The organism is Ensifer sp. BR816 (assembly GCF_000378985.1).
In the GTDB taxonomy this organism is placed as follows: domain Bacteria; phylum Pseudomonadota; class Alphaproteobacteria; order Rhizobiales; family Rhizobiaceae; genus Sinorhizobium.
Genome location: NZ_KB905370.1, coordinates 5,956,657 through 6,127,971, shown reverse-complemented (window position 1 = coordinate 6,127,971; position 171,315 = coordinate 5,956,657). Strand labels below are relative to the sequence as shown.

Sequence of the window (171,315 nt, the reverse complement as noted above, 5' to 3'; positions counted from 1 at the left end):
CTACCGCCACTGCCTGTGCCACCGCCGCCGCCGGTGCCACCGGTGCCGCCGGTGCCCCCGGAGCCGCCGGTGCCACCGGTGCCGCCGGTGCCACCGGAGCCGCCACCACCGCCGGAGCCACCACCGCCACCGGAGCCACCGCCGCCGCTGCCGCGGCTGGCGGTGTCGCTGCGATCATCTCGGCGCGTGTTCTTGCCAATGGTCGCGGTTGACAGAGGCGGGCACATTTTGATTTGCGCAGGAGTAAGAATTTTCGAGCGATTTATCGCAACGCAACACGCTGCAAAGTTGTCTTCTGTCAAAGGGCTGCATTGCGCAGTAGTCATACGTCGACGCTCTACTGCATTCGCATCCGTCGTAACGACAACGGATGCTATCGAGGCCGTAGAGAGAAGGAAGAACGTTTGGAAAATCGATCTATGAATTCTTTTCATTACTTAACTCCACGCAAAATATAACTACGAAAATAAATCCAATGATTTACTTAAAGATGTTTGGGGTCAATTTACGAATTATTAGTATGTCGCCATAACATCGCCCTATTCCGGGCTAATCAACCCCGGATTAACCCGTCTGATTTAATCTCTACGTCGGACGCGGGGGACGTTACGCCTGCCGTTGGAGAACACTTCATGAATCGCTTCATTGCGAAGACCGCATTCCTTTTGCTAATTTTTGCCCCGGTGGCTGCTGATGCGGGGACAATCATGAAAACTGCAGGCAAGGCGTTTGCACCGCCGGCCTTCGCTTCGTTCTGCTCACGCGAACCGCGGTTGTGCGGGACCAATGGCGGGAGAAAGGCCGTTGTCCTGCGTGCGGACAAGGCGAGTGAACTTCAGCAGATCAACAGCGCCGTCAACGCCCTTATCAAGGAGCGCAGCGACCGCGCGAATGTCGGTAAGGATGACGACTGGCGCGTGCCGACCACCTACGGAGACTGCGAGGATTTTGCGATCTTGAAGAAGCGCGAGCTCCTCAAGCGCGGCTGGCCGGCCTCCGCATTGCTGCTGACAGTGGCCCGCTATCGCGGCGATGGTCATACGGTGCTGACTGTCCGCACCAGCGAAGGCGATCTCGTGCTCGACAATCTGACCAATTCTGTCAGGGACTGGTCACGCACACCCTACGACTATTTCGCCCGCCAGTCGCAATCAAACGGTAGCCGCTGGGAGCGGATCGCCGGAGCACAGCAGATCTGACGGGCACCGTCCGGTGCGGGGCCGCGCGCTTCAATCGGCACTCAGCGCCACGGCGGGCTGCAGGCGTGAGGCATTGCGGGCCGGCAGGAAGCCGAAGAGCAGGCCGGTCAAGAAGGCGCAGGCAAAGGCGAGCGCCACCGGACCGGCGGTGAAGCTAACGGGCATGCCGAAGGTGCGGGCGACGTAAGCGGTGCCGAGGCCCGCAACGATGCCGATCGCGCCGCCGATGGCGGAAACGACCAGCGCCTCGACGATGAATTGCACCAGTATGTCGCGCCAGCGGGCGCCGGTCGCCATGCGTACGCCGATTTCGCGGGTTCGCTCGCTGACACTGACCAGCATGATGTTCATCACCCCGATGCCGACGAGAAGCGAGATCGCTGCGACGGAACCGAGGAAGAGCTTCATCGCGTTCGACGTCTCGGTAAAGGCCTCGCGTACGGAGGACATGTTGGTGATCTGCGTGTCCTCCTTCTTGTGGCGCTCGTTGAGGAGCGCCTGGATCCGTTCCTGGGTCAGGTCGATGTTTGCGGCGTCCTTCACCTTGATGGTGAGAGTGCGGATGTTGCGCTGGCCGAATATGCGCATGCTGCCGGTGGTGAGCGGCACGAGAACGACGTCGTCCTGATCGTTGCCGCCGGCGCTGGCGCCCATTTCGCTCATCACGCCGATCACCTGGAAGGGGATCTTGTTGACGAGCACATATTGGCCGATCGGATCGGAGCCGTCGGGAAAGAGGGTCTTGACCACCGTCTGCCCGAGGACCGTGACCGGCGCGTAGCCCTCCATGTCGTCGCGATTGATGAACTCGCCGCGTCCGATCGGCCAGGATTTCGCTGCGGTGAACTGCGGCACGGTTCCGTTGGCGGTCGTCTGATAGTCGATATTGCCGCGCCTGAGCGTCACGGTGCTCGTCATCTCCGGAACGGCGAAGGCGACATTCGGCAATTCGAGGATGGCATCGGCGTCCGCCGGCACGAGCGTGACGTTGCTGCCGCCAGCGCTGCCGCGGAAATTGGCCATGCTCGGGCGCACCAGCAAGAGGTCGGAGCCCATGGAGGAAATGCGGCTCAGCACCGAATCCTGCGCGCCGGTGCCGATCGCCAGCATGGCGACGACGGAGCCGACACCGATGACGATACCGAGCACCGTCAGGATCGTGCGGAAGAGGTTCGCCCGCAGCGCCCGCATCGCCATCTTGACCGCTTCCGAGACGTCGGCGAGTGCGGCAAGTCCCTCGCGCGTGCGCTGGGCAAGGCCGAAGCCGCTTCCGGATTGCTCCGGCCCTTCTTGACGCGATCGGCGATAATGCGGCCGTCACGTACCTCGATCAGCCGGTCGGCCCGCTCGGCCACCTCGCGCGAGTGGGTAATGACGATGACCGTGTGACCGTTCTCGTTCATCTCGCGTAGAAGTATATTTTCGTAATCATCGCCGCTGCGGCGGGTGAGGCCGAGCCGCAGTTCGACTATGTTGCTTGCAGCAGCGGCATGTTTCGACATCGGCAGAATTGGGGCTTGACGTCCTCCGGCCATCTCACTAAAACGGCGAACCGTACCGTACGGTACTGATGGAGTGGCTGCGAAGTGCAAGGCGTCGAAACGACAAGGGTGGCGGGTGCCGGAAGCGGCCTGACGGAGCGTCAGGGTGCCGTGCTCGAACAGGCGCTGCGGCTGCTTGTCGACGGCGGCGAGCGAGCGCTGACGACCGCCGGCGTTGCGCGCGCGGCGAACTGCTCCAAGGAAAGCCTCTACAAGTGGTTCGGCGATCGTGACGGGCTGCTTTCGGCGATGATCGCGTTCCAGGCGAGCAAGGTCAGGACGCTCGACGTTTCGGCCGAGGCGCTGGACGCAGCGGGCCTCAGGGCGCATCTTGTCGCCTTTGCCGAGGATCTGCTCAACGTGCTTGCCGGCGACGTCTCGCTGGCGCTCAACCGTCTGGCGATCGGCCAGGCAAGCCGCGAAGGCTCCAAGCTCGGCCGTCTGCTCGAGGAGCGCGGGCGCCGGCAGATCGGCCGCAGGGCAGGGGCACTGCTCGAGGCGGGCCGCAAGGCGGGGCTCCTCGCCTTCGGCGATGCGGACGAGGCCTATGGCGCGCTCTATGGGCTTGTCGTCTCCGACTGGCATCTGCGCATGCTGCTCGGCGAGGATCCGGGCGGCTTGAAGAAGAATTTCGGCCGCAGGGCTGAGCGGGCGGTCGACGCCTTTCTCGCTCTCTACGGCAGAAAAGGGTAACGGCGGCCGGATCGTCTGGACCGTCAAAGGGAAACGGACAAGCAAAGGGAAGGAAAGTTCAATGCGCGTCTATTACGATCGTGATGCCGATCTCAACCTCATCAAGTCGAAGAAGGTCGCCATCATCGGCTACGGCTCGCAGGGCCGCGCCCATGCGCTGAACCTCAAGGACTCCGGCGCACAGAACGTCGCCATCGCGCTGAAGGCCGGCTCGGCCACCGCGAAGAAGGCCGAAGCCGACGGCTTCAAGGTCATGACGGTTGCCGAGGCTGCCGCCTGGGCCGACTTGATGATGATGGCGACCCCGGACGAACTGCAGGCCGACATCTACAAGGCCGAAATCGCCGGCAATATCCGCGACGGTGCGGCGATCGCCTTCGCGCACGGCCTCAATGTTCACTTCGGCCTGATCGAGCCGAAGGCATCCGTCGACGTCGTCATGATCGCGCCGAAGGGCCCGGGCCACACGGTTCGCGGCGAATACCAGAAGGGCGGCGGCGTACCCTGCCTCGTCGCCGTTCACCAGAACGCCTCCGGCAACGCTCTCGATCTCGCGCTCTCCTACGCCTGCGGCGTCGGCGGCGGCCGCTCGGGCATCATCGAAACCAACTTCAAGGAAGAGTGCGAAACCGACCTCTTCGGCGAGCAGGTCGTTCTCTGCGGCGGTCTGGTCGAGCTCATCCGCGCCGGTTTCGAGACGCTGGTCGAAGCCGGCTATGCACCGGAAATGGCCTATTTCGAGTGCCTGCACGAAGTGAAGCTGATCGTCGACCTGATCTATGAAGGCGGCATCGCCAACATGAACTATTCGATCTCCAACACGGCCGAGTGGGGCGAATACGTCACCGGTCCGCGCATCATCACGGACGAGACCAAGGCCGAGATGAAGCGCGTGCTCAAGGACATCCAGACCGGCAAGTTCACCTCGGAATGGATGCAGGAATATCGCTCGGGTGCCGCCCGCTTCAAGGGCATCCGCCGGGTCAACGACGCCCACCAGATCGAGGAAGTCGGCGCCAAGCTGCGCGGCATGATGCCGTGGATCGGCAAGAACAAGCTGGTCGACAAGGCGAAGAACTAAGCATTTTGCAGTCAGGTGGAATCACCTGACGTCGCATAAATGCGGCAAAACAAACAGATTGAGCGGCGGCGCGAACGAATGTGAGCGCATCCCGCTCTAAGCCTTACCCTCCCAAGGCTGAGAAAGCCGGGGCTTCGTGCCTCGGCTTTTTCATTTGCGACGAAGGAAAGCGACTGATGGTGCGGACACGAGCCGCCGCATCACATCGGATCTTTGCCCTTCATGGCGTTGGCCATATGGGTCTTGCACTTTTCCTGGTCATTCGCCGCCAAAGCTTCCTTGGCCATGGTCAGCTCTTTCTGCGCCATCTCCTTGCGGCCCGAGTCGCTGATCTGACCTACGTCCGTTTCGAGCTTCGTCATGCCCGCCTGGTCGCAGACGACATCGGCCTGTGCGAGAGCGGGGGATACGCAGGCCGCCGATATTGCGGCTGCGACCAACAATTTCTTGAACATATGTACCTCCAATTGCCATCGCTTCGTGCGATACACGGGGCCAAACCGCCAGCGGGCGGTTCCGTTCCAAGGAGGCTGTCAGTCGCGATAGAAATTGCGCGGCCATTTGTGCGCACGTAGTTTCTCGCGTTGCTCGGCGTGAAGGCCGCGTCCGTCGCCGATCGCGCAATTGCGCTCGACATTGCGGACCGAGCGCATGCCGGGAATGACAGTCGATACGGCGGGGTGGCTGAGCACGAAGCGGAGTGCCGTTTCGGCGAGCGCGTCGGGTGCGATCTCCAGGTCCTCGACGACCTTTCGGACGCGCCCCTCGACTTCGCGCTTGCGCTCGCCGCGGAAATAGTTCTGGCGAAAATCGCCTTCCGGGAAAACCGAGTCAGCGCGGATCTGGCCGGTCAGGCCGCCTTCGTCGAGCGCGACGCGGACGATGACGCCGACCTTGTGGCGTTCGCAGACCGGAAACAACTGCTCTTCGGGCGCCTGCTCGAAGATGTTGTAGATCACCTGAACAGTGTCGACCACGCCGCTTTCGATGAGCTTCAGCGCATTGTGCGGTTCGTAGTCGTTGATCGAGACGCCGAAGAAGCGGATCTTGCCATCGCGCTTCAGCCGCTCGACCGCCTCCAGCCAGTCGCCGCGGCCGACCCACTCGTCCGACCAGACATGGAACTGCTGCACGTCGATCGTCTCGACGCCGAGATTGCGCAGGCTTGTTTCGGTTGAGGCGATGACGTGATCGGCTGGAAAGCCGTCCTCGACCGGCGTGCCCGGACGAGCCGGCCATATCCGGTTCTTCGGCGGGATCTTTGTCGCGACGTGGATCGTCTCCGACCGTTCGCGCAGCAGCTTGCCGACCAGTCTTTCGCTATGGCCGTCGCCGTAGCCGAGCGCGGTGTCGATGAAATTCAGCCCGAGGTCGATTGCGCGGTTGAGGGCTCGCGCAGACTCCTCGTCGTTCGCGCCCTGCCAGCCGCTGTTGCCGATGCCCCAGGCACCGTAGCCGATTTCGGAGATGCGCAGGCCGGTGCGGCCAAGTGTTCTGTGGTGCATGGCGTTCTCGCTGGTGTTGAATCGAGATGAGGGGGGAACGCCTGTTACCTAGGCCCCGGCCTTCCGAAGTCAAATCTCCGGCTTCTCCGCCGCCACATGCAGCCAGCGCGTCGGCCTGCCGTCATAGCCGCTGCCGTCGGCTTCGGTGATTTCGATCGCCGTCCAGCTCGTTTCCTCGAACTGCCGCAGAAGCCAATCGTGCGAGGGATAGTTGTAGTAGCGGCCGAAATCGTCGCGACCCTCGCCATTGCCGGCCTTGAAGCTTGCGTGCAGCATACCACCAAACTTGAGAGCCCGGAGGAGGCGGGTGAGCACATCCGGAAGGGCCGTACGCGGCACATGCAGCAGGCAGGCCTCCGCCCAGATGCCGTCGAAGCGCTGCCGCCAGGAAAACTCTTCGAAGCGGACGACCCCAACGGGCCGGCCGAGCAGGCGTTCGGCCTCGGCCGCAAGTTCCGGCGATCCATCCGTCGGCGTGACGTCGAAGCCGCGGGCGAGCATATAGGCGCTGTCCTGACCGCCGCCGCAGCCGACCTCCAGCACGGCGGCGCCGGGTGTCAGCTGCGCCAGGAACTTGTCGAGCCTTACGGCGGGCGTCCGGCGAGCGCGACCCGCATAGGCGGCGGCGTTGTCGCGGTAAAACCGGGTGTTGCCGTCATCGATTGTCGTCATGTCGTGCTCCTTAGGGGCCGGGCGTTGTAGCATCGTTCCGGGCGACCAAGCGCCGCGGGGAACGATGCCACGTGATAGCGCGTTTGCGCATCCGGCATCTTACGGGGTCGCCGGAACAGCCCGCACTCTGTATGCTGAGGCGAGCTGGATTCGAGTGGCGAATCGTGCAACGGGTCTACAATCTATAGGTTGTGCCTTCGGCGCGGAGGCCGAGCGAGGATCAAGGACCATGTCCGAAACGCGTCGCAAGCTGACAACCATCTTCTGTGCCGACGTCCAGGACTATTCGCGCCTGATGGGGGCCGATGAAGAGGGAACGCTTGCCACCCTCAAGCACTACCGCGATGCCATGGCGCGTCTGATCGAATCGCATGACGGCCGAGTCGTCAACACCTGGGGCGACGGGCTGATCGCAGAGTTCCCGAGCGTGGTGGAGGCGGTGAGGGCGGCCGTCGATGTCCAGAACGAACTGGCCGGATTGAACGCCGGGCTGCCAAGCGCGGCGCGGATGTTCTTCCGCATCGGGATCAATCTCGGCGACGTGATTGCCGAAGGCAACGACATCTACGGCGACGGCGTCAACATCGCCTCCCGGCTGCAAGCATCCGCACCCGCCGGCGGCGTCGTCATTTCCAACACGGTCTATGATCAGGTGCGCAACAAGGTGGCCGTCGGTTTCGACTTTCTCGGCCAGCTCGAGGTCAAGAACATCGAAGGCGGCGTTCCGAGCTATGCGGTGCGGATCGGCGCGGCGGAGGACCGCGCCTCGTCGACGGCCAGCGCGGTCTTCGGGCGCCAGGCCCAGCCGACGCAGACTGCTGCCGTCGAGCCCGCCCGACCGAAAAGGTGGACATATCGCACACTCGGCTGGATCGCGGCCGGCATTGTCGGGATAAACCTTCTTTCGTGGCAGGGTGAGTTCTGGGCGGTCTGGCCTCTCTTCGGGATGGGGCTGGCCGCGGCATTCCTCTGGATCAGGACTACGCAGCTGGACCGTGGATTTGCCACGCTGGTACTGACCGGGATCGCCGTCGTCACGATCAATCTTCTCACCTGGAGCGGAACGTTCTGGGCCCGCTGGCCGCTGCTCGGCCTGGCGATCGTCGCCGGAGTTCGATGGGTCAAGCGCGGACGCGGCAGCCTCAGACGCTGAGCGAATGACGCGGGGCGCTCGGGCCACGCGGACCCACAGCGATGTCAACGGTTCTCGGAAGATGGTAGACTTGGTCTTCCAACTCTCAATAGGGGGCTCGTGATGAAACGACGCTGTGGAGCGAGCTTTCTGGCACCTGCGGCGCTGGCCACCTTGGCTTTCGTTGCGATCGCTTATGCCGGCCCGACGAATGACTTGATCGCAGCAGCCAAGAAAGAAGGGCAGCTCAATGTCATTGCGCTGCCTCGCGATTGGTGCGGTTACGGCGGCATCATCGACGGCTTCAAGGCGAAATACGGTTTGGCGGTCAGAGAACTCAAGCCTGAGGCGGGATCGGAAAAACAGATCCAGGCGATTAAGGCGGGGATCGGGGCCGGCCGAGAGAGGCCGGATGTGATCGATGTCGGCATCTCCTTTGGCCCAGCTGCAAGAAAGGACGGCTTGCTGCAGCCCTACAAGGTTTCCACCTGGGACACGATCCCGGACGCCGTCAAGGATGCGGACGGTCATTGGTATGGCGACTACTACGGGGTGCTCGTTTTCGAGATCAATGCGGACCGGGTCTCGACGATGCCGCGGGATTGGGCCGACCTCACTTCGCCGGACTACAAAAGCGCGATCGCGCTTGCCGGCGACCTCGCTTCGAACCAGGCCATCCTCGGTGTTTACGCCGCGGGCCTGTCCAAAACGGACCGAAACGTCGAAGAAGCTGCGAGGCTGGGGCTGCGGTTCTTCGCGGATCTCAACAGCAAAGGCAATTTCGTTCCGCTCGTCGGTAGCACCGACACACTCGTGGACGGCCGCACACCGATCCTCATCCGCTGGGAATATCTTGCGCTGGGTGATCGCGACCGCTTCAAGGGAAAAACCAGGATCGAGGTCGTTAGACCCAAGACGGGCGTCATTGCCGGCGTCTATGTCCAGGCGATCAGTGCCTTTGCTCCGCATCCGAACGCCGCCCGGCTGTGGATGGAGCACCTCTACTCGGACGAGGCGCAACTTGCCTGGCTGAAGGGCCATTGTGAGCCGATCCGCCTGGCTGACCTGATACGCAAGGGTGCGATACCTGTCGATTGGCGCGAGAGACTGCGGCAAATCGAGCGTGATCGCGACGCCTCGGACCCGGCCTTTCCGAGCATCCAGGAACAGGAAAGGGCGCGAGACGTCATCATCAAAGGATGGGACGACATCGTCGGCGTGAAGATTGAATGTGAGCCTCCGCAGGTTGATCCCGGCCCGATCGCCTTCAATACCAACCGCGCCTGCCAGGCTCCCGTTCCGCAATAGTCGCCATGCCGCGGCGGCGATCCGCCATGTTCCTGACGACGGCGGGGATCGGAATATAGGTCAGCAATATTGACATAAATCGCGCGTTGTGATCATCTCCGGCCCACGCCAAGAGGAGGGCCGCATGCTCAATTGGAAAGGTATTTTTGCCACGCGCTCGAGCCGGATGAAGGCTTCGGAAATCCGCGAGCTCTTGAAGCTGCTCGACCGTCCCGAGATCATCTCCTTTGCCGGCGGCATTCCCGATCCCGAGCTTTTCCCCGACGCCGAATTTCGCCAAGCCTATGCCGAGATTTTCGGCGGACCGGCAGTGACCGCTGCCCTGCAATATTCGGTCAGCGAAGGATATCGGCCCCTGCGTGAATGGCTCGCCAGGCAGATGGCGGCTCTCGGTATCCCGGCGACGGTCGACAACATCTTCATCACCTCCGGTTCGCAGCAGGGGCTCGATTATCTCGGCAAGCTGTTTCTCTCGCCGAAGGACACGGCGCTCGTCACCTGGCCGACCTATCTTGGCGCGCTGCAGGCCTTCAATGCCTATGAGCCGAACTATGATCAGTTGAATCCGGGCGGCAACCGCACCCCGGAGGCCTATGTGCAGGCGGCGGCCGAGGCGGGCGGGCGGGTCAAGTTCGCCTATCTTTCGGCCGATTTCGCCAATCCGACCGGGGAGACGGTGGATCGCGCCGGCCGTGAGCGGGTGCTGGATCTCGCCGAAGAACTCGGCATCCCGGTCATTGAGGATGCGGCCTACCAGTCTCTGCGCTACGACGGCGAGGCGATCCCGCCGATCCTGGCGCTGGAGATCGCCCGCAAGGGCGACATCAACAGCGCCCGGACAATCTACTGCGGAAGCTTCTCGAAGACGCTGGCCCCTGGGCTTCGCGTCGGCTGGGTCTGTGCGGCCGAGCCGGTGATCCGCAAGCTGGTGCTCATGAAGCAGGCGGCCGACCTCCATTCCTCGACCATCAACCAGATGGCGATCTGCACCGTTGCCGAACGCGGCTTCGACGAACAGGTGGCGAAGATCCATAAAGCCTACAAGCACCGCCGCAACGCCATGCTTGCGGCGCTCGAAAGATACATGCCGGCCGGCGTCACCTGGACGAAGCCGGAAGGCGGCATGTTCGTGTGGGTCACGCTGCCGAAGGGCATGGACGGCGCCGCACTCCTCGCCAAATCGATCCAGACCGCCAAGGTCGCCTTCGTCCCCGGGCGCGCGTTCTTCGCAGACGGCTCCGGCGAAAACACGCTGCGTTTGAGCTTCTCCTGCGCCAACGACAAGATGATCGACGAAGGAATCCGCCGGCTTGGCGATTTGATTCGCGGTGGGGTCGCAGAAGCCGCCTAAGGACATTTTTCCACAAATGATGGCTGTCGCGTTAGACGGCGCCTCATGCAGCAACAATATGGTTGAAGTTTTCGCCTCAAATCGTTGCTTTTGAGGGAATTTTCCAGAGTAGCCCAGCGGTTTGTCCGCCGCTTGGCGAACGGTCAAGTCACCCGTTTGAGCGCTCATGTAACCCATTGCGCGAGCGATCAAACCGGCAGGCCCCTTATTGAGGCCATATTCTGAATCAGGATCACGCCCGTCACGCCGCGCTGCAGCAAGAATGCTGCGGTGCGATAGGAACTTTGCCTCCCGGTTGCGGATAGCCTTCGCCCGGGTGGGCCAGGGACAGGGCGTCGTTCGTATGAGTATTCAAGCCTCCTCGGGACGGTTTCGTCCGGACATCGAAGGATTGCGCGCCTTGGCGGTCTCCGGTGTCATCGCCTTTCACTTCGGGATGACAGGACTGCCGGGCGGGTTCGTCGGGGTCGACATCTTCTTCGTCATTTCAGGCTTTCTGATCACCAGGCATCTGCAACAGGAGATTGCGAAGAGCGGAACAGTCGATCTCTGGCGCTTCTATGCGCGGCGTGCCCGCCGCCTGCTTCCCGCCTCGCTGTTCGTCATCCTGACCACGCTGCTTTTCGGCTATTTCATCCTCGCGCCGTCCGAACAGCAATTCTATTCCAAGGGGTCGTTGTTCGCCTCGGCTTACATGATCAATCTTTGGCTGATCCGCTGGACCGTCGATTATTTCGCCGCGGACGCATCAAACAACCCGTTCATCCATTTCTGGTCGCTCTCGGTCGAGGAGCAATTCTATCTGGTCTGGCCGGCGCTGCTCCTGATCTTCGCGCGGCTTCGACCGGGCAAGGGCGGTCTCTTCGTTCTCCTTGCCATCGTCGCCGCCATCTCGTTTGCACTCTGCTGGCACATGACGGCCGTATCCCAACCTTGGGCCTTCTATTTCTCGCCGTTGCGCGCATGGGAGTTTGCCTTCGGCGGCCTTGCATCGATGGCGCTACCGCAGCAATGGGCGCGGCGCTCTCGGTTTTCGCCCGCCCTCGGCTGGCTCGGGCTCTTCCTGATCGCCACGGCCTATCTGACCGTGACGGAGGAGATACCCTTTCCCGGTTCAATCGCGCTCGTGCCGGTTCTCGGCACGGTGATGGTGCTCCTGAGCGGCGCCCATGAGGGAGCGGCAGGCCCGAAATCCGTCCTCGCGCTTCGGCCGTTGCAGGAGATCGGAAAGCTCTCCTATTCGCTTTATCTTTGGCACTGGCCAGTCATCGTCTATACAGGCATTGTCGAACCGGAACTCTCGCTCGTCGACCGGCTTCTGTGCCTGTCGGTCACGCTCGTTCTGTCGCTCTTCAGCTACCACTTCATCGAAAACCCGATCCGCCACAACGGCTGGCTGGCGGCGAAGACGGCGCGGTCGCTGGGCCTCGCCGCGCTGCTCACCGGGACCGGCACGACGCTCGCCTATGGCAGCGCCGCCCTGGCAGGCTACAGCCTCGATGGTGAGCAGCGGCAGATCCAGCAAAGCGCCGAACGCAAATCGGCGGCGCGTGAATTCGATTCGGCCTGCGTACTCGAAAGGGAAGCAGTGCAGCCGAAGGCTTGCTCATTCGGCGCCGCCAAGCCGAAGAAGACCGTCGTCCTTCTCGGTGATTCCCATGCGGATCATTGGTCGACGCCGCTCAAGAAGATCGCAGAAGACAATGGATGGCGGCTCGTCACCTATCTGAAGTCGTCGTGCCCGGCGGCGGACGTACCGACCTGGAACGGCGTGCTGATGCGGAACTATGACGAGTGCGATGCCTGGAAGCGCCGGGCCTTCGGCGAGATCGCTGCGCTGAAGCCGGATGTAGTGATCCTCTCGCAATACTCGTCGAGCTATGTCAGGAACGGCATCAACTCCGTGTCCAGCCACCAGATGGATGTTCGGGAGTGGGCAAAAGGCATCAAGCGCTCCGTGGAGGCGCTGGAACGCGCGGGCAGCGACGTCGTCCTGCTTCGCGACGTGCCGGTACACAAATCCTACCTCGACAAATGCGTCGCGCGCGCAGTCTGGCAGGACAGGAGCCCAAGCGATTGCGACACGCCGCGGAGCGAGGCGGTTGAGGAAACCATTCCCGCCGCGGAGCGAAAGGTCGCTGCCGAGACGCATGCGTCCTATGTCGATGTGGTCGATCTGTTCTGCAACGGGACAACGTGCCCGGCGCTGATCGACGGCAAGCTCACCTTCCGCGACCGTCATCATATCGCGACGCCCTATGCGGAATCGCTCGCGCCGTCCCTTGAACGGGCGATCTTTGGAAGCCGCTCCGGCGCCCAGGAGGATGGATGGCCGCGGGCGAAGGAAAGAGGCGAGCCCGCAAAGTTGTAGTGACGCTCATTGCAACCAAGGTCCAGCAGGTGCAAACTCATGGTGCGCGAAGAGAGGAGGCGAGGCGGTTCCGCGCCTCGTTTCCGCGGGCAGTGGTCTTGCGAAGGGGGAGGTTCAGCAATGGCGGATCGAAGCGAACTGGAAAGGGCCGTGCAGACGATATACGGCGCGCGAAATGAAAATGACCTCGATACCATCATGGCGTGGTTCGACCCCGCCTGCCGCTTCCGGATTGTCGGGAGCACTTGGCTGGGGCTGATGACACAGCCGGTGAACGGTACGGATTCCATTCGAAGCTCCATCCAGGCGCTGCTCGAAAACTGGGACCTTTCCGGCGTCAGCACCGTCAGCCTGCACGTCGATGGCGACACCGTGTGCGTGCATCGCGCCGGCCCGGTGCGGTTCATTCCGTCCAATACTTCGAAGGAGATGGAACTGATGGACAAGTTCACCTTCAAGGATGGGCGCGTCGTTGACTTCGCCGAGTTCGTGGACACGCTGGAAGTAGCGGAAACCGTCGGCCTGCTCAGCCGCTGATCCACTCATCGCATTTAGAAGCTATGCGGGCGGCTAGCCGCGGCCGCATCCCTGTCAAACATGCGGCCCGAGCAGCGACAGATCGGCGGCGCCGAGCCGGTCCTTGGCGGTCCAGAGCTGGTGCCAATAGGGATAGATGACCGGCGGCAGGCTGACGGCGTCGAGCAGTTCGCGTTCCTCGTCGCTGAGCTTGAGGCTGGCGGCGGCTAGGTTGTCGCGGAACTGCGCCTCGGTGCGGCCGCCGATGATCACCGAAGTGACCGCCTTGCGGCCGATCAGCCAGGCGAGCGCCACCTGCGCAGGAGAGACATTGCGCTCGGCAGCGATCGCCACCAGCATGTCGACGATCTTCCAGAGCCGTTCCTCGTCGCGGATCGGCGGCTCGTTCCAGCCGGCGAACTGGCGGGTACCTTCCGGTGACTGGCCGCGGCGGTGCTTGCCGGAGAGGAGGCCGCCGGCAAGCGGGCTCCAGACGAGGATGCCGAGGCCCTGGTCGATCGAGATCGGAACCAGTTCGTATTCGGCCTCGCGGGCCTCCAGCGTATAATGGATCTGCTGGCTGACGAAGCGCTGGCGGTGTTCCAGCGCGCTGATGCCGAGCGCCTTCATGATGTGCCAGCCGGAATAGTTGGAGCAGCCGATGTAGCGCACCTTGCCCTGGCGCACGAGCGTGTCGAGCGCTTCCATCGTTTCCTCGAGCGGCGTCTGGCCGTCCCATTCGTGCACCTGGTAGAGGTCGATGACGTCGGTCTTCAGCCGCTTGAGGCTCGCCTCGCAGGCGCTGATCAGGTGTTGGCGCGACAGGCCGCCGTCATTCGGACTCGGGCCCATGGAGAAGCGCGCCTTAGTGGCGAGAAGCACGCCGTTCTTGCGCTTGCCGCCCAAAACCTCGCCCAGAATCTCCTCGCAGGTGCCGGTCGAATAGATATCGGCCGTGTCGATGAGGTTGACGCCGGCATCGAGGCAGAGGTCGACATAGCGGCGCGCGTCCTCGACGCCGACATTGCCGACCTGGGCGAACTTGCCGCCGCCGCCGATGGTCATCGTTCCCATGGTGACGGTCGAAATCTTGAGGCCGGAGCGGCCGAGCAGACGATATTCCATTGTCTCGCTCCTTTGCGTGCTTGTTGCCGGAAAGGGTAGCGGGCAAGGGCGGGAAAGCAAGCCGCAAAAGGCGGCCTGCCAAAGCGGTCAAAGAAAGCGTGCCGGCATCGCGTCCCTGTAGGGGAACATGTGGAAATAGGGTTTCGCCTCAGCGAGCGTGCGTTGGAAGGAAGGACGCTCGAGCAGCCGCTCGAAATAGGCCGAAAGGTTCGGATGGGTCTCGCCGAAGGGCTGCACGATGCCGGCATAGAAGAGGGCGGGCGCGGCGGCGCAATCGGCGATGGTGAAGGCGTCGCCGACCGCAAAGCGCCGGTCCGTGAGCTGGCGCTCGGCCAGATCATAGGCGGTGGCGAGCGACGCGCGGGCGTCGGCTACACCGCGACGGTCGTTTTCGCCCGGCGCACGCAACGTGTCGGTGACGATCTTCTGCATCGGCACGTGGATATAGAGATCGAAGAAGCGGTCCCACAGCCGTGCCTCGAGCGCCACTGCCTCGTCGCGGGGGATCAGCGGCTCGTTGCCGGGATAGTGGCGATCGAGATATTCGATGATGATCGAGGTTTCCGGCACGATCCTGTCGCGGGCGCCGTCGTTGAGCACCGGGATCTTGCCGACCGGCCAGACCTCCAGGTAGCGGGCGTTCTCCTGCGGGTCCATGAGATCGACGATCCGCGCCTCGAAGGGCGTCCCGGCTTCATAGAGCGCGATCAGCACCTTGTGGCAGAAGGAAGCGAGCGGGTGGAGGTAGAGGGTCAGAGCCATGGAGGTGCCTATGATGATTGGTTGCGTTTCGCAATCAGTATAGCGCACCAATGTGAAGTGAAAAGGGGAGTCTTCGCGATTCAGCCGGCGCGAAGGCCCCATCGTCAGCTCGGATCCGTTTCCCGCTCCGCCGCGAAAGCCCCGACGAAGCGCTGGAGGCTTTGCTTGACGAAGTCGGTGACTGGCATGCACGGATCGAAGCTCCACCAGAGGAGCGCCCCCTGCCATTGGGCGGCCATCATCAGGCCGATGCCGGCGGGGGCGGCGGGCACGCGCGCGAAACGCTCCTCGACCGCCGCGGAGAGCACGTCGCGCCAGGCGGCGCCGCGGGCGCGCAACAGTGGATCGCGGAGGTCCTCGCGCAGGATCAGGAGATCGTCGGCGTAGCTTTCGATGCCGCCGTAGTCGCCGGAGAGCCCGACGAGCAGGGCGACGGCGCCCGCCGGCGTCTTCGGCGTGGCGGCTGCCAGTTCCGCCGTCAGCCGGTCAAGGCGGTCCCAGGCCTGCAGCAAGGCCGCCTGGATGAGGCCGGATTTGGTCTCGAAACGCTGCACCAGGGTCGAAGGGGAAAGGCCGCAGGCGGCGGAGAGGGTGGCGAAAGTCAAGCCTTCCGGCCCCTCCATGCGCATGAGGTTCAGGGCGGCGCCGAGCACCTCTTCGTTTGGCAGGGTCTTGGGGCGTGGCATTTTTGACCTTTATTTATAACCGAATAAGCGTTTATATATGCACGTGCCGGTCAAGGCCAGAGGATTTCTCAGGGAGGATGACATGACGCTTGAAGGCAAGGTGGCGCTGGTCGCGGGCGCAACGCGCGGCGCCGGCCGCGGCATTGCGGTGGAACTCGGTGCGGCGGGCGCAACGGTCTATGTCACGGGACGAACGACGCGGACGCAGCCTTCGGAATATCAGCGGCCCGAGACGATCGAGGAGACGGCGGAGCTCGCGGCGGCCGCGGGCGGCAAGGGAATCGCCGTGCAGGTGGACCACCTGCAGCCGCCGGCGGTGCAGGCGCTGGTCGAGCGCATTCGGCGCGAGGAGGGAAGGCTCGACATTCTCGTCAACGACATCTGGGGTGGCGAAAAGCTCTTCGAATGGAACAAGCCGGTGTGGGACCATAATCTCGAAAACGGCCTGAGGATCCTGCGGCTGGCGATCGACACGCATCTGATCACCGCCCATTACGCGCTGACGCTGCTGATCGAGCGACCGGGCGGGCTGCTGGTGGAGGTGACGGACGGCACGGCGAAGTACAATGCCGATCACTACCGGTTGTCGCCCTTCTACGATCTCGCCAAGACCTCGGCGAACCGCATGGCCTGGGCGCATGCCAAGGACCTCGAGCCGCATGGGGCGACAGCTGTCTCGCTGACCCCCGGCTGGCTGCGCTCGGAAATGATGCTCGATGCCTTCAAGGTGACGGAGGAGAACTGGCGCGACGCCACGGCCTATCAGCCGCATTTCGTCATTTCCGAGAGCCCGCGTTTCGTCGGCCGGGCGGTGGCGGCGCTTGCCGCCGATCCGGAGAAGACCCGCTTCAACGGCCAGTCGCTGTCAAGCGGCGGGCTCGCCCAGGTCTACGGCTTCACCGACCTCGATGGCTCCCGGCCGGATTGCTGGCGCTACATGGACGAGGTGATGGAGGCGGGTAAGGCCGCCGATGCGACGGGGTATCGGTGAGGCAGCTCCCTCCTGACGTAGGGTGAGGCAATCTATCGGGCGATCGCAAATGCTCGCAATAGCCGGTAATCATGTTGCTATTCACCGCCTCGTTCGGACCGCTTCGGAAATGCGGCGCAAGGTTGTATCTTACTCCCGCCAAAGCGGCGTCACCGGAGGGCGCCTTTCACCGACGCGGGAGGGGACCATGGCGGAAGCGGACAAGGTCTTTGCCGGAGCGATACCCGAAATTTACGAGCGGCTGATGGTGCCGCTGATCTTCGAGCCCTATGCGATCGACCTCGCCGAGCGAGTGGCGCGGCTCAAACCGCTCGACGTGCTGGAAATCGCCGCCGGCACCGGCATCGTCACCCGGATGCTGGCGCCGAAGCTCGATATCGAGGCGCAATTCGTCGCGACCGATCTCAACCAGCCGATGCTGGATGTCGCGCATGCCAGGCTGGGCGACGACGAGCGGATCATCTGGCAGCAGGCGGACGCCATGGAACTGCCGTTCGACGACGAGAGCTTCGATGTCGTCCTCTGCCAGTTTGGCGTGATGTTCTTCCCGGACCGGGTGAAAGCCTACCGAGAGGCGTGGCGCGTTCTGAAACCCGGCGGACGCTTCCTCTTCAACGTCTGGGACAGGGTCGAAGCAAACGAGCTGGCATATGCGGCGGTGGAGGCGCTGGCAGCGCGTTTCCCGGAGAACCCGCCGAGCTTCATGCGCCGCGTGCCGCACGGCTATGCGGACCCGGAAATCATCCGCGCCGATCTCGTGACCGCCGGCTTTCACGACATCACGCTCGAAACGCTCGAGAAGAGGAACGGCCCCATATCCGCGTCCGATGCCGCGACCGGTTTTTGCCAGGGCACTCCCGTCCGCAGCGAGATCGAGGAGCGCGACGCTTCGGCGCTGGCGGCGGTAACGGAGGGCGTGGCGGAGGCGCTGACGAAGCGCTTCGGGAGCGGGATGATCGAGCGGCGGATCCAGGCCTATATGGTGGGGACGGTGCGCTGAAGAATGACGATATAGCGCCGTGCGTCCTTCAGGACGCACAAAGGACGCTGTAACTCTTTGAAACGACGCATCGACCGAAAATCGGGTCCGATTTTCGGTCGATGCGTCAGCGCGCGGGCGGCGACTGCGCGGCGGTCGCAGCCGTCGCTGGCGCCCGCCGGTCTTCCTTCCGCTCCTCTTCCGGACCGTCCTCGGCCGACGCCGGCTGACCGATATGCGGGCCGGACAGCCCGGCGAGCTTGTGGCCCCGTTCACGGAGCCATTGGAAAGTGACATAGAGGGCCGGGATGACGAAGATGCCGAGCAGGGACGCTGCGAGCATCCCGCCGGCGACGCCGGTGCCGACGGCGCGGCGGCTGAGCATGCCGGCGCCCTCGGCCGTGACGAGTGGAATCAGCCCGACGATGAAGGCAAAGCTCGTCATCATCACCGCGCGGAAGCGGGCGCGGGCGCCCTGCACGGCCGCCTCGACGATGCCGGCGCCCTTCTCCCGCTGGAACTTGGCGAATTCGACGATCAGGATCGCGTTCTTCGACGCGAGCGCAATCAGCACGACAAGGCCGATCTGGGCGTAGATATCGAAGGAGAGGCCGGCGATCAGTACGGAGACCAGCGCGCCGGCGACGCCGACCGCCACCGACAGGAGCACCGGGACCGGGATCGTCCAGCTTTCGTAAAGCGCGACCAGGAAGAGGTAGGCGAACAGCACCGCGAGCGCCAGGATTACCGTCGTCTGGCCGGCGGCCTCGAGTTCCTGCAGCGCGGTGCCGGTCCATTCGTAGCTGTAGCCGGGCGGAAGTGTGGTGGCCGACAGCGCCGCCATCGCCTGCAGCGCCTCGCCCGAGGAGACGCCGGAGGCCGGCTGGCCGTTCAAGGTGATCGAACGGTTGTTGTTGTAGCGCACCATCGTCTGCGGGCCGACGATATAGTCCACCCGCGCCACCGACGCGACCGGCACCATGCCGCCGGCGGCGTTGCGCACATGCAGGCGCTGGATGTCGTTGACGGAGTCGCGGTCGGCCTGTGCCGCCTGCAGGTTCACCTTCCAGCTGCGGCCGAAAAGGTTGAAGTCGTTGACGTAATAGGAGCCGAGCGTGCCCTGCAGCGTGGCGAACAGATCGCTGATCGAAACGCCGAGCGCCTGTACCCGGTCGCGGTCGAGATCGAGATAGAGTTGCGGCGAGCTTGCCGAATAGGTGGTGAAGGTCGGCCCGAGCTTTGCGTTCTGATTGGCGGCGATGATCAGCCCGCCGGCCGTCGACGCGATGTCGGCTGCCGGGCGCCCTTGCAGGTCCAGCAACTGGTATTCGAAGCCGGAGCCCGTGCCGAGCCCGAGGATCGGCGGCAGGTTGAAGGCGAAGACCTGCGCCTCGCGGATCGTCACGCCCTTCGCCATGGCGGTGGCGACGGCGCTGTCGACCGAGGCGGACGCCGCCTCTCGCTCGGCGAAGGGCTTCATGGTGACCACCGCGAAGCCGCTGTTCGACTTGGAGAGACCGTCGAGGAAGCTGTAGCCGGAGACGCTGGTCACGTCCTGCACGCCTTCGATGCCGCGCAGGAACGTCTCGACCTGGCGCAGCGCCGCATCCGTGCGGTTGTAGGAGGCGCCTTCGGGGAGGCGGACTTCGGTGAAGAACATGCCCTGGTCTTCGCTCGGCAGGAAGCCGGTCGGGACGATGCGGAACAGCCAGCCCGTGGCGCCGATCGCGACCGCGATCAGAACGAGGCCGATGATGGCGCGCCGCGCGATCTTCTCGGCCACATAGACATAGCCGTCGCGGCCGTTGTCGATGCGGCGCGATAGCCAGCCGAGAATGCCGCGCTTCTCGCCGTGATGCGGCATCAGCAGGACCGAGCAGAGCGCGGGGCTCAAGGTCAACGCGTTGATGGCGGAGATCACCATCGAGACGGAGACGGCGACCGCGAACTGCTGGAAGAGCTGGCCGCTTAAACCGGGGATGAAGGCCACCGGTACGAAGACCGAAAGCAAGACCAGGGTGATGGCGACGATCGCGCCGGTGATTTCGCCCATGGCAAGGCGCGCCGCTTCCGGCGCCTGCATGCCGGGGGTTTCCTCCATGACGCGCTCGATGTTTTCGACGACGACGATCGCGTCGTCGACGACGATGCCGATTGCCAGCACCAGCGCCAGCAGCGACACGGTGTTGAGCGAGAAGCCCATGGCGAGGATCACTGCGAAGGTGCCGATGAGCGCCACCGGCACGGCGACGAGCGGGATCAGCGTTGCGCGCCAATTACCGAGAAACAGGAAGACGACGATGATCACCAGCACGAAGGCTTCGATCAGCGTGTGCACGACATTCTCGACGCTCGCCTCGACGAATTCGGAGGTGTCATAGGAGATCTTGTAGGTGAGGCCTTCCGGAAAGGCTTGCGACAGGCGCTCCATCGCCGCCCGCACGCCCTCTGCGGCGGCCAGCGCATTGGCGCCCGGCGCCTGGTAGGTGCCGATCATCGCCACCGGCTTGCCATTGAAGCGGGAGCTCGAATCCGCGCTCGCCGCGCCGAGCTCGACCTTGGCGACATCGCGGATGCGCACGAAGGAGCCGTCCGCTTCGGCCCTCAGCACGACGTCTTCGAACTGTTTCGGATCGGTGAGCCGCCCCTGGGTCTGGAGATTGAGCTGGAAAAGCGGATCGTCGGTCATCGGCTGGGCGCCGATCCGGCCGATCGCGGCCTGGATGTTCTGCGCCTTCAGCGCATTGATCACGTCGGTCGGGGTCATGCCGAGGCTGGTCAGCCGATCGATGTCGAGCACCACCCGCATCGAATAGTCCTGCGCGCCGAAGAGCGAGGCGTCGCCGACGCCGGGCACGCGCTTGATCGTGTCCATCACGTTGATGGTGGCGTAATTCGACAGGAACAGATTGTCGAAGCTTTCGTTCTCGCCCTCGCCGTAGATTGCGATCACCTGCATCAGCGCAGAGGATTTCTTGCGCACGCTGACGCCGGACTGCTTGACTTCGGAAGGCAGCCTAGCCTCGGCGAGCGAGACGCGGTTCTGCACGTTGACGGTGGCGATGTCGGGGTCGGTGCCGACCGCGAATGTCACCGTCAGCGTATAGGAGCCGTCGGCGCCGCTGGTCGACTTCATGTAGAGCATGTCGTCGACGCCGACGATCTGGCTCTCGATCGGCTGGGCGACGGTCGCCTCGACCACCTCGGCGCCTGCACCGGGATAGCTCGCCGTCACGCTTACTTGCGGCGGCACGATGTCGGGGAACTGCGCGATGGGCAGCGCAGTGAGCGCGATAAGGCCAGCGAGCGTCAGGACGATGGAGATAACCGCGGCGAAGCGGGGACGATCGATGAAGATCTCGGAGATCATGGCTCAGCCGCCCGTTGCCGCTGCTGCATCGACGGTCATGCCCGGCCTGACTTTGCCGACGCCGTCGGTGATCACCTGCTCGCCCTCCTTCAGCCCCTTGGCGATGACCGCCTGGCCGCGGGTGGTGCGCGCCACGTCGAGGCGGCGCAGTTCGACCTTCGAGTCTGCGCCGACGACCATCACGAAGGCGCCCTGCTGGTCGCGCTGGATCGCCTGCTGAGGGACGGCAAGCACTTCCTGCTTGTCGGTCTGCTCAAGCGTGACGCGCACCAGCGTGCCGTCGAGGAGAAGCGCATCGGGGTTCGGGAACTCGGCCCGGACCGTGATCGTGTCGGTGCCCTGCGCGACCTCGCTGGAGACGAAATTGATCGTGCCCTTGTCCGGGTAGGTGGTGCCGTCCGGCAGGAGAATCTGCACATTGGCGTCGCGGCTGACTTCGCCCCTCAGCGCCCGCTGGCGGTATTCGAGGAAGATGGCGGTCGCGACCGGGAACTCGACATAGATCGGATCGAGCCGGGTGATCGTCACCAGCGCGTCCGAATCCGGGCCGACCAGGGCGCCGACATCGACGCTCGAAAGCCCGGCGACGCCCTCGAAGGGGGCGATGATTTTCGTATAAGAGAGGTTGAGCTCGGCGTTCTGCTTGCTGCCCTCCAGCCGCAGGATATCGGCCTCGGACTTCTTGACCTGGGCATTCGCCTCGTCGACCTCGGCCTGGCTGATCGTGTTGCTGGAAATGAGCTGCTTGGCCCGGTCGCGCTCGAGCACGGCGAGTTCGCGCGTCGCTTCGGCCGCCTCGATCGATCCCTGGATCTCCTGGATGGCGGCCCTGTAGGCGCCGTCCTCGACCTGGTAGAGCAGGGCGCCGGCCGGAACCTTGTCGCCCTCCTTGAAGTTGACGTCCTCCAGGAAACCCGAGACGCGGGCGCGGATGCCGACCTTCTGGATCGCCACGACCTTGCCGGTGAAGTCGGCGCTTTCGCGCAGGTCCATGATCGTCGCCGGCGCCACGACCACGGCCGGCGCCGCCTGCTGGGCGCGAGCCCTTTCCGGCGCCATCGAGAGCGCGGCAAGCAGCGTTGATGAAAGGACGACAGCCAGAGTTCTCGAACCACGCATGCAACGTTCTCCCGTTACAGCTTGAGACGGCTTGCAATTTCACTTTCGGATGACTTGGAGTCAGAGCACTTTCACCACTCCAAGTCACGCAACTTGAGATTGATACGTCTCGGCGGGGGATAGTCAAGGGGGCATGACGTGCCAGGTGGACAGGCGTGCACGGGGCTCGGTGCGGCGGATCAGGCGGGTCGGCTCTCGTCCTGCCGCGGCGGCTGGGAGCGAATCCAGGCGGCGACGAGATCATAGAAGACGCCGAGCACGATTGGCCCGAGGAAGAGGCCGATCAGCCCATAGGAGAGCGTGCCGCCGATCACGCCGGCGAGGATGACGAGCATCGGTGTCTTGAGCCCGCGGGCGACCAGCATCGGCTTCAGGACGTTGTCGATCAGCCCGATCAGGACGAGGATCAGCGTCAGGCCGAGGGCGGCGCGGGTGTCCATCGACATCCAGGCCCAGATGGCGACCGGCAGGAGGACTGGGGCCGGGCCGATCTGGATGATGCAGAAGATGAGGACGGCGAAGGCGAGCACGCTTGCGGCCGGAATGCCGAAGAGCGAGAAGGCAAGCCCGGCAAGCAGGGCCTGCAGCAGCGCCACGCCGATCACGCCGCGCGCGACATTGCGGATCGTCGCGGCCGCAAGATCGACGAAGCCGGCGCCGCGCTCGCCGGCGACCCGGCGGGCGAAGAGCTTCAGCCCTTCGCCGAGCCGCGGACCGGGACGGAAGAGAAAGCCGGCGATGATGACCGAAACGATGAAGCCGATGAGATCGACGCCGATTCCGGCGAGTTTGCCAAGCACGGTGCCACCGGCCTGCAACAGCGACGGGGCGAGACGCTGCAGCGTCGCCTCGATATTGCCGGAGGCCTGGGCCCAGGCGCTATGGAGCCGTTCGCCGATCAGCGGCCAGTCGCGCACGGCCTCCGGCGGCGCCGGCACGGTGAGCGTGCCCGCCGCCAGCTTGCCGAGAAGCGCTTGCACCGCTTCGGCAAAGCTCAGCGCGATCGCTGCCAGCGGACCGGCGATAACCGCCAGGGCGAGCAGCGTAATCGCCGCCGCCGCAAGGCGAGGCCGGCCGCCGAAGAGGGCGGTGAGCGCCCTGAAAAGCGGAAAGAGCGCGACGGCGAGAATGCCTGCCCAGATGGCGATGATCGCAAAGGGGGCGACAAGTGTCAGCGACCAATAGGCAAAGAGCGCCAGCACCCCGAGCCGCAGGAACTCGGTCACCCGCGGCTCGATCGAGGCCGGCGCGCTAGCAGGCTCGGCTTTGACTGGCGCATCGTCCATGGCGGCTTCCCCCGGGGCGCGGCTAGCCCCCGCCGCCGTGTGCTTCGCAACGGTCGGCATAGCCCGCGTGATCGCGGCGGTCCGGATGACGACGGGATCAGGCAGCAGCGGGAGTCTACAACGGCGGCGGAGCGGCGGGAAGACGCAGGTAAGCCTTCTTTGATCGCCGATACGGTGACATCGCAGCAGTTGAAGGGCCGGGCATCAAGTGGATTTTGATGCGCAGGGAATTCAATTCGAAGTCAAATGACCGCCTCGATAAGAAACGGTCCGTGACGCAGCAGAACGCTGTCGAGGAGATCGCTGAATTCCTCACAGGACTCTGCACGCGCCGCTTCAACTCCCATGCCTCTTGCGATCGAGATCCAATCCAGCGATGGTTGTTCAAGTTCCAGCATGCGCCGCACATTTGCTCCGATCGCTGTAACGCCGACATTCCGCATTTCGGCCTGAAGGATGGCGTAGGCGCGGTTGGCGAAAATGATCGTTACCACGTCCAGGTTCTCCCGCGCCTACGTCCAAAGTCCTTGAACCGTGTACATGGCGCTTCCATCCGCCTGCAGATTGAAGACCTTCCAATCGGGGCAGGCGAGACCTCGTTGGCCAGGAGGGTGTCGCTTCATCGCTGATCCCCCTCACTGTCAAATACCGCAGCCTTACAGAGTAAGCGTCTCAGCGCAACTCCGCGTACCGTAGTGGGGGATTCGCCAGCAGAGATTGCTGGCTGCATCGAGGCGGCATCTTGAGACGCCTGCTGGAATTTCAGTTGTTCTGGTTCGCGGCATTCTTTGAGGATCGTGTCGGTCGGGCTTTCAAAACTTCGATTGCGCGCTCGACTGGCAGCGTCTTGCCATTTCGCTGACGACCCGATTTAGGGCCGACCCACGTTTGCGTCCTACCCCCCTGTCACATCCCTGTAAAACACCCGCTCTATCCCTCGGCGCATCTTTCTCCCACCGAGGGCAAAACCCCCATGAAAACGCTTTTCTCCGCCGTTGCCGCCACGCTCGTCGTGGGCCTTCTTTCCACCGCGGCGTATGCCGAAAACCTTATCCTCTACACCAGCCAGCCGAACGAGGATGCGCAGGCGACGGTGAATGCGTTCAAGGCGGCGAACCCGGGCGTCGAGGTCGAGTGGGTGCGCGAGGGGACGACGAAGATCATGGCCAAGCTGATGGCCGAGATCGAGGCGGGCAATCCGGTGGCGGACGTGCTTCTGATCGCCGACACGGTGACGATGCAGCGGCTGAAGGAGGGCGGGCATCTGCTGCCGCACAAGTCGCCGGAGGCGGCGGGCTACGATGCGGCGCTCTATGATGCGGACGGCGCCTATTATTCGACCAAGATGATCACCACCGGCATCGTCTACAACACCTCGGCCGCGATGAAGCCGGAAGGCTGGCAGGATCTCACCAAGCCCGAGGCGAAGGGTCTGGTCACCATGCCGAGCCCGCTCACCTCCGGCGCGGCGCTGATCCATGCCGAGACGCTTGCCGGCATCCCCGGCCTAGGCTGGGATTATTACAAGGCGCTTGCCGAAAACGGCGCGACGGCCGCCGGCGGCAATGGCGGCGTGTTGAAGGCGGTGGCGACTGGCGAGAAGGCCTATGGCATGCTCGTCGATTTCATGGCGATCCGCGAGAAGGCCAAGGGTGCGCCGGTGGAATTCGTCTTCCCGGCCGAGGGCGTTTCGGCCGTCACCGAGCCGGTCGGCATTCTGAAGACCGCCAGGAACGTCGAGGCGGCGAAGAAATTCGTCGACTTCCTCATCTCCGAGGAAGGCCAGAAGGTCGCGGCGAAGATGGGCTATATCCCGGCCCGCAACGGCGTGGCGCTGCCAGAAGGCTACCCGGCCCGCGAGACGATCAAGGTGCTGCCGCTCGATGCCGCCGCGGCGGTCCAGAACTCCGAAGCGGACCTCAAGACCTTCTCGGGCATTTTTGGGACGAACTGATCGCCCGATGACGCGAGCGGACGAGACCGCCCGCAGCCGTGGCGCGCCCGCCCCTGCGGAAGCGCCGGATGCGGAAAGAGGCTCCGGGTCCAAAACGCGAGAGTCTCCGCCGCGTCTTCTGTCGAAGGCGCGGCCCTTCGGCCGGTTGCGGGTTCTCTTCGGCGGAGGGGAGGCGGCGGAAAGCCAGTCTCCCCAGACGACGTCCGGAAAACTGCCGGGCGTGCTGATGCGGACTTTGAGCGGCGTCAAGCTGCCAGCGACGCCTCACGTTACGGAAGACGGCTTCCTCAAGGCGAGGCCGCCGCGCGGCGGCCGGGAAGGGCGGCGGTTCGGCTTCCGCCCGCAAAAGCCGCGGGCGCCGTCCGGCGAGCCGGCCTGGCTGCTGCCTTTCGTGCTTTCTGCGGTGCTCTTGCTTTCCGTTCTGCCGCTCGCTCGCCTCGCCGGAGCGGGGGTGAGCGGGCTTGTCGATGGCGAGGCGGCGCGGCTGATCTTCGAGCCGGCGACCTCTGCGGCGCTCCGCAATACGCTTCTCACCGCCACAGGCGGCATGGCCGTCTCGCTCCTCCTAGGCTCGCTCTTTGCCTTCGCGCTGGCACTCACCGACATTCGCGGCAAGCTTGTCTTGAGCTTCGCCTTCATGCTGCCGATGATGATCCCGCCGCAGGTGACGGCGCTCGCCTGGGTGGAGATGTCGGGGCCGGCAAGCCCGCTTTTGAAGACGCTCGGGCTGGCGCCGCCGCTCGGCAGCCCGCAGCCGCTCTATTCGCTTTCCGGCATCGCGCTTCTCCTCGGCGTGCAGCATGCGCCGCTCGTCTTCCTGGCGCTGAAGGCCGGGCTTGCCGCAAGCCCGCGCGACGGCATCGAGGCGGCCCGGCTTTCGGGCGCCGGGCCGTTCCGGGTGTTTGGCGACATCGTGCTGCCGCTCAGCGCTCCGGGGCTGATCGCCGGCGGCGCGATCGCCTTCGTCTCCGGCATCGGCAATTTCGGCATTCCGGCGATTCTTGGCATTCCTGCCGGGATCGAGACCTTGCCGACGCTGATCTTCAGCCGCTTGGCGAGTTTTGGCGCCGCCACCTTCGGCGAGATCGCGCTGATCTCGGCGCTGATCGCGGCGATCTCTGCCGCCGGGCTTCTCGTACAGCAGCGGGCGCTCGCCGGCCGCGACTATCGCCTGATCGGCCATTCCGGCGCCCGCGCCGCCTTTTCGCTTGGGCGGTGGCGCATCGCTGTCGAGGCGCTGCTCCTCAGCCTGCTGGCGCTGGTGCTGGTCGCGCCGCTGCTGGCGCTCGTCGCAAGCTCGCTGGTGCCGGCCTATGGCGTGCCGCTCAATTTCAAGACTGTGTCGCTCGACGCCTATGCGGAAATCCTCTTCCGCCAGTCGATCACGCTGACGGCGCTCAAAAATTCGCTGTTCCTCGCCTCCGCCTCCGCCCTCGGGCTGCTCGCCGTCACCGTCCCGGCCGCCTATCTCATGACACGGCGGAAGGGGGCGCTTGCCAATCTCGTCGCCATCCTGATCGAGATCCCTTACGCGCTGCCCGGCATCGTGCTTGCCGTCGCCTTCATCCTCACCTTCGCGGCACCGCTGCCGGTGGTCGGCGTCTCGCTCTACGGTACGATCTGGATCATCCTCGCCGCCTATTTCTCCTCCTTCCTCGCCGTCAGCCTGAAGCCGGTCATGAGCGCGTTTGCGCAGATGGACCCGGCGCTCGAGGAGGCGGCACGGCTTGCCGGCGCAGGCTTCTTCCGCCGCATGCGCGACGTGCTGCTGCCGCTGATCGCGCCGGCCGCCGGCGCCTCCGTCATCCTCGTCTTCCTGATCGCGGCGAACGAGCTGACCGTTTCGGCGCTGCTCTGGTCGGCGGGGACGCAGACGCTGGGTGTGGCGATCTTCAATCTCGACGACAGCGGCTCCTCCGACCTCGCCTCGGCGCTCTCGGTGCTCGTCGTGCTGCTGGTGATCGCGCTGATGGCGGCGCTCGAATTTTTCGCAAAATACCTGCCGGAGGGCGTGCTGCCGTGGCGCAACTGATCCTCAACCACCTCAGCAAGGATTTCGGCAGCGGCAAGTCTCCTGGGATTGATAGGCCGGCGGTCGCCGATGTCTCGCTGACGCTGCGCCGGCAGGCGTTCCTGGCGCTCCTCGGTCCGTCGGGCTGCGGCAAGACGACGGTGCTGCGGATGATCGCTGGTTTCGAGCAGCCGAGCGACGGCTCGATCTCCTATGGCGAGCGGCGGCTTTCGGACGCCGCGGGCGCGCTGCCGCCGGAAAAGCGCAATATGGCGATGGTGTTCCAGTCCTATGCGCTCTGGCCGCATATGACGGTCGCGCAGAATGTCGGCTATCCCTTGAAGGTGCGCGGTATCTCCGGGGCCCATTGGCAGAAGCGGGTCGGCGAGGCGCTGTCGCTGGTGAAGCTCACCGAGCTTGCCGAGCGGCGACCGGCAGCACTTTCCGGCGGCCAGCGCCAGCGGGTGGCGCTCGCCCGCTGCCTCGTCACCCAGCCGGATGTCGTGCTGCTCGACGAGCCGCTCGCCAATCTCGACCAGCATCTGAGGAACGCGATGGAGGAGACCTTCAGGACCTTCCACGAGCGCTCCGGCGCCACCATGGTCTATGTCACCCACGACCAGGCGGAGGCGATGGCGCTCGCGACCGACGTCGCGGTGATGTCGGAAGGCCGGCTCCTTCAGGTGGCGGCACCGGCGGAAATCTATGCACGGCCCGAGGGCCGGGTGGTCGGCGGGCTGATCGGCCGCGGCAGCATCCTGCGGCTGCCGCTGGCGGAAGATGGCGACAGGCAGGTCGGCTGGCCGGTATTGCGCGCGGCGCTTGGGTCGCGGGATGGTGCGGCGCGCGCTGCCGGGGGCGGGCCGCTTGCCGAGGTGCTGGTGCGGCCGGAGCAGGTCCACCGCGGCACCGATGGCATTCCGATGCGGGTCATCTCCTGTGTGTTCGAAGGCGAGCGCTTCGCCCTGGAGCTTGTGCTTCCCGACGGGCAGCGGCTCAAGGCCTATAGCGGCGGGGCGCTGTCCGAGGGCGCCCTGGCCCCGTTCATCATCAGCGGTGCCTGGCGGCTCTAAGGACGCGCAGCAGGACCTACGGGAGGCCAGATCAAGCCGGCCGAGCCGGGGCGCCTGAACAGCGGGCGGCTCGACCCGGGTCTGTGTATAAGCACTGCCTCAGGTCGGAACCAGCATCGAACTCTCACGCTTCCTCTGACGGTCGGCAACAAGGCGGCGAGGTAGTGACTATGCTGCGGCGGGAGCGACTGGGGAGAGGCGGAGAAATCTGCAACTTCTGCTATCAAATCGCGCCGGAACTCGCCCACGTCCCAACTAGCTGTGGACTTGCCTTGATTTTGCCCCTCTTGCCTTCTCCCTGGCCTTTTTGAATTCCTAGAATGGAGGCGCTGATTCGCGCCGCACCGCATTCGATCGCGTTTCCCGGGGGACGGGCAGCTTTCGACGGCCGTGGAACTGCCCAAGGAGAAGAGCCATGACAGAGTACAAGAAGCCGATCATCACCGAGATGCGTCCGAAAATCACTGTCATCGGCGTCGGTGGTGGCGGCGGCAACGCGATCAACAACATGATCACCGAAGACCTGCAGGGCGTGGACTTCATCGCCGCCAATACGGATGCGCAGGCGCTCTCCATGTCGAAGGCGGCACGGCGGATCCAGCTCGGCACGGCCATAACCGAAGGTCTCGGCGCCGGCTCGCTGCCGGATATCGGCAATGCGGCGGCGCAGGAGTCGATCGACGAAATCATGGATCACCTCGGTGGCACGCATATGTGCTTCGTCACCGCCGGCATGGGCGGGGGCACGGGCACTGGAGCGGCGCCGGTGATCGCCGAGGCCGCGCGGCGGGCCGGCATCCTGACGGTCGCGGTCGTCACCAAGCCCTTCAGCTTCGAAGGCAAGCGGCGCATGCAGACCGCGGAACTGGGCATCGAGCGCCTGCGCGAAAGCGCCGATACTGTGATCGTCATTCCCAACCAGAACCTGTTCCGTATCGCCGATGCCAAGACCACCTTTGCCGATGCTTTCATGATCGCCGACCGGGTGCTCTATTCCGGGGTCAGCTGCATTACCGATCTCATCGTCAAGGAAGGCCTGATGAACCTCGACTTCGCCGACGTGAAGACGGTGATGAAGGGCATGGGCCGCGCCATGATGGGCACGGGTGAGGCAGCCGGCGAGGGCAGGGCGATGATGGCGGCGGAGGCGGCGATCGCCAACCCGCTGCTCGACGAGGTCTCGATGCGCGGCGCCAAGGGCGTGCTGGTGTCGATCTCCGGCGGCATGGACATGACGCTTTTCGAAGTCGACGAAGCGGCGACGCGCATCCGCGAGGAAGTCTACGACGAGGCCGACATCGTCGTCGGCGCGATCTTCGACCGCAGCCTCGACGGCACCTTCCGCGTCTCGGTCGTTGCGACCGGCCTCGACAGTGCCCGCGGCACCGAGGCAGCAGCGCCCGAGGCGTTGAACGGGCAGGCGGCGGCATCGCCCGCGCGCACGCTGCAGTAGCTTAGCGGATTGCCCTCTCCTCGCGTTTAACCCTCCCCGCATGCGGGGAGAGGGGACTTCAGCGGGCGCGGCGGGTTTCATTCGCCCCGCTTGCGGGGAGAAGGTCGCGGCAGCGGGATGACGGCCGTGCGCCGCGCGAAACTAAGCCGGCACACCCGCCCGCCGCAGGTCTTCGACAAAACGGTCGATGAAATCCTCCGACATCGCCGGCACGCTGCCGAAATAGAATTCGGCCCGCGCCTGTTCGCATGTCATGTCCGGGCGCCGGCAGAGGAGGGCGGCGACCGCTTCGCGTGCTTCTGCCGTCGCTCCCTCTGCGCCCAGCGCGGCTGCCAGCACCATGGCCGGCCAGAAGGTGACGTTTTCCTGGCGCAGCGAGGCGCGGGCGGCGGCAATCGATTCCGCAAGCCGACCCGACTGGTAATGAGCGATTGCCAGCATGTTGTGGAAGGTCCAGAGGTGCGGATCGCGCGGGCTCAACCGGAATGCTTCGTTGATCGCGACAATGCCTTCCTCCGGACGGTCGACATAGCAAAGCACCTGCCCGAGGGCGAAGTGGCCCTGGGCGAAGCTTGCGTCGAGCCGAAGCGCATTGCGCAGATGGTCGATGCCGCGTTCCGGCTGGCCGCCGAGCGCCAGCGCCCGGCCGAGTGCCAGATGCGCAGCGGGTTCACGGCTGTCGAGCGCGATCGCCCGCTCGGCGAGCCTCGTGGCATCGCCGATCCGCTCCGCCCGTTCCTGCAGCGGGCCGTACCAGCCGAGTTGAATATGGACATAGGCCAGCCGCGCATGCGCTTGGGCGAAGGTGGGCTCGAGCGCGACAGCCCGCTCGAAATGCCCCTTGGCGATCTTCAGGTCGTCGAGGTTGAACTTATAGAGGTGCCAAAGGCCCTTCAGATAGATGTTCCAGGCATCCATGTCGGCAGCGGTATGCCCGCGCAGGGCAGCGAACTCGATCATTCCGAGCTCCGGCTCGACGGTGCCGGTGATCTGGCCGGCGATCTCGTCCTGGAGCACGAAAATATCGTCGAGCGTCCGGTCATAGCGCTCCGCCCAGAGCAACATGCCGCTTTCGCCGCTCAGCAATTGGGCGGTAATGCGAAGGCGGCTTCCGGACCGGCGAACACTGCCCTCGATGACGTATCTGACGCCAAGATCCTCGGCCACCTTCCTGACGTCGACGGACTTGCCCTTGTAGGTGAATGACGAATTGCGGGCGACGACCCTGAGCCAGCGGCAGCGGGCGAGCGTCGCGATGAGCTCTTCCGTGAAGCCGTCGGAAAAATGCTCCTGCTCGCCGACGCTGGAGAGATTGATGAACGGCAGGACGGCAATCGAGGGGCGCTGACGCCCCGGTATCGGCTGTTCATCCGACGGTGGGGCGGCGGGGGACGGTTCGGGCGCTCCGCCTGGTTGCCACCGCCAGATGCGAACGGGACCATGCGCGTCGCTGAGCTTCCGCTTGCCGCAATCGACGGCGGGGAAGTCAAGCTTCGAGGCGACCTGATCATGAACCTGCCGCGAAACGCAGATGCCCCCGGGCGGAGCAATTTCCTGGAGGCGCGTTGCGACGGTGACGCCATCGCCGTGAATGTCGTCGTCCTCGACAATGACATCGCCAAGATGGATGCCGATGCGCAGCTCCAAGCGCCGGCCGTCGATCTCTCCCTTGTGCTGCAGCATCATCTCCTGGATCGCCATCGCGCAGGCGACGGCGTCGACCACGCTCGCGAACTCCACCAGCAATCCGTCTCCCGTCTGTTTTACGATCCGACCGTTATGTGCGGTGATTTCCGGAAGGATCAGCGTGCTGTGACAGGTCTTCAGCGCCTGGAAGGTTCCGGCCTCGTCAACCCCCATCATGCGGCTGTAGCCGACGACGTCTGCATCCAGGATCGCTGCCAGCCGCCTCATGAGGCGATCTCCTCGTCTTGAATCACGCCGAGTGATTCAATCCAAGTCACGGGCGCGACGCTGCAACACTTTGAATCGACGCACCGTGCTTTCCGAAAATCGGACCCGATTTTCGGGCCGATGCGCTAGAAATGAGGCGCAGGCTGGCCATGGAAAGCCACCCCCAGGCGACTTTCCCTCAGCCCACCCGCAAAGAGTAACAATGAGAAAGAGGGGAGTCCATCTTGCCGAGGCGTTTGCCATCGAGCGCTATCAATTGCGGGCCACTTCCGCCGAGCCCCGACTGACGCGCCAGACGACGTTGCCGACATCGTCGGCAACGAGCAGCGAGCCGGTCTTGTCGATGACAACGCCGACCGGCCGGCCCATTGCCTTGCCGTCGCCGCCGATAAAGCCGGTGAGGACGTCCCTCGGCGGACCATCGGGCTCGCCGTTGCGGAAAGGCACGTAGATGACTTTGTAACCGCTATGGACGCTTCGGTTCCAGGAACCGTGCTGGCCCACGAATGCGCCGTTTCGGTAGCTTGGGCCCAACGAGGCCCCCTTGGAGAATGTCAGTCCAAGCGATGCCGTATGCGAGCCAAGGGCATAATCTGGTTTGATTGCCTTGGCGACGAGGTCCGGACGTTGCGGCTTCACGCGCGCATCGACATTCCGGCCGTAATAGCTGTAGGGCCAGCCGTAGAAGCCACCGTCGCGGACGGAGGTCATATAGTCCGGCACGAGATCGTCGCCAATCTCGTCGCGTTCGTTGACCGCGACCCAGAGTTCGCCACTCTGAGGGTTCCAGGAAAGACCATTCGGGTTGCGCAGGCCCGAAGCAAAGACCCGGCTGCGGCGGCTCGCCCGATCGACCTCCAGCACGGCGGCGCGGCTCTTCTCTGCCGCCATGCCGTTCTCCCCGACATTGCTGTTGGAACCGACAGTGACGTAAAGCTTGCGGCCATCGGCGCTGGCTATGACGTCTTTCGTCCAATGATGGTTCAGGGCTCCTGCGGGCAGATCGACGATCTTTTCCGGTCTTGCGGTAATCCGGGTCCGGCCGCTCGTGTAAGGGAATGCGACCAGCGCGTCGGTGTTGGCGACGTATAGCCGGCCGTTCGACAGGGTCATGCCGAAGGGCGAATTGAGCCCTTGGAGAAATGTCCGGCGCAGATCGGCAACGCCGTCACCATTCGTGTCGCGCAGCAGCGTGATGCGGTTGGCGCTTTTCGTCGCCGCGCCGGCGCGCTTCATCGCCGCGCCCATGACCAGCTTGCGCAGGCTGAAGCCGCTATCCTTCTTCTCCGGCGCATTGCTTTCGGCGACCAACACGTCTCCATTCGGCAAGACATGCAGCCAGCGCGGGTGGTCCAGGCCCGTCGCGAAGGCATTCACCTTCAGCCCTTTTGCCGCTTTCGGCAGCGTACCTCCCCGCCAGCCTACTGCCTCGGCAATCTTGATCGTCGGGATCAGCGTCGGTCTCGGTTTCGGCAGTGTGGGATTCGGGCCGTAACCGCCGCCCCCGGCAATCGCTCCCGTTCGTTGCGCGGAAACGCCGGCGCAGCCCGCGAGAAGCCCGCCCGTGAGGATGACGATGAGTGAGATATGCGGAAAGCCGGTCTTCATTGGAGTTCTCCGAGCGCATGTGCCGTCTCGGTGTATGACGCGCGGCCGCATGGCAATATTCCTTGTCAATCACCAAACAGCCGCGTTCCCGTCCTGTTCCTGCAATCTTTGCGTGGAACGCATTCGGGAGTATTCTCGTAGCAGCTCGAAAATGACTGGGGCGCGACGCCTCTCGCTGGGCGCGCGACCTCTTAGAACTTTGAATCGCCTGCGGAAATATGTTCCGGCTGGTTCACGTGCGCAGGCTCTGGGAGGAGAAGATGAAGCAACAAACCCGGACCCGGGGGAAAACGTCGCGTCGCCAATTCCTGAGCGGCGCTGCCATGGCAGGCGCAGCGGCAGTCGCGGCGCCGAGCGTTGTCAAGGCGCAGGGGCCAACCAACATGCGCTGGCAAAGCACCTGGCCGTCGAAGGATATCTTTCACGAGTTCGCGAACGATTTCGCCAAGAAGGTCAACGACATGACCGGAGGCGACCTCAAGATCGAGGTTCTGCCGGCGGGTGCAGTCGTACCGGCCTTCGGCCTGCTCGATGCGGTATCCCAGGGGACGCTCGACGGCGGCCATGGCGTCGTCGCCTATCACTACGGCAAGCAATCGGCGCTCGCGCTTTGGGGCTCCGGGCCGGGCTTTGCCATGGACGCCAACATGCTGCTCGCCTGGCACAAATACGGCGGCGGCAAGGAACTCCTTGTCAAGCTCTATGAATCGATCGGCGCCAATGTCGTGTCGTTCCTCTACGGTCCGATGCCGACGCAGCCGCTCGGCTGGTTCAAGAACCCGGTCGCCAAGGCCGAAGATATCCAGGGCCTCAAATTCCGTACGGTCGGCATTTCGATCGACGTCTTCACCGGGCTCGGCGCGGCCGTCAACGCCTTGCCGGGCGGCGAGATCGTCGCTGCGCTCGATCGCGGCCTGCTCGATGCGGCGGAGTTCAACAATGCCTCGTCCGACCGCGTGCTCGGGTTCCCGGACGTATCGAAGATTTGCATGCTGCAGAGCTATCATCAGAACGCCGAGCAGTTCGAAGTTCTGTTCAACAAGGCACGATACGACCAGTTGCCGGAACAGATGAAGGCGATCATCGCCAATGCGGCGGAAGCCGCCTCACAGGACATGCACTGGAAGGCGATCGACCGCTATTCGCGCGACTATGTGACGATGCAAACCTCCGATCAGGTCAAGTTCTACAAGACACCGGAGGCGATCTTGAAAAGACAGCTCGAAGTCTATGACGAGGTGGTGAAGAAGAAGTCGGCGGAAAACCCTCTGTTCAAGGAGGTCATCCAGTCCCAGATCGCCTTTGCCGAGCGTGCGACGCGATGGGAACAGGACACCGTCGTCGGCCGGCGGCTGGCATTCGACCATTATTTCGGAAAAGAGGGTGTCGCGAAGTCGCTCTGACGTCCTCACTTTCACGCGCCACTAATGCGCGTCGCATTTAAACAGAGCCGTGCAACCGCTTTGGATCCTTGTTCGAATGCATGTCGTTGTCCCGAAAACGCTGCACACTTTCGGGCGACATGCATTGGGCCGATGCCGGTGACGCGTGATCGGAGCGTGGGCCATTTGGGGGGAGCGCGTGGACGTTCAGCGTTTTTTGATCAGGATCGACGAGATCAGCGTATTGGTCGGCAAGGCTGCCGCATGGCTGATCATTGGGCTGATGGCCCTCGTCTGCGTCGAGGTGTTCAAACGTTACATCCTGAACGCGCCAACCGCTTGGATCTTCGACGCGAGCAACATGCTTTACGGCAGCTTGTTCATGCTGGCGGGTGCCTATGCGCTGGCGCAGAACGCTCATGTGCGCGGTGATTTCATCTACAGCTCGCTGAAGCCGCGCACGCAGGCCGCGCTCGATCTCGCGCTTTACGTCTTTTTCTTCCTGCCGGGCGTCGCGGCCCTCGTCTATGCCGGATACGACTATGCCGCACTTTCCTGGCGGATCGGTGAGCACTCGACCGTGACGGCGGAAGGCCCGCCGATCTACTATTTCAAAACCGTCATTCCGGTGGCCGGCGCTCTCGTGATGCTGCAGGGGGTCGCCGAGATCGTGCGCTGCATCGCCTGTCTGAGGACCGGTGAATGGCCACGCAGAATGGAGGACGTCGAGGAGATGGACGTCGTCGCCGAGCAGCTTGCCCATAGCGAGCATGTCGACATAGAGGCGCGCGAGGCGGCGATCGAGCGGGCACAGGACATCGACAGAGCGGCGCGGCAACGCGGCCTCGGGGGAGAGGAGGAGCCGTGAGCGATCCGTTTCTCGGACTGACGATGCTGATGCTGATCGTTGTCGTGATCCTCATGGGATTCCCGACGGCATTCACGCTGATGGGGCTCGGAATGGTCTTCGGCTTCTACGCCTTCTACAATCCCGCCGAGCACTGGATCGACAACCGCGTCTTCGATCTGATGGTCCAGCGCACCTATGGCGCGATGACCAACGACGTGCTGATCTGCATCCCGCTTTTCGTGCTGATGGGCTACGTGATGGAGCGCGGCGCCCTCGTTGACAAGATGTTCTACAGCGTCCAGCTCTCCTTCCGCCGCGTGCCCGCGTCGCTTGCGGTGACGACACTCATCATCTGCACCTTCTGGGGCATCGCCAGCGGCCTGGTCGGTGCGGTGGTGGTGTTGATGGGGGTGATCGCCATGAACCCGATGCTGCGCGCCGGCTACGACGTGAAGCTCGCTTCGGGCGTCATCACCGCGGGTGGCACGCTCGGCATCCTGATCCCGCCCTCGGTCATGATTATCGTTTACGCAGCGGTCGCCGGGCAATCGGTCGTCAAGCTCTATGCCGCGACGATGTTCCCCGGCTTCTTTCTGGCGCTTCTCTATCTTGCCTATGTTCTCGGCTGGGCGGCGCTCAACCCGAAGATCGCGCCGGCCTTGCCTGAAGAACAGACGCGCGTTCCGGTGCCGGCCTGGATGAGGCGCTTCGAGACACTCTATTCGCGCAACATGCTGGTCGGGCTTTTGACCGCGCTCGTCTCGCCGCGGAGGGCATTGGCGATCGAGACGGAGGAAGGGCGATTTACCTATTGGAAGCTCTCCAAGAATGCAGTTGCAGCGCTCGTGCCTTTTCTTCTGACCGCGTGCACACTGGCACTTGTCTGGTGGTATGTGGTCATCCATCCGCAGGCGGTCGAAGCCGAAGCGCCGGAGGGACTGGAGGAACTCGGGGCAGCTCCGACGGATGCCGGGCCGGCGGTTGCCGACGGACCGGCGACGAGTTTCTACCTGTGGTTCGGATTGGCGGCGGCAGTGGCGCTGATCCTCATCGTGCGCTATTACCGGAACATGACTGCGGAGCGTCTGCAGGTGGTGAAACTTCTGGCCTCCTCCGTCATGCCGCTTGCTATTCTCACCATCGTCGTGCTTGCCGTCATACTCTTCGGCATCACGACCGCGACGGAATCCGCCGCGGTCGGGGCAGCGGGGGCGTTTTTGCTCGCACTGCAGGCCGGAACGCTCAACTGGAAGAGAACCAAGGAAGCGGTGTTCCTGACGGCCAAGACGACGGCGATGGTCTGCTGGCTCTTCGTCGGCTCGGCGCTCTTTTCCGCGGTCTTCGCGATCCTCGGCGGCCAGGCTCTCGTCGAGCAATGGGTGCTTGCCCTCGATCTCACGCCGCTGCAGTTCATGATTCTGTCGCAGGCGATTATCTTCGTTCTCGGCTGGCCGCTCGAATGGACGGAGATCATCATCATCTTCGTGCCGATCTTCCTGCCGATGCTCAGGCATTTCGACATCGATCCGATCGTCTGGGGTGTTCTGGTCTTCGTCAATCTCCAGGCGGCCTTCCTGTCACCACCGGTCGCCATGTCGGCTTATTATCTGAAGGGCGTCTCACCGCCGCACGTCACGCTCAGGCAGATCTTCGCGGGCATGATGCCGTATATGCTGATCGTCATTGTCTGCATGATCATCATGTATGTCTGGCCTGGCATGACGCTGTGGCTGCCGAACTATCTCTATGGCTGAGGCGGGGTCCGGCGAACGGTGCCGCGGTGTCTTGAGACAAAGAGAGGGCCCGCGGTCAGCAAGCGGGCCCTCAAAAAATGCGGTGAAATGTCCCACCTATGGCGAAGTTATTTTTGGCGGTATGTCGCGCCCGCCCTGTAATGCCTTTGGGCTATACCGATCAGCACGTTTCCCCGTGAGCCGCCGCGAGCTCCGCCGGTTCGCTTCTCCAATCAGAGCTCACTTCCCAGTGAGCTCTGATCTAAATTGATACTGAAATCAATTCGCTGATTTGCCGACACATCTTCGCAGATCAGCCGCCACGGTCCAGTAACTTTTCAGGGCGAAATGTAACGGTGCACGATCGATTCTTGCGCAACCTGCCGTATATTTCGGGAATGGCCATGCCACCAACGGCGACAGGAAGCTGACGGCTGCGGCAACATCGGGGGAGTGGCGCGCTTGGGCTCATGACCGTGGGGCCGTTCGTCAGAACCGATGTTGCAGCCCGACAGCGAGATAGTAGCTCTGCGTCTCGTCCGTTCCGAGCGTGCCTGTCCGATAAATCGGCACGTCGGCGAGGAAACCGGTGCCGGCCTCAAACTTCACCGAAAGGCTTTCCTGTGATGAGAAGATCACAGCGGCACTGATATCGGCGAGGAAGGTGCCGCCGCTTCGCCTTTGCTCGGAGGAGGAAAGGGTGACGCCGGCATCGGGGAAGACTGCGGTGGCGCGATTGTCCAGGCGCGCCCGATAGTGGGCGACACCCGCGCTAACGTTGAACTGAAGCCAAACGTTTTCCGCGACAGATCTCTCCGCGCTGAAACCGGAGACGACGCCGTAATAGTCGGCGGAAAGCTCTACCTTCTCATGATAGCCGATTGCCGGAATCACGGCACCGGACGCGACGCTTTCATCGATGTCGACTTCCGTGCGGAGCACGGTGTCCCGTCTTGTCGAACGATAGGTCGGGCCGAGCCTCGGGGTGATCGTCCAGCCGTTTCCAAGATCGAGGGAAGTTCCGAGCAAGAGCGTCTGATCGAATTGGCTCGAGCGTTGCTCCAGGGTCGATGCTGCGACACTTCCATCGACCTCGCCGAGCGCCTGGAAGAAGAGGCCGCGATCGTCGGCGAAAGCGGCGTAAGCGGCGGCCGACGGGGTACCGCCACCGGTGACCAGCGCCAGGAACGCTGCGCCGGTATGCGTGCCACTGGTCGCATATTGGGTGACGGCATTGCCGCTTCCTGCCGGCGAGTGGGCGAGGGCGATGATTGAGGCGCTGTCGCCCGAGCTATCCGTGAAATGGATCGTGCCGGCGGCGGTTGCTCCCATCGGATCCGTGGCCGTCGCCAGGGAGATACTCCCACCGGCCGGGTCGCCGGCAGCAAGGTCGAAGCTGTTGCCGATTGGCCGCGCGATGTTCCAGGAGGTGCCGCTTGCATGTGACACCGCCCCGTTCAACTCCAGGAAGAACGGGCCGAATCCCGCATCCTCAAGCGGCAGCCGGAAGGAGAAAGCGGATCTGATGCCGACTGTATCGGGCGGATCGGGACCAGACTGGGGCGTGCCCAGCAACGCGACGTGCGAGAATAGGTCCGGCGTGTCGATGTCGTCCCACCTGGCGCCAAAATTCCAGGAGAAAGTCGGGACGTCGGGCGAATTCAACGTCGCCTTGACCGGCTCGTCGGCTCGAACATCGGTTGACTGCTGGCAACAGGCAAAGATCGCCAAGACACCGGCGAAGCCGCCCGGCAATCGAACAAGGAACGTGGTGATGCTCCCGCGCGGCCCTTCGGTCGAGGAATGCCGCTCCACATCGTCGGCGTTCAGAACGTTTTCCCCTATCCACTGACACTCGGTACTGCTCAGTCGGGCCCCTGGATTTCACGCGTTTGGCGGATCCGTATCGAGGCGAACAAGGCGTTCGCTGATAGTATTTCAGCAATTGGTAAAGAAAGAGTGGCCTCGCTGCGCCGTCTCTGCGCGCGAACGATGTCGCCGGAAACGAGCAATGGGATTTTGAGAAAATATGAAAGATTGCAATTGAGGGGAATATGAACCTTTGGGTTGGGTCAATTCCTGCAATTCATATAGTATAAACCCACCAAATTCACGAACGAATGTGCCGACATCGCTGTGATAAAACTCTCGTCATACGTATGAGACATACAGTTCTACTAGTTAGGTGTCGTTGAATACTAAATGGTGTTAATTTGCGACGGTTTCCTTGCGCCATGATGGCGTTCAAGTGGGAGACATGGTCATGTTTAAAACCCTCGCAATATCCGCGCTTCTCGCATTTTCGGCTGTTTCTGCGGCGTATGCCGGCAACAACGTATCCGTCACCAGCCAGTCGGGCTTCGGCAATATGTCTGCAACGGGCCAGTCCGGCTGGGGCAACTTCTCCGGCACCGGGCAGGTCGGGAAGGGCAACCAGTCCGTCTCGGTCCAGAATGGCAACGGCAACATTTCGGGAACGGCGCAATTCGGAAAGGACCATAAGGCGATCACCTTGCAGAAGGGCAAGTACAACGCCTCCGGCACGTTCCAGTTCGGCTGGGGCAACAAGTCGCTGACCCACCAAGACGGCGAGGGAAACCTCTCCATAACTGTGCAGGACTGATCGCTTTCGATCGACCGGCCGCCAAGGCGGCCGGTCTTCTATATTCGTCTTAAATCTTTCGGAGACGAGGCCATGATCAGCCTGGATGCAGTTGCTTATGCCCCGATAGAATGCGTGATCGAGCAACACAGCCTCGACAACCTGACCTCCCTGGTCGCGACGTTACACAGCGACTGGAGCGAAAGGGGAACCTATCACTTCAAGGTGACGACGGGATCATCCACGAACGTGCAAGCCGGCGAGTTCGCGAGCCTGCGGGCAGGACGGCAAGAGCTCTCAACGATCCTGGTCAGCACCGCGCCTGACGTCTGGGCGGCCCGCTTGTCTGTCTATCGGGCCGACGGAACGCTGCTGTGCGAAAGTTCGGTTCCTTGACGCGACACGACGCCTGGCGGTCGCGGATGCACCGCGGTGTTCACTTCGTGAAAAAAGAGAGCACGGCGAGCGAACTCAAAAGCTGCGCCTGGCGGCGCACCCCGAGGCGCCCCATCGCCGAGGCCAGTTGATTGTGGACAGTGTTCTTCGAAACGCCCCGGCGTTTGGCGATGTCGGAGGGAGCGTCGCCGTTGGCAAGCGAATGCACCAACGCAGCTTCCGTTGGTGTGAGCCCGAACACCGATTTGATATCCTCGGGCGTTAGCAAGGTGTTCCGGCTCAATTCGCGGATCGTCAGGAGAAAGCTCGGCTCGTTGCTGGAGAAGACGTTGCCAAATCGATAGGTGTCGTTGCCAAACGACAAGAAATCGACGCTGACAATCCAGCTCACCCCGGTTCGCTTGCTCTTTGCCCAGCGCAGGTGATGATCGTGCTTGTTGACGCCCGCTTGCTCGATCAGATCTTCGATCTCCGATTGAAGCTCGTCGTCCTGGAATTCGAGCGCCTCCTCCCTGAACTCGATGTAAGAGCCCGGGGCATCGACGAATCGACCAAATCGGCGGTTGGCAAATTTTACGCGAAGGTCAGCGGTAACTATGGCTGATGACGTAGCGCAGCTTCTCAGAGCCCGCTCCGTGCGGGTCGATTTTTCCCGTTCGTTAACCATCGCTTTCTGCAAGGCGAAGGCCGTCTGAAAATGCGGAAGAACTTTCATCAGCGTTTCGGCGGCAATCGCCAGGTTGTTATCGGCCGCGTGCGGGAAGAAACAGGCGACGACAATGCGCCGGCTTCCTTCCTTCGACACGAGCAGAATGAGAATTTTGCCGTCCTCACCGAAGCAGCGGCGCAAGGCGGAAGACCATGGGGCACTGTTCGCCAGCGTCACGGGCAGGGTGGCAATCGCTCCCAAGCCCATCGCCAGCGTGGCGTCGTCGAGAGCCGAAAGCGTATCCACGTCCAGCAGTGCGGACCTCTGCACGCCCTTGACGGCGAGGCTGATCTTCCTGTTGTCCAGTCCTTCGAATCCGAGGATGACGCCGGACTCCGCCCGCGCCAGTTTCGTCAGATCCACAACAATTCGATCCCAAGCCGAAGGCAATAACACCGTTTCGTAAATTGCTTGAATGAGGCTAAGCAACAACTTGTCTTGGTACGCATCTGACATCGTCTAGTACTCCGGTTACAAAAGCCCCTTTCAATGACGACACACGCAATATCAAATTGGGTTCATAATTCGTTCACGATGAATCGGTGGTGCAGAAATCGGCCTTTCATAGAAAAAATGTCTGATCAAGCAGGGCGTTAAAGAAGATTATGCAAGTCATTTTCTCAGATCGTGAAAATGTGAGCCGGCAGGCGCTACTCTGGGCTTGGTATAGAAAATCTTTGTCTTGTTGCTTCGACTAATCCTCGGATTTCTTCCCCTCGCAAGGACGATCTAGCTCAAAAGATACATGTATTTTAGCAATTGCTCCAGAGCATTGTTGCGATCCAAGAGGGGTAATTGCATTGCGTCGCACCAAAAAAGAACAAGGAGGGCCGACTATGGAACGTCCTGCGCCCAATGTTATCAATTGCTTGTCGAATTGTTGCGCTGCAGCGTAATTCTGCCGGCGACTGTCTCCATCGCCGTCGCAAACCCGGCTATTCCAGCCCGGCGCGCTTTAGAACCTCGATGATGCGGTGGCGCGTTGCCGGTACCATTCGGCCGATCAGTCCATCCAAGGATGCGATCGAAAGGCTCGGCAGGAGCGCCTTGGCCTCGGCCACGGCTGCCTTCGCTTCGTCGATCCTGCCGCTCTCGACAAGTGCCGCGGCAAGCCCCAACCGCGACCAATTTTCACGCGCCTGGCGAGCAATCGCAGCACGGGCCGCGGCTTCTGCACCAGCGATATCGCCGGACAGGAAGAGGCAGACCGAACGCACAGTCATGAATATACTGATAAGAGGATCTCGGGGGCTGAAGCGGATCGCTCGGTCTATGTAAGGCAGAGCGTCAGCAGCTTGCCCGGCCCAGATATGCACCTGCGCCAGGGCGTAGTGGGCGTGGGCGTAACTGGGGTTGAGTTCGGTTGCGATGCGCAGATGGTCGTGAGCGAGAGCAAGCTCCCCCTGGCAAGTAAGCAATCTGCCCAGCACGACGTGGGGGAAGGGATGGGCGCCGTCGAGGGTCACGGCATAACGGGCGTGGTTGAGACCGGACTCGAGGGTCGCGGGGATATTGTCCGACATCTGCCAGACGATGCGGACGACCGCGGCCTGAGCAAGACCGGCATGGCCAAGCGCAAAGAGCGGGTAGAGTGCCGTTGCCTGTCCAAAGTACTTCTCCGCGGTGTCGACTTCGTCCATCGAAAAATTGTAAATGTGCCAGAGACCGCGGTGGAAAAGTTCCCAGGCGTCCAATGTGTCGGGTAGCTTGCGCGCCGCATGCTCGCGTTCGGAAGACCGCACCTCCGCGTCGACGGCGGTGATGATCCGGCTGATGATTTCATCCTGGACGGCGAACAACGCGTCAAGCTTTCGAGCGTAGCGTTCGGCCCAGACCGTGCGATGCGTTGCGGTGTCGATGAGTTGCACGCCGAGGCTTAGATCGTCGCCTCGACGCCTGAGGTTGCCAGTGAGTACGTAACGCACGTCGAGATCCTGGGCGACCTGTTCGGCGCGGCGGGGCACGTCGCCAAACGCGAAACTGGATTGTCGTGCTATCACGAGGAAATCCTTGTGGCGGGAAAGCTCGGTAATGAGGTCCTCCGCGAGACCCTCGGCGAGGAACGACTGATCGGCGTCTTCAACAGGATGGAGGAAGGGGAGGACGGCTATGGAAATGCGGAAGTCGGCCTGCGCCGCGCCCGTCGTTTGTTGCCGCGTTGATGCGGATTCCGCTGCCGCGCGCCTTTTCTCGTGCGCCGGTACTCCTTCCACTGAAAGCTCGTCCGCCAAGGCCACTGTCTGAGGCGAGGGCTCGGTTCCAAGTTCGTCGGCCAGCAGTTGCCGACATTTCTGGAACTGGGCGATGGCGAGCGAGCGCTCCCCCTGCTGCGCATAGAGCCGCATCAACAGGCGATGGCTCTTTTCCCGATAGGGGTCGAGCGAGACCAATTGCTGGGCGAGGGCTACCGCGGCGGCTTCCTCGCCAGTGGCCGCAAGCTGTTCGGCCGCCCTGCCAAGCAGCGTTTCGGACAGATTTCGACATCGTGTCCGCTCGAACTCGATCCACTCCGAGAGTTCCTCACCGGAGATAGTCGAGCCTTCCAGGAAGGCCGCCGACAGTCGCTGCGCCGTTTCGACCCCTGCTACACCGGCGTCCCCTTTTGCCAGCGCCTCGAGTTCGTAGACGTCGGTCGAGACGTATGCCGGATCGAACATGACCGCCTCGCGACTCGCAATCAGCACATGGTCGCCGAGCACAGTGCGGATCGCGGCCAGGGCGTTGCGCAGGCTTGCCCGGGCCTGGTCCGAACTGCGATCCTCCCAAAAGAGCGCGCAGAGCTTGGAACGCCCCTGAAACTGGCCGGGTGTCACCGCCAGATAGGCGGCTAAGAGCCTGACCTTCGCCGTCGGCAGGTTCAGGGTTTGACCGCCAGTTGAGCGCACCGCGAATCCTCCGAGCAGCGTGAAGCTCAGTTCTCCGGCGTGGGCGTTTCCGAAAAGCTTCGGGTTCTCATTCATTTCATGCTCTTTTCACGGTTGGCTCATGTTCAGTTTGCAGGTCGGATGCGCCGCAATGCGACAAGCGGCGTCGAACTGCGGAGAGTCGCTTCGGGGGGGCAGGCAGGGAAGTATGTGGCAGTGAGGCGTCACGGCGATCGCCGGCAACCTAAAAGAATGCGCCGCGTCTATCACAATCAGAAAGCCTCAATGTCGTGCACATGATTACGCTATTCCATTCACAATTACTCATGGACCGCAATAAGCGTGGTTCGCTGTCATCCGACTGTTCCTGCGGGAACATCGGCCGGGAAATTCCTGAACAATATGACGGACATGGACGTAGGTCGTCCGGACTCGAGGAGATTAGGCGATGAACAAGACTCGTTGATGCAGGCGCCTTCCTAACCTTTAGGCCCGTCACGACGCCGGGCAGCATCTCCGAAAATTCAATCTGCTTCAACGCCGAACTCTTTTTCCGGCGAAGGAAGCCTCTATCGAACAAATACGAGGAACAACGAATGGCAATGATACCGGGTAGTGACAGCGCCGATACGCTGAACGGCGATTTCGGCGCGGACCAGATCTTCGGCATGGGCGGAAACGATACGCTCAGCGGCTCGTTCCAGGGGGACTTCATCTCCGGCGATACCGGCCAGGACACGCTGAACGGCAACGGCGGCAATGATTTTCTCGACGGCGGCGACGAAAGCGATACCGTCAACGGCGGCTCCGGTCAGGACACGATCATGGCCGACGTGCCGCTTTCCGGTGCCGGCGACATCGTTGATGGCGGTTCGGGCACCGATCGTCTGATGGTCGATTATTCCGACCTTACCGCTGGCGTGAACATCGCGATCAAGGACTGGATCGCCCCGCAGACGCTGATCGGCAACATCAAGACCACCAATGTCGAGGCTTTCAGCATCACCGGGACCGACTTCGCCGATACGATCACCGGCGGCAACTATAGCGACATGTTCACCGGCGGTGCCGGCGATGACAAGCTGACCGGTGGCCGCGGCGCCGACGTCCTCGCGGGGGGGCTCGGCCAGGACACGCTCAAGGGTGGTTACGGCACGGATTTCCTCAACGGCGATGACGATGACGATATCCTCACCGGTGACCAGGGAATGGACTTTCTTTCCGGCGACGCCGGCAATGACGATGTTCGCGGCGGCACGGGCGACGATTCCGTATCCGGCGGTATCGGCAATGACAGCCTCTTCGGTGACGTCGGCAACGACTCGCTGGACGGCGGCGCCGGCGACGACAAGGTCGAGGGCGGGGCAGGCAACGACACGATCACCTACCGCTATGGCGAGGGCAAGGACACGATCACCGACGCCGGCGGCAATGATCGCCTGGTGCTGACGAACTTTACCGGCAATTTCACCGCCAAGGCGGCGACGCTGGTCAATACGCTCGCCGGCGGCACCACCTTCATCGGCATGGAGAACTATACCATCACCGCGACTGGCACCGGCGCCAACACGATCACCACCAGCACCGGTGCCGACATCATCGACAGCGCGGCGGGCGACGACATCGTCAATGCCGGTGCCGGTGACGATTATGTCAAGGGCGGTCTGGGCAAGGACAGCGTCGTTGCCGGCGACGGCAACGACCGGGTTGAACTGGGCGATGGCGGGGCGGACAAGGGCGACGGCGGTCTCGGGACCGACCACGTGACCGTCGACCGTCGGACGGCAACGGCGGATCTGAGTTTTTCTGCGACGACCGCCAGCGCCACGCTTTCGGAGGGGACTTCGCTCAAGAACTTCGAGCGCTACCAGGTGCAGTTCGGCTCCGGCAATGACGTCGTCAAGTCGGTCGGGTCCGCTCAAAGCGTCAACTTCTCCGGCTATGCCGGCAACGACACGCTGATCGGCACCGCCGGCTCCGACGTGCTCGACGGCGGCACCGGCAATGACAGCCTGTCCTCCGGCGCCGGCAACGACCGCCTCGTCGACTTCGGCGGCACCAATGCCCTCAACGCCGGCGACGGCGACGACACTGTCAGCGTCGGCGACAGCGGCAGCGTGATTGGCCACAACACCGTCGATCTCGGCACCGGCAACGATGTGTTCGCGCGCAGCGCCTCGACCGGCAAGCTGACGCTCGACGGCGGCACCGGTACGGACTTCGCGTCGATCGATTTCTCCAAGTACACCGCCGGGATAACCTTCAAGCTCGCCCCCTCGGTGACCGTCAGCAATGCGCCGGTGACCGTCAAGAACATCGAGCGTGTGAAACTCGTCGGCGGCAGCGGCAACGATATTTTCGTCGGCGGCGCATTAAATGACGCGCTGCACGGCGGCAGCGGCCACGACAGCCTGACCGGCGGCGCCGGCGACGACGTGCTTGCCGGCAATCTCGGCAACGACACGCTGACCGGCGGTCTCGGCAACGACACGCTCGCGGGCGACGGCGTCGGTTTCTACGGCGGCCGCGACAGGATCTCCGGCGAAGACGGCAACGATCGCGTCTATGCCGGGATCGGCGACACGGCCGATGGCGGTGCCGGTACCGACACGCTCGACCTCGATGCAAGCAACCAGACGAAGGACATCGCCTTCAGCTTCGCGACCGGCAGCGCCACCGTCGATACGACCACCTCCTTCAAGGCCTTCGAGGTGCTGAACTATCTCGGCAGCGCCGGCAAGGACACGGTCACCGGCGGCAAGCTCGGCGACAGGCTCGAGGGCAATGGCGGCAACGACACGCTTCATGGCGCAGACGGCAATGACGTGCTCACCGACGGTGCCGGCAGCGACAGCCTATTCGGCGACGCCGGCAACGACACGCTGACCCGCACGGTCTTCAGCGGCACGGATGTGTTCGATGGTGGCATCGGCACCGATACGCTCTCCTTCAAGGATGCCAGCGACATCTCGGTCGTGCTCGACCTGCAGAGCCAGGCCTCGAACAGGGGCATGGCGCAGGGGCTGACGGTGAAGAATTTCGAGATCATCAATGGCAGCGCCAATGACGATGTCATTCGCGGCGACGCGGCTGCTAATACTCTCAACGGCGGCGGTGCCGACGACGTTCTCGATGGCCGCGCTGGCGTCGACCGGCTGAACGGCGGCGCCGGCGACGACTGGCTGACCGGCGGTGCCGGCAACGACCTGTTCGTCTTCGACCGCTCCGGCCGCGACGGCGAGGGCGACGTCATCACCGACTTCACCCGCGGCCAGGACAAGCTGATGCTCGACCGCAGCGACTACGGCATTGCCGCCGCCGACGCGACCGTCACGCTCGTCGTCGGCGCCGATCCGGTGGCGACCAGCACTAAGGGCACCTTCCTGTTCGAGAGCGACAACGGCCGGCTGTGGTTCGACGCCGACGGCAAGGGCACCGAGGCGGACCTGGAACTGGTCGCCATCCTCAAGGGCGTCACGACGCTCTCGACCAGTGACTTCTCGCTGTTCTGATCGGCTTAGTTGCACGTCGTTGTGATCGCGGACGGGGCGGGATGGCAGCATCCCGCCCCGCCTTCCTGTCGGAGACACCGGAGCCGGCAGCGTCACCGGTCAGGTATTCGCTGCTCGTCGAGGGCGCAGGGGCGGTGGCCGACGGCCTCGACATGGCATTCGGCAACGAGGATGTTCAGTGCTATTCTCATGGTTGAAGCCTGCGGCCGCGTCGCGCGAACTGCGGCTAAGTTTGAAGCAAATCTACGTTTGAAAGGGTTGCGCGGAACCGGACAGGTGCGGCACCGGGGTGCAAACCGGCCGAGGGAGGAACGAATGGAAACCCCCATCCCACTGCATCCATGGCTCGACAACGGCATCGCCAAGGGCGATCCAGGCTTCAGCGGCGGGACGCTCGTCTGCGCCTGCGGGGACCGTCCGGTCAAAGTCAGGATATCCGGCGGTATCGTTCACAATCACGCATGCGGCTGTACGAAATGCTGGAAACCGGCCGATGCAGCATTCTCCATCGTGGCGGTCACCCCTCATCAGAATGTCAGCGTGCTTGAAAACGGCGACAAGCTGGAGATCGTCGATCCAGCGGCGCTGATCCGGCGCCATCGCTGCAGGGAATGCGGCGTGCATATGTATGGGCCGGTCGAGCGCGAGCACGCGTTCCATGGTCTCGATTTCATACATCCGGAACGCTTCCAGGAGCGTGGATGGCCGGAACCGACATTCGCAGCCTTCGTCTCTTCAATCATCGAAGCCGGAATCGACCCATCCAGAATGAATTCGGTCCGCAATCACCTCAGGCAGCTCGGCCTTGAACCGTACGATTGCCTGTCGCCCGACCTTATGGACTTCATTGCTGCCTGGACAGCAAAGAAGAGTGGCGCGCTCAAGCAATAGCGGCACTTTTTCAGTGCTTCTGCGCGCGTTGCTACCGGTGCCCGCCAGAATTGCGCGCGCACAGAATCTCGGTGCATGGCGGGGGAAGCGCACCATTTTGGGGTCAATTCAGGCAGATCGACGTAGAAATGCGCGCCTTGCGGAGCTTAGGCGCGATCCTTGCCACAATTTCGCTGCACCTCACCGGCAAAGTCCCGACCGCTGACCAACGGCTGGCAGGGGATTTTTCGTACAGCGACCGCCATCAGGTTGGGGCACGGCCATCGCAGTTCGCGGGCCGGCTGCAACCTCGCGCCTAGAGCCCGATTTCGGGTTTCGGCGAAAGGGACGTGCAGCCTCAAAGCGCTAGAGAGTCTTTCGTACTTCGTAGCGAAGGCGTGGTGTGTTTGCGTGGTTGCCAGAGCACTGCTCTCGGCCGGAACCATGCAAAGGTTCGCGTGCGGTGACCTGTGCAAGTTGCCGTGCGTTTTGGACACGCCTCGAGCAAGGACGCTCTAGCCCTTTGATTCCGAAGCATTTCATCTGCGCTCGGGATGTTCCTCCGAGCGCGGGCGATATCTTGCGCGCAAATTTTGAGCGTCTGTGGAAGGCGAACCTAGTGCGGTGGACGGAAACGCAGAGGCGGGCGCATGCCGGCATGAGGCCGGCTGTGCACAAAGGAGACCCAACACATGAAGGTTGCGGCGTTTCTGACTGCGGCACTTGTCGCGTTTACATCCCCGGACATCGCGTCGGCCGGCATGCTGGCCCAGGCCCAGCAATATGCGGGCCTGCACGAAGTCAAGAACAACAAACGGCTACGCACCGCGCTTGGCATCAACCCGGCACGCACGCCGTGGTGCGGACACTTCATGGGCATGATCGCCCGGAAAGCCGGTCGGCAACCGCCGCAGAGCTACAGTTTTGCGCGGTCGTGGCTCCGGTTCGGCGCGCCGATCAAGCTCTCCTACGCACGCCCAGGCGATGTCATCGTGGTCAGAACCGGCCGGAATTACCACGTCGGCATCCTGTCTGCCCTGTCGAAATCGACCGCGCGCGTCATCGGCGGGAACCAATCCGGAAGGGTGCAACTGTCCTATTTCAGTCGCGGCCAAGTGGTTGCCGTCAGGCGATAAAACAGAATGCAAGCTGCTACCGCTGACAAGCCCTTTTGGCGGACGCGGAAGGGCACGGGATCGCTTTACACCTTTGCTCGCCCCGCACTAATCTCCGTGGCAATTCCATTTACGGATTTGCCCGATGTCGCTTCGCCTCGCCACCTTCAACATAGAGAACCTACTCAGCCGCTTCGATTTTTCCGGCTTCCGTAACCAGCTCAAGCAGGACCGTGTGCTAAGGCTTTTCGACGTGCGCAGCGAAGCGGAATATCAGCGGCTTGAGGAAGCGCGCACGATCGCGCATACGGACGACACGCGGCAGATGTCGGCGCTCGCCATCGCCGACTGCGATGCGGATATTCTCTGCCTGCAGGAGGCCGACAACATGGCGGCGTTGCAGGCATTCGAATACGGATATCTCTTCCGCATGGTCGGCAACGGATACCGGCAGAAGTATCTGATCGAAGGCAACGACTCCCGCGGTATCGACGTGGCGGTGCTGATGCGCGAGGAGACGCGCGACGGGCAGAAGATCGAATGCCTGGAGGTCAAGAGCCATGCGGCGCTGACCTATGAGGATCTCGATCTCTTCAACGACGAACTGGCGCTTACCAACCGCCCGCGCGATCGCATCTTCAAGCGTGACTGCCTGGAAGTGGATTTGCGAATCGGTGGCCGGCCGCTGACGCTCTATGTGGTGCATTTCAAATCGATGGGACCGGCCCGCGACGGCCTCGACGGGCGACAAGCGACGATGGCGATTCGCGCCGCGGAAGCGAACGCAGTGCGCCACGTCGTCGAAAACCGGTTCGGCCGTGGTCATACGGCCGACAAGATGTTCGCGATTTGTGGTGACATGAACGATTATCAGGAGAAAATAGTCGTCCGCGGCGATCGTCGCAACGGCTACGAATTCGTGCCGCACGACGAAGAGGCGAGCGCGCTCGACATTCTCAGCTATGACGGCTTTGCCGAGAATCCTATGTCGAGACGTCCGGTGCTCGATCGCTGGACGCTCTTCCACAGCCGCGGTCCGGAAGAGCGACACCTCTGCCAGCTCGACTACATCTGGCTGTCACCGGCCCTTGCTCGACGCAATGCCAGCCGCGTTCCGGAGATCGTTCGCGCCGGCCAACCCTACCGGACGATCTTTCCGGCGGGACAGGAGGTGGAGCGCTATCCGCGCACCGGCTGGGACCGACCCAAGGCTTCGGACCATTGTCCGGTGGTGATGACGCTGGATATTTGACCATGCCCATTCTCGAAAGCAACCGGTCTGGCTGGCCCGCGGAAGGCACCATCTTTTCCGTCTCGGAGATCGACATAGAGGTTTCGCCCGAGCCGCATCCGTTCCACCTCGCCGAGGCAGAGCGGGCGCGGGAAAGTTGGCAACGCGAAATCGCCGCCAACCCGCATCTCTTCGATGGCAGGATGGTGCTGCAGCGGGCGATCTGCATCGCCGATGGACGCATCGCCGCGCTGGCGCATATCGTTCCCTATTCGACCTTTCTGTGGTGGCGGCGAACGCGTGGGCCGGGTGCATGTCATCTCTTCGGCATGCCGATGCTGCTTTCCTCGGATGGCGCCATGATCGCTATCCGAATGGGCGCGCATACGGCCAATCCCGGCCAAGTCTACAGCCCGGGCGGCTCGCTGGAGCCGGAGGACATCGTCGACGGGCGTTGCGATGTTGCCGGCAATATTGCCCGCGAGGTCAGAGAGGAAACCGGTCTCTCGCTTTCCGAGGCCACGGCCGACCCGGGCTGGCACGCCATTCACCTGGACGGCACGGTCACAGTTTTCCGCGTTTTCCGGCTGGCCGCCACGGCAGACGAAGTGGTCGCGCGCGTGGCGGCGCACGTTGCCGACGATCCGCATCCGGAGATCGACGGGGCCGTGGCGATCCGTGGACCCGAGCCGCATGCGCACAACTATCCGGCGTTTATCCCACCAATGCTCGATTGGCTGTTTGCTCGGCGAAAAATCAAGTAGCCTTTGGAACTTGTCGATGCGCGCTCGGCACGGCTTCGCTATCGAAGCTGGATTGTCGCACTCATCCTCTGTCACGCCGGTGGAGCCGGGAACTGACCGGAACCAGCCCCAAAATCGTCAAGAGGGAAAAGGCAGCGCCGGCGAGGAAGGTTGCCTGCGGCCCGGCGATGTCCCAGAGAGCGCCGGCGATGCCGCTGGCAAGCAGCAGGGCGATTCCTGTCACCAGGTTGAACATGCCGAAGGCGGTGCCGCGCAGTTCCGCCGGCGCCGCGTCGGCGATCAAGGTCGCCAGCAATCCTTGGGTAAGGCCCATGTGCAGCCCCCAAAGCGCGACGCCAATGCCGAGCGCCACCATGCCTGTCGTGAAGGCGAGGGCAAGGTCGGCCACGACCAGGAGAGAAAGGCCGAGCACAAGAAGGGGCAAGCGGTTCAGGCGGTCGGAGAGCACGCCGGCGGGATAGGCCGAGAGCGAGTAGGCGAAGCTCATGACCACGAGGACGACCGGCGCCAGCGCCGGGGACATGCCGATCGAGTGGGCGCGCAGGATGAGGAAGGCTTCGCTGAAGCGGGCCAGCGTGAAGGCCGCGGCGACGGCCACGACCCACCAATAGGCCGATCCGAGCCGGCTGAGTTCATCACGGCGCAGCGGCATGCGCACCCGGCGCAAGTCCTGCGGCCGGTCCGGCTCCTTGACCCAAACGAGAAGCACGCCAACGGAAAGAAAGGCGGGGATCACCGCGAACCAGAACACGGCCTGAAAGTGATCCATCGTCAGCCACATCAGGCCGATCGCGAGGAGTGGGCCGGTGAAGGCGCCGACCGTATCGAGCGACTGGCGTAGGCCGAAGCTGGCGCCACGCAGGTGCGGCGGGGCAAGGTCGGCGACGAGCGCGTCGCGCGGCGCCCCGCGGATGCCCTTGCCGACGCGATCGATGAAACGCGCCCCCACCAACCATTCCACGGAGGTTGCGAGCGGAAAGATCGGTTTGGTGAGCGCCGCCAGGCCATAGCCGAGGACGGCCAGGAACTTGCGCTTGCCGAGCCAATCGCTGAGTGCGCCTGAGAAAACCTTGGTGATCGAGGCAGTCGCCTCGGCTATGCCCTCGATAAGTCCGACCACAAGCGTCGATGTGCCGAGCACTGTGACCATGTAGAGGGGCAACAGCGCGTGGATCATCTCCGAGGAGATGTCCATGAACATCGAGACGAAGCCGAGGGCCCAGATGCCGGCCGGAATAGTTCTGCGTGACATCGCCTCGGTTGTCATGTTCCTGCCACGTCCTTCCCTGCCACCATTCTACACGCCGCTTCTCGCGCTCCCGTTCCCCGAGAACCTGTAGCAACGTCTCATAGCGATTGTCGTGACGGGCAGAAAGGTCGTCTTCGCGACAAGGGTTGTTTAATTCCCGGGGGCTACCGAGTTGATGATCTCCGATCGACGATGGGTCCGCGAAGCCGGCGCATCTCGCGTCGGAACGTCATGGCAATCCGAGGAAGTTTTGCCTTGCCGCGCGGGCGAGGGCGTTGCAAGCTCCCTGCCGGTCCGAACCTCGGACTACAGCGACCTTTGCTGCATGTCTTGGTTTTCCTAAATCGAGGTCGATTTGAGGAGACATGCAGTAGGGGCATCGGGTAACGTGCCGACGACGGGGGAGATGCATGGGACGACGCTACGCGATCTACGACGTCTTCACCGAGAAACGTCTTCAGGGCAATCCGCTTGCCGTGGTGTTCGATGCCGAAGACCTGAGCGACGTGGCAATGCAGGCGATCGCCCAGGAATTCAATCTTTCCGAGACGGTCTTCATACAGCGCTCGGGGCGCGCCACGCATTCAGCGCGCCTCAGGATTTTCACGCCTTGGCACGAGCTACCCTTTGCCGGACATCCGACGGTCGGAGCGGCCGTGGCGATTGCCGAGTCACTCTACGGTGATTCCGAAAAGCCGCTCGATTTGATGCAGGTGCTGGAACAGAAGGTCGGCACGGTGCGCGCCGCGGTGAGGCTGAAGCCGCAGGGAACGACATTTGCCGAATTCGATCTGCCTCGTAAGCCGAGTCGACTGGACGCGCGCTTCGACAGACAGGCGATTGCCGACGCGCTCAGCCTCAAGGCGACGCAGATCGGCTTCGAGAACCATGTCATTTCCTTTTGGAGCGCCGGCGTTCCCTTTGTCTTGGTGCCCTTGCATGATGTCGGTGCCGTTGCGGCGGTGGAGTTCGATCCGCAGCGCTGGGAACAGCTCGCGCCGCTGGCGGAAGGGCGGCTCGCCGCCGCCTATCTCTATTGCCGCGGCGGTATCAACCACATGGCCCGCTTTCATGCGCGGATGTTTGCGCCGGAGATGGGGATCATCGAAGACCCGGCGACCGGCGCAGCGGCGGCGGCGCTTGCCGGCGCGATTCATCTTTTCGATGAGCTCGTCGATGGACACCACCCGATCCTGATAGAGCAGGGTGTGGAGATGGGCCGTCCGTCCTTCATTCACCTGCATCTGGACATTGCCGGCGGCAAGATCGCTACCGCGCGGATCGGTGGGCATGCGGTGAAAATCGCTGAGGGGGAAATGGCGGTCTAGCTGGGCGCCAGCCTCGACATCTTGCGAGTCCACAACCATTCAAAATGCAGGAACAGAGAAGAAATTTGGTGGGTGATCACGGGCTCGAACCGTGGACCCGCTGATTAAGAGTCAGCTGCTCTACCAACTGAGCTAATCACCCGTCCAAGACCGCGTCGCAGCGGTCTGGTGGGGCGTATAATGGCGTTCGGCTAGCTTGTCCAGCGTCCCGTGAAAGATTTTTGGGAAAAATTTTATCCCCATTCGCCAACGGGTCGGCGCCCGGGCCCCGGCATTCTTGATAGCCGATCTCGGTGCCTGAGGTTGTGCCGTCAAAGGAAGACGGCATGCCGCCAATTTGCCGATTTTTGTCTCTAGCACACTCGCCGGCTGGGAGGGGTGCTGGGTGAACCTGACGGAGAACTATGCGCGGCTATCTACTTTTGACCGAGGCCAGAAGCGGCTCGAACTGGCTTGGCTCACTTATCAATAGTTCGAGGAATATGGGGCAGTCGAGCGAATGGTTGTCTCCGAAAATCCATCGCCTCGACATGAACTCCTTGTCATGGGACGAATTTTTCGCGGAAGTCATCAGAAAGAGTTCTACCGAGAATGGAAATTTTGGGCTGAAGATATTCCCCAATCACCTTTTCATTACGCGTGAATTCTACGGAATCGACTTCATTCAATATTGTCTGTCCATGCATGACGTGACACTTGTCTTCCTGCGTCGCGAGGACACCTTGCGGCAGGCAATTTCCTACGCTCGGGCAAGACAAACGCGCAGCTTCGCAGCTCATATCGAAGGCAGGGCCGAGCCCCAATACGACTTCGAGGAGATAGCGAGATGCTTTTTCTATATTCGCGACAGCTACTGTTTCTGGCAGAGCTATCTGGAACTCACGGGCACAAAGTCCACCGAGTTCGTCTATGAGGACCTTGTCCAGGATCCTTCTCCCTTTGTCTCCTGCGTTGCCGAACACTTGCAGGTGGCCTCGCAGGGGAAACTGCGAACATCAATGGCGGTTCAGCGTGACGCGTTGACCGACGAATGGATTGCCCGCTTCAACGAGGATCGCGGATCCGCGGCCTTGCTGGACGCCTATGATCGACGCGAGCACATACCCGGGAAGATCAAAAACTTCTTCAAACTGGCGACGCGCAGCCTCGAGCCGCGATATCCTTTCGCGTTCTGATGCGACAGGTCCGCAATCGGGTGGCGGCGAGCGTGCAGGTGCCGCTCCCGCGCCGCTTCCCATGGAGTTGAATTCGCGAGGCGATGTCGATAAACGCTCGCCTCGTGGCAGCCGACTGGAGCATATGGTGGGCGATCTTCATTATCCTTTTCGTCTTTCGGGCACCGGGCGAAACCCAAGGAGCCTTCTGGACCGCTTGTTGACCCGCTATGAGACCTACAAGCTCGCGGCAAGGGTGCGCAAAAGGAAACGCGCGATCGATATGACTTGCCTCCGCGACGGTGGTCATCGGCCCCTCGCCAAGGATGATATTCCGCTCGTCTTCAATACGCACAACGACATAAAGCTGATGCCGTCCTTCCTGGCGCATTACAGGAAGCTTGGCGTTTCGCGATTCATCTGCGTCGATGACGTTTCATCCGATGGCACCCGTGAGTACCTGCTCTCTCAAGCGGATGTCGATGTGTGGAAGTCGGCTCTCCGCTATCGCGATGCTCGACGCGGCCGCGAGTGGCGCGAAGCCCTGTTCGATCGTTACGGCGGAGATCGGTGGTATCTCAATGTCGATTCCGACGAGTTTCTGATCTATCAGGATTCCGAGCACCAGCGTCTCGACAAACTCATCCAGGTACTCGAACGGCAGGGTGAAAAGCGACTCGCCGCTCCCATGATCGACATGTATCCGATCGAGCCGCTTGGTTCGGCCATGCTCGGCACCAATGACGATCGCATGCCGTGGGAAATCGCCGATCATTTCGATGGCAGCGGATATGAAATCAGCTACACCAAGCGGGCGATAAGCATCACGGGCGGCCCGCGCAAACGCAAGTTCGCGCATGTATTGGAGCTCATCAAATACCCGCTGATCTACTGGGACAGGAATTGCAGCCTTAGCGTGAGCATTCACCAGCCGCTGCCGTGCGAGAGAAACTTCCTGGAGATTTCCGGGGTCTTGCTGCACTTCAAGTTCTTTTCCGACTATCGCGAGAAGATCGAGCAGGCGGTAAGCGACGGGCAGTATTTCGATGGTGCCGCCATTTACCGCAAGATGCTGGATGACTTGGAGAAAACCGGCGAATTCGACTTTGCCCATGAGCATTCCGTCCGGTTCTCCGGGTCAAGGCAATTGCTCGAGCTCGGTTTCATCGCACCTATCCCTTTCCCGTCGGAGCGAGCCGCGCCGCGCGAAAACAAGAAAGGTCGTGACCTTCCCACCTTTTAACGGCGCAGGAAAGAGCCTGGATCGGCGGCGGTGGATCTACGTAGCGGCTGCGTCCAGCATGTCGTGATGTAAGCGCTGGCGTTCCTTGCCATTTGCTGGAACGACGCACGCAGAAAGCCCGGCATCAGGATCTCGGAATGCTCTATGGTTGCACGCCGCGTTCCCTTATAATTCGTCCCCACACCCTTAAACTCCCGCAATTCAAGCTCTATATGAGCCTGCGTGGCCGCTTGGCGGTCGGGAGTTGCGATGGGAAGCGATGAGTATGCGGCGGATTCTGGCAGTAGCGATGGTTGGCCTTGTGGCCATTCTTACAGTGGTTGATGTCGCCGAGGCGCGGCGGGCGGGCGGCGGGTTCGGCTCGCGTGGCACCCGGACCTTTTCCACAGCGCCGGTGACCCGCACTGCGCCGACGCCGGCCGCACCGATCGAGCGGACCATGACGCCACGGCAGAATGTGCCCTCCGCCACCAGCCCGGCGACCCAGAACCGAACAGCAAATCGTCCCGGGTTTTTCAACAGCTTCGGGGGTTCGATGCTGGGCGGCCTGCTCATGGGCGGACTGTTCGGGATGCTGCTCGGTCATGGTTTTGGCGGCGGCATAGGTTTCCTGGGATTGCTCCTGCAGCTTGGCCTGATCTTCCTTGTCGTTACCTTCGCGATGCGGTTCTTCGGCCGCGGTCAGAGACCGGCCTATGCGGCGTCAACTCAGTCGGCGCAGTCTTCAGCGTCGGCAGGGGCAGGGGCGCCGTCATCCTTTCGAATCCCGCGGATCAGTGAGGGTTTGGGTGGGCTCGGCGCGAGCGGAGCTTCCGCGACAGCGTCCGCTGCCACCGCGAGGGGACAGACGGACGAAATCGGAATCGAGCAGCCGGACCTAGACCGGTTTGAGGCGATACTCAAAGAGCTGCAAGCGGCCTATGCGGCGGAAGACTACGCGGCCCTGCGCCGGCTGACGACCCCGGAAGCCATGTCCTATCTTGCCGAAGAGCTCGGCGAAAACGCCACGAAGGGGGTCAAGAACGAAGTCCGCGACGTTCATCTTGTCCAGGGCGATTTGGCCGAGGCGTGGAGCGAGAGCGGCGCCAGCTATGCGACGGTTGCCATGCGCTACGAGAGCATCGACGTGATGCGCGATCGCGCGACGGGCCATGTCGTCAGCGGCGACGCCGAACGCCCGACGGAGGCCGTGGAATTGTGGACCTTCTTGCGCAAGCCAGGCAGCGACTGGCAGGTCTCGGCGATTCAGTCGGTCGAGGAATAGGGAAGCGGCAAAGTCGCTCGGAGCGGTGCCCCAATCCCTCGGTGCAGCGGCAGCTTCCGTCTGGGGAAATTGGGCAATAGAATGGACATTCCTTTCGAGGGGCGGACGGACATGGGTTTGCGGGCAACGATATCGGCCAAGCATCTGGACACCCCGGGCGAGGCTGTCAAACGGCGCGGCCGCATTGTGGCGTTCCTGGTCGCCGTCGCCGCATCTGGTTTTACCTCCGGCGCGGCGGCTGCGGATTGCAAGAGCCTGCCGGGACCGGGGACGGACTGGCAGAATTGCAATAAGCGGCAACTGATGCTCGGGGGTAGTGACCTGAAAGGTAGCAACCTGGTCGATACGGATTTTGCCTCCACCGACCTGAACGGCTCGGACCTAACGGCGACAAACCTGGAGAAGTCGACACTGGTGCGTGCCTCGCTCGCCGGTGCCAGGGCCGATAAAGCGAACTTCTCCCGGGTCGAAGCCTATCGTGGCGACTTCTCCGGCATTTCCGCCGAGGGTGCGTTGTTTGTCAGCTCCGAGCTGCAGCGCGCCGATTTCGCGGGAGCCCGGCTGACGGGCGCCGACTTCGAGAAAGCCGAACTCGGCCGGGCCAATTTCGATAGGGCCGTTTTGACTGGAACGCGCTTTTCCGTGGCCAATCTCTCTCGCGCTGTCTTGAGCGGCGCCCTTTTCGAGGGGCCGATCGACTTCGACCGCGCCTTTCTGTTCCTGACCAGGATAGAGGGGCTCGACCTTTCGGCCGCGACGGGGCTCACCCAGGATCAAATCGATCTCGCTTGCGGCGACGCTGCAACCAAGCTTCCGGTCGGCCTTACTGCGCCCTCCAAGTGGCCTTGCCCCCCCGATGACGACTAACGGTGGCTGATGCACCGGGAAGACGCAAGCAGGATCAGTTGATCCGCTTGCCGAAGGAACTCCGGGGGAACAGGCAGAATACCGGCTTCTGCCGAAGAGCGACGGCCGATCTTGCGCTCGAGGCCAGCCACCGTCGCACGGCATCCTCGGCACTTTCGCCGCGGGCCACTTCGATCGATCGACCCATGAGATCGAGGCGACGACCGGAATAGCCGGCATCGTCGGGATGCCTGCCGAACCGCGACGGACCGATGTCGGCGCACCAGCGTTTCCGATGCGGGAATGGCTTTTCGGGACCGGCCTTGAAGAATGCCCAAACGTCGAAGTCCTTAATGCCGTTCGCGCCGTCGACGTAGTGGAGTGCGCTTCCCTGCGCCAGGGCCAATAGCAGCAGGCGGTCGCGGTAGAGGCCGGCTACCTTTGCGCGATCAAAAATAGCCGCGAGATTTTGCATGGCCACCGCGGCGATCATTCTCAGATCGGCCAAGGCCAGCGGTTCGTAGGACCTTTCCGAGACGTCGCCGGTCATGTTGGCTCGAGCGCTATTGGACATGCACCACTATATTCCAGTCTTCATTCCATGCGGCCGTCGGGCACGAGCCTCAAGCCAGGATAGGCCGACTGAGGGGTTCGCTTCAGATCGTCTGCGGATCTCCCGGCGGGGACGATCGCAGCCACCTCGCACCCCAATGCGGTGGCGACCTTCTTCAGCATTTCACGGGCGCGGAATTCGTGACGGGCCGCAGCGTCCTCCTCGGTGAGGTAATAGGCGGCGGTCACCGCCTCGATGAGGTTCAAGGCGGCGAGATTGACCACGGCGTAGGTCTCGGCCCGCATCACAGGGATCCGCCGAACTGTTGACGATGATTGTGCGTTCCATGGGAACTTTGCGTCCGATCGGCTCGCGCGGGCGGGAACTGGTGCTCGCGCGTCAACTCGAAGAATGCGTCGTCGGTGATTCCTGACGCGGGGACGGCTTCGCGCTGAAAGACATCTCCGTCCGCGCCAAGATGCCAGGCGAGAGAGGCGAGGCTGGAATAGGTGGAGGAGAGAAATGTCTTGAGTGCCGCCTGATTTTCGGCGTCGCTCGACCGGAGGAGGTCGGCGGAGAAGAGTTCTTCCACGTGGCCGTGGAGGTTGGATCGTATGCGTGGCATGGACATCTGTCGCTCCTCGTCGTCTCCGCCAGCAGCGATCGCGCTGCGGCTGCAATGTGTCGTTCATCTGAAGACAACATCTTTCACAACACTGATAATGTCAACACGATTAATGTTGTTTGTGACGTCTCCGCGCGAGCTTCAGCGCCCAGGCTTTGAGTGAACATGGCTGGTCAGACCCTGCCCGGACCTGCGGAGAGCGCCTAGGTGCGGATCAGGCGAAAACGTCAGGCGTTGCCGGCGAGTGCGATATAGTGGACTGAATGGACGGTGCGGGCTTCGAAGCGCAGTTCTTTCTGCGGATTGAACTGCTCGAGCACCAGTTCGGAACTGTTATGCCGGACGAATTTCTTCACGTAGGCGAGCAGGGCGCCGCCCTCTTCCAAGCGGATCTGGGCGATCACATAGTCGCCCTTCCTGACGCGGCGTTCGGGGTCGACGAAGCATACTTCGCCGTCCTCGTATCGCGGATACATGGAGTCCCCAGATACTGAGACAGCATAAGCGCCAGTAATTTCCGAGAGAATGGGCGGGGCCAGGACTTCGTACAACACGGTACCATTCATCAAAAACTCACCATCTACACCGCCGACGGCCTGGCCGAAGACAGGTATTTTCTTGCCCTGTCCGACCACTTTGGTGGGAGGGCCAGCGTTCGGCGGGTCGACCACTCCCGATTCGGGGGGCGGGATCGGAGCGCCGATCCCTGCGCCCGCTGCGTCACCCATGAGCCAAACGGGATCGACGTTGAACTTGCGCGCGTACATCTTGGCCTCGGCAAACTCAAATTCGTTTTGGCCGTTCTCATGGGCGCGATAGGTCGAAGCGACGATGCCAAGGGCGTTCGCCGCATCGGAGGCAAAGCGGTAGCCCGCCTTGATGCGCGCCTGCCGCAGTCGTTCAGCTTTTTCATTCATGACATGGGACATAGCAACATGAATAACACAAATCATGTTGACATGGCAACATGTATGATGTCATTGAGTGTTTGCCAGACAAAGGAGCCGAGCGCCTATGAACAACCCATATCCGATCTCCGAGGGGGAGGACGCGATTGCCCAGCGCGCCATCGAGCATCGTGGGGCGTCCCGGAGCGACCGACCTTCGAGCGCAGCATTTGCCGCCTGCGGGTGGTCGGGACGCTAAAGCGCGCCGCGTTCAAGCGACTTCACGCGGCGCGCTTTAGGTCTTTGTTTTTGTGCATGTCGTTATCCCAAAACCGCTGCACATTTTTGGGCGAAATGCATTAGAGGAGGAAACGCATGACGAACTCGCAACTCGCAAGGCAACACCGGCATTATCTCGCGGTGCGCGAGCGACTGGTTGGCGCTACGGGAGTGCCCAGCCGATCGGCTGCGATAGCCGAACTCGAAACGCAGGTGGTTGAACTCGCCACGGAGAATGCCGCAAAAACACGGCGAATCGCTGCATTGGAGGAGGATTTGGCCGACGCGGAAGCACGACTGCTTGCGCAGGCTCAAATGCTGCTTTCCGGCACGCTTGCGGATGACAGCGACGCCGAAGCGAATGACGAGCGATCGTCGATCGAGGCGATCGTTGCCGCCGTCCTTGTGGATTTCCCAGGGGTGACATGGGCGGACATTATCAGCGTGCGGCGCGATCGCCGGCTGGTGAAGCCCCGGCACGCCTGCATGCGCGCGGTGTATGAGAAACGCAAGGATTTGTCGCTGCCGCGGATCGGCCGCATCTTTCATCGCGATCATACGACGGTACTCGCGGCGGTGAAAGGCTCGGCTCCCTAGTCCGTGTCCCCTTAACAGAGTTTCGATTTCCCATATCCCAGGCTGACACGCCGCCGGCCCGTGCCGAGGCCGTCCGCGAGGACAGAAATCGGCTGCCCATTTTTCTCGTTCCGATATCGAAAGGAAAAACACATGATGAGCAAGGCTCAGAAACTTCGCGCAAAGCGCAAGGCGCAACTTGGGCGTCCGCGCAAAGCCGACGCCGAACGCTTCGCCTGCGGCAAGATCAAGCCCGACTGGTCAAAGCGGGAGAGCGAGAAGGAGGCAATGGCGGTGGCGCTTGCGGCGCGGAAGCGCATGCACGGGCTCGAAACGAGCAGCAGCTTTGCCGGCTACACGCTGGGACGCCTGTTCCTCGACGGGCGGATCACGGAAGCGCAGCGGGAGGCGGGCGATGACTATGCGAGGGCGATGGCGCGATACTATCACCTGACCGGCATCCCTTTTCCAAGCGTCCGCGCCCAAGCGATCGATCGGGTGCAGGGACATGCCCCCGAAACGAACGAGGAGCGCCATCGTCAGATCAAGCGGGCCACAGATAGAATGATGCGGCTCGAAGGCGTGTTGCTCGGGTGCGACGAGGGGCGGCAGGTCAAGACGACCGTCTTCAATGTCTGCGTGATGGACTATGAAGGCCTGCGCATGATGCCGGAGGCACAATTGCTGTGGCTAAAGCGGGGATTGAATGCCCTCGTCTTCGAAAAGGGCTTGCGCGAACACGGGGAGGGAGCGTATTCGTTTGTTTCGAAATAGGAATAATATCCTATCATGCGCGGGGCCAGCAGCGAAAGACTTTGTGACGACTTTTCGGTGCCGCGAAGGCCGACTTTTGCGGAAATGCGGGAGCGTCGCGATCGGCGGCGTGAGTCCGGGGACGCGGCCGGAGGCAACGCGTTCGAGGCGATACTGGCCCTGCACGGATTTCTCCGTCTGCAGGCATTTCCAATGCCATTCTGCCTGGTTGCGGCGGCCGGCATCCGTCAACGGCGATCGGAGCGATCAACACTTCGTGATTGTTCTCTACGCACCGGCACAAAAGCGGAATTCAGCCATTCTCTCTTACGAAGGGATGAAAGATCCTATGAAAGGTGAAGGCGATGAAGAGGCTAGCAGTCATTGCCCTGTCGCTGGCGACGGCGATGAGCAGCGTTCCACCGCCCGCAGGGGCGTTTCCCATCATGCCGACGATAAAGTCAGAAGCTGCCGATGTTCAGCGGGTGCAGTTTTCCTACGAGCGGGGTGAAGAATTCAAAGGCGGCCGGTGCCGATATCCTTGTTTTCGCGGGCGCGATTATCGGCGCGGACATTATAGCAACCGCTACTATCGGAACGGGTACCGGCGCCATCACTACCGACACTATGATGATGACGACGACGATATCGGCGCGGTGTTCGGCGGTCTTGCTGCCGGAGCAATCATAGGCGGACTGCTCGCGCAGCCGCGATACTATTCAGCGCCACGATATGCAGGCAGCGATCCCCACACCCGTTGGTGCTATTCGCGCTATCGGTCTTATCGGGCCTACGACAACACGTTCCAGCCCTATTATGGTCCGCGCCGGATCTGCGTTTCACCCTATCTGTGAGCGTATGACCGAGTTTCCCCTGACTGTCGCTGTCCGCCCGAGAGGCGGGCAGGACAGGTCTGTTGGCGCCGCTGAACGGAAATGGACACAATGCCGGGAACATTCTGCTAGAATGCGTGTCGGGGGTGCGTGCTCCGGCGCAGCGCCTCTGAGGCACATGACAGGGCTTTACGAGAGAAGTCGGCGATAGTGAAAACACCATCAATTATCGCTTTGGCATTTGTGAGTGCCGTGGCAGGTGCTCCGCCGACGGCTGCTCAGACATGTATCGGCGTTTGCGGTGGGCCCTCCAAGCACGAACTCTTCGTCGAGCGACAATACAGGGACTTCGTGCTGCCGCGCTATCCAAGCTATGGCACGCGCTATCAAGCACAAAGGCCCGACATCGGCATTGGCCCAGGGGCCACGGTGGGCGGGCCTCTGCCCGGGGCAGCCGGGACACGCATTCGACCACGCCGCGAGATCCGCCTCGACTTGAACGCCCATCTGCGCTGGTGTATCGAGCGCTACGCTTCTTACCGTCCGGACGACAACAGCTTTCAGCCGTTCAACGGCCGGCGCCGCCAGTGCAATTCGCCCTACGACTGAGGTGCGCAGCAGGAGCCCGGCTGTGCCTCAGCCCTGTCTCTCGAGCAGTTTCTTCGCGGCGTGGGCTGCAGCTTGCGCCTGAAGCTGGCTACCAAACTCACCCTGGGCGGGATAGGTCACCCCGCGATAGGCAAGCACGTAGGCCCAACGGCCGTTCATTCGCTTCTCGACCCTGATCGTCGCAGCGGGCTTCTTGTCAGAACTCAAGGCAGCGCTCCCTCGCGTCTACTGCGCGTTTCCTTCAATCGGGTCGATTCAAGAATAAAACAGGCAGGGAATCAAAGTGCTACAGCGACCGTGTGCGTCCGAAGAAGACACGCACGGCGCCATAGTGCCGGCCAGGTGGCTCGGCGCGAGTACCTTGCGCATCCGTTGTCGAAAGGCAAGGGCGAGAGGTCGAGCGAGATGTCGTGGTTGCTATTCTATTGTCCTGGCCGGGCCGAAGCGCTCCATAACGAAAGACGTCTGGATGGCGGGGGCTTGCAGGCGGCTGGTCTTTTCAAGCTTCAGAGTGAGTTGTTCGGCTGGCGGCGTGCGCTGCCAGGTCGTGGAGAGAAACAATGCAGCGCCGGCGATAAATCCGACCGCGACATAGATCCAATGGTTCCGCATGTGAATGACTCCTTCTCCCGCGAAGGCAATGCATTGGGGGCCTTGCTGGTTCCCGGCGCGGCCGGGACGCGGGCAATATGGTTAGGTTCTAAAATGGCTGCGGATCGCACCGCTTATTGTCAGTCTGCTTAAATAAGGCCGTCAGTTTTCACGCGTGGCGCTGACAGCTCGGCACTCAAATGATAGTACGGCTCGTCCTCAGCGAGCATTGGTCCGGTATCCCCAAATGGTGCGAAGCCGGAGCGTTTGATGGCGGCATGCAATTTGAAGCGTTCTTCTAAAGACCTAGGCCCAGCCCTTGTGCATCAGCACTAGGAGGATTGAAACAGAGCCCAAAGTATTATGCAAGTAGTTTGTAATATACGTTTGTATAATAGTACTTAATGCCAGGTTTTCCGTGCACCATCGTCGGGACGTGCCTAAGAAGGCAACGAACGGTTCGAGACCGTGGTCGCGCCGGGTCCCCGCACATTTTCTGTGGCTAAGAGGCGAAGGGGTGTCTTTCCGCTGTTCCGGCACTTGCGCGATCGACGCCGCCGGGTTATTCCATAAATCAGCGATAGGAATTTTATCCTCAATCGCCAACAGGTGCCGGCACTTCGACCCGGCAATGGGCAGCAGTCCACCCCCTGCGCAGTTTCTTCGATCAGTGCTTCGGTGACCGGCGCGTCTCTAGTCTAGACGCCGCGGCGCCGTATACGGCCGGCGGTGCGCCTCCACGTCGACCCCCGAATCCGCCTGGCGGTTCGGAGCAACACGACGTGGCTCGTTCGATGCATGCTGCACGCGAGCTATGGCAGCATCGCCGGCCGGACAGACTGCGTGGTTCTTGGGGTAGAGTGAATAGCGCATCGGACTCAGACGCCGGCCCTGGTGGGGTACATGTGTGGTCGCGCCGCGGCTCCAACATGTTGAAGTCGCATTGACAGACGAACGCCGATACATCTCTTTTGGGACACTAACTGGTCTTTACCTGCATGCGCCCGGTCCGGGCTTACACAGATCCTCAACCACGATGACCAACTTGCCGAAGGGGGTTACGCCTTTGCCGCCCCATATCTCGGGTCGGTAGTAAAGAGGGGCAACGCGAGGGTATCCTCTCTCAAGACGCACGTCGGAGAAGCCGTTGCGGAAGACGCAGCAGGGCCCGTCCTCCGAGGGATCGAAGCGAAAGCTGAGCGAATAGCTGGGATCCGACAGGTCACGCAACTCGATCATGTGCTCGGCGATCGGAATGAAACAGCGATATTTGTCATCGCACCAACTGGTCGTGTGCTCAAAGGTTCTGTCCGCCTTTTGCAGCCAGGCCTTGACGAAATAGCGTGGATTGCCGGATTGACCCGCGAAGGCGCAGGCGGTCGAAGCGGCGATGAAAATGGCGGCTGCAAAGATTTGGCGCATGTTTACCTGTCGACGTCGAAAGGCTCGGTTGAAGAGCGTGTGCGGGTCATTTGCCGTTCAATTTGAGTCGCGATTCTGGCACAATTATGGGTGGCGATCTGCCGAATTACACGCACTCTAGGCGCCAGCGTTTTGGCGCCGCGGACGGTGAAGAAGGCAAGCGGGGGCCGCAATGGTGGATCATGAAATCGAGCCGTCTACAGAAACCGCTTACGACTTGGCGGTCGCGGAGGGGCTGGCTTCAAAACAGCCTGCTAACGGACGTGGCCGGCTCGGGGGTGCATTCCTCGATGCTGTGCAGGCGGATTTCGCTGCGCATGGCGCCGGCGTGATCGCCCGCATTCGCGAGGAGAAGCCGGAGACGTACCTGAAGCTCGTTGCTGCGATCACGCCCAAGGATCTGAGCGCAACCGCGAATGCCATGGATGGGCTTTCGGACGAGCAGCTTATCGAGCGGATTCGCGCACTGGATACTGTCATCCGGCCGTTGATCGAGGGGAAAGCCCGAACGCGCCGACCAAAGCGACTGGTCAAAGCAGACCGGTAAGGCTTCGCTTCCGCGCTCAGACCGGGAGGGAATGATTAGGCGCTGCGCCGCGGTTTGCGCGCGGCGCTAGGCTTTCCTGGGGCTCAGCGCGCGGGAGACGCGGCGGCCGTGACCTGTTCGCTGCTCGAAAAGATAATGACTGCGAACAGAAGCACGCCGGCGAAGGCGATCAGCGAGGAGGCGGCGACGATTGGCTCCATCGCGGCATTTCCCGACAGCATCAGATAGAGTGACGGGATCAAGACGGTGACGCCGAAGGTGTAGACGGCGTACTGGACCATGGCCAGGCGTCTTGCTGCCTTCTGCGGATTGAGCGCGTGATAGCCGCCGAAGATCGCCATCGTGACCCAGCCGAGCAGGTTTGCATGTGCGTGTGCGCCGGTGGCGGCATGGTTGCCGGAGATCGACATATGAAGTCCGATCGAGATGCCTAGGATCAAAAAGATAATCGCTGTCTTGAAATAAAGATTTGCAATACGCGGCATTTGGATTTCCCCCTGTGTTACCGGAAGAACATTAGCATGTTCTCAAATTTCTGAGAACGAAACGATAGGAATGCCTTTTGAGCCTCCTGGCTGTTCCCGACGGCACAATTCGGACGAGGCTGCGGGCTTGCTCAAGTGTTTCCGCCTTTGCTGGCGCATTTCGGGTGGGAGACGCGGGACCCGTTGAAGGGAACCAATAGAGACCTTCCGGCATTCGATAAGGTGTGGAACCGTTGCAGCGCGTCGTCGTCTTTCCGGACGCGAGGAAATCGCTGCAGTAACTTGAATTGCTGCATGATCCTGTCGCCAAAGCAGTGAATCGTGCAGCGGAGGATCGCGATATGCTTGGAACCGTCCTTCTCGTTATTTTGATCCTGCTCCTGATCGGCGCCGTACCGGCCTGGCCCCACTCGGCCAGCTGGGGTTATGGCCCTTCCGGGCTTCTCGGAGTACTCGTCGTCGTGCTGTTGATCCTGTTGTTGATGGGCAGGATATGACGCTGCGGCGGGCCCTCTCATCGGAGGCACCCGCCGGCTTCACCAACTCGCGCCATCGATGAGGCGATGCGGGATATCCTCCCAGACCGAGCGATCGAACATTCGCAGGTTCACGCCCATCTTCGTCGCGTTGCGACCGATCGGCGACCAGTGGGTGATGCAGCCGCAGATGCTGCAATGGAACATGGTAAGCGTCTTGTCGCCCTGGACATAGCCGACGAGGCGCTTTTCTTCATCGCTGACCGTAACGTCGCTCGGGGCGTAATAGCCCCAGAGCCCGCCAAGCCTGCTGCAGAGCGAGCAATTGCAATCACCAAGCGTTTCCGGACGGACAGGCACGGTGATGCGAACCGACCTGCAATGGCAATGACCTTCTATCATGCTTGCACCCTCCTGTCTGGCGCGGAACGCGCTATTCGCGCGTAGTCATTATTAGGCTTATCCAATTGCAGTCCAGCGACGACGTGCTTGGCCGAGCGGTTGCCGAGGCAAACGGCGCGGGCTCCAACTTTCTCCAGAAAATCAGGACATCATCACGGATGACTTCACCCGGCACATCCGGCGGCGCGTTCGAACTGTCGGCGGTGCTGAAAGAGCAGGTGACGCTGTTGGCGGAGCTCGAACGTCGGCGGCGAACCAATATCCTTGCAGACTACCGCCCCTATCAGAAGCAGCGGGATTTCCACGCGGCGGGCGCGGCCTATCGCGAACGCCTGTTCATGGCCGGCAACCAGCTTGGCAAGACTCTGGCCGGTGCAGCGGAGGCGGCGATGCATCTGACTGGCCGCTATCCCGCCTGGTGGAAGGGCAGGCGGTTCGACAGGCCGATCGTGATGCTTGCGGGCTCGGAGTCGCACGAGTTGACGCGCGACGGCGTGCAGCGGCTGCTTATTGGGCCGCCGCACAACGACGAGGCGTGGGGCACCGGTTTCATTCCAAAAGCGACGATCAATACCACCGCGCGGCGCTCCGGCACGTCCGGCGCGCTTGACAGCGTGACGGTGCGGCATGCTTCCGGCGGCACTTCGGTACTGCTTTTCAAGGCTTACGAACAGGGCCGCGGCAAGTGGCAGGCGAATACGGTGGATTATGTCTGGTTCGACGAGGAGCCACCGGAGGATGTCTATTTCGAGGGCATCACCCGTACCAATGCCACCGGCGGCTCGATTGCACTGACCTTTACGCCGCTCAAAGGCCTGAGCTCCGTGGTCGCCCGCTACCTCATGGAAAAATCGCCGGATCGCGCGGTGATCACCATGACGATCGACGATGCGGAGCACTACACGGCCGAGGAGCGACAACGGATCATCGATAGCTACCCCGCGCATGAGCGGGAGGCCCGCACCAAGGGCGTGCCGGCGCTGGGCTCGGGGCGCATCTTCCCGGTCCTGGAGGAGGCGATCTGCGTCGAGCCCTTCGAACTCCCCCGGCACTGGGTGCAGATCGGCGGACTTGACTTCGGCTGGGATCACCCGTTTGCGGCGACCGGCTGCGCCTGGGACCGGGACGCCGACGTCTTCTATGTGACGCGGATCTATCGGGAGCGCGAGGCGACGCCGATCATCCATGCGGCGGCACTGAAGCCCTGGGGCGCGTGGCTGCCCTTCGCGTGGCCGCATGACGGACTGCAGCATGACAAGGGAAGCGGCGACCAGCTTGCCGCGCAATACCGTGCGCAGGGGCTCACGCTTCTTCCCGAACGGGCGACCTTCGACGACGGCACCAATGGCGTCGAGGCGGGGCTTTCGGACATGCTGCAGCGGATGCAGACCGGGCGCTGGAAGGTGTTTTCCACCTGCGCGGAATGGTTCGAGGAGTTCCGACTCTATCACCGCAAGGACGGCCGGATCGTCAAGGAACGCGACGACCTGATCTCTGCCTCGCGCTACGCACTGATGATGAAGCGCCATGCGCGCGCGAACAACGGCAACACAAACTGGAATTTTACCGCCCGAAAGGTTCTCTGATGGCCGTAATGACCGATGAACGCCTGTGCGCCCTTGTGAGCGAGCTGGTGAAGGACTGCGAAAACTATCGCGACGAGCTGGCGGTCGATCGCATCAAGGCGATGGAATATTACGACGGCACGATGAAGGACGTGCCGGCGGACGCCAACCGCTCGAAGGTCGTCTCGCGCGACGTGCGCTCCGCAATCAAGAAGGTGCTGCCTTCGCTGATCCGCACCATTCTCGGCAATGACAAGGTGGTGGAATACGCGCCGGTCAACGAGGGCGACGAGGCGGCGGCGGAGCAGGCGACCGACTACATCAACTATGTCGTCTTTCCCGAAAGCGACGGCTACGACGCGGTGCAGGACGCGGCGCACGACGCGCTGAAGCTCAGGAACGGTGTGATCCGCTGGTGGTACGAGAAGGAGGCCACCGTTCAGGTCTCGACGCATACGGGGCTTGACGAGGCGGCGCTGATCCAGCTTGTCGGCGACGACGCGGTGGAGGTGCTCGAGCAGTCGCAGACGGTCGAAACGCTGGAAACGCTACAGGGTCCGGTCGAGCAGCCGCTTTATAGTGTGAAGATCCGCCGCCGCATCGAGCAGGGCACGCCGCGGCTGGCGGCGGTGCCTTTGGAAGAATTCCTGATCCATCCGGATGCGATCTCGATCGAGGATAGTTCGATCACCGGCATTGCCACGCGCATGCGCCGCACCGACCTGATCGCGATGGGTCACGACCGGGATCTCATCGAGAGCCTGCCGGCTTCAACCGGCGACAGCGGCCGCGACGACGAGGAATTCACCCGCCGACGCGGTGCCTTCGAGGCGAAGGACGCGGTGCCGAAGGCGCTTGAGGAGGTGGACTATTACGAGCTCTACGTGAAGGTGGATGCCGACGACGACGGGATCGCGGAGCTCCGCCGCATCGTGCTCGCCGGCGGCACGGGCGAGGAGCACCTCATCTCCAACGACGAGTGGGACGAGGTGCCCTTTGCCGACCTGATCGTCGAGCGGCGCCCGCATCAGCGCGAGGGCGGCTCGGTCACCGACGATCTCGCGGAAATCCAGCGGGTGAAAACCGTGCTGATGCGCCAGACGCTCGACAATCTCTACTGGCAGAACAACCAGCAGCCGATTGTCCAGGAAGGCGCGATCGCCAATCCGGAAAGCGTGCTCAACCCGAAATTCGGCCAACCGATCCGCGTCAGCCAGGGCATCGATGCGCGCGCCGCACTCGGCTACACGATGGTGCCCTTCGTCGCGAAGGAATCCTTCGCGATGCTCTCCTATCTCGACCAGGAGGCGACCGACCGCACCGGTATTTCCGACGCCTCGAGCGGGCTGGCGCCGGACGCGCTTCAGAACATGACGGCGCGGGCGACGGCGCTGATCGAGCAGGCGGGGATCGGCCAGACGGAGCTAATGGTGCGCACCTTCGCGCAAGGGCTCAGGCGGGTGTTCAAGGGCCTGCTTCGCCTCGTCATCAAGCACCAGGACCGGCCGCGCGCCGTGCGGCTGCGCGGCCAGTGGGTGAGCTTCGACCCGCGCCACTGGAATGCCGAGATGGACGCGACGGTGAATACCGGGCTCGGCGCCGGCACGCGCGAACGCGACATGATGATGATCCAGATGATCCAGCAGCTGCAGGAGAAGCTGCTGATGACCCTGGGACCGGACAACCCTTATGTCTCGCCGGACAACCTCTACAACGGCATCGCCAAATCGGTGGAGGCGGCGGGGCTGAAATCCCCCGACCTCTACTTCACCAAGCCTTCGCCGGAGGAGATCCAGCGGCGGATGCAGGCGAGTGCGAACCAGCCGAACCCGGAAATGCAGAAGCTCAAGATGCGGGCGCAGGCGGACGCCGAGAAGGCGCGGCTTTCCGCGGAAACCGACCGGCGGAGACTGGAGATCGAGCGCGAGCTGAAGCTTGCCGAAATCCAGCAGAAGGGCGCCTTGAAGCGATACCAGATCGACGCCGAACTGAACCTAAAACGCCAGCAGAGCATGGCGGAGGCAGTGAGCGGCGAGCCGGTAACGGCGGTTCATATCGGAGGACTATCGGGATGAGAAGTTGGGGGTTGAAACCTGCCGCGCCTCAGAATATGGCTACCGCATGAAAAACGTTCGCTACCTTTGCTTGTTCTTTGCTGCGTTTCCGCTCATCCTTTCGTCTTGCAGCGAATCGACTATGCCAGCGGCGGGCGCACGCGCGTCGGTCAAAGTCCAAGCACCGGCAATCAAAACGGCAGCCAAGCCGGATCCCCGACAATGCTCGACACCGGCCCAAGTCTGCCCCTATGGCACCGGTCCCGCCGGTGAGCCGTGCTCCTGTTGGGCAACTGACGGCACGCCGGATGTAGGCGTTACGACGATAGGCGCGAAGGTTTCCCTCGAGTCGCGCTAACAAGATTGACTGGAGGCGCCTGGTTGCCTTCGTGGTAGCAAAACAGAGGACGCTTCCGTCCGGCTCGCACTCCCGTGCAGCCGTGGGTGCCTCCGCTACACCCCTCACGAGCAACTAATAAAGAATCGAACAAGAAACAGTCCTGCCGTGTGCCCGGCTCGGTTGGTCCGTCGGGCTGCTCCCAAGAAAGAGCACTGAGATGAAGGCAGAAGAAAAACAGTCGGCGGCGCGGGCGCTTCTCGACAATCCGCTGTTCGAGCGATTGATGGAGGAGTTGGAGGCGGCGGCCATCAACGGCTGCATCAACGCGAAACTCACGGACCACGAAGCGCGGGCCGCCTTCGCGGCAGAAGCGCGGGCGGTCCGCAACTTCTGCGCAAAGCTGAAGTTCCTAGCGGAGCAAGCCAAAGCCGAAGGCACGAACGCCCCGGTGTGAAGGAGTGCATCGGCGGCAGGGCTGCCTCCCTGATGCGCCTCGTTGTCAAACTGATTCATGAATTCGGGGCAGCATTCTGAAATCTCTCGAATTTCTCGGTGCGGGAGTACGCGAAAGCGGCACCTCCGCTCCGAATCTCTCGCAAGAGGTCTTTCCATGATTAACAATAGTGCCAACCCGCCTTCCGGCGGGAGCAAAGCTGTTGTCGACCCGCATGAGTCCGCAAGCATCGACAACCTCGACTTCTGGGAGCCGCACCAGGCCAACCCGCACGACGAGGAAGAGCGGGACGGCGAGGGGGCTGTAGACTACGCGCACGAGCGAGACGAGGCTGACGCCGAAGGCGACGAGCCAGCCTTTCCTGATGAGCAGGAGGCAGCCAACGAAGCCGAGGACATGATGGTCACGCTCAAGGGCGGCGAAGAGGTTCCGCTCGAGGAGTTGAAGCTCGGATACATGCGGGATCGCGATTACCGCAACAAGACCCAGGATCTCGCCAACCGCGGGCGGGCCCTGGAAAGCATGAGCAGCAGGGTCGCCGCAACTGCCCATGCCGTCGCGGAACTGGTGGCGGCTCAGATCCCCGATGAGCCACCGGAGGAACTGAGGCTCTACGATCCGCAGACCTATCAGCGACAATGGGCGCTGCACCAGGCGGGGCTGGAACAGCTTGCGCGGGTGATGGCGCTTGGGGATGAGTCGGCGGGCGTTGCAGGGGAGCTTCGGGCCGCGGCGAGCGAGGAGAGGCTGGAGACGGAAAATGCCAAGCTCCTTGAAGCGTTCCCGCAGACGGGGCACGATGAGGGGCGGCAGGCCTTCTTCGCCGATGTTTTCGAGGCGGCGAAGGACCTCGGCTTTTCCGACGAGGAGGTGCGCGAGGTCGTCGATCATCGGCTGTTCAAGCTCGCGCATTACGCTCGCCTCGGCCTGCTTGCGGAACGTTCGCGGGTAAGAGCCTTCCAGAAGGTGGCCGCGGCGCCTGCCGCTGCGCCGCGCATGAAAGCAAAGAACCGGGCGCAGCGGCAGCAGCGCCAAAGTCGCGAGGCAATGCAGCGGCTTGCAAGAACGGGATCGATCCGCGACGCGATGGCGGTCGATTTCGAGTAATCGACAAGCGTTGGTCGAGCGGCAAGCGTTCACGAACCGCTGCTCAGCGATCGCTCGCATTCACCTTCATTCAACACCGTCAACGCTTTCCATGTGCCTGTCCAGGCGCGTGGCGGCGGATCACGTCACCACATAAGGACCATCAGATGACAGTTCTCACCAATACCTTTCAGACGACGCAGGCCGTCGGCAACCGCGAGGAGCTTTCCGACGTGGTGTCGCGGATCACTCCGGAAGAGACCCCCATCTACTCACTGATCGAAAAGGGCAAGTGCACGACCTATCACCCGGAATGGGAGACGGACGAACTTGCCGCGCCCGGCGCAAATATCCGTGAGGAAGGCGAGGAATACGCCTTCGGAGCGATCACCCCGCCGATGCGGCTTGGTAACTACACCCAGATCATGCGCAAGGACTGGATTATCTCCGCGACACAGGAGGTGACGGCTGAGGCTGGTAACGTGCAGAAGCGGAAATATCAGAAGCTGAAGAAGGGCGTCGAAATTCGCAAGGACGTGGAGTTCGCGATCGTCGACACTAACGCAACGGTCGCTGGCAGTACCCGTGAATTCGGCTCGCTTAGCACTTGGACCATTAGCAACGTCTCTCGCGGCGCCGGTGGCGCAAATGGCGGCTTCAGCGCGGGCACCGGTCTGACGGTGGCGCCGACCGACGGAACGCAGCGTCCCTTCACCAAGGCGATCCTCGATACTGTGATGCAGCAGGGCTATCAGAACGGCGCCAACTTCCGCCACGTCTCCGTCTCTCCGTATGTGAAATCCGTCTTCGTCACCTTCATGTCCGACAGCAACGTCGCGCCTTTCCGCTATGCGGTGTCACAAGGCGGTGAGCGCAACACCATTGTTGCGACAGCGGACTATTACGAAGGCCCGTTCGGGACAGTGATGATTCACCCGAACCGGGTGCAGGCGGTGAACGCCGGAGTCGCCCGTAACGCCTTCTTCATCGACACCGACATGCTCTCGTTTCTGTGGCTCCGCCAGATCCAGGAAGACCGCGAGGTTGCCAAGACGGGCGATGCGGACAAGGGCGTCATCATAGGTGAGGGCACGCTGAAGGTGCACAACGAGAGGGGCCTTGGCGTTGCCGCTGACCTCTTCGGACTGAGTTCCGCCAGCTAGTTCCAGGTTCCAAGTTTCGACTCAAGGTCGGTCCCTGTTCGGGAGAAATGAATGACAGACACAAAGACGACCACGGTACCCGTCAAACTTCTCTATGATACCTGGGCGATTGACGAAGAACGCATTCCTGCTGGCACCGTACTCGACTTGCCAGTCAAGGCGGCGAAGATCTTGATCGCCCAGGGCAAAGCCGAACGCAACGATCCTCTTCCAGGTGACGAGGGATGATTGTACGCGACGGCGACTGGAAGCTCTTCGATCATGATTTTCAGACCGGCCGCTCCGTCTGGGTGATGGAGGACGGCAACAAAACTCATTGGCGGACGGATTATCCGGTCGAGAACCTCGTTCGTCAGAACGAATTCATACGCCATGCGACCGCCGGCAACGCCTTCGGCGAATGGACCAAGGTCGCCTCGATCCCGCTCAATCTCGCCCATTCCGAAAACCTGGTCAGGGCGCATTCCGAAGGCGACGACCGCTATGTGAAGCGGTGGCTCAACGACAGCGACAACCGCGCCTGGCGCAGTTTCGAGGGACATCTATGACCATATCCGACTATGCCTCGCTCCTCGTCGACGCCAGCGACTATTCCGGCCGCGATGACGTCGCCCATCTCTTCCCGCGCTTCCTCGCGCTTGCCGAGCTCAAGCTCAACCGCGTCCTGCGCGTGGCCGACATGGAAAAGGCGGCGACAGTGCCGCTGGCCGAGGGCGACGGCAGCCTGCCGGTGGATTTCCTGGAGGCGCGGCAGGTGCTTGGCGCCGATGGCCGGGCGCTGCGGGCGCTGCCGCTGCAGGAGCTCAGCAGTCACGGGACATCCGCCGGCGCGCCGATCGGCTACGCGATCATCGGCGGCGCCGTCCAGGTACGGCCGAAGGGCAGCGAGGAGATCCGGCTGACGTACTACGCGAAAATTCCGCCGCTGACGGCCGCCGCGCCAAGCAACTGGCTGATCGAAAAGGCACCGGATGTCTATCTCTATGCGCTCGTCGAGGAGATCGCCGTCTGGGAACGCGACGCCGCCAAGGCGGGTGCGGCCGAGGCACTGAAGCGCCAGGCGATGGCCGGGCTCGGGCTTGCCGACGAGCGCCTGCGCTGGGGCAATGCCGAAATCGTCATCGGAGGGCTGACGCCATGACGCTTCTGACCGTGATCAACGAAGTCTCGGACATCGTTTCGCTCGACCGCTTCGACAGCGTCTACGGGACGAACGATCCGAATGCGCAGACGATGGTGGGGCTGGCCGAAGAGGCGGGCGCGGAGATTGCGCGGCGCGCCGACTGGAAGGGGATGCTGAAGACGCATGCCGTTTCCGCTTCGCCGGAGATCCTGCCTGCCGACTATCAGCGGCTGGCACCCGGAGGGCCGGTACGGGCGGCGGACAGCCGCTTCTTCCGACCTATCACCAACGGCGCGCAATGGGCCGTGATCGTCGGCATCGCCTCTGCAGAGCCCTACTGCCACCTCCGCGGCAGGGAGATGCTTTTTTCGCCGGCCGCTTTCGCAGTCGGTGCGACGATCGAATACGTCTCGAAAAATTGGGTACTCGGCGATCCTTACGAGGAGCGGGATACCTTCCGCGCCGACGACGACACGACGCTCTTTCCAGAGCGGCTGTTGAAGAAGGGGCTGATCTGGCGCTGGAAGCGGCAGAAGGGCCTCTCCTTCGAGGACAACCTTGCAGAGTTCGAGGCGGATCTCCTGCAGGAGATCAATGCCGACAGGGGGACATCATGATGACAGTTCGCACGATGTCAGTTCGCCCTGGCCGCCTGCCGCAGACCAATCGCGGGCAGGCAAACATCGGCCGGCCGCAGCCCTCGCAATCGGTTACCTTTCCGGCACCGAAACACGGTCTCGTCACGACCGCTGACATGGCGTCGCAGACCCCGGGCTCGGCCACCGTGCTCACGAACTTCCTGCCGACGCTTGCCGGCTGCAGGATCCGCGGCGGCTCGCGCAAAGTCGGGCTTGCGGCCGGTGGCGGCGCCATCCGCAGCGCCTTCAAATACAAGTTCGGCAGCAACGAAAAGCTGTTCATGGCGACGGAGAGCGCGATCTACGATATGACGGCGCCGGCCGCTCCGCCGGCAGAGACCGCGGCGGCGGTGGGCGGGCTTTCCGGCGGCGACTGGTGCGCCTTCCAGCACACGACCGCCGGCGGCTCGTTTCTCGTTTGCCTCAATGGCGCCGACACGCGCCGTATCTATGACGGCACCACCTGGACGACGTCGCCGACGATCACCTTTTCCGACTCGACCACCATGGCGCAGCTCAACTACGGCTGGCTGTTCAAGAACCGTGAGTTCTTCCTCAAGAACGCGACGCTCGACGCCTATTACCTGCCGGTGAACGCGATCGGCGGCGCGGCTGCCGTGTTTCCGCTTGGCGGGGTGATGAAGAAGGGCGGGTCGCTCATCACCGGCTTTTCCTGGTCGCTCGAAAGCGGCGACGGGCTTTCCGATCTCTGCGTCTTCGTCTCGACGGAAGGGGAGATCGCCGTCTATGCGGGCTCTGACCCCTCCAGCGCCAGCGACTTCGCGTTGAAAGGCGTCTACCAGATCGGCAAGCCGCTTGGAAAAAACGCCTGGATTCGCATTGGCGGTGACGTGCTGATTGCGACTTCGGACGGGCTGACGCCGATGTCGCAGGTGTTTCAGCGCGACCGGCAGGCTCTGACCCAGGTCTCGGCCTCGCGGGCGATCGAGGACGACTGGCGGCGGGCGGCGAACGCCACCGGCTCCGGCTGGACACTGAAGCCCTGGGCCGAGCAGAACCTGGTCTTCGTCGCCTTTCCCGATAACAGCGTCGTCAGCGACAAGACCTTTGTCCTGAATGTGCTCAGCGGGCGTTGGGCGACGATCAGCAACTGGCGGGCCAATTGTTTCGAGACCCTGCAGGGCGGGCTCTTCTTCGGCTCGCGCGAGGGCTATTGCTGGCAGGGCGACACCGGCGGCACCGACGACGGGCTGACCTTCGCGGCAACCTATCTCTCGCAGTTCGCTCCGGTCGGACAGTTCGGTCAGCGGACCGCGGCGACGATGGCGCATATGTATTTCCGCGCCAAGACGAAGCTAAAGGTGCAGCTTTTCGCCCGCGCCGACTTCGACCGAAGGGTGCCGCCCTTCTCCCGGGTGACGGAGGGGGATGAGGCTTCGCCGGAATGGGATGTCGGCCTTTGGGACGTGGCGCGCTGGGACGGTGTGTCGGAGGCGCTGCGCTACGATTTTCGCCAGAACGTGCGTGCGAGCGGCGATATGTTGGCGGTCGGCTGCGTGATCACCTCCGGTGGTGCGGTGAAACTCGACATCGAGGTGGACCTCGCGACGCTGCAAGTGGCGGCGGGGGAGGCGAGCGCTTGAACATCATCTGGGGCGGGGCGGGCGACCCTGCAACCAATCAGGCGATCGCCGCTTTTGTTGCCGACCAGATCGACGGCTGCGAGAGGGGCTTTGCCGACTTCACCACGCTCGGCGTGACGGAAGAGGGCAGGCTCGTCGCCGGCGTCGTCTATCACAACTATTCGCCCGAAGCGGGCGTCATCGAGCTTTCGGCCGCCGCGACCTGCAAACGCTGGCTGACGCGGCCGGTGCTGGAAGCGATGTTCGGCTATCCCTTCGACGAGATCGGCTGCCAGATGGCGGTGCTGCGCGTCTCGGCGGAGAACCGCGGCATGGTCGAGATCGCCCGCCGCTTCGGGTTCAAAAGCCATCGCATCCCCCGGCTTCGCGGGCGGGAGGAGGCGGAAATCATCTTCACTCTGACAGACGACGACTGGCGGGCGCATCCCGTCAATCGAAGGTAGGTGTGCTATCGGAAAATCAAAAGCTCCCACTCCTCCGGATCCGAAGGCAACGGCGGCGGCACAGACCGCCACCAATATCGGCACGGCCGTTGCCAACGGATACATGGGCAATGTCAACCAGGTGACGCCGGACGGCAGCCTCAGCTACAGCTACACGACGCAGAAATGGACCGATCCGCTGAGCGGCAACGTCTATGATCTGCCCGTGGCGACGGCGACGCAGAAGCTTTCGGAGATGCAGCAGAAGATCAAGGATCAGAACGATGTGGCGAGCCTCAACCTAGCGACGCTCGCCACATCGCAATCGAGCCGGCTGAACGATCTCCTCGGCAAGCCGATGGACATATCGAAAGCTCCGGCCGCCGGTGACCCTTCGAGGCTGGCGTTGCCGCAATACCAACAGTTTTCCGCTGGGCCCAGGCTTCAGACCTCCGTCGGCAATGCTGGCAACATCACCCGCAGCTACGAGACGGATTTCGACACGTCAAAATACGAGAATGCGCTGATGGCGCGGCTCAACCCGCAGCTCGAGCGCGACCGCGCGGCGCTGGAGACGCGGCTTGCCAACCAGGGCCTGCAGCCGGGGTCTGAGGCCTATAACCGGGCGATCGACGAGGCGAACCGGACGTCGCACGAGGCCCGCATCGCCGCCGTGCTCAACGCCGGTCAGGAGCAGACGCGGCTCGCCAACCTCGCCAGCCAAAAGGCAAGCTTCGAGAACGCGGCGCAGGCTCAGGCCTACGGGCAAGCGTTGCAGAATGCCGATTTCGGCAACAACGCAAACCAGCAGATGTACCAGAACGGCCAATCGGCGACGGCGGCCAACAATGCGCTCCAGGACCAGAGCTTCAACGCTCAGCAGGCGCAGATCAATGCCCAGAACACCGCGCGCTCGAACTATCTCAACGAGCAATATGCGCAGCGCAACCAGCCGATCAACGAGATTTCGGCGCTGCTTTCAGGCGCACAGGTGACGAGCCCGAATTTCGTGCCGACGCAGGGACAGTCGATCCAGCCGGTCGACTATGCCGGGTTGGTGCAGCAGAACTACCAGAACCAGATGGCGAATTACAACGCCCGGCAGCAGGCGGGCGGCAATCTGCTCGACTCGCTGCTGGGCTTTCTTCCGAAGTCCGACCGCCGCGCCAAGAAGAACATCGAGAAGGTCGGCAGGCTCAAAGGCCACAACCTCTATGAGTTCCACTACAAGGGCGAGCCGACCACCGGGCCGAAGCATATCGGCGTGATGGCGCAGGAGGTGGAAAGGACCCGCCCCGACGCCGTGAGCCGCGACCCGGACGGCATGCGGAGGGTGGATTATGGGCGGCTTTTTGCAGCGGGGAGGGAGCAGAAGTAAAGGGCAGCCGCGGCAAGACGCGCATCCGGACAAGACACAGGTGCGGAGGTGGCGGCGCCATTCCAATCAAAGTTCCATTCGTTTCGCGGACCTCCCATCGGGAGGCATTTTTATGGAGGCTATCTTGCCGAGAACAGGCGGAGTTTATTCTCCACCGGCCGGCACCAAGGCGGTGCCGAACACCACGATCCAGAGCGTGCCCTATAATGCGCTGATCGACGACCTCACCGCCGACGCCAATGCCGCGCGGCCGGTCACCGCAGGCGGGACGGGTGCCACAAGCGCCAGCGCCGCCCGCACCGCCCTCGGCGCGCAGGCTGCGAGCGCGGCGCTCGCGTCGATTGCCGGTCTCGCAACGGGCGCGGACAAAATGATCTACACGACCGCGGCGGACGCCTATGCGACGACCGCTTTGACGCCGTTTGCGCGGACGCTTCTGGACGATGCGACTGCCGGAGCCGCTCTTACGACGTTGGGCGTCTCAGCTTTTGCGCAGACCGTGCTCGACGATGCGGACGCTGCCGCGGCGCGGGCAACGCTAGGCGCCAACAACGCATCGAATCTCACGACGGGTACGATACCCTCAGCACGGATCGATGGCGCCTACGTCGATTTCACCCAAATCGCCGTAACAACGGATGGCGAAGCGGTCAAACTCATCGGCTCGGCGACGGGCGACCCCTATGTCGGGTTCTGGAAGGCGACGGCGCGCCAGGGCTATATTCAGCACCGCGACGGCACGGCGAATGGCGACGGTCTTCGTGTTGCGAACGACGTGACAGGCGACTATCTGTACCTATCGAATGTGAACAGCACCGATGCGCTGAAATTCTACGACAGCTCCGTGGCAGCGCATAACACGGTCTGGCATTCCGGCAACCTCGCTGCCGGCGATGTCAGCGCGCTCTATGGCTATACGCCTGCAAGCAATGCAGTACAGGTGATCGCCGGCAGCGGCCTGACTGGCGGCGGCGCGATTTCTGCGAACCGCACGCTGACGCTCGGCACGCCGTCGGACATTACCAACGCGACGACGAATTCTGTTAGCGGGACGAGTCATACGCATGCACTGGGCTTCGTCGCGGCGGAGGTTTATACCGGAACCTCATCCACGGCCACGAGTTTCCCCATCGGGACAGTGCTCACCATGGCGCAGAACGGCTCTAACCCTGTTAGGCAAGCGTCAGTTATCCCCTGCTTGTACAGTACCAACGCATACGTTCAAAGCGGCTATTCCGGCGCAGGCACAGCGCTTTCAGGTACTTGGCGTGTGCGTGGGATTGTCGCTACGGCTGATTGGCTTATCGTTCAAAGGACTGCATAAACATGACTGGTAGCTTGCAAGTTAGAATGGAGCTCAACGTGATACATGCGGTCATTGCGACGGCGGAGCCGGACGTTTACCAGCTGTCGATCAATATTACCGACCTGAGCGGGCAAACCTACGACTGCGAATATCTGTCGAGACCCGATGATAGCTTCGGTGTGAACCCCATCATTCGAAAATGGCTCGCCGACAATCCGAATTTTCCAATCCAACCTCACACACCGCCGGCGGCAGAACAGATACGCGCTTCCATGCCCTCACTTTCGTCGCGGCAGTTGCGTCTGGGACTCATCGACGCCGGGATTTCTCACACCCAAGTAACGGCTGCCATTGACGCAATGGCGTTTGGCCAAGAAAAGGATCGGGCGCAGATTGAGTGGGAATATGCTACCTCGTTTAGTCGATTGGATCCGCTGATAGCAGTCGTAGGTCGGGCACTCGGCTTAACCGACATACAAATCGATGGGATGTGGACTGCCGCGCGCGATCTTTGACGCGCTTTTCCAATGTTCCTTCAGTAATTCTGCACCGTCAAATTTTTTAATCTGCGCACTAGTACGGCACCACACGCCCAAGCGATGACGTTCTCTAGAAGGCAATTAATAACACTCCGCTGGTCAGGGGATGCCTAATCTAAAAAAACCAGAAAATCTTGTAACGCGTTTTTCTCCTTGCGTCGTTCCAGCACATCCGAAAGAACTTTAATCTTGTAATGAAGCCAGCTTTCGGAAGCTTCTGAGTTAACTTGTAGCACCCGAAAGTATATCTCAACCGCTGGCTGAGTCTTTCGTGTAGGCTCTTTGCTCCGTAGCGTTGCTCTGACCCCGAGCCCTCGGTGAAATCGTATGTTGGTCCGGGCACGTACACCACCAAATCGCGGACGACAAACTCTGATACAACATAGGATGCTAGACACCACGGATTTCCCAATTCGAACCAGCGTGCCATTAGTAAGTCTTGCGCACTGGCCCTGTAGATGCCGTAAATCCATTCTGCCGGAAACGTTAGGTTTCTCGGTACGCGCCCAGACAAATATGCTGGGGTGAAATCGAAGATAGATTTATCTGGAGATTTGATTCGATGTCCGTTCGGTCCAACTAGTTTTGTCGAGCAGGCCGCAAGCAACTTCATAGGCTCTCGATCAAGTGCTTCGACCAAGCATGCTAGGAAATCTAGAGAAGAGTAGTCATCGCACGCACGCAGACAAAAATATTCGCCTTTCGCTGCGCCAATTTGGATAGCGCGAGCGAAGTTTTCCGGTGCGCTCACATGCTGCTCGTTTCTGACCACGGTGAAGCGACGATCGGTTCTGCAGAACTGCTCAGCCACGCGAAGTGTGTCGTCTGTTGATTTATTATCAAGAATAACCGCGTGAAAATCTCTAAATGTCTGATCAGCAATGCACTGCAGACTCATCTCCAAGGTCCTAGCCCCGTTGAAAACGGGGAATACGACGACGACTTTTGATTTGGGCATAAGGTCCTCGGAGTTTGCAACGGCGCGACCTTCTCTGTTCTGATCGTTTGGAAGAGTCAATGAATTCGTCGCGCGCGGAACGCGCAGTTCGTCGTCGGCATTACTGAAAATTCAAGGACGGCGCGTTCGCGTCGCGTCGGTCCTTTCCGGCAACAAAGGTAACAATGATGACCCACATCATGCCTGCCGGTCGGCCACCGCAGGATCTACACCACGTTCAGGAGTGCGATCTTGGCACGGATCTAACTCGAGGGGGTCAGCTCTTGTCAACCTACCCAGCTGCAACTAAGGATGGGCCACTTTCCGAGGGGTAGAAATGGGTATCCGCGAGTTCAAAAGGCGCTTCCGCTTTCTTGTGAGCGGAGAGGAGTCCCTGCCGGGCTATCAAGCAGACGGCTTCCGCGTGACGAACAAGAATATCGAGTTCATGAAAGAGCCGAAATTTGCGGCTGCTTGGCGCTTTTCTGAAGCAGGCAACAGGGAAGCTTGGGCAAAGCGAAAACGGGTCCCAGACGTCCGATGGAGGGCTCACACCTGCTGCTTCGCGGCCCAGCGCGCACTCAAGCTTGACGGCGACTTCGTGGAATTCGGAGTGAATGCCGGCCTGCTTTCGATGACCGTGTGCGAGTATCTCGATTTCGGCTCTCTTGATCGGAAGTTCTGGCTTTTTGACACGTTCGCCGGGATTCCAGAAGGGAAGATGACCGCCCGGGAAGCAGCCTTGGCGAAACAGCGCAATGTTGGCATCTATTTTGATGTCTACAATATCGCCAAACGGAATTTCGCGAAGTTCCAAAATGCGGTGCTCGTGAAAGGCTTTCTGCCGCAGACGCTTGACGGAATTCCGATCAGCAAAATCGCGTATCTCTCGATCGATCTTAATGTCGCACGCTACGAGAAGGAATGCATCGATCGGGTTTGGGATAAGGTCGTCCCGGGAGCCAGCATTGTGCTTGACGATTATGCCTTTGTCGGATGCGAAGAGCAGAACGCTATGTGGAACGAGTTTGCCGCTGTCCACGGTCAATCGATATTGACCCTTCCCACCGGCCAAGGACTGATGATCAAGCAATAGGGAACGTTCGGCCTCCATTCATCATTGATGCACTAGCATCACGCGTGATGAAAAGAGGAGGCCTGAAAATGAAGGGTTTACCGTCCAAGCTTTTGCTCGCGGCTCTTTCGGCTGCCACCTTGGCTGTTCCGGAGGCGGGTTTTGCGCAAGACTTCGATCTCTATATCGGCCGCGGTGGGCCTCGCTACTACGAAGAATACCGGCCGCGCCGATACTACCGAGAGGAACCAGAAGCCTATCAGTGCACAACGCGCCAGGCGCTCTATATAGCTCGCCGCTATCTGCGTAATCCTAGAATCGGTCGTACATCGAACGATGTCATCGAAGTGAGGGGCATCGGTCGGCGAGGAGAACGCAACCGCATCATTTTCGGAGCTGAGCCGGGCTGCCCCAGGATTGGCTGATCTCTAAGTGGTCAGCCGACCGGCCGCGGGACGAGGGATTAGTAGCGATTCGTGTTTACCGAGTTTCCGATCGGCATGGAGATGCAATTCATCAAAGGGACAAACCGCCCCTCCCGGCGCGCGATCCTGCTGAAATTCGAAGCGAGCGTTATCTAGATTGCCTGCAACCTAAAACTGTTCTATGGCTTGCCTCTATAGGGTCTTGGGGGCGTAAATGGCAAACATTTCAGTAGCGTCGAATTACTCGCTCAACATGAGCGATTTCGATTTCAGCACGATCTATTACGGGACGTCCTACGTCCAGACAGGAACGCTCTTTCGGGTATATTATTCGAACGGTGTCATTGAGGATTTCCGCGGCACTGGCCTCACTTACAACGCCTATGGTGAGCCAATAACCGGCACGATCACGAGCTATGCGGCCTGGTACAGCGGACAGCAGCTCTTCAACGTGCAGGGGTCGGTCGCTGCTACGAAGATTGTCGCGGCCGCGCAGACCGTCGGTACCAGCGATGATCTTGGTGTCATCATCGAGGTTTTGAAGGGCAACGACACCATTTCGGGTGGCAACCTTGCCGATGTCCTCTACGCCTTCGACGGCAATGATGTCGTTACCGGCAATGGTGGCAACGACTTCCTCTATGGCTATGCTGGCAACGACACCATCATTGGCGGAACAGGCAGTGACAGGATCGATGGTGGCGTCGGCAGTGACACCGCCTCGTATGCCACCGCTTCGGTCGGGATTACAGCGAGCCTGATTGCGCCTGCGAGCAACACGAACGATGCCAAGGGTGACACCTACTATTCTATCGAGAACCTCCTCGGCTCACGCTTCACCGACCTGCTTGTCGGCAACTCAGCGATCAACATCCTCACCGGTGGAGACGGCAACGACACCCTGATCGGCGGCGCCGGCGGCGACAAACTCTATGGGGGTAATGGATCCGACACCGCCTCCTATGCCAACGCAGCAGCGGGGGTCATCGCTAACCTCGGCATGTCGAGCTCCAATACTGGAGACGCGAAGGGGGATAGCTATTCGTCAATCGAGGACCTGATCGGCTCCAAGAACGCCGACGAACTCTATGGCACGGCCGGCGCAAACAGCATCTCCGGCGGCGCCGGCAACGACATCATCGGCGCAGGCTGGGGCAATGATTTGGTCTATGGGGGAGCCGGGGCCGATAAGCTGGTCGGCGGCACGGGTGCCGACAAGTTTGTGTTCAAGGCACTTTCGGAGTCTGCAGGATCGACGTTCGATTCGATCTTCGACTTCATGACCAGCGAGCAGGACAGGCTTGATCTTTCGGCGATCGATGCAAGCACTCTGGCCGCCGGCAATCAGGCATTCGCGTTTATCGGCACTGCCGCGTTTACGGGTACGGCCGGGCAGCTTCGATACGTGAAGCAAGCCTCCGACACCTACATCTACGGTGATGTGAACGGCGACAAACTTGCTGACCTCAAGATCCACCTGGATGACGCCGTGACGCTGACGAAGGACTATTTCATCCTCTGATCGCGCTCACCGCAACTGCACAGGGAACCCCGCTTCGGCGGGGTTTTTTATTGCCTATGGGTAGACACTTCCTCTCACAAAAGATGGTGATGCATGGCTCGGAAAACTCTTCCCGTCGCCCTCGAACTCATGTTCGGGGATGAGGGCGGCTATTCGAATCGCAGCTCGGATCGCGGCAACTGGCTGCATGGTGCGCTCGTCGGCACGAAATACGGCGTCACGGGCGCCACGCTTGCGGCGCACCGTGGCGTGAAGTCGGTCACTGCGGACCAGGTCAGGGCAATGAGCCGCGAAGAGGCTGTCGACATTTACCGGCGATCGTTCTGGCCGCAGTGCGGCGGCGATCTCCTTCCGCCGGGGCTTGATTATGCCGTGTTCAATAGCGGTGGGATGTCCGGTCCTTCGAGAGCCGTGAAGATCCTGCAAAGTGTCCTCGGCGTGCGCGAGGACGGGCATGTAGGCGAGCAGACGCTCGGGGCTGTGCGCAAGTATCCAGGCGGCGTCAGCACGTTGGTCCATGCCTATTGCGACGCCTACATGCGTTTCCTGCGATCGCTCACGAATGCCAAGACTGGCTTTCCGGTCAACGGTCGCGGCTGGACCATTCGCATCACCGGCAAGGACCCGAAGGGTGAATGGGCTGATCAGCTGGGCGTGGTTGGAAATGCCGCGAGCCTGGCGGCTGACGCCAGCGGCCAGACCGTGGAGAAGCCGCAAACGCCGCCGGAGGCTGCCGCCAAGGCCGATAGCCGCGATACGGGCCTCCGCGAAATCCTGAAGAAGCCTGAGGCATGGGGGCCGATCGGCAGCATTCTCACTGCCGGAGGCGCGATCATTGCTGGCAACGGTCCAGTGCAGTGGGCGCTAGCCGCGATCATGGTTGCCAGTGCCGGCCTCGGGCTCTGGTATTTCGTGCGGCGTGTGCGGGAGGCGGGGTAATGCTCTCGAGTGCGCGCATGGTCGCGGCTGCGGCCATGCTGGCGGTCGTCGCCGGTGTTCTTGTCTGGATCTACCGGCAGGGCGGCGACGGCGTCAGAAACTCCGTCGAAAGGCAAAACAATGAAGCGGCGAAAAGCGCTGATGCGAAGCGCCTTGACTATGATGCCTGCTCTCATTCTGGCGGGCTGTGGAACTTCGGCGCCGGCAAATGTGAGCGGCTTGCGCGAAGTGGTCGGCGCTGACCTCGTCGGGGTTCGCGGCGCCACGCCGGCAGACCAGCGCAGGATAGACCGGACGGTCGTCGGCCTTTGTGCCGCGTCAGTCTGGACCAGGAATGAGTGCGTGAAGCACGGGGAGGGGCGGAATGGTTGATGCCACAGTCCACCAGCAGCTCGGGACGCTGATTGCCGAGGTGAAAAATCTGCGGGAGGACTTCCGCCGGTCGCAGGACAGGTCCGATGCCGGACGGGTGTCGATGGACCAGCGCATGGACGAACTCGTCGAAAGGGTTCGAACGCTCGAGGGATCGGTAACGCTCGTCAAAGAAGAGATCGCCGAGATGAAGCCGGTAACCGAGGAAGTTCGCAAATGGAAGCTGATCGGGATGGGCGCGCTTGGCGTCATCGGCATCGGCGGCGCGGCACTCGGCGTCACATTCGCCGATGTGGCCAAGCGGGCTCTGATGCTGCTCAGGGCTGCATAGTTTTGTTTGCCGGAGTTGTTCTGCTCGCCGGCTTCAACGCCGACTTTTGGATCAGTCGTCGTCGAAGAGGAGGAAGTCTCGGTAGCGTCGACTCGTCAGCCGCAGCGAGCGATCCGGCTCGATCACATAGGTCTCGTATACGCGACGACCGAACGGGTCGATGAACTGATGGGGCACGATACTGCCGACCGGCGCCTTGGTCAGTTTCGTACGCGGCTGGCCGCCATAGGTGATGCTGCCGGGAATAGGTTCAAGATAGGGCGAGTAGCCCACCGACGCCGTCGTCACCTCGCAGCCGGTGAGCAACAGGACAGTGCAAAAGGTGGAAAGTACATGTTTCATCGCAATCTCCGAGTTGCAGAGTTCCTACCGCGTCGGTCGAAGATATCGTAGTCGATGCGCCGGCTCGCCGGCCGGAACGAACGTTTCGGCTCAATTATATAGGTTTCCGAGGCTCGGCGCCCGAAATCTTCGAAGAAGCGGTGCGGCACGATGCTGCCGAGGCGCGCCTTGGTGAGTTTCGCGAGGTGCTGGCGATGTCGCAAGGTCGTCAATCGCGTCTCGTGATGAAGTCGTAGTCTATATAGCGGCGCACCAGCCTAAGCGTCCGGTCCGGCTGGATCACATAGGTTTCACGGGCGAGCCCGCCTTGCTGGGTGAAGAACTGATGCGGCACGATGCTGCCAACCGGCGCCTTGATGAGTTTCGTGCGCGGCTGGCCGCCATAGGTGATGCTGCCGGGGGTCGGCTCCAGTTCGGGCGGCGTGGTGGTGCAGGCCGCAAGGAGGAGCATGGCTGCGCAGGCGATAGCAGCTGATTTCATCGCGGCGACCTCGGTTGCTGTTCGTCCGGCCGACCCGACCATCAATCGTCCATATCGCCGAAGATATCGTAGTCGATTCGACGGCCCACGAGTCGCAACGAGCGGTCCGGTTCGATCACATAGGTCTCATAGACCCGGTGGCCGAAATTGTCGAAAAACTGGTGCGGGACGATGCTGCCGACCGGCGCCTTGGTGAGTCTGGTGCGCGGCTGGCCGCCATAGGTGATGCTGCCGGGAATGGGCTCGAGGTAGCGCCCATAGCCGACCGTCGCCGGCCGGGCGGTCGTGCAGGCGCAGAGCAGGAAGGCGGCAAAAAGGGCAGGCAAGACGTGCTTCATGGCGATCCTCTCGATTCCAATGCTTTGAGACGCCGTGCGAAGAAACACGCGCAGCTTCCTATCCGTTACCGGTCGGTCATGAGATCATAGTCGATGCGGCGGCTTATCAGCCGCAGGGAACGGTCAGGCTGGATGACGTAGGTTTCGGAAACCTGACGGCCAAATTTGTCGCGGAAGCGGTGCGGGACGATGCTGCCGACCGGCGCCTTGGTGAGTTTGGTGCGTGGCTGGCCGCCATAGGTAATGCTGCCGGGGATCGGCTCCAGGTTGGGGCCATAGCCGACAGTTTGCGTCGAAGTGCAGGCGCCGAGCATCAGAGCCGCAAAAATCGCGGGAAGGGTACTCTTCATGGCGATGTTCTCCGCCCAGGCCGTAAACGCCGCTGCAAGCTCCGCGCCAGCAGGCGACGATTGCACGTCTAACTGGTACGATATTGTATTCCTGAAGCAGCAACGATCAAAGAGCGGAACAAGTTTCGGCGGTTTCCTGGTGACACACGGCATTTCAGCGCAGATTTTTGAACATTTCAGTTGCGCAGGACGCCTGGATTGAACGATCTAGGAAGTCGGACACGCAAGCTGCGGCCTGCGGGGCGGACGTGGACCTTTTCAAGGAATGGCGCGTTGCAGCCCTGCGGGCGTCCTTACGGCGTGTCGCGTCCAGTCCGCCGCAGGTGTTGTACATGACTGCCGAACAGTCTCTTTCGTTTCTCGTCATTGGCACCATGATGGTCTTCTTCATATGGGACCGATTCCGCTATGACGTCGTTGCCTGTTCGGCGCTGATGCTTGCGGTCGCGGTGGGCATTGTCCCGTACGACCACGCGTTTGACGGTTTCAGCGACGACATCGTGATCATCGTCGGCAGCGCGCTGATCGTGAGCGCCGGCGTGGCGCGGTCCGGTGTCGTCGATGCCGCGATCCAGCGCTTTCTTCCGGATCTCAATTCGGTGCGGGCCCAGCTTGCCCTGCTCGTGGTAACGGTCACGGTGCTTTCGTCCTTCATCAAGAACATCGGCGCGCTTGCGATCATGATACCGGTCGCCTTCCAGTTCGCCCGACGTTCGGGCGTCCAGCCATCGGTGTTTCTGATGCCCATGGCTTTCGGCTCGCTGATCGGCGGACTTATGACGCAGATTGGCACCTCACCCAATGTCGTCGTGTCGCGGGTACGGCAGGAGCTGACCGGTGAGAGTTTCAGCATGTTCGATTTTACCCCCGTCGGGGCCTCGCTGGCGCTGGTAGGGGCGGTTTTTCTGCTTTTCGCCTATCGGCTGGTGCCGGAGCGAAAGAGCCAGCAGGTCTCGGTGCAGCAGGCGATCGAGATCACCGACTATACGTCCGAAGCGGTGGTCGCGCCCGGCTCACCGGCGATCGGCAAGTCGCTCAGCACCCTCGTGAAGCTCGGCGACGGCGGCGCGGTCGTCATTGCGATCTTCCGTCGCGGCACCCATCTGGCGCCGCTGCCCGACGTGGTGATCGAAACGGACGACATCCTGCTGCTCGAAGGTGGCCCGGCTGCGCTCGACCGCATCGTTTCGCAGGCGAAGCTGAAAATTTCCGGCGATCGATCGCCAACGTCCGCCGAGTCGGCGCGTACCGAGATCGAAGCGATCGAGGCGGTGATCGTCAGCGGCTCGCCACTGGTCGGCATGTCTGCGGAACGCCTTGCGCTCTTCCACAATCACAATATCAACCTGCTTGCCGTAAGCCGCCAGGGCGAAAGGCTCAAGCAGCGCCTCGGCAGCATTAGGTTGCGGGCCGGCGACATCGTCGTCTTGCAGGGGACGCGGGCGGATCTGCCGGCCTTCCTCCAGGACTTCAGTTGCCTCCCGCTTGCCCAACGGGACATCCTGCTTGGGACCATCCGGCGCGCGCCAGTGCCGCTTCTTGTCCTGGCAGCCGCGATGGGCGCGACGGCGGCCGGCATTCTGCCGGTTCAGGTGGCTTTCTTCGCAGCCGCCCTCGCCATGGTGGTCTTCCGCGTCATTCCGCTGCGGGAGGTCTATCGGGCCGTCGACGGGCCGATCCTCGTCATGCTCGCAGCGCTGATCCCGGTCAGCGACACATTGCGCACGACCGGCGGCTCGGATCTCATAGCGGGGTGGTTGAGCGGCATCGCTGTCAACCTGCCGCCGGCCGGTGCGCTCATGCTTATTCTGGTCGCAGCCATGGCGGTCACACCCTTCCTCAACAATGCCGCCACCGTGCTCGTCATGGCGCCGATCGCCGCGAGCTTCGCATCTGCGCTCGACTACAGGCCGGACGCCTTCCTGATGGCCGTGGCGATCGGCGCCGGCTCAGACTTCCTCACCCCGATCGGCCACCAATGCAACACGCTGGTCATGGGCCCCGGCGGTTATCGCTTCAGCGACTATCCGCGACTCGGCCTGCCGCTCTCCATCGTGATAGTGCTCGTCGCCGTGCCGATGTTGATGTGGGTCTGGCCGTTACGATAGGTCAAGGCGTCCTACGCCGGTCCGTCGACGCTGCATGGATTTGCGCGGCGAAGAAGCCGGGTCGGATACTTGTAGACATTTTTTCGTTGCCAGTTGTTATGTTATTTAGTTACAAAAATGTGTGACGTCTCGGCAGAAGAAAACATCGAGGATCTCGTCACGCTAGCCGCCGCGTATGCTGGACGGGCTGAGAGCGGAACGGCGTTCCGCCCGGGATCGAGCCGGAACGCGGAACCGCCGCCAGCTTCCCACGCTTCCTTTTCGGATTGGGACGGTGAGGCGTCCGCCTTTGCTCCAGCCGCGGTCATCGTCTCAGAGGCGATGTCGGGGCATTTCCAGTGATGGAGGTGAGATGATGAACTGCAATGTAGAAGGCGCCAGCCTTCGCGTCGAGGGGCTGGAATGGGGTCCGCAATATCAGCTTCTCCGTCGCTCCGGGCGGTCGTCTCGCAATCATCGGCCCGAACGGCGCCGGCAAGACGTCGCTCCTGCGCTGCCTCTATCGCGCCGTGCAGCCGGTCGCGGGGCGGGTCGAGGTCGACGGCGTCGATGCCGGGGCGATGACGGCGCGGGAGGCGGCGAAGACGATTGCCGTCGTACTCCAGGAGACGCCCGGCGACTTTCCCTTCAGCGTCCGCGACGTCGTCATGATGGGGCGGATCCCACGGCGCGAGGGCATGAGTGGCTGGACGGCGCTGGACCGGGAGCGGGTGGCGCATGCGCTGGACCATCTGGATCTGGTTCATCTTGTCCGGCGTCAGTTCGCGACACTTTCGGGCGGCGAGAAGCAGCGGGTGCGGATCGCGCGAGCGCTCGCCCAGGAACCGCGCATCATCATCCTGGATGAACCAACCAACCATCTCGACATACGCCACCAGCTTGAAATGCTCTGCTGCAAAGGCTGAAGCTCACCATCGTCACGACACTGCACGACATCAATCTTGCGTTGGACTTCGCGACGGATGTGGCACTCGTATCCGAAGGCAAACTCGCCGCCTTCGACCCGCCGGGGGAGGTGCTGGACCCCTTGGCGCTTTCCGTCGCCTTCGGTGTCCGTGCGACGGCTCACGTGTCCGAAGAAGGCTATGCAGCGCGTTTCTCGTTTTCGCTTTCGAACGCGGGTCCGGTACAGCAGGCGTAATCGGCGCATGGCCAGCGCGTGTTGACTTCAACCGGGCCCGCCTGGCGGAATGGCAGCGCCATCTGGGCGGCATCAGAAGCTTGAACCGCGTGACATTGAAGATCGACGCTGGAAACCGCATGATCGGCTCCTATCTGAAGGGCGAGTCAGGAGAGGCAGTCGAATGAGTAATAGGGTGGAGATCTGCACGCCGGATGAGGTGCTGAAGTTCTGGTTCACGGAGCTTTCCTACGACCACTGGTTCACGCCCAGTCCTGACCTAGATCGGCAGTGCGCGCAGCGTTTTCAGGCGTCACATGTGGCACTTTCCAGGGCGCTCGACGATAGCTGGCGCCAGACGCCGAACAGTTGGCTGGCTGCCATCATTCTCTTCGATCAATTGCCGCGGAACATGTATCGGGGCTCCCCGCTCGCCTATGCAACCGACTGTCTCGCGCTGCGCGAAGCGAAGGTCGCCGTCGGCGCCAGTGCCGATATCGCGGTGCCGGCGGATTGGCGCCCCTTTTTCTACATGCCGTTCGAGCATTCCGAGAGCCTTACCGATCAGACGATGGCGGTGAAGCTATTTACCGCACTCGGCGACCCTGGTTATCTCGATTATGCCATTCGCCATCGGGAGGTGATCGAGCGGTTCGGCCGCTTCCCGCATCGCAACGCGATCCTGGGACGGACTTCGACGCCGGCCGAGGAGGAATATCTCGCGCTTCCGGGCGCCGGCTTCTGACGGAGGGAGGAATGGGTATGAGCGTGGAACCATTGCCGTGGGAAGCCGGGTGCAGATGCGGGCAGGTGCGTATGAAGGTCAGCGCCCCACCGCTTATCACCATGGCCTGCCATTGCACGGGCTGTCAGCGCATGACGGCGAGCGCTTACTCATTGAGCGTAGCCATCCCAAGCGAAGGCTTCGCGGTGACGAAGGGCGATCCGGTGATCGGCGGGTTGCATGGGGCGACGCGCCACTTTTTCTGCCCGCATTGCATGAGCTGGCTGTTCACCCGTCCCGAAGGAATGGACTGGTTCGTGAACCTTCGCGCGACCATGCTGGATGACACCCGCTGGTTCGCGCCTTTCATCGAAACCTGGGCGAGCGAGAAGTTGCCATGGGCGAGCACGTCTGCCGTCCATAGCTACGAGACGGTGCCGGCCATGGAAGATTACGAAGGGCTACTGCAAGGCTATGCGGAATGGGCCGCAAAGCCAGAGGCGTGAAATAATGGATCGAGGCGAAGTGGGTCCGCTTGCCATGATGGAGGCTTCCGGCCGGTGAGCGCTCGCCGTTGTCATTGCGGGCGCGGGGTTGTACCATTTGCGCTGACCTCTCTTCGTGGGGTGGAACACAGCGCGGCGCGTAAATTGGCGCACATTGCTGTCGAATGGTTGCAGGAATTGTTGGCGTGAAGGCCGGCAAACGCGGACTTCACCAGAGGGTGCGAGGTCCAATTCGGAAGCTATTTTTGTCCGGGAATGAAGACGACTGCATGTTCCTTAAATCGTAGCCGATTTAAGGAACAAAGCATCAGCAATTCAAGTGCTACAGCGTCCTTAGTGCGCCTGAAAGACGCATGGCGCTGTAGCGAGAACGTCGACTCCATGCAGTCGGCGGCGTACGCTCGAAAATGAGGCTAGGGTCGACTGCTCCAAGTGCAGAGGCGCCGCGGACGACAGTCTTTCCCGTTTTCTTGAAGTGGATCAACGAGATGCCGGAGAAGCATGATATTGACGCTGGCGGAAAACCTGTAAGCGCGGAGGAGCTTCGCATGCGACTCCTCCAACGGGAAATGGAGGAAATGGACAAGGAGCGGAAGCTCAAGGCGATCCAGGAGCAGAAGCACGCGGATTTCGCCGCGGATTTCCTCAAGAAGCATGTGACGGAGGAAGAGATCGCCGTGGTGCGCCGTCTGGTGGCGAATGCGGTCAGGGACGGCAAGTTCGAGGCGATGGTCTACAGCTTTCCATCGGAACTCTGCACCGACAGCGGCCGGGCGATCAACAGCGGCGACCGGGACTGGCCGGAGACGCTCCAGGGCAAGGCCCGAGAGTTCTTCGAGCGCTACCAGACCTACGGCAAGCCCCAAGGCTACAAGCTGAAGGCGATGATCATCAATTTCCCGGGCGGCATGCCCGGCGAGGTCGGTTTCTTCCTGAACTGGGCACCGGAAAAGATCTGAGTTTCCGAGGAACTGATTGTCGTACAATGGAAGCAATTGCGCGTCCGAAAGGACGCGCAATTGAGGTCAATACACGTTTGGGACCAAGCGGCGGGCGCGGGTGGTTTCGACATAGTCGTCGGGCCGCTTCTGGCGCTTCCCCAGATCAGGCTCCTCGAATTTCACCCGCTCATAGGGGATCGACGCCAGAATGTGCGAGATGCAATTGATGCGTGCCTGCTTCTTGTCATTGGAAGGCACGATCCACCAGGGGGCATACTCGGTGTCCGTCATTCGGATCATGTCGTCATAGGCGCGGGTGTAGTCCCACCAGCGGCGATAGGACTCGACGTCCATCGGGCTGAGCTTCCACTGGCGCAGCGGGTCACCGATCCGCTGGCGGAAGCGGCGTTCCTGCTCATCCTCGCTGACATCGAGGAAATACTTCAGCAAGACAATCCCGCTTTCGACCATGGCGGCCTCGAAACGTGGTGCAAGCTCGAGAAACCGCTTCGCCTTTTCGTCGGTACAGAAGCCCATTACGCGCTCGACGCCCGGCCGATTGTACCAGGAGCGGTCGAATATCACGACCTCGCCGGCGGCCGGCAGGTGCTGGATGTAGCGCTGCATATAGATCTGGGTCTTCTCGCGGTCGGTCGGCGCCGGGAGCGCGATGACGCGAAAGACGCGCGGGCTGACGCGCTCCGTGAGACGCTTGATCACGCCGCCTTTACCTGCGGCGTCGCGCCCCTCGAAGACAATCACGATACGAGCCCCGGTCTTCTTCACCCAGGCCTGGAGGTGGGCGATCTCGATCTGCAGCCGATCGAGCTCCTTCTGATAGGCGCGGGGCGAGTCGGCCTCGGCCGCATTCGCGCTGGCCGTAAGCTTGGTCTTGTCTTTGTCCTTGCTCTTGGCCCTTTGTTTTTCTCGGTCTTTCTTGCCGTTCTTAGCCATGTCCTTCCTCCCTGTTTGCTGAATTCAGTTCTTACCCAGCCGCGCGTTCCGACCGGCCCGCGAAGGCGGCGAGCGCGTCCTCAATGCCCGCAAAGACCATGGTGGGGCCGATTTTCTCGATTACGCCCGCCCGATCGAGCATCGCCCGCGCATCAGAATGCAGTTCCGCCAGCCCCAGCGTGATGCCGCGCTTCTTCAGTTCGTCACCAACTTCATCGAGCATGGCAGTCGCCGTGCTGTCGATCTGGGGGATCGCACTTGCATCGATGACCAGCCAACCAGCACCGGCTGGTAGCGTCTCGGCAATGGAAAGCAGACGCGCCTGGACGTAGTCGGTGTTGAAGAAAAGCAGGCTGCCCTGGATCATGCAGGCGCCGAAGCCCGGCACCGGACGGGCCTGAGGTTCTCGGTGCAGCTTGTAAAACCCATCCCGACCGGGAATGCGGCCGAGCAGAGCATCGTGCGGGTACATGCTTTTCCGCAGAAGATAGACCAGCGTCGCGGCAATCGCGATCATCACGCCATTCAGAACGCCGAGCCCAATCGGCCCCCACATCGCGATCAACGCGAAGACGAATTCCATGCGGCTGACCCGCCAAATGTGCCTCAGAGCCGCCAGATCAATCAGGCTTAACGCCGTTGCCGCCAGGATCGCACCAAGCGCCGGGATCGGCAGGATGCGCAGGACGCCTCCCAAAAAGAGCAGCACCGCAATCAATGTCGCCGCCGCGACGAGGCTGGCGATTTGCGAACGGCCTCCAACGGCGAAGTTCACGGCCGTTCGTGAATCGGAAGCCGTAACCGGAAATGTGCCAAACAGCCCCGCGGCAATGTTTGCAGCGCCAAACCCCGCAAGTTCGCGGTTCGGATCGACTTGGTAGCCGCCAAGCGTCCCGAAGCTGCGGGCCGCGATGACGCCCGAGCCGAAGCTCACCAGAAAGATCGCCGCTGCTCCGACGAACAATGTGTCGATGGGAAGATCTCCCATCCGCGGCAGCGTCAACGCAGGCAGCCCCTCGGGAATGTTGCCGACGATCGCGATGCCGCGCGCCTCGAAATCGAAGGCGGATGAAAGCAATACGGACAGAACGACGACGATCACGGGACCGGGCACGGGGGACTTGACGGCCCGCGCCACCTGCAGCAGGACAAAACATCCGAGGGCCAGCACCAGCGATGGCCAATGGATCGACCCAGCCTCGCGTAGAAGTTCGAGAACAGGCGCGATAAGGCCATCTGCGTCGATATCCACTCCGGTGAACCGTTTGATCTGGCCGATCAGGATTGAGAGTGAGATTCCCGCGAAGAACCCGGTCAGGATCGGGCGCGATAGAAAGGTCGCCAGCACCCCTAGGCGCACCGCCCGAGCCGCGAGACAAAACGCCCCAACCGCCAGAGCCAGCAGGGCTGCCACGGTGACCCGATCGGTCGTTACTCCGGGCGTGGCAAAGATCGCGGCGAGGACCGCGGCGAGCACCGTCATCGTTGCCGCATCCGGCCCGACGATGAGCTTCCGGGAGGGGCCGAAAAGCGCATAGGCAACCAGCGGCGTGATGCTGGCGTAGAGTCCGGTCTCCGGCGGAAGACCGGCAATCGCCGGGTAGGCGATGGCGCTCGGCAGGCCGACGGCGGCGATCGCAAGCCCTGCGGAGACATCATTCCGCAGGCCGCTCGCGTCATAGCCCTCGAGTCCAGTGAGAAGGGGCAGCCGGGGGATGGTCAAAGGCATCCTGGCGGCCCTCCGGATCAATGCCCTGTCAGGACAAGCGTCTGCACAGGCAGGAGCAGTGCCTGCAGCCTAAGAATCATGGCATGCACCAGCCCGACGGCGTCCACCATATGCAGGAAGAACCAACGCGGCGTACTGATATCCGGCGACTGCAACTCGTCGTGATTGCTGGTATAGGCGTTGGCGATACAACTGCTGCCGGGCGGGATGCCGGTGAACTGGCCTTCAAAAAGCGGCTCGAGATACGTCGTCAGGGTCCCGGGGCGCGCCATTTGTTGCACGTCGGCGAGTTGATCGGTCGGCCGGATCTGACCGGTCGCAATGACGTCCTGGACCTCGGTGACCACCATCGGAATGATCGTGAAGGGTTTGCCGACGCAGGTCGCCTCGGCGATCATGCCGGGCCTCATGACCTGGGCCTCGATCTGGCCGAAGCCGGCGATGAGCCCTATGCGACGATCATCGGGTATCAGGATGCCGGCCGAACGGATCATCGGATTGACGACGTCGCCTGGTCGCAGAGCAAACTGCTGAACCATGCCCGCCGTGCCGGCGCGTACGAAGGTCTTGTCGAGTTCGACCTGGGCCTGCGCAAGTGCCGCCTCGGCGCTCGCCTTCTGCGCCGGTAGAAGCGAGGCGATCTTCATCTCGAGGGTCTGCTTGTTCGAAACGGCGGCGGCGAGCGCACCTTTCCGGGCATCCGCGGCCACCTGGCGCCTCTCGATCTCGCGCCTAGCGACGATGTTCGGATTGCGCTTATTGAGTTCAACCTGCGTCTCGAGTTCGTCCAGAGCCTGTTGGTAGGCGCCTTCCGCCTGAGCGATCAGGCCATCCGCTGCCGCGAGTTCGGTCGTCGCGACCGCAGTCTCGGCATCGATCTCGGAGACGCGCCGGCGGGCTGTCTCAAGGGCCGCGTTCTGTTCCGTGCTGTCCAGGCGGAAGAGGGGGGCTCCGGCGGCGACCTTTTCATTCGTGCCGACGAAGACCTCCGCCACTCGCCCGTTCGACTCCGGCAGGATGGTCACGGTGCGGAAAACCGCCGTAACGTTTGTCGTGGACGGGTGGTAGTAGAAAATGAGCGTAATCAGCGAAATCGTGAGAATCACGCAGGCGGTGATACCCCAACGCAGCTCGAACCACATCGAATAAAGGTTGATCTCCTGCCCGATCCGCTTTCCCTGAACATAGCGCCGGAAGAGGAAGTCCGGAAAGATCGTGAGCATAGAGCAGATCATGAACTCCAACATGGCTCATCCCCTCCGCCCTGACAGGGTGTCGCTCTTCGAAGGTTCCGCTTCGAACGGTGTCCATTGGGGCTCCGATTGTACCGGATGCGGTCTCGCCGGTGCATCGGGGTGCTCCGTGGGCGCGGTTTCGAGTGGCGGACCGTTTCGGTCAGCGATCTTTCGCAGTGAGTCCGCCATCGAGCCTACCGGTGTCGAGAAGTCCGGAAACTCGATCAGCGCCAGCAGTAGCGCCGCAATCCAGAAGAGATGGTTGTGCGTGAAGAGCGCTATCAGCGACAGGACGGCGACCAGCTGAAGCTGCGTCTTGCTCGCACCGTGCGCCATATGCTCGGGTAGGGCGTGCAGCCTGAGATACAGCACCCCGACCAACAAGATCAGCAGGAGCACGAACACGACCATGATGTTGAAGAGCGTATCCGTGCCGCCCGGTGGCGTGATGAACATGGGTAGATGGTCGACTGCGGCCGGATGCATTGAATCTGCCATTTCCGATCCCTCACGCAGAACGCGATGTTGCGCAGTTGATCATACCTCTTTCCTCTTTCCCAGTCTCCCTTTTGGGTAAATGCGTTAGAGCGAAAGGTTCGTGATGCGGTAGAAGGAGCGTTGCGTTGTGAACTCGTGCGGATTCACATAGAAATCATCGTTTCGGGTCTGATTTTGCATCTTTTTGCCGTGTTGCGTATGCACATCGGATGATAACCGCCCGGCGATCAGACCGTGGCTCCCGAACTTCGAAGGATATCGAATTGCATCGTGCTGGAAAGTTGAACGCTCTGTTGATTGCCGTTTTGTTGGGCGTGCTGACGTTGGCCGGCGGAGGATTGGCGACGGCCCAACAGGCGGCGCAGCCGCAACAGGCCACGCCTTCGCCGCAGCAGCCACAGCCGACCCCGCAAGAACCTGCGCAGCCCGCTCAACCGCCGCCGCAGGGTGAGGCTGGCGACGCGCAGGAAGCGCCCGATTCTCCATTGCTGCAGCAGGCGGAGGACCAACTCACCCAGGCCGAACGCGAACTCAGGCAACTGTCCGATCGCGTCAGCGCCGCCGACGAGGACGATACGCTGCTTGCCGAACTCAAGGTGCAGGTCGACGAACTGTCGAAGCACATCATTTCGGCATCGGTGGCGACGCGCCCTCGCCTCGACGAAATCAAGGCCAGGCTTACCGAATTGGGCGATCCGCCGGGCGAGGGGCAGCCGCGCGAGGCGCCAATCGTCACGGAGGAGCGAAAGCGCCTGCTCGCCGAGCGTGGCGCCATCAACGCGTTGACCGGAAGGGCGGAGGGTCTTTCGGTGGAAGCGAGGAAGCTCGCCAACGCCATCACGGCTACCCGTCGCGCGCTGTTCTCCAACACATTGCTGAAGCGTACCGAAGTTTCGCTGGCAATGCTGAGCGAGGCAATATCGACCACCGCTGACGAAAGCAGGGCGTTGTGGCGCAGCGTCAGCAGTTGGGTGACCTTTGCGTGGAACTACAAGCGCATCCCCTTCCTCAGCGCGATCTTCCTCTCACTTTGCGGGGCGTTGATCTTCCTTGTGGGCAGCTACAGGCTTTTCTCGCCCTTCCTCCTGCACCACGAGGAAGAGGAAGAGCCCACCTATTTCAGGCAGCTTTCGCTGGCGTTCTGGTCGACCCTGATACCGACGATGTCGCTCATTGCCTTCGCGGCCTCCAGCTATTTCTTTCTCAGCAGCTTCAATGTCTTGCGACCGGACATCGCGCCGATCATTGCGGTCACGCTTGGCATGGGTGTTGCCCTTTTCTTCGTCACCCGGCTCGCGAGTGCCGTTCTTTCGCCGGCGCGTTCGAGCTGGCGTCTTGTGCGCGTTTCGGACCGCGGTGCGCGCATGCTGATGGTCCCGATCTTCGCCATGGCGCTGGTCAATGGTCTCGACTATTTGCTCGGGAGCATCAGCGATTCCCTTGGTTCGCCCGTCCTGCTGACCGTCGCCAAGAGCTTCCTGGCATCGATCATCATCGGCCTCACTCTGATGTCGATGGCCTGGATTCGTCCGACCCTCAGGCCGGACGAGCCTTTTGACGCACCTGGCCGGCCGTGGCCGCGGGTCATATCCGTCTCGTTCCTGTTGATGGGGGCTGGCCTCATCGCCATTGCCCTCACGGGCTATGTCGGTCTGGCGCGTTTCATCGCTACGCAGATCATCGTCACCGGCGCCATCCTGGTGACGATGTATATCGGCATTCTCACCGGCCGATCGGTTTCCAAGCAGGGCGCGTTCGCCGAAACGGTAGTGGGGCGCTATCTCGAGCGTCGCTTCAGGCTGGAACAGGTCGGGCTTGACCAGATCGGCCTTGCGGCCGGTCTCGGCATATATGCCCTTGTCGTGCTCTTCTTCATTCCGCTGATCCTGCTGCAATGGGGCTTCCAGATCGCGGATATCGAATCCTGGGTCTATCGGTTCGTAACGGAGATCAGGATCGGAACGATCACGATCTCGCTCGTCGGCCTTCTCGCAGGCGTACTCTTCTTCGCGATAGGCTTTGTCGTCACGCGTTGGGTGCAGCGCTGGATCGACGGCAACGTCATGGCGCGCAGCCGCGTCGATGCCGGCGTGCGCAATTCCATCCGCACCGGCATCGGCTATACCGGTGTCGGGATAGCGGCCCTGATCGGCCTGTCGGCGGCCGGCATCGACCTTTCGAGCCTCGCTCTCGTCGCCGGTGCTCTCTCGCTCGGCGTCGGTTTCGGTTTGCAGAACATCGTCTCGAACTTCGTCTCCGGCCTGATCCTGCTTGTCGAGCGGCCCTTCAAGGTTGGCGACTGGATCGTCAGCGGCACGACCGAGGGGTTCGTGCGGCGCATCTCGGTCCGCGCCACCGAAATCGAGACCTTCCAGCATCAGTCGATCATGATGCCGAATTCGCTGCTCATCAACGCATCGGTTGGCAACTGGACCCACCGCAACAAGCTTGGACGCTCTGAGGTCAGCGTTACGCTCGGCTATGCCAGCGAGCCGCGCCGGGTCATCGAGATCTTGCAGGAAATTGCCGCCGCCCATCCGATGGTTCTCAAGAATCCGGCGCCGAATGTCGGCTTCACCGCCTTCGGTGACGAGCGAATGACCTTCGAATTGCGCATCTATGTCGCCGACGTGCTGGCGGCCGGTGGTGTCCGCAACGACATTCGCGTCTCGATCTACGAGCGCTTTCGCGACGAGGGGATCGGCGCCCCATTCCCGGTGAAGGTTGAAGACACGACGCCGGAAGATGCGACGCCGTCCGACATCGAGTTCCCGGCGACCGGGGAAGACAATGCCGAGTCGCAGGCCGAGGAGAGCGAGGTGCGCGGTCGGTCCGTCGGAAGGCGCAGCAGCGCCCGCTGAAGGGTTCATCGTCCATGTCGCCGCCATGGGCGAGGCCAGCGAGGGAGTCGGCGACCCGAGAGCAATTCCAGGAAAAGTTTGTAACGGTTTCCGCCCGGAATTGCGTAATTTCAGAGAGTTGGATCATTTTCACCGTTTCAATGAAACGATGAAATGATCCATGTCGCCGGCGCAGCGCGACGCGCGTTCAGCCGCTGGCGCGAGCAGCCCGGCGCTTCAGCGCACCGGGCCCGGGACGTGGTGACAAAAAGGGGCGGCCTATAGTAGGCCGCCCCTTTGAAAGCCGTCGTTACCCGGCCAATGCCTGGGCGACCGGCACAACGTGCGGCCATACCTCCAATGCGCCGCGATAGATCATATCGACAGCGACGTAGAGGATGATCGCCAGACCGACATAGGCGATCCAGTGGTAGCGGGCGAGCAGTCTCGCGATGAAGCTCGCTGCGACGCCCATCATAGCGATCGAGAGCATGAGTCCGAAGACGAGGATCGTCGGATGCTCGCGCGCGGCGCCCGCGACGGCAAGAACGTTGTCGAGCGACATCGAAACGTCGGCCACGACGATCTGGGTCGCGGCCTGTGCGAAGGTCTTCTTCGGGGCGTTGGCGGCGTCCAACCCCACCTCTTCATGTCCGCCCGAACGAATCTCGCGCCACATTTTCCAGCAGACCCAAAGCAGGAGAATGCCGCCGGCGAGGAGGAGGCCGATAATTGCCAGAAGCTGGACCGTGAAGGCGGCGAGCACGATGCGAAGCACGGTGGCGGCAATGATGCCGACGAGAATCGCCTTCTTGCGCTGCTCGAGCGGAAGGCCTGCCGCCGCTAGGCCGATAACCACGGCATTGTCCCCGGCAAGTACGAGGTCGATGACGATAACTTGCATAAGCGCCAATAGTCCGGCGGACGTGAAAATCTCCATAAGCTGTAATCCTTGTATACCCTGCATCCCCGAAACGCCGGGCCGGCGTCGCAAACGCATAGACCGTGAACAATCGACGGATCAAGGGGGCCGGGAAGATCTCGTCCAAAAGATGCTCCGCAGATCGGCGATTCGTCGCCACATGTGACATTTAGGGCCTGCCCGCGGCGCCGCTGACGTCGGCGCTTCTGAACAGCAGCGCAACGCGCCATTCAGCGGTTATTCAGCACTTCTCTCATATAAAGCATGCAACCGTCGCCTACAGCGCCGCGCGTCTTCTCAGACGCGCAAAGGTCGCTGTAGCACTTTGAATCTACGCATCGTGCTTTCCGAAAATCGATTCCGATTTTCGGGCCGATGCGCTAGGCTGGCGTCGGCTGAAGGGGTGGCCGGTAGTTTTGCCACGGGGCGAAAGGGTGACCGGTCGAGGGGACGGCGCGCAGCGCGCCGAGGGCCATGAAGACAGTTTTTGCTGCCTTGCTTTGCGGCATGCTCGTCACCGGTAGCGCGAATGCTGCAATGGTGACCAACAAGGATGGCGAATCCGCCATACTGGTCATCGTCGAGGGGGAAAGCCGGATGGAAGTGATCGTCGATTCCGGCGCCACGGAAATGATCTGCCCGAGCGGTTGTTTCGTAACCGCGCCAAGCGGTGATCACATTGGCCTCCGGGGCGACGAGACCATCGAAATCGTCAACGGGTCCGTTGTCGTCAAATAGCGAAACCTTTCCCTCCAAACGATGAGCGGCGGGGCCGATGCCCGCCGCCTTGTTCAGCTGGTGCAATGCCGTCCAGGCAATCATCCGCGGAGCGGCTCAGGCGTGGTGTGCGCTGACCGCCTTGACCAGCTCGCCCGCCAATTGCTGGCTGGTGCAGTGTGAAATGTCGCCCAGCGACAACATGCCGACCATGCGCTTGTCGTCGTTGATGACCGGCAGCCGCCGGATCTTCTTCGACTCCATCAGGTGAATGGCGTCTTCGACCTGTTCACCGGTGCGGCAATAGACGATGTCCCTGGTCATGACGTCGCGGGCGGTCAAAGAGGCGACATCTCGGCCATTCGCCAGCGCTCGTAGCGTAACGTCGCGATCCGTCACCATGCCGATCAGACGATCGTTTTCGCCGACTGGCAACGCACCGATATCCTCTTCCTTCATGATCCGCGCAATCGTCCGCAGATCCGTTTCCGGGCCGATCCAACGAACACCGGAATGCATGGCCTCTTCCGTTCTCATCATATCCTCCCATGTTTTGCCAAACCCCATTATACGCCTGAAATCATGGCTAATCGTTGGAATTTGGCTGCCGATGGGAATTGCGCGAAAGTATTGGACACGCGCAGACGGGTGATGCGAAGCGCCGCTCAGGACAGCTTCCGTCGCCGTTCCAGCTCTGCTTCCGTCGGCTGTTCGAATTCGAAGGAACCCGTGACGACCGGTCCGCCGCGGAGATATTTGTTGACCGTAACGCCGGTTCCGGAGACCTTCGAGCTCACCAGTTTCAGCGCCATCGGCGTCGCGCCGTCGCCGAACAGCTTCTTGCCCTTTCCGAGAATGACGGGAAAGTACGAGATATACATCTCGTCGACCAGATCGTTGCGGAAAAGGGTCTGGAGGAAATCCGTCGAGCCCTGCGTCAGCAGATCCGGTCCTTCCTCGCTTTTCAGCTTCCTGAGCGCGGCAACCACGTCGCCGCCCAGGGTTTGGCTTTTCTGCCAATCGAGCTTCAGGGCCGGATTGCGCGTCGCGACATATTTGGTGATGCGGTCGAACAAGGAGCCGATCGGGTCGTCGGCGCCGGCATAGGGCCAATGCGCCGCGAAGATGTCATAGGTTTTCCGGCCGAGCAGCAGGTCAAACGGCGTGGCAAACATTTCGTCCACCGCCTGCCCCATGGCCTCGTCGAAATAGGGGAAGGCCCAGCCGCCATACTGGAAGCCGCCAACGGGATCTTCATGCGGCCCTCCCGGCGCCTGCATGATTCCATCAAGGCTTACGAATGCACCAACGATGATCTTCCTCATTGCGGCTCTCCTTGATCGAACTGCAGCGCCGTGCGTCTTCTCAGCTGCGCACGTCGCTGCAGCACCTCGAATTGTTGCATGTCTTGTTCTCAAATCGGTTCCGATCCAGCGGAACACGTAGAGTTCTTAGGACGCCCGATTGTGGCCGATGCCGACAGCAGACCGAAAAATCGTCATTGCTCCAGCTTCGGCTGACCGCCCGCCCGCTAACGCACGGTCACGGATCCCCTGTCACGTCTTCGAGATCGCGCTGCGTCGTTCGAGTGCAGTCTTGCGGATGATGTCGGCGATTTCCGGACTGCTGCTGGAGAGCAACTGGAAATCAGCCGAATGGAGAGACAGCAGCGAGACCTCAGTTGCGGCGCTGACGGTCGCTGAGCGCGGTTCGCCGCTGATCAGCGCCATCTCGCCGAAGAAGGCGCCGGGCCCCAGTTCTACCGGCTTCGGCGTGGCAATGTCGACGCTGCCCTCGACGATGAAGAACATCTCGTCGCCGGCGTCGCCCTTGCGGCAGATCACGGATCCGGCTGGGACGATGCGCGGCCGCAGCGCTCGCACGATCTCGACCAGCGCACCCGGGCCAAGTTTCTGGAACAGCGGCACGGCTGCAACCATCTGCCAGTTGCGGACAAAGTCCCTGCGACGGAGCTCTTCGAAGAAGCCGGTGGCGAGAATACCGGCCCAGAGCGCAAAAATGCCGATGCCGCACATCATGACCAGTCCGGACAACACGCGCCCGGCAAAGCTTTGAGGGAAAGCGTCACCATAGCCGGTGGTCGACAGCGTGACCACCGCCCACCACATGGCAAGGGGGATGCTCCCGAACTTGTCCGGCTGGACGTCGCGCTCGATCAGGTAGCCGGCGAAGGCCGCAGCGAACAGGATGATGCCGAAGACCGAGGTGACGCCGATCAAATTGCGCGCCTCTTTGGCGAGGACCTTGCCCAACAGGCTGAAGAAGGCCGAGCCACGCAGCGGCTTCAGCAGCCAGACGGCACAGTAGAGGCTCTGGTCGCGCGTGTCGGCGAGCAGGAACGCGCTGAGGGGCACGAAGACAGCCAGCACATCGATGACGATCCCCGGCATCCCGTCGCGGCTGCCCGACACCCGTTGCCGATTCAGTGTTCCGATCAACTGCAGGACATAGATCGCCCATATGCCGGTGAGCAGGACCTCAAGAGCGAGCCTGCTCCGTGGAGCGATGTCGGGTGTCGTGAGCGCGGCGACCGCCATCAGCCCCACCACCGCGAGCAGCGCGTTGAGCGGCGCAGAAATCTTCGAGAAAGGCAGTGCCGACATTCGACGTCCCAGCCCGGCTTACCATCATCTATTATTAGAATGCATTCAGGTAAGGCGCAAAGGGACTGACGAGGACGTCCTGCCTTCATAGAATGCAGGGCCGCGTGGCCCCCTGCGGGGCGATAGGGGTCGGGAAGCGATCAGGTGGGATCTCTTTCGTAGGTCCTCACGCCTGGCGGCAGTCGAACCCAGCGATGCCGGCGGCACTCATAGACCGAATCCTGCGGGGGCGGAAAGCTCGGGTCGGCAAAGGCGCCGACGGCGACGCCAACGGATGATTGTTCGTAGCCTTCCTCGGTGTGGAACAGGTTTGTCCCGCAAACGGGACAGAAGCGAAATCGGAATTTCGCGCCCTGGTCGCCGGTGCGCCCATATTCAGTTGCGGTGCCGGTGACCTTGTAAGGTGCCGCGAAGCTGGCGAGTGCCGCAAACACGCTACCTGTCCGACGCTGGCAGGCGAAGCAGTGGCAAAGACCGACGCCGAGCGGATCGCCCTCAACCTCGATGCTCAACTGGCCGCAGCAACAGGAGGCTATTCGAGACGGCACTGAGTATCACCTCGCAGGACGCCGTTGATGATCTCCGTCGGAGTGAGTCCCCGATTCGTTCCTCAGATTATCTGCTCAGTCGTCGTGATCAAAGTAGCGGCGCCATTCTCCTTCGCTGCCATGGCGTCCGTCTCGATATGTCCGGCGAAAGACGCGGCGTTCGCAATAGCCGTCTTCGCAATAGGTATCGACGACCCGCTCGTTCAGGACCCCGTTGTTCGACGAACTGTTCGAACTTGTGTTCGACGATTGACTGCCGGCCTCGGCCATTCCGGTTGTCATTGCAGCGGCGGCAAGCAGAAATGGCAGGATACGCATGGCTTCCTCCTTCACTCCCACCACACTGGGCCGTCGAGCCTGAACCTCCACTGAACGATGGACATGTGGACGTCCGTTTGGCAGGCCTCACGGAATCGCGAAGATGCTGATCTCATTGGCGATGCCGCGCAGAGTGACGTTGTGCGACATCGGGCTCAGGCCCCGATCGGAAAGCAGGCCGGAGGCACGCGGGTCGTCGAGAACCGAGCCGGTGGCGAAGATCTCGCGCGAGGTGGCGAGATGCTGGACGCGCGAGGCGATGTTGACGGTCTGGCCGAAATAGTCCTGCCGTTCGTTGAGGTTGACCGCGATGCACGGCCCTTCGTGGATGCCGATCTTCAGGAGCAGGTCCTCGCTGCCGCGTTCGTCGTTCAGCATGCGCATGGCGTCCCGCATCCGCATGGCCGCGGCAACTGCGCGGTCCGGCGTCGGGAAGGTCGCCATTACCGCATCGCCGATCGTCTTGACGACGGCGCCGGCCTCGGTCGCGACAATCTCGTTCAGGACCCGGAAATGCGCCCGCACGAGGTCGAACGCCGCCAGGTCGCCGACGCGCTCGTAGAGCTCGGTCGAACCGCGCAGGTCGGTGAACAGGAAGGTGAGGCTGGTGATCTTCAGCCTCTGGTCGACGTCGAGCATGTCGGTGCGGTAGATGTCACGGAAGGTCTGATTGGAGAGCAGTCGCTTGGCTGTCAGGAACTGCCGGCGGCGGCCGAGCATCGCGTGCAGCGCCTCGTTGGCGATGCAGACCGAGGGAAGGGTGCGGACCTCTGCATGGTTCTCCACCTGAATGCGGAGCGGGCCTGGCTGCATGTTCAGCGTTTCGGCATGGCGGTGTGCGCGGTCGAAAACGAGCGCAAGGTTCCGCCGTTCCTTCGTCGGCTCGCCTTTGACGTCCAGGAATTGCGCCGCGTGCGTCACCGGCTCGAAGACGATGATGAATTCCGCCGGAAGCTGCAGCGAGATGATCGCCTTTTCGCCCGGCGGCAGTTCCAGTGTCTCGATGATGAACTCGTCGAATTTCTCCTCGTAGTCGTCCTCCGGCAGGTCGATGCCGGAGCCCCAGTACATCTGGCGCAAATATTCGATCGCAGGCAGTTCATGCGGATTGTGGGCTTCGATGTGGCGGACCCGCGGAGTAACCGTGAAGGTCACCTCAACCATCTCGTCGAGCGTCGGCTCGTAGCCGGCGGCACACAGCGCGCAGGTATATTCGGTGCTTTGCACCGTCTTCAGCGAGGTATTGGCATCGAGCACTCCGCCGCAGCCCGGGCAGAGCACGTTCCAGGAAAGTTCGAAAATGCCGAGCCGCGAGGCATGCAGGAAGCCCGCGATTGAGTCTTCCTCATCGAGCCCCTCGGAGGCGGCAAAGGCGAGTGCATTGATGCGGCAGAGCCTGTGGCCCGGCGCATCCCGAACGAGCCGCTCGAAGGCATCGGCGACCTCCGGCTTCGCAGACTGGCGCAGCACTTCGAATAGAGTCTGAGCTTCACCCATGGCGGCATTCTATACGGAAATCGCCGGGCGGTCAGGCGATTTGTCTTTGCGCGCGTGCTGCATCTTCTTAAGAGAGCATGCGGCCATCCGAAGTTATTGCGAAGCGACGCTGTGGGGCGAGTATTTCTGCCGCAGTTCCACGGTTGAAGAGGCGCACAGAGCGGGCAGACACAGCTCCACCCCGCGAAACCTTCATTAACACCCAATAAAGCCTCTTCCCCTACGATGCTCGCGGGGACACTCTTTCACATAGGCGATCAATGTCATTCTTCGGCGTTTCCGGAATGTATTATTCCGGCGAATCCCTTGGCGAGCACCGCATTGTGCTTGCCGAGGACTCCAACTTGTTTTCATCGATGGTCTCGAAGCGACTGAAGGAGTTGTTCGATATCGACGTGATCGTCTGCCGTGATTACGAAGACTTGCAGTTCGCCGTCGAGAATGCATCCTTTCCGGCGTCGCTTGCCATCTCCAACATCAACCTGCCGGGTGCGGAAAACGGCGAGGCGCTGAACTATCTGATCGAAATGAGCGTGCCGACGGTCGTCTTCACCGGCTCCTTCCAGGAGAAGACGCGCGAAGCGATCCTCGCCAAGGACATCGTCGACTACGTCATCAAGGACAGCGTCTTCGCCGTCGACATGCTGGCGGAATCGGTCTGCCGTTTCCTGACAAACCAGAAGCATCACGTGCTGATCGTCGACGACAGCCCGACGGCGCGGGCACTGCTCACCACGCAGTTGAAGCGCTACAATTTCCGCACGAGTTCGGCCGAAAGCGGAGCAGCGGCGCTGGAGATTCTGAAGAAGAATCCCGATATCGCGCTGGTGATCACCGACTACAACATGCCGGATATCGACGGCTTCGAACTGACGCGCCGTATCCGCTCGGCCCATGGCCCGCATCAGTTGCGCATCATCGGCGTTTCATCATCGACCAACCGGTTGCTTTCCGCGCGCTTCCTCAAGGCCGGCGGCAACGACTTCGTCGTTCGCCCCTTCGTCAACGAAGAGTTCTATTGCCGCGTCAACCAGAACCTCGACACTCTGACAAAAATCAAGACACTGAGCGAGCGAGTGAAAATTCCGGCCTGAAACTCGCAAAAATTTTTAAGCAAGCGGTTGAAATTCCATGCTGTTGGTTGATCTGTTAACGAAATTGCAACCGGCAACCCGTTCAATCGCGACAAATAGAAATGGGGAATTTCCCGTATGCGCGCATCTCGCCGAAGGGTGGCTTCGGTCAGCGGCGCGTATGGGCGCTGATGCATATTGGGCCATGGGGGCTCCGTCACAGGAATCAGTTCGCAGAGGCAAGGAGCCTCGGCGTCGCTGCGTCGAGCGGATGGAGTTGCCGAAGGGGATGGGGTTGCAGGGATCGTGAGATTGCGCCGCGCGTCGGGACGGGCGAACCATGTTCAAAAGCACCGCGACAAGCGTCTGCTGCTCGTCGAGGATTCGCGGATGTTCGCGGCCGCCCTCAAGCACGGGCTGGAGCTCACGCACGGAATAAATGTCGCCCATTGCGCCTCGCTCGCCGCGGTGAAGGCTGAGCTCGCTGCCGCCGCCCAATGGGCATTTTCGCTTGCGGTTCTCGATCTCAACCTGCCCGACGCACCGAACTGCGAGGCATTGGACTTCATCCTCGCGAACAATGTTCCGGCTATCGTCTTCACGGCCGCCTTCAACGACAGGACCCGCGATCAGATCCTCAAGCGAGGTGTCGCCGACTGCATCGTCAAGAATGAGCCGGAGTCGATAGAGCGCCTCATCGCGGCGGTCGACCGGGTCCTTACCAAGGGGCGAACCACGGCGCTGCTCGTCGACTCCTGTGCGGCGTCGCGACAGGAGCTTGCGGGAATCCTGCGCGGAGGGCTGTTCGCGGTGATCGAAACGTCGGAGGCTTGGGAAGCATTGCAGGTGCTGGACCAGGGCGAGGCCATCGACGTCATCGTCACCGATACGGGTCTGGCCGACCTTGCGGGGCTCGCGCTGCTCGAAGAGGTGCGCAAGCGTCAGGGCGAGGATGCCGTACCGATTATCGGCCTGTCGGAACAGGACGACGCGCGCGTGGCGGCGCGCTTCATCGAGGCCGGTGGAGCGGATTTCATCCGCAAGCCTTTCCTCGAGGCTGAATTCAACGGCCGCATTCGGCACGCCGCGCTGCTTCAGAAGCGCATTCAGGCCCTGAAACTCGCGGCGGCCAGCGACTACCTGACGGGAATCTTCAACCGCCGGCATTTCTTCATGACCGGCCCGCGCCTTGTTGATCAGCATCTGAGACGAGGCGAGGGGACCTCGATCGCCGTCCTCGACATCGACCATTTCAAACGCCTCAATGACACTTACGGCCACGAGATCGGCGATCTCGTGCTGAAGCACGTCGCCCGGCAGTTGAAACTGCTGGTGGGCGAGGAGCATCTCCTGGCGCGCTTGGGCGGCGAGGAATTCGGCATTCTTTTCGATAGCCTCGGCGTGCGCGATGCCTTCGCCTTTTGCGAAAAGCTGCGGGCGGAGCTCGCTAAGTTGAAAATCGTCGCGGACGACGAGGAACTGGGGATCACCGTCTCGATCGGGCTCGCAACGATCGAGGCGCCGGAATCTTTCGAGAACTACCTGCACGCAGCCGATCAGTTTCTCTACATGGCGAAACATGCCGGGCGAAACCGCGTCATATCCGAACTGACGCTGCTCGACGCGCTGGCATCGTAAGTACTCCAGCGCCGTGCGTCGGCGCACAAGGGTCGCGGCCGCCTCGCCCTGATCCTAGCGCGCCATTTGCAACGTTAGCTTGCGCTCGGCGCGTTCCTGCTGCGGCGAGCGGTTGTAGAGTTCGCGATAACACTTGGAGAAGTGCGAGGCGGAGACGAAACCGCAGGCGACGGCCACTTCGACCACCGGCATCGACGACTGGATCAGCAAGTGGCGGGCGCGGTCGAGGCGAATTTCCAGGTAGTACCGCGCCGGCGAGCGACCCATCTCCTGGCGGAACAGCCGCTCGATCTGGCGGCGCGACAGGTCGGCACTGTCGGCGATCTCGATGAGCGAGAGCGGCTCGGAAAGGTTCGCCTCCATCAGCTCGATGATCGAGAGGACTTTGGCATTCTGCACGCCGAGGCGGGCGCGCAGTGGAAGCCGCTGGCGGTCATGCGGGCCGCGAACCCGATCGGTCAGGGCTTGCTCGCAGACACGATTGACCAGGCTTTCGCCGAAATCCTGGTCGATCAGGTTCAGCATCATGTCGAGCGATGCGGTGCCGCCAGCGCAGGTATAAATGTTGCTGTCGATCTCGTAGAGGTCGGCATAGACCTCCGCCTGCGGAAAGCTTTCCGCAAAGCCGGGCAGGTTTTCCCAGTGGATCGCGCAGCGCTTGCCCGTCAGCAGGCCGGCGGAGGCGAGCACATGGGCGCCCGTACAGAGGCTGCCGACGGCAATGCCACGATTATAGACCTCGCGCAGCCAGGCATTGACCGACTTGTTCTGGAACTCCTCGACGTAAACGCCCGAACAGACCAGCAACATGGAGGGACGATTTTCGCCCGCCAGGAACTTGCGCTCATCTGCAAGCGACGTGTTGACCTCGAGTGCGATGCCGGCCGAGGAGAAGACCTTCTGGCCATCGGTCGAGGCGAGGCGCCATGTGTAGGCCTCGTAGCCGAGCATACGGTTGGCGATGCGCAGCGTTTCTATCGCCGCGGAAAAGGGCAACATCGAGAAGTTCGGCACCAGAAAGAAGACGAGCGAGCGCTTTTTGGTCAGAGGCTTGTTCATGAGGCTTTCCCATGCTGGACGAGGGTGTCTATTCGTCGCTTGGAATATGTCAATCGGCTTGTCAATTTGCGACATTGACATGGAAAGCCGCGACCGAGAAGAAATTTCGCATTGCGACATGAGTCTACGCGGTGCGAAAACGGCGAAACGTTGTCGATTGTGCAAGAAGCGACGGAATGATTGGCCGGGATGGCGCAAACCGGTAAGGAATGCGCGCAGCGAGGCAGCGTGCCGGCCTGCCGGGCCTTGGTTGCCGTTTTGCCAATTGCGACTTACTCGACATGGGTTCCGCTGATGTCGGTATCTGACAAGATGCCGTTTGGCCCGCCCGCCGCGAGCTTGCAGTCACGCTCAATATAGGGTAGGGGACTATAGTATGTCACACACGATCAGGAACCAGGCGAAGCTCATTGCACGCGTTCGCCGCCTCAAGGGTCAAATGGAGGCGATCGAGCGGGCGCTTGAGGCGCAGCAGCCCTGCGGCGACATCCTCAATCTGGTGGCGTCCGTGCGCGGCGCGGTCCAAGGGCTGACCGCGGAGTTGATCGGGGATCACCTCCGTGAGCACGTGGCGGGCCCGAGCGTCGGAGCGGAACGGGAGCGGGGCGCCGAGGAATTGATCGAGGTCGTCAGGAGATACCTGAAATGAGCGAAGCCAGTCACAACGAGTCCGCACGACTCGGCCATGACCATGTCTTTCTCGGCGATGATCACCGGCGCAACGAGCGCCGTACCTGGTTCGTCATCGCGCTGACGACAGCGACGATGGCGGCAGAGATTGCCGCAGGCACCTTCTATGGCTCGATGGCGCTGGTCGCGGATGGCTGGCATATGTCGACGCATGCCGCCGCCATGCTGATCGCGGCGCTTGCCTATGTCTATGCGCGGCGCAATGCCCGCAATCCGCGCTTCACCTTCGGTACCGGCAAGCTCGGCGATCTCGCCGGCTTTGCAAGCGCGGTCACGCTTGCCCTGATCGCGCTGCTGATTGGTTGGGAGAGCCTGGAGCGGCTCTCCAATCCGATCGCGATCAGCTTCCCGCAAGCGATCTCCGTCGCCGCACTCGGCCTCGCCGTCAATCTCGCCTGTGCCTGGCTGCTTCGGGAAGATCACTCGCATCACCATGGCCATCTTGGCCATGGCGATGAACACCATGGCCAAGAGCACGGCGGAGGCGGCAGACATCATCACGATGATGCGGCCGGACGCGACAACAACCTGCGCGCCGCCTACCTGCATGTGCTGGCGGATGCGCTGACCTCCGTTCTCGCAATTGTCGCGCTGGTCGCCGGAAGCATCAATGGCTGGATATGCCTCGATCCGCTGATGGGACTTGTCGGGGCGCTGGTGATCGCGCGTTGGTCGCTAAGCCTTGTTCGCGACACGGGCAGTGTGCTTGTCGACTACCTTCCTGCCGGCGACCGTTTGCCGGCAGATATCCGCGCCGCGATCGAGAATGATGGTGTCAGGATAACCGACCTGCATGTCTGGCAACTCGGGCCCGGTCATCACGGCGCTATTGTCTCGCTGATGACGCGAAAACCGAAAAGCCCATCGTTCTATCGACACAAACTCGCGCATCTGCGCGAACTTTCGCATGTGACGATCGAAGTGGAGACCGCAACGTGATGGCCGCCGCTCAAGCGACGGCTCGAATGGCCGGCGGATAGAGCCTGCCAATGCACGCCGCCCGAAACTGTGCAGGGGATTCGGGACAACGACATGCATGAAATCAAGGACCTGAGAGCGCGTTTGCGCCGTTCGAATGCGACGCGCTTCAGCCGGCGAACTTGTTGCCGCGTACGGCCGTTCGCTGGTGCACATTCAGGAGAGGCGAACGCACCCGGATGTATCGCCGCGCCGTGAGGCGCAGAAGCACCTTCAGGTGCTCCTTGCCGCCATAGCCGACGAATGGAGCGAAGGGTGCCATGGTGGCGCCTCGCTCGGCCGGATAGAGACGCGCGAACTCGGCAAAGTTCGTGAAGCCTTCGTAGTTGCTGTCTTTAAGCAGGAAGGTCTCGACTGGAGCGTTCTCAGCGAGGATCACTTCGTGCGTGGCTAGCACGATTTGGAAGTATTCGATCCTGTCGGTCCTTGTTGGAAGGGCGGGTACGATCGAAGTTCCGTTGACAAGGTCGCCGGCTCTGATGAGCACGCCATCGATGAACAGGGCGTGACCGCGTGTGACATAAAGCTCCTGGCTGGGTGAGTTTTCGTCCAGGGCGGAGGGCGCAATGCGGATCGGCACCACCGCCTCGCTCCAGGTCGGGCCGCTTCGGTGATAGAGATGACGACCGATCCACTTGATCGGCAGTGCTTCGCCGCGAACCGTCTCGACGAGATCGCCGATGCGAATATCCTCTACGCAGACTTCGCCCTTCGGGGTCTTGATCCCCGTGCCGCGGAGCAGGCACAGGGGGCCACCATCCGGATTGCCGTGGCCGTCGCGGCCCCTTCCACCAGGCTCTACCGCCCGCTTATGCCTTTGGGACGAAAGAAATGTCGCGGCAAAGGCGCCCATTGCGGCAATTCCCGCACCCGCAGCGGCCGCCAAGCCGAGGAAATGACGCCGCGCTCTGTCGGTTTGTGGGCGTCGGGTTCTCTTGGGCATCAGAGGTATCTCCCAAGTTCTCTGGACGGATTCCAGATCCTTATTTTCCGCCGAATTGTGGCTTGCCGAAAATTTGCCCATTCGGTCTTGTCCATACGACAAGGACGGTAATTCTCGGGCGGAAGGGGGAGGCGCCCCATGCTTTTGGAGAAGAGGAGAACTCCTGGTCGGATGAGCAAACGCGCCCAAAACATAAAGGGCATTCCGTTTGCGGGAATGCCCTTCAGAGTCTCATCGCGCGGTAAATGCCGGGAGGATGGCATTTCGAACAGTTGTTCATTGTTCCGTCTTGTGCACCGCGTCATCGACGGCCGGAAAGCCGATATCCTTCAACGTGTCGTAAGAAAGGTTTTCCAGAATGCGCTCGTTGCGGTGCCGCTTCCAGGCGGCCCAAGCGCGGGCGCGCAGGCTGAAGAAGCCGGGCAAAGCGGCGAGGCTCTGGCTCGATGACGAAGTGATGTGTTGGTTTGTAGACATTGCTGGTTCCTTCTGAGCTTTTCAAAAGGTCGCGACCATGTGTCACTTATGCCGCAACCTGATTGATCAATCAAACGAATATGCTTGATGTTTTTCATCAAACTCCGTGATCTGTTTCTGGTCACCTAATCGCTTGTATCAGGCGCCACAATCACCTTCCGTTCCGCGTGTAACAGGTCGTCTCGGACCCGTGTCGGCAGTTTCGCCAATTGCCGCCGGGTTTCCACCCGGTTTCGGGCGACGTTGGTTGCGCGCCTTCTGTTGGCGAGCCTCTCGAGAAGTTGCCTTGCCCGCGACAGCATCGCGAGAACGAAATCGCCGTCGTCGCCCGCCTGGCGAATGACGCCATGGTGGTGCGGATTGCGTGCCTCCGCGCCCTTGTCGAGGGCGGGAATACGGTTGATCCGTCGTGTTGAAGCGGGGTTGTCGATCGCCAATGTCAGTGCGGTCATGACCTTGCTCCTTTGCGTTGCGGGGGTGAAGCTCACGCCCTCTTGCTCCTTGCGAACTTGACTATCGCGCCGATGTGATGTTCAATCAAACGAAATGAAATTAAGTTATCTTTCAGATTTTCTGAATGAGGACGCGCCATGAACATGATACTGCGCCACGCGCTTCCGCTCCTCGAGATGGATGTGCTGAAGACCTTTGTCGCCATTGCGGAAACGGGCAATTTCACGACTGCGGCCGAAGCCGTATACCGGACGCCTTCCGCTGTTTCGATGCAGATCAAGAAGCTCGAGGAGACGCTGGGCTGCACGCTTTTCCTGCGTGACGCGCGGTCGGTCTCGTTGACGCCGAAGGGCGAATTGCTGCTCGGCTTCGCGCGCCGGCTCTTGTCGCTCAACAATGAAACGGTGTCTCGCTTCCTGCTGCCCGACATGAACGGCGTCGTCCGCGTCGGCGCGCCGGAGGACGTCGGCGAGCGTATCCTGCCGGAAGTGCTGAAGCGCTTTGCCGAAACCTACCCGAATGTCACGGTCGATGTGTCGATCGGCATGAGCAACGCCATGCGCAAGCGCGTCGACGAGCACAGGCTCGACATCGCCATCTACAACAGCCTGTCCGACGAAGCGTCCAAGGACGGCGAAATCCTCATGCAGGAAAAGCTGGTCTGGGCCAGCGCCAGGTGCGGCAACGCGCATCTGCGCGATCCCTTGCCGGTCTCCATGTGGGAGGATGGCTGCGTATGGCGCGCCGATGCGGTCGAGAAACTGTCGCGGGCGGGCCGCAAGTTTCGGGTTGCGTTCCTGAGCGCCTACACGACGGGCCAGCGGGCCGCGGTGCTCGCCGGCCTCGCGATCGCACCGCTGCCGCGCTATCTCGTCCAGGGCGAGATGGTGCAACTCGGAGAGCGCGACGGCCTGCCGGATCTCGGCCATTACGACATTGGCCTCAAGGTCATCGAGGACGCGCCTGCGCCGGTTCTGGCGGTTGCAGATCATGTGCGCGATGCCTTTGCCGAGCTTCAGATGCAGTCGGCGCGGGTGGCCGCACCCGTCTAGGCCGACTCTGGTAAGCTGCAAAGGTGCGGTTCAGATCCGTTTGACGTTCATAAGTGTTTGCTTATAATAAGCCATGACTTATGAAGATAGGCTCTTTGCGGCACTGGCCGACCCGACCCGTCGCGGCATTTTCGAACGCCTTGGAGAACGTCGACGGTCGGTTGCCGAGCTGGCGCGCGCCGTTCCCGTGTCGCAACCGGCGATCTCGCAGCACCTGAAAGTCTTGAAGGAAGCGCGTCTCGTTCGCGACGAAGCCGTGGGCGCCCGACGCATCTATTCCATCGATCCGGCCGGGCTCGGACAGCTACGGCAGTGGCTGGATCGTTTCTGGAGGGAACAGCTTGCCGCATTCGAATCCGCCGTCGAGGCGGAAAGGCGCGAGTAACCGGGAGAAAGCGCATGCACATGATCGAATCCGATCCGGTCCGTAAGTCCGTGACGGTCCGCGCCTCACCGCAGAAGGCCTTCGAGGTCTTCGTCAATGGCATGGGAGACTGGTGGATCAAGGAGCACAGCCTGACCGAGTCCGGCCAGAAGACGGTGATGGTCGAGGCCAGGGCCGGCGGCAGGTGGTACGAGGTCGGCAATGCCGGCGAGGAGCGCGACTGGGGCCGCGTCATCGCGTGCGATCCGCCGCATCGCATTCTTTTCGCATGGCAGCTCAATGCCGATTTCGATTTCGATCCAACCTTCCACACCGAAGTAGAAGTGATGTTCGAGGCGATAGGCGAAGAGGAAACCACCGTCACTCTCGTCCATCGCGATCTCGGCAATTACGGCGCGAAAGCCAAGGATCTGCGTGGCGTGCTCGACTCCGAGAAAGGATGGGGCGGGTTGCTCGCCTCCTATGCCGCCAAGGCCGCGTGCCAGAGCGGAAAACGCGCAAGCATTTAGGCGACGGGCAGACGCTGCCGCACAATTGCTGCGTGGAAACCCACGCCGTAAATCAGTCCGGCGTCATTGAAATCATAGTTTGGATTGTGCAGCGGCGCCGAGTTGCCGTTGCCCAGGAACACGAAGCAGCCCGGAACATTGGCGAGGAAGCGTGCGAAATCTTCCGAACCGGTCATCGGTTCGCGGGCGGTGGCGATGTGATCGAGCTCGAACACGGTACGCGCCGCCGCGAAGGCTTCCTCGACCAGTCTTTCGTCGTTGACGAGGGGGACGAACTCGCGCGTGTAGTTGACCGCCGCCGAGACATTGTGGGCGAGCGCCGTGCCCTCGGCGATCACTCGCATCTGCTTTTCGATCTCGGCGCTCACTTCGGGGCGGAAGCTTCGCGCGTCGCCCAGAATGCGGGCAAGTCCGGGCAGGGCGTTGCGCGTGCCGTCGGTGATGAGTTCGGTCACCGAGACGACCGCGATATCGGCGGGGCTCAGCCGGCGCGAAACGATCGTCTGCAGATTGGTGACCAGCGCGCAAGCCGCGACCAGGACTTCATTGCCCGCATGCGGTCGAGCCGCGTGTCCGCCGACGCCCGCGAGCACGATCTCGAAATTATCCTCCGCCGACATGATCGGTCCGGGGCGGGTCTCGAAGTGGCCGATCGGAAGCCCCGGCATATTGTGCAGTCCGTAAATTTCCTCGAAGGGAAAGCGTTCCATCAGCCCGTCGTCGAGCATCGCGAGCGCGCCCTTGCCCCATTCCTCGGCCGGCTGGAAGATGAAGCGCACCGTGCCGTCGAAGCCGCCTTGCTCGGCAAGCAGCTTTGCCGCGCCGAGCAGCATGGCGGTGTGACCGTCATGGCCGCAGGCATGCATGACGCCCGGGTTCTTTGAGCGGTAACCTGCCGTCCCCTGTTCGGTGATGCGCAAGGCATCCATGTCGGCTCTCAGCGCAATGGCGCGGTTGCCGATGCCGCGCTTCAGCGTGCCGACGACACCGGTGCCGCCGACATTTTCGGCGACCTCAAGCCCGAACTCCCGGAGTTTCGCTGCGACAAAGGCGGAGGCTCGCATTTCCTCGAAGCCGAATTCCGGGTGGGCGTGCAGATCCCGCCGCCATCCCGTCATTTCCCCTTCGAGTATATTGAGATCTGCCATTGGAGACTTCCTTCAGTCTGCGGCGGCTAGCGCTTGGATGACGTCCAGGAGGACATTGGCCCCGGCGACAAGGTCGGCGCCCGCGGTAAACTCGAGCGGGTTGTGACTGATGCCGCCGACGCTCGGCACGAAGATCATCGCGGCCGGCGCGATTCTTGCGATCATCTGCGCGTCGTGGCCGGCACCGGAGGTCATGCGTCGCGAGGCGAGGCCGCGCCCGGCAGCCGCCTGCTCGATGGCTTGGACGATCCCCGTGTCGAAGGTCACCGGCTCGAATCGTGCGAGGCGCCCGGTCGAAATCGTCACGCCCTCGGCCGCGGCCAGGTCTTGCAGATAGCCTTCGAGCGCCGCTTCCTCAGCCCGGAGCCGTTCCGCATCGGGATCGCGCAGATCGACGGTGAAGCTGGCGCGCGACGGGATGACGTTGATCGCGTTCGGCTCAAAGGCGATACAGCCCACCGTGGCGACGGTCGGCGTATTGGACGCCGTTGCGCGATCCCGCAAGAACGTGATGACGCGGGCGGCCGCATGCCCGGCATCATGCCGCATCGACATCGGCGTCGTGCCGGCATGGTTGGCGACGCCGTCAATCGTCACCCGCTGCCAGGAGATGCCCTGCAGGTTCTCGACGGCGCCGATCGGTATGCGGTTGCGTTCCAGTACCGGCCCCTGTTCGACATGGAGTTCGACATAGGCGTGGGGTCTGGAAAAGCCCGGTTCGTGGGTGCCGGCGTAGCCGATGCGATGCAATTCCTCGCCCAGCACGCTGCCGTCCGTGCCGATTGTCGCAAGCGCTTGTTCGACCGAAAGCCCGCCGGCATAGACCAGCGATCCCATCATGTCGGGCGCATAGCGCACGCCTTCCTCATTGGTGAAGGCGGCAACGGCGATCGGGCGAGCGGGCGTGATGCCCGCTTCCCTCAAGGTCTGGATTGCCTCGAGGCCGGAAAGCACCCCGTAGCATCCGTCGTAAATGCCGGCATCGATGACCGTGTCGATATGCGAGCCGATCAGCACGGGCGCCTTCTCGATATTGCCGGCGTCCCGCCAGACGCCGAAGATGTTGCCGATCCGGTCGACGACGATCTCGAGGTTCGCGTCGCGGAACCAATCGACGAGCCGATCCCGCCCGACTTTGTCCGCGTCCGAGGCCGCGATCCGGGACAGCCGGCCATCGCTGTCACGGCCGGTTTCGCCGAGGGCACGGATGCGGTTGAGCAGGCGTTCTCCATTGACTGAAAGGATGCTCATGCTGTTGCTCCTCGTGCCCGACGGTCATTGGTGACCTCCGCCGGCGTCATGCCGACCAGTTCGGCGTAGCGCTCCGGATCGGTCGCGCCTTCGGTGTTGAAGAGAAGGACGCGTGCGTCCTTGTCGAGACCGAGCGCCGCCCTGATGTCGGGGGTGGATGCGGCCTTGATCAGGCCGGCCAGCCCCGCGCCGCCGCTTTCACCGGCGACGACTGCCGGATCCTGGCCTAAGGGGCGTGCCAGGCGGTTCATCGCCGCAATGGCGTCCTCCTCGTCGACGGTCATGAAGACATCGGCCATATGCTTGAGGACCCGCCAGGCGACAAGCGACGGATCGTAGCATTCGAGCATCGCCATGACCGTCGGCTCGCCATGGGGAACCTTCACCGGCCGGCCGGCCCGAGCGGTCTCGAAGATGCAGGCCGCGCGCATCGGATCGACGACGGTGAAGGTCGGCCGCCTGTCGCCAAATGCAAGCGCAAGATAGCCGCTGACGGCAGCGGCGACGCCGCCGACGCCCGCCTGCACGAAGACATGCGTCGGCGGTTCGGGAAGGCGGCGCAGCGCCTCTCGCACCATCGCCGTATAGCCTTGCATCACCAGGCCTGGGATGCGCTCATAGCCGGGCCAGGACGTATCGGAGACGATCGTCCAGTCTTTCTCGGTCGCGACCCGCGCCGCCTCGGCGACCGTATCGTCATAGGTCCCGTCGACCCGGATGATTTCGGCGCCGAAGCGGGCGATTGCCGCGACCCGCGCCGCGCTGACGCCGCCATGGACGAAGATCACGGCCCGGGCGCCAACAAGCTCGGCCCCTTGCGCCACGGAGCGGCCGTGATTACCATCGGTTGCACAGGCAAAGGTCATTCCGGCCGCGACGTCCCTGACGGCCCTCGATTGCAGCTCCGCGACGTCGACCGGTCGGCCGAGGTGGCGCTCCGCTTCCTCCAGCACCAGCCGCATGACCGCATAGGCGCCGCCAAGCGCCTTGAAGCTGCCTAGTCCGAGGCGATGACCCTCGTCCTTGATATGGATGGCGCCGAGGCCGAGGCCTTCGGCCAGCGCCGGCAATGCATGCAGCGGCGTCTCCACATGGTTGCCGCGATGGACGAGAAAGCGCTCGACCGTCTTCGCTGCGCTTTCGCCAAGCGTCTCGGCATCGACGATGTCGAGCGGGCGGTTGTAGTCGGGATGGGAATTGAGCAGAAACATGGCCGTCCTCACGTTGAGACGGCGAATATATATTGCATGTCGGGCGAAAATTACGCTGTATTCTGGCAAGCCAAATGCAAGTTTGTTTCGTAAGGAGTGTCCTTGGCGAAGACCAACCCCGAAATCAATCTCGACTCCTTCGACCTTGCGATCCTGAAGATCCTACAGCGGGACAATGCCACGCCGCAGCGTACCATCGGGGAGGCAGTCAATCTCTCCGCGCCCGCCGTGCAGCGCCGCATAAAGCGCATGGAGGAGGCGGGGGTGATCCAGGCGAATTGCGCGATCGTCGATCCGGCAAAAGTCGGCCAACCGATCACCATCTTCGTCGAGGTCGAGGTGATCAGCGAGACGGCGGATCTGATCGATGCCGCCAAGGCCGAGTTTTCGGCGACGCCGGAAGTGCAGCAATGCTACTACGTCACCGGCGAGGCGGATTTCATCCTTGTCATCGTCGTTGCCACCATGGCCGACTACGAGGCGCTGACGCGGCGGCTGTTCTTCGGCAACAACAATGTCAAGAAGTTCCGCACTTTTGTTGCGATGGACCGGGTGAAGGTGCGGCTGACGGTGCCGCTCTGAGATTCAAAGCCGGCGCCTATCGTGATCGGGACTATTCCCGGCTGCGTCGCCGTCTACGCCCGCCGCCTTCTCCATCATCCGCGAGCGCCTTGCGCTCGGGCAGCGTGACCACCTCGGCGAGCTTCGGGAAGGCATCGACCTTGTTCGGCATCGCCATGGCGTTGACGAAGTGCTCCTGAAATTTCGATTCAAGAGCCGTCTCTATCTTCTCGATTTTCCTGACCGTTTCCTCGATCTCGCGGCGGTGGCCGCGATTGAGGAGAGCCATTAGTGCGCCGGTACCGGCGGCATTGCCCACCGCCTTCACCTCGGCGAGGTCGCAATCGGGGATGAGGCCGAGCACCATGGCGTATTTCGGATCGATGAACGAGCCGAAGGCACCGGCGAAGCGGATGGTGTCGACATGGTCGACCCCCTGCTTTTCCAGGAGCAGCTTGATGCCGGCATAGAGGGCCGCCTTGGCGAGCTGGATCGCGCGGACGTCGTTCTGCGTCACCGTGATCCGCGGTTCGCCGTCGTGCAGCAAGTAGGAGAAGGTGCGGCCGTTCGGAATGATGCGCGGACTTTTCGCCGCCATCGTGCCGTCGACGACGCCGTCCTGCGAGATGATGCCGGTCAAATACATCTCCGCGACGACCTCGATGATCGCCGAGCCGCAGATCCCGGTGACGCCGACCGCCGCGGCATCCTCGGCAAATCCGTCTTCGTCCGACCACTTGTCGACGCCGATGACTCGGAAGCGCGGCTCGAGCGTTTCGGGATCGATGCGGACGCGCTCGATCGCGCCCGGAGCGGCGCGCTGGCCGGAGGAGATTTCCGCGCCCTCGAAGGCCGGACCGGTCGGGGAAGAGGCGGCGACGACGCGCTCCTTGTTGCCGAGGACGATTTCGGCATTGGTGCCGACATCGACGAGCAGCATCATCTTGTCTTGCCGGTGCGGGCCTTCCGACAGCGTCGCGCCGGCGGCGTCCGCGCCGACATGGCCAGCAATGCAGGGCAGCATATAGAGCCTTGCCCCGCGATTGACCTTGATGTCGATTTCATGCGCCCAGTATTGCAGTGCTCCGGAAATCGCGAGTGCGAAGGGCGCCTGGCCGAGTTCGGTCGGGTCTATGCCGAGGAACAGGTGGTGCATGATCGGGTTGCCGACGACCACCATGTCCAGGATGTCGTGGCGGTCGACCTCGCCCTCGGCGCAGACCTTGCCGATCAGCCCGTTGACGGCTTCGCGCACCGCCTTGGTCATCGCCTCGCGGCCGTCCGGGTTCATCATCACGTATGAAACCCGGCTCATCAGATCTTCGCCGAACCGAATCTGCGGATTGGATGCGCCCGAGGAGGCAACGATGCGGCCGGAGAGTAGCGATACCAAGTGCATTGCGATCGTCGTCGAGCCGATATCGCAGGCAATACCGTAGGCTTCGTTCTTCAGCCCCGGCCAGAGGCCGACGATGAAGGGGCGGGAGGAGTCCATGTCGCGGTGGATGGCGGCGGTAACCGCCCAATTACCCTTGCGCAGGACGCCTTGAATCTGCGGAATCAGGTGCGCCGCGATCAGGAGATCCTTCCATCCCCAGTCCTTCTCCAGAACCGCCTTCAGCCGGTCGAGGTCGCCGAGCGGCTTGTGCATGTCCGGCTCCTCCACTTCGACATAGCAAAGCTGGACGGCGGCATTGCGCTCGATCACGCGGTTGGTCGCAGCCTTGCGAACCACCTGCGCATTGATGACGGTATCCTGCGGCACGTCGATGACGAGGTCGCCAAGGATCTGGGCCGAGCAAGACAGGCGGCGGCCATCGGGCAGCTCGCGCACGCTCGCATAGCGCTGCTCCTTCGGTCCAACCGGCGAAATATGCTCGTTCGAGGAAACGATCTTGTGCTTGGCGAAATTGCCTTCCTGCACCGCAATCTGGCAGCGCCCGCAGGTCGCGCGTCCGCCGCAGACGCTCTCGACATAAACCCCGAGCGAACGCGCGGCGTCGAGGATCGGTGTGCCGACCGGAAAACGGCCGCGCTTGCCCGAGGGCATGAACAGCACCAGCGGATCGGTCTTGTTGTCCTTCGGGGGCACGTTCAACATCTTCCTGTCCTGCCAGCAATCCAGAGTGTCCGGCGACCGTTCCGCGTCCGGACGGACGCGTGCTGCCGTTTATTTCGCGAGCCGGCGAGCGTTCGCCCGTACGCGCTTGGCATAGGGGCGCAGGGCGGCGGCCGTCACGCGGGTGTGACCGCCGGAAACGCTTTTGCCGACAGTCACCCCCATGCCTTCCTTCACCATTGCGATATTGACCGCGACAGCGCTTTCGGCGGCCGCAGCCATCTTCTCCGTCACCATTCGGCTTGCCTCGGCAAAGTCGGTGGCCGATCCGGTCATGGCGGCGAGTGTCATTGCCTGGCTGCGGGCGGCAATGACCATCGGCGCCTGAAACCAGAGCGCCGCCAGATCCCGGGCAATCGAATGGCGCTTGGCCATGGCTATTCCGCCCTTGCGCCGGCGCGGGCCGCACGTCCGCCACGGCGTCCGCCGCCGGCAGCCGGTGCCGCAGCGGCGACCGCATGGCCGCCTTCGGCCGGCTTGTGGTCGCGATAGGTCATGATCCAGTTGGTGCAGTTCGCATCGGTGCCGTTCAAGACGTTTGCCGCGCGAACGGCTTCCATTTCCTGCGGACGGCAGGGGTTCATGATCGCCGAGGTCATGCCGGCCCCGATCACCATCGGGATGAAGCCGGCGTTGATGCCGTGACGGTGCGGCAGGCCGAAGGAGATGTTGGAAAGGCCGCAGGTGGTGTTGACCTTCAGTTCCTCACGCAGGCGCCGCAGCAGCGCGAAGACCTGCCGGCCAGCATCGCCCAGGGCGCCGATCGGCATCACCAGCGGATCGACGACGATGTCGTGCGGCTTGATGCCGTGATCCATGGCGCGCTCGACGATCTTCTTTGCGACAGCGAAGCGGACGTCCGGATCCATGGAAATGCCGGTTTCGTCGTTGGAGATCGCGACGACCGGAACATCGTATTTCTTCACGAGCGGCAGGATCGCTTCCAGCTTTTCCTCTTCGCCGGTGACCGAGTTGACGAGCGGACGGCCCTTGGCAACGCGCAGGCCGGCTTCGATCGCCGCCGTTACCGAGCTGTCGATCGACAGCGGCACGTCGACGAGGCCCTGGACGATCTCCAGCGTCTTGACGAGCAGCGGCGGTTCGGTCTCGTTCGGGTTGACAGCTGTCACACCCGCATTGACGTCCAGCATCGTCGCGCCGGCCGCGACCTGCTCCAGCGCATCCTTGATGACCGTCTCGAAATTGCCTTCGATCATTTCGGCGGCAAGCTTCTTGCGACCGGTGGGGTTGATGCGTTCGCCGATGACGCAGAAGGGCTGGTCGAAGCCGATGACGATCTCGCGGGTTGCGGAAGCGACGATGGTGCGGGTCATATAAGATCCTCTGATCCTGGAGCGTGGGCTATGTAATAGGCCCGTTTCGTGTTTGTAAGACGCGGGACGAGCCGAAGCGCCGATTTTCCTCTGCTAAGCCGCGAGCAGCGACTTTGTCTCATTGTGGATGGTGTGCGGCGGCCTCCGCCATCTGCTGCTGGTTTTCCTCGATGCCTTCACGAAGATGCCCGAGCCGTTCGGCGACGAGCGTTTCCGTCGGTGTCGCTTCGTGCTTCCATGGCTTGCGACCCTTCAAGACGCCGGACTCGTGGACGATCTCCGCGACATACTCCTCCTGGCGGTAGGCCATGACGTGAACGCCGGAAACGCCCTCGATCTCCTTCACCTCATTGATGATGTCGATGCAGAGTTGCTTGCCTTCCTTCTTCTGGTCCTGTGCGCCTTCGAGGCGCGTGATGATCGTATCGGGAATATGGATGCCCGGCACGTTGGAGCGGATCCAGCGCGCCGTCTTGGCGGAGGCCATCGGCCCGACGCCGACGAGAATGAAGCATTTCTCGTGCAGGCCGAGGTCGCGCACCTTCTTCATGTATTCGCGGAACATCGGCACGTCGAAACAGTACTGGCTCTGGACGAACTGGGCGCCCGCTTCGATCTTTTTCGCCAGCCGGTAGGGCCGGAAATCGTAGGGCGGTGCGAAGGGGTTGATGGCCGCACCGAGAAAGACCTGCGGCGGCGTCGTCAGCTTGCGGCCCGAGAGGAATTTCGAGTTGTCGCGCATGATCCTGACGGTTTCGAGCAGCGACATGCAATCGAGGTCGAACACAGGCTTGGCGCCCGGTTGGTCGCCGGCCTGAACGCCGTCGCCAGTCAGGCACATGATGTTCTGCACGCCCATGGCCGAGGCGCCGAGCACGTCGCCCTGGATGGCAATGCGGTTCTTGTCGCGGCAGGCGATCTGCATGATCGGCGCATAGCCCATGCGCGTCAGCAGCGCGCAGATGCCGACGGACGACATGTGGCAGTTGGCGCCCGAGGCGTCGACGGCGTTGATGCCGTCGACCCAGCCGTCGAAGATCGCGGCCCGTTCGTAAACGTCTTCGGGGTTGGCGCTATCCGGTGGATTGAGTTCGGCCGTGACGGCGAATTCACCGCGGCGCAGCACCCGTTCCAATCGGCCGCGCGAGGAATGGCCGGGCAGGGGATCGAGCGGCGCGCTGGGGTCGAAAGGGTTGACGTCCGGGCTCATCGCTGGCTTTCCTTCTTCGCCTCTGCGCTCGCCGCGGCCTCTGCCGTCACCCGCAACCAGGACGAGGTTTCGCGCAGCGACTGGTTGACCGGCTTTTGCACATTCAAGATCGCGTCACCCTTCACCATGTTCTGCGAGCCCTTCCAAGCCTGTACCCAGACGCAGGGCATGTCCGGCTCCACTTCACAATTGCCGTTGGCGCGCACGCCGCCGCAAGGCCCGTTCCTCAGCTGCTTCGGACAGTTCATCGGGCAGGACATGCCGGTCGAGGACAGAGCGCACTGGCCGCACATGCGACAGTCGAAGAGGAAGCCCTTGACGTGGCGTTCGACGAAGGTCACCGGCCGCTCGACGCGGCCATAGCCAATGGCGTTCCACAGCGGATGGAGCATCAGGAACATGTCGGCGAAGCGATTGTAGAACCACTCGAGAAAGCGCGAATTGCGCACCGCCCAGAGCCGGACCGTATATTTGTGGCGCGAACGGCGGCTCGGCGACACGTTCGTTGGCGTATAGGCGCCGCTCGCCGCCTTCTTTGCGGGCTGGGCGTTGCCGGTGACAACCTTTGGGTCAGGCATTTTCCCGTCCTCCGGCCTTGACGAGGGCAACGAGCCGCTCCTTGTCGTAAGCAGCCTCCAGATCGGCCGCTGCCCTGTCTGCTTCTGTCTCGAGATCGTCGGAAACAGGGACAGGATCGGCTTTGCGCCATTCGGCAAGATAGTCGTCGGTTTCGGCGGCGCCGGTGCGCATGGCGCACATGTCTATCGCCTCGGTGAAGCGCAGCGAAAGCTCGCGCTTGGCGCTCTTGCGGCCCTGTTTGATGATGACCTGGGCGGGGATATCGCGCCAGTAGACGATGATGCGGTCTGCCATGGGATTCCTTCTCCTCAAGTGCCGACAATGCGCATGTCCATGCGCCGTGGCTCACCTTGCCACGACGTCGGATATGTCCAAAAACGACGCTCCACGGTTCGTATACGAGGGAAATGCGTCACGACCATCCTGGCGGCCGTGTTTGACATGCGACGCGCCGAAACGCGCCCTGGAAAAGGTCTGATTTGCCTGGTGACATTGCGCGGGTATCGGATCGGGGAAGCTGCATCTATGACTGATTTGGAATATTAGATTGTGGACATTCATCTGCCATTCACGTCACACCCGGCAAATATGCACCATAGCAACAGATCGGGTTTGAGATGAAGAAGATTGGCATCCTATTCCTTGCGGCTGCAACGGCGTTTACGAGCTATGCGCCTGCGCAGGCCATGCCAGTTCCCTCAGCGCCGCAGTCCGGTTCGAACGTGGAACTGGTTCACCACAAACCGTGGCATCACGGTGGTCCCCGTCGCGCCAGGCGTGAAGTAGAAGGCGCTCGCTACACTTATCACAATGGATATCGTGGTTACCGCTATCGTCGGGAAGGATATCGCCGGCACAGCGACGGCTGGTGGTATCCGCTAGCCGCCTTCGGAGCGGGAGTCATCATCGGCAACGCTATCGCCGCTCCGCCGCGTTACGTCGAGCCCCGCTATGCCGAATCTCAGTTGCCGCAGCGCCATGTCAGCTGGTGCTACGATCAATACCGCTCGTACCGTGCGTGGGACAACTCCTACCAGCCCTATGGCGCCCCGCGCCAGCAGTGCTATTCGCCCTATTATTGAGAGCCCGGCGACTCGCTCGTCTGAGGCAGGCGGCGGCCGAGCAAACCCTCGGCGGCCCTCTTCAATAGCCGGAACTTCCGCCGCCCGGGCTGCTGCCGCCCATGCTACCGCCGCCGGAACCGCTGGATGCGCTCGGTGGAGGAGGGGCCGTATTCCTTTGGCTGGTCTGGGTGCTCATGCATCCCGCGAGAGTTAGGAGGGCAATCGCGGCCGCGACTATCGATGGTTTGCGGATCATCACTGTTCTCCAATCACGGATTGGACAAATGACGCCTCGCTAATATTCCGCCGGATGCCAATCAGAGACAACCGCACCGCTTGATTTCCCTGGAACATGCATCATTTCCGTATGGTTGCCGGACTATACGGAGCTGACGATGTCAAAGGCCGCGATCGCAATGTTGTGCCTTGCGCTTCTCGCACTTTCATCCTGCGCAAATACCGCACGGGGATTCCGACAGGATAGCACGCAGACGGGGCATGCTGTGGACAGCGCGACCAAACGCGTCCTAGGCGCTGCCCAGTAGGTGGAGCGCTTGTCGAAGCGCTAAGCTGCAGTCGGCGGGTCCGGTCGATTGCGACGAGCGCTCCTGCTGTATCGGGTTTCTCTTTCCCGGCCTACCAGATGCCGCGTCGTATGCCATTCCAGAGCCAGGTCCAGACAGGCGGGTGATACCATTGCCGGGAAGGTGCATCGATGTCGAGCGGTCGGAGCATTCCGGAGAGTGCGTCCCCGACCGCCTGGATCGCTATCGCTGTCGAGGCGGCGGTCTGGAGCAGGGGGTAGGTGTGCATCGTATCGGCGCGGCTCGGTATCTGCCGCGACTGGTAGAGAGTGCCGCCGGTATCGACGCCTTCGTCGACGAGATGGACGGTCGCGCCGAAATTCTCCGGATCATTGCTGAGGAGCGCCCAGTAGCCGCCCATCAGGCCGCGATATTGCGGGTTGATGCCGGCATGGAAATTCAGGACCGGGCAGGGGATCGCGGCCAGCGTTTCCGGCCTCAGCATGCGGCAGCTGATCAGGAAGACGACGGCGGGCTGAAGCGCCGCCAGCCGCGCGCGCCCTTCGGCATCGTTGATCGAGACAATGTGGTGCACCGGGACCGAGGGGTTCGTCACAACGGATGCACTGTATGAGCGCAGGATCTCGGCTGCCCGCCGGCGCGTGAAGCGCTTGCCGAAACGCGAGGCGATCATCGTCGCGAGTTGGCCCAGGGCCGTGCCCCAGCCCAGCTTTCGGGCGCGCCGCCGCACGAAGAGCACTTTGGATTCCGGCTGTTCCTGCAGGACTGCTATATCGTCGAAATGCGAGGCAAGCGCATTGATAAGGATGTTCGGATTTTCGCCGCCGGCGGTGACGACGACGATGCGTCCGCCCGCGGCCGATTTTGCGGAGGCCAGCTGCCCCTCGGTTGTCTGGCAGAGGACGTCCATCTCTGTCTTGGATCCCGTAACGGTTCGCTAATCGTATCGTGGCGGTCTGCGCACCTGCTCAAAATGCCGACGAAGTCTCGATTGTCCGGGAGGCAATATGCCAAGACGGCCTTACCGTCCTCTTAAGGGAATGGCGGCGAGGGTGTGTCATACGGGCGGCGCGCTTACGCCTCGATAAGCGACCGGCTGAGATCGCCGTAACCGGTAAATCGGTACTCATAGGCGAGACCGAGATAAGCTGCGGCGCCCCGGGCCTTCTCTTGCAGCGCCTCGTCTTCCACCTGCGAGAGATAGACGAGCTTGCGGTAGTGGCCAAAATACATGTCGCGCAGTTCCGGGTGGCGGTCGAGGCCGAGCGGCTCGATGACGAAGGCTTCGAACTGGCGCGCGAGGAAATCGGTGAGGAAGAAGGCCGTGAGGTCGTTGTCCCAGCGCGCGGCGAAATCCGCATTGCCGGCAAAGAAGGAATAGCAATGCGGGCCGGGTATCCGCTCGACGCCTTCCTCTTTGCAAAGCCGGTCGATCAGCCCGCCGGTGCCACAATCGGCATAGGCGATGAAGATGCGCTCGAAGCCGTCGGCGCGTGCGCGGGCAATCGCCTCGCGCAGGCCGGGCACGATCTTTTCCGGCGTATTGTGCCAGATGGCGGGCAGACAGGTCAGTTCGATGTGCTGGAGCTTGTTGGCCTCGCAAACGGCAAGAATTTCGCGCGCGATGGCACCGCAGCCGATGACGTGAACTTTCTTTGGTTGTGTACGTTCTCTTGCCGACGGTGCGTTTTCCATCTTTAGTCCGCCCTGCATCAACACAAAGGAATCACGGTCATGACAACAAAATCCATCGCGACGATCGGCGCGGCCTTGATAGTGCTCGCAACCCTGAGTTCCTGCGCCAACACAATCCGCGGCATAGGACAGGATACTGCGAATACGGTCAACGCGACAGAGTCAGCCGGGCGCCGGGTCGCCCATGCCGCAAACTGACGATGAAAGGCCGGGCGCCACATGTGCGCCCTTCCTTTCACCCTAAATAAGAAAGCCGGCTGCCGTTTTCACGGGTGCAGCCGGCTTTGTTCCTCTTGAACGATCCGCCAGGATCAGCCAGCGGCAAGCAGGTTGTGCTTGCGCTTCATGAAGTCCTTGGCGGTTTCGACGGCAACGGCGGCATCGCGGCAATAGGCGTCGGCCCCGACAGCCTTGCCGAATTCCTCGTTGAGCGGTGCACCACCGACGAGGACGACGTAATCGTCGCGCAGGCCTTTTTCCTTCATCGTGTCGATGACGACCTTCATGTAGGGCATGGTCGTGGTCAGCAGCGCCGACATGCCGAGGATGTCCGGCTGCTCGCGCTCGATAGCTTCCAGATAGTTTTCGACCGGATTGTTGATGCCGAGGTCGACGACATCGAAGCCGGCGCCTTCCATCATCATGCCGACGAGATTCTTGCCGATGTCGTGGATGTCGCCCTTGACGGTGCCGATCACCATCTTGCCGAGCTTCGGCGCGCCGGTTTCGGCGAGCAGCGGCCGCAGGATCGTCATGCCGGCCTTCATCGCATTGGCCGAGAGCAACACCTCCGGCACGAAGAGAATGCCATCGCGGAAGTCGATGCCGACGATGCGCATGCCTTCGACGAGCGCCTGGGTCAGGATGTCGTAGGGCGTCCAGCCGCGCTCGAGGAGGATGCGCGTACCATCCTCGATTTCCTCCTTGAGACCGTCGTAGAGGTCGTCATGCATCTGCTGCACGAGTTCCTCGTCGGAAAGGTCTGCGAGAATGATTTCATCATCTGCCATAGTAGGGTTCCTCGGTTCCTGGCACGGTCATTTCGCGCGGGGTGGCGGGGCACACTCCTGACGCGTTGCCCCATCCTTAGCGGGTGGCGCCTAAAAATCTCTTTTCGAAAGCGACGTCGCATATGATGAAAAGCGACCACGACCCGCTTCGAATGCTGCCGCCTCCCAGTCCTACCGCATAATTCGCCGACCGGGAATTCGCCCTGCTGTAAAATTCTGCAACAGTTCAACGCCTTAGTGAGCGCGCTTGGCCGACCCGCTGGAGAAATTGCGCCCAACCCTCCCGTGAACTTGCGCCTCTCCAATAACCTTTCCTCCTGGAGGGGGCGAGTGTCTAAGTTGCGCCACCTGTTGGCGCATTGAGACCCGTACGGCTCCGGCGGCTTGGTAGCATTAGGCCAAATCCATGCCGGGCGCATGGTGCCGCCACTGGATTCGACCGGCGGAAAGGATTATGCGCCCACCTACCGAATGTTGCAGCGTCCCTCTTGCGAGGGCGCGGCGGGAGAGGAATGAACGAATGAGCGACGTTACAGATCAAGGTGCGGTCGAAGGCGGCGGACGCCGTGCGCGTGGCGAGGGACGAGGAGCGGCAGCGCGGCGCGCATCCCGCACCGGCGGCGGTCCGGGACCGTCTCTGCCCTATATCCAGCGCAAAATTCGCGAATATGAGGTGCTTGACGAGGAGGGCCTACAGCTTATCGAGCGCAATGCCGACCTCATTCTCGAGGAGATCGGCATCGAATTTCGTGACGATGCCGAAGCACTGGAGCTCTGGAAGGCGGCTGGCGCCGACGTGCGCGGCCAGCGCGTTCATTTCCCGAAGGGGCTCTGCCGCGAGCTCCTGAAGACGGCGCCGAAGGAGTTCACCTGGCATGCGCGCAACCCGGAGCGCAACGTTCAGATCGGCGGCAAGGCCACCGTTTTCGCGCCGGTCTATGGCCCGCCCTTCGTGCGCGACCTCGACGGCAACCGCCGCTATGCGACAATCGAGGATTTCCGCAATTTCGTGAAGCTCGCCTATATGGCGCCGTCCGTCCACTCGTCGGGCGGCACGGTCTGCGAGCCGGTCGACATCCCGGTCAACAAGCGCCACCTGGACATGGTCTACAGCCATATCCGCTATTCCGACAAACCCTTCATGGGCTCGGTGACCGCGCCGGAACGTGCGGAAGACACGATCGCCATGGCGAAAATCGTCTTCGGCGACGATTTCGTCGAAAACAATACGGTCACGCTGAATCTCATCAACGCCAACTCGCCGATGGTCTTCGACGAGACGATGGTGGGCGCGCTCAAGGTTTATGCACGCCACAACCAGGCCTGCGTGCTTTCGCCCTTCATTCTGTCCGGCGCGATGAGCCCCGTGACGGTCGCCGGTACGCTGACGCAGATTCTCGCCGAAGTGCTCGCCGGTGCCTCCTTCACCCAGCTGATCCGCAAGGGCGCGCCGGTGCTCTTCGGCACCTTTGCTGCGTCGATCTCGATGCAGTCGGGCGCGCCGACCTTCGGCACGCCGGAGCCGTCGCTCGTCTCCTACGGTGCCGCTCAGCTCGCCCGCCGTCTCGGCCTGCCGTTCCGTACCGGCGGTTCGCTCTGCGGCTCCAAGGTCCCCGACGCTCAGGCAGCGCATGAGTCGTCGAGCACGCTCAATATGACGCTGCTGGCCGGCACCAATTTCGTGCTGCATGCGGCCGGCTGGCTCGAAGGCGGACTTGTCTCGTCCTACGAGAAGTTCATGATTGACCAGGACCAACTCGGCATGATGCAGAAAATGGCCGAGGGCGTCGATCTTTCCGAAAACGCCCAGGCGCTCGACGCGATCCGCGAAGTCGGCCCCGGCAGCCACTATCTCGGTTGCGCCCACACCCAGGCCAACTTCCAGACCGCCTTCTACCGTTCGCCGCTCGCCGACAACAATTCGTTCGAGCAATGGGAAATCGAGGGCGAAAAGCGGATCGAGCAGCGTGCCAATGCGCTCGCCCGCTCCTGGCTGGAGCACTACGAGGCGCCCTATCTCGATCCGGCGATCGACGAGGCGCTCAAGGAGTTTATCGCCAAGCGCAAGGACTCGATGCCGGACGCCTTCACCTGAAAGGCTCCCGAGCGAGCCAGGGAGCAAGGCGGCGCGGCGCAGGTGGCCGACATGATCCAGAAGGAGGTCTGGCGCCCGCATTACGAAACCCAGGGGCCGAAGCCGAAATGACGGTTGCCCCTGCTTCAGTCGAAGATCTTGTCGAAACGCTCCGTGCGGCTCTTGAGCCGCACGGTCTTTTTTTGCGCGGCACCGTGAATTTTGTGCCGGGCAAGGACACACCCCGGCTAGGCTGCGGCGAGCCCGCCGCAAGCGTCGTGCTCATCGGAAATATCGGCGGCTCGCTCTGGGAGCCGTTCAAACTTTGGCGTACAGGCTCGCCGGATAGCGGCGGCGCGGATCCTCTCGACAACTGGTCGAAGCACGTGATCCGACCTGTCGCCGAAACGGTCGGCGCCACGGCCTATTTCCCGTCTGATCCGCCCTGGCAGCCCTTCCAGCAATGGGCGATGGCCGCGGAGGACCTGAAGCCATCGCCCCTCGGCATCCTCATCCACCCCAAATATGGTCTCTGGCACGGCTATCGCGGCGCGCTCGGCTTTGATCGGGTACTGCCGCAGACGGGCAAAGTTTCAACTGGCCATCCTTGCGATGCGTGTGTGGGAAAACCGTGCATTTCGGCCTGTCCGGCTGATGCCTTGGCCGCCCGCGCGTTCGATGTCGCTCGCTGCCGCACGCATCTGAGGTCAAAGGAGGGGGTTGGCGGCTGTCTCACGCACGGCTGCCTTTCGCGCGATGTCTGCCCGGTGGGGCGAGACTATCGCTACCCGGATGCGCAACTCCGTTTCCATATGGCGGCACTGAGGTTTTAGACTGGGCCGCAATCCATGCGATGTTACGTCACGATCCGCTTCGAGTCGCGAACCATGCCACTGTTTCCCAAAAGCCTTCTCATCGGCGCCGCACTTCTCACGGGCGGCTTTGCCAAATCCCCGCCGGCCGACGCTGCAGGCGCTACCTGCCGCAACGTGAGCCACCGCGGCGAAGACTACATCGCCTGCAGCTTCGACCCCGCGGCAAGCGACATTCGCCTCTACAACAAGGACCAAGCGGGCTTCCCGTTCAAATCCTTCAAGGCGCTGTCGCTCGAATTGCGCCACCGCGACGAATATCTCGTCTTCGCCATGAACGGCGGGATGTATCACGAGGACCTTTCTCCGGTGGGCCTGCATATCGAAGAGGGCAGGGAGCAGGCACCACTCAATACGTATTCCGGCTGGGGCAATTTCCACCTGTTGCCGAACGGCGTCTTCTATGCCGGCGATGGCAAGGCCGGCGTCATGGCGGCGGAGGCGTACCGCGACGCCGGCATCAAGCCGCGCTTCGCGACGCAGTCCGGGCCGATGCTGGTGATTGACGGCGCGCTGCACCCGCGCTTCCTGCCGGACAGCGACAGCCTGAAAACCCGCAATGGCGTCGGCGTGACGAGGCAGGGCCAGGTGGTCTTCGCCGTCTCGAAGCGACCGGTGCGCTTCCACGACTTCGCGACGCTGTTTCGCGACGAGCTCGGTTGCCCCAACGCGTTGTTTCTCGATGGCACAATATCGAGCCTCTATGCGCCGGAGATCAACCGCCACGATCGGCTGTTTCCGCTCGGGCCGATCATCGCCGTCGTCGCCCGGTTTCCGCGATGAAATCATGAAGCAGAAATATTTTCACTTTCGACCCAAGGAATGGCCATCGGGGAACGTCTAATCTTGAAACTGGACCAAAGCGGGCACGGATTTGGACGCGGAACTCGTTGAAAGGGCGGTGAGGGGCGATCGGGGGGCCTTCGGGCTGCTGGTCGAGCGGCACTATGATTTCGTCCATGCGGTGGCGTGGCGCTGGTCGGGCAATATTTCCGACGCCGAGGACATCGCACAGGACGTCTGCGTCCGGCTCGGCTCGGCGATCCGCGGCTTTCGCGGCACCAGCCGGTTCCGCACCTGGCTCTATACGCTGACGCTGAATGCCGCGCGCGACCACCGCCGGCGGCAGGCGCGCGACGCGCGCAATCTGCACGCCTATGCCGCCGACCCGGCGGCGCTTGCCGGGGCGGCGGCAGAAGAGCAGGACCGCCAGGAGGCGCTGTGGGCGGCGGTACGGGCGCTGCCGGGAAAGCAATGCGACGCCGTATTGCTCGTTTATGCCGAGGGCCTGAGCCATGCGGCGGCGGCCGACGTGCTCGGCTGCTCCGAGGCGACCGTTTCCTGGCATGTCCACGAAGCGCGCAAGCGCCTGAAAACATTGCTCGGCAAGGAGGCAGTGTGATCATGACCGACGACTTCACCAGTCTTTCCGGGCGGATGCCGCCGACGCCTTCGAGCGAGGCGCGGGCACGCGCGCTCGCCGCCGCGATGCAGGCCTACGACGCTGCCGAAGAAAATTTGCCCGCTGCCCAAGGATCGGCGATCCCCGGTCGTCAAAGCTCCATCTTCAACCGGATTTGGAGCCCCATCATGAACAGGAAATTGCTTGCCGGATCGGCCTTGGCGACGCTGATCGTCGTACCTGCCGCCGCTTTTCTGACACTGGAGATCGTCCGCAACGATCCCTCGGGCGAAGCTGAGGTGCAGGTAGCGACCAAGCCAGCGCCGCGCCCGCTGGCGAAACCGGCCTCGCCCGCGACCATAGAGGAAAGGGCTGTCGCCGACGCGAAGGGAGAGACGTCCGGACTCTTGATCCGCCAGGTGCCTCCCGCGGCAGCCGAAAATGAGGCGCCGAGACAGGCCGCCGATACTGCCGCGGCGCCGAGCGCGCTCGGCGGGGCGGTTGGCTTCGCTGCACGCGGCCGTGCGGAAATTGCACCTGCGCCGGACATGCTTCCGCCGCCGACCGAAAATCGTGAGCGCTTCGGCAACGCCGATGCCAATCCGGTCAAGAGCGTGGCGGCCGAGCCCGTCTCGACCTTCTCCGTTGACGTCGATACGGCTTCCTACGCCTTCGTGCGCCGCTCGTTGATGGCGGGCGAGATGCCGAACCGCGATGCCGTACGCGTCGAGGAGATGATCAATTACTTCCCCTATGATTGGTCGCGGCCGGCTTCGGCGGCAGAGCCTTTCAAGACGACCGTCACAATCACGCCGACGCCCTGGAACGCGGGAACACGGCTGATGCATGTGGCGATCAAGGGCTATGAGGTCGTGCCCACCGAGGCACCGAAAGCCAACCTTGTCTTCCTGATCGACGTCTCCGGCTCCATGGACGAACCCGACAAGCTGCCGCTGTTGAAGAACGCCTTTCGGCTGCTCGTCGACCGGCTGAAGCCCGATGATACAGTCTCGATCGTCACCTATGCCGGCAATGCCGGGACGGTGCTGGAGCCGACTTCGATCAAGGACAAGACGAAGATCCTCGCGGCAATCGACACGCTGCAGCCGGGCGGCTCGACGGCCGGCGCGGCGGGCATCGATGCGGCCTATGCGCTTGCGGAAAAGGCCTTCGTCGAGGGTGGCGTCAATCGCATCATGCTGGCGACCGACGGCGATTTCAATGTCGGCCCGTCGAGCGACGAAGATCTGAAACGGCTGATCGAGCAAAAGCGCAAGAGCGGCATCTTCCTCTCGGTCCTCGGTTTCGGCCGCGGCAACTACAACGACGCGCTAATGCAGACAATTGCCCAGAACGGCAACGGCGTTGCTGCCTATATCGATACGCTGGCGGAGGCGCAGAAGACACTGGTCGAGGAGGCAGGCTCTTCGCTCTTCCCGATCGCCAAGGATGTGAAGCTGCAGGTCGAGTTCAATCCGGCGGCAATTGCCGAATATCGGCTGATCGGCTACGAGACCCGCGCATTGAAGCGCGAGGACTTCAACAACGACAGGATAGATGCCGGCGATATCGGCTCCGGCCACAGCGTGACGGCGCTCTACGAGGTGACGCCCAAGGGCAGCCCAGCCGTCCTCAACGACGACCTTCGCTATGCGGCGGCCGAAAAGCCGGCGGGCGAAGCGGTGACCCAAAATGGTGAGCTCGCCTATCTCAAGATTCGCTACAAGAAGCCGGATGGCGACAAGAGCGAGTTGATCACCACGCCGGTGACGGAAGCGAATGCGGTGCCGTCGCTTGCCGAAGCGTCGCAGGACGTCCGCTTCTCGGTCGCCGTCGCCGCCTTCGGCCAAAAGCTTGCCGGGAATTCGGCGGTTTGGGATTATTCCTATCCCGCCATCGCCGAACTCGCAGCCGGCGCCAAGGGGGCGGACCCATTCGGATATCGCGGCGAGTTCGTCAATCTGGTGCGGCTGGCGAAGGGGCTTGCGGGCGACCGATAAGTTCAGCTCTTTCCGGCTGCGCTTCGCAGGCGGTATTCGTGGAACGCCAATCAAGCCCTCCCTGTGACGTAGCATGGGGAGGGGGCACAGTGCGCGCATATTCGGTGGGGCTCAGGCCTTTGTAAAAGCTCTTTCCAAGCCACCGGATTTACTCAGACCGTTCTTGAATGCCTGGTAAGCCGGGTGTTGGCTGGAGCGCGCCGCTTCCATGAGCCGCATCTGCAGCCGCGCGGGCGCTTCGTTGCCGAGCCATTCGCCGAGCTTTTCGAGCTTCAGGGAATTCAGGAAGCGCGCTTCGGCGGCGAGGTCGAGATGGCGATGGAGCCCTTCGATCAAATTCTCGTCCTGTTCCGGATTTTCCATCAGCAGCTTGATGAAAGCCTGCTCCGCTTCTCCGAAGCTCGAAAGCTTCGCGGCGGTCGTGTCCCGGTCCGGAAAGGCGGCTAGCATGCTCATTGAATCGCTCCCTCGAATCGAACGAGCTTCAAGCGCGGCGGCTTCGTCTTTCGCGTGCCGGGGCAGCGGCGCCCTCATTGGCCGTCTTGTTGCGCAAGGGGCCGATCTTTTCGATGATCGCCTCGATGGTGGGGCGCTCGCCCTTCGTGTGGTTGTCGAGCGCAAGCCGCATGGCCGCCAGGTGATTGCACGACGTGCCGCAGCAGCCGCCGATGATCCTGGCGCCGGCGTCGACCGCCAGGCGCGCATATTCCGCCATCAGCGGCGGCGTGCCGGAATAGTGGATCTCCGATCCACGGAACTCCGGGATGCCGCAATTGCCCTTGACGACGACGGTTCCCTCCGGATTGGCGGCGGTCATGTCGAGGAGCGAGGAAAGAATATCGGACGCGCCGACGCCGCAATTGGCGCCGACCGCGACGGGGCCTTCACCGATACCTGCGGCAACCGTATGGAGATCCTTTGGATGCAGGCCCATCATCGTCTTGCCTGCCGTATCGAAGGAGCCCGTGTAGACGAAGGGGATGCCGACCTTCGTCGCGGCTTCGGCCGCTGCCCGGATTTCGTCCGGCGAAGACATCGTCTCGATCCAGGCAACTTCCGCGCCGCCGGCCTTGAGCCCCTCGATCTGCTCGACGAAGGCCGAAACCGCGTCCTCGTAGGAGAGCGCGCCAAGCGGCACCAGCAGTTCGCCGGTCGGGCCGACGGAGCCGGCGGTGATGACCTTGCGCGGCGCCTTGTCGGCGACGGCGCGGGCGATCTCGGCGGCACGCTTGTTGAGCGCATGCACCCGATCTTCCGCCTGATGGAGCTTCAGCCGATGGCGTGTGCCGCCAAAGGAATTGGTCAGGATGATGTCGGCGCCGGCGTCGACGAAATCCTGATGCAGCTTCGTGATGTTTTCCGGCTTCGTCTCGTTCCAGAGTTCCGGCGCTTCGCCCGCTTCGAGGCCCATGGCGAAGAGCGACGTCCCGGTCGCTCCGTCGGCAAGCAAGACGCCCTTCTGGGCAAGGAGATCGGAGAGAGCGTTGGCTGCAACGGACATCGGCTTTTCCCGGCTGAACAAAGTGTAGCAAGATATAAACATATCTTTATGTCTTTGCGCGTGAGGACGCAAGCTAAATGTGTCGAGCTTCGACGCTTGCGGAAATCAAACGCCAGTGGATAGCCGCGGCAATTCATCCGCCAGAAGGGCAGCAAGTCCGGCCGCGGCGTGCTCCGCCTTTGGGCGCAGCCGCAGGCTGAACTCCGCCACCGGCAAGGGCGGCAGATCGAGGTGCTTTGGCGCGGCCGCGATGCCGGCACCCAGAAACCGATTTGTGCGTGCGGTGATCGCGATGCCGCCGAGGACCGCGGCGCGCAGGCCCGAGAGGCTTGGGCTGGTCGCGGCAATCCGGAAGGGACGGTCGGCTGCCTCGAGCGCGGAAATCGCGGCGGTTCGAAAGCCGCAGGGCGGGTCGAGCACGGCCAGTGGGAGATCGGTGTCCGGGAGGTTCAGGCCGGTCTCAGAGCAAAGCCAGACCATCGGATCTCGCAGAACGAGCAATTCGTCAACCGCAGGTTCTTGCCGCATGGCCAGCAGTATGTCGATCTGGCCTTGGTCGTAAGCCGCCGTCAGTTCCTTCGTCCGGCCGATCCGGAGATCGAGGCGAACCCGCGGATGCGATCGAGCGAAGCGACGAAGCATTGCCGGAAGCGTCGTGTCTGCGAAATCCTGGGTGCTGCCAAGCGCCACCCGGCCATCCGCGCGGGCGCCCTTGAGGTTGAGCCACGCGTCGCGTTGGGCGTCGAGGATGCGCCGGGCATGGACGACGAACTCCTCGCCGACAGGTGTCAAAGATCGGCCGCGCCCGGCCGGTGCGAGGAGAGGCTCGCCGACCAAGCCTTCAAGACGCTGCATCTGCGCCGTCACGGCAGACGGCGAGCGGTGGACCGCCTCGGCCGCACGGGCGAGCGAGCCGCCATCGGCAAAGGCAAGGAAAGTGCGCAGGAGTTCCGGGTCGATTGTCCGCATACTTCAATAATGCAGAATTATTTCTGCCAAACAATTCGATTTTTCTGATGCGAAGATGGTGCCATGCTTCCCTCGTCGTCTCATTTATCCGAGGAAGGAATTCTTATGCCGATCATAAATATCGCCGTTGCGGCTCCGGCGAGCCCCGATCTTTCCGCGCAGATCGCGGCGTCCGTCAGCGAGTTGACGCGCCTGCACCTGCGCAAGGATCCGACCGTCACGGCCGTCACGATCAGCTATATCGACCCGCGGCATTGGTTTGCCGGCGGAAAGTCGATCGCATCACAGCAGACGACCAGTTTCTGGCTCGACATCAAGGTTGTCGACGGCACCAATACGAAACAGGAACTGGCCAGTTACATCGAGGCGATCTTTGCCGGGTTCGAAGGCTTGCTCGGAACGGTCCACCCCGAAAGCTACGTGCTGGTTCATGAGGTCTCGGCTGCAGCCTATGGCTTCGGCGGCAAGACGCAGGAGTTCCGGTTCATCAGCGGCAAATTGCAGGGGGCCGCGTAGAATGGGAGAGGGGCGCCTCATCGGGCGTCCCTCTCAATTCGGCGAACGGCTCCTATGCTGCCTTGCGGTCGCTGTGACTTGTCGGGGTCACCATCGCGCCGATGATCGTGTGCAGGTCGATGGCGCCGATTGGGCGGCCGTTGGTGTCGACGACGTGGGCCGTGTTGATATGCGCACTCGTCATCGTGCGGGCGGCCGCCTCGAGGACGGTACCCGCGGTGATCGCGAGACCCTCCGGATTACCGGACAGCGGCCGCATGATCGTCTCGACATTCACGACCCGGCCGCGGTTCACCTCCTTGACGAAGGCGGTGATGTAGTCGTCCGCCGGCGCAAGCACGATTTCCTGACCCGTTCCCTGTTGCACGACGCGACCGTCGCGCAGGATGGCAATCTTGTCGCCGAGTCTCAGCGCCTCATCGAGATCGTGGGTGATGAAGACCACCGTCTTCTTCAGTTCCTTCTGCAATTCGAGCAGCACCGTCTGCATGTCCATCCGGATGAGCGGGTCAAGCGCCGAATAGGCCTCGTCCATCAGCAGGATCTCGGCGTCATTGGTAAGCGCCCGGGCGAGACCGACGCGTTGCTGCATGCCGCCCGAAAGCTGGTTCGGATAGTGCTTCTCGAAGCCCTGGAGCCCGACGCGTTCGATCCAGCCACGCGCGCGCTTTTCGCTCTCGCGCTGGTCAATTCCCTGGATCTCCAGGCCGTAAACGGTGTTTTCGAGAACCGTGCGGTGCGGGAGCAGCGCGAATTTCTGGAACACCATCGCCGTCTTGTGGCGGCGGAACTGGCGAAGGTCGTTCTGGTTCATCTTGCAGACGTCGACGCCGTCGTAGAGCACTTCGCCGGCGGTCGGGTCGATCAGCCGGTTGATGTGGCGGATGAGCGTCGATTTTCCGGAGCCGGAAAGGCCCATCACGACCGTAATGCAGCCGCCGGGCATCGGGATGTTGATGTCCTGCAGGCCGAGGACATGACCGTATTTTTCGTTGAGTTCGGCCTTGCCCATGCCGTTCTTGACGTGATCGATATATTCGTGCCCCCGAGGGCCGAAGATCTTGTAGAGGTTCTTCACCTCGATTGCGCGACTAGCCATGAACAACCTCCGAATGCTTCTGCAGCCGCCTGCCGAAGGCTGGGCTGGCACGATCGAAAAATGATGGCGTTGCCGATCTTTGCAACACCGCTGGAGCTGCGTTCCGCTCGTCCGCGTCTTTGGAGCGCGTGTACGAAGCGTAACCGCTTCCAGGTTCCCCATGAGCAATGTGACAGCGGAACTGGCAGGCTGCTATGCTGTTTGCGACGCGAGGGGGGCGGCTTCGTCGCGAACCACGCGACCGGCGTTGCCGCAGCACGCAACAGGATCTCGCCTCCGTCTGCAGCATGGCCTCCATCAAAGCGCAGCCTTCACCTTTTCTGCAACATCCGCGGGCACCCATTTTTCCCATATTTCCGGGAAGCGTTCGAGGAAATAGCGCGCAGCATCCTCGTTCGTTGCCCTGTTTTGATCCATCCATGCGAGAACCTTGTTGACTGTGGCATTGTCCCATCCACGGGCATTCACGTAATCCATGGCGACGCTTGCCTTCTCGGCAAAGGATTTCGTCACCACGGTGAAGACGTCCGAGACCGGAAAGGAGTTGACCTTCGGGCTTGGACAATCCGGTACGGCCGAGCAGGAATCCCATTCCGCCCGGTCGTGGTCAACGCCGAAGGACAGGCGGACCATTTCATATTTGCCGAGGATCGCCGTCGGCGCCCAATAGTAGCCGAGCCAGCCGGACTTCTTCTCGAAGGCCTCGGCAATGGAGCCGTCAAGCCCGGCCGCCGAACCGGGGTCGATCAGCTTGAACCCGGCCTTTTCCGCTTCCAGTGCCCTATAAAGGTTGGCTGTCGAGATCTGGCAGTTCCAGCCGGAGGGGCAATTGTGGATCGCCCCCTTGGTCGTGTCGTCGGGCGCAGGGAAAAGATCCGGATGCTTCAGCGCGTCCTGGACAGTCTTGATGTCCGGATTGGCATTGGCGAGGAATCTCGGGATCCACCAGCCTTCGACGCCGCCTTCGCTGAGAATGGGGGCTGCCTGGATAAGACGGCCTTCCTTGACCGCCGCTTCGAGCGGCGTGCGCACCGAGTGAATCCAGAGCTCGGGCGCCATGTCCGGCTCGGCCTTTGCGTTCATCGAGGAAAACGTCGGCATCGTGTCACCGGCGACGAGGGTGACCGTGCAACCATAGCCGTTCTCAAGGATGATCTTGTCGACATGGGCGGCGATGCCGGCGGAGGCCCAGTTCATTTCGGCAATGCTAACCTGCCCGCACTCCGCGGCCCGAGGGGAGTCGGCCAGAACGTAAAAGCCGGTAGCGGCAAACATTATTGCGAGGAGTTTCGTCACGGTCCCCGGCCTCCCGTCTACTACGTGGCCATGACGAGTTAGCCTAGGTGTTTCCCATGAGAAATCAACCTGTTCAATTGATTGCGCCTATAGAGCCTGCCTGCATTCGAGGATCGTGCGGTGGATTCGGAAAAATTGCGAATTCACCTTTGGTTAAGCTCTCACTAACCATCCGGTAAGGATGTCAGGCTAATTGTTTGCCTGCGGCGGGCGACTGCCGCAGGTCCGGTTCTGGTGTTGCGTACCGGACCTGCCTCCTTGGCGATTTTCGCATTCTGGAGGGCACGCAGGCGAACTCAGGCGACGTCCCTTGTCGCTGCCGTGGTCCGGCCTTGCGCGGACGCGAAATGTCGCAAAAATCGGTGTAGGAAAACCGCCCTTATCCGACGTTGGACGTGCGGATGAAGCCGAGCGGCCCGAAGGGCGCGTCGACAGGCGTGTTGCGGACGCGGGACTGGCTGCGCGGCGCCTGTGCGTTCCAGGCGATCTGAACGAAATTGGGTTTGCTGAAGATGAACAGCATGGTTTTTTTGCCTTGGGAAGTCCGGGGTTCCACCGGGTTGTTTCGATAATCGTGATATAGGCGTGCGGCGGGGATTTTTCGATGCCAAAGTCGCCAGCGAATGTCGCATTTTCGATAGTCCGCCGAGGTTCCTCAGACAAGGTTTGTGAGCAACTGATACACCCCATGATCGCCGCCGGGAAAATTGCGGCAAAATGGCGTCAAAACAGTGCTTTGCCGGAGAGGCTTTCGATGTTACGGGAGACCGTATGACACACGCGATCATGCTCCAGGGAACCGGCTCGGATGTCGGAAAATCGGTATTGGTGGCAGGCCTCTGCCGGCTCGCCGCCAACCGCGGCCTGAAGGTGAGGCCCTTCAAGCCGCAGAACATGTCGAACAACGCTGCCGTCTCCGATGACGGTGGCGAGATCGGCCGGGCGCAATGGCTGCAGGCGCTCGCCGCGCGGGTGCCCTCTTCGGTGCACATGAATCCCGTGCTTCTGAAGCCGCAATCCGACGTCGGCAGCCAGATCATTCTGCAGGGCAAGGTCGCCGGGCAAGCGAAGGGCAGGGAGTATCAGGCGCTGAAGCCGAAGTTGCTCGGCGCGGTGATGGAGAGTTTCGAACATGTCTCTGCTGGCGCGGATCTCGTCATCGTCGAGGGCGCCGGCTCGCCGGCCGAGGTCAACCTCAGGCCCGGCGATATCGCCAATATGGGCTTTGCCACACGGGCCAACGTTCCCGTCGTCCTCGTCGGCGACATCGATCGCGGCGGCGTCATCGCCTCGCTGGTCGGCACCCACGCAATCCTTCCGGAGGAAGACCGGCGGATGGTCACCGGCTATCTGATCAACAAGTTCCGCGGTGACGTGACGCTTTTCGACGACGGCATCGCGGCGGTCGGACGGTTCACCGGCTGGCCCTGTTTCGGTGTGGTGCCCTGGCTGAAAAGCGCCGCGCGGCTGCCGGCCGAGGATTCCGTCGTGCTGGAGAAGCTGGCGCGTGGCGGCGGCAGGGCGCTGAAGGTCGCCGTGCCCGTGCTGTCGCGCATTGCCAATTTCGACGATCTCGATCCGCTCGCGGCAGAGCCGCAGGTCGATCTCGTCTTCGTCCGGCCGGGCATGCGGCTGCCGGAGGACGCAGGCCTGGTCGTCATCCCCGGTTCGAAATCGACGATCTCGGATCTCAAGGACTTTCGCGCGCAGGGCTGGGACCGCGACCTGGAGCGCCACGTCCGGCGCGGCGGCCGGGTAATCGGCGTCTGTGGTGGCTATCAGATGCTGGGCGTCCGCGTCACCGATCCGCTCGGCATCGAAGGAAGCGAACGCGAGATCGCCGGGCTCGGGCTGCTTTCGGTCGAGACCGAAATGGCGCCGGAAAAGACCGTTCGCAACAGCCGCGCCTGGTCGCTGGAGCACAACGTGGCGCTCGAGGGCTATGAAATCCATCTCGGCAAGACGTCCGGGCCGGATTGCGAACGTGCGCCGGTGACGATCGACGGCCGCCCCGATGGCGCGATGTCGCCCGATGGCCGGGTGATCGGAACCTATCTCCACGGCCTGTTCGGCAGCGATGCCTACCGGGCCGCGCTGCTGAAGAGCCTGGGGATCGAAGGCGGCGGGAGCAACTATCGTCAGTCGGTCGACCGCGCGCTCGATGAGATTGCCGCCGAGCTGGAGGACGTGCTCGATCGCGCGTGGCTCGAGCACCTGCTCGGGTAGCGAGCCGCAGCGCTCTCGCATGCCGCGTTCTCAAACCCTCTTTGGTTGATATTGCAACGCGGCTGCGAACGATGCAGCATGGCCCGCGAGGCGGCAGGCCAGTCTTTTCCAAAGGAAACCAGTCTTGCCGCCCTCCGGCATGAAGGTCGGCGGTTATGACACGCGCCCAGCTGGTCGGCGTCCTTATCGGATTGGCAATTGTCGCGGCGCTGACGGTGTTGCGGGCAAATGATCCGCAACTGCTGAGATTTGCCCGCGAAATCACCTTCGACGAATACCAGCGCCTGGCGCCGAGGCCCTTCGAAGACCTGCCGGTTCGGGTCGTCGACATCGACGAGGCGTCGCTCCGGGAGTTCGGCCAATGGCCTTGGCCGAGGGATCGATTGGCCAATCTGGTCAACAGGCTCTCCGAAATGGGCGCCGCAGTGATTGCCTTCGACATCCTGTTCGCCGAGCCTGACCGGCTGTCGCCGCGCACCGTTGTGCGTGACGTGACCGGTATCGATCCCGCCTTGCTGGAAAGGCTGCCGGACAATGACGAGATCTTCGCCGGCGCGATTGCCGGCAAGCCGGTGGTGCTCGGCTTCGGCCTGTCGAACGTGGGAAAGTATCGACCGCAGGTCAAGGCGGGCTTCGCCTTCACCGGCGAGAGCCCGTTCGATGCGCCGCCGCGCTTCACGGCGGCGACGCCGCTTCGGCCGGAGCTCGAGGCCAATGCCGCGGGCATCGGCCATATCAGCCTCAATCCCGGCAGCCCGTCGGCGGTGGTGCGCGCGATCCCGCTTTTGCTCAGCGATGGCGAGCAACTCTATCCGAATTTGGCGCTTGAGGCGCTGCGGGTCGCCCAGGGCGCCTCCACCTATCTGCTGGCGGGCGCAACGGATGTGGCCGATACGATCACCCGGATCAAGATCGGCGAGTTCACCGTGCCGGTCACGGCGGCGGGCGAGCTCTGGCTGTATGTGAGCGAGGACCGGGCCGAGAGATATGTGTCGGCCGGCCAAGTGCTTGCCGCATCCGGCGCCTCCGGGGACATCAGGAACGCGGTCGAAGGCAGCATCGTCTTCGTCGGCACGTCGGCCGCCGGCTTGCTGGACATCCGCACGACCGCTCTCGGGCACAACGTCCCCGGCGTTTCGCTCCACGCCCAGGCCGTCGAGCAGATCCTGTCCGGTCGGTTTCTCGCGCGTCCGGACTGGGCCGACGGGCTTGAAATCCTGTCCATCGCCGTTGCGGGCGGCCTGCTCGTGATGCTGACAACCTTTGTCAGCCCCGGCGTGGCGCTTGCTTGCGGGCTATTGATCACCGGCCTGGCGCTCGCTGCGTCCTGGGTTGCCTTCCTCTATGCCGGACTGCTCTTCGATCCGCTTGCCCCGATCCTTTCCGGATTGGTCACCCATTTCGCCGCGACAGCTTACCGCTTCCTCGTCACCGACCGCGAACGCCGTGTCGTTCGGCGTGCCTTCGGCCAATATCTGTCGCCATCGCTGCTCTACCGCATCGAGCACACGCACAATGCCCTTCGTCTTGGCGGAGACGACCGCGAACTGACGATCATGTTCGTCGATGTCCGCAATTTCACCGAGATCAGCGAGCGGCTGGCGCCGAGGGAGCTGGTTGGTTTCCTGAACACGCTTCTCGATGCGTTGAGCCGCCATGTCATTGCCAACGAAGGCACGCTCGACAAGTTCATCGGCGACTCGATCATGGCTTTCTGGAACGCCCCGGTCGATGTGACCGATCATGCCGGCAAGGCCGTCCGCACCGCGCTCGCCATGCGCGAGACACTTTCCCGCCTCAACGACAGCGACGCATTCGGTTTCGGCAGCAAGGGCAAGGTGGGGATCGGCGTCGGCATCCATACCGGCCTCGCTTGCGTCGGCAACATGGGCGCCGAGACCCATTTCAACTATTCGGCCGTCGGCGATGCCGTGAACGTCGCTGCGCGTATCGAAGCCGCCTGCAAGGAGATCAGCTTCGACATTCTCGTGTCGGAGAACACGGCGAAGTCGCTCGCCGACTTTGCCTTGCTCGAGGCGGGCGCGTTGGGACTGAAGGGCAAGAGCACCCGCACCCGCCTCTTCGCCGTCGTCGGCGACGGCCACGTTGCCGCGTCTCCCGACTTCGCCGAATTGCAGCACGTCCATGGGGAATTGGTCGATGCGCTGCGTTTGCGTTCGCCGGCGGGCCGCGAGTTTGCCGGCGCCGCAAGGTTCAAGGCAGCACCCTTGTGTCCCGGATTGTCGGATTTCTACAGGCGGATCACCCGCAGGGTTGACCATTTTTCAAGCGAACCGCTGGCGAAGGGCGCCCGGTCTGCCAAAGAGGGAAGGCGACGGCCGCCTCCGCCACGCTTCTTATGACGGATCCTGGCCTTGCGTGCCCTTGTCTTGTCCTCCCTTTCCCCTGTCTTGTCCTCCCTTTCCCCTGTCCTGGCCACCCTTGCCGGTATCTTGCCCTCCCTTGCCTGTATCCTGTCCTCCCCGACCAGGTTCAGTACTTATGGCTTTGCGAGGTGTGGCTTTCTCCGGGGGGCGGATATCCGTGGGGGAGGTCGGCTTTATCTCCAAGGCCGCCGAAAGACCGCAGCTCCCGCTCATTCCCCCAAAACCCACCGAGAGTTTCTGATCGCCCGAGAGGAAAGGCAGCGCTTTCCTGTTGCCGAGTCTCGTCAGTATGCTGCGATCGACCCGCTGGGTTTTCGTCACCGCGCCGCCGGGCCTGGCGACCACACAATCGCAGCGCCGCGTCAGCGGCTGGCAACCTCCGCGGCCGCAGAATTGGGCTGCACCGCTCAACAGAACGATCGCGGTCGTTCCGTCATCGCCGACATAGAAATCGAAAACCGTTCCGCGGACGCCGATCGTACCGGACGGCGTCAGGATGTTGTAGGCGGAATGCTTCGAGTTACCGCTGATCCAGCGAAACGTTCCCTTGGCGGCCGTAACCGTGAGCTGCTGCACCGATTGCGAGTCGTCGTAGACGAACTTGTCGATGACGACGGACGAGCCGGCTCCGACGGCCAACTTGCTGCCGTCGCGGAATATGAACTGGCCCAGCCCCGACCTGGATGTGCGGATTCGTTCGTCCCGGTGGACGGGATCCCTGACCGCAAGCGGTCCAGTCGCTCCGGAAACCTCGGTCTTGATCAGCGTCGCCTGACCAATTGGTTCGGCGGCCATTGTCGGCATGAAACCGTAAAGCGCGGCGCTCAGCGCTGCGATTGCGGTACGACGCAACTGCGCCATCGCACCCTCCACAAGGATCCCGGTTCGAAACGGACCGAGATCGTCAGCGCGATCGTTCTGAAGCAAACGCAGCCATACGTAGCTCGAAAGTCGCGTCGGGCTTGGAAAGCCTCGTTCTATCACGTGGTGGGGATGGGTGTCTGCTCACCCGTTTGGAGTATGAAAAGCACAGGCGTGCCGGAGCGGCCCCCGAGAAGACGCACAAAGGTCGCCTTCGCGTCGCAGACCGTCGATTGACTTTGCCGCATCCGCTTCATAATTAACGACGATGGATGGTTCCCCGGCGCCGAAGCGGTGCGGGGGAGTAAATGGGAATGTGACGGGCGGACCCACGCCGGGCGCCCTTATCGCAGCCGACCCCGCGACTGTAGAACGGTCAGGGTTCGCCATCGGGCATGCCGCTCCTCTTCCGACGAAACTGCATGGGGCAGTTTTCGCGGGGTCGGAGGGCACGTCGGAGAAGCCACTGGCGTGGCATCGTGAACAGCCGGGCTGGACGCCTCTTCTTCTACGAATCGTCCGCCTTCACGAGCCAGCAAACGCGCCGGGAAGGCGAGGCGGACCCGTTCGGGTTTCAGCATCGATGCGCAGCCGCATGCGCGCGACCGCTGCCCGTGACGCCGAGAGCCAGGAGACCTGCCTTCCATCAGGGCATTCGCCCGGGGAGTTTTCCCCAATGCCAGCACGGAGGTTGTCGTGGCTCATACATTGTCTTCTGCGCGTGCCGGTCACGTGTCCGCTTTCTATCGCCGCTTCGGCCCCGCAGGTCTCCTTGCGCGAGGCATGGTCGGATGATGATCTCTCATGCCGGTCCGATCCTCGTCCTCGGCGGCGCTCGTTCCGGAAAATCCACTTTCGCCGAAAAGCTCGTCGAAGCCTCGGGGCTGCCGATGCATTATGTCGCAACTGGTCGCGCCTACGACGACGAGATGCGTGATCGCATTCATCATCACCAGGCCGCGCGACAAGGTAAGGGCTGGACGACGCATGAGGAGCCGACCGATCTTTCCGGTCTGCTTCGCCGCCTGGCTGATCCGGGATGCGCCATCCTCGTCGATTGCCTCACGCTGTGGGTGACGAACCTGATGATGGAAGGGCGCGACCTTGCCGTCGAATTCGCGGATCTCGCCGCCTTGCTGCCGGAGACGCGGGCGCGGCTCGTCTTCGTTTCGAACGAGGTCGGTCTAGGCATCGTTCCGGAGAACCGCATGGCGCGCGACTTCCGCGACCATGCCGGCCGCCTCCACCAAATCGTCGCGGAGAAATCCGCCGAAGTCTATTTCGTCGCGGCCGGGTTGCCGCTGAAAATGAAGGGTTGATTCATGACGCTTGCAAAGGCCCATCCGGGCAAGATCCCCGCCACTGTCATCACCGGCTTCCTCGGCGCCGGCAAGACGACGATGATCCGCAACCTGCTGCAGAATGCCGACGGCAAGCGGATCGCGCTGATCATCAACGAATTCGGCGATCTCGGCGTCGATGGCGACGTGCTGAAGGGCTGCGGCGCTGAGGCCTGCTCGGAGGAGGACATCATCGAGCTTACCAACGGTTGCATCTGCTGCACCGTCGCTGACGACTTCATTCCGACCATGACGAAGCTGCTCGAACGCGAGAACCGTCCGGACCATATCGTTATCGAGACCTCCGGCCTTGCCCTGCCGCAGCCGCTGGTCGCCGCGTTCAACTGGCCGGACATTCGCAGCGAAGTGACTGTCGATGGCGTCGTCACCGTCGTCGACAGCGCCGCCGTTGCCGCCGGCCGCTTTGCCGACGATCACGACAAGGTCGATGCGCTGCGCGTCAATGACGACAACCTCGACCATGAGAGCCCGCTCGAAGAGCTCTTCGAGGACCAGCTCACGGCCGCCGACCTCATCGTTCTCAACAAGACCGATCTCATCGATGCCGCCGGCCTCAAGTCCGTGCGCGAAGAGGTCGCCTCGCGCATCAGCCGCAAGCCGGCGATGATCGAGGCGAAGAACGGCGAGGTGGCCGCCGCAATCCTGCTCGGGCTCGGCGTCGGCACAGAGGACGAGATCGGCGACCGCAAATCGCATCACGAGATGGAGCATGAGGCCGGCGAGGAACATGATCACGACGAGTTCGACAGCTTCGTCGTCGAACTCGGCCCGATCGCCGAGCCGGCCGTCTTCGTCGACCGCCTCAAGGCTGTCATCGCCGAGCATGACGTGCTGCGGCTGAAGGGCTTCGCCGACGTACCCGGCAAGCCGATGCGTCTCCTGATCCAGGCGGTAGGCAGCCGGGTCGATCAATATTACGACCGCGCCTGGGCCCCCGGCGAGACGCGCGGCACGCGGCTCGTCGTCATCGGGCTGCACGACATGGACGAGGCGGCCGTGCGCGCGGCGATTTCGGCGCTGGCGTGAGGTGAATGTGAAGCCGTACGAGAGTTACCCCTCCCCAACCCCTCCCCACCAGCGGGAGGGGCTTCTCTCGCGTTTGCCGCGACGCTTCCGTTCCCAAAGGGGCGCGGTGTTATGGCACGAACGGCTGATACTCGGGGAAAGAGTGCGTGTGGCACGACCTAACCCCTCCCCCGTGTGGGGAGGGGCTGGGGAGGGGTCTTTTCGCAAGCGCCACGAGGAGCAACCATGCATCTCCTCCTAGCCCAGAAAGGCACAATCGCCGACGGCAACGAGGCGATCGATCTCGGCCAAAGCCCGGCCGATATCCTGTTCCTGTCGGCCGCCGATACGGAGCTTGCCTCGATCGCCGCCGCCAATCGGTCGCGCGTCGGTGGGAAAAGCCTGCGCATTGCCAGCCTGATGAGCCTCATGCACCCGATGTCTGTCGACACCTATGTCGAACGCACGGCGCGGCATGCGAAGCTGATCGTCGTCCGGCCGCTCGGCGGCGCCAGCTATTTTCGCTACGTGCTGGAGGCGCTCTATGCCGCCGCCGTTGCGGGCAAGTTCCGGATCGCGGTGCTGCCGGGGGACGACAAGCCCGACCCCGGCCTCGAGCCTTTCTCGACCGTTGCGCCGGAAGACCGGCGGCGTCTCTGGGCCTATTTCACCGAGGGCGGCGCGGACAATGCCGGCTTGTTCCTCGACTATGCCGAGGCGCTGATCGATGGCGCCGAAAAGCCGCAACCGGCGCGGCCGCTGCTCAAGGCCGGCCTATGGTGGCCGGGCAGGGGCGTGATCGGGGTTGACGAGTGGGTGCGTATCGCCGGAGGCAGCGAGGAAACACCCCCCTCTGCCCTGCCGGGCATCTCCCCCACAAGGGGGGAGAATAGGGAGGCGAGCGTTCGCTCCTCGCCGACGGCAGAGATGGAGGCGAATCCGACCGGGACGGGCGCTCGCGCCGATGCCGGTGCGAATTTGGCGGGAAACAGCATCAGCTTGCCGATCTCCCCCCTTGCGGGGGAGATGCCCGGCAGGGCAGAGGGGGGTAGCCACCCTGACGTGCACCAGACCCCGACCGTCGCCATCTGCTTCTACCGGGCCCTCGTCCAGAGCGGCGAGACCAAGCCCGTCGAAGCCCTGATCGAGGCGCTCGCCGAAGAAGGGATCCGCGCGCTTCCCGTCTTCGTTTCGAGCCTCAAGGATCAGGTTTCGATCGGAACGCTCGAGGCGATCTTCGCCGAGGCCGCGCCGGACGTGGTGATGAACGCCACCGGTTTTGCCGTCTCGGCACCCGGCGCCGACCGGCAGCCGACAGTGCTGGAATCGACCGATGCGCCGGTGCTTCAGGTCATCTTTTCAGGTTCTTCGCGCGAAGCATGGCAGGCCTCGCCGCAAGGGCTGATGGCGCGCGACCTCGGCATGAATGTCGCTTTGCCGGAGGTGGACGGACGCATCCTTTCGCGCGCCGTCTCCTTCAAGGCGGCATCCGTCTACGACCCGCTCGTGGAGGCAAACATCGTCGGCCATGAGCCCCTCTCCGACCGCGTTCGCTTTGCCGCCCGGCTCGCCGCCAATTGGGCAAGGCTGCGCCGGGCGAGGCCGGAGGCGCGCCGCATCGCCATCGTCATGGCGAACTACCCGAACCGCGACGGGCGTCTCGGCAACGGCGTCGGCCTCGATACACCCGCCGGCACCATCGAGGTGCTGAAGGCGATGGCGGCGGAAGGTTATCCGGTTGGCGATCTGCCCGCGGACGGCGATGCGCTGATCCGCTTCCTGATCGCCGGACCGACGAATGCCGCAAGCCGCGACCGGGAAATCCGCGAAACCATTTCCTTGAATCACTACAAGGACTTCTTCGCCTCTCTTCCTGGAAAGATTCAGGAGGAGGTGGGCGCGCGCTGGGGTGCGCCGGAGTCCGATCCCTTCTTCCTCGACGGCGCCTTCGCGCTGCCGCTTGCCCGGTTCGGCGAGGTCATCGTCGGCATCCAGCCGGCGCGCGGCTACAACATCGATCCGAAGGAAACCTATCACGCGCCGGATCTCGTCCCGCCGCACGGCTATCTCGCCTTCTATGCCTATCTGCGCCAAATCTTCGGCGCTGACGCGATCATCCATATGGGCAAGCACGGCAATCTCGAATGGCTGCCCGGCAAGGCGCTGGCGCTTTCCGAAACCTGCTATCCCGAGGCGATCTTCGGCCCGACGCCGCATCTTTATCCCTTTATCGTCAACGACCCGGGCGAGGGGACGCAGGCCAAGCGTCGCACCAGCGCCGTGATCATCGACCACCTGACGCCGCCCTTGACGCGGGCCGAGTCCTACGGGCCGCTCAAGGACCTTGAAGCGCTGGTCGACGAATATTATGAGGCAGCCGGCGGCGATCCGCGGCGGCTGCGGCTGCTCAGTCGTCAGATCCTCGACCTCGTGCGCGATATCGGGCTCGACCGAGACGCCGGCATCGAAAAGGGCGACAGCGACGACAAGGCGCTCGAAAAGCTCGACGCCTATCTCTGCGACCTCAAAGAAATGCAGATCCGCGACGGGCTGCACATCTTCGGCGTGGCGCCGGAGGGGCGGCTGCTGACCGACCTAACGGTGGCGCTCGCCCGGGTGCCGCGTGGCTTGGGCGAGGGCGGCGATCAGAGTTTGCAGCGCGCGATCGCGGTGGACCTGGGGCTTGGTGGGTCGCCAATACCCCCCTCTGTCCTGCCGGACATCTCCCCCACAAGGGGGGAGATCAGGGATGCGGCCGCTCGCTCTACAGAGGCTGGCGAGCTCGGGGCGAGCCTTTTGGCCGATGATGGGGGCAACGGAACCTCGGAGGGAAGCCGTGGCCACTCGCCAATCTCCCCCCTTGTGGGGAAGATGCCCGGCAGGGCAGAGGGGGGTACGCTTCCGCACCCGCCACCCTTCGACCCCCTCGACTGCGTTTTCTCCGCGCCCTGGGGCGGTCAGAAGCCCGATCTCCTCACCAAGCTCTCGGATGCCCCCTGGCGCACTGCGGGCGATACGGTCGAGCGCATCGAACTTCTCGCCACCAAACTGGTGTCGGGCGAGATCGCTTGCCCAGACGGCTGGTCCAACACGCAAGCCGTCCTCGACGAGATCGATGCCCGGCTGAAGCCCTCGATCCAGAACTCCGGCGCAGCCGAAATCACCGGCCTGCTCACCGGTCTCGATGGCCGCTTCGTCGCGCCCGGTCCTTCCGGCGCGCCGACGCGCGGCCGTCCGGACGTGCTGCCGACGGGGCGCAATTTCTATTCCGTCGACAGCCGCGCCGTACCGACGCCGGCGGCCTACGAGCTCGGCAAGAAATCGGCCGAGTTGCTGATCCGGCGCTACCTGCAGGACCATGGCGAATGGCCGTCCTCTTTCGGGCTCACCGCCTGGGGCACCTCCAACATGCGCACCGGCGGCGACGACATTGCACAGGCGCTGGCGCTGATCGGTGCCAAGCCGATCTGGGACATGGCGTCGCGGCGGGTGACCGGCTACGAGATCGTGCCGCTCGCCGTGCTCGGTCGCCCGCGCGTCGATGTCACGCTCAGGATTTCCGGCTTCTTCCGCGACGCCTTCCCGGAGCAGATCGCCCTCTTCGACAAGGCTGTCCGCGCGATGGGCGCGCTGGAGGAGGACGATGCCGACAACATGATCGCCGCCCGGATGCATGCCGAAGCGCGACGCCTCGAGGAAAAGGGCGTCGAGGCGAAGGAAGCGGCAAGACGCGCCTCCTATCGCGTGTTCGGTGCCAAGCCGGGCGCCTATGGCGCGGGCCTGCAGGCGCTGATCGACGAAAAAGGCTGGGAAAAGCGCGGCGATCTCGCCGAAGCCTATCTCACCTGGGGCGGCTATGCCTATGGCGCCGGTGAAGACGTCAGGGCGGAGCGCGGACTTTTCGAGGAACGCCTGCGGACGATTGAAGCCGTCGTCCAGAACCAGGACAACCGCGAGCACGACCTGCTCGACAGCGACGACTATTACCAGTTCGAAGGTGGTATGAGCGCCGCCGCAGAGCACATCGGAGGGAAACGCCCGGCGATCTACCACAATGATCACTCCCGCCCTGAGAAGCCGGTGATCCGCTCGCTGGAGGAGGAGATCGGCCGCGTGGTGCGCGCCCGCGTCGTCAATCCGAAATGGATCGATGGCGTGATGCGCCACGGTTACAAGGGCGCCTTCGAGATTGCCGCGACTGTCGATTACATGTTCGCCTTCGCCGCGACGACCGGTGCCGTGCGCGACCATCATTTCGAGGCGGCCTACCAAGCCTTTATCGCCGACGAGAAAGTCCTCGATTTCCTGCGCGACAAGAACCCGGCGGCCCTGGCGGAACTGTCCGAGCGCTTCCTCGAGGCGATTGACCGAGGTCTCTGGAACCCGCGCTCCAATTCGGCGCGATTTGAACTGAACAGCCTGTCCGGCCGTGCGGCGCGCGAACGCCTGTACGCCGGGAACGAATAGGGAGGAATGCGATGAGCGACGAAACCGCCAACACCGGCGAACCGGTACCCGAAAAGGACGAAGCCCGTCACGCCATGAAGATGGCGAAAAAGAAGACGGCGCGCGACAAGATCATGGCGACGAAGACCGACGAGAAGGGTCTGATCATCGTCCATACGGGCAAGGGCAAGGGCAAGTCGACCGCCGGCTTCGGGATGATCTTCCGCCACATCGCCCATGGCATGCCCTGTGCCGTCGTGCAGTTCATCAAGGGGGCCATGCAGACCGGCGAGCGCGATCTGATCGACAAGCATTTCGGCGACCTCTGCCAGTTCTACACGCTTGGCGAAGGCTTCACCTGGGAGACCCAGGACCGCGCCCGCGACGTGGCGATGGCCGAGAAGGCCTGGGAGAAGGCCAAGGAACTGATCCGCGACGAGCGCAATTCCATGGTGCTGCTCGACGAGATCAACATCGCGCTGCGCTACGACTATATCGACATCGCCGAGGTCGTGCGCTTCCTCAAGGAAGAGAAGCCGCACATGACGCATGTGGTCCTGACCGGTCGCAATGCCAAGGAAGATCTCATAGAGATTGCCGATCTGGTGACCGAGATGGAACTCATCAAGCACCCGTTCCGCTCCGGCATCAAGGGGCAGAAGGGCGTCGAGTTTTGACGAGCCTTCGGCGGTGATTGGGCTTGACTGCGCACCCGTTTTCTCTGGCGAGTGCGTCAAATCCAGCGCCTCACACGTTGGCAATAGGCGCGGTAGGTCTCGCCGAAGGCGCCGAAGAGATGGCTTTCCTCCATGCGGATCTGGTAGGAAATCGAGATCCAGGCGGAGAGGGCCAGCGCCGCCGAAACGACGTTCGGGACAGCAAGCATCGTGCCGATCAGCGCCGCCACCATGCCGACATAGATCGGGTTGCGGGAAAAGGCATAAAGGCCGGAGGTGACGAGCGGGGCATCCTGCGCCTCCGGTATGCCGATCTTCCAGGAATCGCGCATCGACCACTGCGACAGCATCGTCAGCACGCCGCCGAGCGCCATCAAAGCGAGCCCGAGCCAGGCGAGCGGCGGCCGATCGAGCGCCGGAATCCGCCCGACGACGGCATCGACGCCGGCGGGAACGATCGCCGCGGCGAGCAGATGCGCGACGAGTGCGGCGACGATGATGCGAAAAAGGCGGCCGCCGAAGCCTTCGGCATCGTCGCCGTAGGTCAGGACAACAGGGGACCGCCCCGTCTGAAGGCGGCGATGGACCGACAGCGCCAGTGTGAAGGCGCCGACAACCAGCATCAGGATTGCGGGAATCGTCGTGAACATCAGGGCTCCTCGTCGTCGGACGACACGGGTTGGCGGCGCTTCTTCAAACGCCGCATGTGGGACAGCGGAGCCAAGTTGCAATCTCTAGTAACTAGAGGTTCAAGGGCCTATTACGAGCCTGCCGATTTTTGTTGCCGGATTGGTAAACACGCCAGCGTCGACCGACGGATCGGTGCGGATAGACTAGCAGGGGGACGGACGGACTGTACGGTTGCTTGTTGCATATCCGCACTTGCAAGCCGGTGGCATCACGACGAGGCGCGAGCACCGGGTCTCACATCGCGAGCCAGACCCTCAGAGGATGCGTCGGGTCCGCCAGCAGCCGGATCGCCAACGCGATCGAGACGATGACGAGCAACGGCTTGATGATCTTCGCGCCCTTCGCCATGGCGTAGCGGGAGCCGACCTGCGCACCGAGAAATTGACCGGCACCCATTATCAGCCCCACCTTCCAGAGCACGACACCGTAGAGAACGAAGACGATGAAGGCACCGAGATTGGAGCCGAAGTTCAGGAACTTCGTGTGGGCGGTCGCCTTGAGGATTCCGTAGCCGGCGAGCGAGACGAAGCCGAGCATGAAGAAGGAGCCCGTTCCTGGTCCGAAAACGCCGTCGTAGAGGCCGATCAGCGGCACGAAGGTGAGGGTGAAGAGGAATGCCGACATGCGGCGATGCTTTTCGACGTCGCCGATATTCGGCTTGCAGCCGAAATAGACGGCGATCGCGATCAGCAGGAAGGGCAGCACGCCCTTGAGTGCATCGGCGGGAACGACCGTCGCGATCAAGGCGCCGAGCACCGAGCCCGCGGCCGACATCAGCGCCATCGGCAACTGCTCCTTCAGATTCACGTGCCCGTGTCGCGCATAGGCGATGCTGGCGGAACCGGAGCCGAAGAGCGATTGCAGCTTGTTGGTCCCGAGCGTTTCGAGCGGCGGAATGCCGGCGATCAGCATGGCGGGGATGGTGATCATCCCACCACCGCCGGCGATCGAATCGATGAAGCCGGCGATGAAGGCGGCCACGAACAGAAAGAGCAATAGATGGAGGGCGAGGTCGATCACGGTAGGCTCGAGGCGGAATGGAATTGCTGCTGCCTTGTGTCAGAGCCGAGCACGAAAAGCAAAGGCTTGTCGCCGGCAACTTCCGCAGAAAATGCTGTTCTTGCCCGGCAAGCGCGTTGCCGTCGTCCGCTGCGGCGCCCGCTTTTTCATGAACGTAGCGTGAGGGACGGGTGAAGCCTCCCTTTTGCGCCATGCCGACTGCGCCGTTTACGACGTGGCGATGGCGCAATCCGGTTTGACCGCCCGGATGCCCTTCGGTAGAAATGACGATCATGCGACGGCGTCCGTGCGAGCGGATCGAAAGAGCGTCCGGTGCGGCCGACCCCTTCAGGGGGCCAGACCCGGTGCTGTCCGAACCGGTACGGCTGCACGCCCGGGCCGGCGCTTCGTATGGAACGCCGACCGCTGCGCGGACCCAACACTTGCAGGTTTGGGCCACCACGCAGATGTCAATGAGCAGCAGCCTGTGCGTCCAGGGGGATGGGGGCCTGCTGCAGGGGAGCCGCACTGCAGATGCCTTCGGTCCAAGGGCCAGATCCAATCGCCAAACTTGTTCTCGGCCTCGGCTGCGAGCGAAACACCGCGCCAGAGGAAGTGATCGCGCTGGCCGAGCGGGCGCTCGCCGATGCCGGCGCATCCGCGAGCGATGTCAACTTCGTCGCTTCGCTCGACGTGCGCGCCGAGGAGCTCGCAATTCATGCGGCCGGCCGGCATTTTTCCGTACCCGTGCGCTTCTTTGACGCGGCAACCCTCGCGGCGGAATCCGCGCGACTGCAAAATCCGTCGGACATCGTCTTTGCCCATACGGGCTGCCATGGCGTCGCCGAGGGCGCGGCACTGGCAGGGGCGGGACCGGAAGCGATCCTGCTCGTTCCGAAAATCCGCTCGGCCCATGCTACAGCCGCGATCGCGGGACCGCGGCCCGATGGCGACGCCCAGGTTCCAGGCGCGTCGGAGGCCTTCTGATGTCTTGGGCGCCGGCCAGCGACGTATCTTTTCAGCAGATTCAATGTTCTGCCATCGTTTCCTACAATAGAGAATCATCTCGGATATTTTGCAGGGCCCGGAGTAACACGCCATGACGGACACGCTTTTCGCGGGCCTGCCCGAACTCAATCCCGGATCCGTCTGGCTCGTTGGTGCCGGCCCGGGCGATCCGGGTCTGTTGACGCTTCATGCCGCCAATGCGCTCCGCCAGGCAGATGTGATCGTCCATGATGCGTTGGTGAATGCCGATTGCCTGAAGCTCGCCAAGCCGGGCGCGACGCTCGAATTTGCCGGCAAACGCGGCGGCAAGCCGTCGCCGAAACAGCGCGACATCTCGCTCCGCCTCGTGGAACACGCACGCGCCGGGCTCAGGGTACTACGCCTCAAGGGCGGCGATCCCTTTGTCTTCGGCCGCGGCGGCGAGGAAGCCTTGACACTCGTCGAGCACGGTATCCCGTTCCGTATCGTTCCTGGCATCACGGCGGGCATTGGCGGGCTTGCCTATGCCGGCATTCCGGTGACGCACCGTGAGGTCAATCACGCGGTCACCTTCCTCACCGGCCACGATTCCTCGGGCGTCGTGCCGGACCGGATCAACTGGGAAGGCATCGCCAAGGGGTCGCCGGTCATCGTCATGTATATGGCGATGAAGCATATCGCTCAGATTTCGGCGAACCTCATCGCCGCCGGCCGTTCGGCTGACGAGCCGGTCGCCTTCGTCTGCAACGCGGCGACGCCGGAGCAGGTGGTCCTCGAGACCACGCTTTCCCGCGCCGAGGCCGACGTGACGGCTTCGGGGCTGGAGCCGCCGGCAATCGTCGTCGTCGGGGAAGTGGTCCGGCTGCGTCCGTCGCTCGACTGGCTGGGCGCGCTCAATGGCCGTGTACTTGCCGCCGACCCGTTCTCGAGCCGCATATGCCGGAACCCGGCATGAGTGGTCTGATGATTGCCGCCCCGAGTTCCGGCTCGGGCAAGACGACGGTGACGCTCGGCCTTCTGCGGGCGCTGGCGCGGCGCGGCTTCTCCATTGCGCCAGGAAAGGCTGGCCCGGACTATATCGATCCGGCTTTCCACACGGCCGCGAGCGGCAAGCCCTGTCTCAACTATGATCCCTGGGCGATGCGGCCGGAATTGTTGCTCGCCAACGCCGCGGCCGTGACGAAAGACGGCTCCACGCTCATCATCGAGGCGATGATGGGTCTCTATGACGGCGCAGCGGATGGCACGGGATCGCCGGCGGATCTGGCCGCGACGCTCGGGCTCGCGGTCGTCCTGGTCGTCGATTGCGCCCGACTGTCGCATTCGGTCGCGGCACTCGTCCGCGGCTATATGGATCATCGCGACGATGTGCGCGTCGCCGGCGTCATACTGAACCGTGTGGGCAGCGACCGCCATGAGGCGATGCTGCGCGACGCGCTCGACCGGGCGGCCGTCCCGATTTTCGGCGTGCTGCGCCAGGATGGCGCTTTAAAACTGCCGGAACGGCATCTGGGTCTCGTCCAGGCCGGCGAGCACGGCACGCTCGAAGCCTTCATCGACCACGCGGCAATGCGCGTCGCATCGGGCTGTGATGTCGATGCCATCGTCGCCATGGCATCTCCGTTGCTTACGGGTTCGCCGTCGGAAGCCAGGGCGCTGAGGCCGCTCGGACAGCGAATCGCGGTGGCTCGCGACGTCGCCTTCGCCTTCAGCTACGAGCATCTGCTGTCCGGTTGGCGCGGGCAGGGAGCGGAGATTTCGTTCTTTTCACCGCTGGATGACCAGGTGCCCGATGCCGCCTCCGATGCGATCTATCTGCCGGGCGGTTATCCGGAGTTGCATGCCGAACTGCTCGCCAGCGCTTCAAATTTCCGGGCTGCAATGCAGGCCGCGGCCGGGCGGGCCGTACGCATCTTCGGGGAGTGCGGCGGCTACATGGCGCTCGGCGAAGGGCTTGTCGCGGCGGACGGCAGACGTTACGAGATGCTTGGCCTTTTGCCGCTCGTCACCAGTTTCGCGGAGCGCAAGCGGCATCTCGGTTACCGGCGCGTTACGCCGATCGACAACGGGTTTTTCGAGGGATCGATGACCGCGCACGAATTTCATTATTCGACCATCGTTTCCGAAGGGGCGGCCGAGCCGCTCTTCGCCGTAGAGGATGCGGCTGGCGTCGACCTCGGCCGCGCCGGTCTCCGCCGACGGAATGTTGCCGGCTCCTTCATGCATCTCATCGACCTTTCGGCGTGACGATGACCGCGCCGATCATCCATGGCGGCGGAATCACCGAGGCTGCGGCCCGTTTCGGCGGTGCGCCCGATGATTGGCTCGATCTTTCGACTGGCATCAACCCGTGCCCGGTCGCGCTGCCGGAAATCGACGCGCGGGCCTGGCATCGCTTGCCGGATCGGCACTTGGAGGACGCAGTGCGGGCGGCGGCATGTGGTTACTACAGGAGCGGCGAAATCATGCCATTGCCGGTGCCCGGAACCCAGGCCGCGATTCAGTTGCTGCCGCGGCTTGCCGACGCGAAACGGCGCGCTGCCATATTCGGACCGACCTATGGCGAATATGCGCGCGTCCTGAAGGCGGCAGGTTTCGACGTCGATCCCGTCGCGCGTGCCGATGATCTGGCGGCGGCGCATGGCATTGCGGTTGTCGTAAATCCCAACAACCCGACCGGCCGGCTTTTCGCGCCGGACGAAGTCCTGGCCATGGCCGCGGCGATGAAGGCGCATGGCGGCCTGCTCGTCGTCGACGAAGCCTTCGGTGATCTCGAGCCGGAGGCAAGCGTTGCCCCGCACGTCGCTGCGCAGGACAACCTTGTCGTCTTTCGCTCCTTCGGCAAATACTTCGGCCTTGCGGGCCTGAGGCTTGGCTTCGTGGTTGCAAGCGGGGCGGTCACGGAATCTCTCCGCGAATGGCTCGGCCCTTGGGCGGTGTCGGGCCCGGCGCTCGCCGTTTCGGCGAAGCTGATGGAAAGCGACACGAACGCGATCAGGGGTCTCATCCAGGAACGGAAGACGGCGCTTGATGTGGTCCTTCGCGGTGCCGGGCTCAGTGTTGTCGGCGGGACCGGCCTTTTCGCGCTCGTCGAACACGAACGAGCATACGATTTCCATACGGCGCTCTGCCGGGAGCGCATTCTGACGCGCAAGTTCGACTATGATCGGCGCTGGCTGCGGATCGGGCTGGCGGCGGACGCCGCCGGCGACCGCCGCCTTGCCGAAGCCTTGCGCAGAGCAGGAGTGTAGATGTCGGCCGAAATATTCCTCATCCTCGTTGTCGCCCTGCTCATCGATCGCCTCGTCGGCGATCCCGACTGGCTCTGGGATCGGCTCACGCACCCGGTGGTGCTCTTCGGCAAGGCGATCGGCGTCTTCGACGAGGCACTCAATCGCGGCGGGAGCGGCGGCGGTTGGTTGAAGATGCGCGGCGTTGCGACCATCCTCATCCTTCTCGCGGCGAGCATCCTGCTCGGTGTGGTGCTCAATCGCCTGTTCGATGTTCTCGGCGCAATTGGCTTTATCCTCGAGGCAATGACCGTTGCCGTCTTCCTCGCGCAGAAGAGCCTCGGCGATCACGTTCTCCGGGTCGCGGACGGATTGCGCAGCGATGGCCTTGCGGGTGGCCGCGAGGCCGTGTCGATGATCGTCGGCCGCGATCCGAAAACGCTTGATGAGCCCGGCGTCTGCCGCGCGGCGATCGAGAGCCTAGCCGAGAACTTTTCCGATGGCGTCGTCGCGCCCGCGCTCTGGTATGCGATTGCCGGGCTTCCGGGCCTCTTTGCCTACAAGATGCTGAACACGGCCGATTCGATGATCGGCCATAAGAGCCCGAAGTATCTCCATTTCGGCTGGGCCTCGGCGCGGCTCGACGACCTTACCAACCTTCCAGCCGCGCGGCTTTCGGTTTTCCTCATTGCCGCCGGGGCCCATTTCAAGCGCGGCGCCGAGGCGGCGAAGGCTGCCGTCGAGGTGGCAAAGCGCGACCATGGCTTCCACCGTTCGCCCAATTCCGGCTGGCCCGAGGCCGCGATGGCGGGTGCGCTCGATATCCAACTTGCCGGGCCGCGCGTCTATGGCGGCGTCACGGTGGAGGAGCCGATGATCAACGGCTCCGGTCGGTCCGTCGCGACGGCAGACGACATCGACGCGGCCGTCGCCGTCTTCTATCGCGCCTGCACCGCGCTCGCTCTGGCCTCCGCCGTTCTGATCCTGCCATTCCTGCTTTTCTAGGAACCAACTGCCGAAGAAGACGATGCCCTCTGATTTCTGGATCGGTCGCTTCGGGCGCAAGCCCCTCATCATCGCGCACCGCGGCGGCGCTGCCCTTGCTGGCGAGAACAGCGTCGAGGCACTACGTGCCGCCGCCGGCGCCGGGGCAGATGCCATCGAGACGGACATTCGCCTTACGAAGGACGGTGCCCTCGTTTGCATACACGATGAGGACCTTCGACGGCTCTGCGGTGATTCACGCCGCGTTTCGGATATCGAATTCGCAACGCTGCGGCAGGTTCTGCCGGCGACGATGACGCTCCACGAGGCGCTGGCCACCTCCGGTTCGTTGGGCGTGCTCCTGGATATAAAAATTGCCGACCCCGCGCAGCTCGTGCGCATCATCGACGAGGTCGTCGCCGCGCATGCGACCGGGCGGATCATGCTGGGGCTGCGCAGCTTAGGCCTCATAGCTGCAGCACGCGCTGTCAGAAAGGATATCGCGATCCTTGCTTTCCTGGAGGAGCCGGAGTCCTCCGCTCAGGCGCGGGATGCCGGTGCCGACTGGTTCAGGCTATGGCAGGGCGCAGCGAGCCTTGAAAGCGCGGCGATCGTTCGCCACGTCGGCCTGCATCTCGCAGTCATGGCCGGTCAGCCGCGCTCAGTTCCGCTGCCAGAATACCCGCCGTATCCGGTTGGCATTATCGACGAAGAGGGCCTTGAGCACCTGCACCGGATAGGACCTGACGCCATCCTCCTGGACGATCCGCGTCTCGCAGCGAAACATTTCGGATCGTCCTGAAAGCCGGTCAGACATCAATGCCGGCATGGCGCATCAGCCGGTGGCTATCCGGCACGGTCACACGGCGGCTGTTCTCGACGCGGATCACGCCGTCCTTGCGCAGCTTGGTGATCTGGCGGCTCACCGTTTCGATGGTGAGGCCGAGATAGTCGGCGATATCGGCGCGCGACAAGGGGAGGTCGAATTCCTTCGCCGGGCCGTTTTCGGGATCGACATGGCTGGCGATGAGATAGAGGAAGCTTGCGACCTTCTCCTGTGCCGTCTTCCGGCCGAGAGTCAGCATCCAGTCACGCGCGTCGTCCAGTTCCTTCAGCGCCTGTTCGTGCAGCCGGTGCTCGAGACCGGGGGCTTCCGAGACGAGGCGCTCGATGACGGTGCGTGGGAAGGCGCAGACATCGGTATCGGTCGCCGCTTCCGCGCTCAAAGCGCTCTCGCGCATGAAGGGCCGGCCCATGAAGTCGGGGGCGAATTGCAGCCCGACGATCTGCTGGCGGCCGTCGGAAAGCATCTTGCTCAGCTTCACCACGCCGCGAATGATGTTCGCATAATTGTTCGCCGCTTCGCCCTGGCCGATCATCTCGCTGCCCGGTTCGACACGCCGACGCGCCGCGTGGCGGCTGAGTTCGGTCAGCTGGCTCGGAGTCAAGGTTCCGCAGACGCCGCCATGGCGCGCTTCACAGGCGGCGCATACGACCGGAATGTCCGAATTGTGGATGTCCTTGCGGCTATAATTGGTCACGATCTGCATCTCTTGCTGCCTTGTCGTTTGTCACGAGCAAAAAGGAACGTTCCGGTCAAATCAAGCATCAACATGCGCCAATTGGCGAAGCGCGAAACTATGTCTCAGGCGGATTTGACGAATGTCAATCTAGCGGCTTTAACTGGCGGCGACTTGATCAAGATCAAAAAGCAGCATCCTTTGTGGCAGCGACAACGGTCGCGCTGCCAAGGCGGTCGTGGGTGTCGGGATTTCTGTCATCGAATTGCCGGCGCATATCTGCGCCTCAAAGTAGCGGTCGCCGTTTGGCAACACCTTTTCCCGAATCTCGGTCGCAAAAGTCCGGGAGGCATTGGCTTTTGCGGTGCATTTTTCTATAGGGATCGCCAAGACTCGATTTTCAAGAGGTAAGCGCGTGACAGCTACATTCGATAAGGTTGCCGACATCATTGCGGAAACGAGCGAGATCGATCGCGAGACGATCAAGCCGGAAAGCCACACGATCGATGATCTGGGCATCGACAGCCTGGACTTCCTCGACATCGTATTTGCGATCGACAAGGAATTCGGCATCAAGATTCCGCTCGAGCAGTGGACCCAGGAAGTCAACGAAGGCAAGGTGTCTACCGAGGAATACTTCGTGCTGAAGAACCTCTGTGCGAAGATCGATGAGCTGCGGGCCGCCAAGGCCTGATTTGACTCTCCGCCGACACGGTTTCATCCGTTTCCCGATGCCGCCTGCAGCGTCCTTCGCTTGACAGGCGGCATCGGCATTTTTACTTGAGCCCCAAACGAATTGGATGGGCCTGCATGCTCCTTGAATATTTCCAGATGATCGATCGGATCGAAACCGTCGATCTCGCGGCGGGCCGGCTGACGGCGCGGTCCGTCGTGCCGGAGAAAAGCCCGGTCTTCGAGGGGCATTTTCCCGGCTATCCGCTGGTTCCCGGCGTGCTGCTGATCGAAACGATGGCGCAGGCCTCTGGCTTTCTCGTGCTTGCTGCAACCAATTTCGTGGCGATGCCCTTCCTGATGTCGGTCGACGGCGCCAAGATGCGCACATTCGTGGAACCGTCGGCCGAGCTCGAAATCGAGGCATACCTGGAGCACGAGGGATCGGGCTTCGCGGTCACGAAGGCCAAGATCGCCTCGGGCGGCAAGAAGATCTGCGACGCCCAGCTCAAGTTGAGGACGATGCCATTCGATCAGGTGCCGCTCGGCGCGATCGTCCGCAAGCGTGCTGAGGAAGTGGGATTGGTGGCTGCGATGGCCGCTTCGGAGAAGTAACATGACCAAATCCGCAAACGACGTTGTAATCACCGGCGTCGGCATTGTGACGAGCCAGGGCGTCGGTGCCGAACCGCATGTGGCCCTGCTGAATGCCGTCTCACCGCCGAGGGCCCGGGTCGAGACGGAGCGCTTCGCGCCCTATCCGGTCCATCCGCTGCCGGAAATCGACTGGTCGCAGCAGATCGCCAAGCGCGGCGATCAGCGGCAGATGGAGAATTGGCAGCGCCTCGGCGTCTTCGCAGCCGGGCTCGCGCTCGACGACGCCGGGCTCAAGGACAACCTCGAAGCCTGCGGCAGCATGGACATGATCGTCGCCGCCGGCGGCGGAGAGCGCGATATCAATGTCGACTCCTTGATCGTCGACGAGGGGCTGAAGCGCAACGATCGCGAACAGCTCCTGAACGAGAAGCTGACGACCGAGCTCCGCCCGACGCTTTTTCTGGCCCAGCTCTCCAATCTTCTCGCCGGCAATATCTCGATCGTCCACAAGGTGACGGGATCGTCGCGCACCTTCATGGGCGAGGAGGCTGCAGGCATTTCGGCGATCGAAACCGCTTTCGCCCGTATCAAGGCCGGGCAGTCGACGCATACGCTGGTCGGCGGCGCTTTTTCGGCCGAGCGGCTCGACATCATCCTGCTGGTCGAAGCCATCCAGGGGCATGCGCTTGGTGAATGGCACCCGATCTGGTCGCGCAATCCCGATAATGGCGGCGGCATGATCCTTGGGTCCGTCGGCGCCTTCCTCGTTCTGGAGTCGCGCGAGTACGCCGAAGCGCGCGGCGCCCGCATCTATGCCACGATCGATGCGATTGAAGGCGATCGGGGCAGCCGCGAGGACGGCCGGCTCGAAGCTCGGCTCAGGGATCTGGCACGACCTGGCGCAGAGTTGGAGCCGCAGTCGACCGTGGTCTTTTCCGGCACCAGCGGCTTCCATGACCTGGCGCGGCGCGAGAAGGCTTTCCTCGAGACAGAGCTTGCCGGACGGCCGGTCCGCGCCTATGGCGGTCTCGTCGGCCACGGCATCGAGGCACAGTTCCCGGTCGGCATGGCCCTTGCGGCGCTCTCGCTCGGGCATGCGGCCAAGGTGCCGCCCTTCGATCCTGCCGAAGCGCCGATGACGGAGCCGGCCAAGGCGGCGATCGTCACCACCATCGGCCATTCCCGCGGCGAAGGCGTCGCCGTGCTTTCCGCGGAATAAGGAGCCCAGGCATGAGCAAGGCTTACACGGATCACTTCGGCCGCCCGATCGTCGCCGTTACCGGCATGGGTGTCATCACCTCGCTCGGACAAGGGCTGGAGGACAACTGGGCGGCGCTCAGCGGCGGCGTTTCCGGCATTCACAAGATCACCCGTTTCCCGACCGAAGGCCTTTCGACCCGCATCAGCGGCACCGTCGACTTCATCGAGATTCCGGCCGATAACGCCGTCGAACGTTCCTACGCGATGGCCCGCGAGACGACTCTGGAAGCGCTCGCCCAGGCAGGTCTTTCCGGCGACTTCAACGGCCCGCTCTTCCTCGCAGCGCCGCCGATCGAACCGGAGTGGAACGCGCGCTTTGAGCTTGCGGACCGGGCGCCGGCCTCGGAACGGCCGGGCGACGCCTATAACCGGTTTCTCGCCGCCATGCGCCAGAAGGCCGACCCGGTCTTCCATGAGGCGGTCCTGTTCGGCTCGATTTCCGAGCGCCTTGCCGATCGTTTCGGGACGCGCGGCTTGCCGGTGACGCTATCGACCGCCTGCGCCTCGGGCGCCACGGCCATCCAACTCGGCGTCGAGGCGATCCGCCAGGGCCGCACTGACCGGGCGCTGACGGTTGCGACCGATGGTTCGGTCAGCGCCGAGGCGCTGATCCGCTTCTCGCTGCTGTCGGCGCTGTCGACCCAGAACGATCCGCCGCAGAAGGCGTCGAAGCCCTTCACCAAGGATCGCGACGGCTTCGTCATCGCCGAAGGCGCGGCCACCCTGGTGCTGGAATCGCTCGAAGCGGCAATCGCCCGCGGCGCCCGTGTCTACGGCATTCTCAAGGGCTGCGGCGAAAAGGCGGATCTCTTCCACCGCACGCGCTCGTCGCCCGACGGCGGCCCCGCGATCGCGACGATCCGCGCGGCGCTCGCAGACGCCGGCATCGATGAAACCGGCATCGGCTACATCAATGCGCATGGCACATCGACGCCGGAGAACGACAAGATGGAGTATCTGTCGATGTCGGCCGTCTTCGGCGAGCGGCTGCCGTCGATCCCGGTTTCGTCCAACAAGTCGATGATCGGTCATACGCTGACCGCCGCCGGTGCGGTCGAGGCGGTGTTCTCGATTCAGACGATGCTCACCGGCACGCTGCCGCCGACCATCAACTACCAGAACCCGGATCCGGCGATCGTTCTCGATGTCGTGCCGAATGCGAAGCGCAGCCAGCAGGTCACTGCCGTGCTGTCGAATTCCTTCGGTTTCGGCGGCCAGAACGCCAGCCTCGTCATGACCGCCGAGCCGGCCTGAGTCTGGCGAGGGCGATGGTCACGTGCGTTACCCCCCTCTGCCCTGCCGGGCATCTCCCCCGCAAGGGGGGAGATTGGATGTGGCGACGTCTTGCTCATCAAGGCACTCTGAGCGCGGGGCACCTTAAAGCGATTGGCTCGCCGCGGGTCGATCTCCCCCCTTGCGGGGGAGATGGCCGGCAGGCCAGAGGGGGGTGCAGCGCCGATCTCCCAATGTGTATATATGCCTAGTCAGCACGGCCTAGCCGCTTGACTGATTGAACATTTAAAGGAAAGACCATGCGCGCCCTGCAACTGCTCGATGACCGCAAGCTTGAAATCACCGACCTGCCGGAGCCGGAGGCGCCCGGTCCGGGCGAGGTGACGCTGCGGGTGAAGGCCGTCGCGCTCAACCATATCGACGTCTGGGGCTGGCGCGGCATGGCCTTTGCCAAGCGCAAGATGCCGCTGGTCATCGGCGCGGAAGCGTCCGGCGTCGTCGAGAGCATCGGACCGGGTGTGGCAAATGTCCTGCCGGGCCAGCTCGTTTCGATCTATGGCGCGCGCACCTGCGGCCTCTGCCGTCCCTGCAAGGAAGGGCGAGACAATCTCTGCGAACATGTCGGCGGCGTGCACGGCTTCCATCTCGACGGCTTCGCCCAGGAGAAGATCAACCTTCCGGCCCGCCTGCTGGTGCCGGCGCCGCCCGGTGTCGACGCGGTCGGGGCGGCGCTCGCGCCGGTCACCTTCGGAACCGTGGAACACATGCTGTTCGACAATGCCAGGCTGGAGCCGGGCGAAACGATCCTTGTCCATGCCGGCGGCTCCGGCATTGGCTCGGCGGCGATCCAGCTCGCCAAGAAGATCGGCTGCACCGTCATCACCACGGTCGGTTCCGACGACAAGATCGAGAAGGCAAAGGCGCTCGGCGCGGATCACGTGATCAACTATCGCACCGACCGTTTCGAGGGCGTGGTGCGCAAGCTCACCAGGAAGAAGGGCGTCGACGTCGTGTTCGAGCATGTCGGCAAAGATACCTGGGCGGGCTCGATGCTGTCGATGAAGCGCGGCGGCCGGCTCGTCACCTGCGGTTCGACCTCGGGCGTCTCGACCGACATGAACCTGATGATGCTCTTCCAGCAGCAGTTGAAGTTGCTCGGTTCCTTCGGCTGCCGCATGGAGAACATGGCGAATGCCATGCAGAAGATGGCGCGCGGCCTCGTTCATCCGGTGATCGATACGGAGGTCGGCCTTTCCGATATCGACCGGGCGCTCGAGCGGATGGAGTCGCGCCAGATCTTCGGCAAGATCATTCTGCGGATGGATTGATCCCGGTGCGGATGCTGATCACACGGCTGGTGCTCGCTGCCGATCGCTTCCGGCAATGGTTGATCGCGCAGTTCGTGTTCCTGCTCCTCAACGTGTTGAAGCTCTTTCCGGCGGATGCCGCGATCAATTTCATGGATCGCGTCGCACGCTGGATCGGTCCGAAGACCAGCCGTCACAAGCTGACGCTCACCAACTTGCGCAATGCCTTTCCCGAGAAGAGCGACGCCTGGATAGAGGAGACTGCGCTCGAAAGCTGGGGCAATATGGGCCGGCTCGCGGCCGAATATGTCTTCCTCGACCGGCTCTTCGACTTCGATCCAACCAGTGCGCAGCCGGGCAGGGTGGAGGTCTCGGGCATTCCGCTGTTCCTGGAACTGCGCGACAATCCGCGGCCCTTCATCGTCTTCACGGCGCACAGCGGCAATTTCGAGATGCTGCCTGTGGCGGGGTCCGCCTTTGGGCTGGACGTGACGGTCCTCTTCCGCCCGCCGAACAATCCTTACATGGCGGACAAGGTCTTCGAGTTCCGCAAGGAGCGGATGGGCAACCTCGTGCCGTCTCATGCGGGCTCTTCATTCGCACTTGCCCGCCAGCTCGAACGGGGCGGCGCCGTCGGCGTGCTGGTCGACCAGAAGTTTCGCAAGGGGCTGAAGACCAAGTTTTTCGGGCAGGACGTCCAGACCAATCCGCTGCTTGCGAAACTGGTTCGCCAGTTCAATTGCGAGGTCTACCCGGCCCGTTGCATTCGTCTCCCTGGCGGCCGATTCCGCCTGGAGCTCGAGCCGGCAGTCGAGATTCCCCGCAGGACCGACGGCAGCGTCGACGTCAACGCAACGGCACAGATGCTCAACGACAAGGTCGAGAGCTGGGTCCGTGAATATCCTGGCCAGTGGCTCTGGTATCACGACCGCTGGCGTATCAAGCGAAATCTCTAGAGCGGCGGATGTTCTGACTGAATCGCCGGGGATTCCGGTTTCTGCGATTTCGTGATTCACTTCGGGTGGAGGCGATTTGCGATGACCAAGGCCTATTCCCTTGATCTGCGCGAGCGGATAGCGCGATTTGTTGATGGTGGTCGGTCGCGCCATGCGGCGGCCGCCCAGTTCGGTGTCTCGGTTTCCTTCGTGGTGAAGCTGGTGGCGGTCTGGCGTGCAACCGGCAGCCTGGCCCCGAAGCCGGAAGGCGGCTGGCGCTATTCCAAGCTTGATCCGCACCGGGATTTCCTGATGCGACGCGTGCGCGAGAAGGACGACATCACCATGCCCGAGCTTGCCGCTGAACTGGCCGAGCGCGGCACGGTGGTGGCGCCCTCGTCGATCTCGCGCTGGCTGATCCGCAACGGCTATCGCTTCAAAAAAAACGCTGCTGGCCAGCGAACAGGATCGACCGGACATCGCAAAGGCGCGCGAAGAATGGGTGGCGAAGCGCCAGCCAAGGATGCGGCTTGAACCGCACAGGCTCGTCTTCCTCGATGAAACCGGCACAACGACAAAGATGATCCGTCTGCGGGGCCGCTGCCTGAAGGGCCAACGTCTGCGCTCCAAGGCGCCGTTCGGGCACTGGAAGACACAGACCTTCATCGCCGGGCTCAGGTGTTATGGGCTGACCGCCCCCTTCGTCGTCGATCGGCCGATGAACCGGCGCATCTTCGAGACCTATGTCGAGACCCAGCTCGCCCCGACGCTGTCACCGGGCGATGTCGTCATCCTCGACAATCTCGCCGCCCACGAGAGCCCAAGGGCAGAAGCGACCATCCGGGCGCGGGGTGCATGGATGCTGTTCCTGCCGCCCTACAGCCCCGATCTCAACCCGATCGAAATGGCATTCGCAAAGCTCAAGGCACACCTGCGAGCCCGCGCCGTCCGCACCATCGACGGCCTCTGGCAAGCAATCGGCGACATCTGCTCCCTCTTCTCAACAGCCGAGTGCAGAAACTACTTCAAAGCAGCAGGCTATGAACACACATGAATGCACGTTGCTCTAGACCAGCGCTGCCGGATTTTCCAAGGCGCAATCTCGAATGATGCCGCAAATATCCGGCGTCGGAAACGTTTGCGACCTGTCGGCGCTTCCCAGGGCTTCGAATCCGGGTTAACGGGTGAGCGGCCCGAGGATCGTTTGCAGATACTCGGTATTCCAGCCGGCGCGTTTTCTGCGGAGCTTGATGGATTTCTTGTCGGCGACGGCGCGCACGAGATTGATGGCGAAGTGTCTGACGATGGCC

169 protein-coding genes, 1 tRNA gene, 3 pseudogenes and 1 riboswitch (1 of these 174 only partly in view) are annotated in these 171,315 nt (G+C 62.5%); of the genes and pseudogenes, 101 read left to right on the top strand and 72 right to left on the bottom strand.

The features are described 5' to 3' along the window. Positions 1 to 434 (bottom strand): annotated as a pseudogene (locus RHIBR816_RS38615) (hypothetical protein); the annotation flags it as partial. 198 nt (positions 435 to 632) lie between these two features. Between RHIBR816_RS38615 and RHIBR816_RS0129585 the strand changes: the two are divergent. Further along, positions 633 to 1,199 (top strand): transglutaminase-like cysteine peptidase, encoded by a 567-nt coding sequence (locus RHIBR816_RS0129585; protein ID WP_018240200.1) that lies wholly within the window; start codon positions 633 to 635, stop codon positions 1,197 to 1,199. Between the two features lie 30 nt (positions 1,200 to 1,229). Here RHIBR816_RS0129585 and RHIBR816_RS34690 read toward each other — a convergent pair. Beyond that, positions 1,230 to 2,650: pseudogene (locus RHIBR816_RS34690) on the bottom strand (ABC transporter permease); the annotation flags it as partial. Between the two features lie 135 nt (positions 2,651 to 2,785). Here RHIBR816_RS34690 and RHIBR816_RS0129575 point away from each other — a divergent pair. Together RHIBR816_RS0129575 and ilvC are read left to right on the top strand one after the other, a co-directional pair. Continuing rightward, on the top strand, positions 2,786 to 3,433 hold the full coding sequence (locus RHIBR816_RS0129575; protein ID WP_026187579.1) for a TetR/AcrR family transcriptional regulator C-terminal domain-containing protein: 648 nt from the start codon (positions 2,786 to 2,788) through the stop codon (positions 3,431 to 3,433). Between the two features lie 61 nt (positions 3,434 to 3,494). Beyond that, positions 3,495 to 4,514 carry a ketol-acid reductoisomerase gene (ilvC, locus tag RHIBR816_RS0129570; protein WP_014328859.1) on the top strand — a complete coding sequence of 340 codons (1,020 nt, stop codon included), beginning with the start codon at positions 3,495 to 3,497 and terminating at the stop codon, positions 4,512 to 4,514. A gap of 200 nt (positions 4,515 to 4,714) precedes the next feature. Here the strand turns inward: ilvC and RHIBR816_RS0129565 are convergent, their stop codons facing one another. The 3 genes from RHIBR816_RS0129565 to RHIBR816_RS0129555 form a co-directional block, all read right to left on the bottom strand. Beyond that, on the bottom strand, positions 4,715 to 4,969 hold the full coding sequence (locus RHIBR816_RS0129565) for a hypothetical protein (protein WP_018240198.1): 255 nt from the start codon (positions 4,967 to 4,969) through the stop codon (positions 4,715 to 4,717). A 78-nt stretch (positions 4,970 to 5,047) separates the two neighbouring features. After that, a complete protein-coding gene (locus tag RHIBR816_RS0129560) occupies positions 5,048 to 6,019 on the bottom strand; it encodes an aldo/keto reductase (protein WP_018240197.1) in 972 nt (323 codons plus the stop codon). Positions 6,020 to 6,088: 69 nt separating this feature from the next. Continuing rightward, the gene (locus tag RHIBR816_RS0129555; RefSeq protein ID WP_018240196.1) at positions 6,089 to 6,691 is read right to left on the bottom strand and encodes a bifunctional 2-polyprenyl-6-hydroxyphenol methylase/3-demethylubiquinol 3-O-methyltransferase UbiG; all 603 of its coding nucleotides are present in this window, start codon (positions 6,689 to 6,691) and stop codon (positions 6,089 to 6,091) included. 229 nt (positions 6,692 to 6,920) lie between these two features. Here RHIBR816_RS0129555 and RHIBR816_RS0129550 point away from each other — a divergent pair, with 229 nt between their 5' ends. The 5 genes from RHIBR816_RS0129550 (at position 6,921) to RHIBR816_RS0129530 (ending at position 13,390) form a co-directional block, all read left to right on the top strand. Then, the gene (locus RHIBR816_RS0129550) at positions 6,921 to 7,844 is read left to right on the top strand and encodes an adenylate/guanylate cyclase domain-containing protein (RefSeq protein ID WP_018240195.1); all 924 of its coding nucleotides are present in this window, start codon (positions 6,921 to 6,923) and stop codon (positions 7,842 to 7,844) included. A gap of 102 nt (positions 7,845 to 7,946) precedes the next feature. Continuing rightward, positions 7,947 to 9,131 carry an ABC transporter substrate-binding protein gene (locus RHIBR816_RS34685; RefSeq protein ID WP_084811208.1) on the top strand — a complete coding sequence of 395 codons (1,185 nt, stop codon included), beginning with the start codon at positions 7,947 to 7,949 and terminating at the stop codon, positions 9,129 to 9,131. Between the two features lie 124 nt (positions 9,132 to 9,255). After that, positions 9,256 to 10,482: a PLP-dependent aminotransferase family protein gene (locus RHIBR816_RS0129540; RefSeq protein WP_018240193.1), complete on the top strand. Its 1,227-nt coding sequence runs from the start codon at positions 9,256 to 9,258 to the stop codon at positions 10,480 to 10,482. Between the two features lie 343 nt (positions 10,483 to 10,825). Next, entirely contained in the window at positions 10,826 to 12,853 is a 2,028-nt protein-coding gene (locus RHIBR816_RS0129535; RefSeq protein ID WP_026187575.1) for an acyltransferase family protein, read from the top strand. 120 nt (positions 12,854 to 12,973) lie between these two features. Then, the gene (locus tag RHIBR816_RS0129530; protein ID WP_018240191.1) at positions 12,974 to 13,390 is read left to right on the top strand and encodes a nuclear transport factor 2 family protein; all 417 of its coding nucleotides are present in this window, start codon (positions 12,974 to 12,976) and stop codon (positions 13,388 to 13,390) included. Between the two features lie 54 nt (positions 13,391 to 13,444). On the opposite strand, the gene RHIBR816_RS0129525 is transcribed toward RHIBR816_RS0129530, so the two are convergent. From RHIBR816_RS0129525 to RHIBR816_RS0129515, 3 genes are all read right to left on the bottom strand, one after another. Further along, complete coding sequence (locus RHIBR816_RS0129525) at positions 13,445 to 14,494, bottom strand: aldo/keto reductase (protein WP_018240190.1); 1,050 nt, start codon at positions 14,492 to 14,494, stop codon at positions 13,445 to 13,447. An 87-nt stretch (positions 14,495 to 14,581) separates the two neighbouring features. Further along, entirely contained in the window at positions 14,582 to 15,256 is a 675-nt protein-coding gene (locus RHIBR816_RS0129520) for a glutathione S-transferase family protein (RefSeq protein ID WP_018240189.1), read from the bottom strand. A 104-nt stretch (positions 15,257 to 15,360) separates the two neighbouring features. After that, positions 15,361 to 15,942 carry a TetR/AcrR family transcriptional regulator gene (locus RHIBR816_RS0129515; RefSeq protein ID WP_026187574.1) on the bottom strand — a complete coding sequence of 194 codons (582 nt, stop codon included), beginning with the start codon at positions 15,940 to 15,942 and terminating at the stop codon, positions 15,361 to 15,363. 82 nt (positions 15,943 to 16,024) lie between these two features. On the opposite strand from RHIBR816_RS0129515, the gene RHIBR816_RS0129510 reads away from it, so the two are divergent. Together RHIBR816_RS0129510 and RHIBR816_RS0129505 are read left to right on the top strand one after the other, a co-directional pair. Beyond that, positions 16,025 to 16,933, top strand: a complete 909-nt coding sequence (locus RHIBR816_RS0129510; RefSeq protein WP_026187573.1) for an SDR family oxidoreductase — start codon at positions 16,025 to 16,027, stop codon at positions 16,931 to 16,933. Positions 16,934 to 17,120: 187 nt separating this feature from the next. Then, a complete protein-coding gene (locus RHIBR816_RS0129505) occupies positions 17,121 to 17,933 on the top strand; it encodes a class I SAM-dependent methyltransferase (protein WP_018240186.1) in 813 nt (270 codons plus the stop codon). A 106-nt stretch (positions 17,934 to 18,039) separates the two neighbouring features. Here RHIBR816_RS0129505 and RHIBR816_RS0129500 read toward each other — a convergent pair whose 3' ends face one another. The 4 genes and pseudogenes from RHIBR816_RS0129500 to RHIBR816_RS0129485 form a co-directional block, all read right to left on the bottom strand. Then, positions 18,040 to 21,282 (bottom strand): efflux RND transporter permease subunit, encoded by a 3,243-nt coding sequence (locus RHIBR816_RS0129500; protein WP_018240185.1) that lies wholly within the window; start codon positions 21,280 to 21,282, stop codon positions 18,040 to 18,042. A 3-nt stretch (positions 21,283 to 21,285) separates the two neighbouring features. Beyond that, positions 21,286 to 22,401: an efflux RND transporter periplasmic adaptor subunit gene (locus RHIBR816_RS0129495; RefSeq protein ID WP_018240184.1), complete on the bottom strand. Its 1,116-nt coding sequence runs from the start codon at positions 22,399 to 22,401 to the stop codon at positions 21,286 to 21,288. Between the two features lie 179 nt (positions 22,402 to 22,580). Further along, positions 22,581 to 23,687 carry an AI-2E family transporter gene (locus RHIBR816_RS34680; RefSeq protein ID WP_018240183.1) on the bottom strand — a complete coding sequence of 369 codons (1,107 nt, stop codon included), beginning with the start codon at positions 23,685 to 23,687 and terminating at the stop codon, positions 22,581 to 22,583. Between the two features lie 242 nt (positions 23,688 to 23,929). Further along, positions 23,930 to 24,280, bottom strand: a pseudogene (locus RHIBR816_RS0129485) (thiamine pyrophosphate-dependent enzyme); the annotation flags it as partial. Between the two features lie 380 nt (positions 24,281 to 24,660). Between RHIBR816_RS0129485 and RHIBR816_RS0129480 the strand changes: the two are divergent. From RHIBR816_RS0129480 to ftsZ, 4 genes are all read left to right on the top strand, one after another. Continuing rightward, complete coding sequence (locus RHIBR816_RS0129480) at positions 24,661 to 25,641, top strand: ABC transporter substrate-binding protein (protein ID WP_018240181.1); 981 nt, start codon at positions 24,661 to 24,663, stop codon at positions 25,639 to 25,641. Between the two features lie 7 nt (positions 25,642 to 25,648). Beyond that, complete coding sequence (locus tag RHIBR816_RS0129475) at positions 25,649 to 27,673, top strand: iron ABC transporter permease (protein WP_018240180.1); 2,025 nt, start codon at positions 25,649 to 25,651, stop codon at positions 27,671 to 27,673. Further along, a complete protein-coding gene (locus RHIBR816_RS0129470; RefSeq protein ID WP_018240179.1) occupies positions 27,661 to 28,725 on the top strand; it encodes an ABC transporter ATP-binding protein in 1,065 nt (354 codons plus the stop codon). The genes RHIBR816_RS0129475 and RHIBR816_RS0129470 overlap by 13 nt, the downstream gene beginning before the upstream one ends. A 415-nt stretch (positions 28,726 to 29,140) precedes the next feature. Continuing rightward, a complete protein-coding gene (gene ftsZ, locus RHIBR816_RS0129465; protein ID WP_018240178.1) occupies positions 29,141 to 30,178 on the top strand; it encodes a cell division protein FtsZ in 1,038 nt (345 codons plus the stop codon). A gap of 141 nt (positions 30,179 to 30,319) precedes the next feature. Here the strand turns inward: ftsZ and RHIBR816_RS0129460 are convergent, their stop codons facing one another. Beyond that, entirely contained in the window at positions 30,320 to 32,092 is a 1,773-nt protein-coding gene (locus RHIBR816_RS0129460) for an adenylate/guanylate cyclase domain-containing protein (protein WP_018240177.1), read from the bottom strand. Positions 32,093 to 32,344: 252 nt separating this feature from the next. Further along, positions 32,345 to 33,700 carry a sorbosone dehydrogenase family protein gene (locus tag RHIBR816_RS0129455; protein ID WP_018240176.1) on the bottom strand — a complete coding sequence of 452 codons (1,356 nt, stop codon included), beginning with the start codon at positions 33,698 to 33,700 and terminating at the stop codon, positions 32,345 to 32,347. 260 nt (positions 33,701 to 33,960) lie between these two features. Here RHIBR816_RS0129455 and RHIBR816_RS0129450 point away from each other — a divergent pair, with 260 nt between their 5' ends. From RHIBR816_RS0129450 to RHIBR816_RS0129440, 3 genes are all read left to right on the top strand, one after another. Then, the gene (locus RHIBR816_RS0129450) at positions 33,961 to 35,103 is read left to right on the top strand and encodes a TRAP transporter substrate-binding protein (protein WP_026187572.1); all 1,143 of its coding nucleotides are present in this window, start codon (positions 33,961 to 33,963) and stop codon (positions 35,101 to 35,103) included. A 178-nt stretch (positions 35,104 to 35,281) separates the two neighbouring features. Next, the gene (locus tag RHIBR816_RS0129445; RefSeq protein WP_018240174.1) at positions 35,282 to 35,950 is read left to right on the top strand and encodes a TRAP transporter small permease subunit; all 669 of its coding nucleotides are present in this window, start codon (positions 35,282 to 35,284) and stop codon (positions 35,948 to 35,950) included. Further along, positions 35,947 to 37,686 (top strand): TRAP transporter large permease subunit, encoded by a 1,740-nt coding sequence (locus tag RHIBR816_RS0129440; RefSeq protein WP_018240173.1) that lies wholly within the window; start codon positions 35,947 to 35,949, stop codon positions 37,684 to 37,686. The genes RHIBR816_RS0129445 and RHIBR816_RS0129440 overlap by 4 nt, the downstream gene beginning before the upstream one ends. A gap of 468 nt (positions 37,687 to 38,154) precedes the next feature. Here RHIBR816_RS0129440 and RHIBR816_RS0129435 read toward each other — a convergent pair whose 3' ends face one another. Continuing rightward, positions 38,155 to 39,480, bottom strand: a complete 1,326-nt coding sequence (locus RHIBR816_RS0129435; protein ID WP_018240172.1) for a hypothetical protein — start codon at positions 39,478 to 39,480, stop codon at positions 38,155 to 38,157. A 448-nt stretch (positions 39,481 to 39,928) separates the two neighbouring features. On the opposite strand from RHIBR816_RS0129435, the gene RHIBR816_RS0129430 reads away from it, so the two are divergent. Together RHIBR816_RS0129430 and csgH are read left to right on the top strand one after the other, a co-directional pair. Continuing rightward, on the top strand, positions 39,929 to 40,288 hold the full coding sequence (locus RHIBR816_RS0129430; protein ID WP_026187570.1) for a hypothetical protein: 360 nt from the start codon (positions 39,929 to 39,931) through the stop codon (positions 40,286 to 40,288). A gap of 72 nt (positions 40,289 to 40,360) precedes the next feature. Next, on the top strand, positions 40,361 to 40,663 hold the full coding sequence (csgH, locus tag RHIBR816_RS0129425) for a curli-like amyloid fiber formation chaperone CsgH (RefSeq protein ID WP_018240170.1): 303 nt from the start codon (positions 40,361 to 40,363) through the stop codon (positions 40,661 to 40,663). 40 nt (positions 40,664 to 40,703) lie between these two features. Here the strand turns inward: csgH and RHIBR816_RS0129420 are convergent, their stop codons facing one another. Next, a complete protein-coding gene (locus RHIBR816_RS0129420) occupies positions 40,704 to 41,828 on the bottom strand; it encodes a LuxR C-terminal-related transcriptional regulator (protein ID WP_026187569.1) in 1,125 nt (374 codons plus the stop codon). A 479-nt stretch (positions 41,829 to 42,307) separates the two neighbouring features. Beyond that, entirely contained in the window at positions 42,308 to 44,332 is a 2,025-nt protein-coding gene (locus RHIBR816_RS0129415; RefSeq protein WP_018240168.1) for a BTAD domain-containing putative transcriptional regulator, read from the bottom strand. Positions 44,333 to 44,832: 500 nt separating this feature from the next. Between RHIBR816_RS0129415 and RHIBR816_RS38955 the strand changes: the two genes are divergently transcribed. The 6 genes from RHIBR816_RS38955 to RHIBR816_RS0129385 all read left to right on the top strand — a co-directional run bounded on the left by RHIBR816_RS38955 (position 44,833) and on the right by RHIBR816_RS0129385 (position 51,728). Beyond that, positions 44,833 to 47,748 (top strand): calcium-binding protein, encoded by a 2,916-nt coding sequence (locus RHIBR816_RS38955; protein ID WP_018240167.1) that lies wholly within the window; start codon positions 44,833 to 44,835, stop codon positions 47,746 to 47,748. Positions 47,749 to 47,789: 41 nt separating this feature from the next. Beyond that, a complete protein-coding gene (locus RHIBR816_RS37685) occupies positions 47,790 to 47,945 on the top strand; it encodes a hypothetical protein (protein WP_018240166.1) in 156 nt (51 codons plus the stop codon). A 118-nt stretch (positions 47,946 to 48,063) separates the two neighbouring features. After that, on the top strand, positions 48,064 to 48,639 hold the full coding sequence (gene gfa, locus RHIBR816_RS0129400) for an S-(hydroxymethyl)glutathione synthase (protein ID WP_018240165.1): 576 nt from the start codon (positions 48,064 to 48,066) through the stop codon (positions 48,637 to 48,639). A gap of 671 nt (positions 48,640 to 49,310) precedes the next feature. Next, on the top strand, positions 49,311 to 49,754 hold the full coding sequence (locus RHIBR816_RS0129395) for a TIGR02594 family protein (protein ID WP_018240164.1): 444 nt from the start codon (positions 49,311 to 49,313) through the stop codon (positions 49,752 to 49,754). Positions 49,755 to 49,878: 124 nt separating this feature from the next. After that, positions 49,879 to 50,985, top strand: a complete 1,107-nt coding sequence (locus tag RHIBR816_RS0129390) for an endonuclease/exonuclease/phosphatase family protein (RefSeq protein WP_018240163.1) — start codon at positions 49,879 to 49,881, stop codon at positions 50,983 to 50,985. Between the two features lie 2 nt (positions 50,986 to 50,987). Beyond that, complete coding sequence (locus RHIBR816_RS0129385) at positions 50,988 to 51,728, top strand: DNA mismatch repair protein MutT (protein ID WP_018240162.1); 741 nt, start codon at positions 50,988 to 50,990, stop codon at positions 51,726 to 51,728. Positions 51,729 to 51,789: 61 nt separating this feature from the next. On the opposite strand, the gene RHIBR816_RS0129380 is transcribed toward RHIBR816_RS0129385, so the two are convergent. Continuing rightward, positions 51,790 to 52,995, bottom strand: a complete 1,206-nt coding sequence (locus tag RHIBR816_RS0129380) for an MFS transporter (RefSeq protein ID WP_018240161.1) — start codon at positions 52,993 to 52,995, stop codon at positions 51,790 to 51,792. Between the two features lie 392 nt (positions 52,996 to 53,387). On the opposite strand from RHIBR816_RS0129380, the gene RHIBR816_RS0129375 reads away from it, so the two are divergent. Continuing rightward, on the top strand, positions 53,388 to 54,305 hold the full coding sequence (locus tag RHIBR816_RS0129375) for a PhzF family phenazine biosynthesis protein (protein WP_018240160.1): 918 nt from the start codon (positions 53,388 to 53,390) through the stop codon (positions 54,303 to 54,305). A 66-nt stretch (positions 54,306 to 54,371) separates the two neighbouring features. Here RHIBR816_RS0129375 and RHIBR816_RS0129370 read toward each other — a convergent pair. After that, positions 54,372 to 54,447: transfer RNA gene (locus RHIBR816_RS0129370), tRNA-Lys, on the bottom strand. Positions 54,448 to 54,709: 262 nt separating this feature from the next. Between RHIBR816_RS0129370 and RHIBR816_RS0129365 the strand changes: the two genes are divergently transcribed. From RHIBR816_RS0129365 to RHIBR816_RS0129350, 4 genes are all read left to right on the top strand, one after another. After that, positions 54,710 to 55,480, top strand: coding sequence for a Stf0 family sulfotransferase (locus tag RHIBR816_RS0129365; protein WP_018240159.1), 771 nt, complete (start codon positions 54,710 to 54,712; stop codon positions 55,478 to 55,480). Positions 55,481 to 55,676: 196 nt separating this feature from the next. Then, positions 55,677 to 56,702: a glycosyltransferase family 2 protein gene (locus tag RHIBR816_RS34675; protein WP_052522756.1), complete on the top strand. Its 1,026-nt coding sequence runs from the start codon at positions 55,677 to 55,679 to the stop codon at positions 56,700 to 56,702. A gap of 265 nt (positions 56,703 to 56,967) precedes the next feature. After that, the gene (locus RHIBR816_RS0129355; RefSeq protein ID WP_026187567.1) at positions 56,968 to 57,966 is read left to right on the top strand and encodes a TIM44-like domain-containing protein; all 999 of its coding nucleotides are present in this window, start codon (positions 56,968 to 56,970) and stop codon (positions 57,964 to 57,966) included. A gap of 81 nt (positions 57,967 to 58,047) precedes the next feature. Further along, positions 58,048 to 58,833, top strand: a complete 786-nt coding sequence (locus RHIBR816_RS0129350; protein WP_018240156.1) for a pentapeptide repeat-containing protein — start codon at positions 58,048 to 58,050, stop codon at positions 58,831 to 58,833. 34 nt (positions 58,834 to 58,867) lie between these two features. Here the strand turns inward: RHIBR816_RS0129350 and RHIBR816_RS0129345 are convergent, their stop codons facing one another. The 4 genes from RHIBR816_RS0129345 to RHIBR816_RS0129330 form a co-directional block, all read right to left on the bottom strand. Next, on the bottom strand, positions 58,868 to 59,386 hold the full coding sequence (locus tag RHIBR816_RS0129345) for a hypothetical protein (RefSeq protein WP_084811207.1): 519 nt from the start codon (positions 59,384 to 59,386) through the stop codon (positions 58,868 to 58,870). A gap of 20 nt (positions 59,387 to 59,406) precedes the next feature. Beyond that, positions 59,407 to 59,673 (bottom strand): hypothetical protein, encoded by a 267-nt coding sequence (locus tag RHIBR816_RS0129340; protein ID WP_026187565.1) that lies wholly within the window; start codon positions 59,671 to 59,673, stop codon positions 59,407 to 59,409. Beyond that, positions 59,670 to 59,996 (bottom strand): hypothetical protein, encoded by a 327-nt coding sequence (locus tag RHIBR816_RS0129335; RefSeq protein WP_018240153.1) that lies wholly within the window; start codon positions 59,994 to 59,996, stop codon positions 59,670 to 59,672. The genes RHIBR816_RS0129340 and RHIBR816_RS0129335 overlap by 4 nt, the downstream gene beginning before the upstream one ends. 221 nt (positions 59,997 to 60,217) lie before the next feature. Beyond that, on the bottom strand, positions 60,218 to 60,907 hold the full coding sequence (locus tag RHIBR816_RS0129330) for a helix-turn-helix transcriptional regulator (RefSeq protein ID WP_026187564.1): 690 nt from the start codon (positions 60,905 to 60,907) through the stop codon (positions 60,218 to 60,220). A gap of 345 nt (positions 60,908 to 61,252) precedes the next feature. Here RHIBR816_RS0129330 and RHIBR816_RS39090 point away from each other — a divergent pair, with 345 nt between their 5' ends. The 4 genes from RHIBR816_RS39090 (at position 61,253) to RHIBR816_RS0129305 (ending at position 63,927) form a co-directional block, all read left to right on the top strand. Then, the gene (locus RHIBR816_RS39090) at positions 61,253 to 61,753 is read left to right on the top strand and encodes a helix-turn-helix domain-containing protein (RefSeq protein ID WP_018240151.1); all 501 of its coding nucleotides are present in this window, start codon (positions 61,253 to 61,255) and stop codon (positions 61,751 to 61,753) included. 132 nt (positions 61,754 to 61,885) lie between these two features. After that, positions 61,886 to 62,506 (top strand): hypothetical protein, encoded by a 621-nt coding sequence (locus RHIBR816_RS0129320; protein WP_018240150.1) that lies wholly within the window; start codon positions 61,886 to 61,888, stop codon positions 62,504 to 62,506. Between the two features lie 344 nt (positions 62,507 to 62,850). Beyond that, complete coding sequence (locus RHIBR816_RS36575) at positions 62,851 to 63,339, top strand: BA14K family protein (RefSeq protein WP_018240149.1); 489 nt, start codon at positions 62,851 to 62,853, stop codon at positions 63,337 to 63,339. A 231-nt stretch (positions 63,340 to 63,570) separates the two neighbouring features. Continuing rightward, entirely contained in the window at positions 63,571 to 63,927 is a 357-nt protein-coding gene (locus RHIBR816_RS0129305) for a BA14K family protein (protein WP_245262679.1), read from the top strand. Positions 63,928 to 63,954: 27 nt separating this feature from the next. Here RHIBR816_RS0129305 and RHIBR816_RS0129300 read toward each other — a convergent pair whose 3' ends face one another. The 3 genes from RHIBR816_RS0129300 to RHIBR816_RS0129290 all read right to left on the bottom strand — a co-directional run bounded on the left by RHIBR816_RS0129300 (position 63,955) and on the right by RHIBR816_RS0129290 (position 65,940). Next, positions 63,955 to 64,134: a hypothetical protein gene (locus RHIBR816_RS0129300; RefSeq protein ID WP_018240148.1), complete on the bottom strand. Its 180-nt coding sequence runs from the start codon at positions 64,132 to 64,134 to the stop codon at positions 63,955 to 63,957. A 210-nt stretch (positions 64,135 to 64,344) separates the two neighbouring features. Further along, positions 64,345 to 64,539 (bottom strand): hypothetical protein, encoded by a 195-nt coding sequence (locus tag RHIBR816_RS0129295; protein WP_018240147.1) that lies wholly within the window; start codon positions 64,537 to 64,539, stop codon positions 64,345 to 64,347. Between the two features lie 969 nt (positions 64,540 to 65,508). Further along, positions 65,509 to 65,940: a hypothetical protein gene (locus RHIBR816_RS0129290; protein ID WP_018240146.1), complete on the bottom strand. Its 432-nt coding sequence runs from the start codon at positions 65,938 to 65,940 to the stop codon at positions 65,509 to 65,511. Between the two features lie 172 nt (positions 65,941 to 66,112). Between RHIBR816_RS0129290 and RHIBR816_RS0129285 the strand changes: the two genes are divergently transcribed. Then, positions 66,113 to 66,487 (top strand): hypothetical protein, encoded by a 375-nt coding sequence (locus tag RHIBR816_RS0129285; protein ID WP_018240145.1) that lies wholly within the window; start codon positions 66,113 to 66,115, stop codon positions 66,485 to 66,487. A gap of 83 nt (positions 66,488 to 66,570) precedes the next feature. Here the strand turns inward: RHIBR816_RS0129285 and RHIBR816_RS0129280 are convergent, their stop codons facing one another. Further along, complete coding sequence (locus tag RHIBR816_RS0129280) at positions 66,571 to 66,972, bottom strand: hypothetical protein (protein ID WP_018240144.1); 402 nt, start codon at positions 66,970 to 66,972, stop codon at positions 66,571 to 66,573. Positions 66,973 to 67,313: 341 nt separating this feature from the next. Between RHIBR816_RS0129280 and RHIBR816_RS36570 the strand changes: the two genes are divergently transcribed. Then, on the top strand, positions 67,314 to 67,469 hold the full coding sequence (locus tag RHIBR816_RS36570) for a DUF3309 family protein (protein WP_034815854.1): 156 nt from the start codon (positions 67,314 to 67,316) through the stop codon (positions 67,467 to 67,469). A gap of 39 nt (positions 67,470 to 67,508) precedes the next feature. Here RHIBR816_RS36570 and RHIBR816_RS0129270 read toward each other — a convergent pair whose 3' ends face one another. After that, a complete protein-coding gene (locus RHIBR816_RS0129270) occupies positions 67,509 to 67,850 on the bottom strand; it encodes a GFA family protein (protein ID WP_018240142.1) in 342 nt (113 codons plus the stop codon). Positions 67,851 to 68,008: 158 nt separating this feature from the next. Here RHIBR816_RS0129270 and RHIBR816_RS0129265 point away from each other — a divergent pair, with 158 nt between their 5' ends. From RHIBR816_RS0129265 to RHIBR816_RS0129200, 14 genes are all read left to right on the top strand, one after another. Further along, on the top strand, positions 68,009 to 69,436 hold the full coding sequence (locus RHIBR816_RS0129265) for a terminase large subunit domain-containing protein (RefSeq protein ID WP_018240141.1): 1,428 nt from the start codon (positions 68,009 to 68,011) through the stop codon (positions 69,434 to 69,436). Then, positions 69,436 to 71,490: a phage portal protein gene (locus RHIBR816_RS37275; RefSeq protein WP_018240140.1), complete on the top strand. Its 2,055-nt coding sequence runs from the start codon at positions 69,436 to 69,438 to the stop codon at positions 71,488 to 71,490. The genes RHIBR816_RS0129265 and RHIBR816_RS37275 overlap by 1 nt, the downstream gene beginning before the upstream one ends. Before the next feature lie 536 nt (positions 71,491 to 72,026). Next, on the top strand, positions 72,027 to 72,263 hold the full coding sequence (locus RHIBR816_RS0129255; protein ID WP_018240139.1) for a hypothetical protein: 237 nt from the start codon (positions 72,027 to 72,029) through the stop codon (positions 72,261 to 72,263). A gap of 156 nt (positions 72,264 to 72,419) precedes the next feature. Beyond that, entirely contained in the window at positions 72,420 to 73,370 is a 951-nt protein-coding gene (locus RHIBR816_RS0129250; protein WP_018240138.1) for a hypothetical protein, read from the top strand. A 146-nt stretch (positions 73,371 to 73,516) separates the two neighbouring features. Continuing rightward, positions 73,517 to 74,512, top strand: a complete 996-nt coding sequence (locus RHIBR816_RS0129245) for a DUF5309 domain-containing protein (protein WP_018240137.1) — start codon at positions 73,517 to 73,519, stop codon at positions 74,510 to 74,512. Positions 74,513 to 74,563: 51 nt separating this feature from the next. Continuing rightward, on the top strand, positions 74,564 to 74,740 hold the full coding sequence (locus RHIBR816_RS38105; protein ID WP_018240136.1) for a hypothetical protein: 177 nt from the start codon (positions 74,564 to 74,566) through the stop codon (positions 74,738 to 74,740). Beyond that, positions 74,737 to 75,060, top strand: a complete 324-nt coding sequence (locus RHIBR816_RS0129235; RefSeq protein WP_018240135.1) for a hypothetical protein — start codon at positions 74,737 to 74,739, stop codon at positions 75,058 to 75,060. Before RHIBR816_RS38105 ends, RHIBR816_RS0129235 begins: the two co-directional genes overlap by 4 nt. Then, entirely contained in the window at positions 75,057 to 75,653 is a 597-nt protein-coding gene (locus RHIBR816_RS0129230) for a hypothetical protein (protein WP_018240134.1), read from the top strand. Before RHIBR816_RS0129235 ends, RHIBR816_RS0129230 begins: the two co-directional genes overlap by 4 nt. Beyond that, entirely contained in the window at positions 75,650 to 76,252 is a 603-nt protein-coding gene (locus tag RHIBR816_RS0129225; protein ID WP_018240133.1) for a hypothetical protein, read from the top strand. The genes RHIBR816_RS0129230 and RHIBR816_RS0129225 overlap by 4 nt, the downstream gene beginning before the upstream one ends. Then, positions 76,249 to 77,877 carry a hypothetical protein gene (locus RHIBR816_RS0129220; RefSeq protein WP_018240132.1) on the top strand — a complete coding sequence of 543 codons (1,629 nt, stop codon included), beginning with the start codon at positions 76,249 to 76,251 and terminating at the stop codon, positions 77,875 to 77,877. Before RHIBR816_RS0129225 ends, RHIBR816_RS0129220 begins: the two co-directional genes overlap by 4 nt. Further along, positions 77,874 to 78,320 (top strand): GNAT family N-acetyltransferase, encoded by a 447-nt coding sequence (locus RHIBR816_RS0129215; RefSeq protein ID WP_018240131.1) that lies wholly within the window; start codon positions 77,874 to 77,876, stop codon positions 78,318 to 78,320. The genes RHIBR816_RS0129220 and RHIBR816_RS0129215 overlap by 4 nt, the downstream gene beginning before the upstream one ends. 7 nt (positions 78,321 to 78,327) lie before the next feature. Next, positions 78,328 to 79,677, top strand: coding sequence for a tail fiber domain-containing protein (locus tag RHIBR816_RS0129210; protein ID WP_026187560.1), 1,350 nt, complete (start codon positions 78,328 to 78,330; stop codon positions 79,675 to 79,677). 112 nt (positions 79,678 to 79,789) lie between these two features. Then, positions 79,790 to 81,001: a hypothetical protein gene (locus RHIBR816_RS0129205; protein WP_018240129.1), complete on the top strand. Its 1,212-nt coding sequence runs from the start codon at positions 79,790 to 79,792 to the stop codon at positions 80,999 to 81,001. A 26-nt stretch (positions 81,002 to 81,027) separates the two neighbouring features. Further along, positions 81,028 to 81,498, top strand: a complete 471-nt coding sequence (locus RHIBR816_RS0129200) for a hypothetical protein (RefSeq protein ID WP_018240128.1) — start codon at positions 81,028 to 81,030, stop codon at positions 81,496 to 81,498. 139 nt (positions 81,499 to 81,637) lie between these two features. On the opposite strand, the gene RHIBR816_RS0129195 is transcribed toward RHIBR816_RS0129200, so the two are convergent. Further along, entirely contained in the window at positions 81,638 to 82,480 is an 843-nt protein-coding gene (locus RHIBR816_RS0129195; RefSeq protein ID WP_018240127.1) for a glycosyltransferase family A protein, read from the bottom strand. 316 nt (positions 82,481 to 82,796) lie between these two features. Here RHIBR816_RS0129195 and RHIBR816_RS0129190 point away from each other — a divergent pair, with 316 nt between their 5' ends. From RHIBR816_RS0129190 to RHIBR816_RS0129160, 7 genes are all read left to right on the top strand, one after another. Continuing rightward, entirely contained in the window at positions 82,797 to 83,555 is a 759-nt protein-coding gene (locus tag RHIBR816_RS0129190; RefSeq protein ID WP_018240126.1) for a TylF/MycF/NovP-related O-methyltransferase, read from the top strand. A gap of 68 nt (positions 83,556 to 83,623) precedes the next feature. Continuing rightward, a complete protein-coding gene (locus RHIBR816_RS0129185; protein ID WP_018240125.1) occupies positions 83,624 to 83,959 on the top strand; it encodes a hypothetical protein in 336 nt (111 codons plus the stop codon). 214 nt (positions 83,960 to 84,173) lie between these two features. Next, positions 84,174 to 85,481 (top strand): calcium-binding protein, encoded by a 1,308-nt coding sequence (locus tag RHIBR816_RS0129175; RefSeq protein ID WP_245262676.1) that lies wholly within the window; start codon positions 84,174 to 84,176, stop codon positions 85,479 to 85,481. Positions 85,482 to 85,574: 93 nt separating this feature from the next. Next, a complete protein-coding gene (locus tag RHIBR816_RS0129170; protein ID WP_245262674.1) occupies positions 85,575 to 86,420 on the top strand; it encodes a glycoside hydrolase family 108 protein in 846 nt (281 codons plus the stop codon). Between the two features lie 35 nt (positions 86,421 to 86,455). After that, the gene (locus RHIBR816_RS35360) at positions 86,456 to 86,662 is read left to right on the top strand and encodes a hypothetical protein (protein WP_198294162.1); all 207 of its coding nucleotides are present in this window, start codon (positions 86,456 to 86,458) and stop codon (positions 86,660 to 86,662) included. Continuing rightward, complete coding sequence (locus RHIBR816_RS38595; protein ID WP_085929559.1) at positions 86,562 to 86,792, top strand: hypothetical protein; 231 nt, start codon at positions 86,562 to 86,564, stop codon at positions 86,790 to 86,792. The genes RHIBR816_RS35360 and RHIBR816_RS38595 overlap by 101 nt, the downstream gene beginning before the upstream one ends. Next, entirely contained in the window at positions 86,785 to 87,123 is a 339-nt protein-coding gene (locus RHIBR816_RS0129160; protein WP_018240120.1) for a DUF1515 family protein, read from the top strand. Before RHIBR816_RS38595 ends, RHIBR816_RS0129160 begins: the two co-directional genes overlap by 8 nt. A 51-nt stretch (positions 87,124 to 87,174) precedes the next feature. Here the strand turns inward: RHIBR816_RS0129160 and RHIBR816_RS0129155 are convergent, their stop codons facing one another. The 4 genes from RHIBR816_RS0129155 to RHIBR816_RS0129135 all read right to left on the bottom strand — a co-directional run bounded on the left by RHIBR816_RS0129155 (position 87,175) and on the right by RHIBR816_RS0129135 (position 88,634). Beyond that, positions 87,175 to 87,465, bottom strand: coding sequence for a hypothetical protein (locus RHIBR816_RS0129155; protein WP_018240119.1), 291 nt, complete (start codon positions 87,463 to 87,465; stop codon positions 87,175 to 87,177). Between the two features lie 208 nt (positions 87,466 to 87,673). Continuing rightward, positions 87,674 to 87,946 carry a hypothetical protein gene (locus tag RHIBR816_RS0129145; RefSeq protein WP_034816741.1) on the bottom strand — a complete coding sequence of 91 codons (273 nt, stop codon included), beginning with the start codon at positions 87,944 to 87,946 and terminating at the stop codon, positions 87,674 to 87,676. A gap of 41 nt (positions 87,947 to 87,987) precedes the next feature. Then, on the bottom strand, positions 87,988 to 88,284 hold the full coding sequence (locus RHIBR816_RS0129140) for a membrane protein (RefSeq protein ID WP_026187556.1): 297 nt from the start codon (positions 88,282 to 88,284) through the stop codon (positions 87,988 to 87,990). Positions 88,285 to 88,349: 65 nt separating this feature from the next. Further along, positions 88,350 to 88,634, bottom strand: a complete 285-nt coding sequence (locus tag RHIBR816_RS0129135) for a hypothetical protein (protein ID WP_084811205.1) — start codon at positions 88,632 to 88,634, stop codon at positions 88,350 to 88,352. Between RHIBR816_RS0129135 and RHIBR816_RS36555 the strand changes: the two genes are divergently transcribed. From RHIBR816_RS36555 to RHIBR816_RS0129105, 7 genes are all read left to right on the top strand, one after another. Further along, entirely contained in the window at positions 88,633 to 88,836 is a 204-nt protein-coding gene (locus RHIBR816_RS36555; protein ID WP_084811204.1) for a hypothetical protein, read from the top strand. The two genes, RHIBR816_RS0129135 and RHIBR816_RS36555, sit on opposite strands and share 2 nt — an antisense overlap. Positions 88,837 to 88,966: 130 nt before the next feature. After that, positions 88,967 to 90,742, top strand: coding sequence for an SLC13 family permease (locus tag RHIBR816_RS0129130; protein ID WP_026187554.1), 1,776 nt, complete (start codon positions 88,967 to 88,969; stop codon positions 90,740 to 90,742). Between the two features lie 416 nt (positions 90,743 to 91,158). Further along, positions 91,159 to 91,647: an ABC transporter ATP-binding protein gene (locus RHIBR816_RS38585; protein ID WP_371259075.1), complete on the top strand. Its 489-nt coding sequence runs from the start codon at positions 91,159 to 91,161 to the stop codon at positions 91,645 to 91,647. A gap of 59 nt (positions 91,648 to 91,706) precedes the next feature. Beyond that, on the top strand, positions 91,707 to 91,883 hold the full coding sequence (locus RHIBR816_RS38580; protein WP_245262673.1) for a hypothetical protein: 177 nt from the start codon (positions 91,707 to 91,709) through the stop codon (positions 91,881 to 91,883). Positions 91,884 to 92,046: 163 nt separating this feature from the next. Beyond that, positions 92,047 to 92,607: a DUF924 family protein gene (locus tag RHIBR816_RS0129115; RefSeq protein WP_026187553.1), complete on the top strand. Its 561-nt coding sequence runs from the start codon at positions 92,047 to 92,049 to the stop codon at positions 92,605 to 92,607. Positions 92,608 to 92,624: 17 nt separating this feature from the next. Further along, entirely contained in the window at positions 92,625 to 93,092 is a 468-nt protein-coding gene (locus RHIBR816_RS0129110; RefSeq protein WP_026187552.1) for a GFA family protein, read from the top strand. A 488-nt stretch (positions 93,093 to 93,580) separates the two neighbouring features. After that, positions 93,581 to 94,051 carry a hypothetical protein gene (locus tag RHIBR816_RS0129105; RefSeq protein ID WP_018240109.1) on the top strand — a complete coding sequence of 157 codons (471 nt, stop codon included), beginning with the start codon at positions 93,581 to 93,583 and terminating at the stop codon, positions 94,049 to 94,051. 66 nt (positions 94,052 to 94,117) lie between these two features. On the opposite strand, the gene ppk2 is transcribed toward RHIBR816_RS0129105, so the two are convergent. Genes ppk2 through RHIBR816_RS0129085 form a run of 4 tightly spaced genes read right to left on the bottom strand, consistent with a single transcriptional unit; the run spans position 94,118 to position 98,449 of the window. Next, entirely contained in the window at positions 94,118 to 94,987 is an 870-nt protein-coding gene (gene ppk2 / locus RHIBR816_RS0129100) for a polyphosphate kinase 2 (RefSeq protein ID WP_018240108.1), read from the bottom strand. Between the two features lie 31 nt (positions 94,988 to 95,018). Then, positions 95,019 to 96,716: a SulP family inorganic anion transporter gene (locus tag RHIBR816_RS0129095; RefSeq protein ID WP_018240107.1), complete on the bottom strand. Its 1,698-nt coding sequence runs from the start codon at positions 96,714 to 96,716 to the stop codon at positions 95,019 to 95,021. A gap of 17 nt (positions 96,717 to 96,733) precedes the next feature. Further along, positions 96,734 to 97,963 carry an HlyD family secretion protein gene (locus tag RHIBR816_RS0129090; RefSeq protein WP_018240106.1) on the bottom strand — a complete coding sequence of 410 codons (1,230 nt, stop codon included), beginning with the start codon at positions 97,961 to 97,963 and terminating at the stop codon, positions 96,734 to 96,736. A 3-nt stretch (positions 97,964 to 97,966) separates the two neighbouring features. Further along, on the bottom strand, positions 97,967 to 98,449 hold the full coding sequence (locus RHIBR816_RS0129085) for a hypothetical protein (RefSeq protein WP_026187551.1): 483 nt from the start codon (positions 98,447 to 98,449) through the stop codon (positions 97,967 to 97,969). A gap of 209 nt (positions 98,450 to 98,658) precedes the next feature. Between RHIBR816_RS0129085 and RHIBR816_RS0129075 the strand changes: the two genes are divergently transcribed. Then, on the top strand, positions 98,659 to 101,310 hold the full coding sequence (locus tag RHIBR816_RS0129075) for a mechanosensitive ion channel family protein (RefSeq protein WP_198294161.1): 2,652 nt from the start codon (positions 98,659 to 98,661) through the stop codon (positions 101,308 to 101,310). Positions 101,311 to 101,599: 289 nt separating this feature from the next. Here RHIBR816_RS0129075 and RHIBR816_RS0129070 read toward each other — a convergent pair whose 3' ends face one another. Continuing rightward, positions 101,600 to 102,229 carry a TerC family protein gene (locus tag RHIBR816_RS0129070; RefSeq protein WP_026187549.1) on the bottom strand — a complete coding sequence of 210 codons (630 nt, stop codon included), beginning with the start codon at positions 102,227 to 102,229 and terminating at the stop codon, positions 101,600 to 101,602. A 456-nt stretch (positions 102,230 to 102,685) separates the two neighbouring features. On the opposite strand from RHIBR816_RS0129070, the gene RHIBR816_RS0129065 reads away from it, so the two are divergent. Next, entirely contained in the window at positions 102,686 to 102,949 is a 264-nt protein-coding gene (locus tag RHIBR816_RS0129065; protein ID WP_018240101.1) for a hypothetical protein, read from the top strand. Between the two features lie 96 nt (positions 102,950 to 103,045). Here the strand turns inward: RHIBR816_RS0129065 and RHIBR816_RS0129060 are convergent, their stop codons facing one another. From RHIBR816_RS0129060 to RHIBR816_RS0129030, 6 genes are all read right to left on the bottom strand, one after another. Beyond that, the gene (locus RHIBR816_RS0129060) at positions 103,046 to 103,465 is read right to left on the bottom strand and encodes a CBS domain-containing protein (RefSeq protein ID WP_026187548.1); all 420 of its coding nucleotides are present in this window, start codon (positions 103,463 to 103,465) and stop codon (positions 103,046 to 103,048) included. A gap of 128 nt (positions 103,466 to 103,593) precedes the next feature. Continuing rightward, entirely contained in the window at positions 103,594 to 104,253 is a 660-nt protein-coding gene (locus RHIBR816_RS0129055; RefSeq protein ID WP_018240099.1) for a dihydrofolate reductase family protein, read from the bottom strand. Positions 104,254 to 104,484: 231 nt separating this feature from the next. After that, positions 104,485 to 105,552, bottom strand: coding sequence for a cyclic nucleotide-binding domain-containing protein (locus tag RHIBR816_RS0129045; protein ID WP_018240098.1), 1,068 nt, complete (start codon positions 105,550 to 105,552; stop codon positions 104,485 to 104,487). Positions 105,553 to 105,692: 140 nt separating this feature from the next. After that, positions 105,693 to 106,064, bottom strand: coding sequence for a GFA family protein (locus RHIBR816_RS0129040; RefSeq protein WP_018240097.1), 372 nt, complete (start codon positions 106,062 to 106,064; stop codon positions 105,693 to 105,695). A 111-nt stretch (positions 106,065 to 106,175) separates the two neighbouring features. Further along, positions 106,176 to 106,418: a hypothetical protein gene (locus RHIBR816_RS0129035; RefSeq protein WP_018240096.1), complete on the bottom strand. Its 243-nt coding sequence runs from the start codon at positions 106,416 to 106,418 to the stop codon at positions 106,176 to 106,178. 87 nt (positions 106,419 to 106,505) lie between these two features. Further along, positions 106,506 to 107,915 (bottom strand): adenylate/guanylate cyclase domain-containing protein, encoded by a 1,410-nt coding sequence (locus RHIBR816_RS0129030; protein ID WP_018240095.1) that lies wholly within the window; start codon positions 107,913 to 107,915, stop codon positions 106,506 to 106,508. 260 nt (positions 107,916 to 108,175) lie between these two features. Here RHIBR816_RS0129030 and RHIBR816_RS0129025 point away from each other — a divergent pair, with 260 nt between their 5' ends. After that, positions 108,176 to 109,009, top strand: coding sequence for a response regulator (locus RHIBR816_RS0129025; protein WP_018240094.1), 834 nt, complete (start codon positions 108,176 to 108,178; stop codon positions 109,007 to 109,009). A gap of 285 nt (positions 109,010 to 109,294) precedes the next feature. Beyond that, the gene (locus RHIBR816_RS0129020; RefSeq protein WP_026187546.1) at positions 109,295 to 110,626 is read left to right on the top strand and encodes a diguanylate cyclase; all 1,332 of its coding nucleotides are present in this window, start codon (positions 109,295 to 109,297) and stop codon (positions 110,624 to 110,626) included. A gap of 54 nt (positions 110,627 to 110,680) precedes the next feature. On the opposite strand, the gene RHIBR816_RS0129015 is transcribed toward RHIBR816_RS0129020, so the two are convergent. Continuing rightward, positions 110,681 to 111,685 carry a GlxA family transcriptional regulator gene (locus RHIBR816_RS0129015; RefSeq protein ID WP_018240092.1) on the bottom strand — a complete coding sequence of 335 codons (1,005 nt, stop codon included), beginning with the start codon at positions 111,683 to 111,685 and terminating at the stop codon, positions 110,681 to 110,683. A gap of 376 nt (positions 111,686 to 112,061) precedes the next feature. Between RHIBR816_RS0129015 and RHIBR816_RS0129010 the strand changes: the two genes are divergently transcribed. After that, positions 112,062 to 112,334 carry a metal/formaldehyde-sensitive transcriptional repressor gene (locus tag RHIBR816_RS0129010; RefSeq protein ID WP_018240091.1) on the top strand — a complete coding sequence of 91 codons (273 nt, stop codon included), beginning with the start codon at positions 112,062 to 112,064 and terminating at the stop codon, positions 112,332 to 112,334. Further along, complete coding sequence (gene dmeF, locus RHIBR816_RS0129005; RefSeq protein WP_018240090.1) at positions 112,331 to 113,314, top strand: CDF family Co(II)/Ni(II) efflux transporter DmeF; 984 nt, start codon at positions 112,331 to 112,333, stop codon at positions 113,312 to 113,314. The genes RHIBR816_RS0129010 and dmeF overlap by 4 nt, the downstream gene beginning before the upstream one ends. A 148-nt stretch (positions 113,315 to 113,462) precedes the next feature. On the opposite strand, the gene RHIBR816_RS0129000 is transcribed toward dmeF, so the two are convergent. The 3 genes from RHIBR816_RS0129000 to RHIBR816_RS0128990 all read right to left on the bottom strand — a co-directional run bounded on the left by RHIBR816_RS0129000 (position 113,463) and on the right by RHIBR816_RS0128990 (position 115,225). Beyond that, a complete protein-coding gene (locus RHIBR816_RS0129000) occupies positions 113,463 to 114,296 on the bottom strand; it encodes a Hint domain-containing protein (RefSeq protein WP_026187545.1) in 834 nt (277 codons plus the stop codon). A 276-nt stretch (positions 114,297 to 114,572) separates the two neighbouring features. Continuing rightward, positions 114,573 to 114,773, bottom strand: coding sequence for a hypothetical protein (locus RHIBR816_RS0128995; protein WP_018240088.1), 201 nt, complete (start codon positions 114,771 to 114,773; stop codon positions 114,573 to 114,575). 125 nt (positions 114,774 to 114,898) lie between these two features. Next, complete coding sequence (locus RHIBR816_RS0128990; protein ID WP_018240087.1) at positions 114,899 to 115,225, bottom strand: hypothetical protein; 327 nt, start codon at positions 115,223 to 115,225, stop codon at positions 114,899 to 114,901. Positions 115,226 to 115,363: 138 nt separating this feature from the next. Between RHIBR816_RS0128990 and RHIBR816_RS0128985 the strand changes: the two genes are divergently transcribed. The 3 genes from RHIBR816_RS0128985 to RHIBR816_RS0128975 all read left to right on the top strand — a co-directional run bounded on the left by RHIBR816_RS0128985 (position 115,364) and on the right by RHIBR816_RS0128975 (position 117,172). Continuing rightward, entirely contained in the window at positions 115,364 to 116,278 is a 915-nt protein-coding gene (locus tag RHIBR816_RS0128985; protein ID WP_018240086.1) for a LysR substrate-binding domain-containing protein, read from the top strand. Between the two features lie 73 nt (positions 116,279 to 116,351). Beyond that, a complete protein-coding gene (locus tag RHIBR816_RS0128980; protein ID WP_018240085.1) occupies positions 116,352 to 116,663 on the top strand; it encodes a helix-turn-helix transcriptional regulator in 312 nt (103 codons plus the stop codon). A gap of 14 nt (positions 116,664 to 116,677) precedes the next feature. After that, positions 116,678 to 117,172, top strand: a complete 495-nt coding sequence (locus tag RHIBR816_RS0128975; RefSeq protein ID WP_018240084.1) for an SRPBCC family protein — start codon at positions 116,678 to 116,680, stop codon at positions 117,170 to 117,172. On the opposite strand, the gene RHIBR816_RS0128970 is transcribed toward RHIBR816_RS0128975, so the two are convergent. From RHIBR816_RS0128970 to RHIBR816_RS0128960, 3 genes are read right to left on the bottom strand one after another with little or no spacing between them, the layout of a single operon-like run. After that, positions 117,169 to 118,320, bottom strand: a complete 1,152-nt coding sequence (locus RHIBR816_RS0128970; RefSeq protein ID WP_018240083.1) for a M20 aminoacylase family protein — start codon at positions 118,318 to 118,320, stop codon at positions 117,169 to 117,171. The two genes, RHIBR816_RS0128975 and RHIBR816_RS0128970, sit on opposite strands and share 4 nt — an antisense overlap. Positions 118,321 to 118,332: 12 nt before the next feature. After that, positions 118,333 to 119,571 carry a Zn-dependent hydrolase gene (locus tag RHIBR816_RS0128965; RefSeq protein ID WP_018240082.1) on the bottom strand — a complete coding sequence of 413 codons (1,239 nt, stop codon included), beginning with the start codon at positions 119,569 to 119,571 and terminating at the stop codon, positions 118,333 to 118,335. After that, the gene (locus tag RHIBR816_RS0128960; protein ID WP_018240081.1) at positions 119,568 to 120,782 is read right to left on the bottom strand and encodes a diaminopropionate ammonia-lyase; all 1,215 of its coding nucleotides are present in this window, start codon (positions 120,780 to 120,782) and stop codon (positions 119,568 to 119,570) included. Before RHIBR816_RS0128960 ends, RHIBR816_RS0128965 begins: the two co-directional genes overlap by 4 nt. A gap of 102 nt (positions 120,783 to 120,884) precedes the next feature. Between RHIBR816_RS0128960 and RHIBR816_RS0128955 the strand changes: the two genes are divergently transcribed. Continuing rightward, positions 120,885 to 121,364 carry an Lrp/AsnC family transcriptional regulator gene (locus tag RHIBR816_RS0128955; protein WP_018240080.1) on the top strand — a complete coding sequence of 160 codons (480 nt, stop codon included), beginning with the start codon at positions 120,885 to 120,887 and terminating at the stop codon, positions 121,362 to 121,364. Positions 121,365 to 121,395: 31 nt separating this feature from the next. On the opposite strand, the gene RHIBR816_RS0128950 is transcribed toward RHIBR816_RS0128955, so the two are convergent. The 6 genes from RHIBR816_RS0128950 to RHIBR816_RS0128925 all read right to left on the bottom strand — a co-directional run bounded on the left by RHIBR816_RS0128950 (position 121,396) and on the right by RHIBR816_RS0128925 (position 126,879). Beyond that, a complete protein-coding gene (locus tag RHIBR816_RS0128950) occupies positions 121,396 to 123,444 on the bottom strand; it encodes an ASKHA domain-containing protein (RefSeq protein ID WP_018240079.1) in 2,049 nt (682 codons plus the stop codon). Positions 123,445 to 123,513: 69 nt separating this feature from the next. Beyond that, positions 123,514 to 123,837: a hypothetical protein gene (locus tag RHIBR816_RS0128945; protein WP_018240078.1), complete on the bottom strand. Its 324-nt coding sequence runs from the start codon at positions 123,835 to 123,837 to the stop codon at positions 123,514 to 123,516. 2 nt (positions 123,838 to 123,839) lie between these two features. Further along, a complete protein-coding gene (locus tag RHIBR816_RS0128940; protein ID WP_018240077.1) occupies positions 123,840 to 124,796 on the bottom strand; it encodes a methyltetrahydrofolate cobalamin methyltransferase in 957 nt (318 codons plus the stop codon). 118 nt (positions 124,797 to 124,914) lie between these two features. Continuing rightward, the gene (locus RHIBR816_RS0128935) at positions 124,915 to 126,006 is read right to left on the bottom strand and encodes a methylenetetrahydrofolate reductase (protein WP_018240076.1); all 1,092 of its coding nucleotides are present in this window, start codon (positions 126,004 to 126,006) and stop codon (positions 124,915 to 124,917) included. Beyond that, complete coding sequence (locus RHIBR816_RS0128930) at positions 126,003 to 126,584, bottom strand: methylenetetrahydrofolate reductase C-terminal domain-containing protein (RefSeq protein WP_018240075.1); 582 nt, start codon at positions 126,582 to 126,584, stop codon at positions 126,003 to 126,005. The genes RHIBR816_RS0128935 and RHIBR816_RS0128930 overlap by 4 nt, the downstream gene beginning before the upstream one ends. After that, positions 126,577 to 126,879 (bottom strand): virulence factor, encoded by a 303-nt coding sequence (locus RHIBR816_RS0128925; protein WP_018240074.1) that lies wholly within the window; start codon positions 126,877 to 126,879, stop codon positions 126,577 to 126,579. Before RHIBR816_RS0128925 ends, RHIBR816_RS0128930 begins: the two co-directional genes overlap by 8 nt. Before the next feature lie 323 nt (positions 126,880 to 127,202). On the opposite strand from RHIBR816_RS0128925, the gene RHIBR816_RS36550 reads away from it, so the two are divergent. Continuing rightward, positions 127,203 to 127,667, top strand: a complete 465-nt coding sequence (locus RHIBR816_RS36550; protein WP_084811203.1) for a BA14K family protein — start codon at positions 127,203 to 127,205, stop codon at positions 127,665 to 127,667. 618 nt (positions 127,668 to 128,285) lie between these two features. Here RHIBR816_RS36550 and RHIBR816_RS0128920 read toward each other — a convergent pair. Both RHIBR816_RS0128920 and RHIBR816_RS0128915 read right to left on the bottom strand, forming a co-directional pair. Continuing rightward, on the bottom strand, positions 128,286 to 129,104 hold the full coding sequence (locus RHIBR816_RS0128920) for a formyl transferase (RefSeq protein ID WP_018240073.1): 819 nt from the start codon (positions 129,102 to 129,104) through the stop codon (positions 128,286 to 128,288). Positions 129,105 to 129,268: 164 nt separating this feature from the next. Then, entirely contained in the window at positions 129,269 to 129,889 is a 621-nt protein-coding gene (locus tag RHIBR816_RS0128915; RefSeq protein WP_018240072.1) for a DUF1638 domain-containing protein, read from the bottom strand. A 39-nt stretch (positions 129,890 to 129,928) separates the two neighbouring features. Between RHIBR816_RS0128915 and RHIBR816_RS38570 the strand changes: the two genes are divergently transcribed. Next, complete coding sequence (locus RHIBR816_RS38570; protein WP_084811202.1) at positions 129,929 to 130,087, top strand: entericidin; 159 nt, start codon at positions 129,929 to 129,931, stop codon at positions 130,085 to 130,087. A 113-nt stretch (positions 130,088 to 130,200) separates the two neighbouring features. Here RHIBR816_RS38570 and RHIBR816_RS0128905 read toward each other — a convergent pair whose 3' ends face one another. Continuing rightward, complete coding sequence (locus RHIBR816_RS0128905; protein WP_018240070.1) at positions 130,201 to 130,899, bottom strand: cobalamin-binding protein; 699 nt, start codon at positions 130,897 to 130,899, stop codon at positions 130,201 to 130,203. Positions 130,900 to 131,419: 520 nt separating this feature from the next. Here RHIBR816_RS0128905 and RHIBR816_RS0128900 point away from each other — a divergent pair. The 5 genes from RHIBR816_RS0128900 to RHIBR816_RS0128880 all read left to right on the top strand — a co-directional run bounded on the left by RHIBR816_RS0128900 (position 131,420) and on the right by RHIBR816_RS0128880 (position 137,247). Next, positions 131,420 to 132,994 (top strand): trimethylamine methyltransferase family protein, encoded by a 1,575-nt coding sequence (locus tag RHIBR816_RS0128900; RefSeq protein ID WP_018240069.1) that lies wholly within the window; start codon positions 131,420 to 131,422, stop codon positions 132,992 to 132,994. A gap of 107 nt (positions 132,995 to 133,101) precedes the next feature. Then, on the top strand, positions 133,102 to 133,806 hold the full coding sequence (locus tag RHIBR816_RS0128895) for a 4Fe-4S dicluster domain-containing protein (RefSeq protein ID WP_018240068.1): 705 nt from the start codon (positions 133,102 to 133,104) through the stop codon (positions 133,804 to 133,806). Positions 133,807 to 133,860: 54 nt separating this feature from the next. Next, a complete protein-coding gene (locus tag RHIBR816_RS0128890; protein ID WP_026187543.1) occupies positions 133,861 to 134,628 on the top strand; it encodes a phosphodiester glycosidase family protein in 768 nt (255 codons plus the stop codon). A 91-nt stretch (positions 134,629 to 134,719) separates the two neighbouring features. After that, positions 134,720 to 135,247, top strand: coding sequence for an RNA polymerase sigma factor (locus RHIBR816_RS0128885; RefSeq protein WP_018240066.1), 528 nt, complete (start codon positions 134,720 to 134,722; stop codon positions 135,245 to 135,247). A 2-nt stretch (positions 135,248 to 135,249) separates the two neighbouring features. Then, positions 135,250 to 137,247: a VWA domain-containing protein gene (locus RHIBR816_RS0128880; RefSeq protein WP_026187542.1), complete on the top strand. Its 1,998-nt coding sequence runs from the start codon at positions 135,250 to 135,252 to the stop codon at positions 137,245 to 137,247. A gap of 111 nt (positions 137,248 to 137,358) precedes the next feature. On the opposite strand, the gene RHIBR816_RS0128875 is transcribed toward RHIBR816_RS0128880, so the two are convergent. The 3 genes from RHIBR816_RS0128875 to RHIBR816_RS0128865 all read right to left on the bottom strand — a co-directional run bounded on the left by RHIBR816_RS0128875 (position 137,359) and on the right by RHIBR816_RS0128865 (position 139,717). After that, a complete protein-coding gene (locus RHIBR816_RS0128875) occupies positions 137,359 to 137,703 on the bottom strand; it encodes a hypothetical protein (protein WP_018240064.1) in 345 nt (114 codons plus the stop codon). A gap of 28 nt (positions 137,704 to 137,731) precedes the next feature. Then, positions 137,732 to 138,748: a betaine--homocysteine S-methyltransferase gene (bmt, locus tag RHIBR816_RS0128870; protein WP_018240063.1), complete on the bottom strand. Its 1,017-nt coding sequence runs from the start codon at positions 138,746 to 138,748 to the stop codon at positions 137,732 to 137,734. 105 nt (positions 138,749 to 138,853) lie between these two features. Continuing rightward, positions 138,854 to 139,717 carry a LysR substrate-binding domain-containing protein gene (locus RHIBR816_RS0128865; protein ID WP_018240062.1) on the bottom strand — a complete coding sequence of 288 codons (864 nt, stop codon included), beginning with the start codon at positions 139,715 to 139,717 and terminating at the stop codon, positions 138,854 to 138,856. Positions 139,718 to 139,822: 105 nt separating this feature from the next. Between RHIBR816_RS0128865 and RHIBR816_RS0128860 the strand changes: the two genes are divergently transcribed. Next, complete coding sequence (locus tag RHIBR816_RS0128860) at positions 139,823 to 140,233, top strand: 4-oxalocrotonate tautomerase family protein (protein ID WP_018240061.1); 411 nt, start codon at positions 139,823 to 139,825, stop codon at positions 140,231 to 140,233. A 52-nt stretch (positions 140,234 to 140,285) separates the two neighbouring features. Here RHIBR816_RS0128860 and RHIBR816_RS0128855 read toward each other — a convergent pair whose 3' ends face one another. From RHIBR816_RS0128855 to RHIBR816_RS37265, 3 genes are all read right to left on the bottom strand, one after another. Then, positions 140,286 to 141,332 carry a glycine betaine/L-proline ABC transporter ATP-binding protein gene (locus RHIBR816_RS0128855; protein WP_018240060.1) on the bottom strand — a complete coding sequence of 349 codons (1,047 nt, stop codon included), beginning with the start codon at positions 141,330 to 141,332 and terminating at the stop codon, positions 140,286 to 140,288. Between the two features lie 297 nt (positions 141,333 to 141,629). Beyond that, the gene (locus RHIBR816_RS0128850; protein WP_026187541.1) at positions 141,630 to 142,628 is read right to left on the bottom strand and encodes a glycine betaine ABC transporter substrate-binding protein; all 999 of its coding nucleotides are present in this window, start codon (positions 142,626 to 142,628) and stop codon (positions 141,630 to 141,632) included. A gap of 379 nt (positions 142,629 to 143,007) precedes the next feature. After that, the gene (locus RHIBR816_RS37265) at positions 143,008 to 143,151 is read right to left on the bottom strand and encodes a hypothetical protein (protein ID WP_018240058.1); all 144 of its coding nucleotides are present in this window, start codon (positions 143,149 to 143,151) and stop codon (positions 143,008 to 143,010) included. 248 nt (positions 143,152 to 143,399) lie between these two features. Between RHIBR816_RS37265 and RHIBR816_RS0128840 the strand changes: the two genes are divergently transcribed. Both RHIBR816_RS0128840 and RHIBR816_RS0128835 read left to right on the top strand, forming a co-directional pair. Continuing rightward, positions 143,400 to 144,854: a cobyric acid synthase gene (locus RHIBR816_RS0128840; RefSeq protein ID WP_018240057.1), complete on the top strand. Its 1,455-nt coding sequence runs from the start codon at positions 143,400 to 143,402 to the stop codon at positions 144,852 to 144,854. 155 nt (positions 144,855 to 145,009) lie between these two features. Further along, positions 145,010 to 147,217: a CHASE2 domain-containing protein gene (locus RHIBR816_RS0128835; RefSeq protein ID WP_018240056.1), complete on the top strand. Its 2,208-nt coding sequence runs from the start codon at positions 145,010 to 145,012 to the stop codon at positions 147,215 to 147,217. Here RHIBR816_RS0128835 and RHIBR816_RS0128830 read toward each other — a convergent pair. Beyond that, entirely contained in the window at positions 147,212 to 148,102 is an 891-nt protein-coding gene (locus RHIBR816_RS0128830) for a FecR domain-containing protein (RefSeq protein ID WP_018240055.1), read from the bottom strand. The two genes, RHIBR816_RS0128835 and RHIBR816_RS0128830, sit on opposite strands and share 6 nt — an antisense overlap. 256 nt (positions 148,103 to 148,358) lie before the next feature. Then, positions 148,359 to 148,761: riboswitch (cobalamin riboswitch) on the top strand. Between the two features lie 132 nt (positions 148,762 to 148,893). Between RHIBR816_RS0128830 and cobU the strand changes: the two genes are divergently transcribed. From cobU to cobO, 4 genes are all read left to right on the top strand, one after another. Then, on the top strand, positions 148,894 to 149,421 hold the full coding sequence (gene cobU / locus RHIBR816_RS0128825) for a bifunctional adenosylcobinamide kinase/adenosylcobinamide-phosphate guanylyltransferase (protein WP_018240054.1): 528 nt from the start codon (positions 148,894 to 148,896) through the stop codon (positions 149,419 to 149,421). Between the two features lie 3 nt (positions 149,422 to 149,424). Beyond that, entirely contained in the window at positions 149,425 to 150,489 is a 1,065-nt protein-coding gene (gene cobW, locus RHIBR816_RS0128820) for a cobalamin biosynthesis protein CobW (protein ID WP_018240053.1), read from the top strand. Positions 150,490 to 150,714: 225 nt separating this feature from the next. Then, positions 150,715 to 154,935, top strand: coding sequence for a cobaltochelatase subunit CobN (gene cobN, locus RHIBR816_RS0128815; protein ID WP_018240052.1), 4,221 nt, complete (start codon positions 150,715 to 150,717; stop codon positions 154,933 to 154,935). 11 nt (positions 154,936 to 154,946) lie between these two features. After that, positions 154,947 to 155,591 (top strand): cob(I)yrinic acid a,c-diamide adenosyltransferase, encoded by a 645-nt coding sequence (cobO, locus tag RHIBR816_RS0128810; protein WP_018240051.1) that lies wholly within the window; start codon positions 154,947 to 154,949, stop codon positions 155,589 to 155,591. A 56-nt stretch (positions 155,592 to 155,647) separates the two neighbouring features. On the opposite strand, the gene RHIBR816_RS0128805 is transcribed toward cobO, so the two are convergent. Next, positions 155,648 to 156,241 carry an isoprenylcysteine carboxylmethyltransferase family protein gene (locus RHIBR816_RS0128805; RefSeq protein WP_018240050.1) on the bottom strand — a complete coding sequence of 198 codons (594 nt, stop codon included), beginning with the start codon at positions 156,239 to 156,241 and terminating at the stop codon, positions 155,648 to 155,650. A 274-nt stretch (positions 156,242 to 156,515) separates the two neighbouring features. Continuing rightward, positions 156,516 to 157,301: a TSUP family transporter gene (locus RHIBR816_RS0128800; protein WP_018240049.1), complete on the bottom strand. Its 786-nt coding sequence runs from the start codon at positions 157,299 to 157,301 to the stop codon at positions 156,516 to 156,518. Positions 157,302 to 157,814: 513 nt separating this feature from the next. On the opposite strand from RHIBR816_RS0128800, the gene RHIBR816_RS0128795 reads away from it, so the two are divergent. The 6 genes from RHIBR816_RS0128795 to RHIBR816_RS0128770 all read left to right on the top strand — a co-directional run bounded on the left by RHIBR816_RS0128795 (position 157,815) and on the right by RHIBR816_RS0128770 (position 163,283). Next, positions 157,815 to 158,267 (top strand): cobalamin biosynthesis protein, encoded by a 453-nt coding sequence (locus RHIBR816_RS0128795; RefSeq protein WP_018240048.1) that lies wholly within the window; start codon positions 157,815 to 157,817, stop codon positions 158,265 to 158,267. Between the two features lie 112 nt (positions 158,268 to 158,379). Then, positions 158,380 to 159,222 (top strand): uroporphyrinogen-III C-methyltransferase, encoded by an 843-nt coding sequence (gene cobA / locus RHIBR816_RS0128790; RefSeq protein WP_018240047.1) that lies wholly within the window; start codon positions 158,380 to 158,382, stop codon positions 159,220 to 159,222. Continuing rightward, positions 159,219 to 160,514: a cobyrinate a,c-diamide synthase gene (locus RHIBR816_RS0128785; RefSeq protein WP_026187540.1), complete on the top strand. Its 1,296-nt coding sequence runs from the start codon at positions 159,219 to 159,221 to the stop codon at positions 160,512 to 160,514. Before cobA ends, RHIBR816_RS0128785 begins: the two co-directional genes overlap by 4 nt. A 2-nt stretch (positions 160,515 to 160,516) precedes the next feature. Further along, the gene (gene cobD, locus RHIBR816_RS0128780) at positions 160,517 to 161,518 is read left to right on the top strand and encodes a threonine-phosphate decarboxylase CobD (protein ID WP_026187539.1); all 1,002 of its coding nucleotides are present in this window, start codon (positions 160,517 to 160,519) and stop codon (positions 161,516 to 161,518) included. Continuing rightward, on the top strand, positions 161,519 to 162,502 hold the full coding sequence (cbiB, locus tag RHIBR816_RS0128775) for an adenosylcobinamide-phosphate synthase CbiB (RefSeq protein WP_018240044.1): 984 nt from the start codon (positions 161,519 to 161,521) through the stop codon (positions 162,500 to 162,502). Between the two features lie 22 nt (positions 162,503 to 162,524). After that, positions 162,525 to 163,283, top strand: a complete 759-nt coding sequence (locus RHIBR816_RS0128770) for a glycerophosphodiester phosphodiesterase family protein (protein WP_018240043.1) — start codon at positions 162,525 to 162,527, stop codon at positions 163,281 to 163,283. Between the two features lie 7 nt (positions 163,284 to 163,290). On the opposite strand, the gene RHIBR816_RS0128765 is transcribed toward RHIBR816_RS0128770, so the two are convergent. Next, positions 163,291 to 164,031, bottom strand: a complete 741-nt coding sequence (locus RHIBR816_RS0128765) for a Crp/Fnr family transcriptional regulator (protein ID WP_018240042.1) — start codon at positions 164,029 to 164,031, stop codon at positions 163,291 to 163,293. Between the two features lie 129 nt (positions 164,032 to 164,160). Further along, complete coding sequence (locus tag RHIBR816_RS0128760; RefSeq protein ID WP_018240041.1) at positions 164,161 to 164,391, bottom strand: hypothetical protein; 231 nt, start codon at positions 164,389 to 164,391, stop codon at positions 164,161 to 164,163. 25 nt (positions 164,392 to 164,416) lie between these two features. Here RHIBR816_RS0128760 and RHIBR816_RS0128755 point away from each other — a divergent pair, with 25 nt between their 5' ends. From RHIBR816_RS0128755 to RHIBR816_RS36535, 7 genes are all read left to right on the top strand, one after another. Then, positions 164,417 to 164,695 (top strand): acyl carrier protein, encoded by a 279-nt coding sequence (locus tag RHIBR816_RS0128755; protein ID WP_012708338.1) that lies wholly within the window; start codon positions 164,417 to 164,419, stop codon positions 164,693 to 164,695. Between the two features lie 116 nt (positions 164,696 to 164,811). After that, on the top strand, positions 164,812 to 165,288 hold the full coding sequence (locus RHIBR816_RS0128750; RefSeq protein ID WP_018240040.1) for a 3-hydroxyacyl-ACP dehydratase FabZ family protein: 477 nt from the start codon (positions 164,812 to 164,814) through the stop codon (positions 165,286 to 165,288). Position 165,289: 1 nt separating this feature from the next. Next, positions 165,290 to 166,489 (top strand): beta-ketoacyl-ACP synthase, encoded by a 1,200-nt coding sequence (locus tag RHIBR816_RS0128745; RefSeq protein WP_018240039.1) that lies wholly within the window; start codon positions 165,290 to 165,292, stop codon positions 166,487 to 166,489. 11 nt (positions 166,490 to 166,500) lie between these two features. Next, entirely contained in the window at positions 166,501 to 167,784 is a 1,284-nt protein-coding gene (locus tag RHIBR816_RS0128740) for a beta-ketoacyl-ACP synthase (RefSeq protein WP_018240038.1), read from the top strand. A gap of 278 nt (positions 167,785 to 168,062) precedes the next feature. Then, positions 168,063 to 169,091 carry a zinc-binding dehydrogenase gene (locus RHIBR816_RS0128735; RefSeq protein WP_018240037.1) on the top strand — a complete coding sequence of 343 codons (1,029 nt, stop codon included), beginning with the start codon at positions 168,063 to 168,065 and terminating at the stop codon, positions 169,089 to 169,091. An 11-nt stretch (positions 169,092 to 169,102) separates the two neighbouring features. Then, positions 169,103 to 170,026 (top strand): lipid A biosynthesis lauroyl acyltransferase, encoded by a 924-nt coding sequence (locus RHIBR816_RS0128730; protein WP_018240036.1) that lies wholly within the window; start codon positions 169,103 to 169,105, stop codon positions 170,024 to 170,026. Positions 170,027 to 170,107: 81 nt separating this feature from the next. After that, a protein-coding gene (locus tag RHIBR816_RS36535) for an IS630 family transposase (protein WP_198294160.1) occupies positions 170,108 to 171,059 on the top strand; the annotation gives its coding sequence in 2 pieces (ribosomal slippage) (positions 170,108 to 170,424 and positions 170,423 to 171,059; 954 coding nt in all). Between the two features lie 123 nt (positions 171,060 to 171,182). On the opposite strand, the gene RHIBR816_RS0128715 is transcribed toward RHIBR816_RS36535, so the two are convergent. Continuing rightward, a protein-coding gene (locus RHIBR816_RS0128715; protein ID WP_026187537.1) for an ISAs1 family transposase crosses the window boundary here: on the bottom strand, positions 171,183 to 171,315 show its end. Its footprint extends 1,037 nt past the window's final position; the window shows 133 of its 1,170 coding nt (coding positions 1,038-1,170); the start codon falls outside the window, past its right edge; the stop codon is at positions 171,183 to 171,185.

Bases quoted from the DNA above. Each gene is read 5' to 3' on its own strand.
- RHIBR816_RS0129585 (WP_018240200.1), top strand. From the start codon at position 633: ATGAATCGCTTCATTGCGAAGACCGCATTCCTTTTGCTAATTTTTGCC.
- ilvC (WP_014328859.1), top strand. From the start codon at position 3,495: ATGCGCGTCTATTACGATCGTGATGCCGATCTCAACCTCATCAAGTCG.
- RHIBR816_RS0129565 (WP_018240198.1), bottom strand. From the start codon at position 4,969: ATGTTCAAGAAATTGTTGGTCGCAGCCGCAATATCGGCGGCCTGCGTA.
- RHIBR816_RS0129560 (WP_018240197.1), bottom strand. From the start codon at position 6,019: ATGCACCACAGAACACTTGGCCGCACCGGCCTGCGCATCTCCGAAATC.
- RHIBR816_RS0129555 (WP_018240196.1), bottom strand. From the start codon at position 6,691: ATGACGACAATCGATGACGGCAACACCCGGTTTTACCGCGACAACGCC.
- RHIBR816_RS0129550 (WP_018240195.1), top strand. From the start codon at position 6,921: ATGTCCGAAACGCGTCGCAAGCTGACAACCATCTTCTGTGCCGACGTC.
- RHIBR816_RS34685 (WP_084811208.1), top strand. From the start codon at position 7,947: ATGAAACGACGCTGTGGAGCGAGCTTTCTGGCACCTGCGGCGCTGGCC.
- RHIBR816_RS0129540 (WP_018240193.1), top strand. From the start codon at position 9,256: ATGCTCAATTGGAAAGGTATTTTTGCCACGCGCTCGAGCCGGATGAAG.
- RHIBR816_RS0129535 (WP_026187575.1), top strand. From the start codon at position 10,826: ATGAGTATTCAAGCCTCCTCGGGACGGTTTCGTCCGGACATCGAAGGA.
- RHIBR816_RS0129530 (WP_018240191.1), top strand. From the start codon at position 12,974: ATGGCGGATCGAAGCGAACTGGAAAGGGCCGTGCAGACGATATACGGC.
- RHIBR816_RS0129525 (WP_018240190.1), bottom strand. From the start codon at position 14,494: ATGGAATATCGTCTGCTCGGCCGCTCCGGCCTCAAGATTTCGACCGTC.
- RHIBR816_RS0129520 (WP_018240189.1), bottom strand. From the start codon at position 15,256: ATGGCTCTGACCCTCTACCTCCACCCGCTCGCTTCCTTCTGCCACAAG.
- RHIBR816_RS0129515 (WP_026187574.1), bottom strand. From the start codon at position 15,942: ATGCCACGCCCCAAGACCCTGCCAAACGAAGAGGTGCTCGGCGCCGCC.
- RHIBR816_RS0129510 (WP_026187573.1), top strand. From the start codon at position 16,025: ATGACGCTTGAAGGCAAGGTGGCGCTGGTCGCGGGCGCAACGCGCGGC.
- RHIBR816_RS0129505 (WP_018240186.1), top strand. From the start codon at position 17,121: ATGGCGGAAGCGGACAAGGTCTTTGCCGGAGCGATACCCGAAATTTAC.
- RHIBR816_RS0129500 (WP_018240185.1), bottom strand. From the start codon at position 21,282: ATGATCTCCGAGATCTTCATCGATCGTCCCCGCTTCGCCGCGGTTATC.
- RHIBR816_RS0129495 (WP_018240184.1), bottom strand. From the start codon at position 22,401: ATGCGTGGTTCGAGAACTCTGGCTGTCGTCCTTTCATCAACGCTGCTT.
- RHIBR816_RS34680 (WP_018240183.1), bottom strand. From the start codon at position 23,687: ATGGACGATGCGCCAGTCAAAGCCGAGCCTGCTAGCGCGCCGGCCTCG.
- RHIBR816_RS0129480 (WP_018240181.1), top strand. From the start codon at position 24,661: ATGAAAACGCTTTTCTCCGCCGTTGCCGCCACGCTCGTCGTGGGCCTT.
- RHIBR816_RS0129475 (WP_018240180.1), top strand. From the start codon at position 25,649: ATGACGCGAGCGGACGAGACCGCCCGCAGCCGTGGCGCGCCCGCCCCT.
- ftsZ (WP_018240178.1), top strand. From the start codon at position 29,141: ATGACAGAGTACAAGAAGCCGATCATCACCGAGATGCGTCCGAAAATC.
- RHIBR816_RS0129460 (WP_018240177.1), bottom strand. From the start codon at position 32,092: ATGAGGCGGCTGGCAGCGATCCTGGATGCAGACGTCGTCGGCTACAGC.
- RHIBR816_RS0129455 (WP_018240176.1), bottom strand. From the start codon at position 33,700: ATGAAGACCGGCTTTCCGCATATCTCACTCATCGTCATCCTCACGGGC.
- RHIBR816_RS0129450 (WP_026187572.1), top strand. From the start codon at position 33,961: ATGAAGCAACAAACCCGGACCCGGGGGAAAACGTCGCGTCGCCAATTC.
- RHIBR816_RS0129430 (WP_026187570.1), top strand. From the start codon at position 39,929: ATGTTTAAAACCCTCGCAATATCCGCGCTTCTCGCATTTTCGGCTGTT.
- csgH (WP_018240170.1), top strand. From the start codon at position 40,361: ATGATCAGCCTGGATGCAGTTGCTTATGCCCCGATAGAATGCGTGATC.
- RHIBR816_RS0129420 (WP_026187569.1), bottom strand. From the start codon at position 41,828: ATGTCAGATGCGTACCAAGACAAGTTGTTGCTTAGCCTCATTCAAGCA.
- RHIBR816_RS0129415 (WP_018240168.1), bottom strand. From the start codon at position 44,332: ATGAATGAGAACCCGAAGCTTTTCGGAAACGCCCACGCCGGAGAACTG.
- RHIBR816_RS38955 (WP_018240167.1), top strand. From the start codon at position 44,833: ATGGCAATGATACCGGGTAGTGACAGCGCCGATACGCTGAACGGCGAT.
- RHIBR816_RS37685 (WP_018240166.1), top strand. From the start codon at position 47,790: ATGGCAGCATCCCGCCCCGCCTTCCTGTCGGAGACACCGGAGCCGGCA.
- gfa (WP_018240165.1), top strand. From the start codon at position 48,064: ATGGAAACCCCCATCCCACTGCATCCATGGCTCGACAACGGCATCGCC.
- RHIBR816_RS0129395 (WP_018240164.1), top strand. From the start codon at position 49,311: ATGAAGGTTGCGGCGTTTCTGACTGCGGCACTTGTCGCGTTTACATCC.
- RHIBR816_RS0129390 (WP_018240163.1), top strand. From the start codon at position 49,879: ATGTCGCTTCGCCTCGCCACCTTCAACATAGAGAACCTACTCAGCCGC.
- RHIBR816_RS0129385 (WP_018240162.1), top strand. From the start codon at position 50,988: ATGCCCATTCTCGAAAGCAACCGGTCTGGCTGGCCCGCGGAAGGCACC.
- RHIBR816_RS0129380 (WP_018240161.1), bottom strand. From the start codon at position 52,995: ATGACAACCGAGGCGATGTCACGCAGAACTATTCCGGCCGGCATCTGG.
- RHIBR816_RS0129375 (WP_018240160.1), top strand. From the start codon at position 53,388: ATGGGACGACGCTACGCGATCTACGACGTCTTCACCGAGAAACGTCTT.
- RHIBR816_RS0129365 (WP_018240159.1), top strand. From the start codon at position 54,710: ATGCGCGGCTATCTACTTTTGACCGAGGCCAGAAGCGGCTCGAACTGG.
- RHIBR816_RS0129355 (WP_026187567.1), top strand. From the start codon at position 56,968: ATGCGGCGGATTCTGGCAGTAGCGATGGTTGGCCTTGTGGCCATTCTT.
- RHIBR816_RS0129350 (WP_018240156.1), top strand. From the start codon at position 58,048: ATGGACATTCCTTTCGAGGGGCGGACGGACATGGGTTTGCGGGCAACG.
- RHIBR816_RS0129345 (WP_084811207.1), bottom strand. From the start codon at position 59,386: ATGTCCAATAGCGCTCGAGCCAACATGACCGGCGACGTCTCGGAAAGG.
- RHIBR816_RS0129335 (WP_018240153.1), bottom strand. From the start codon at position 59,996: ATGTCCATGCCACGCATACGATCCAACCTCCACGGCCACGTGGAAGAA.
- RHIBR816_RS0129330 (WP_026187564.1), bottom strand. From the start codon at position 60,907: ATGAATGAAAAAGCTGAACGACTGCGGCAGGCGCGCATCAAGGCGGGC.
- RHIBR816_RS39090 (WP_018240151.1), top strand. From the start codon at position 61,253: ATGACGAACTCGCAACTCGCAAGGCAACACCGGCATTATCTCGCGGTG.
- RHIBR816_RS0129320 (WP_018240150.1), top strand. From the start codon at position 61,886: ATGATGAGCAAGGCTCAGAAACTTCGCGCAAAGCGCAAGGCGCAACTT.
- RHIBR816_RS36575 (WP_018240149.1), top strand. From the start codon at position 62,851: ATGAAGAGGCTAGCAGTCATTGCCCTGTCGCTGGCGACGGCGATGAGC.
- RHIBR816_RS0129295 (WP_018240147.1), bottom strand. From the start codon at position 64,539: ATGCGGAACCATTGGATCTATGTCGCGGTCGGATTTATCGCCGGCGCT.
- RHIBR816_RS0129290 (WP_018240146.1), bottom strand. From the start codon at position 65,940: ATGCGCCAAATCTTTGCAGCCGCCATTTTCATCGCCGCTTCGACCGCC.
- RHIBR816_RS0129285 (WP_018240145.1), top strand. From the start codon at position 66,113: ATGGTGGATCATGAAATCGAGCCGTCTACAGAAACCGCTTACGACTTG.
- RHIBR816_RS0129280 (WP_018240144.1), bottom strand. From the start codon at position 66,972: ATGCCGCGTATTGCAAATCTTTATTTCAAGACAGCGATTATCTTTTTG.
- RHIBR816_RS36570 (WP_034815854.1), top strand. From the start codon at position 67,314: ATGCTTGGAACCGTCCTTCTCGTTATTTTGATCCTGCTCCTGATCGGC.
- RHIBR816_RS0129270 (WP_018240142.1), bottom strand. From the start codon at position 67,850: ATGATAGAAGGTCATTGCCATTGCAGGTCGGTTCGCATCACCGTGCCT.
- RHIBR816_RS0129265 (WP_018240141.1), top strand. From the start codon at position 68,009: ATGACTTCACCCGGCACATCCGGCGGCGCGTTCGAACTGTCGGCGGTG.
- RHIBR816_RS37275 (WP_018240140.1), top strand. From the start codon at position 69,436: ATGGCCGTAATGACCGATGAACGCCTGTGCGCCCTTGTGAGCGAGCTG.
- RHIBR816_RS0129255 (WP_018240139.1), top strand. From the start codon at position 72,027: ATGAAGGCAGAAGAAAAACAGTCGGCGGCGCGGGCGCTTCTCGACAAT.
- RHIBR816_RS0129250 (WP_018240138.1), top strand. From the start codon at position 72,420: ATGATTAACAATAGTGCCAACCCGCCTTCCGGCGGGAGCAAAGCTGTT.
- RHIBR816_RS0129245 (WP_018240137.1), top strand. From the start codon at position 73,517: ATGACAGTTCTCACCAATACCTTTCAGACGACGCAGGCCGTCGGCAAC.
- RHIBR816_RS38105 (WP_018240136.1), top strand. From the start codon at position 74,564: ATGACAGACACAAAGACGACCACGGTACCCGTCAAACTTCTCTATGAT.
- RHIBR816_RS0129235 (WP_018240135.1), top strand. From the start codon at position 74,737: ATGATTGTACGCGACGGCGACTGGAAGCTCTTCGATCATGATTTTCAG.
- RHIBR816_RS0129230 (WP_018240134.1), top strand. From the start codon at position 75,057: ATGACCATATCCGACTATGCCTCGCTCCTCGTCGACGCCAGCGACTAT.
- RHIBR816_RS0129225 (WP_018240133.1), top strand. From the start codon at position 75,650: ATGACGCTTCTGACCGTGATCAACGAAGTCTCGGACATCGTTTCGCTC.
- RHIBR816_RS0129220 (WP_018240132.1), top strand. From the start codon at position 76,249: ATGATGACAGTTCGCACGATGTCAGTTCGCCCTGGCCGCCTGCCGCAG.
- RHIBR816_RS0129205 (WP_018240129.1), top strand. From the start codon at position 79,790: ATGGAGGCTATCTTGCCGAGAACAGGCGGAGTTTATTCTCCACCGGCC.
- RHIBR816_RS0129200 (WP_018240128.1), top strand. From the start codon at position 81,028: ATGGAGCTCAACGTGATACATGCGGTCATTGCGACGGCGGAGCCGGAC.
- RHIBR816_RS0129195 (WP_018240127.1), bottom strand. From the start codon at position 82,480: ATGCCCAAATCAAAAGTCGTCGTCGTATTCCCCGTTTTCAACGGGGCT.
- RHIBR816_RS0129190 (WP_018240126.1), top strand. From the start codon at position 82,797: ATGGGTATCCGCGAGTTCAAAAGGCGCTTCCGCTTTCTTGTGAGCGGA.
- RHIBR816_RS0129185 (WP_018240125.1), top strand. From the start codon at position 83,624: ATGAAGGGTTTACCGTCCAAGCTTTTGCTCGCGGCTCTTTCGGCTGCC.
- RHIBR816_RS0129175 (WP_245262676.1), top strand. From the start codon at position 84,174: ATGGCAAACATTTCAGTAGCGTCGAATTACTCGCTCAACATGAGCGAT.
- RHIBR816_RS0129170 (WP_245262674.1), top strand. From the start codon at position 85,575: ATGGCTCGGAAAACTCTTCCCGTCGCCCTCGAACTCATGTTCGGGGAT.
- RHIBR816_RS35360 (WP_198294162.1), top strand. From the start codon at position 86,456: ATGCTGGCGGTCGTCGCCGGTGTTCTTGTCTGGATCTACCGGCAGGGC.
- RHIBR816_RS38595 (WP_085929559.1), top strand. From the start codon at position 86,562: ATGCGAAGCGCCTTGACTATGATGCCTGCTCTCATTCTGGCGGGCTGT.
- RHIBR816_RS0129160 (WP_018240120.1), top strand. From the start codon at position 86,785: ATGGTTGATGCCACAGTCCACCAGCAGCTCGGGACGCTGATTGCCGAG.
- RHIBR816_RS0129155 (WP_018240119.1), bottom strand. From the start codon at position 87,465: ATGAAACATGTACTTTCCACCTTTTGCACTGTCCTGTTGCTCACCGGC.
- RHIBR816_RS0129145 (WP_034816741.1), bottom strand. From the start codon at position 87,946: ATGAAATCAGCTGCTATCGCCTGCGCAGCCATGCTCCTCCTTGCGGCC.
- RHIBR816_RS0129140 (WP_026187556.1), bottom strand. From the start codon at position 88,284: ATGAAGCACGTCTTGCCTGCCCTTTTTGCCGCCTTCCTGCTCTGCGCC.
- RHIBR816_RS36555 (WP_084811204.1), top strand. From the start codon at position 88,633: ATGGCGATGTTCTCCGCCCAGGCCGTAAACGCCGCTGCAAGCTCCGCG.
- RHIBR816_RS0129135 (WP_084811205.1), bottom strand. From the start codon at position 88,634: ATGAAGAGTACCCTTCCCGCGATTTTTGCGGCTCTGATGCTCGGCGCC.
- RHIBR816_RS0129130 (WP_026187554.1), top strand. From the start codon at position 88,967: ATGACTGCCGAACAGTCTCTTTCGTTTCTCGTCATTGGCACCATGATG.
- RHIBR816_RS0129115 (WP_026187553.1), top strand. From the start codon at position 92,047: ATGAGTAATAGGGTGGAGATCTGCACGCCGGATGAGGTGCTGAAGTTC.
- RHIBR816_RS0129110 (WP_026187552.1), top strand. From the start codon at position 92,625: ATGAGCGTGGAACCATTGCCGTGGGAAGCCGGGTGCAGATGCGGGCAG.
- RHIBR816_RS0129105 (WP_018240109.1), top strand. From the start codon at position 93,581: ATGCCGGAGAAGCATGATATTGACGCTGGCGGAAAACCTGTAAGCGCG.
- ppk2 (WP_018240108.1), bottom strand. From the start codon at position 94,987: ATGGCTAAGAACGGCAAGAAAGACCGAGAAAAACAAAGGGCCAAGAGC.
- RHIBR816_RS0129095 (WP_018240107.1), bottom strand. From the start codon at position 96,716: ATGCCTTTGACCATCCCCCGGCTGCCCCTTCTCACTGGACTCGAGGGC.
- RHIBR816_RS0129090 (WP_018240106.1), bottom strand. From the start codon at position 97,963: ATGTTGGAGTTCATGATCTGCTCTATGCTCACGATCTTTCCGGACTTC.
- RHIBR816_RS0129085 (WP_026187551.1), bottom strand. From the start codon at position 98,449: ATGGCAGATTCAATGCATCCGGCCGCAGTCGACCATCTACCCATGTTC.
- RHIBR816_RS0129075 (WP_198294161.1), top strand. From the start codon at position 98,659: ATGATAACCGCCCGGCGATCAGACCGTGGCTCCCGAACTTCGAAGGAT.
- RHIBR816_RS0129070 (WP_026187549.1), bottom strand. From the start codon at position 102,229: ATGGAGATTTTCACGTCCGCCGGACTATTGGCGCTTATGCAAGTTATC.
- RHIBR816_RS0129065 (WP_018240101.1), top strand. From the start codon at position 102,686: ATGAAGACAGTTTTTGCTGCCTTGCTTTGCGGCATGCTCGTCACCGGT.
- RHIBR816_RS0129060 (WP_026187548.1), bottom strand. From the start codon at position 103,465: ATGAGAACGGAAGAGGCCATGCATTCCGGTGTTCGTTGGATCGGCCCG.
- RHIBR816_RS0129055 (WP_018240099.1), bottom strand. From the start codon at position 104,253: ATGAGGAAGATCATCGTTGGTGCATTCGTAAGCCTTGATGGAATCATG.
- RHIBR816_RS0129045 (WP_018240098.1), bottom strand. From the start codon at position 105,552: ATGTCGGCACTGCCTTTCTCGAAGATTTCTGCGCCGCTCAACGCGCTG.
- RHIBR816_RS0129035 (WP_018240096.1), bottom strand. From the start codon at position 106,418: ATGCGTATCCTGCCATTTCTGCTTGCCGCCGCTGCAATGACAACCGGA.
- RHIBR816_RS0129030 (WP_018240095.1), bottom strand. From the start codon at position 107,915: ATGGGTGAAGCTCAGACTCTATTCGAAGTGCTGCGCCAGTCTGCGAAG.
- RHIBR816_RS0129025 (WP_018240094.1), top strand. From the start codon at position 108,176: ATGTCATTCTTCGGCGTTTCCGGAATGTATTATTCCGGCGAATCCCTT.
- RHIBR816_RS0129015 (WP_018240092.1), bottom strand. From the start codon at position 111,685: ATGAACAAGCCTCTGACCAAAAAGCGCTCGCTCGTCTTCTTTCTGGTG.
- RHIBR816_RS0129010 (WP_018240091.1), top strand. From the start codon at position 112,062: ATGTCACACACGATCAGGAACCAGGCGAAGCTCATTGCACGCGTTCGC.
- dmeF (WP_018240090.1), top strand. From the start codon at position 112,331: ATGAGCGAAGCCAGTCACAACGAGTCCGCACGACTCGGCCATGACCAT.
- RHIBR816_RS0129000 (WP_026187545.1), bottom strand. From the start codon at position 114,296: ATGCCCAAGAGAACCCGACGCCCACAAACCGACAGAGCGCGGCGTCAT.
- RHIBR816_RS0128995 (WP_018240088.1), bottom strand. From the start codon at position 114,773: ATGTCTACAAACCAACACATCACTTCGTCATCGAGCCAGAGCCTCGCC.
- RHIBR816_RS0128990 (WP_018240087.1), bottom strand. From the start codon at position 115,225: ATGACCGCACTGACATTGGCGATCGACAACCCCGCTTCAACACGACGG.
- RHIBR816_RS0128985 (WP_018240086.1), top strand. From the start codon at position 115,364: ATGAACATGATACTGCGCCACGCGCTTCCGCTCCTCGAGATGGATGTG.
- RHIBR816_RS0128980 (WP_018240085.1), top strand. From the start codon at position 116,352: ATGACTTATGAAGATAGGCTCTTTGCGGCACTGGCCGACCCGACCCGT.
- RHIBR816_RS0128975 (WP_018240084.1), top strand. From the start codon at position 116,678: ATGCACATGATCGAATCCGATCCGGTCCGTAAGTCCGTGACGGTCCGC.
- RHIBR816_RS0128970 (WP_018240083.1), bottom strand. From the start codon at position 118,320: ATGGCAGATCTCAATATACTCGAAGGGGAAATGACGGGATGGCGGCGG.
- RHIBR816_RS0128965 (WP_018240082.1), bottom strand. From the start codon at position 119,571: ATGAGCATCCTTTCAGTCAATGGAGAACGCCTGCTCAACCGCATCCGT.
- RHIBR816_RS0128960 (WP_018240081.1), bottom strand. From the start codon at position 120,782: ATGTTTCTGCTCAATTCCCATCCCGACTACAACCGCCCGCTCGACATC.
- RHIBR816_RS0128950 (WP_018240079.1), bottom strand. From the start codon at position 123,444: ATGTTGAACGTGCCCCCGAAGGACAACAAGACCGATCCGCTGGTGCTG.
- RHIBR816_RS0128945 (WP_018240078.1), bottom strand. From the start codon at position 123,837: ATGGCCAAGCGCCATTCGATTGCCCGGGATCTGGCGGCGCTCTGGTTT.
- RHIBR816_RS0128940 (WP_018240077.1), bottom strand. From the start codon at position 124,796: ATGACCCGCACCATCGTCGCTTCCGCAACCCGCGAGATCGTCATCGGC.
- RHIBR816_RS0128935 (WP_018240076.1), bottom strand. From the start codon at position 126,006: ATGAGCCCGGACGTCAACCCTTTCGACCCCAGCGCGCCGCTCGATCCC.
- RHIBR816_RS0128930 (WP_018240075.1), bottom strand. From the start codon at position 126,584: ATGCCTGACCCAAAGGTTGTCACCGGCAACGCCCAGCCCGCAAAGAAG.
- RHIBR816_RS0128925 (WP_018240074.1), bottom strand. From the start codon at position 126,879: ATGGCAGACCGCATCATCGTCTACTGGCGCGATATCCCCGCCCAGGTC.
- RHIBR816_RS36550 (WP_084811203.1), top strand. From the start codon at position 127,203: ATGAAGAAGATTGGCATCCTATTCCTTGCGGCTGCAACGGCGTTTACG.
- RHIBR816_RS0128920 (WP_018240073.1), bottom strand. From the start codon at position 129,104: ATGGACGTCCTCTGCCAGACAACCGAGGGGCAGCTGGCCTCCGCAAAA.
- RHIBR816_RS0128915 (WP_018240072.1), bottom strand. From the start codon at position 129,889: ATGGAAAACGCACCGTCGGCAAGAGAACGTACACAACCAAAGAAAGTT.
- RHIBR816_RS38570 (WP_084811202.1), top strand. From the start codon at position 129,929: ATGACAACAAAATCCATCGCGACGATCGGCGCGGCCTTGATAGTGCTC.
- RHIBR816_RS0128905 (WP_018240070.1), bottom strand. From the start codon at position 130,899: ATGGCAGATGATGAAATCATTCTCGCAGACCTTTCCGACGAGGAACTC.
- RHIBR816_RS0128900 (WP_018240069.1), top strand. From the start codon at position 131,420: ATGAGCGACGTTACAGATCAAGGTGCGGTCGAAGGCGGCGGACGCCGT.
- RHIBR816_RS0128895 (WP_018240068.1), top strand. From the start codon at position 133,102: ATGACGGTTGCCCCTGCTTCAGTCGAAGATCTTGTCGAAACGCTCCGT.
- RHIBR816_RS0128890 (WP_026187543.1), top strand. From the start codon at position 133,861: ATGCCACTGTTTCCCAAAAGCCTTCTCATCGGCGCCGCACTTCTCACG.
- RHIBR816_RS0128880 (WP_026187542.1), top strand. From the start codon at position 135,250: ATGACCGACGACTTCACCAGTCTTTCCGGGCGGATGCCGCCGACGCCT.
- RHIBR816_RS0128875 (WP_018240064.1), bottom strand. From the start codon at position 137,703: ATGAGCATGCTAGCCGCCTTTCCGGACCGGGACACGACCGCCGCGAAG.
- bmt (WP_018240063.1), bottom strand. From the start codon at position 138,748: ATGTCCGTTGCAGCCAACGCTCTCTCCGATCTCCTTGCCCAGAAGGGC.
- RHIBR816_RS0128865 (WP_018240062.1), bottom strand. From the start codon at position 139,717: ATGCGGACAATCGACCCGGAACTCCTGCGCACTTTCCTTGCCTTTGCC.
- RHIBR816_RS0128860 (WP_018240061.1), top strand. From the start codon at position 139,823: ATGCCGATCATAAATATCGCCGTTGCGGCTCCGGCGAGCCCCGATCTT.
- RHIBR816_RS0128855 (WP_018240060.1), bottom strand. From the start codon at position 141,332: ATGGCTAGTCGCGCAATCGAGGTGAAGAACCTCTACAAGATCTTCGGC.
- RHIBR816_RS37265 (WP_018240058.1), bottom strand. From the start codon at position 143,151: ATGCTGTTCATCTTCAGCAAACCCAATTTCGTTCAGATCGCCTGGAAC.
- RHIBR816_RS0128840 (WP_018240057.1), top strand. From the start codon at position 143,400: ATGACACACGCGATCATGCTCCAGGGAACCGGCTCGGATGTCGGAAAA.
- RHIBR816_RS0128835 (WP_018240056.1), top strand. From the start codon at position 145,010: ATGACACGCGCCCAGCTGGTCGGCGTCCTTATCGGATTGGCAATTGTC.
- RHIBR816_RS0128830 (WP_018240055.1), bottom strand. From the start codon at position 148,102: ATGGCGCAGTTGCGTCGTACCGCAATCGCAGCGCTGAGCGCCGCGCTT.
- cobU (WP_018240054.1), top strand. From the start codon at position 148,894: ATGATGATCTCTCATGCCGGTCCGATCCTCGTCCTCGGCGGCGCTCGT.
- cobW (WP_018240053.1), top strand. From the start codon at position 149,425: ATGACGCTTGCAAAGGCCCATCCGGGCAAGATCCCCGCCACTGTCATC.
- cobN (WP_018240052.1), top strand. From the start codon at position 150,715: ATGCATCTCCTCCTAGCCCAGAAAGGCACAATCGCCGACGGCAACGAG.
- cobO (WP_018240051.1), top strand. From the start codon at position 154,947: ATGAGCGACGAAACCGCCAACACCGGCGAACCGGTACCCGAAAAGGAC.
- RHIBR816_RS0128805 (WP_018240050.1), bottom strand. From the start codon at position 156,241: ATGTTCACGACGATTCCCGCAATCCTGATGCTGGTTGTCGGCGCCTTC.
- RHIBR816_RS0128795 (WP_018240048.1), top strand. From the start codon at position 157,815: ATGCCTTCGGTCCAAGGGCCAGATCCAATCGCCAAACTTGTTCTCGGC.
- cobA (WP_018240047.1), top strand. From the start codon at position 158,380: ATGACGGACACGCTTTTCGCGGGCCTGCCCGAACTCAATCCCGGATCC.
- RHIBR816_RS0128785 (WP_026187540.1), top strand. From the start codon at position 159,219: ATGAGTGGTCTGATGATTGCCGCCCCGAGTTCCGGCTCGGGCAAGACG.
- cobD (WP_026187539.1), top strand. From the start codon at position 160,517: ATGACCGCGCCGATCATCCATGGCGGCGGAATCACCGAGGCTGCGGCC.
- cbiB (WP_018240044.1), top strand. From the start codon at position 161,519: ATGTCGGCCGAAATATTCCTCATCCTCGTTGTCGCCCTGCTCATCGAT.
- RHIBR816_RS0128770 (WP_018240043.1), top strand. From the start codon at position 162,525: ATGCCCTCTGATTTCTGGATCGGTCGCTTCGGGCGCAAGCCCCTCATC.
- RHIBR816_RS0128765 (WP_018240042.1), bottom strand. From the start codon at position 164,031: ATGCAGATCGTGACCAATTATAGCCGCAAGGACATCCACAATTCGGAC.
- RHIBR816_RS0128750 (WP_018240040.1), top strand. From the start codon at position 164,812: ATGCTCCTTGAATATTTCCAGATGATCGATCGGATCGAAACCGTCGAT.
- RHIBR816_RS0128745 (WP_018240039.1), top strand. From the start codon at position 165,290: ATGACCAAATCCGCAAACGACGTTGTAATCACCGGCGTCGGCATTGTG.
- RHIBR816_RS0128740 (WP_018240038.1), top strand. From the start codon at position 166,501: ATGAGCAAGGCTTACACGGATCACTTCGGCCGCCCGATCGTCGCCGTT.
- RHIBR816_RS0128735 (WP_018240037.1), top strand. From the start codon at position 168,063: ATGCGCGCCCTGCAACTGCTCGATGACCGCAAGCTTGAAATCACCGAC.
- RHIBR816_RS0128730 (WP_018240036.1), top strand. From the start codon at position 169,103: ATGCTGATCACACGGCTGGTGCTCGCTGCCGATCGCTTCCGGCAATGG.